Below are 230686 nucleotides of genomic sequence, written 5' to 3' on the forward strand. Positions count from 1 at the left end.
GGACGCCGCCGTCTGCCGGCTGTCCGTCATCGGCATGGGCAAGTGCGGCGGCCACGAGCTGAACTACGTCTCCGACGTCGACGTCGTCTACGTGGCGGAACCGGCCGAGGAGACGGCGGGCCAGGAGGACGCGGAGGGCACCGCCGTACGCGCCGCCACCCGGCTGGCCGCCCGGATGATGCGGATCTGCTCCGACACCACCGCCGAGGGCACGATCTGGCCGGTCGACGCCAATCTGCGGCCCGAGGGCAAGAACGGGCCGCTGGTCCGTACGCTCTCCAGCCACCTCGCCTACTACCGGCGGTGGGCGAAGACCTGGGAGTTCCAGGCGCTGCTCAAGGCCAGGCCGGTCGCCGGGGACGAGGCGCTCGGCGAGGAGTACCTGGCCGCGATCCGCCCGCTGGTCTGGCAGGCCGCCGAGCGCGAGAACTTCGTCACCGACGTGCAGCAGATGCGCCGCCGCGTCGTGGAGAACATCCCCGCCGCCCAGATCGACCGCGAGCTGAAGCTCGGCCCCGGCGGCCTGCGCGACGTCGAATTCGCCGTGCAGCTCCTCCAGCTCGTGCACGGCCGAACCGATCCCTCGCTGCGCAGCGGCACCACGCTGACCGCGCTCGCCGACCTCGCCGCGGGCGGCTACGTCGGCCGCACCGACGCCGCCGCGCTCGACGACGCCTACCGCTTCCTGCGGCTGATGGAACACCGCATCCAGCTCCAGAAGATGCGCCGCACCCACCTCGTCCCCGACGACCAGGCGGGACTGCGCCGCCTCGGCCGCGGCCTGGGCTTCCGCGCCGACCCGGTCGCCGAGCTGAACCGGGAGTGGAAGCGGCACGCCATGGAGGTACGGCGGCTGCACGAGAAGCTGTTCTACCGGCCGCTGCTGGACGCGGTCGCCCAGCTCGGCGGCGAGGAGACCCGGCTCAGCACCGACGCGGCCCGCCAGCGCCTCCAGGCGCTCGGATACGCCGACCCGGCCGCCGCCGTCCGCCACCTGGAGGCGCTGGCCAGCGGCGTCAGCCGCAAGGCCGCCATCCAGCGCACGCTGCTTCCGGTGCTGCTCGGCTGGTTCGCGGACTCCGCCGACCCCGACGCCGGGCTGCTCGGCTTCCGCAAGGTCTCCGACGCGCTCGGCAAGACCCCCTGGTACCTGCGGCTGCTGCGCGACGAGGGCGCGGCGGCGCAGCGGCTGGCCCGCGTCCTCTCCTCCGGGCGGCTCGCCCCCGACCTGCTGATGCGCGCCCCCGAGGCGGTCGCGCTGCTCGGCGCCGCCGACGGTCTCGTGCCGCGCGACCACGCCGCCCTGGAGCAGGAGGTGCTGGCCGCCGTCGGCCGCGCCGACACCCCCGAGCAGGCCATCGCCTCGGTACGGGGAGTACGCCGCCGCGAGCTGTTCCGTACCGCCGCCGCCGACCTCATCGACACCTACGGCGACGACGAGGAGGCCCAGGAGGAGACGCCCGACGAGCCGCCGGACCCCGCCGCGCTGGTCGACCGCGTCGGCACCGCCATCTACGGGCTCACCGCCGCGACGCTCGCGGGCGCGCTGCGCGCCGCCGTCAACCACGTCACCGGCAACGACGCGCACCCGCTGCCCACCCGTTTCGCCGTCATCGGCATGGGCCGCTTCGGCGGCCGGGAGCTGGCCTACGGCTCGGACGCCGACGTGCTCTTCGTCCACGAACCGCTCGACGGCGCCGACGAGGGCGAGGCCACCCGCGCCGCGCTCGCCGTCGCCGACGAGCTGCGCCGCCTGCTCCAGATCCCCACCGCGGACCCGCCGCTGCTGGTCGACGCCGATCTGCGGCCCGAGGGCAAGAGCGGGCCCATGGTCCGCAGCCTCGCGTCGTACGCCGCCTACTACCGGCGCTGGGGGCTGATCTGGGAGAACCAGGCGCTGCTGCGCGCCCTGCCGGTCGCGGGCGACGCGGATCTCGGGGCGCGGTTCACCGCCCTGGTCGACCCGCTGCGGTACCCGGAGAACGGCCTCGAAGAAGAGGCGGTCCGCGAGATACGGCGCCTGAAGGCCCGGATGGAGACCGAGCGGCTGCCGCGCGGCGCCGACCCCACTACGCACGCCAAGCTCGGGCGCGGCGGGCTGTCCGACGTCGAGTGGACGATTCAGCTCGTGCAACTCCAGCACGCGGGGCGGCTGCCCGCCCTGCGCACCACCGGCACCCGCCCGGCCCTCGCCGCCGCCCGCGAGGCCGGGCTCATCGACCCCGAGGACGCCGCAGTCCTCGACGACGCCTGGGTTCTCGCCACCCGCGTCCGCAACGCCGTCATGCTCGTCCGCGGCCGCCCCGGCGACACCTTCCCCAGCGACGGCCGCGAACTCGCCGCCGTCGGCCGCTACCTCGGCTACCCGCCCGGCCACGTCGGCGACATGCTGGAGGACTACCGCCGCCGCACCCGCCGCGCCCGCGCCGTCGTCGAACGCCTCTTCTACGCCTACGAGTAGCCCGCCTCGGACCGCCTCGGGCCGGCTCGGGTCGGGCGGGCTCGGGTCGTGCGTGGGTCGGGGGCCGGGGGCTGCGGGAGAGGGGTTCGAAATCGGTATATTTACGGCGCTTCTGGTACTCCGTATCCGGTGACCTCTCCTGCGCCACAAATATCCGGCAGCATTTCGAACCCCTCTCCCTCCGCCCCCAACCCCCTCCACCCCCGGATGTGGGAGGGGGAGGGGGTGGAACGGCGGGGCGCCCTCACGGTCTTGGACACCCGTCCACCCGCGGACCGTGTGAGGGTGCCACCCTCCCAGCCCCGGGAGGAGGACGCTCGGGGCGCCCTCACGGTCCTTGCCACCCACCCCGGCCACCCCCACCGGCCCGTCGGACGCCGACGTACCCGGAGGGGACGGGCCGGGGTGCCCCCGCAGAAATGCGGTGACAAGAAGGGCACCGGATACGCGGGGCCAGGTAGCCGCATTTCGAGGAGGTACCCCGGACCGGCACCGACCAGGCACAAGCGGCACCCGCAGACGACAAAACACCCGCACGGGTGGGCGGGCGGGCAAGAACACCCCCCCTTAGTCGGAAAGCGTCTCCGCCCACGTACGAGACCAGTGATCCAACGGCGCGATGGCCTCGGCCAGCCCCGCCCCGAGAGGCGTGAGCCCGTAACGCCCCTGATCCCCCTGCGCGAGCAGCCCGGCCGCGGCCAACTCCCGCAACCGCTGATAAAGAACGCTGGGCGACATCGCGTCGCACCGTTCACGCAGGTCACGAGCGCCGACCGGCCCGTCCCGCAGCTCCCAGAGAATGCGCAGCGCCCAGCGCCGCCCCAGCAGATCGAGCGCGGCCATCAGGGGCCGCCCGGTGCGCGAGCCACGGACCTCGCCGCCCGGCCGGGGGCCACCGGTGCCACCCTCCATCCGACCCTCCTTGACGCTTCTGATTCCGAAATCATACGGTGGTGCCAGGCGTTACGGAATGCGAAACGTACACGAGCCGGAGGAGCAGGGATGGGCGAACCGACCGCTTTCTACGAGCCCGACCCGGACGGGTCCTTCGTGGCGACGGACGCCACCCAGGGCCCCTGGTCGCCCGACCTCCAGCACGGCGGCCCGCCCAGCGCGCTGCTGGTCCGCGAGTTCGAGGCCCTGGTCGCGGCGACGGCACGGGACGGCGACTCCGACGGCGACCCCGACATCGACTCCGAGGGCCACCCCGACGGCCACCTCGCGAAAATCGCCATGGACTTCCACGGCCCCGTCCCCGTCGGCCCGGTCCGCGTCCGCGCCTCCGTCCTCAAGCCCGGCAGGCGCGCCCAGCTCCTCGCGGGCGAGCTGAGCGTCGACGGCCGGGTCGTCCTGTCGGCCCGCGCCTGGTGGCGCCGCCGCTCACCCGGTCTCATACCGGACGTCCCCGTCCAGGCCGCGCCGCTGCCGGACCCCGACGACGTCGTCCCGGCCGACCCGCTCCCCGGCCACTTGGACCATGGCTGGATCGCGTCCATGGACTACCGCTACCTCGCCGGATTCGTCACGACGCCGGGACCGGCCACGGTGTGGGTGCGCCCGAAGTTCCCGCTCGTCGCGGGCGAGACGACCTCCGGCACCCAGCGGGCCGTCCTCGTCTCGGACGGCGCCAGCGGCTTCAGCGCCGCGCTGGACTTCCGCACCCACCTGTTCAGCAACCTCGACCTCGTGCTGAGCTTCCTGCGCCCGCCGGTCGGCCCCTGGGTGGCACTGGACGCCGTGTCAGCCCTGGACGGGGCGGGCGGGGGTACGACCAGCACCCGCCTCGCCGACACCGCCGGTTACCACGGCTTCGCGCTCCAGACGCTGTACGTGGCGCCGCATCACGCCGTCTGAGGGTCCGACGCCCGGGCCGACACCGCGTCCACCGGCTGGCGCGGCATCCGGTACAGCCAGCGCCCGTAGACCAGGTACGAGATCCCGTAACCGACCGCCAGGCACACCACACCGCCGACCGCGTCCAGCCAGAAGTGGTTGCCGGTGGAGATGATGACCGTGAGGGTGAACACCGGGTACAGCGCGCCCAGCGCCTTCGCCCAGGTGTGCTTGGCCAGTATCGCGATGGTGATCCCGCACCACAGGGACCAGCCGATGTGCATCGACGGCATGGCCGCGTACTGGTTCGACACATGCGCCAGATTGCCCGAGGACAGCGAGCCCCAGGTGTGGTGCACCTCGACGGTGTCGATGAAGCCGCCGCCCGTCATCAGCCGGGGCGGCGCCAGCGGGTAGAAGTAGAAGCCGACCAGGGCCATGGCGGTGGTCACGAAGAGCACCAGACGGGCCGGGCCGTACCGCCCCGGATGGCGGCGGTAGAGCCACACCAGCACACCGATGGTGATGATGAAGTGCAGCGTGGCGTAGTAGTAGTTCATGATGACGATCAGCCAGGTCGCCGAATTCACGGCGTGGTTGACGGACCGTTCGATCGCCAGACCGAGGTGGTTCTCGAAGGACCACACCGACGCGGCGTGTCGCAGGGCGACGGTCTTCTGCTCCGGAACCGCGTTCCTGATCAGCGAGTACACCCAGTAACTGACGCCGATCAGCAGGATCTCGAACCAGAGCCGGGGTCTGCGGGGTGTGCGGATGCGCCTGATGAGGGTGTGGCGCGGCTCCGTGCGGGCCACGCCGGTCGCTCCATCCGGGGGAGTGGAACCGGTGGAGCGCGGCGAGGCGGTCGTACGGCCGCCCATAGTCTTCGCAGTCGGTTCCCCCATGGGACACCAGTCTGCCAGATTCGCCCCGTATCGCAGGTCAGCCTTCGGTCGGATCCTGCGTGCCGCCCGTCCCCCTTGAGGAGGGTTTCTGTGCGGGCACGGGCGTGTTCCGCGCGGTCGGCGCGGCGGCTGTTGAACCTCGAACGACCAGCTCGGGCAGGAAGACGAATTCGCTGTGCGGCGCCGGTGTGCCGCCGATCTCCTCCAGCAGCGCGTTCACCGCGGCCTGGCTCATCGCCGCGACCGGTTGCCTGATGGTGGTCAGCGGCGGATCGGTGAAGGCGATCAGCGGCGAGTCGTCGTATCCGACCACCGAGACGTCCTCCGGCACCGACAGGCCCTGCTGCCTGGCCGCCCGGATCGCGCCGAGCGCCATCATGTCCGACGCGCAGACGATCGCGGTGCAGCCCGAGGCGATCAGCGCCGTGGCCGCCGCCTGACCGCCCTCCAGCGTGTACAGCGAGTGCTGGACCAGTGTCTGCGCCTCGTCCTCCGCCATGCCCAGCACGTCCGCCATGGACGCCGTGAAGCCCTCGATCTTGCGCTGTACGGGGACGTACCGTTTCTGCCCGACGGCCAGGCCGATCCTGCGGTGGCCGAGCGCCGCGAGATGGGTGACGGCCAGCCGGACCGCGTCCCGGTCGTCCGGCGACACGAACGGCGCGTCGACCTTCTCCGAGAAGCCGTTGATCAGCACGAACGGCACGCCCTGGCCCTGGAGCCTGGCGTAGCGCTCCATGTCGGCGGCCGAGTCGGCGTGCAGACCGGAGACGAAGATGATCCCGGCGACCCCCCGCTCGACCAGCATCTCCACCAGTTCGTCCTCGGTGGACCCGCCGGGCGTCTGGGTGGCCAGCACCGGGGTGTACCCCTGGCGGGTCAGCGCCTGTCCGATGATCTGCGCGAACGCGGGGAAGATCGGATTCAGCAGCTCGGGGGTGATCAGCCCGACCAGTCCGGCGCTGCGCTGGCGCAGCCGGACCGGCCGCTCGTACCCCAGGAGGTCGAGCGCGGCCAGTACGGATTCACGGGTGGCCGTGGAGACACCGGGTTTGCCGTTGAGTACCCGGCTGACCGTCGCTTCACTGACCCCCGCCTGGGCTGCGATGTCAGCGAGCCGCGCGGTCACAGCACCGGATGCTAGGGGACGGAACGCCACCACGTCAGATCGCCCACCAAATTGCCGTGTCTGCGGAGATAGTCAGCTCAATGCTGCCATTCTCCGTGTTCGGGACGCCCGCCGTCGAGCCGCCGCTGACATCGCTGTCACCGCTGACGTTACCGCCGCCGCTGCTGGAGCCGGAGCCGGAGCCGGAGCCGGAGCCAGGGCCCGCGCCCGCGTGCAGGCCGCTGTCGCTGGACAGCAGCATCCGCCCGGGGCCGGGAAGCGTCACCGTCACCGGCTCGCGGGTCAGGTTGACCGCGCAGACGAAGCTCCCGGCGCCGGGCTCGTCCCCGCCGCCCCTGCGGAAGGCCAGTACGCCCTCGGGCGCGTCCAGCCACGTCACCGCGGCGCCCGCGCCCAGCGCCGGGTGCTCCCGGCGCACCGCCAGGGCCGCCCGGTACAGCTCAAGGGTCGACGCCGGGTCGCCCGTCTGCGCCTCGACGCTCAGGCCCGCCCAGCTCTTCGGCTGCGGCAGCCAGCTCGGCCCGCCCGCCGGACCGAAGCCGTACGGCGCCTCGTCGCCCGACCACGGGATCGGCACCCGGCAGCCGTCGCGGAAGCCGTCCTGCCCGGCCGCGCGGAAGAACGACGGGTCCTGCCGTACCTCGTCCGGCAGGTCCGTCACGTCCGGCAGGCCCAGCTCCTCGCCCTGGTAGAGATACGCCGAACCAGGCAGCGCCAGCATCAGCACGACCGCGGCCCGCGCCCTGCGCAGCCCCAACTCCCGGTCGCCCGGCTCACGTTGCTGCGTCCCCAGCTCCGGCGGGTTGCCGAAGCGCGTCGCGTGCCGGGTCACGTCGTGGTTGGACAGCACCCACGTGGCGGGCGCGCCCACCGCGCTCATCGCGGTCAGCGACTTGTCGATGACCTTGCGCAGCTCCGGCGCGTCCCAAGGGGTGCTCAGATACTCGAAGTTGAACGCCTGGTGCAGCTCGTCGGGGCGCAGGTAGAGCGCGGCCCGCTCGATCGTCGGCGTCCACGCCTCGGCGACCGCGATCCGGTCTCCCGCGTACTCGTCCAGGATGCGGCGCCAGCCGCGGTAGATCTCGTGCACACCGTCCTGGTCGAAGTACGGCATCGCCGCCGTGCCCAGCAGCGTGAGCTGCTCCGCGTGCCCGATGTCCGGCAGGCCATCGGCCTTCACCAGGCCGTGCGCGACGTCGATCCGGAAGCCGTCGGTGCCCAGGTCCAGCCAGAAGCGCAGCACGGAGCGGAACTCGTCGTGCACCGCCGGGTGGTTCCAGTTGAAGTCGGGCTGCTCGGGCGCGAACAGGTGCAGGTACCACTCGCCGGGCGTGCCGTCCGGGTTGAGCGTACGGGTCCAGGCCGGGCCGCCGAAGATGGACTCCCAGTCGTTGGGCGGCAGTTCGCCGTCCGCGCCCTTGCCGGGCAGGAAGTGGAAGCGGTCCCGCAGCGGCGAGCCCGGTCCCTCGTGCAGCGCCCGCTTGAACCACTCGTGCTGGTCCGAGCAGTGGTTGGGCACCAGGTCCACGATGACCTTCAGGCCCAGCGCGTGCGCGGCCCTGATCAGGTCGTCGGCGTCGGTGAGGCTGCCGAACATCGGGTCGACGGCCCGGTAGTCGGCCACGTCGTACCCCGCGTCGGCCTGCGGGGAGGCGTAGAACGGCGACAGCCACACCGCGTCCACACCCAGTTCGCGCAGGTACGGCAGCCGGGCGGTGATCCCGGGCAGGTCGCCCATGCCGTCGCCGTTGCCGTCGGCGAAGCTGCGCGGATAGACCTGGTAGATGACCGCGTCGCGCCACCAGTCTCTGCGCTCCGCCCCGGCGTCGCCAGCGGCGTCGGCAGTGGCGGAGCTGGGCGCGTGGGTGAGGTGCTGGCTCATGGCTTCCTTCATTGTTCCGGGCCTTCGGCGGCGGGGGAACGACAACTGGCTTACGTACGTGGTGCGGTGCGGACGGTCGGGCCCTCGCGGGGCCTTCGCGGGCCTCAGCCCTTGGTGCCTCCGGCGGTGAGGCCGGCCACCAGGTGGCGCTGGACGAGCAGGAAGACGATGCCCGCGGGGATCGCGATCACGACCGAGGCGGCGGTCATGCTGCCCCAGTCGGCGCGCTGGTCGGAGGCGAAGGTGCGGATGCCCGCCGCCAGCGTGGAGTGCTTGTTGCTCATGAACTGGCTGGAGTAGGCGACTTCGCCCCACGCGGTGAGGAAGCTGTAGAAGGCGGTGACCGCGAGGCCCGGCCGGGCCAGCGGCACGATCAGCCGCCAGAAGGTGCCGAACGGGGTCAGGCCGTCCACCCGGCCCGCCTCGTCGATGTCGCGCGGGATCGTGTCGAAGTACCCCTTGAGCATCCAGGCGCAGAAGGGCACCGAGATCGTGCAGTAGACCAGCACCAGGCCGAGGTAGGTGTCGATGAGGTCGAGCTGCGCCATCAGGTTGTACAGCGGCACGATCAGCACGGCCACCGGGAACATCTGCGTGATCAGGAAGGTCCACATCAGCGACTTGTGCCCGGGGAACTTCATCCGGGAGATCGCGTATCCGGCGCTGGAGGCGATCAGCACGCCGAGCACCGTGGTGGCCGCGGCCACGATCACCGAGTTGAGGAACCACTTGGGGAAGTTGGTGTGGAAGAGCACGAACCGGTAGTTGCCCAGGCTCAGATGGCGCATGACCTCGCCGGGCTGCTGCCACGAGGTGCTGGGGCCCAGCGAGATGAAGACGATCCACAGCACGGGGAAGACCGCGACGGCGCTCGCCACCAGCAAGGTGGCGTGCAGCGCGAGCGAGGCGCCGCGGCTGCGGGTGCCGCGCGGGCGGTACTTGCGGCGCGCGGCGGACCCGGGGGCCGCGCCGGTACGGGCGGCGGGGGCGGTGGCGGCCGGGCCGCTGTGGGTGGTGGCACTCATGGTGATCCGGCTCCTATGCCTGCTCGGACTTCAACTGGCGGCGGTAGAAGGTGGAGAAGGCCACAAGGATGAGGAGGATGACGATGCCGTAGGCCGCGGCGCCCGAATAGTCGGACACTCCGGTGAACGCCTTCTCGTAGGCGTACGTCACCAGGATGTCGGTGTCCCCTGTGGTGTTGTTGCCGAGCAGCAGGAAGATGATCGGGAACATGTTGAACGTCCACACGGTGCTCAGCAGGATCACCGTGCTGGTGACCGGCCGCAGGCCCGGCAGCGTCACGTTGAGGAACCGCTGCAACGGCGTCGCGCCGTCCATCTCGGCCGCCTCGTACAGCTCGCTGGGTATGGACTGGAGGCCGCCCAGGGTCGCCACCATCATGAACGGCACGCCGCACCAGACGTTGACGATGATGACCGCGATCTTCTGCGCGAAGGGGGTGCCCAGCCAGTCCTGGGCGGGCATTCCCATGTGCGTGATGATGTCGTTGAAGACGCCGTACTGCGAGTTGAACATCAGCCGCCAGGCGAAGACGCCGATGAAGGCGGGGACCGCCCACGGCAGGATCAGCGCGAGCCGGTAGAAGAGGCGGAAGCGCACCGGGCGGTTGAGCAGCATCGCCATGCCGAGGCCGATGGCGTACGTGATCGCGACGCAGGACACGGTCCAGATGACCGTCCACTGGAGCCGCGGGTAGAAGTCGCCGTCCTTGCCGGAGATGATCTGCCAGTAGTTGTGCAGGCCCACGAAGTCGTACGTGGCGCCGATGTGGACCGGGCCGATGTCCTTGGCGACGTTCATCTCGGTCGCGTTGGTGAGCGACAGGTAGATGCCGTACACCAGCGGGTAGAGGACGAGCACGCCGATGACGATGAGCACCGGGGCGACCATCACCCAGGCGTACCAGTACTTGTCCCAGGACCGCCGCAGCGACGTCCTGAGGCCCGGCCGGGGGGCCTTGCCCCGGGCGGGGGTGTCCATGGTGGCGGTGGTCATCGCTCCTCGGCTCTGTCGGGTCTTGTGGCTGTTCAGGAGTGGACCGGACCGGCCGGCCGGGCGCGTGGGCCCCGCCTGTTCAGGTGGCGGGGCCCCGGCCGGCCGGCCCGGAGAAAAGGGGGCTACTGGACGGTGAATCCGGGCAGCAGCTTGCCGAACTCCTTCGCCGCCGTGTCGAGCCCGTCCTTCACGGAGGTCTCACCCTGAAGGATCTTGATGTACTGCTGCTGGAGCGGCGTGAACAGGCTGCCGACCTGGGGCAGCGCCACCCGCGGCCGGGCGGTGTCCATGATCGGCTTGAACCCGGCGATCTGCGGGTTCTTGGTGACCTCGGCGGTGTACGCGGACGTGCGCGTCGGCAGCGTGCCGTTCTTCAGCGCGATCTGCTGCTGGCTGCTGGAGGAGGTCATGAACTGCGTGAACAGGTACGACGCGTCCAGGTTCTTCGAGCCCTGGTAGACCGCCAGGTCGTGACCGCCGGTCGGCGCCAGCGCCTTGCCGGTCGAACCGGCCGGGACCGGCGCGTACCCCAGGTTGCTCTCCTTGCCCTGGAAGGCGCTGCCCGCCAGGTCGTCGCTGACCGACCAGGGGCCCTGGATCAGCATCGCGACCTTGCCGGTCTTGAAGGACGTCTGCATGTTGTCGTACGCGCTCGCGAAGTCGACCTTCAGCGAGGAGGTGTCGTAGACCTCCTTGGCCTTGGTCACCGCCTTGACCGCCTCGGGCGAGTTGATCGTGATTTTCTTGCCCGCCGGGTCCGCCAGGTCGGCGCCCTCGCCGAACAGCAGCGGGAACAGGAAGTACGAGTCCGGGTTCACGTACGTGCCCGCGACCCCCGGCACCTTCTCCTTGATCGTCTTGGAGTCCGCGATCAGCTCGTCCCACGTCTTCGGCGGCGCCGCGATCCCCGCCTTCGCGAAGATGTCCTTGTTGTAGAGCAGCCCCAGCGTGTCCGTCACCGACGGCACCCCGTAGGTCTTCCCGTCGTACTTCGTCGTGTTCAGCGGCCCCGCCAGGAAGTCGTCGGCGTCCGTCAGCGCGGCCGTGCCGTCCAGCGGCGCGATGTAGTGCAGCGACGCGTACTCCGGGATCAGGCCGACGTCCGCCCTGATCACGTCCGGCGCGCCCTTGCCGCTCTGCGCCGCCGCCTTGAACTTCTGCTCCACCGTGGTGAAGTCCACGTTCTGGTAGTTCACCTTGATCTTCGGGTACTTCGCCTCGAAGTCCGCGATCAGCGCCTTGTACGTCGGAGCCTCGTTCTTCGCGTCCGAGGTGTCCCAGTACGTGATCGACCCGGTCACCGCCGCCGGGTCCTTCGCCGCCGACGCCTTGTCATCCTTGCTGTCACTGCTACCGCCACAGGCGGTCACCCCGAGAACGATGGCCGCGGCCATCGCCACGGCGGATATGCCGCGTCGCATACCTGACTCCTTGAAGAGGGAAGTGCCCGTTCGCCCAGATCCGACTGGCTCCACTGCTCGGGCTGGGCAGGAACGTAACAGCGATGCAATCCCTTGCGAAAGTCCTTGCAAGCAACTTTCTGCAAGAACCCTTCCGATGTGACGAACGCGTTACCACCGTGCGACACCCGCTCGGGGAGGCGGAACGCGGTGCGGACCGCGGACGGCCGGGGGGTGCCGGACGGCGGGAAGACCTGTACGGAAGGGGAGTTGAGGAGCGTTACCCGGCGTATCGCATGCTGGAATCCCTTACAAGGTCTTGCTGTAAGCCTCCCCGCGGGGATACGGTCCCGGTCAAGTTCGTTCCGGCGCCGATGCCGGAGCTGCACCGGGTTTTCATGCGCGTGGGGCCCCGGCGCGAGGCTGTCCCCTTTCCGCCGTCAGGCGGAGTAGTCGCAAGGAGAACCGCCCGTGGCCCTGCCGTTCAGGCTGCCCGCGTACCGGTCGCGGACCGGTAGACGTATCAGAAGCACCGCCGTCGCCACGGCGCTCGCCGCGCTCGTGGCGCTGGCCGTACCGGCCGCGTCCGCACACGGCGTGCCCGCCCCGCCGCCACCGCCGTCGGACAAGACGCTCGCCGGGCAGGCCGCGCGGCACGACGCCACGCGGGAGCAGTTCTACTTCGTGATGCCGGACCGCTTCGCCAACGGGGACAAGGCCAACGACAAGGGCGGTCTGACCGGCGGCAGGCTGACCACCGGGTACGACCCCACGGACAAGGGGTTCTACCAGGGCGGTGACCTCAAGGGCCTGACGCAGAAGCTGGATTACATCAAGGGCCTGGGCACCACCGCGATCTGGATGGCCCCGATCTTCAAGAACCGGCCGGTGCAGGGCACGGGCACGGACGCCAGCGCCGGGTACCACGGCTACTGGATCACGGACTTCACCCAGGTGGACCCGCACTTCGGTACCAACGACGACCTGCGCAGGCTGATCACCGCGGCGCACGCCAAGGGCATGAAGATCTTCTTCGACGTGATCACCAACCACACGGCCGACGTCATCGGCAACGCGGAGAACACGTACACCTACCTGTCCAAGGGCGCGTTCCCGTACCTCGCCGCGGACGGCACCCCCTTCGACGACAGCACCTACGCCGACGGCGGGAACGGCGCCGGGAAGGCGACGTTCCCGAAGGTCACGACCGCGTCGTTCCCGCGCACGCCCATCGTGCCCGCGGACCAGAGGAACGCGAAGGTGCCGGCCTGGCTCAACGACCCGACGATGTACCACAACCGCGGCGACTCGACCTTCGCGGGCGAGAGCGCGGACCAGGGCGACTTCAGCGGCCTGGACGACCTGTGGACCGAGCGGCCCGAGGTCGTCAGCGGCATGGAGCGGATCTACGAGAAGTGGGTCAAGGACTTCGCGATCGACGGCTTCCGGATCGACACGGTCAAGAACGTCGACCTGCCGTTCTGGACGCAGTGGGCGACCGCGCTGGACGACTACGCGGCCAGGCACGGCCGGCCGAACTTCTTCATGTTCGGCGAGACGTACTCCGCCGACCCGGCGATCACCTCGCCGTACGTCACGCAAGGCCGCCTCGACGCGACGCTCGACTTCCCCTTCCAGGACGCGGCCCGCGCCTACGCCTCGCAGGGCGCGGCGCCCGCGAAGCTCGCCGGGGTCTACGGCCAGGACTACCGCTACACGACGGACAAGGCCAACGCGTACGAGCAGGTCACCTTCCTCGGCAACCACGACATGGGCCGGATCGGCTCCTTCCTGAAGCAGGACAACCCGGCGGCGGACGACGCCGAGCTGGTGCGACGGGACCGGCTGGCCAATGAGGTGATGTTCCTCGGCCGCGGCAACCCCGTCGTCTACTACGGCGACGAGCAGGGCTTCACGGGCGCGGGCGGCGACAAGGACGCCCGGCAGACGATGTTCGCCTCCCAGGTCGCCGACTACCTCGACGACGACGAGATCGGTACGGCGCGCACGCACGCCGACGACGCGTACGACCCGACGCACCCGCTCTACCGCGCCATCGCCGCGCTGTCGAAGCTCACCAAGGACCACCCGGCGCTGCGCGACGGGGTCCAGACCGAGCGGTACGCGGAGCCCGGCACGGCGGCCGGTGTCTACGCGTACTCCCGCACGGACGCGAAGACGCGTGACGACTACCTGGTGGCGGTCAACAACGCGACGGCCGCGAAGACGGTCACCATCCCGGCTGCGGGCGCGGCGAAGGCCGCGTACCGGGCGCTGTACGGGACGACGGGGACGCTCACCACGGGCGCGGACGGTTCGCTCGAGGTGACGGTGCCCGCGCTGAGTTCGGTGGTCTACCAGGCCGCCAAGGCGCTGCCCGCGCCCACCGCGAAGCCGACGATCACGCTGACCGCACCCGAGGCGGGCGCCACCGGCACCGTCGAGCTGACGGCCGACGTCAGCGGCGGCGGCCTCAACCGGGTCGTCTTCGCCGCCCAGACCGGCAACGCCACGTGGCAGGTGCTCGGTTCTGCCGACCACGCCCCGTACAAGGTGACGCAGACGATCGACCCGAAGACGGCGGCCGGAACGCCCGTACGCTACAAGGCCGTTGTGGTGGACGCCGCCGGACGTACGGCCGCGGCCACCGCCGCGACCAGCACCGGTACGACCCCGGTCACCCCGCCGCCCACCGCGATCAGCCACGACTACGCGGTGGTCCACTACCAGCGGACCGACGGCGACTACGCGGACTGGGGCCTGTACACCTGGGGCGACATCGCCGACGGCGAGGCCACCACGTACCCGGCGGGCCACGCCTTCACCGGCCGTGACGCGTACGGCGCCTTCGCCTATGTGAAGCTCAAGCCCGGCGCGTCCGATGTCGGCTTCATCGTCGTGAACAAGGACGGCGTCAAGGACACCGACGGCGACCGCGCGATCGACCTCACCGCGACCGGCGAGGTGTGGATCAAGCAGGGCAGCCCGGACGTGGCCACGACCGCGCCGGACGGCGCCTACCCGCCGCAGGACACCGGCAAGGCCGTCCTGCACTACCACCGTGCGGACGGCGACTACACCGGCTGGGGCCTGCACGTCTGGACCGGCGCGGCCACCCCCACCGACTGGTCCTCGCCCGTCAGGCCGGCCCGGATCGACTCCTACGGCGCGGTGTACGAGGTCCCGCTCGCCGCGGGCGCCACCTCGCTCAGCTACATCCTGCACAACGGCGACGCGAAGGACCTGCCCAGCGACCAGTCGCTCGACCTGACCGGGACCGGCCACGAGGTGTGGCTGCTCGGCGGCACGGAAAAGTATCTCCTGCCGCAACCCCAGGGATCAGGAGCTGACTTGGACCTCACCAAGTCGCAGGCCCAGTGGATCGACCGTGACACCGTCGCCTGGCAGACCTCCGCCGCGGCGGCGTCCCAGCAGCTCGTCTACGCGCCCGACGGCGGCATCACCGTCAAGGACGGTGCGCTGTCGAGCGAGGGCAAGTGGCTGCGGCTGACGAAGACCGCGACCGGTCTCACCGCCGCCCAGCTCGCCAAGTACCCGCAGCTCAAGGGGTATTCGGCCTTCACGATCGACCCGCGCGACCGGGCCCGCGCCACCGACGCGCTCAGCGGCCAGATCATCGCCACCCAACGCGCCGCCAACGGAGCCCTGTTGGCCGCGACGGGTGTCCAGACCCAGGGCGTGCTCGACGCCGTCTACGGCGCCGCCGCCGCGAAGGACACCCTCGGCCCGGTCTTCACGCACGGCACCCCGCGGCTGTCGCTGTGGGCGCCGACCGCGCACCGGGTGAGCGTGGAGATCGACGGCAGGACCGTACCGATGCGGCGGGACAAGGCCAGCGGCGTCTGGTCGGTGACCGGCAGCCGGTCGTGGACCGGGAAGACGTATCTCTACGACGTCACCGTCTGGGCCCCCAGCGTCCAAAAGCTCGTGGTCAACAAGGTCACCGACCCCTACTCGGTCGCGCTGACCACCGACTCCAAGCGCAGCCTGCTGGTCGACCTGGACGACCCGAAGCTCGCCCCCAAGGGCTGGGAGCGGCAGGCCAAACCGGCCGCGGCGCCGATCGGCCGGGCGCAGATCCAGGAGCTGCACATCCGCGACTTCTCGGTGGCCGACAGCACCGTCCCGGCCGCCGACCGCGGGAAATACGCCGCCTTCACCGACACCTCGTCCGCGGGCATGACCCACCTCAAGGCGCTCGCCGCGGCAGGCGTCAACTACGTCCACCTGCTGCCCGCCTTCGACTTCTCGACGGTGCCCGAACGCGAGCGGGACCAGGCGAAGCCCGCCTGCGACCTGGCCTCGTACGCGCCCGACAGCGAGCGGCAGCAGGCGTGCGTGACCGCGGCGGCGGCGAAGGACGCCTACAACTGGGGTTACGACCCGTACCACTTCACCGTGCCCGAGGGCTCCTACGCCAAGAACCCCGACGGGCCGCAGCGCACCACGGAATTCCGGCAGATGGTGCAGGGCCTCAACAACGCGGGCCTGCGCGTGGTCATGGACGTCGTCTACAACCACACCTCGGCGGCGGGCCAGGCCGACACCTCCGTCCTCGACAAGATCGTGCCCGGCTACTACCAGCGGCTGATGCCGGACGGCTCGGTCGCCACCTCCACCTGCTGCGCCAACACCGCGCCCGAGAACACCATGATGGGCAAGCTCGTCGTGGACTCGATCGTCACGTGGGCCAAGGAGTACAAGGTCGACGGCTTCCGCTTCGACCTGATGGGCCACCACCCCAAGGCGAACATCCTCGCCGTCCGCAAGGCGCTGGACGCGCTGACGCCCGGTCACGACGGCGTGGACGGGAAGAAGATCATCCTCTACGGGGAGGGCTGGAACTTCGGCGAGGTCGCCGACGACGCCCGCTTCGTCCAGGCCACCCAGGCCAACATGGCGGGCACCGGCATCGCGACCTTCTCCGACCGGGCGCGCGACGCCGTACGCGGCGGCAGTCCGTTCGACGAGGACCCCGGCGTGCAGGGCTTCGCCTCCGGCCTCTACACCGACCCCAACTCCTCGGTGAACAACGGCACGCCAGCCGAGCAGAAGGCCCGGCTGCTGCACTACCAGGACCTCATCAAGGTCGGACTCACCGGCAACCTCAAGGAGTTCGGCTTCACCGACTCGGCGGGCAGGCGGGTCACCGGAGCCGAGATCGACTACAACGGCGCACCCGCCGGATACGCCGACGCGCCGGGCGACGCCCTCGCCTATGTCGACGCCCACGACAACGAATCCCTCTACGACGCCCTCGCCTTCAAGCTCCCCGTCGGCACCTCGGCCGCCGACCGCGCCCGTATGCAGGTCGTCGCCGAGGCCACCGCCGCGCTCTCCCAGGGGCCCGCGCTCTACCAGGCGGGCTCGGACCTGCTGCGCTCCAAGTCCCTCGACCGCAACTCCTTCGACTCCGGGGACTGGTTCAACGCGATCCACTGGCAGTGCGCCGACGGCACCGGCTTCGGCCGGGGACTTCCGCCCGCGGCCGACAACCAGGCCAAGTGGCCTTACGCCAAGCCGCTGTTGACGCAGCCCCAGCTCAGCCCCGGCTGCGCGCAGATCACCGCGGCCTCCGCCGCGTACCAGGATCTGCTGCGGATCCGCACCGCCGAGCCCGCCTTCCGGCTCGGCACCGCGGCCCAGGTCCAACAGCAGGTCTCCTTCCCGCTGTCGGGCCCCGACGAGACGCCCGGCGTCATCACCATGAAGGCCGGCGACCTGGTGATCGTCTTCAACGCGACGCCGACGACGCAGAAGCAGCGGGTGGAGGCGGCGCGCGGAACCTCGTACGCCCTGCACCCGGTGCAGGCGGCCGGGACCGACCCGGTCGTCAGGACCTCGACGTACGCGGCGGGGACCGGGACCTTCACCGTGCCGGGGCGGACGGTGGCGGTGTTCAGGACCGGTCGCTGAGGACCGTCGGGCGCCTGTGAGGGGAGCCCGCGATCCGGCCGTTTCCGCACTGAATCGCGGACGGCGGGAACCGCGGGCTCCCCTTGGCGCGTCAAGTTTTACGGCCGGGTCGTACGCCGGAGGGAACCAATGTTGCCCTGGATGCGTCCACGCCCATATGAGCTCCCCGCACATCAGGGTCCGCCCTGCCACGCCCGAAGACCTGAGCGCGATATCGGACATCCACGCCCGCGCCCGCGCCAGCTACTACGCGGGCCACCTCCCGGCCGAGGAGTACAGCGGCCCCGCGGAGCTGGAACGACAGCGCGTGGGGACGGCCAGGGCCATCTCCTCGGACGACCGGACCGTGCTGTGCGCGGTCAGGGACGACCGGGTGGTCGGCTTCGCCGTGCTCGCCGCCCGGCACGACGAGGACACCCTCTTCCACTTCCACATCGACCCCTCCGTCTGGCGCACCGGCACCGGCACCGCCCTGCACCGCGCCTGCGTCGCCGTCTGGCAGGCCGCGGGCCTCACCACCGCCCGCCTGGAGGTCTTCGCCCCCAACGCCCGCGCCCGCGCCTTCTACACCCACCAGGGCTGGCAGGAAGACGGCCGCACTGGCGACCACGTCCGCATGCGCCTCACCGTCCCCACCCCGGCCCCCACCCCCCAACCGGCCCACGAATAGTTCCGGCGGCCCCGGGCGTTACGAGGCGGGGAGTGGGGTCAGGGTGGCGCCGGTGGTGAGGTGGGCGGTGAGGGTGGCGCGAGTGCCGCGGGGGGCGCGGGTGGAGAGGTAGGGGCCGTCGGCGGAGGCGTGGACGCCCGCGGTGGCGGTGATCCGGGTGACGTCGCGGCTGCCCGCGGCGACGAGGTACCAGTGGGAGCGGGGGGACTGCCACATGACGCCCGCCATGACGTGCTGGCCGAAGCGGCTGCACGCGTTGCCGTCGGTCTGCCGGCCGGCGACGGTGCCGGGCGCGGCGGCGGGGGAGGACGGCGGGACGAAGGTCACGGTGGCCTGCCCCGGCCCGCGCCAGGTGTCGGCGCGGGCGCAGGTCCAGGACGCCTCGCCGCCGCCCTCGGGCAGCGGGGTACGGGCGAACTCCCAGTTGTTGACGGCCTTCACGCCCTGCCCGCGCAACTCGCCCAGATAGCAGGCGTTGTGCGCCCAACTGACCAGTGCCTGAGCCCCGGTGGCCTCACGCGGCTGCCGCGCCGGGACACCGCCGCCCGGAGGCGGGGTGTACGTGAGGTGGACCGGCGACAGGTCGCCGAGGTCGGTCAGCAGGAAGGTGTGGCTCTCCACGATCCTCGAGGACGACTTGAGCTGCACCACCGGCCAGGCACTGCCGCACGCACCCGCGGCGGCCCCCGCGCCCGGCATCCGTACCGGATCGGTCACCCCGTCCGCGTCGCGGTGCAGCGGCGCGCCGAGGACGTTGGGCCGCATCAGATCGCGGGTCTGCGCGTCCGCGATCCACGGGGCGGTCAGGAAACGGGTGTTGCCGTCCACCCGGTCGACCACGACGGCCGCCGCCGTCGTCACATCGGCGTCCTGCACCTGCGCGAAGTCCAGCGCGGCGCGCCCCGAACCGCTGCGCGGCTGCGCGTAACGGACGATCCGCAGACCGTCGTAGAAGATCACCACCGCCGCCGCGTCGACATTCCCCGCGAAGAGCAACTGCGGCGGCTGGGCGGGGGCGTTGCGCGGAGTGCCGGGCGTCGAGGAGACGTCCACGTCCGCGCCGGGGCGCGCCCACACCGCGAGCGCCCGGCCGAGCAGCGCCTTGTCGTCGGCCCGGCCGCCGCGCGCGGGCCACGCCGTGAAGTCCATCCGCGCGGTCGACGCCCACAGCGCCGCGTCCGGCCGTACGAGAGCGGCCGGATCGAGCGCGCGGGCCGCGTCCCCCGCACCGGACGCGGGAGAGCCCGGCGCCGCGTACGACGCCGTACCGCCGTCGCCGCCGCTGCCCCACACCGCCCAGCCGGAGACCAGCACGGCGGCCAACGCGACGGCCGCCCCGGTCACCAGCCCCGCGCGCCTGCGCTGCCTGCGCCGCAGCAGGTCGGTCGGCCCCACCTGGAGCGTGCAGGGATCGAACTCACCGGCCGTCAGCAGGTGTTGGCCGCCCTTGACGGCCGCCGCAGCCCGCATCGCGCCGCGCGGATCGGCCGCGCCCGCGGCCCTCAGCACTGCTAGCACCTCGGCGTCGGCCAACTCCTCGACCCCGCGCAGCGCGAACGCCGCCCGTGCCTCGGGCGCCAACTCCGCCAGCGCCCGGTCCAGCGCCAACTCCTCGCTGCCGCCCGCCCGCGGATGCAGCCGCAAGCCGACGACCTGCGGCAGCGCCGTACCACCGGCGGCGGCCGTACGCACACGCTCCCGCCAGCCCCAACGGCCGCCGCCGTGCCGCCCGTAGGCCAGCGCCTCGCGCAACACCTCGTGCCGCAGCAGCGCGTACGCCTCACCGCGCGGCCCGTCCGTCGCACCCGCCGTCCCCGGCGGATACCGCCGGTCGCGCGGCAGCGACCGCTGCACCAGGCGGTGCGCGGTCAGCACTCTGCGATGCGTGCCGAGCGCGGTGGGCAGCGCCAGATACGCCAGCCGTACCAGGCGCGGGTAGTGCTCGACGAGCGCCGCCTCCGCCTCTTCCACAGCGACCGGGCCGGGCTCGTCATCGGCGGAATCGCTTTCTGCTGAGCGCGTGTTCACGCCCCGTCAAACGAGTGGATCATCCGATGGTCACGAGATACCGCTCGCGCGCGGCGGTCCCGACGCGCCGGGGCGCCCGTCACCTGACCGTGACGGGCGCCCTGTACAACGGAGTTGACGCAGGTCAGACCAGTCCGGCCTTCTCCAGCGCCGTACCGCACGTGTCCACCATGAGCCGGGTCACCACGTACGGGTCCATGTTCGCGTTCGGGCGGCGGTCCTCGATGTAGCCCTTCTGGTCCACCTCGACCTGCCACGGGATACGCACCGACGCGCCGCGGTTGGAGACGCCGTAGCTGTACTCGTTCCACGGAGCGGTCTCGTGCGCGCCGGTCAGCCGCGCCTCGACGCCGACGCCGTAGTTCTTGATGTGCTCCAGCGGCTTGTCGTCGCGGCCCAGCGACTCGGCGGCCTCGATGATCGCCTCGTAGCCCTCGCGCATCGCCTTGGTGGAGAAGTTCGTGTGCGCGCCCGCGCCGTTCCAGTCGCCCTTGGCGGGCTTCGGGTCCAGCGTCGCCGAGACGCCGAAGTCCTCCGCCGTGCGGTACAGCAGCCAGCGCGCCACCCACAGGTGGTCGGAGACCTCCAGCGGGCTCAGCGGCCCGACCTGGAACTCCCACTGCCCCGGCATGACCTCGGCGTTGATCCCCGAGATGCCCAGGCCCGCGGCCAGGCAGTTCTCCAGGTGCTTCTCGACCACCGGACGGCCGAAGATCTCGTCCGCGCCGACCCCGCAGTAGTAACCGCCCTGCGGCGCCGGGTACCCGCCCTCGGGGAACCCGAGCGGACGCGAGCCCTGGAAGAACGTGTACTCCTGCTCGATGCCGAACAGCGACTCCTGCGCCGCGAACTTCTCCGCCACCTCGCGCAGCGCGGCCCGCGTGTTGGACTCGTGTGGCGTCCCGTCGATGTTGAAGACCTCGCACATCACCAGGACGTCGTCCCCGCCGCGGATCGGGTCGGGGAACGAGGAGACCGGCTTGAGTACGCGGTCGGACGCGTGGCCCTCCGCCTGGTTGGTGCTGGAACCGTCGAAGCCCCAGATCGGGAGCTCGGCGCCGTCGGCCAGGATGCGCGTCTTGGAACGCAGCTTCGCGGTCGGCAGGGTGCCGTCTATCCAGATGTACTCAGCCTTGTAGGTCACGGGACGCCATCCTTAACGAACAGTCTTCGCGGGTGCTGGCCGAGCTGCGCTGATCGAGCCACCCGCAGCGTCGCAAAATCCCTTTTCCCGACTGTTGCCCCCGTGTTAACCCACTGTGAACGCCCCTACGTGACCAGCGGCAACGCCCCAGGAGCCCCGCCTGTCACCGCTGCGCGGTGGGCTTCGCCGCTGGGGTGCGTTTACACGAGGGGCTGCGCCCCTGCGGCCCCGCTGCGCAGGTGGGGTTCACCGCTGGGGTGTGTTTGTGCGTGGGGCTGAGCCCTTGGGCCACGTTTGCGCGAGGTGGGTTCGCCGGTAGCCATGGAGCCGAAGGGCGCGCCGGTGTTGAAAAGGAGAACGCGCACAGTGACCGAGGAACGAGGGAACGAGCACGATCGACTGTCGACACCGGGTCTAAGCGCCCGGAGGCGGAAGGGCGGCAAAAAAAGGGGATCGGGGTGCGCATAGAAAGGACGGCTCCCCCGCAGGGTGAGATTGCGCGAGGCGGTTCGCACGACGGTGAACTGGTACGAGTCGGCACCCACCACGGTCAACTGACCCCGGGGGGGCAGGCACCCCACGGCGACCTCACGCGAGACGGACCCACCCACGGCGAACACGTGCGTGTGAGCCGTCCTGCGTGAGCCCACCGTGCGGGGAACCGCCTCGCGCATCCTCACCGTGCGTGCGAGCCCTCTTGTGTCAGCTCACCGCGATCCCCTTTTTTTGCCGCCCTCTCGCCTCCGGCGGCTTAGATCCGGTGTCGACGGTCGATCGTGCTCGTTCGCTCGTTCCTCGGTCGCTGTGCGCGTTCTCCCTTTCAACACCGGCGCCGCCTTCGGCTCGCTGGCTACCGGCGAACCCCACCTGCGCAGCGGTACCGGAGGGGCGCAGCCCCCCGCGCAGGGTCACCCGTGCAGCGAACCCCGGCGCGTGGCGGTGACCTGGCGGCGAACCCCACCGCGCAGCGGTACCGGAGGGGCGCAGCCCCCGCGCAGGGGCATCCCAGGAGCCCAGCCCCCTCGCGCAGCCGCACTCAGCGGCGAACCCCACCGCGCAGCGGTGCCGTAAGGGCGAACCCACCTCACGCAAGCGCACCCCAGGAGCCCAGCCCCCCTCGCGCAGCCGCACCCTGGCGGCGGACCCCGCCGGGTAGCCGTGACCGGGCGGGACGCCGGTAGGCTCGGCGTCATGACCATGCGCTTCGGACTTCTCGGCACCGGCCCCTGGGCCCGGCTCGCCCATGGACCCGCTCTCGCCGCCCACCCGGAGGTGGAATTCGTCGGGGTCTGGGGCCGGAGGCCGGAGGCGGCGGCTGAGGTGGCGGCGCAGTTCGGTGCGCGGGCGTACGGGGACGCGGAGGCGCTGATCGCGGATGTGGACGCGGTGGCGGTCGCGCTGCCGCCGCATTTGCAGGCGCCGTTGGCGGTGGCGGCGGCCCGCGCGGGCCGCCACGTGCTGCTGGACAAGCCGGTGGCGACGACCGTGGAGGACGCGAAGGCGGTGGCCGAGGCCGTCACGGCGGCCGGAGTCGGGTCGGTGGTCTTCTTCACCCTGCGCTTCGACCCGGCGACAGCCGGGTGGATCGAGGAGCAGGCGGCGCGCGGCGAGTGGTACACCGGCCGCGCGGACTGGTACAGCGCCGTCTTCACCGGAGACGAGAACCCCTTCGCGGACTCGCCGTGGCGGCGGGAGAAGGGCGGCCTGTGGGACGTCGGCCCGCACGCGCTGTCCGTCCTGCTGCCCGTACTCGGGGACGTCACCGCCGTCACCGCGGCCAACGGCCCCGGCGACACCGTACATTTGACGCTCCGTCACGAATCCGGTGCCTCCAGCACCTCCACCCTCACGCTGACCGCGCCGCCGGCCGCCGCGGGCGTGGTCATCGAACTGCGCGGCGACCAGGGCGTCGTGACCTACCCCGACGGCGTCGCGGGTGAGGCGACGGCTTCCCTGGCCCACGCCATCACCGCGCTCACCTCCGGCACTCCGCACGCCTGCGACGCCCGCTTCGGCCTGCGCGTCACCGAGATCCTGGCGGCGGCGGAGTCGGCCCTGGACAGGTCCTAGGCCAGCGCCGACTCCGCCGCCGGACGGTCACCGCGGCCGGTAGGCGGTGGCCAGGACGGAGACGGTCACGTGACCTGGCAGCGGGCCGCTCCCGGCGTCCGCGCGGCTCACGTGGCGGGCGCTCGGTGACATGCCCACCAGGTCCAGGGCGTCGGACCCGGTGAGCGGGGCGAGGTAGTCGACCCGCTCGGTCCTGGCAGCCATGAAGTGGGGGTCGAGGGCGTGGTGCAGGCGCTGTTCCTTGGCGGGGTCGACGGTGACCATGGCCCGTACGCGGTGCCGCAGTTCGGCCAGGTGGCGGTCGGTCGGACGGACGACGATCAGGCGGCCCGTCGGGCGCAGGACCCGGCGGAATTCGGCCGGGTTGCGGGGCGCGAAGACGTTCAGTACGAGGTCGGCCGCGCGGTCGGCGACCGGGAAGCGGCGGGAGGCGTCCCAGCTCGCCGCGGCGGCTCGTTCGTGGGCGCGGGCGGCCGAGCGCAGGGCGCGTACCGAGGCGTCGAGCCCCAGGCCGCGGGCGTCGGTGAGCCGGGCGAGCACGCCGGCCAGGTAGTAGCCCGTGCCGCAGCCGACGTCCAGGACGGTGCCCGGCCCGGCGTCGGCGGCCAGCCGGGCCACGGCGTGCCGGATGGGGAGGTAGGCGCCGGTGGCCAGGAAGCGGGCGCGGGCCTGTGCCATGGCGGCGTCGTCGGCGCTGACGGCGCGGGTGCCGGTCAGCAGGCCGACGTAGCCGTGGCGGGCGAGGTCGAAGGTGTGGCCCGCGGGGCAGCGCAACGCGCCCCGGTCCGGCCGGAGGGGGCCGCGGCAGATCGGGCAGCGCAGGACATCGAGGATCTGTGCGAGGGCAGGCGGAAGCGGCACGGGCATGGAGAGCACTCCTGGCAACGGTGAAGTGAAGGGACCGCGCCCGCGCGCGCCCGGATTCCCGCTCCGCGGGCGGAACGAGCCAGAAGGCGGCGTTATGGGCACGCCGAGGAGGGCGACGCCGTCCGGCATCGCCCTCGAAGGCTCCCGGTCACGGGAAGCAGTGGTGCGGGGTGCTCATGAATGCCACGCCTTCAGTTTACGAGCAGCGGTGAACCCTCGTGTCCACCGAAGGCGTCAGCGGAGCCGAGAGAATGACGGCCCATTCGCCGGAGTCGGAGTCCGAGCTGGAACCGGAGTCAAGCTTGGCGTTTAACGTCCAGCTTCGAACAGACGAGCCTGACGATCACGCGTCCGCGCGGCCTCGCGTTCACCCCTGCCGTGCGAGAGATGTGTCTCGACAGCGATGTCGGTCCGCTCGGGCATGATCTACTCCGATCGGACTCAGGGGTGGGGTGATGTGACGTGGGCGAGTGGCGAACCGATCCAACGTTCGCGATGTGCCGGGCTTTGACGGGCGGGGCAGACCTGTCCTCGTTCGTGGGCGGGCCGTTCGATGTACGTGCGGTGGTGGCCGCCGTACGGCCCGAGGTCAAGGACGGATTCTTGCTCGACGAAGTCCCCTGGGAGAACTTTCCGCGGGGGGATCACGTCAGGGAGGCCATTCAGCTGCTCCACACCGGCGGCTCGCCCGTTCGCGCCGGAACGGGTGTTGTGAGTGGGATGTGCGCCAACGACATGCGGGCGGCCGCCGTGCTTGCCGTGCCGTTCCTGATCCGGATCGCTGCCGATACCCACCACCCTTGCCGTGCCGACACGCTCGCCGAAGTCTCCTCTCCAGCTCGCGCCCGCTACTTCGGCGTCGCCACCCGCGGCGAGCTGCTGCTCCACCGCGCCGATCCCCAGAACGACCGCCTCTACGACGACTACGGCGTCGAGGTGACCGGCTACCCGGCGGGCTGGTCGGTTGCCGCCGCTCGGGCCGCGATCACCGCCGACGCCACCCTCCTGAAGCCTCTTCTGCACGACCCCGACCCTGCGATCCGGATCCGCGCCGCCTACGCACTGGCCGCCGCCACCGACCTGGATCACGCGGTCCGTGCAGCCTTCCGCGACCGGCTCGACGCCGAGCAGGACCCGATCGTCCACGCCGCCCTGGTCTTCGCCACAGCCGAAGCCACCCGCACCCAACCCCATCCGCCGACCACCGTGTGGATGCGCGAGCGCTGGGGGGACCGAACGCAAGCGTCCGAGGCCCGGCTGGCCGCCGCGATCGGCTGGCTCTGCCTCACCGACGAACCCGCCCCCGACGACCTGCGCTCAGCCGTCGACCAACTCGCCACCAATGAGCGCGCCCGCGCCATGGACGACCTGCCTTGGATGGCTGCCGCCAGCGGATCGAACGAGACGGGACTGCGGCGCTGCGTCCGAGAGATGCTTCACCCCGAACACCCTGATCAGCTGGAGCACGACGACCCATGGGCCCCGCAATCCTGACGCCGGAAGCAGACCCCCGCCTGCGTTGGCTTCGACAGGCGGACCAGATGATCACTCCTCCGGGTGTCTCAGGGGACGGCGATACGGCCTCTACGTGATCCTGAACTCGACCAAGAGGAAGAGGACTTGACGCGAAGGCTGTGCTGGTGGGTGTGGTGCAAGAGGGCGGGCGGTGCGATCAGTTCGCGGAGCTGTCCCGCTTCCGGGGGGGCTTCTACGACTGCCTGACCGGGCGGCGCGACGCGCTGTTCGAGCTCGCCGACGCGGTGCTGTGCACCTACGGGCCGGTGAGGACGCTGGTGGACCTGGCGCTCGCGCCCGAGCACCGGCGCGGACACGGCGCCCTGTACGGCGCGCTGAACCGGGGCTGCCTGGACGTCGGCCGGCTGCGGACCGCGCTGGCCGGCCTGCCGCTGCCGCGCGCCGCCGACGGCCGCCTGGTGCTCGCTGTGGACGTCTCACCGTGGCTGCGGCCGGACGCCGCCACCTGCCCGGACGGTCGTTCTGCCACACCTACGGCCGCGGCGACGCCAAGCACCAGATGATCCCCGGCTGGCCCTACTCGTTCGTCGTCGCGCTGGAGACCGGCCGCACCTCGTGGACGGCCGTCCTGGACGCGGTGCGACTGGAGCCCGGCGCCGATCTGGCCGGGGGCCGCCCGCCCAAGCACGGCGGGGAGTTCGTATTCGGCGACCCCGCCACCTGGGGCGACGAGCAGGCGGTCACCACCACCGAAACCGCCGCTACGGCACCGCCGTCGCCCAGGCGTGGGACCGGCTCCACCCCCGGCTGACCCGCCGCGCGGCCCGGCTGGAGCACGACGGGCCGCTGCCAGTCATCGAGGGCATGGTGATCCGCCTGGCCGTCGAGAAGCTGCCCAGCCGTGGGGTGAACCGGCCAGTCCGGCTGTGGTGGTCGCGCACCGGTGCGAGCCCGGCCGACGTGGACCTCTGCTGGCAGTCGTTCCTACGCAGGTTCGACCTGGAGCACACGTTCCGCCTGCTCAAGCAGACTCTCGGCTGGACCCGGCCCCGCCTCCGCGACTCGACGGCGGCTGATCGTTGGACCTGGCTCGTCGTCGCCGTGCACACCCAGCTCCGCCTCGCCCGACCGCTGGTCGCCGACCTTCGACGGCCCTGGGAGCGGCCGGCGGAACCGAACAAACTCACCCCCGCCCGCGTCCGCCGAGGGTTCAGGAACCTCCACACGAAGGCACCCTCACCAGCGCGTGCACCGAAACCCACCCGCCCCGGCCCGGGCCGGCCGCCCGGGTCGAAGAATCAGCGGCCCGCCACTCGCTACGAGGTGGGAAGAGTCCTGGCCACCGGCGAGGCGTACGCCCGGCCCGCCCATCACAAGAAGGGCACCAAGCCACGACGAACCGCTACAAACGGATAAACGACAAGTTAAGAACCCGAGCTGGAACCGGAGTCAAGAACCCGAGCCCGAACCGGAAACCCACAGTTCGCTGGCGCTGTTGATGATGAACGACCGCACCGGGCACCCCGACGGCCGTGACAACCGCAGTTTCGGGAAGTGCTCGAACAGGACGCTCAACGCGATCTCGCCCTCCAGCCGCGCCAGTCCGGCGCCAATGCAGAAGTGCTGGCCGTTACCGAAGGAGAGCTGGCGGGAATTGGGGCGCGCGACGTCGAAGCTGTCGGCGTCGGGGAACTGCTGGTCGTCACGGCCGGCCGCGGCGTAGGAGGCGAGCATGGCCTCGCCGCGCCGGATCACCACGTCTCCGACCGGGATGTCCTCGAGGGCGTAGCGCAGCGGGAAGTGGCCGACCGGGCAGTCGTAACGCACGACTTCCTCGATGACGGAGCCCCAGGAGACCTCGCCGGACCGGGCCCGTGCCAGTTGTCCCGGGTTGGCGAGCAGCGCCCTGACCGCGTTGGTGATCAGGTTGACGGTGGTCTCGTGGCCGCCCACCAGCACGGTGAGCATGATGACCACGACCTCGTCCTCGCTCAGCCGGTCGCCTTCCTCGCTGGCGGCGATCAGCGCGCTGGTCAGGTCGTCGCCGGGGCTCTCGCGCTTGGCCTGTGCCGCCTCGGCGAGCAGGACCAGGAGCTGGTCCTGGGCCTCCTGCGTCTGGTTGCCCTTGGCCGCGGGGTGGCTGCTGAGCACGGCGTCGGAGAGCGTACGCAGCCGCTCGCCGTCCATCGGCGGCAGGCCCAGCAGTTCGGCGATCACCTTGACCGGCAGCGGGAGCGCGTAATCCTCGCGCAGGTCGAACTCGTCGCCGCGCGCGGCCGCTTCGTCCAACAGGCGGTGCGCCAGCTCCTCGATCCGCTGGCGCAGCGCGGCGGTTCGGCGGGGCGTCATCGCCTGACCCGCGAGCGCGCGCAGCCGCCGGTGCTCGGCGCCGTCCCGCGTGAGTATCCCGGGGAGGCTGACGAAGTTCAGCAGCGGCCAGTCCTCGGGCAGCCGCCCCTCGGTGTTGCGCGGCCACTGCCGCGGGTCCTTCGACACCCGCGGGTCGACCAGCAGTTGCCGCAGCGTCTCGTGGTGCGTGACGGCCCAGGCCGGTACCCCGCCGGGCAGTTCCACCAGCGCCACCGGGCCGAGCGCGCGCAGCTCGACGTTCTCCTCGTGCTGGTTCTGGCCGAAATGATCGAGCAGTAACGGTGTCAGCGTTTCGGAGGTTTTCATGCCCGGCACCATAACAAGCGCGCTCGCCGGGCGAACAGCTGCCCAAAAGGGCTACGACTCCGAACTCGGCCGCCCCGTAAAGGGGTTGAGCGGTGAATGCGCAAACGTCCACCTGCCGATTCCCGCCGGGGAGAATTTCGGACGGGGCTATTCCGAATATGCCCGCCGGAGCCGGCGGCGACGAATTTTTACTCACGGAATACCCGGGCTACCGCGCCAGCCCGTCCCAGCCCCAGTGCGGTACGGGACCGGGGTCGCCGAGATCGGAACTCTCCTGGTGGGAGACCGACATGGCGATCCGCGTGCCCCACTCGATGTACTCGGTGAAGCGCTGCCGCAGCAACGCGTCGGCGGGCAGCTCCTTCACGGCGGTCGCGAGCATCAACTCCACCCAGCGCGCCCGCTGTTCCTCGGTGATCCGCAGGTCCAGGTGCTGGGAGAGCAGGGCCTGGTGGCCGCCGAGGCGGGCGGTGTACTCGGCGGGGCCGCCGAAGACCTCCGTGAGCCAGACGACGACATGGTCGACATGGGCCCGGGTGAAGTGCACGAAGACCGGGGCGAGGAGCGGATCGACGAGGACCTGCTCGTAGAAGCTGTCGATGAGGCGGCGCAGGGCGTCACTGCCGCCGACCGCCTCGTAGAAGGTGCCGGTGCGGTCGACGGGGGAATCCGGAGTGGTCATGGGCGCTCCAGGTCGTGCCGGTGGTCGCGGCCGGGGAAGTCCCGGCCGCCTCATAGCCGCGGCCAGGGGGCAGCCCGGCCGGTGGTCCCGGCCAGGGTCGGCCTGGCCGGTGCTTTGCGGCCAAGGATCACCCGGCGGCCCGGCGGGCACCGGGATTTACGCGGCGGGCGGATCAAATGGACCAGTGGATTCCGGCCACGGGGAAGAAACGGGCGGGCACGTCACTTGTACGCGGCATGAAGGCGATCACTTACACCAGCAACGGCGGCCCCGACGTCCTCACGCTCACCGAGCGCCCGGTCCCGGAGCCGGGACCCGGCGAGGTACGGGTCCGCGTCCACGTCTCCGGCGTCAACCCGACGGACTGGAAGTCGCGGCGCAACACCGCCCCCGCCTCGGCGCAGGTGCCGAACCAGGACGGCTCCGGCGTCATCGACGCGGTCGGCTCCGGCGTCCCCGAGACGCGGATCGGCGAGCGCGTCTGGATCTGGGAGGCCGCGTACGGCCGCGCGGACGGCACCGCGCAGGAGTACGTGGCGCTGCCCGCGGGCCAGGCCGTCGCCCTGCCCGACCACGCGTCCTTCGACCTCGGCGCGAGCCTCGGCATCCCCGCCCTCACCGCGCACCGCGCCCTCACCGTCGCGGACGGCGGCCCCGAGCGCCTCGCCCCCGGCGCCCTCGACGGATGTACGGTCCTGGTCGCGGGCGGCGCGGGCGCCGTCGGCAACGCCGCGATCCAGCTCGCCCGCTGGGCCGGGGCCACCGTCGTCAGCACGGTCAGCGGACCCGCCAAGGGCGACCTCGCGCGGGCCGCGGGAGCCCATCACGTCGTGGACTACCGCGCCCAGGACGCCGCCGCCGAGATCCGCCGGATCGCCCCGGACGGCGTCGACATCGTGGTCGAGGTCGCCCCGGCCGCCAACGCCGCCCTCGACCGGGCCGTCGCCGCCCCCGACGCCGTCATCGCCTTCTACGCCGACGACGACGCCTCGGCCACCGTGCCGGTCCGCCCCTCCATGGCGCTCAACCTCCGCTGGCAGGGCGTCCTGGTCTACACGGTCCCGCCCGCCGCCAAGGCCCACGCCGTCGCGGCGGTCACGGCCGCCGTCGCCGACGACGCCCTCCACGCGGGCCCCGACGCCGGGCTGCCCTTCCACCGCTTCCCGCTCGCCGAGACCGCCCGAGCCCACCAGGCGGTGGAGGACAGCGTCATCGGCAAGGTGCTCATCGACGTGGCCGCGCCCACCGGCTGACGCCTCGTCACACGAGCAGCCCGGTCCAACCGGCCCGGGCCCGCCGTCCGTTGCGCGGGTCCGGGCTCGGGGCCGAAGGACGGTTCCCGCCGACGCCCGTCCCCGTACCGACGCCCGTTCCCGTACCGACGGTCGAACCCGCACCGAGGCCCGTCCCCGTACTGACGCCCAACCCCGTATCCACCCCCGTCCCCGTGCCGACGCCCGTCCCCGTAGCGCCTCGGACCCCGCGCCCTCCCGCCCCCGGCCTTTCGGTGGCCGCCGAAACGTCGCGGGGCGAGGATGGGGACATGGCCACCCGCACCAGGACCCTGGGGGCGCCGAGGACCGGCGACCCCCGTACGCCCGCGCTCGCCGACCCCGCCGTCCCCCGGCTCGCGGCCCTCGCCGCGCTCCTGGCCGACGAGACCAGGGCCGCGGTCTGCCTGGCGCTGCTGGACAAGCGGGCCTGGACCAGCGGGGAGCTGGCCCGGCACTGCGGGGTCGCGCCGTCCACCATGAGCGAGCACCTGACCCGCCTGGTCGACGGCGGGCTGCTGGTCCGCGAACACCAGGGGCGGCACCGTTACGTACGCCTGGCCGGCCCCGAAGCGGCCCGATTCGTCGAGGACATGGCGGAACGGGTGGCTGTCGCCGTACCCCGGACCACCGGCGCCGGGCTGCGGGCGCACAGCGCGGGCCGGGCGATGGCGCGCGGCCGTACGTGCTACGACCACCTCGCCGGCCGGCTGGGCGTGGCCCTCACCGACGCGCTGACCGGCAACGGCCTGCTCCGGCAGGACACCGGCTTCGCCCTCACCGACGACGGCGTGGCCTGGTTCACCGGCCTCGGCGCGGATCTGTCCGGGCCGCCCTCGTCCCGCCGCCCGCTGGCCCGTCCCTGTCTCGACTGGACCGAGCGGCGCCCCCACCTGGGCGGCACCGCGGGCGCCGAACTCTGCCGCCTCGTCCTCACCCGCGCCTGGGCCACCCGTATCGGCACCGGCCGCGCGGTGAAGGTCACGGCGCTCGGCGAGCGCGAACTCCACCGGGTCCTGGGCATCGCGCCGCACGATCTGGCTCCGGCGGAGGCGTAGGACCGCCCGGCGGCGGTGGGCTCAGCAGCCCGCCAGGCGTTCGCGGACGGTGGCCGGGTCAAGGTCCAGGGCGCTGAGCAGCGTCGCGGCGGGGTCGGGGTGCGGGGCGGGCAGGAGCGCGAGCAGCAGATGGCGGGGCTCGATACGGCGTCCGCGCCGCTCGCGCTCGGCCTCGCGCTTGGCGGCGACGACGGTCGCGCGGGCGGCCGAATTGAGGGTGATACGCCGCCGGCCGCGGACCGGCGGCGGGGCGAGGGGGATGTCGAGGTGGATGCCGAGCGAGCCGAGGGCGGCCCGGTCGAGCGCTTCGAGGGCCGCGTGCCCCTCGGCGAGGGTGACGCCGAGGGCGCGGGCGGGCTGGGCGGACTCGTCGCGGAGCAGCGCGAGCAGCAGGTGATCGGTGCCGATCCGGCGGTCGCCGCGCCGGGCGGCCTCCTCGCCCGCCTGCTCCATGACGAGCTTGAACCGGGCGTGAGCGGTGTTCTCCGGCATCGGGGGCCTCACTTTCCGTACTTCGCGTGCACCGACTGACGCGACACCCCGAGGGCGTCGCCGATCTGCTCCCACGACCAGCCCTTCCGGCGGGCCAGCGCCACATGCGCGGCCTCGACCTGTTCGGCGAGCCGGTGCAGCGCGCCGACGGCCCGCAGGCCGACCGCGGGGTCGTCCGAGTTCACGGCCGCGGAGACACTGTTGGTATCCATGGGTGTCAGGCTAGGCTGACGCGCGATGTCGCGTCAATCCAAACTGACAAACCCGTCCGGCCGGATGCGCGAAATGCCAGAATGACCGCATGGCCCCAGCGACGCCCGGCACCTCCACGCCCGTCACGCTCCGCATCGAAGGCACCGGCCTTCCCGGTCGCGCCTGCGCCGCCGCCCCCGGCTTCCCCGGATACACGGACATCCACGTCGCCGTTCAACGGCGCGCGAAACCGGGGGAGTTGCTCGACCCGACCCCCGGCGACGCGGACCGCGCCGTATGGACGCTGGAGTGCGTCGCGCGGACGGTCGCGGACGGCACCGAGCTGACCGGCCCTTACGTGCAGGGCGGGCCGGGCGGGCGCTTCGTCTATCTGTCGTGGGGCGGGGTCGGCGCGGACGGGTCCTTCGCGGTGTTCCGCCGCGCCAAGCTGCTGCTCGAAGCCGTCGAGCCGGACGTGCTCGCCGCCGCCGTACGGTCCGGGCGGCTCACCGGGCGCCTCGGCCTCACCGACCCCGAGGGGCACCCGCTGTGCGCCCGCGTCGTACCGCCGGTCATCGCCTGGTCGGCGGCCTGAGCGCCGGAGTCCCGGGCACCCCTGGGCGGCTTCCTGGCTTCCTACGGGACGGGCCTTCTCCTTACGTCACGGCCTTCGCCGCCGCCTCCGCGACCCGTTCCACCAGCGCGATCCCGTCCTGCTCCGACACATGGCCGCCGGAGAGCACCGCGACCAGCAGCGTATGGCCGTCGTGCTCGACCTTCCCGATGCTGTTGACGTCCCACAGGCCGGTGGCGCTCCGCGGCAGCCAGCCGTTCTTCAGCGCGTAGTCGCCGCCGTCGGAGTCGGCCGCCGACACGCCCCACCGCTGGTCGGCGGTGACCGCGTGCATCAGGTCCGAGATGTAGTCGCGTGAGGCGGCGCTGAGCGGGGAGTCGTCGCCGTCGCCGTAGACCGCGCGCAGCAGGGTGATCTGGTCGGCGGCGGTGGTCTGGGTCAGGCCCCACAATTCGCCGCTGCCGGGGGTGGTGTGGCTCAGGCCGAGCGAGGCGTTGGCGGACGCCAGCCCCGGCCCGCCGCCGATGGCCTCCCACAGCGCGAGCGCCGCGTCGTTGTCGCTCTGCTCGATCATGTCGGTGGCCAAGTCGCGTTGCTCGGAGGTCAGTTGGGTGCCCGCGCGCTGATGCCGGAGCAGCAGCGCCGCCAGGATGTCGACCTTGACGATGCTCGCGGTGTCGTACGCCGTCGTGTCGCCGCTGTCGTACGTGGCGACCGTGCTGCCGCTGTCGTCGCTGTCCCCGCCCAGTTCGGTCACGGCGACCGAGAAGTGCCCGGAGCCGGTGTCGGACAGGGCCTTGATCGCCGCGCGCAGTTCGGCCTGGGTGTCCCGCGCGGGTGTGGCCGTCGTCTTCTGCGGGGGAGCGGCCGAGGGGGAGGGCGGCGTGGTGGTCGGCGGCGTGGTGGTCGAGGGCGTGGTGGTCGAGGGCGCCTGCGCCGGGGTGAAGGGCTTCGCGGTGGTGGGGGCGGGGGAGGGGGACGCCTTGTCCGTCGCGCCGCTGGTCGCCTTTCCGTCCGCCCCGGCCCGCGCGGACGGCGACTGGATGACGGTGGCCAGCGTCAGCACCGCGATCACCGCGAGTGTCGTGGTGGACACCACGAGGGGCCGCCGGGTCCACCAGTGCGCGGCGGCCCCGCTCCCCGTCTCGGTCCCGGCATCGTCCCTGGCTGTGTCCGCGGCCAGGTCTCCGGCCACGTCTCCGGCCCCGCTCCCGGCGTCACCCCCAGCTCCGCCGGACGTCTGTTCGTCATCCATGCGGAGGACCGTATGAATCGTTTCTTGGATTCCGCTGAGATCCCGGTTCCAATCTTGTGAACCTTTGCGCCCATCCCGCGCGGCACCACCGAAAACCACGACAGAACGGTTCTTGCGTCATCTCTGTCAATTATTTCGCCTGCTGCGCGATCTATTGCGCTCACGTAACCCTGTCGTTACGATCCCCCGCACCAGACTTCCGGCCCCTGCCGCAGAGCACTCGCCCGAGCACTCACCCGAGTGCCCGACGGCCGCGCGGGCGGCGGGAGTTGACAGCCGATCGGAGGAGTCCAGATGGGTGTCACACGCCGGGTCTTCCTGCAAGCCGCCATAGCGGCCACTGCGGCAGGAACCCTAGGTGTCGCGGAGACCGCCGCCGCGGGCAGCGCGACAGCGGCCAGCGGGCCGGGAGACGTGGTCGGGAAGGTCACGGTCGGCTATCAGGGCTGGTTCGCCTGCATCGGCGACGGCGCCCCGATCAACGGCTGGTGGCACTGGACGCAGAACTGGGGCCAGACCCCGTCACCGTCCAACACCGGCATCAGTAGCTGGCCGGACATGCGCGAGTACACCCACACCTACCAGACGGGATACGCCGCCCTCGGCAACGGCCAGCCCGCGACGCTCTTCTCGTCCTACGACCAGCAGACCGTCGACACGCACTTCCAGTGGATGCAGCAGTACGGCATCGACACCGCCGCGCTCCAGCGCTTCAACCCCACCGGCGGCGAAGGCCCGACACGCGACGCGATGGCCACCAAGGTGCGCAGCGCCGCCGAGTCGCACAGCCGGAAGTTCTACATCATGTACGACGTCACCGGCTGGACGAACATGCAGTCCGAGATCAAGACGGACTGGACCAACAAGATGAAGGCCCACACGGCCTCCTCGGCGTACGCGACGCAGAACGGCAAGCCGGTCGTCTGCATCTGGGGCTTCGGCTTCAACGACAACAACCACCCGTTCAGCACCGACGCCTGCATCGACGTCATCAACTGGTTCAAGGGACAGGGCTGTTACGTCATCGGCGGGGTGCCGCGCGAGTGGCGCACCGGCGGCGCGGGCACCCGTACCGGCTACTCGGACGTCTACCACGCGTTCAACATGATCTCGCCGTGGATGGTCGGCGCGATCGGCAACGTGGGCGACTCCGACAACGCCTACAACACCTACACCGTCGGCGACGAGGCCGACTGCGCCGCGCACGGCATCGACTACCAGCCGTGCGTTCTGCCCGGTGACGTCTCCGGACGGCAGCGCGCGCACGGCGACTTCATGTGGCGGCAGTTCTACAACGTCTGCCGGGCCGGGGTGCAGGGCATCTACATCTCGATGTTCGACGAGTACAACGAGGGCAACCAGATCGCCAAGACCGCCGAGTCCCAGGCGTGGACGCCCACCAACTCCGGCTTCCTGGCGCTGGACGAGGACGGTACGGCCTGCTCCTCGGACTACTACCTGCGGCTGACCGGCGACGGCGGCAAGATGCTCAAGGGCCAGATCGCCCTCACCGCGGTCCGCCCCACCCAGCCGCTGGTCTCCGGCGGCGGCGACACCGTACCGCCGACCGCGCCCGGCACGCTGCACGTCACCGGGCACACCGACACCACCGCCGCGCTGGCCTGGACCGCCTCGACCGACAACGTCGGCGTCACCGGCTACCGGATCATGCGGGTCACCGGCTCCACCAGCACCCAGGCGGGCAGCGCGGCGGGCAACGCCACGACCGCCACCGTCACCGGGCTCAGCCCGTCCACCGCCTACACCTTCACCGTCCAGGCCCTCGACGCGGCGGGCAACGTGTCCCCCGCGTCCAACCAGGTCAGCGTCACCACCGACGCGACGACCGTGCCGCCGGGCACCAACCTCGCCCTGGGCAAGGCCACTTCGGAGAGCAGCCACACCCAGGTCTACGGCTCGGGCAACGTGGTCGACGGCGACCCCAACTCGTACTGGGAGAGCAACAACAACGCCTTCCCGCAGTGGATCCAGGTCGACCTCGGCCTCACCACCACCGTCAAGCGGCTGGTGCTCAAGCTGCCGCCGCCCACCGCCTGGAGCACCCGCTCCCAGACCATCTCCGTACAGGCCGGCCCCAGCGTCCCGCTGACCACCCAGATCCCCGCGCAGAACTACACGTTCAACCCCGCGTCGGGGAACTCCGTGACGATCAACCTGCCGTCGGCGGTCACCGCGCGCTACGTGCGGCTGAACTTCACCGCCAACACCGGCTGGCCCGCCGGGCAGCTCTCCGAACTGGAGGTCTACAGCGCCTGACCGGAGTGCGACCCGCGCCGTTCGTGATGCCGTCGGCGCGGGTCACGGCGCCTGACGGTCGCACAGCGCGTCGTCGGTGAGCGCCTCCACCGCGCGATTGACCTTGTCCTGGTCGATCAGCGCGGTGGTGGTGGTCACCGACACCGTCACCGCGCGGCGGCCGTCGGCGCTCACGGCGGGCCGGGTGTACACGCCGAAACCGTCGCCCTCGTGCAGGTAGGAGACGCCGCCGCAGCTCAGCGGGACCACCCGCAGCCCGAGCCCGTAACCGCCCTGCCTGCCGGACGGCGGCACCGGCAGATCGTCGTACGGCACCGTCTCGCGCATCTCCCGCCACTGCTCGGCGGGCAGCAACTCGCCGGTCGCGAGCGCCCGGAAGAAGGCGTTGAGGTCGCCCGGCGTGCTCACCACCCCGGAGTCCGCCGTGTGCTGGAAGCTCAGCTCGGTCGCGTCGAGCACCCCGCCGCCGGGAGCGTCCACGGTCACCCGCTCGTGCGGCCCGACCAGGAACGGATTGTCGCCGGGGATGTACGTGTGCCGCAGCCCCAGCTTCGCGATGACGCGGTGCTCGACCAACTCCCGCCAGGTGGCGCCCGATCCGCCCGCCGTCCGCTCCACCCTATCGTTCGCCTCCTCCGCGATCATCGCGGCCAGCAGGTAGTTGGTGTTGGAGTACGCCCACTGCCGGGCCGTACCCGCCGGTCCCGGTGTGAACAGCGGCGGATGGCTCATCGCGAGGGCGACGAGCTGCGGGGCGGGCGTCACGTCGTAGCGGTTCTCGTCGAAGTGGTGGAAGAGCCGGTCCTGGACGGACGGGTCGGCCACGTAGTCGTAGAGCCCGCTGGTCTGCCGCAGCAGGTCCCGCACCGTGATCCGCGAGCCGTCGTTGCCGTGGCCGCGCACCACGCCGGGCAGCCAGTGCTCGACGGTGTCGTCCAGCGACAGCTTGCCCTCGGCGGCCAGTTGGAGCACCACGACCGCCGTGAAGGTCTTGGTGGTGCTCGCCGCGCGGAATTCCGGCTCCCACGGGACGGGTTCCTTGGAGCCGCGTCCCGCCGTGCCGAACCGCGCCCGCAGCGGCCCGTCCGGGGTGTCGACCCGCGCCACGACATTGACCTGGCCGTCCCCCGCGGCCCGCACCGCGGCCAGGTCGCCGCGCAAGTCCCCCTGCCCGTAGTGGTGTCGGCCGCCCGAGCCGTGCGCGGGCACCGCCGCCAGCGCGGACGCGGCCAGTGCCACCGACCACGCCGCCACGATCGTGCGCTTCCCCGACAACGACACCCTCATGACGGCTCCCCGTTGGACGACTCGGGCCCGCCCCGTGCGGACTGCGTCCATCCAACCCGCGCCGCGCACCATGATCGATGGAGCTGTCACCCGAACGCCCGGTGGGGACAACCCCCGGTCCGGGCCGCCGACAGCGGGTCAGCGGCGCGGGCAGATCACCAAGTGGTAGGCGGGCAGGGCGGCGACGGGCCGGTGGCAGTCGAACCGGCCGCGGATCGTGTCCGCCGCCTCGGGCGCGACCTGGCCCAGCGGGAACCAGAAGGTGTCGAGCACGGCGTAGCGCGAGGCGGGGTCGCTCAGGCAGCGCAGATTCTCGCGGTAGCTGACCTGACTGGTGATCGACCGGTCGTAGCGCGTGCGTTGGAGGAAGTCGGGCGTCGGGTAGCGGCAGTGCGTCGGGTTGCCGAGCAGATAGCCGATGTCGCCGAACGCCAGGTACGTGACGGGGGTGTCCGCGCCGATTCGGTGCCGGACGCCGGTCAGCCACCGGGTCAACTCGTGCCGGGTGTCGGCGCGTTCGAGCGAGGTGAAGGTCGAGTGCCGGGTGTCGTACGAGTACGGCGTCGTCGGCCACACCGGGATCGCCAGCGCGAGGAGCAGGGCGAGGGCCGGGACGGAGCGGAGGAGGAGGCCGGGGGAGGGGGCGCGTACCGGCACCTGTCCGCGTACCCGTGCCCGTACGCGTACCCGTGCCCGTGCCGGTACCCGTGCTCGCCCGTGCAGCGAGGCCGTGAGCAGCGTCGCCACGACGACCGCCGAGACCAGCGTGTACGCGGCCGTCTCGTGCGCGTGCCGCCAGTTCCAGGACTGCCCGGCGATCAGGGGGACGGCGACGCCGAGCAGCAGGGCCCCGGCGAGCAGCGGCAGGTCGGGGCGGCGGGCGACGGCGAGACCGCACAGGGCGGCGGCCAGCACCGGGAGCGCGGCCAGGTGGTACTGGAACCACTGCCCCTGCACCACCAGCGCGGCCAGCACGCCCGCGACCCCGGCCGCCGTCAGCAGCGGCCACGCCCAGCGGGCGGCGCGGGACGCGCTGCCGCGCGCGAGCAGCACCACGGCGGCGGGCAGCAGCGCCACCACCGGGTTCATCAGCGCCTCGGTGCCGACCGTGGTGATCAGCGCGTGCACGTCGGCGGAGTGCAGGCCGTTCTGCAAAGGGGTGTTGGGGTTCAGCGCCGACAGTTCGTTGAACCAGCGCCACTCGCGCGGCTGCACGAGGATCGCCAGCGCGAAGCCCGCGGGGGCGGCGACGGCGGCGGCTGCCGTGGTCAGCCAGCCGCGCCTCCGGTCCAGGACGAGGAGCGCGCCCAGCGGCAGCAGCGCCGTGGGCGCGGTCGTGTACTTCACCAGCACCGCGAGCGCGACCAGCACGCCGCCGAGGCCGACGGCCACCCAGGTGCGGCGCGGCGCGAGCGCGGAGGCGAGACCGGCCACCGCGCACAGCACGGCCACCCACTCCGGCTGGAGGAAGTCCCAGGCGGGCGCGAAGAGCAGCGCGAGCCCCAGGGCTCCCGCCACCGCGTTCGCCTCGCGGCGCGGCAGATGGCGGGCGAGGCCCTGGCGCAGCCACCACACGACGGCCGCCGCGACGACGATCACCAGCAGCCGTATCGACGCCTCGCGCACGGCGACCGGCCCGGCGGTGAGGTGGTCGAGCCACGACAGCGGCCAGCGGTACGCGAGCGGCCGGTGCACGAAGGTGCCGGACGCCGGAATCCCGCCGCGCCCGCTCGCCCGCATGCCGCCGAGGACGTACCGCACGTCGTGGTTGAGCCCGCTCCAGCACATGGCGGCGACGGCGGCGAGGCCGAGGAGGGCCGCGGCGAGGCGGACGGGGAGGGGGTAGGGGGTGGTCGTGCGGTCGCGGTCGCGGTCGTGGTCGCCTTCGCGGTCGGCTGCGTCGGGGCCGCGGGGCGTCGGGACCGCTTCCGGGCGGGCGTCCAGGCCCGGCGCCCGGTCGGTTCCGGGGGCCGGCCGCGCGGAGGTCCCGGCGCCGTCGTCGATGTCGGGAACGGAGGTCACGGCCGCTGACACTAGCCGCGCGCCCGGGCGGTACGGCGGGGTTGGCCGCCTCGTACGCCGAATGTTCAACGGAATTTACGCGGGTGTTCGCGGTGGGCGCGTGAGGTGAGCCGTTGGGGCCTGCGGCCGGGCGAGGTGGGCGCGTACGGCCGCCGCTCGTTTGGTCGGTGCCGGTGCCGGTGCCGGTGCTGGTGCCGTCTCCGCTCGTACGGCCCGCGCCCGCGCCGCCCGTGGCCGTAGCGCCGCCCGCGCCCGTACGGCCCCTGTCCGTACGGGCTCACGTCTCACGCGGGCGGGCGCAGCCGTCAGTTCGCGGTGTCCGCCAGCGTCGCCTCGTCGACCAGCCCCATCCTGATCGCCTTGACGACGGCGCTGGTCCGGTTCGTGGCGTCGAGCTTCAGCAGGACGCTGCTCACCAGCCGTTTGGCGCCGTGCTCGGAGATCAACAGGCGCCTGCCGATCTGCTTGTTGCTCAGGCCGCGCACCAGCAGCACCAGCGTCTCGTTCTCACGTGACGTCAGCGCCCCGCGCCGCTTCACCGGGGCCGCTGCCGCCGCCTGTTGGATGAGGCTGCGGCCCAGCTCCACCGGAATCGCCATCTCCCCGGCCGCCAACTGGTCGAGGGCGCGGGCCATTCCGGCCGCCGACAGGTCCTGCCGGATCAGATAACCGTCGGCGGGCAGCCCCGCCAGGTCCCCCGTCTGATGCTGCTCGATCACCAACAGCAGCCGTGGTGACGGGTTCTCGCCCCCGGCGCTCCCGACACCCCCGGCGGCCCCGACCCTTCCGGTCGCCCCGGCGCTCCCGGCTTCCCCGACGACCGTCCACAGCCGCCGGTTGGTCGCGGTCAACACCGCCACATCGGGGGCGTGTTCGCGCACCTTGCCGATGAAGTCGAACTCGTTCGCCGCGAAGTACGTCTCCACACCGGTCGCGAGACCCGACATGATCGCCTGCACCCCGAGGCGCAGGATCTGGTCCTCCATGAACAACACCACGCGGAGCCGCGCGGGAAACGGCATGCGACGCGAATGGTGGAGAATTTCCGAAGTCATAAATCCGCCCGTGTCTCTTCCGAGTAAGAACCACATCGGCGGCCTGCCCCCGAGCGGGCGCCTTTCCACAACGCGACGCCACCCCGATTGGCCGAAAATGGCCAACGAGGGCGACTGCGGGAGCACTTACGGGCCTGAGCGTTCCCCATCGCGTTCGATCACACCTGGTACTCCCCTGGTATCCACCTGGCATGGCAGGAGCCCACGCCCGGTAGCAGGTGATCACATTTTTGCCTCATTACGCTACCAACGGTTAACGTCACCGGTCAACCAACTCGGAACCCCGGCGTCCGCCGAACCGGAGCGGGGCGTACCGCACTTGAGCGGGCGAGACCTCGACGCGGGCCCGTGCGGCGCCAGTTGACCGGCCGCTTGGGCAAGCGCCTGAGCGCCTGTTTGAGCGCCTGCCTGAGCGACTGGTGGAGTGGTCGCGCGAGCTCACGTGTGCGCCTACTTGAGCAGCCGGGACATCCGCCGGTCCGCCAGCGGCTTGCCGCCGGTCTGGCACGTCGGGCAGTACTGCATCGCCGAGTTGCTGAAGGACACCTCGCGGATCGTGTCCCCGCACACCGGACACGGCTCGCCCTTGCGCCCGTGCACCCGCAGCCCGCTCTTCTTCTCCGACTTCAGATCGCGCAGCGGCAGCCCGCGCGACCGCTCGACGGCGTCGGCCAGCGTCGTACCGACCGCGTCGTAGAGCGTGGCCACCTCGTCCTCGGTGAGCGTGGCGGCCAGCTTGTACGGCGACATGCGCGCCGCGTGCAGGATCTCGTCGGAGTACGCGTTCCCGATCCCGGCGATCACGCTCTGGTCGCGCAGCACGCCCTTGATCTGGCTGCGCTTGCCCGCCAGCAGTTCGGTGAAGGCCGCGAGAGTGAAGCCGGCGGCGAAGGGGTCGGGGCCGAGGCGTGCGACGCCCGGAACGTCCAGCGGGTCCCGTACGACGTAGACCGCGAGGCCCTTCTGGGTACCGGCCTCGGTGACGTCGAAGCCGGTTCCCTCGCCGCCAGTCGTTCCGGCCCCGCTTCCGGCGTCGGTTTCGGTGTCGCTTCCGGCCCCGTCCCCGTTTCCCCCTGCCGGGGCGAGCCGTACGCGCAGTGCCAGCGGTCCTTTGCCGGGGCGCGGCGGCGCGTCCGCCATCTTCTCCGTCCACCGCACCCACCCGGCCCGCGCCAAGTGGATCACGAGGTGCAGCTCCCCGGCCGTGAGGTCGAGGAATTTGCCGTGCCGCCCCACGGCGTCGAAGGTCCGCCCCTCCAGCGCTCCGATCGGCGGGTCGTACGTCTTGAGCGCGTGCACGGCGACCGGGTACACCCGCTCGACCGTACGGCCGACCAGCTGCTCGGCCAGGAACCTGCTCAGGGACTCGACCTCCGGCAATTCAGGCATACCCCCAGTCTGCCCTGCCGCCGCCCGACCCGCCCCGGACAGACCGCCGCCCCGGGGCGTACGGCCCCGGGGCGGCGCGGGACAGCCGGGATCAGGCGGGCTGGAGTACGGCGAAGGTCGCGCCCGAGGGGTCGGCGAACCAGGCGATCCGGCCGATGCCCGGCACGTCCACGGTCGGCACCAGCACCGTCCCGCCCGCGCCCTGGACGCGGGTGACGATGTCGTCCGCGTCCGCCACGTCGAAGTACGGCACCCAGCGCGGGCTCACACCCTCCTGCGCGGCCGTGATGCCGCCGAAGGCCGTGTTCCCCTGGTCGCCCTCCGAGGTCGAGACGAACGTGTACGGCGCGTCACCCACCTGCGTGTCCGCCCCCCGCCAGCCGAACAGCCCGCGGTAGAACTCCAGCGCCGCGGCCGGGTCCGCCGTCTGGAGCTCGACCCACCCCAGCGACCCGTACACCGACGTGGTCTCCAGCCCCTTCAGCGCCTTCGGCTGGAAGAGCGCGAATTCCGCCCCGCCCGGATCGGTGACCGCTGCCATCCGCGCCGCGTCCCGCGCGTCGAACGGCTCGGCCCGCACCGCCCCACCGGCCTGCGCGACCGCCTTCGCGGTGGCCTCCACGTCCGGCGTCTCGAAGTACACCGTCCACGCCGGGGTCGCCCCCTCGTCCACCAGCGGCCCCAGCGCCGCCACGATCTTCCCGTCCTTCTGCAAGGTCCCGTAACTCCCGGCGTCAGGCCCCGCCGGGTGGAACGTCCAGTCGAACACCGCCCCGTAGAACCCGGCCGCGGCCACCGTGTCCTTCGCCGCGATGTCGATCCATGTGGCCGATCCGAGAATGGAATCCGTGGTGAGCATGCTGACGTGCCTGCCTTCCGTCATCAGTTCAAACCCATGGGCCAGAAGCCCCACCCCATTGTATACACGGTATACACCCCCTCGCCCGCCTTCCCCCCAACCCCACCCCGCCGCCACGGACCGTGTCCGGCGGCGTGGGGAGCCCCCTACGGAGCGTCTCCCGCGGATCGGAGGCGGCCTTGGTCGGTATCAACCTCGTCGTCGCGGACATGCGAAGGTCATGACGGATGAGCCGGGCACCACCCCCGCCGAGGACAAGACGCTCTACCAGAGGGAGACCCTGGAGGACGAGGTGATGGACGAGGTACTGGCCTCATACAGCGAAGCCGTCGACGAGAAGAAGCCGCCGACGCCCAGCGAAACAGCGGACACGGACGCGGACTGAGCCTTCCGCCGGTCTCGCGGTGGAGATCGGCGGCGCGCTCCTGGCCGCCTCTCCTCGAATCGCGGGCGGGCGATGAGTTCCGGCACGCGGTGAGGTCTTCCTGGGGACGTACGAACTCGGCCGAGCACGACCGGTAGGGAGACCCCAGCGTGAGCGACATCGTGGTGCAGAACATCGTCCGGCCCGACCGCGTGCTGTCAGGCTCCTGGCTGGAGGTGATCGCCTCGAATCTCGACTACCACCGGGCGACCTTCCTGTGGAAGTGCGAGGGCCTCTCGGACGCCCAACTGCGCCAACGCCCCCTGCGATCCTCGGCGTTGACGCTGCTGGGGCTCATGCGCCACCTGCAAGGAGTCGAACGTGCCTGGTTCCAGCGGACCTTGGCCGACACCGCGCCTCGCTTCTTCCCCTACCGGACCTACACCACCCCCGACGGCGACGAGTGGTACGACGAGTCGGACGCCACGTCCGCCGAGGACGTCTACGAGGACTACCTGACGTCGTGCGAGGAGTCGCGGCAGCTCTTCACGAAGGTGACCGCCGACCTCACCCGCATCATGCCGAACCCGGAATTCGGCGCCGCCGACGTGCGCTTCGTCCTCGAGCACGTGATCGAGGAGTACGCCCGCCACCTCGGCCACGCCGATCTCCTCCGCGAGGCCATCGACGGCGCCACCGGCGAATAACCGACGCCCCTCGCACACACCACCATCAGCAGAAGCCACCCGGCCGACCACGGGCAGCGCGGCCCGATGCCCACGCGGGCGTCATCCTCGCAGCCACCTGGCCTTCTCCGGCCTGACGGGAGCTGTCCCGGGGATCGATCCCACCGCCGACGCGAGGGAGCCCCGTCACGCTCCGGGAGGGAGGTGGCGGGGCTCCGGTGCATCTGGTGGGGGTTGCCGCACGGGGCGGCAGCCCGGGCTTAGATGTCGAAGTACAGCTCGAACTCGTGGGGGTGCGGGCGGAGCTGGATCGGGGCGATTTCGGCGGTGCGCTTGTAGTCGATCCAGGTGTCGATCAGGTCGGAGGTGAAGACGCCGCCGGCCTGGAGGTACTCGTTGTCGGCCTCGAGGGCGTCGAGGACGGCGGGGAGGGAGGTGGGGACCTGGGGGACGCCCGCGTGCTCCTCGGGGGCGAGCTCGTAGAGGTCCTTGTCGATCGGCTCGGCGGGCTCGATCTTGTTCTTGACGCCGTCGAGGCCCGCGAGGAGGAGGGCGGAGAAGGCGAGGTACGGGTTCGAGGACGGGTCCGGGGCGCGGAACTCGACGCGCTTGGCCTTCGGGTTGGAACCCGTGATCGGGATGCGCATCGCGGCGGACCGGTTGCGCTGCGAGTAGACCAGGTTGACCGGGGCCTCGAAGCCGGGGACCAGGCGGTGGTACGAGTTCACCGTCGGGTTGGTGAAGGCGAGCAGCGACGGCGCGTGCTTGAGGATGCCGCCGATGTAGTAGCGGGCGATGTCGGACAGGCCCGCGTAACCCTGCTCGTCGTAGAAGAGCGGCGTGCCGCCCTGCCACAGCGACTGGTGGACGTGCATGCCGGAGCCGTTGTCACCGAAGATCGGCTTGGGCATGAAGGTCGCGGTCTTGTTGTTGCGCCACGCGACGTTCTTCACGATGTACTTGAAGAGCATCAGGTCGTCGGCCGCGGCGAGCAGCGTGTTGAACTTGTAGTTGATCTCCGCCTGGCCCGCGGTGCCCACCTCGTGGTGCTGGCGCTCGACCTGGAGGCCGGAGGCCTCCAACTGGAGGGAGATCTCGGCGCGCAGGTCGGCGAAGTGGTCGACCGGCGGGGCCGGGAAGTAGCCGCCCTTGTAACGGACCTTGTAGCCGCGGTTGTCCTCGACCGCACCGGTGTTCCAGGCCGCGGCCTCGGAGTCGATGTGGTAGAAGGACTCGTTCGCCGACGTCTGGAAGCGGACGCTGTCGAAGACGTAGAACTCGGCCTCGGGGCCGAAGTACGCGGTGTCGGCGACGCCGGTGGAGGCGAGGTACGCCTCGGCCTTCTTCGCCACGTTCCGCGGGTCACGGCTGTACGCCTCGCCGGTGATCGGGTCGTGGATGAAGAAGTTGATGTTGAGCGTCTTGTCCCGGCGGAACGGGTCCACGCGGGCCGTCGAGAGGTCGGCGCGCAGCGCCATGTCCGACTCGTGGATGGCCTGGAAGCCGCGGATCGACGAGCCGTCGAAAGCAAGCTCATCGGTCGGGTCGAACGTCGAGACCGGGACCGTGAAGTGCTGCATGACGCCGGGCAGGTCACAGAACCGGACGTCGACGAACTTGACGTCCTCGTCCGTAATGAACCGGTTGACGTCGTCGGCGTTCTGGAACATCCCACTCCTCCTAGGCCCGGCCCCACGGGTCGGGTTGACAACTCGAGGCGCGCCAGTGCGGTGGCGCACACTGCCCCGACCATAGGGATCAGGGATTTCTCCAGCATGACCCATTTGTTTCCGAGGCGTTAACCGCGACGCCGGGGCGGCACCCGGGCAGCGCCGTACGGGTGGGCGTCCGGAAGTCCCCGTCCGCGACCGCGCTGTAGGGCCGCGGACGGCGCCGGGTTACCGTGGTCGGGTGGACAACAGGGATGCAATCGGATCGTGGCTGTCGGGCCCGGGTGCCGCCGCCGAGCAGATGGGCGTGGAGTTCGGCTACCGCGGGCAGCGCCTCGGACTGCCGGAGAACGGGCCGGGTTCCATCGCGCCGGTGGGGCGCCGCGTCGTGGCGCTCTTCATCGACTGGTTCCTCTGCCTGCTGATCGCATACGGCCTGATCGCGCACCGTGACGCCGGCAAGTCCAATACCTGGACACTCGTCGTCTTCGGCGTGGTCAGCGTCGTCCTGCTGCTGACCGTCGGCACCACCTTGGGCAAGCGGCTGATGGGCCTGCGCGTCGTACGCCTCGACGGCGGCCGTCTGGGAGCCGTCGCCGTCGTCATCCGTACGGCGCTGCTGCTGCTCGTCGTCCCCGCCGTCATCTGGGACCGCGACACCCGCGGCCTGCACGACAAGGCCGCCAAGTCCGTACAGGTACGGATCTGACCCAGCCGGGACGCAGAAGAAGGCGCAGAAAAGGGGGTCCGGGGACGCTGTCCCCGGACCCCCTTCGTACAACGACCTCCGAGCCCGACCGCCTAGCGGCCCTTCGGCATCCGCATCCCCTTGGGCATCGGGCCCTTCGGGATCGGCATGTTGCTCATCAGATCCCCGAGCGCCCGCAGCCGGTCGTTCACCTCGGTCGTCTTCGGGCCGGACAGCACGCGCGGCAGCTTCAGCAGCGTGGTGCGCACCTTCTTCAGCGACAGCTCGTCCGGGCCGTTGCCGACGATGAAGTCGTGCACCGGCACGTCGAAGACGACCCGGTTGACCTTCTTCTTCTCGGCGGCCAGCAGGCCCTTCACACGGTTCGGGTTGCCTTCACCGATCAGGACGACACCGGCCTTGCCGACGGCGCGGTGCACCACGTCCTGGCTCTTGTTCATCGCGACGGCCGGGGTGACGGTCCAGCCGCGTCCGACATTCTGCAGAACGGCCGCGGCGGCGCCCGGCTTGCCTTCGAGCTGCCCGAACGCGGCCTTCTCGGCCCGGCGGCCGAAGATGACCGCCATCGCGAGGAAGGCCAGCAGGAAGCCAAGGATGCCTGCGTAGATGGGGTGACCGATCAAGAAGCCGAGGGCGAGGATGACACCGAAGGTGACGATTCCCACAGCCGCAACGACAAGCCCGACCTTGGGGTCGGCCTGCCTGGTCATCTTGTAGGTCTGGACGATCTGCTTCAGTCGTCCAGAATTCTCGGGGTTCTCGGGTGTTTCCTTCCTCGCCATGCCGCTCAGGATACGCGAGGGGGGTGCCCGCTCAGTCGTTGAGGGCGCTTCCCCGTGCGGCGCTCACAAGGGCGTCCATCTCGTGCTGCGCCTCCCGCCGGTCCCGGGCCCTGCGGCGGTCCTCGACGACGGCTGCCCAGGCGTTACGGCGGGCTGTCTGCTGCCCGCCGCGCAGCAGAAAGGACTCCACGGCGCGCAGCGCCACGGCCGGACGGATGTGCACGGACTCGGACGGCATGGCGTCCCCCTCATATGCGGCTGAGAGCTGAGAGCTGGGAGCAGGAAGGTGCGGGGCGGTACGTGATGACGCGCGTGGTGCGGGCAGCGCCGGTGACTCGAAGAGCCCCGTGCGTGACACCAGGGTCGCCACAACGTGTTACCAGTCGGTGACCACTCGGTCAATCTCGCATGAAAGCATCGGTCCGGCAGCACGGCGCCCCGCCAGGTCACTCGCCCGGCGGGGCGTCGTCGGCGGTGAGCGGACTCACACGACGAGGGTCGGAACCGAGGGTCGGAACGGGGCCATGACGGGGGTCACGGCCGGGGTCATACGGAGGGCGCCGCCACCGGGCCCACGGCCAGCCGCTCGCCCTCCCGCAGCCGCTTGTCCACGGCCTGCTGGAAGAGCCGTCCGGCGCGGTACGAGGAACGGACCAGCGGCCCGGACATGACGCCCGCGTAGCCGATCTCCTCGGCCTCCTCCTTCAGCTCCACGAACTCCGCGGGCTTCACCCAGCGCTCCACCGGGTGGTGCCGCACGGACGGCCGCAGGTACTGCGTGATGGTGATCAGCTCGCAGCCCGCGTCGTGCAGGTCCTGGAGCGCCTGGCTGATCTCCTCGCGCTCCTCGCCCATGCCCAGGATCAGGTTGGACTTGGTGACCAGACCGGCCTCGCGGGCGCGGGTGATCACTTCGAGCGAGCGCTCGTAGCGGAAGCCGGGACGGATCCGCTTGAAGATCCGCGGCACCGTCTCGACGTTGTGCGCGAGCACCTCGGGGCGGGAGCCGAAGACCTCGGCGAGCTGCGCGGGCTCGGCGTTGAAGTCGGGGATGAGCAGCTCGACCTTGGTGTGGCCGCCCTCGCGCGCCGCCGTCATGGCGTGGATCTGCCGGACGGTCTCCGCGTACAGCCAGGAGCCGCCGTCCTCCAGGTCGTCGCGGGCGACGCCGGTGATCGTGGCGTAGTTGAGGTCCATCGTGACGACGGACTCGCCGACGCGGCGCGGCTCGTCACGGTCGAGCGCCTGCGGCTTGCCGGTGTCGATCTGGCAGAAGTCGCAGCGCCGCGTGCACTGGTCGCCGCCGATGAGGAAGGTCGCCTCGCGGTCCTCCCAGCATTCGTAGATGTTGGGACAGCCGGCCTCCTGGCACACCGTGTGCAGCCCCTCGCTCTTCACGAGTTTCTGCATCTGGGTGTACTCGGGGCCCATCTTGGCGCGGGTCTTGATCCACTCGGGCTTGCGCTCGATGGGGGTCTGGCTGTTGCGGACCTCCAGGCGCAGCATCTTGCGTCCGTCGGGTGCGACTGCGGACACGACCGGCTCCCTAAAGCTTCGATTCTTCGGCGAACACCAGAGTACGCCCGTGATTCGTACGGCTTGATCCGTGCGGCTTCCTCTGGAAGCAACCAGCCGTGTCGTAGCCGCATTCCCGGCCGGATACCTGCTACCGCCGAGGCCCGGCGGTACGGCCCACCGCCCCGGCTATACGGCCCGCGGCAGCGGCACGACCGCGCCCAGGACGTCCGCCAGGTGCCGTTCCAGTACCGGCAGCACCTCGGTGACGCCGATGTCGCGGCCCAGCTCGTTGGAGAGCGAGGTGACGCCCGCGTCGCGGATGCCGCAGGGCACGATCCGGTCGAACCAGGTGTTGTCGGGGTCGCAGTTCATCGCGAAGCCGTGCATCGTCACGCCCTTGGCGACGCGGATGCCGATCGCGGCGAGCTTGCGGTCCTCGCGGCGCTGTCCGGCGTTGGAGGGCGCGTACTCGGGGCCGTTCAGCCGCGGGTCGAACTCGCTGTCCTCGCCCCCCTTCGACGGGGAGCCCGCTCCCACCCGCGGGTCGAGGTCGAGGGTCAGGCCGTTGACCGCCGGGCGGTCCGCCACCGGGTCACCGAGCACCCACACCCCGCTGCGGCCCTCCACGCGCGTGGTCTCCAGACCGAATTCGGCGCAGGTACGGATCAGCGCCTCTTCCAGACGGCGTACGTGCGCGACCACGTCGACCGGGCGCGGCAGCTTCAGGATCGGGTAGCCGACGAGCTGGCCGGGGCCGTGCCAGGTGATCTTGCCGCCGCGGTCCACGTCGACCACGGGGGTGCCGTCCAGGGGGCGCTCGCTGTCTGTCGTACGGCGTCCCGCCGTGTAGACCGGCGGGTGTTCGAGGAGCAGGCAGGTGTCGGGGATCTCGTCCTCGACGCGTGCGGCGTGCACCCGGCGCTGTTCCTGCCACGCCTCGGTGTACTCGACGGCGTCGGCCCCGAACCCCAGGTGGACGAAGCGCAGCTCGTCCGTCCGCGCGGCGTCCTGCGGAAACCCCATGACCACTCCTCTGCGTGCCCGGCGGTGCTTGTTTCGCGCCTCTGCCACTGTACGGCGGCGGGTCCGTGGGGCCCGAGCGGGGCCGAAGCTTCCCGTCCTGTGGGGGCGGGGCTTGAGAGCGGCGCCATAGCACGGTGCCTCCGACCGACCGGGGCGGTTTACCGACCCTTGAGGGTCCTTATCGCCCATTCGGGCGAATAACGAGGTCTTACGGTGAGCTTCCCGGTACCGACCGTTACATTCACGCCGTTCCGGTTACCTCCCCAGTCCCAGGAAGTGGACCGCACTGCCGATGACGGACCGTTCCACGCAGCGAACCCCGACCCGTCCCAACAGCAGACTCGCCTCGTTGATCGCGGAGGCAGGCTTCTCCAACGCGGGGCTCGCCCGCCGGGTCGACCAGCTCGGCATAGAGCACGGCCTCGACCTGCGGTACGACAAGACCTCGGTGACCCGCTGGCTGCGCGGCCAGCAGCCACGCGGCACCACACCCGCGCTGATCGCCGAGGTATTCACCCAACGGCTCGGCCGCCGGCTCTCCGCCCAGGACCTCGGGCTCGACGCGTGCGCGCCGGTCTACGCGGGCCTCGAATTCGCCGGGTCGCCCGACGAGGCGGTGGACATCGTCAGCGGCCTGTGGCGCAAGGACACCGGCAACCAGACGGAGCTGCGGAAGATCGCCTTCACCGCGGCCGGGCTCGTCGTGCCCAGCCGCGACTGGCTGATCGGCCGCGCCGACGAGAGGGTCGCGCGGGGCGCCGACGCCGCGCCGGTACGGGTGCCCGCGCAGAGCCGCGGCCCCGGCCCCCTGGGGCTCCCGCCGTCCGCCGCGCCCGGACCCGCGCCGGGGCCGGGGCTCGCGGCCAAGGCCGGGCCGCCCCGCGCCAAGGTCGGGGCCGGTGACATCGCCGCCCTGCGCGCCGTCGGCGACCTCTTCCGGGGGCTCGACCACGCGTACGGCGGCGGCCACGCCCGCCAGGCCCTCGTCCGTTACCTGGAGCACGAGGCCGAGCCGATGCTGCGCGGCAGTTACGGCGAGGCACTCGGCCGCCGCCTGTTCTCCTCCGTCGCCGACCTCACCCGGCTCGCCGGATGGACGTCGTACGACATCGGCGCGCACGGGCTCGCGCAGCGCTATTTCGTCCAGGCGCTACGGCTCTCGCAGGCCGCGGGGGACCGGGTCTACGGCGGCTACGTGCTCGTCACCATGAGCCGCCAGGCCGTCTACCTCGGGCACGGCCGCGAGGCCGTCCAGCTCGCCCGGGTCGCCCAGCAGGGCGTCGGCTCCGGCGCGCCCGCCGTCGTCCAGGCCCTGCTGCACAGTGCCGAGGCGCGCGGGCACGGGCTGCTCGGTGAGATCCGCGCGTGTTCCGCGGCGCTCGCGCGGGCCGAACGCTCGCTCGGGGCGGCCCGCTCCGGTGACGAGGTGCCCACCTGGGCGCGCTTCTTCGACGAGGCCCAGCTCGCCGACGAGTTCGGGCACTGCCACCGGGACCTCCAACTGCACCGGGCCGCCGCGCAGCACGCCGAGCGCTCCCTCCAGCTCCGCGCCCCCGCGTACGCCCGCAGCCGGCTCTTCTGCCGCACCGTGCTCGCTTCCGCTCGCCTCGGGCTCGGGGAGGTGGACGTCGCCTGTGCTCTCGGCATCGAGGTCATGCAGCAGGCCACCGAGATGCGGTCGGCTCGCGCCGTCGAGTACGTGCGGGACTTCGGGCGGCGCCTCGAGCCGTATCGCGATGCCGCGGCCGTTCGCGCCTTTCGCGACCGCGCCGTCGCCTTGGGGCTGGTCGCCCCATGACGACCTCCGGTCACGGTCCCTTACCCACCTCCCGCAGGTGGGTCCCCCCCAGGGGCGCGGTCCCCTGACGTTCCCCCCGCCCGCCGGGGCGGTTCGGTGGTGTTCGGTCCACCGGGCGGGTGGGGGCGGGCCGCGCAGTTCCTCGCGCCCCTGGCGGGGCGGGCTGTCTTTCGTCCAGACCGCAGGTCACCACCGGTCCCGGTGGGGTGGTTCGGTGGTTCTTCGGGCCACCAGCCGGTGGTGGGTTGCTCGCGCAGTTCCTCGCGCCCCTGGCGGGGCGACTGTCTTTCGTCGGGGCGGTGAGCCGATCCTTTTAGGGGCGCGGGGAACTGCGCGCTCAGCCACCGACGGTGGCGCGGGCGAAGAATGGGCCCCGGTGGGGCAGGGGCTAGGCGGCCTGGGGGGTGGGGGTGTCGGCGGGGTGGGGGACGGCGTCGCGGAGGATGCTGTGGGCGGCGCGGCGGGCGGAGAGAAGGGCGCCCTGGGGAGTGCTGGTGGTGCGGTGGGCACCGCAGATGTAGAGACCGTCGAGGAGCCGGGCGGGACGCCGCAAATCGTGGGGCGCGGGCATGGCCGGCACGGCCTCGGGATCGTTGTGGACGGCGAGCAGCTCCCACGCGTCGGTGGAGGTCTCGTACAGCTCGGCGAGGTGAGCGCGGACGGTCTTGTCGCCCGCCCCGTCGGGCGGCGGCCCGAGGACGACGGATGTGACGAGGGCGCGCCCGGCCGGCGCCCGGCTCGGGTCGATCTCACTGACCGGGAGAGTGTGCGAGACGGGCCCCATGCGGTCGGCGTCGAGGACGAGCACCGGCTCGCGTACGGGTGGGACGGGCGCCGCGTGGTGCAGCACGGTGACCTCGTGGAAGGACGGCACCCGCAGCCCCGGCAGGAGTTCGGCCGCGGCCCGCGCCCCGGTGGCCACCAGCACGGCCCGGCAGGGCAGTTCGGTGCCGTCCTCGGTCTGCACGCAGTTGACGGCGACCCGCACCGCGCGCGTGCCGAGCCGTACCGCGCCCGGCGGGAGCCCCGCGGCGAGCCGCCGCGGTACGGACGCCGCGCCCGTCGCGGGCAGGCACGTACGGCCGCGGGCGAAGCCGCGCAGCACCAAGTCGGCGCAGCGGCTGGAGGTTTGCAGCTCCGGGTCGCACAACAGGGCGGCCAGCAGCGGCCGTACGAAGCCCTCGACGGTCCGCGGCGCGAAACCGCGTGCGCTCAGCGCCCGCGCGGCGGTCGTCTCGGGGCGGCTGGCGAGCCGTGAGGCGGGCGTCGCGGCAAGGCGGTTGAGGGTGGTGCCGAGCCGGGCCCGGTCCAGCGTGGAGCCGATCGGGGCACGGGCCGAGCCGCGAACGGTACGGGAGCCGCGCGCGTCTCCGACCCGGTAACCGCGCCCGTCGGCTCTGACCAGGGCGCCGGGCGCGAGCGGCGCCAGCGGCAGCCCCCGCAGCCCCGGCGTGCGGCGCAGTTCCGGATAGGACGTGTTGAGCAGGTGAGCGCCGCGGTCGAGCCGGAAGCCGTCCACCACGTCGGTGGCCATGCGGCCGCCGACGTGGTCGGCGGCCTCCAGGACGGTGACCGACAGGCCGCCGCCGATGAGTTGATGCGCGGCGGACAGCCCGGATATGCCTGCGCCGATCACGACGACGTCCACGATTCCCGCGACGTCACGGCGTGCTGGTGAGAGCACTGTGCCCCTCCCCGAGGTCGGGTTCGAATCCCCGCTCACGTCGGCGTCACGCCCGAGGCGTCGCAGAACGCTGGTAAAGGTCATGCCCTCATCAAAGCCATCTGATGCCGGGGCAACCCGCCGATTCCAGCCCTTATCCAGCGCTTTTCGGCACCCCCGGCCGAATGTCTCCGGCCTGGTCACCTCTCCTGCCCGGTCGCCAATCCGGCCGCCGCCCGCGCGACGGCCCGCCGCCCGCGCGACGGCCCGCCGCCCGCGCGACGCCCCGCCGCCCGAGAGCCGCCCCGCCCCGCCGTCGTAGTCGCCGCGGCAGCGGCTATTCGGCGAGAGCCGCCGTCACGGCCTGCGCGAATTCGGGAAAGGCGAAGCGGAAGCCGGAGTCCAAGAGGCGCTTGGGGCGCACGCGTTGGCTGCCGGTGACGTCCTGGGCCAGTTCGCCGAGGACCAGGCGCAGGACGGACTCCGGGACCGCGGCCACGGTGGGGCGGTGCAGGACGCGCCCCATCTCGGCGGTGATCTCACGGTTGGTCAGCGGCTCGGGCGCGGTGAGGTTGACCGGCCCGGACAGATCGGCCGTGTCCAGCGCGTAGCGAATGGCGGCCACCTCGTCGTGCAGGGCGATGAAGCTCCAGAACTGCCGCCCGTCGCCCAGGCGTCCGCCGAGCCCGGCCTTGAACAGCGGGAACAGCCGCGCCCACGCGCCGCCGCCCTTGGCGACGACCAGACCCGTACGGGGGTGGACGGTACGGATGCCGGCCGCGCGGGCGGGATCGGCCGCGGCCTCCCACTCCTGGCACAGCTCGGCCAGGAAGCCGCTGCCCACCGGGCTGTCCTCGTCGACGGCCGTGTCGCCGGTGTCGCCGTAGATGCCGATGGCGCTCGCGCTGACCAGGACCCGAGGCGGGGTGTCGAGCGCGGCGGCGGCCTTGGCGACGGCGCCGGTGCCGAGCACCCGGCTGTCCACCAGCTCCTTCTTGCGGCTGTCGGTCCAGCGGCGGTCGCCGATCCCGGCGCCCGCCAGGTGCACGACGGCCTCGCAGCCCTCGAGACCCGCGGTGTCCACCGAGCCGCGCGCCGGATCCCAGCGCACCTCGGCGGGACCGACGGGCGCGCGCCGCACCAGCCGTACGACGTCGTGGCCGTCCGCGGCGAGCGAGCGGGACAGGGCGGAGCCGATCAGACCGGAGGAACCCGTGACTGCGATACGCATAGTCGCATTGTGCCCGCCGACGGCCCGGGACGTCCGATGCCGGCGCGCGGCGCGCCATGGCACAGTGACCGGCATGACCTCAGCGACCGTCCGGCCCGCGACCCGCGCCGACGACTCCGGCCTCGCGGCGCTCGACGCCCGTACCTGGTCCCCGCTGCACTCCGTACAGCCCGCACCGGCGCCCGGCGCCGCCTTCTACGGCTCGCCCGACGGACACCGGTACGTCCTGGTCGCCGAGGCCGAGGGCCGGCTGGCCGGATATCTCAAGCTGGTCCCGCCGACCGCCCTGGCCTGCAACGCGCATGTGCGGCAGATACAGGGTCTGGCCGTCGACACCTGGGCGCGCGGGCGCGGCATCGCGCGCATGCTCATGGACGCCGCCGTCGCCGAGGCGCGGCGGCAGGGCGCCGTCCGGATCACCCTGCGGGTGCTGGGGCACAACGCCCCGGCCCGGCGGCTCTACGAGTCGGTCGGCTTCGCCGTGGAGGGCGTGCTGCCGGGGGAGTTCCTGCTGGACGCCGCCTACGTGGACGACGTCCTGATGGGCCGGGCGGTCGACCTCACGGCGGTCTGAGCCGACAGAACCGAGCCGACAGTGCCCCGTCGACAGAACCGAGCCGACGGTGCCCCGCCGACAAAGCCGAGCCGAGCGACAGAGCCGCGCCGACAGAACCCGACAGAACCGCGCCGCCAGAACCGGCTCAGCCGAAGCGCGACCACAGCTGCGGATACCGCTCCGCCATCGCCCGCTCGTCGTCCATGTCCAGCGACTCGCCCTCCGGCTGGTCCGGCTGCGCGAGTTCGAGGTCCGGCAGCCGGACCCCGGTGAGCTGCTCGTACGCCTCGTCCGCCGCGTAGCCCAGATCCTCCGCGTCGCCGTCCGTCTCCGGGTCGAACTCGGTGACGAGGAAGGCCAGGTCGTCGGGGGCGGCCAGACCGCCCTCGAAGACATGGCGGCCCTGGCCGATCAGCCAGCAGCGGAAGTAGTCGAAGGACTCGTCGTCCGCGCCGCCCAGCATGATGTCGGCGGCGCCCCACAGATCCCAGCGGAAGGCCCGGACGAACCGGGTCTCGAAGTGCCGGGCGAAGTCCACCACGGAGTCCGGGTCGAGCTGGGCCAGCCGCTCGATCAGCAGGTCGGCATGCTCCTCCGGATCGCCGTCCGCCGCCTCTCGCGTACGGTCGACGATCTCCCAGAACTCCGTCTCGTCCATCACTGGTCCAGCTTCCCGGTTGCCGCGCGCACCCGCACGCGGAGTGCCCCGGATGCGCCCGTGTCGTTACGGACTCCATCCGTGCGGGGTGGGTCGCCCACTGTACGAGGTCCGGGGGGTCAGCGCCGACCGAGGGTGAGCTGGTACTCGACCGTGCGGCGCAGCGGCCGGAAGCCGAGCGCCGTGTTGAGGGCCAGCATGTGGCGGTTGTCGTCGGCGTTGTCCGTCTGCACGGCGGTGAGCTGCGGGAATTCCTCCCGTACCCGGCGCAGCATCTCGGCCTTCACCCACAGCCCGAGGCCGTGGCCGCGGTGCGCGGGGAGGACGGCCGTGTCGTACTGCTGGGCGGTGCCCGCGCCCTCCGCCGGGATCACCAGCTCGGTGTAACCGGCGACGGAGCTGTCGAGCGCGTCCACCGCGGCGACCGTCAGCAGTTGCTCGCCGCGCCGGGCGATCACCTCGGCGGCCTCGCGGACCGCGGCCACGTCCCAGCGCACCTCGCCGAAGTCCATGGCGCCGGTCGGCATGTCGTCCATGGCGCGCCGGGCGTCCGCGAAGCTCTCGGCGAGCGGGTCGGGGACGACCCCGTCCCAGGACGTCAGCCGGTAGCCGGGGTGCGGGACGTCGGGGAGCTTGTGGATACGGTCGGGTACGTCGTCGAGCGCGAGCCGCTGCCAGGTCAGCCGCAGGACCGGATGGAAGTCGCGGGTGGCCAGAAATCCCTCGTGCGGGGTACCAGCCATGACCTCGGTGACCACGCTGCGGCAGCCCGCCTCGGCCGCGGCCTCGGTCACCGTGGACAGCAGCCGCGAGCCGGTGCCCAGCCGCCGGTAGGCGGGGTGGACGGTCATCCTGACCTCGGCGAGGTGGCTGCGCCCCGGTTCGCTGAACAGCCGCAGGGTCGCGGTGGCCACCGGCTCCTCGTTCGCGTTGCGCACCAGCCACAGCAGCAGCCTGCTGCGGTTCCCCGTCGTCGTCAGCTTCGCCTGGAGGGCGGTGGCGGACAGCACGGGCTCACCTGGCCGGTCGTGTGCGAGAGCGGCCGACTGCACCCGGTGCCAGGCGCGGAAATCCTCGGCGGTCGGAGCCGTCAGAGGGCTGGGATTTGGTGGCATCCGAGGGAACGTAGCCGGTAGCTGTATGCGCCCGCAATCTCTTTCCGGCCAGGACGGGAGCGGGCGCTAGCCGATTCACGCACCTCTCGCGTTCCACCGGGCCGCACCCGTACCGCCGCACATCCCGTACGGTACGGGCCGCGCGCGGTTTCGCGGGCTCTGCGGAGGGTCGCCGCGGCCGGTGGCACGGGGTGACTCGCGGGTGGCCGGAAACGTCTGCTGAAACCTATGAATATTCTCTGAGGCGGATACGGCCGCGCGGGGTGCGAAGGTCCGCGCGCGGCCGTACCAGGGCTGGTCGGGGCGCGGACGGGACGCGTACCGCGCCCGTCCGCCATCGGCCTTACAGGCCATACCGCTCGGCGGCCTCCTTGACCGTCTCGGGCTTGATGTCGCCGCGCCGGGCGAGCGCGGCGAGCGACGCGACCACCAGCGACCGCGGGTCCACCCCGAAGTGGCGGCGGGCCGCGTCGCGGGTGTCGGACAGGCCGAAGCCGTCGGTGCCCACCGACGTCCAGTCCTGCTCCACCCACTGCGCGATCTGGTCGGGCACCGCCCGCATCCAGTCGCTGACCGCGACCACGGGACCCGGCGCGCCTTCCAGCGCCCGCGTCACGTACGGCACCCGCTCCTCGCCGCGCAGCCGGGCCGCGTCGCACTCCAGCGCCTCGCGCCGCAGCTCGGTCCAGGACGGCGCGGACCACACGTCGGCGGCCACACCCCACTCCTGCGCCAGCATCCGCTGCGCGTCCAGCGCCCAGTGGATCGCGGTGCCGGACGCCAGCAGTTGCAGCCTGGCCGCGTCCGCCGCCGGGTCCTGCGCCTGCTGGAAGCGGTAGAGGCCCTTGAGGATGCCGTCCTCGACGCCCTCGGGCATCGCGGGCTGCACCTTCGGCTCGTTGTAGACCGTCAGGTAGTAGAAGACGTCCTCGGCGTCCGGCCCGTACATCCGCCGCAGACCCTCGCGGACGATCACCGCGACCTCGTACGCGAACGCCGGGTCGTACGAGAGCGCCGCCGGGTTGGTGGAGGCGATCAAGTGCGAGTGGCCGTCGGCGTGTTGCAGGCCCTCGCCGGTCATCGTGGTCTTGCCCGCGGTGGCGCCGATGACGAAGCCGCGGCCGAGCTGGTCGGCCAGCGCCCAGAACTGGTCGGCGGTCCGCTGCCAGCCGAACATCGAGTAGAAGATGTAGAACGGGATCATCGGCTCGCCGTGCGTCGCGTACGCGGTCGCGGCGGCCGTGAAGTCGGCGAGCGAACCGGCCTCGGTGATCCCCTCGTTGAGGATCTGACCGTCCTTCGCCTCCTTGTAGTACAGGAGTTGGTCGCGGTCGACCGGGTCGTACGTCTGCCCCTTCGGCGAGTACAGACCCGCGGAGGGGAACAGCGACTCCATGCCGAAGGTGCGGGCCTCGTCGGGGACGATCGGCACCCAGCGGCGGCCGGTCTCCTTCTCCCGCATCAGGTCCTTGACCAGCCGCACGAACGCCATCGTGGTGGCGATCTCCTGCGTGCCCGAACCCTTCTCCAGCGCCTTGTACGCCTTGTCCGGCGGCAGCGGCAGCGGTTTGGCGACCACCTTGCGGGCCGGGGCGAGACCCCCGAGCGCCGCCCGCCGCTCGCGCAGGTACCGCACCTCGGGCGAGTTCTCCCCGGGGTGCCAGTACGGGACCACGTCCGCGTCCAGCGCGCTGTCCGGGATCGGCAGCTCCAACAGGTCGCGCATCGTACGGAACTGAGCGCCCGTCAGCTTCTTCATCTGGTGGTTGGCGTTGCGCGACTCGAAGCCCGCGCCCAGCGTCCAGCCCTTGACGGTCTGCGCCAGGATCACCGTCGGCGCGCCCTTGTGCTCGACGGCCGCACGGTAGGCCGCGTAGACCTTGCGCGGCTCGTGCCCCGCGCGCGAGCTCTGGAACAGCTCCGTCAGCTTGGCGTCGGTCAGCCGGGCGCCGATGGTGCGCAGCGAGGGGTCCGCGCCGAAGAAGTGCTCGCGCAGATAGGCCGCGTCGCGCGTGGCGTACGTCTGGAACTGCGCGTCCGGGACCTCGCGCAGCCGCTTGAGCAGCGCGCCGTCCACGTCCTGGGCGAGCACGTCGTCCCAGGCCGCGCCCCACAGCGACTTGACCACGTTCCAGCCCGCCGCGCGGAACTGGGACTCCAGCTCCTGCACGATCTTGAAGTTGGGGCGGACCGGGCCGTCGAGCCGCTGGAGATTGCAGTTGATGACGAAGGTGAGGTTATCCAGGCCCTCGCGGCCGGCCAGCGCCAGGGCGGCGGTCGACTCGGGCTCGTCCATCTCGCCGTCACCGAGGAACGCCCACACGTGGGAGTCCGAGGTGTCCTTGATGCCGCGGTGCTCCAGATAGCGGTTGAACCGCGCCTGGTAGATCGCCGACAGCGGGCCGAGGCCCATCGAGACGGTGGGGAACTCCCACAGCCAGGGCAGCCGCCGCGGGTGCGGGTACGAGGGCAGGCCGTCGCCGTTCGCCTCCTGGCGGAAGCGGTCGAGCTGGCCCTCGGTCAGCCGCCCGTCGAGGAACGCGCGGGCGTAGATGCCGGGGGAGGCGTGGCCCTGGAGGTAGAGCTGGTCCCCGCTGCCCGCGCCCTCCTTGCCCCTGAAGAAGTGCTGGAAGCCGGTCTCGTAGAGCCAGGCCGCCGAGGCGAAGGTCGCGATGTGGCCGCCGAGGCCCAGGCGGCTGCCGCGGGTGACCATGGCCGCCGCGTTCCACCGGTTCCACGCGGTGATCCGCGCCTCCAGTGCCTCGTCGCCCGGGTAGGCGGGCTCGGCGGAGGTCGGGATCGTGTTGATGTACTCGGTTTCGAGCAGCGACGGAAGCCCGACGCCCGCCCCGGCGCTTTCCAGGGTGCGACGCATCAGATACGCGGCCCGGTGCGGACCGGCCGCCTTGGCGACCGCCTCCAGCGACGCGAGCCACTCCGAGGTCTCTTCCGGGTCGCGGTCCGGGATCTGGTCGAGCTGGCCCCGCGGGGGGCGTACGTCGTCGGGCATGGGTGCCGCCTTCGAACGGAGGTTGGGGGTGGGGAATGCGCTTGTCGGCACGACAGGGCTGTTCCCCACCGACGACGATACGCCGACGATCGATGATCGATCAATGGCTTCCGGGCCAGTAATTCCAAGACGGCACGGGGTGCCAGACCTTAAGGCACGGGGTGCCTCGGCCTTGTGGCCTTGCATGTCACGGAAACCGCCGGCCGCCGGGGCCGCGGGGGATGTCGTCAGACCTGGGGAGCGCAGCTCAGGACGTGGGACTTGATGAGACCGCAGATGTCCGGGTCGCGGCGTACGAAGGCGTCGACTATGTCCTGGTGCTCGGCCGCGTACGGGCGGGGCTCCGGGCTCAGCCAGCGGATGGACAGCGTCGTCCAGACCTCGATGCCCAGCGACTCCCAGGCGTGCAGCAGCACCGCGTTGTCGGCCGCGCGCACCAGCTCGTGGTGGAAGGCGACGGTGTGCCTGACCTGGGCCTCGCTGTCCAGAGCGGCGTCGGCGTCGCGCAGGGCGGCCACCTCGCGTTCGAGGGCGGCGGGGTCGGCGGCGAGCCGGGCCGCGGCCAGTTCCGCGGCGACCTGTTCGAGCCCGGCGCGCACCGGATAGCTCTCCTTGAGGTCGGCGGCGGTCAGGCTCCGTACGCGTACGCCCTTGTTGGGCGCGGACTCGATCAGCCGCAGCGTCTCCAGCTCCCGCAGCGCCTCCCGCACCGGCGTCTGGCTGACCTGGAGCTCCACCGCGATCCGGCGCTCCACGATCCGCTCGCCCGGCTTCCAGCGCCCGCTCACGATGCCTTCGAGGATGTGCTCCCGGATCTGCTCACGCAGGCTGTGGACGACCAGGTGCTGGACGACGGCAGGGGCCATGGGGCGCTCCTTCACGGTTTGCGTGACATAGACGATACGACCAGGAAGCGGCGCTGCCTCCCCGCAGGCAGCTGCGGGGCCCGCCGGGACGCGAAGGAGCCCCCGTCCCGGAAGAGGGACGGGGGCTCCGTCATACACGCCGTACAGGCCCGTGTGCGGCCTTACAGGCCCAGCTCGACCTCGAACTCGCCCGCTTCGAGGATCTCCTTGACCGCCGTCAGGTAACGGGCGGCGTCCGCGCCGTCCACCAGCCGGTGGTCGTAGGAGAGCGCCAGGTACGTCATGTCCCGGACGCCGATGACCGTGCCGTCGGGGGTTTCGACGACCACCGGGCGCTTGACGGTCGCGCCGACACCGAGGATGGCGGCCTGGTTCGGCGGCACGATGACCGTGTCGAACAGCGCGCCGCGCGAACCGGTGTTGCTGATCGTGAAGGTCGCGCCCGCCAGGTCGTCCGGGGTGATCTTGCTGGCCCGCACGTTGCCCGCGAGCTCCGCGGTCTTCTTGGCGATACCGGCGATGTTGAGGTCGCCCGCACCCTTGATGACCGGGGTCATCAGACCGCGCTCGGAGTCCACCGCGATCCCGATGTTCTCGGAGTCGAAGTAGGTGATCGTGCCCTCGTCCTCGTTGATCCGGGCGTTGATGACCGGGTGGGCCTTCAGCGCCTGGGCCGCCGCCTTGACGAAGAACGGCATCGGGGACAGCTTCACGCCCTCACGGGCCGCGAAGGCGTCCTTCGCCGCGTTGCGCAGCCGCATCACGCGGGTCAGGTCCACCTCGACGACGCTGGTGAGCTGCGCCTGCGAGTGCAGGGCCTTCATCATGTTGTCGCCGATGACCTTGCGCATCCGGGTCATCTTGACCGTCTGGCCGCGCAGCGGCGACACCGCGGGCGCCGCCTTCTGGGCCGCGGCGGGCGCCGGCTTCGACGCGGCGGCCTTGGCGGCCTCCGCGGCGGAGATGACGTCCTGCTTGCGGATGCGGCCGCCGACGCCGGTGCCGCGCACCGAGCCGAGGTCCACGCCGCTCTCCGAGGCGAGCTTGCGGACCAGCGGGGTGACGTAGGCGCCGTCGTCACCGCTGGTGGCGACGGGAGCCGGGGCGGCCGGGGCCACCGGAGCGGGCGCCGGAGCCGGAGCGGCGGGCGCGGGTGCGGCGGGCGCGGGAGCCGGTGCGGCGGCGACAGGCGCGGGGGCCGGTGCCGGAGCGGCCGGAGCGGCCGGTGCGGGAGCCGGGGCGGCGGGGGCGGGAGCCGCAGGGGCCGGAGCCGGAGTCGGGGCGGGTGCCTCGGCGGGAGCCGGGGCCGCGGGCGCGGGCGCCGCGGCCGGGGCGGCACCAGCGGCGCCGACCACGGCCAGCTTCGCGCCGACCTCCGCGGTCTCGTCCTCCTGGACCAGGATCTCCAGCAGGGTGCCCGCCACCGGCGACGGGATCTCGGTGTCGACCTTGTCGGTCGAGACCTCCAGCAGCGGTTCGTCGGCCTCGACGCTCTCGCCGACGGCCTTCAGCCAACGGGTCACGGTGCCCTCGGTGACGGACTCACCGAGCGCGGGCAGGACGACGTCGGTGCCGCTCGCGCCGCCGCCACCGCTGGCCGCCTCGGCGGTCGGGGCGGGCGCGGGCGCCGCCTGCTCGGTGGACGGAGCCGCCTGAGCGGGCTCGGGAGCCGCGGGTGCCTGGGCGGGCTCGGGAGCCGCGGGTGCCTGGGCGGGCTCGGGCTCGGCCGCCGCAGCCGGGGCAGCCGCGGGCGCGCCGCCGCCGCCGCTGCCGTCGTCGATGACGGCCAGCTCGGCGCCGACCTCGACCGTCTCGTCCTCAGCGACCTTGATGGACGCGAGCACGCCGGACGCGGGGGAGGGGATCTCGGTGTCGACCTTGTCGGTCGAGACCTCGAGCAGCGGCTCGTCGGCCTCGACGCGCTCGCCCTCGGCCTTCAGCCAGCGGGTGACAGTGCCCTCGGTCACGCTCTCGCCGAGCGCCGGCAGGGTTACGGAAACCGCCATGGTTGCGGTTACTCCTAACGATCTGTGCGGATGGGGTGGCGTGGAGGAGGGTCAGTCGTGCGAGTGCAGCGGCTTGCCCGCGAGGGCCAGGTGGGCCTCGCCGAGCGCCTCGCTCTGGGTCGGGTGCGCGTGGATGAGCTGCGCGACCTCGGCGGGCAGCGCCTCCCAGTTGTAGATGAGCTGGGCCTCGCCCACCTGCTCACCCATCCGGTCACCGACCATGTGGACGCCGACGACGGCGCCGTCGCGCACCTGGACGAGCTTGACCTCGCCGGACGTCTTGAGGATCTTGCTCTTGCCGTTGCCCGCCAGGTTGTACTTCAGCGTGACGACCTTGTCCGCGCCGTACAGCTCCTTGGCCTTCGCCTCGGTGATGCCGACGGAGGCGACCTCCGGGTGGCAGTACGTGACGCGCGGGACACCGTCGTAGTCGATCGGCACGGTCTTGAGACCGGCCAGCCGCTCCGCCACGAGGATGCCCTCGGCGAAGCCGACGTGCGCGAGCTGGAGCGTCGGGACCAGGTCGCCGACGGCCGAGATCGTCGGCACGTTGGTGCGCATGTACTCGTCGACCAGGACATAGCCGCGGTCCATCGCGACGCCCTGCTCCTCGTACCCCAGGCCCTGCGAGACCGGTCCGCGGCCGATGGCGACCAGCAGCACCTCGGCCTCGAAGGTCTTGCCGTCCGCCAGGGTGACCTTCACACCGCTGTCGGTGTACTCGGCGCTCTGGAAGAAGGTGCCCAGGTTGAACTTGATGCCGCGCTTGCGGAAGGCGCGCTCCAGCAGCTTGGAGCTGTTCTCCTCCTCGACCGGCACCAGGTGCGGCAGGCCCTCGACGATGGTCACGTCGGTGCCGAAGGACTTCCACGCCGAGGCGAACTCGACGCCGATCACGCCGCCGCCCAGGATGATCGCCGACTGCGGCACCCGGTCCAGGACCAGCGCGTGGTCGGAGGAGATGATCCGGTCGCCGTCGATGGTCAGGCCCGGCAGCGACTTCGGTACGGAACCGGTCGCGAGCAGGACGTGCCGGCCCTGGATCCGCTGGCCGTTCACATCGACCGAGGTGGGGGAGGACAGCTTCCCCTCGCCCTCGATGTACGTCACCTTGCGCGAGGCCACCAGGCCCTGGAGGCCCTTGTACAGGCCCGCGATCACGTCGTCCTTGTACTTGTGGACGGCCGCGATGTCGATGCCCTCGAAGGTGGCCTTCACGCCGAACTGCTCGCTCTCGCGAGCCTGGTCCGCGATCTCACCGGCGTGCAGCAGCGCCTTGGTGGGAATGCAGCCGTTGTGCAGACAGGTGCCCCCGAGCTTGTTCTTCTCGATCAGGGCGACGTCCAGTCCCAGTTGCGCGGCACGCAGCGCGGCTGCGTAGCCGCCACTGCCGCCGCCGAGGATCACTAGGTCGAAAACAGTGCTGGCGTCGTTCGCCACGTCACGTCCTCCATGCATGGGTTCGCCGGAGCCGGTCCACCATGACCGGGCGGCGGCTTTGGTTCGGCCGCTTTGTCTAAAAGGGGGCCCTGTCGTGCCGAACCACATCTTCGCACTTGTTCGCGGCGGACGGGTCATCGGCCTGTGGGGTGAGACCCGTCGAATACGGCCCCGGACGCGCCGTCCGGGGCCGTAAGTGACCTATCTCACCTGTTCGGAGCAGGGTGCGGCGCGGCGGTCAGAGGAGATCGCCGTCCGCGGCCTGGTGGGCCAGGCTGAGCAGGGTGCGGACCGCGGTGCCGGTGCCGCCCTTGGGGGTGTAGCCGAAGGGCGCGCCCTCGTGGAAGGCGGGGCCCGCGATGTCGAGGTGGGCCCAGGTGATGCCCTCGCCGACGAACTCCTTCAGGAACAGCCCCGCGATCAGGCCGCCGCCCGGCCGCACACCCATGTTGGCGATGTCGGCGGTGGGGGAGTCGAAGGTCTTGCGCAGCTCCTTGGGGAGCGGCATCGGCCAGGAGTCCTCGCCCGCGGCCAGCGCCGCGGTGTGGATCCGGGTACGGAAGCCGTCGTCGTTCGACATGATGCCGAACCGGCCCTCGCCCAGCGCCAGCACCATCGCGCCGGTCAGGGTCGCCACGTCGACGATCGCGTCCGGGGCCTCCTCGGAGGCGCGGGCCAGCGCGTCGGCCAGCACCAGACGGCCCTCGGCGTCGGTGTTCAGCACCTCCACCGTCGTGCCGCTGTACATCTTCAGCACGTCGCCGGGGCGCGTGGCGCCGCCGCCCGGCATGTTCTCGGCCAGCGCGAGCCAGCCGGTCACATTGACCTCGAGGCCGAGCTTCGCGGTCGCCACGACCGCGGCGAACACCGCGGCGGCGCCGCTCATGTCGCACTTCATCGTCTCGTTGTGCCCCGGCGGCTTCAGCGAGATGCCGCCCGAGTCGTACGTGATGCCCTTGCCGACGAAGGCGAGGGTACGGGTCGCCTTGGCGTGGGTGTACGCCACCCGGACCAGCCGCGGCGGCGTCGCCGAGCCCTGGCCGACGCCGAGGATGCCGCCGTAGCCGCCCTTGGCCAGCGCCTTCTCGTCCAGCACCTCGACCTTGAGGCCGTGCTCCTTGCCCGCCGCCTGTACGGCGGCGGCGAACGCCTTCGGGTTCAGGTCGTTGGGCGGGGTGTTGATCAGGTCGCGCGCCCGGTTCACCTCGGCGCCCACCGCGACGGCGCGGGCCGCCGCGGCCTTGTGCGCCTTGTCGCGCGGCTTGGCACCGGTCACGGCGACCTCGCCGAGCGTGCCCTTGCCGTTCTCGGCCTGGTACGTGGTGAACGCGTACGCGCCCAGCAGCGCGCCGGTGGCGACCGCTTCCAGGTCCGCCGGGTCGGCGGCGGGCAGCGCGAACGCCGCCTTCTTCGCGCCGCCGAGCGCGCGGGCGGCGACGCCCGCGGCCCTGCGCAGCGCCTCGGCGTCGAAGCCGGTGCCGTCCTCGGGGGTGTCGCCGAGGCCGACCGCGACCACCACCGCGGACTTCAGGCCCGCGGGTGCCGGGAGCTTGGTCACCTCGCCGTCCGCACCCGAGGCGCCCAGCGTCTCCAGTACGGCGGCCAGCTTTCCGTCGAACGCCTTGTCCACCGCCTCCGCCCCCGGTGCGACCTTGGGGCCCTTGGCCCCTTTGGTCACGCCCACGACGACGGCGTCCGCACGCAACGCTGCGGCGGAGGAGGTACTGAGTGTCAGAGCAGTCACGGTGGAGGGGGTCCTATTCGGTCGAGGTCCTGTGCTGCGGCCGGTTGGTTGGCCCGGCCCGGCCCCGGGCATCGTATTCCGCCACATCAGCGGGGCGGCACGCGCCCGTTGCCCAATCCCCGACCCTACGCCTGCGGCGCGCTCCCCCACCCACCCCTCTCCCGCCACTCCTCCCCGCCCCCCACCTGCCGCCGCGTGCGCGCGCTCACCCACGACGCTTCGGCAGGTCATGACCCGCCCCGGGGGGGCAGTTCGGTTGTTGCCGGGCCACCGGCTAGTGGGGGCGGGCCGCGCAGTTCCTCGCGCCCCTTCGGGGCAACCGTCTCTCGTCCGGGCGGTGAGCCGGTCTTTTCAGGGGCGCGGGGAACTGCGCCACCAGCCACGACGCTGCCGCAGGTCACCACCCGCCCCTGGCGGGCAGTTCGGTGGTGTCCGGGCGATCGGCCGGTGGGGGTTGCTCGCGCAGTTCCTCGCGCCCCTGGTGGGGCGCAGTGTCTTTTGTCCGGGTGGCGGGCCGGTTTTTTCAGGGGCGCGGGGAACGCTCCCGCACGTCACCACGCGGCCCGGAGGGGTCAGCGGAGGGCCAGGAGAAGGAGGGAGGTGGTGGTGGCGGTTTCGCAGAGGGCGCCGAAAACGTCGCCGGTGGTGCCGCCGAGGCGGCGGACGGCGTGGCGGAGGAGGAGTTCGGCGCAGAGGAGGGCGAGGGCGGCGGAGAGGCCGGCGCGGAGGGGGGTGAGGCCGCCGAAGGGGAGGCCGGCGGCGCAGGCGAGGGCGCAGCAGAGGAGGCCGGACGACCAGGCCCCCCGCAGGGACACGGCGGAGGCGACGGCGGCGCCGAGGCCGCCGGGCCGGGCGGCGCGTACACCCGTACGGCAGGCGAGCGTCATGGCGGCGCGGCCGAGGACGGCGGACAGCACGGCGGCGGTGCAGCCGTAACGCCAGCCGTGCGCGTAGCAGGAGGCGAGGGCGGCGGTCTGGGCGAGCAGGACCAGCACGAGGGTGAGGACGCCGAAGGGCCCGATGTCGGACTGCTTCATGACGCGCAGCGCCCCCTCGGCGGGCAGCCCGCTGCCGAGACCGTCGGCGGTGTCGGCGAGCCCGTCCAGGTGCAGGCCGCGAGTGGCGACGGCGGGCACGGCGACCGCCCCGACGGCGGCGAGCAGCGGGCTCGCGCCGAGTGCGGTCAGGACGCCGCCGCCGAGCGCGGCGGCGAGACCGACGACGGCGCCGACCAGCGGCGCGGCCAGCATCCCGCCGCGTGCCGCCGCCCGGTCCCAGCGCGTCACCGTCACCGGCAGCACGCTGAGCGTGCCGAAGGCGAAGCGCAGGGCGTCGCCGACGGTGGCCCTGCCGCCGGGCTCGGGCAAGCGCTCGGGCTCGGGCAGGGGCTCGGGCAAGGGCCCGGACACGGGTTCGGGTTCGGGTTCGGTCACCGCGTGAGGCTATCGCGCCAGGTCAGCGTGGCCGCGGGCTCAGCGCACCAGGTCGGCGTGGTCGTCGCCGCCGTCCCCCGAGGGGCCATCCCCGGAGGAATCGGTACGGCGCCGCCGCCGCGCCCACCAGGTCTCGACGGCGAAGAGCAGCAGGACGGCGATGATCGCGGTCAGGTGCTCGTAACCGGCGAGATTGGCGAGGGCGAGCACCTCGATGACCATGGACATGGCCACGGCCGCCGCCGTCCACCAGGCGTGGTACCGGCAGGCGACGTACACCCCGAGCGCGACGACCGCGGCGGAGGGCCCGGTGTCGCGGCCGATGAGTTCGACGACGGGCAGCCCGAGGAAGCCGTCGGGGCCGACCCAGTACGAGTAGCGGGCGAAGGTCGTGCCGGCCAGCGTCGTGTACAGCGCGATGGCCAGCGTCCGGCGCGCGCCCAGCGTCGTCTCGGCGATCCCGAAGACCACCACGACCTGGATGACAAGACCCCAGATCGGCAGCGTCGGATCGGGGATGAACAGCGACAGGGGCGTGCGCAGCAGCGCCTTCCACCACGGCAGGGTGCAGTAGATGCCGCCGAGCCGGTCCACCCAGTCGCTCGGCCCCTGCGCGTGCTGGACGAGCTGGAGGCAGAGGATGCCCACGCAGGACCACAGCGTCAGCGGAATCGCCCGCAGCCCGCGCGCCCAGAGCCGGTCGCGTACGTCGTACGCCATCTGCCCCCACTCGGCGCGCGCGAACTCCCGCACCTTGTCGGACGCGCTCACCGCGCCTCCGCGGGGCCGGGCCCCCCGGCGGCCCGCGCGGGGCCCCTCACTTGGCGGTGAACCGTTCTCTGCGGCGCAGCGGCGACGGCATTCTGGGCGCTTCGAGGAAACCCTCGGCGCGGGCGCCCGCGATACCGATCCGGGGCAGTTCGCTGGACTTGCCGAAGAGCAGATAGCGGGGCTCCCAGATCGGGCGGAATTTGGCGTTCGCCCGGTACAACGACTCGATCTGCCACCAGCGCGAGAAGAACGTCAGCAGCGACCGCCACACCCGCAGGACGGGCCCCGCGCCGAGCCGTGAGCCGCGCTCGAAGACCGACCGGAACATCGCGAAGTTCAGCGAGATCTGCTCCACGCCGACCTCGTCCGCCCGCTGGACGAGTTCGATCACCATGTACTCGATCAGCCCGTTGTCCGCGCCCCGGTCACGCCGCATCAGGTCAAGCGACAGCCCGCGCGGACCCCACGGCACCAGGCTCAGCAGCGCCCGGGGCACGCCGTCACCGTCGTGGCACTCGACCATCACGCACTGCCCGTCGCCCGCGTCGCCCAGCCGCCCCAGCGCCATCGAGAAGCCGCGCTCGGTGCCGCCGTCCCGCCACCGGTCGGCCCGCTCCAGCAGCGCCGCCATCTCCGCGGCCGGGATGTCGGCGTGCCTGCGGATGCGTACGGTGCAGCCGGAGCGCGCGACCCGGTTGTACGCCTGCCGGACCGTCCGCATCGCGCGGCCCTCAAGGGTGAACTCGGCGGTGTCCACGATGGCTTCGTCGCCCAGCTCCAGCGCGTCCAGGCCGTGCCGGGCGTAGACCGTACCGGCCTCCTCGCTCGCGCCCATCACGGCGGGCACCCACGCGTGCCCCGCCGCCTCCGCCAGCCACGCCTCGATGGCGCCGGGCCATGCCTCGGGGTCGCCGATCGGGTCGCCGGACGCCAGCGAGACACCGCCCACCACCCGGTAGGCGATGGCCGACTTGCCGCTGGGCGACCAGATGACGCTCTTGTCGCGGCGCAGCGCGAAGTAGCCGAGCGAGTCGCGGTCGCCGTGCCGGTCGAGCAGGCCGCGCAGCCGCTCCTCGTCCGCCGGGCACAGCAGCGCCCGGCCGCGCGGCGAGCGGAAGGCGACGAAGAGCACGAGCAGGAAGAGCAGTGCGCTCATGGCGTTGATGACGACGTCCACCCAGCCGGGCGTGGAGATGGTCAGCGAGCCGCTGTCGTCCGGCACCAGGGACACCAGCCGCAGGACCGCGTAGCCGAGGCAGTCGCCGAAGCCCGCGCCCTGGTCGTCGTTGGTGACCGTGACCAGCGCGGTGCCGAGCAGCGCGGCCAGCGGCAGACCGGCGGCGGCCACCAGGGCCGCGTCCCGCGGGTTGGCGGGGTCGCCCTTCGCCCGGAACTCGCCGCGGCCGACGAGCAGCGCCGCCAGGAAGGCGGCGGTGAGCGCCAGCGAGATCCAGTTCTGCGCGTGCCGGTGGATGTCGGGCCACACCATGCTGACCGACAGCGCGGCCAGGAACAGCCCGCACAGCACGAGGTTGAGGATCCACGCGGCGCGCTTGCGGCGGCGCATGGTGACGGCCAGGAAGAGGGCGAAGGCGCCGGAGGTGAAGCCCGCGCTCAGCAGGTACGGGGTGAAGTAGTCCTCGACGTTGTGGCGGCGGATGTCCTGGCCGAAGGAGACCCAGACGGCGCCGAGGAGATTCACGCACGCGACGGTGCGCAGGTAGCGGACGGCGAAGGTGGCCGCGCGTCCAGAACACGCGTGAGGGCGCGGCTGTGTGCTGGTGGTGCTGCCCGTTCCCATAGGAGGGGATTTTATGACGTAATGCCCGATTTGGGGCCGCGCCGGGCCGCTCGCACCTCGGCGGGGACGGTTCCGCCGAGGGGCTTTTCGGTTACGAGGCGGGGTCGGCTTCCGGCTGCGGCGCTGGCTCCGTCTCGGCCTTTGCCTGCGGTTCTGCCTCTTCGGGGTCCTTGGCTTCCTCGGTGTCCTCGGTGTCCTCGGTGTCCTCGGTGTCCTCGGTGTCCTCGGCGTCCTTCTCCGGCTCCGAGTCCGGCTTCTCCGCCGGGTACGGGAGTTCGGCCGACAGCGCCGCCGCGGCCTGGAGGAGGGGGAGGGCCAGCAGGGAGCCGGCCGCGCCGCCGATGTGCACGCCCTGGTCGAGCAGCGGTTCGAGGGAGATCCGGTCCAGCGCCTTCGCCTGGCCCGGCTCGCCGCTGGCGTGACCCGCCAGCCACCAGTCCGGCGCCCGGAAGGCGATCCGCTGGGCGACCAGCGCGCACGCGGCGCTGACGACTCCGTCGAGGACCACCGGGAGCTTGCGGACCGCCGCTTGGAGCAGGAAGCCGGTCATCGCGGCGAAGTCGGCGCCGCCGACCGCGGCCAGCAGCGCGAGCTGGTCGCCGAGGACCGGGCGGGCCCGGCGCAGCGCGTCACGGATCGCGGCGCACTTGCGCATCCACGCGAGGTCGTCGATGCCGGAGCCGCGGCCGGTGACGACGGAGGCGTCCGTGCCGCACAGCGCCGCGATCAGTACGGCGGCGGGCGTCGTGCCGCCGACGCTCAGGTCGCCGAGGAGTACGAGGTCCGTGCCGGAGTCCGCCTGCTCGTCCGCGACGGTCATGCCGACCCGGAACGCCTGCTCGGCCTCTTCCCGCGTCAGCGCGTCCTCGATGTCGATCCGGCCGGAGCCGCGGCGCACGCGGTGCGCCGTCACGTAGTCCGGCAGCTCGGACGGGTCGCAGTCCAGCGCCATGTCGATGACATCGACGTGCGCGCCGTACTGGCGCGCCAGCACGCTGGCCGGTGCGGTGCCGTCCAGCACCGCCTTCACCAACTCGGTGGCCGTACCGGCCTTCCGCGCCGACACCTCCAGCGAGGCCACGCCGTGGTCGGCCGCGAAGATCAGCGCACGCGGCGCCGCGATCGGCCCGGTCGGCACCTCGCCGCGCACCGCCGCCAGCCAGTCCGCCAGCTCGGCCGGTTTCCCCAGCCCTCCCGCCGGACGCACCAGCTTCTGCCAGCGCTCCTGCGAGTCGCGTCGAACCCCAGCGTCGGGCCGCTCCACGAGGGAGCCGAAGTCGTCCAAGTCGATGCCGCTCACCCGTGGAACCCTACCGGTCGCCTCGCCGGCGTGGCCTCACGGGTTCACCGCGCCGCTAGAAGGTCGGTTCGCCGTCCGCGCGAAGGACGGCCCGCCCCGTCAGGGGCGCGGGGAACTGCGCGGGCGGCACCCACCGGCCCGGTGGTCGGGATACATCCGAACTGCCCCGCCGGGGCCGGTGGTGACGTGCGGGAGCGTGGTGGCTGGTGGCGCAGTTCCCCGCGCCCCTAAAGACACGTGGCTGGCGCCCGGACAAGAGACGGTGCGCCCCGTGGGGGGCGCGGGGAACTGCGCGGGCGACCCACCACCGGCCGGTGGTCCGGCGACAGCCGAAATGCCCCGATGGGGCGGGTGGTGACGTGCGGGAGCGTTCCCCGCGCCGCTAGAAGGTCGGTTCGCCGTCCGGGCGAAGGGGTCAGCGGAGGGGGAGGGGGAGGCCGGATACGAGGAGGAGGACGGATTCGGATTCGGCGGCGACGGCGGCGTTGAGACGGCCGAGCTCGTCGCGGAAGAGGCGGCCGGAGGGGTGGGAGGGGACGACGCCGGAGCCGACTTCGTTGGAGACGGCGACGACGGTGCGCGGGGTGCGGCGAAAGGCGGCGACGAGCTCGGCGGTACGGCCGCGGACCTCGTCGAGGGAAGCCCCCGGCGCCCAGGCGTCGGCCTTGTCGAGGACGGACGTGAGCCAGAGGCCGAGGCAGTCGATGAGCAGGGGCGGGCCGGGGGCGGTCAGCAGGGGGACGAGGTCGCAGGTCTCCTCGGTGCGCCACGAGGCGGGCCGGCGCTCGCGGTGGGCGGCCACCCGGCGGGCCCACTCGTCGTCGCCGTCGCGAGACCCCCCGGTGGCGACGTAGAGGACCCCGGGGAAACCGGCCAGCCGCCGCTCGGCCTCGGCGGACTTGCCCGAGCGGGCCCCGCCCAGCACGAGGGTCCGGCGCGGGATGTCCGGCACCTCCTGGTAGTCCCCGACGGTCAGCGTCGTACCGTCGGGGACCGCGCGGGCCCCGAGGGCCGCCAGCCGTCGGCCCAGCTCCGGCCGCGGCGGCGCCCCGTGGTCGAGGTGGACGGCGACCACGTCGGTGGTCGGCCCGACGGCGCCCGCGGCGCGCAGCCGGGCGAGGGCGTCCGGCCGTCCGACGGCGTCGAGCAGGACGAGGTCGTACGGCACCTGCCCGTCCGGCGTCCCGGCGGGCGCGCCGCCCGGCGGGAGGTAGAGCACGCGCAGCCCGTCGGGGGACTCGATGGCGTACCCGGTGCCGGGCGCGTCCATGGCGACGGCCTGCACATGGTGCCCGGTGATCAGCGCGAGCCGCTGCCCGTCGGGGACGCGGGTCGGGGCGGGCAGCCCTGGCGGGATCTCCACGGCCGGACCGTCGTGCGGGTGCGAGAGCAGCACCAGGCGCAGCCCGCCGAGCGTGTGCCCGGCCCGCGCCGCGGCCAGCGCCACCCCGGGCGTCAGGTCGAGCAGCACCACACCGTCCACCAGAACGGCGGTCGCGCCGCGCGCGCCCGCGCCGACGGCGAGCGCGCACGCCGCGCAGGGGCAGTCGGGCAGCGGCAGCCCCTCGGGGCCGCCGGTGCCGAGCAGAGTCAGTTCCACGGGACGATCGTCTCGCGTCCTGCCGCGCCGGGCGCGCGGGGTCCGCCATGCGGAGACTCCCGATACGGCGAGGACTCCCGATACGCTGCGGTGCAGGCGGCACGCGCCCGGTGATCCCCGCAGCTGGCGGCGGCGGGAACGGGAGTGCGGGCGGCACGGTGGACCGACGGGACCGAGGAGAGACACACATGGCGTGGACGTGGCGGTTCGAGAAGGCCGACGGCACCGAGGTGCAGCCCGTGGTGCAGCCCGAGGAGTTCACCACACAGGGCGACGCGGAGTCCTGGGTGGGCGAGGTCTGGAAGGAACTGCTGGAAGGCGGCACCGACCAGGTCCACCTCTTCGACGGCGACACCAAGATCTACGGCCCGATGAGCCTGCACGGCGACGAGGACTGACCTCGGGGCCTGTCCGGAACGACGGCGGTGCCGCACCCGCGCACGGGGTGCGGCACCGCCGTCGTCATGCCGTACCGCGCTCACAGCGAGCCCAGCGTGACCTCCACGGTCTTCGCCGTCCCGTCCTGCTCGTAGCCGACCCGCACCTTGTCGCCCGGCTTGTACGAGGCCAGCGCCTCGGTCAGCGTCTGCGCCGTGGTGATCGGCGTCGAGCCCAGTTTGGTGATCACGTCGCCCGTTGTGAGCCCGGCCTTCTCGGCGGCGCCCCCTTTGGTCACCGAGACGATCGCGGCGCCCGCGGGCTGGAGCCCGTTGTCCACGACGCCGCGCACGGTGATGCCGAGCGCCGCCCGGCCGGAGTCCACGACCTTGCCGTCCTTGATGATCTGGCCGGCGATCCGGGTGACCGTCGAGGACGGGATCGCGAAGCCGATGCCGGGCGCCGAGCCGCTGCCGAGCTGCGGGTCGGTCGCGGCCAGCGTGGGGATGCCGATGACCTGGTTGGCGAGGTTCACCAGCGCGCCGCCGCTGTTGCCCGGATTGATGGACGCCGAGGTCTGCACCATGTCGGGGATGGTCGCGCCGGTCCCGCCGCCCGTGGCGCCCTCGCTGACGGTGCGGCCGGTCGCCGACACGATGCCCTCGGTGACGCTGCTCGACAGCCCCAGCGGATTGCCCATCGCCAGCACGATCTGGCCGACCGCCACCTTCGAGGAGTCCGCGAAGCTCGCCGGGTGCAGACCGCTCGGCGGCGACGACAGCCTGATCACGGCCAGGTCCTCGGCCGGGTAGGTCGCCACCAGGGTCGCGGCCAGCGCCTTGCCGCCGGTGGCCAGATTGACCTGGAAGCTCTTCGCGGTGCCGACCACATGGGCGTTCGTGACGATGTCGCCCTTGTCGTCGTAGACGACCCCGGAGCCGAGGTCGGAGTTCGTCGTGATCTGCACGACCGACGGCAGCACGTTCTTCACGGTGTTCTCGTACGAGGTCTGGAGGTCGTTGCTCCCCGACGAGGACGTGTCGGCCGCGGGCGCCACCGTGGCGGGGGCCGACCTCGCCGCCGAGCCGGAGTCGGAGCTGCAACCGGAGGCCAACATCGCCGTCGCGCAGACGGCGGCGCCGGGCAGCAGGAACCGGGTGCGGTGCCAAGGGGTAAGCGATCCACTCATGCCTGAATTGTCGCGTTTGCGGCTGCCCCTGACCCGGCCCGCACGGCCAAACGGGTCTCGCCCCCGCCGGGACACCGCCCTCCGCCCGGGCCTCCCCGCGCGACCTCACTCGGGCCTCCCCGCGGCCAGAACGCGGATCTCCGTACGGGCCTCCACGCGGCCTTCACGCGGACCTCCGTACGGACAACCTTCACGCAGGCGCGGTCAGCAGCGCACGCCGCACAGGTGCAGCAGCGCGGCCACCGCGCGGTACGGATCGGTCCGCCCGGCGGCCTCCTCCGCGTCGAGCAGCTGGGCCAGCTCGTGCGGGTCCTGCGGAGGGCGCGCGCCGTCCGGCGCGGTGTCGGTGAAGACCCGCACCCCGTACCACTCCTGGAGGGGCACACCGATCCCGGCGAGCGTCGCCGTGAGGCGTTCGCGCCGGTCGGCGCGGGTGGTCAGGCCGAGCCGGTTGGTGTAGCCGGTGGCGCCGACCGCGCCCAGGGCGCCCGACCAGTCGCCGAGCAGCCCCGGCCGCATGGCCAGCGCGTCGCCGTTCCGCACGAGCAGCGAGAGCAGCCCGCCGGGGGCCAGCACCCTGGCGAGCGCGGCGAGCAGCGGCTCGGGGTCGGGCACGTACATGAGTACGCCGTGGCAGAGCACGACGTCGAAGCAGGCGGGCCCGAAGTGGCGGCCGGTCTGGCGGCCGTCGCCGCGCAGCAGCGCCATCCGGTCGCGTACGTCCTGCGGCTCGGCGGCGACCGCGGCCCGCAGGGCGGTGAGCATCGCCGGGTCGGACTCCAGACCGGTCACGATGTGGCCCGCGCGGGCCAGCCGCAGCGCCTGGGTGCCCTGGCCGGGGCCGATGTCCAGCACGCGCAGCGACCGCTGGTGCCGGGCGTGCGCGCCGCCGCTGGGCGGGAAGTGCGCGGTGAGGCGCTCGTCGAGCTGGCGCGAGACCAGCTCCTGCCTGACGGTGTTGCGCAGGCCGTCGAGCCCGGCCAGCCAGTTGCCCGCGCCGCCGGAGAAGCCGCCCGCGCCGGGCGGCTCCGCGGCGGGAACCGGGGGCGGGACGGGCACACCGGCGGCCGGAGTCCCGAAGCCGTACGCGCCGCCCGGATACCCCGACCCGTACGGCGTCACCGCGCCGAAGGACCCGGCGGACGGGTCGTCCCCGCCCGGAGCGGGCGGACCGAAACCGGCGGCGTCGGCCGCCCTCGCGTCGTTCAGGATCCGCCGCCGTTCAGAGCTGGTCGCCGCGCTGCACCTGCGGCTTGGGCAGCCGCAGACGGCGCATCTGGAGCGTGCGCATCAGCCCGTAGGCGACGGCGCCCTTGTGGCTCTTGTCGGGGAGCCGCTTGCGCAGCTGCTGGCGCAGCCGGAACGCGGTGACGAACGAGTCGACCACGATCGCCACGATCACGACCAGCCACAGCAGCAGCGACAGGCTCTGGAGGGAGCCGATGATGCTCATCACGAGGATCAGGACCGCGACCGGCAGGAAGAACTCGGCCACCCGGAACCGCGAGTCGACGTAGTCGCGGGTGAACTTGCGCACCGGCCCCTTGTCCCTGACCGGCAGATACCGCTCGTCGCCACCGGCCAGCGCCTGGCGCTGCTTGGCCATCTCGGTGCGGCGGGCGTCGCGGGCCTGCCGCGTGGCCGCCTTGCGGTCGGTCGGCGCGGTGACGGCCTTGCGGCGCTGGCTCTGGGCCTCACTGCGCTTCGGAGTGGGGCGACCCTTGGGAGCCTGCGGGTCACGTACCTGGTCTTCGATCACCGCGGTGGTCGAGACCTGCTCATCTTCGGAACGACGTCGGAACACACCTCCAGGTTACGTGGTTCCCGGGCCCGGCCCCAGCCCCTCACCTACTCCTTGGGCCTGAGGTCACCGAACCGTGATCGTCCCTACGGATGACCGCATCCGCACCCGAACAGTGCGGTAATGGAACCAGGGCCCGTAGGCTGGGGTCTGTAGAGGTGCTGAGGCATGCTGGAGCAGTTGCCGGAGAAGGGGGCGCGCGAGGCCCATGAGCGGTGTCATGAAGCGGATGGGACTGATTTTCCGCGCGAAGGCCAACAAGGCCCTGGACAGGGCCGAGGACCCGCGCGAGACGCTCGACTACTCGTACCAGAAGCAGCTCGAACTGCTGCAGAAGGTACGGCGGGGCGTGGCGGACGTCGCCACCTCCCGTAAGCGGCTCGAATTGCAGCTCACGGAGTTGCAGAAGAAGTCGTCGACCTACGAGGACCAGGGGCGCAAGGCGCTGGCGCTGGGCCGTGAGGACCTGGCCCGCGAGGCGCTGTCGCGCCGGGCCGCCCTCCAGCAGCAGGTCGCCGACCTGGAGACGCAGCACACCACGCTCCAGGGCGAGGAGGAGAAGCTCACGCTCGCCTCCCAGCGGCTCCAGGCCAAGGTGGACGCCTTCCGCACGAAGAAGGAGACCATCAAGGCCACGTACACCGCGGCCCAGGCGCAGACCCAGATCGGCGAGGCGTTCTCCGGCATCTCCGAGGAGATGGGCGACGTCGGCATGGCGATCCAGCGTGCCGAGGACAAGACCGAGCAGCTCAGGGCCCGCGCGGGCGCTCTCGACGAGCTGCTGGCCTCGGGCGCGCTCGACGACCCGAGCGGTCTGGCCAAGGACGACATCCAGTCCGAGCTCGACCGTCTCTCCGGCGGCAGCGACGTCGAGCTGGAGCTCCAGCGGATGAAGGCCGAGCTGGCCGGGGGCAGCGCGCCGCAGGCGATCGAGGGCGGGCAGGGCGGTCAGGCCGCCAAGCCCGAGCCGCAGGACACCCCGCGGTTCGACAAGCAGTAGGTCTCACCGGCAGGAGGTCATGACCGGCGGTAGGTCGTGACCAGCGGTGGATGTGGACTGCGGTGGACGTGGACAGGGACGCGCGCCGCAGGGGTACGCAGGACAGGCAGGCTCGGCCGCCGGGCGGCACGTCAGCAGGGTTACGGAGGAGGCCGTCATGATCGTACGGATCATGGGGGAGGGCCAGGTCGGGCTCGACGAGAGCCATCTCGGCGAGCTGAACAAGCTGGACGACGAGCTGCTCGCCGAGGTCAGGAACGGGGACGAGGAGGGCTTCCGGCGCACGCTGGGCGCCCTGCTCGACGCGGTCCGCCGCTTCGGGGAGCCGGTGCCCGACGACTCCCTGGAGCCGTCGACACTGATCCTGCCGTCGCCGGACGCGAGCCTCGAAGAGGTCCGTGAACTGCTCAACGACGACGGACTGATCCCGGGCTGAGGGCGGGGCACCGGGCGGGTACGGGGCGCGCCGGGCTTCCCGTACCGTTGCCTACCGTGCAGTATCCGCTTCCGCCGAGGAATCCTCTCGTGGGCCCCAGCCGCTGGCTGCGGGCGCATCAGGGGACGGCTGACGCGGGTCTCGCCGCCCTCGTCTTCGCGGTGATCCTGGCCGGCACGGTGGCCGGGATCCAGACGTACCGGCTCGGCCTGGTCGACACCGCGCTCGCGGCGCTGGCCTGCGGGTCGCTCGTCCTGCGCCGCCGCGTCCCGTGGGCGGTGCTGGTCTTCACCTGTGTGCTCTCCGCGGTCTTCATCGCGCTGCGCCCGGTGGACGGCCGGATCCCGGTGATCTTCGCGGTGGCCCTCGCCCTGTGCACCGTCGCCGCCCGCACCGACCGGCACACCACCTGGGTGACCGGCCTGCTGGTCAGCGTCGGACTGACCGCGCTGGCCATGTCCTGCGGTCCGGGGCCCTGGTACGGGCAGTCCAACTTCGGCGTCTTCGCCTGGACGGGCATGGCCGCGGCGGCCGGTGACGCGGCCCGCAGCCGCCGCGCGTACGTCGCCGCCGTCGAGGAACGGGCGCTGCGCGCGGAGCGCAGCCGCGAGGAGGAGGCCAGACGGCGGGTGGCGGAGGAACGGATGCGGATCGCCCGCGAGCTGCACGACGTGGTCGCCCACCACATCGCCCTGGTCAATGTGCAGGCCGGGGTCGCCGCGCACGTCATGGACAGCAGGCCCGACCAGGCCAAACAGGCCCTCGCGCACGTCCGCGAGGCGAGCCGGTCCGCCCTGCACGAACTGCGCGCCACCGTCGGCCTGTTGCGCCAGTCGGGAGAGCCCGAGGCGCCGATGGAACCGGCGCCGGGCCTCGCCGTCCTCGATCAGCTCCTCGACGGCTTCCTGCGCGCCGGGCTGCGTGTCACCGTCGAATGCGCGGTCGACGGCCACGAGGTGCGCGAGGACGCGCGTGCGGGGCCGGGGGAGCGGGGCGGGGGCGCGGCGGACGACCCGGCCGTGCCGCCGCTGCCCGCCAGCGTCGACCTCACCGCGTACCGCGTGATCCAGGAGTCCCTCACGAACGTGCAGAAGCACGCGGGCCCCGGCGCGGGCGCCGTCGTCCGCATCCGCCGTGAGCCGGGCGTGCTCGAAGTCGTGGTGGACGACGACGGCGCGCCCGGCGAGGCCGCCTCGCTGCTGCCGTCCGGCGCGCTGCCGGGGCCCCGGCGCGGCAGCGGTGCAGGCGGTACGGGTGGCGCGGGCGGCGCGGGCGGTACGGGGGACGGCGGCCCGCCGTGTCCCGCCGATCCGCGCGACGGCGCCCCCGGCGGCCACGGCCTGCTCGGCATGCACGAACGGGCCAGCGCGCTCGGCGGCATGTGCCGCACCGGCGCCCGCCCCGGCGGCGGCTTCCGCGTCTGGGTCCGGCTCCCGCTCTCCACGCCCCCGCACCCGGCCGCCGCCCCGGCCGTCCCGCCGCGCGCCCAGGGGAGCGCCGGATGATCGGCACCGGCCGCCTCGCCGACGAGCGCGCGCGGGGACCGCTGCGCGTCGTTCTCGCCGACGACCAGGCCCTGCTGCGCGGCGCGCTGCGCGTCCTGGTGGAGTCCGAGCCCGACATGGAGGTGGTCGGGGAGGCCACCGACGGCGCGGAGGCGGTCGCACTGGCCAGGACCGCAAGCCCCGACGTGGTGCTGATGGACATCCGGATGCCCCGTACCGACGGCCTCGCCGCCACCCGCGAGATCACCGCCGACCCGGAGCTGACCGGGGTCGCGGTGCTGGTGCTGACCACCTTCGAGGCCGACGAGTACGTGGTGCAGGCGATCCTCGCGGGGGCCGCGGGCTTCCTCGGCAAGGGCGCGGAGCCCGAGGAACTGCTCGGCGGCATCAGGACGGTGGCGGCGGGCGACGCGCTGCTGTCGCCGTCCGCGACCAAGAGCCTGATCGCGCGTTTCGTGTCGCAGCAGATCGACGCCGGGGTCCGTACGGTCGCCGGTCTCGACGCGCTGACCGTCCGGGAGCGGGAGGTGCTGATCGAGGTGGCGGGCGGGCTGTCCAACGCGGCCATCGCGGCGCGCCTCGGCGTCAGCCCGCTCACCGTCAAGACCCACATCAACCACACCATGGCCAAGCTCGCCGCCCGCGACCGCGCCCAACTGGTCGTCGCCGCCTACGAGTCGGGCCTGGTCCGCCCCCACCCCCGCTGACCGCGCCCCCCCTGCCGGGCCCGTCGTCCGCCCCGCCACCGCCCGCCCCGCCACCGCCCGCCCGCAGCGGAGCCGCCTCGTCAGACTCCTCAGAGGAAGGTCTCCGAGGGGATGTACGGCATCGGCGGGCGCATGCCGCGCAGGCAGACGAATCCGGCGTTGGCGATCTCCAGGCCGGCGGCGATCCCGACGTCCAGGGCCCAGTCCTGCTCGGCGGTCAGCCGGTCGACGCGGGCGGTCTCGCCCTCGGGGACGCTCAGCAGCGCGGCGGTCAGGAGGCGGGAGGCAAGACGCCGCGAGGTGGCGGCGATCAGTTCGACGCTGCCGCCGCGCAGATAGCAGTAGCCGCTGCCCGCGAGGTCGTCGACCACGAACAGCCGGTGGTGGCGCAGCAGTTCCTCGTGGTCGGCGCCGTGCGCGCCGCCCCGGGTCCTGCGGTCGAGGGAGTCCAGCAGGTCGCGGTGGCGGGCGGTGCCCTCGTGCACCGCGCCGTCCGGCGGCTTGAGACCGGCCGCGTCCACCGGGCCCGTGAGCCGCATCGCGGGGTGCAGCGTGAAGCCGGCCCTGCGGTACGTACGGGCCGCCACCGGGTGCCGCGAGCCGCAGATGATGCCGCGCAGGCACGCCCTGCCGTGCACCAACGCCCGCGCGAGCAGCGCCTTTCCGACGCCCTTGCCCTGCGCGCCGGGCACCACGGCCAGCAGCGACAGGCCCCAGGTGCCCTCGCGCCGGGTGGACAGCGCGACCCCGACCGGGCCCGCCGTCCCGTCCTCGATCAGCCAGCAGCCGCCGGGGTCGCTGCGCGCCAGGTGCCGGGTGGTGCTGTGCTGTCTGGCGATCTCCGCGGCCGGTAACGGCCCTTGCGGCGCCTCGCCCTTCAGCACGTGCGAGGCGCCGAAGGCGGCGGACGAGATCACCCGCACGACTTCGGCGTCCTCCTCGTCGTCACGTACCGGTCGAAGGATCACGCGTCCATCATCGCGCCGCGCGTTACGGCAGGGCCAGCATCTGCTCCAGTGCCAGCTTCGCGAAGTGCTCGGTCTCCGCGTCGACCTGGATGCGGTTGACGAGCTTGCCGTCGGCCAGCGACTCCAGCGTCCACACCAGGTGCGGCAGGTCGATCCGGTTCATCGTCGAGCAGAAGCAGACGGTCTTGTCGAGGAAGACGATCTGCTTGTCGGGATGGGAGTTGGCGAGCCTGCGCACCAGGTTCAGCTCGGTGCCCAGCGCCCACGCGGAACCGGCGGGCGCCTCGTCCAGCATCGTGATGATGTGCTCGGTCGAGCCGACGTAGTCCGCCGCCGCGACCACCTCGTGCTTGCACTCGGGGTGCACCAGGACGTTGACGCCGGGTATCCGGGCGCGGACGTCCTCGACCGACTCCAGCGAGAAGCGGCCGTGCACCGAGCAGTGGCCGCGCCACAGGATCATCTTGGCCGCGCGGAGCTGCTCGACGGTCAGACCGCCGTTCGGCTTGTGCGGGTTGTAGACGACGCAGTCGTCCAGCGAGAAGCCCATGTCGCGTACGGCGGTGTTGCGGCCGAGGTGCTGGTCGGGGAGGAAGAGCACCTTCTCGCCCCGCGAGAAGGCCCACTCCAGCGCGCGCCGGGCGTTGGACGAGGTGCAGATGGTGCCGCCGTGGCGGCCGGTGAAGGACTTGATGTCGGCGGAGGAGTTCATGTACGACACCGGCACGGTGACGTCGGCGACGCCCGCCTCGGCGAGCACGTCCCAGCACTCCGCGACCTGCTCGGCGCTGGCCATGTCGGCCATCGAGCAGCCCGCGGCGAGGTCGGGCAGGATGACCTGCTGCCGCTCCGAGGTGAGGATGTCGGCCGACTCGGCCATGAAGTGCACACCGCAGAAGACGATGTACTCGGCCTCCGGCCTGGCGGCGGCGTCCCGCGCGAGCTTGAAGGAGTCGCCGGTGACGTCCGCGAACTCGATCACCTCGTCGCGCTGGTAGTGGTGGCCGAGGATGAAGACCTTGTCGCCGAGGCGGGCCTTGGCGGCGCGGGCGCGCTCCACCAGGTCCGGGTCGGACGGTGCGGGCAGGTCCCCGGGGCACTCGACTCCGCGCTCGCTGCGGGGGTCGGACTCCCGGCCGAGCAGGAGGAGTGCGAGAGGCGTGGGCTGTACGTCCAGCGGTTGCGTCGTGGTCACGGGCCCGTAGCCCTTTCTTTGCAGCGCAGACCTTTTCGTCTACTTGACGTTATCTATGATAGCCCGTTCGTGTCAGATTGACGATGCCGGTTTCGTCAATGTGACGCATTCGCTCTCACCGCTCCCCGCGCCCTCCCTCGCCGCCGCCGCGGTGTGCGAGCATGGAGGGGAATAAGTCGTAGCGGACCTCGACACGCACGGAATGAATCCGCGCGGTTGCCGGTTAGCAGTCGGTAGCCAGCAGTCCGTACAACCCGGGAGAGAAGCACATGACGGTTCAGGACGAGACCACCACGACGGACGGCATCCTCCTGTCCGACGCTGCCGCCATCAAGGTGAAGACCCTGCTGGAGCAGGAGGGCCGTGAGGACCTCGCTCTGCGCGTCGCCGTCCAGCCCGGTGGCTGCTCGGGACTGCGCTACCAGCTCTTCTTCGACGAGCGCTCGCTCGACGGCGACGTGGTCAAGGACTTCGGTGGCGTCAAGGTCGTCACCGACCGGATGAGCGCCCCGTACCTGGGCGGCGCCTCGATCGACTTCGTCGACACCATCGAGAAGCAGGGCTTCACGATCGACAACCCGAACGCCACCGGCTCCTGCGCCTGCGGCGACTCGTTCAGCTAACCGGTCCGCGGCCGGGCCCACGCCCGGCCGCACCGGAGCACGAAGGCGGCGGCACCCCCGCGAGGGGGTGCCGCCGCCTTCACGCGTGCCCGGCGTACGCGGTGCGCTCAGCGCGCCTTCAGCGGGTGCCCGCTGGAGGTGTCCACGACCGTACGGCCGCCGAGCGGCTTGTCCAGCCTCACCTTCTCGGTGAACTCCTTGGCGAGCGTGACGCACGTGCCGCCCTTGTCGGCCGCGGTCACCGTCACCCGCACCTCGTCCGCCGACTCCGCGGCCTTCGCGCTGTACGTGCTGCACACCCCGCCGTAGAAGGTCAGCGACAGCGTGGCGCCGTCCGCGTGGTACGTGCTCAGACCGACCGTGTGGTGCCGCTGGGCGGGCCCGCTCGGCTGCTCCGGCACGCCGGAGGGCGGCACGGCGGTACCGGGCGCGTCACGCTGGATGTACGCCGGGTCCACCGCGGGCTGCGCCTCCACGCTCGACCGGCTCACACCGGGCTGCGCGACGTCGAAGAGCCAGGACGGCACCAGCACCTGAGCGCCGGACACGTAGTCCAGCGACAGGCCGAACTCGGCGCCGCGCACGTCCATCGGATGGCCGTTGCCCGGCACGCACGGCAGCGTGTGGGGGAGCGTCCTGTCCTCGCCGGGCGTGGTCGGCAGGGCGCTCGGCTTCGGCGCGGGCGCCGACTTCGCCGGACAGGCGGCGATCCCGTGATCGGGGTGCATCACCTGCCCGTTGAGGTCCTTCAGCGCCTGCGCGGCGCTCACCACCGGATAGCTGTCGCCCTTGTCGAGCGCCGAGAGGCGGCCGTGCGCCAGCGTGATCAGCCCGTCGGAGCCGACGTCGAGGCCGGTGCTCCAGTTGTGCGTCGGCAGGCCGTCCACGACCGGGTCGGCCGTCACCGCGCGGAGCGCGCCCGCCGTCTCGTGCGCGTCGACCGTGGCGCCCGACAGGCCGAGACCGGCCAGTACGGGCGCGGCCACCGCCTTCGCGCGCTGCTCGGACACCGGCGGCTCGGGTGTCGGCGCCTGCGTCGAGACCGTACCGCTCGCGGGGGCGGAGGACACCGGTCCGTTCGTGCCGGGGCTGCCGGCGTTGCTCGAACCGCTGGAGCCGGTGCCGGTGCCGGTGTCCGTCCCCGGGCCGCTCTTCTCCGGGCCGCCGGGGTTCACCGGCCGCGGGGGATAGGCAGGTTCCGCCGGGTTGACGGTGGTCGCGCCGTACCGGCTGTACGACCAGGTGCCCGGCGCGGCCTTGGTGACCAGCAGCGTCGGCCCCGCGCCGTCGCCCGGCCCCACCCGCCACGAGTCGCCCTGCGCGGTGGCCGGGCCGCTCATCCCGAGCAGCTTCGCCAGCCGTTCCGCGTCGGCCGCGACGACCGGACCCTCCCCGCGGTAGACCGCGGCGGAGTCGGGGCCCTTGGGCAGCGAGCCGGTCAGCGTGTACGTGCCGCCGCTCGCCGGACCGCTGCTCGTCCCGTTGTCCGCGCCGCCGCCGTCCGCGCTGCCCGAGCCTTCGCCGGGGGCGTCGTTCAGCCGCAGCGGGGCCGGCCCGGCCTTCGGGTGACCGCCCTCGTTCGCGGTCGCCGCCCAGTACGCCCCGCCGCCACCGGCCAGCAGGACGGCGGCGGCCACCGCCGCCACCAACAGCCGTGGCCGGGGCGCGGACCGCTCGGGGCGGGGCTCTTCCGTCGTCGGGTCCGCGTTGTCGTCGTCGCGTTCGGTGCTCACCGCGTGCTCCTTCGGCTCCGTACGTCAGATGCGGATCTGACGCGGCGGGCCGGATTCCGGTTCCGCCGGGCCCGTTGAGCCGTCCGGGGGAACGGCGACGCGGGCCCCGCCGAAGGGGCCGTTCGTGATACGCCGGACAGGCCCTAGTCGCCGAACTCGGCCATACCGCGCACCACGTGCGCGGAGGCGGGCGGGACGACGATGCCGTGCAGGCTGGCGGGGGCGACCACGGCCTGGGCCTTGGCGGCCGGGGTGTGCCAGTGCGCGGCCATCCGGCGGCAGTCGCCGAGCAACTGGTCGAGCGACTCGGGCTCGGCGAGCGGGAACGACGCGGACACCGGAGGCGTGGCCGAAAGGGCGGAAGCGGAGGACGGCACGGGTGCGGCGGGGGTAGACCTCATACCTCGACCCTAGGCACGGGCGGACCATCGAGAAAGCCCTACTATCGGGTAGTTTCGCCGTGTCCGACTGCTACGCCGCACCCGGTAGCGTGGGACGCCTGCTCTTCTCGTCGATCCCCCGCAGGAGCCTGCCGCCGTGCGTATCGCCGTAACCGGATCCATCGCCACTGATCATCTGATGACCTTCCCCGGCCGTTTCGCCGATCAGCTCGTCGCCGACCAGCTCCACACGGTCTCGCTGTCCTTCCTCGTGGACGGTCTCGACGTGCGGCGCGGCGGGGTCGCCGCCAACATCTGCTTCGGCATGGGCCAGCTCGGCACCTCGCCGATCCTGGTCGGCGCGGCGGGCAACGACTTCGCCGAGTACCGCGCCTGGCTCCAGCGGCACGGCGTGGACACCTCGTCCGTACGGATCTCCGAGGTGCTGCACACCGCCCGCTTCATCTGCACCACCGACGCCGACCACAACCAGATCGGCTCCTTCTACACCGGCGCCATGAGCGAGGCCCGGCTGATCGAGCTCCAGGCCGTCGCCGACCGCGTCGGCGGCCTCGACCTGGTCTCGATCGGCGCCGACGACCCCGAGGCGATGATCCGGCACACCGAGGAGTGCAGGACCCGCGGCATCCCCTTCGCCGCCGACTTCTCCCAGCAGATCGCGCGGATGGACGGCGACGACATCCGCGTCCTGCTCGAAGGCGCCGCGTACCTCTTCAGCAACGAGTACGAGAAGGGCCTCATCGAGGCCAAGACCGGCTGGAGCGACGAGGAGATCCTGGACCGGGTCGGCACCCGCGTCACCACCCTCGGCTCCCACGGCGTCCGGATCGACCGCAAGGGCGAGGAGCCCGTCCAGGTCGGCTGCGCCGAGGAGCAGACCAAGGCCGACCCCACCGGAGTCGGCGACGGCTTCCGGGCCGGCTTCCTGTCCGGGCTCGCCTGGGGCGTCAGCCTCGAACGCGCCGCGCAGGTCGGCTGCATGCTGGCGACCCTCGTCATCGAGACCGTCGGCACCCAGGAGTACGAGCTGCGCCGCGGCCACTTCATGCAGCGCTTCAGCAAGGCGTACGGCGACACCGCCGCCGAAGAGGTCCGCACGCACCTCGGCGCGCGCTGAACGCTCCCGGATGAGCGCCCGTCAGGCCCTGCGCCGCACCGTGTACGCGGTGCCGCGCTCCGCCGGGCGCTCCCCCAGATAGTCGTGGGCCCGCATCTCGCACCACGCGGGGATGTCGAGCCGGGCGGCCTCGTCGTCGGACAGCACGGTGACGAGGCCGCCGACCGGCACGTCGTCGATGACCCGCGCGAGGTCGATGACCGGGATCGGGCAGAGCTTGCCGAGCGAGTCCACGACCAGAGCGGACTCCCGCGGCTCCCGCCCGCCCTGTCGGCCGGGCCCGGCCGACGCGGCCGACGGAGCGCCCAGCGCCGAGCGGACCTCGGCCACGACCCCCGGCAGCACCGCGAGGAAGCGCTCGACGTCCTCCGCGGCGGTCCCCGGCGGCAGCGACACCCGTACGTTCCCCTCGGACAGCACACCCATCGCCTTGAGCACATGGCTGGGCGTCAACGTGCTCGACGTGCACGACGATCCGGACGACACCGAGAAACCGGCCCGGTCGAGACCGGTCAACAGCGCCTCGCCGTCGACGTACAGGCAGGAGAAGGTGACCAGGTGCGGCAGCCGCAGCGTGCCGTGGCCGACCACCTCCACGTCCGGCACGACCCGCGGCACGCGCGACCTGATCAGGTCCACCAACGCCGTCAGCCGGACGGCCTCCCGGGCCGCCTCCTCGCGCACCGCCCGCAGCGACGCGGCGGCGGCGACGATCGCGGGCAGGTTCTCGAAGCCGGGCGCGCGCCCCGACTCCCGTTCGTCCGCGGGCCCCTGAGGCGCGAAGCGGGTGCCCTTGCGGACCACGAGCAGCCCGACCCCGGACGGCCCGCCCCACTTGTGCGCGCTCGCCGTCAGCAGCGACCACTCGCCCTCGACCCGCCCCCAGCCCAGCGACTGCGCCGCGTCCACCAGCAGCGGCACCCCGGCCGCCCGGCACAGCGCCGCCGCCTCCGCGACCGGCTGCACCGTACCGACCTCGTGGTTGGCGGACTGGAGGCAGGCCAGCGCGGTGTCCGCGCGCAGCGCCGCCGCGAAGTCCGCGGCGGCCACCCGCCCCGACCGGTCGACGCCCACCGTCACCCGTTCGTACGCCTCCGCCGCGTGCAGCACCGACGAGTGCTCGACGGCCGAGACCACCACCTGACGGCCCGTCCGACGGCGGCCCGCCATGGCGCCGGACACACCCGTGTGCACCGCGCGTGTCCCCGAAGGAGTGAAGACCAGTTCGTCGGGGCGGCAGCCGACCGCGTCCGCCGCGGCCTCGCGGGCCGCGTCGAGCAGCAGCCGCGCCCGGCGCCCCTCGCGGTACAGCCGCGCGGGGTCGGCCCACCCCTCGTCGAGGGCGGCGAGCAGCGCCTGCCGGGCGACAGGGTGCAGCGGAGCGGCCGAAGCCATATCGAAATAGGACACCTCAGCACGCTACAACCCGCCCGCGCCGACCGGCCGGGCGCACTGTCAGAAGGCCCCCGGAGTGCGGGATTCCATCCCTTCGGGGTGTGCCCCGGCGCGTTGTACCCCCTCCCCGCGTGACCTCAAATAGCGTCCAGTAGGGTTTGGTCCGCATAAACATCCACACCTAATTGCCCGTGCACGGACCGACCGACCAGCAGGCGGCCGGGCACCCGGACGCTCGGGCGAGACTCTCGGGAAGGCGCTACGTGAGTCCCAACGGCTCCGACCTCCCCCACGGCCAGAACGGCGTGGGAGGTACCCCCTCGTCGCGGCGCCCGGTGCGGCGATGGCTGCCGCGGGCGCTGGCCGCGGGCCTGGTCCTTGCGACCGCCACTGGTTGCTCGTACAAGGACTATCCCCGCCTCGGCATGCCCAGTCCTGCCACGGAACAGGCACCCCGGATCCTCGCGCTCTGGCAGGGCTCCTGGGCCGCCGCGCTGGTGACCGGCTGCCTTGTCTGGGGCCTGATCCTGTGGAGCGTGATCTTCCACCGGCGCAGCCGGACCAAGGTCGAGGTCCCCGCGCAGACGCGCTACAACATGCCCCTTGAGGCCCTGTACACGATCGTCCCGATCATCGTCATCGCGGTGCTGTTCTACTTCACCGCCCGTGACGAGTCGAAGATCCTGGACACCTCCAAGAAGCCGCAGCACGTGATCAACGTGGTCGGCTTCCAATGGAGCTGGGGCTTCAACTACGTCGAGGACGTGGACGGCAACCCGGCGACCCCCACGGGCGTGCCGAAGGAACTGTCCGAGATCCCCGCGAACAAGCTGCTGCTGCCCCCCGGCGCCGAGGGCGTCTACGACGTGGGCACGCCGGCCAGCAGGAACCCGGACACCGGCAACCCCGGTCCGACGCTCTGGCTCCCCAAGGGAGAGAGCGTGCGGTTCGTCCTCACCTCGCGTGATGTCATCCACTCCTTCTGGATCGTTCCGTTCCTGATGAAGATGGACGTCATCCCCGGCCACACCAACGTCTTCGAGGTGACTCCGAGCAAGGAGGGCACCTTCCTTGGCAAGTGCGCCGAGCTTTGCGGTGTGGACCACTCCCGGATGCTCTTCAACGTGAAGGTCGTTTCGCCCGAGGAGTACAAGCAGCACCTCAAGGACCTGGCGGCGAAGGGCCAGACCGGGTACATCCCGGCGGGCATCGCCACCACGGGCAACGCGAAGAACTCGGAGCCCAAGACCACATGAGCATTCTGAACGAACCGCAGGGCGCCGCCGCGGCGGACGACTCCTACGCGGACGAGATCCCGGCACGCCGGCGCAAGCCCGGCTCGGTCATCGTCACGTGGATGAGCACCACGGACCACAAGACGATCGGCTCGATGTACCTCATCACGTCGTTCGCCTTCTTCCTCATCGGCGGCGTGCTCGCGCTGCTGATGCGCGCGGAGCTGGCCCGGCCGGGCAACCAGTACCTGTCGAACGAGCAGTTCAACCAGGCGTTCACGATGCACGGCACCGTGATGCTGCTGATGTTCGCGACCCCGCTCTTCGCGGGCTTCGCGAACTGGATCATGCCGCTGCAGATCGGCGCCCCCGACGTCGCGTTCCCGCGGCTGAACATGTTCGCCTACTGGCTCTACCTGTTCGGCTCGCTCATCGCGGTCGGCGGCTTCGTGACCCCGCAGGGCGCGGCCGACTTCGGCTGGTTCGCGTACTCGCCGCTGTCGGACGCGGTCCGCTCGCCGGGCATCGGCGCCGACATGTGGATCATGGGCCTGGCCCTGTCCGGCTTCGGCACCATCCTCGGCGCGGTCAACTTCATCACCACGATCATCTGCATGCGCGCACCCGGTATGACGATGTTCCGCATGCCGATCTTCTGCTGGAACGTGCTGCTGACCGGTGTCCTCGTCCTGCTGGCCTTCCCGGTGCTCGCCGCCGCGCTGCTCGCCCTGGAGGCCGACCGGAAATTCGGGGCGCATGTGTTCGACGCCGCCAACGGCGGCGCGTTGCTCTGGCAACACCTCTTCTGGTTCTTCGGCCATCCAGAGGTGTACATCATCGCGTTGCCCTTCTTCGGCATCATCTCCGAGGTCATCCCGGTCTTCAGCCGCAAGCCGATGTTCGGCTACATCGGCCTGGTGGCCGCGACGATCTCCATCGCCGGTCTGTCCGTGACCGTGTGGGCGCACCACATGTACGTCACCGGCGGGGTGTTGCTGCCGTTCTTCTCGTTCATGACCTTCCTGATCGCGGTGCCGACCGGTGTGAAGTTCTTCAACTGGATCGGCACGATGTGGAAGGGGTCACTGAGTTTCGAGACCCCGATGCTGTGGTCCATCGGCTTCCTGATCACCTTCGCCTTCGGTGGTCTGACCGGTGTCATCCTGGCGGCGCCGCCGCTGGACTTCCACGTCTCGGACTCGTACTTCGTGGTCGCGCACTTCCACTACGTGGTGTTCGGCACCGTCGTGTTCGCGATGTTCGCGGGCTTCCACTTCTGGTGGCCCAAGATGACCGGCAAGATGCTGGACGAGCGGCTCGGCAAGATCACCTTCTGGACGCTCTTCTTCGGCTTCCACGGCACCTTCCTCGTCCAGCACTGGCTGGGCGCCGAGGGCATGCCGCGCCGGTACGCGGACTACCTGGCGGCGGACGGGTTCACCACGCTGAACACCATCTCCACCATCAGCTCGTTCCTGCTCGGTCTGTCGATACTGCCGTTCCTCTACAACGTGTGGAAGACCGCCAAGTACGGCAAGAAGGTCGAAGTCGACGACCCGTGGGGCTACGGCCGTTCGCTGGAGTGGGCCACCTCGTGCCCGCCGCCGCGGCACAACTTCACCACGCTGCCGCGCATCCGCTCCGAATCCCCGGCGTTCGACCTGCACCACCCGGAGATCTCGGCGATCGACTCGCTCGTCAACCGGGGTCCCGACCAGGCGCTCTCGGGCGTCAGTGGCGACCTGCACCACGACCGTAAGGAGTCCGGTCAGTGAGGGTCCAAGGCAAGATGTTCCTCGGCCTGGCCGTCTTCATCCTGGCCTCGGCCATCGTGTACGGCCTGTGGTCCAAGGAGCCCGCGGGCACCACGGCGCTCTTCCTCGCCTTCGCGCTGAGCACGATGATCGGCTTCTACCTCGCGTTCACCGCGCGCAGGGCCGACACCGGCGCGCAGGACCGGGAGGACGCGGAGGTCGCGGACGACGCCGGCGAGCTGGGCTTCTTCAGCCCGCACAGTTGGCAGCCGCTCGCGCTGGCCACCGGCGGCGCGCTGGCGTTCATGGGCATCATCTTCGGCTGGTGGCTGCTGTTCGTCTCGCTGCCGGTGATCCTGATCGGCGTGTACGGCTGGGTGTTCGAGTACTACCGCGGTGAGAACCGCACCCAGTAGCCGGGCAGGGCGGTGACGCGGCCCCCACGGGACCCGCGTCACCCGGGGAACAGAAGTACGGGCGGGCCCGGACACCGACTCAGGTGTCCGGGCCCGCCCGTTCGCGCGTCCGACCTCTTTTGCACGTATCCACCGAGCGAAATCACCCGGTTGTTCCTAACTTGAGTGCATGAGCCACAATTCTCTACGCCGTAACGCGCTGCGCTGCTCCCTGCTGGTGGCGCCCCTCGCGGTGGGGCTCACCGCTTGTGGCGGCGGCGGCAATCCGCTCGCCGCCACGCCGCACGACGCCGCCGCCAAGGTCGCGTTCGGCTCCGCGGCCGGAGGCAAGGCCGACCCGTCCAAACCACTCCAGGTGACCATCAAGAAGGACGGGAGCCGGATAACCGACGTGACCGCTACGGACGCCGCAGGGCGCTACGTACGCGGCGAACTCGGCTCCGACGGCCTGAGCTGGCACTCCACCGGCGCGCTGGCCGCAGGCGCGCACTACACGGTCCGGGTGAGCACCGAGGACTCCGACGGCCGCCCCGGCCGTAAGACGCTCGGTTTCGACACCACGCCCGCGGACGCGGGACTGCACGTCGCCTTCGGCCCCGACGCGGGTACGTACGGCGTCGGACAGCCGATCACCGCCGAGCTGAGCGTCCCGGTCAAGGACCCGGCGGCCCGCGCCGCCGTCGAGGGCAACCTCAAGGTCAGCTCGACCCCCCAGGCCGCCCCCGGCTCCTGGTACTGGGTCGACGACCGCACCCTGCACTACCGGCCCAGCACGTACTGGCCCGCGGACGCCACGATCGACGTGACCAGCACCCTGAACGGCGTACGCGTCCAGGACGGGCTCTACGGCGGCACCGACAAGTCCCTGGAGCTGCACACCGGCGACCGGGTCGAGGCGCTCACCGACGCGGGCACCCACCAGATGACCTTCAAGCGGAACGGGAAGGTGGTCCGTACGCTCCCCGTCACCACCGGCAAGCCCGGCTTCTCCACCCGCAACGGCGTCAAGGTGGTGCTCGGCAAGGAGCAGTTCGTCCGGATGCAGAGCGAGAGCATCGGCATCGCCGCGGGCAGCTCCGACTCCTACGACCTGCCGGTCTACTGGGCCACCCGGGTGACATGGAGCGGTGAATACGTGCACGCCGCGCCGTGGTCCGAGGGCTCGCAGGGGTACGCCAACGTCAGCCACGGCTGCACCGGCATGAGCATGGACAACGCCCACTGGTTCTTCGACAACGTGCGGCAGGGCGACATCGTCGAGGTCACCCACAGCCTCGGCGACACGATGACGCCGTTCGACAACGGCTTCGGCGACTGGAATCTGAGCTGGGCGCAGTGGAAGAAGGGCAGTGCCCTCGGCGCCGCGGGTCAGTCCGCGGCGACGCAGAACACCGCCACCACCGCCACCGTCTCCAACCCGGCCCGGCTGCGCCCCCAGGCGCTCTGACCGGCCGCCGCGGCGCTCAGTGCGCCGTCGTCGCCACGGCCGTGGTCCTCGGCGCCAGCCTGGCCCGCAGCAGCCCCGCCAGGGACTCGCTGAGGGCGACCGGGTCGACGGGGTGGGCGACCGCCGCGTCGGCCCGGCTCCAGGTCGCCAGCCAGGCGTCCTGGGGACGGCCGATCAGCACCAGCACCGGCGGGCAGCGGAAGATCTCGTCCTTCGCCTGACGGCACACCCCCATGCCGCCGGCGGGGGAGGTCTCACCGTCGAAGACGCAGACGTCGATGCCGCCGCGCTCCAACTCGGTGAGAACCGCGGGCATCGTCGCGCACTCCACGTACTCCACCGGCGGCAGGTCGGCGGCGGGCCTGCGGCCGACGGCGAGCCGGACCTGCTCCCGGGTGTTCGCGTCGTCGCTGTAGACCAGCACCGTGGCGGTCGCCTGCATCGTGGTTCCTCCTCGTGAAGGCGTTCTCAAGTGCGTCGGATGCTACTCCCGCCAGCGCCTTCGCGAGGAGGGTTCGTAGCCCGCGAAGATCGGCGGCCCGGTCGTCCGACGCACCGTCATCCCTCCTTCGGGGGACGGCGCCGCTAGGCCACGCGGGTCTCCTGCGGGCCTTGACACACCGAATGGCACCCCCCGGAGTCAGCGCCAGATAAGCGACCGACATAATGTCGGACGTGGCGACAGCAACAGCAGTAGATACCGGGCACGCGCACCCGTCGGTCAACCGGCCGAACCTCACCAGCGTCGGAACCATCATCTGGCTGAGTTCCGAGCTGATGTTCTTCGCGGCCCTCTTCGCGATGTACTTCACCCTTCGGTCGGTCACGGGTGCCGACTTCTGGAAGGAACACGCCCATGCGTTGAACGTCCCGTTCTCGGCGACGAACACGACGATCCTGGTGCTCTCCTCCTTCACCTGCCAGATGGGCGTCTTCGCCGCTGAGCGCGGCGACGTGAAGAAGCTCCGCTCCTGGTTCATCGTGACCTTCATCATGGGTGCGATCTTCATCGGCGGGCAGATCTTCGAGTACACCGAACTGGTCAAGAAGGACGGCATCTCGCTCAGCTCGGACCCCTACGGCTCGGTGTTCTACCTGACGACCGGGTTCCACGGGTTGCACGTGACGGGCGGACTGATCGCGTTCCTGCTGGTACTCGGGCGGACGTACGCGGCCAAGCGGTTCACCCACCAGCAGGCCACCGCAGCCATCGTCGTGTCCTACTACTGGCACTTCGTCGATGTCGTGTGGATCGGCCTCTTCGCCACGATCTACCTGATCAAGTAGCCGGTCGCACACCGCACACACATTCCAGAAGCATCGACGCAAGAGATCCTGACACCGGGGTAATCCGTGAAAAAGCTCTCCGCACGACGGCGCCACCCGCTGGCGGCGCTTGTCGTCCTACTCTTCGCGCTCGCGGTCACCGGGGGGCTGTACGCCGCGCTCGCGCCGGCGCCGAAGGCGCAGGCCGACGACGCGGCCCAGTCCCTCGCGATCACTGAGGGCAAGAAGCTGTACTCCGTCGGCTGCGCAAGCTGCCACGGCACTTCGGGCCAGGGCAGCTCCGACGGACCGAGCCTGGTCGGCGTCGGCTCCGCCGCCGTCGACTTCCAGGTCGGCACCGGCCGGATGCCCGCGCAGCAGCCCGGCGCGCAGATCCCGAAGAAGAAGGTCATCTACGACCAGGCCGAGATCGACCAGCTCGCCGCGTACATCGCGTCCCTCGGCCCCGGCCCCGCCGTGCCGAGCAAGGACCAGTACAACCCCGCGGGCGCGGACGCCGGCAAGGGCGGGGAGCTGTTCCGCACCAACTGCGCCCAGTGCCACAACTTCGTCGGCAAGGGCGGTGCGCTGACCAACGGCAAGTACGCGCCGACGATCCAGGGCGCCTCGCCCAAGCACATCTACGAGGCCATGCTGACGGGTCCGCAGAGCATGCCGTCCTTCCCGGACAGCACGATGCCGCAGGACACGAAGGCGGACATCATCGCGTACCTCCACGAGGTCAACAGCAGCGAGACGAAGAACCCCGGCGGTCTCTCGCTGGGCAGCATCGGTCCGGTGTCCGAGGGTCTGGTCGCCTGGGTCTTCGGCCTCGGCTTCCTGCTCGTCTGCACCACCTGGATCGCCGCCCGGACGACCAAGGCCAAGAAGTCATGAGCGAGACTGGATCTCACAAAGACGTGTCAGAGAACCTGCCAAGTGAGCACGGCGCTCACGGGAGCGAACCAGCGGTCCCCGACGACCCGTTCGCCAACCCCGGCCATCCCCCCCACGAGTACCGCCGTCAGGACATCGACGAGCGGGCCGAGAAGCACTCCGAGCGGGTCGTGGCGGGGCTGTTCGGCCTGTCGATGCTCGGCACCGTCGCGTTCATCGCCTGCTTCGTGATCTTCCCGGTCGACAAGATCGTCTTCATCTTCCCGTTCGGCAACGTGAGCGCGCTGAACTTCTCGCTCGGCCTCACGCTCGCCGTGGCGCTGCTGGGCATCGGCGCGGGCGCGGTCCACTGGGCCCGCACCCTGATGTCCGACGAGGAGTTCGCCGACGAACGCCACGCGGCGGGCGCGGACGAGGAACTGCGCGAGAACATCGAGCAGCAGTGGGCGCAGGGCGCCCGCGAGAGCGGGTTCGGACGGCGCAAGCTGATCCGCAACACGATGTTCGGCGCCCTGACCCTGGTCCCGCTGGCCGGTGTCGTGATCCTGCGCGACCTCGGCCCGCTGCCGGAGGACAAGCTCCGGCACACCCTGTGGGCCAAGGGCAAGGTGCTGATCAACCAGAACACGAACAAGCCGCTGCGCCCCGAGGACATCGTGGTGGGCTCGCTCACCTTCGCGATGCCCGAGGGTCTGGAGGAGTCCCAGGAGGACTTCCAGGAGCAGATCGCCAAGGCGGCTCTGATGATCGTCCGGATCAAGCCGGACGACATCAAGGACAAGCGCGAGCGTGACTGGGCCCACGAGGGAATCGTGGCCTACTCCAAGATCTGCACACACGTGGGCTGCCCGATCAGCCTCTACGAGCAGCAGACGCACCACGTGCTCTGCCCGTGCCACCAGTCGACGTTCGACCTGTCGGACGGCGCGCGGGTGATCTTCGGCCCGGCGGGGCACCGGCTGCCGCAGCTTCGGATCAGCGTCAATGGTGAGGGCAATCTCGTCGCTCTCGGCGACTTCGATGAGCCCGTCGGTCCGGCATTCTGGGAGCGCGGATGAGTACTACGACGGAAAGCTCGACCCGTCGGGGCAAAAAGCCGGTCGGCCAGCGGGCCGCCGAGTGGACTGACCCCCGGCTCGGTATCTACAAGTTGGCCAAGGCCAACATGCGGAAGATCTTCCCGGACCACTGGTCCTTCATGCTGGGCGAGATCTGCCTCTACAGCTTCGTCATCCTCATCCTCACGGGTGTGTATCTGACGCTGTTCTTCCACCCCAGCATGAACGAGGTCGTCTACCACGGCCCGTACGCGCCGCTCCAGGGCGTGCGGATGTCCGAGGCGTACGCCTCCACCCTGCACATCAGCTTCGAGGTGCGCGGCGGTCTGCTGATCCGGCAGATCCACCACTGGGCCGCGCTGATCTTCATCGCGGCGATGATCGTGCACATGATGCGCGTGTTCTTCACCGGCGGTTTCCGCAAGCCGCGTGAGATCAACTGGCTGTTCGGCTGGACGCTGCTGTTCCTCGGCATGTTCACCGGCTTCACCGGTTACTCGCTCCCGGACGACCTGCTGTCCGGCACCGGCATCCGGTTCGCCGACGGCGCGGTGCTCGCCACCCCGGTGGTCGGCTCGTACCTGTCGTTCTTCCTGTTCGGCGGGGAGTTCCCCGGCCACGACATCGTCAGCCGGTTCTACTCGATCCACATCCTGCTGCTGCCGGGTCTGATGGCCGGTCTGCTGACCGCCCACCTGATCCTGGTCTTCTACCACAAGCACACGCAGTTCCCGGGTGCGGGCAAGACCGAGAAGAACGTCGTCGGCATGCCGCTGCTGCCGATCTACACCGCGAAGGCGGGCGGCTTCTTCTTCCTGGTCTTCGGCGTGATCTCGGCCATCGCCGCGACCGTGTCGATCAACCCGATCTGGTCGATGGGACCGTACCGGCCGGACCAAGTGTCCACCGGCGCCCAGCCGGACTGGTACATGGGCTTCTCCGAGGGCCTGATCCGCGTGATGCCCGGCTGGGAGATCAACGCCTGGGGACACACACTCGTCCTGGGCGTGTTCATCCCGCTGATGGTCTTCCCGGTGGTGCTGGCGGCCATCGCCGTCTACCCGTTCATCGAGGCGTGGGTCACCGGGGACAAGCGCGAACACCACCTGCTGGACCGGCCGCGCAACCGCCCGGTGCGCACCGGCTTCGGTGTGGCCTGGCTGACCGAGTACTTCGTGCTGCTGATCGGTGGCGGCAACGACCTGTGGGCCACGCACTTCCACCTGTCGATCAACTGGATCACCTGGTTCGTCCGCGTCGGCTTCTTCGTCGCGCCGGTCCTGGCCTTCATCATCACCAAGCGGATCTGCCTGGGTCTCCAGCGCCGTGACCGCGACAAGGTGCTGCACGGTCGCGAGACCGGCATCATCAAGCGGCTGCCGCACGGTGAGTACATCGAGGTGCACGAGCCGATCTCGCAGGAGCAGCGGCACATCCTCACCGCGCACGTCCAGCCGGAGCCGATCGACGCGGGCCCCGAGGTGGACGAGAACGGCGTGGAGCGCAAGCTCAACCCGATCGAGAAGGCGCGGGCCAAGCTCTCCCGCGGCTTCTACGGCGAGCACAGCCAGATTCCGAAGCCCACGGCCGAGGAGTACGAGGAGATCACCAGCGGACACGGCCACCACTGAGCCGCCGCCGCTGAGCTGAGCCACCCACGGGCCGGGCCCGGGAATCCCCCTCAGGGGAGTCCCGGGCCCGGCCCTTCGGCGTCCGCCGTCCGTAGTGCGGGCAGGGAGCCGTCGGGCCCCGCGGCGCGGATAGGCTGAGCGCGCAGTTCCCCATCCCACCACCAGGAGCGTGGACCATGAGCGTTGTGACCCCGGCAGGCGGCGAGAGTCCGGCGACGCGGTCCTGGCCGGACGTGCTGACCACGCTGCTGGCAGGGCGGAATCTGGGTGGGGACGACACCGCGTGGGCGATGGACGCGATCATGCGCGGCGAGGCGAGCGACGTGCAGATCGCCGGATTCGTCGTCGCGCTGCGGGCGAAGGGGGAGACCGTCGAAGAGGTCTCCGGCATGGTGCGGTCGATGTACGCGCACGCGAACACCATCGAGGTGCCCGGCGCGACCGTGGACATCGTCGGCACCGGCGGCGACCGGGCGAAGACCGTCAACATCTCCACCATGTCGGCGATCGTGGTCGCGGGCACCGGGGCGAAGGTCGTCAAGCACGGCAACCGCGCCGCGTCCTCGGCCAGCGGCGCCTCCGACGTCCTGGGAGAGCTCGGCGTCAATCTGCAACTGACGCCGCAGCGGGTCGTGGAGGTCGCGGAGGAGGCGGGCATCACCTTCTGCTTCGCGATCAAATTCCACCCCGCGCTGCGCCACGCGGGCACCGCCCGGAGCCAGTTGGGGGTGGCGACCGTCTTCAACTTCCTCGGCCCGCTGACCAATCCGGCCCGGGTGCGGGCGCAGGCCACCGGGGTCGCGGACCCGCGGATGGCGCCGATCATGGCCGGGGTGCTGGCCGAACGCGGCTCGTCCGCACTGGTGTTCCGCGGTGACGACGGCCTGGACGAGCTGACCACCACCGCCACCTCCCAGGTGTGGGTGGTGCGCGACGGCAAGGTGGAGCAGACCGCCTTCGACCCGCGGGACGTCGGCCTGCCCCTGGTGCCCGTGGAGGCGCTGCGCGGCGCCGACGCGGCCCACAACGCGGACGTCGCCCGGCGGCTGCTCGCGGGCGAGACCGGGCCCGTACGGGACGCCGTGCTGCTCAACTCGGCGGCGGCGCTGGTGGCCCTGCGGCCCGGCAGCGGGCCGTTGGAGGAGCAGATCGCGGCCGGTCTGGTGACGGCGGCCGAGTCGATCGACTCGGGCGCGGCGGCGGCGACGCTGGAGCGGTGGGCGGCGGCGAGCAACGCGTAATCGCCACTGTGGCGGAATTCGGATAGGTCCCCCGGGGACCGAGCACACGACGCTGTCCAATTTCTGGACGGCGTCTTGTGCGTTCGGCGCCTTGTGGCAGAATGCTGTCCAGGTCACGAGTGACAGCGTCAAGGCCCCGGCTCGCTGTCCGGCAACCCTCCGTCCGAGGCGGGGTGCCCCGGGTGATGACCAGGCCGTGAGCAGCGAGGCTCATGGCAAGCCGGACTTGGGGAGTTCTTTCATGAGCAAGCGAATGCGATAGGGCCTGTCGGCCCGGTTCCGCCGTTCCGCCTTTCGTTCGACGTTTCCATCCCGCGCTTCTGTACCGCGAGCCATTCCTTTTCGGCTTCAGATGTGCGGTGATTTCGCCTGCCGTAATCCGGGAGATCGCCATGACTGTGTCCATCGCTGCCACCGACCGTGAGATTTGTACCCCGCTGCCCGTTCTGGGCCGGGACGTCCTCGTGCCGCTCGTGACGGGCGGCGAAGTGACGTACGCCGCGCTCGACTACGCCGCCAGCGCCCCCGCGCTCCAGCGGGTGTGGGACGACGTGGCCGCCTACGCCCCCTACTACGGCAGCGTGCACCGCGGCGCCGGCTACCTCTCGCAGCTCTCCACCGACCTGTTCGAGCAGAGCCGGGTCACGGTCGCGGAATTCCTCGGCTGTCGGGCCGAGGACCAGGTGATCTTCACCCGTTCGACGACCGACTCGCTCAATCTGCTCGCCGCCGTCATCCCGGCGGGCACCCACGTCTTCGTCTTCGAGACCGAGCACCACGCCTCGCTGCTGCCGTGGCAGACGCGGGACGACGCGCGGGTCACCGTCCTGGGCGCGCCGCGTACGCCCGAGCAGGCCGTCGCCGCGCTCGACGTGGCCCTGCACGGCGCCCCCAAGGGGCCCAAGCTGGTCTGCGTCACCGGCGCCTCCAACGTCACCGGTGAGCTGTGGCCGGTACGGGAGCTGGCCGCCGCCGCGCACCGGCACGGCGCCCGTATCGTCCTGGACGCCGCCCAACTGGCCCCGCACCACCCGGTGGACATCGCCGCGCTCGACGTCGACTGGGTCGCCTTCTCCGGCCACAAGCTGTACGCGCCCTTCGGCTCCGGTGTCCTCGCGGGCCGCGCCGACTGGCTGCGCGAGGCCGAGCCGTACCTCGCGGGCGGCGGCGCCAGCCGCAAGGTCGCGCGGCGCGCGGACGGCGGAGTCGACGTCGAGTGGCACACCACCGCGGCGCGGCACGAGGCCGGGTCGCCGAACGTCATCGGCGTCTACGCCATCGCCGCGGCCTGCAAGGCGCTGACCGAGGCCGGGTTCGACCAACTCGTCACCCGTGAGCAGCGGTTGCTCGCCCGGCTGCGGGAAGGGCTCGCCTCCGTGCCCGAGGTGCGGGTGCTCTCCCTGTTCGGCGAGGACGCGCCCCGGGTCGGCGTGCTCTCCTTCGTCGTCCAGGGCTGGAACAGCTCGCACTTCGCCGCCGCGCTCTCCGCCGAGTACGGGATCGGTGTCCGCGACGGTCTCTTCTGCGCCCACCCGCTGGTGCGTACACTCCTCGGCGCCGAGGGCGACGACCCGGGCGAGTGCGGCGCTCCCGAGGCCGCGCCCGGCGAGCGCGTCCTCAACGCCATCCGCGTGAGCTTCGGCGCGGGCACCCCCGAGGAGCACATCGACCGCTTCGTCCACGCCGTCCGCACCCTCGTGCGCGACGGCGCCCAGTGGAACTACCGCACGGAGGACGGCCGCTGCGTGCCCGACCGCGGCTAGCGCCTCTCCGGCCGAACACGAACGGCACCCTCGGTGCGGGACTCGATGGCCTTCAGGACGGCGATCATGTCCGCGGCCGGGTCGGTGGCGGCGGTCTCGGTGAACAGGGCGAGGCAGGTGTCGAGCAGGGGAGTGGCGGTGGCGGAGGCGCGGGCGGCCTCCGCGATGAGGCGGTTGTTCATGAGGACGTCGGCGGCGGCGGCCTGGACGGTGAAGTCGCGGGCGAGCAGCTTGGGGGACTTCATACGGGAGACGCCGCTGGCCATCGGTCCCGCGTCGAGCACGGCGAGGAACTGACGGGCGTCGACGCCGTGCCGCTCGGCGAAGTGGAACGCCTCGGTGAGCCCGGTGACCACGGTGATCAGGAAGAGGTTGACCGACAGCTTCATGAGCAGGGCGCCGGGCACCGGCCCGCAGACGAAGGTCTCGTGGCACATGGGCGCCAGCAGCGGCCGTACCGCTGAGACGACGGCGTCCTCGCCCGCGAGCATCGCCACCAGGCGGCCCGCCTCGGCCGGGGCGCGGGAGCCGGAGACCGGGGCCTCGACGTAGTGGCCGCCCGCCGCGCGGACCTCGGCTTCGAGGCCGAGCGAGTACTCGGGCGAGGTCGTGCCCATGTGCACGAGGGTGTGCCCCGCGACGTTCGCCGCGAAGGCGGGGGTGCCGCGGCCGAGGCAGGAGTCGATGGCGGCGCCGTCGGCGAGCATCACGAAGACGGTCCCGGCGCGGCGGAAGAGGTCGGCGGGGCTGTCGGCGGTTTCGGCGCCCGCCGCCCGCAGGGCCTCGGCGGCGGGCGCGCTCCGGTTCCACACCACCAGCGGGGTCCCGGCGCGGAGGAGATTGAGCGCCATGGGCCGGCCCATGACCCCGAGCCCCAGGAAACCGATGTCCACGACGCACCGCCGCCTCTCTTGCCGTTTATGACAGCCGTCATAATACTGGTCGTTATGACAGTGGTCATAGAGGGTGCGGAGCGGCGGACGGCCGCTCCCGCCGACGGGATCGACCTGCTCAGGCCCGCCGACGCGGACGCGGTGGCCGCCCTCTTCGCGGCCTGCTCCCCGGAGACGGTCCGGCTGCGCTTCCTCGGCGGCGCGCGCGAATTCCCCCGCGCCCACCTGGACCGTCTGCTGGCAGGACCGCCCGCGGCGCACGACGCCGTGGTCGCGTACCGCGGCGGCCGGGACCGCCTGGTGGGAATCGCGGGCTTCGCGGCGGACGACACCGCCGGGCCGGGAACCGGCGGCGAGCTGGGCGTGCTGGTGGTGGACGCCTGGCAGCGCCGGGGTGTCGGCACCGCCATGGTCGGCCTGCTGCTCGCCCGCGCGCGGGCCAGGGGTGTCGAGCACGTGACGGTGAACGTCCCGCACGGCAGGCGGGGCCTGCTCGCCGCGCTCGGCCGCCGCCTGGAACCGGTCCGCGCGTCGTACACCCCGGACGGTCTGACCGCCGTCTATAAGGTGGCCCGGACGACCCGGGCGGCAGGGGTCGGAACGCAGTAGCTCCGTGGAGGTGTCGACGATGGCCGGGTCAGAACGCGGACCGCGCGAGCGGATGGTCTTCAGCGCGGCCCAGCTCATCCGGCGCGAGGGCGTCGGCGCGACCGGCATGCGCGAGGTCGCCGCCCACGCGGGCGCCCCGCGCGGCTCGCTCCAGCACTACTTCCCCGACGGCAAGGAACAGCTCGTCAACGAGGCGGTCGTCTGGGCGGGGAACTACGCCGCCAAGCGCGTCGCCCGCTTCCTGGCCGCGCTGCCCGAGCCGACCCCCGGCGGGCTGTTCGCCGCGATGGTCGGCCAGTGGACGGACGAGTACGCGGCCGACGGCTTCGACGCCGGATGCCCGGTCGCCGCCGCCTCGGTGGACTGCGCGCGGACCACCGAGTCCACCCGGAAGGCGACCGCCGCCGCCTTCGCTGCCTGGACCGCGCCGGTGGCCGCGGCGCTGACCGGCATGGGCGTTCCCGAGGACCGGTCCGTACCGCTGGCGACCCTCATGATCAGCACCCTGGAGGGCGCGATCCTGATCGCCAGGGCGGAGCGCGACGTCCGCGCCCTCACCACCGCCGCACGGGAGTTGGGCCCGCTGCTGGACGCGGCCCGCGCGTGACCGCGTACCGGGAGCACAGGACGAATCCGTAGGACGAACCCGTAGGCGGAATCCGTAGAGGGAATCAGCCTCAGGCGTCAAGGCCGATCGCGAACGCGGCCTCCAGGTCGTGCTGCGAGTACGTACGGAAGGCGACATGGGTGTCGGTGGCCTCGACGCCGGGGATCTTGGAGATCCGGCCCGGAATGATGTCGGCCAGGTCGTCGTGGCGGGCGACGCGGACCAGCGCGACGAGGTCGTATGTGCCGGTCACGGAGTAGACCTCGCTGACGTTGTCCAGCGCGGCGATGGCCTCGGCGATCTCCGGAATCCGGTCGACGGAAGTCTTGATGAGCACGATCGCGGTGATCACGGCTGGATGTCTCCTTGGGTCGACCCGACTACGACGCTCAGCTTACGACGCGGCCGGTAGCACACCCAGGCGCACAGGAACCCGAAGGCGAAGCCGACGACATGGGCGAGATACGCCACTCCCGGACCGTTGTTGCCGGTCTGGGCGGCGAGCCACTGGAGGACGAACCAGAAGCCGAGCACCATCCACGCGGGGAAGCGCAGCGGGATGAAGAAGAGGAAGGGGAACAGGCTCGTCACCCGGGCCTTGGGATACAGATAGAGATACGCGCCCAGCGCCCCGGAGATCGCCCCGGACGCGCCGACCAGGCTCTGCGTCGACTCGGGGTTGGCGAGCGCGAAGCCGTACGTCGCCAGATAGCCCGCGACCAGGTAGAAGAGCGCGAAGCGCACCCGGCCCATCCGGTTCTCGACGTTGTCGCCGAAGACGTAGAGGAAGAGCATGTTGCCGATCAGGTGCAGCCAGCTCCCGTGCAGGAACATCGCCGTGAGCACCGACAGCAGCGGCGACTTCGCGTACGCGTGCGGGGCCGCGCAGCCCGCGGGCAGGTCGAGCCGGTCCATCGGGAGCCGGCCGTGGAACAGCTCGCTGGGGATGACACCCCAGTGCGCGAAGTAGACGGCCTGCGCGCACTGGAGCTTGTCGCCCGTGCCGTAGGAGGGGTTGAAGCCGGACAGCGGTCCGAGGAGGAAGACCACGGTGCACAGGGCGATCAGCGCATACGTCACGACCGGCGTGCGGCGGACCGGGTTCTTGTCGTACACCGGGATGACCATGGACCGATGATGACGCAGCGGTCGTAACGGACATAGGCCGCCTCGCCGCAGCGCGTCGCGGGTCGGAGGCCGTAAGGTGACCCCGACGTACGCCCGTCAGCACTGATACGCCCGACCGAGGAAGAGGTGCAGGACCGATGCCGGTGCCCATGCCCACCGCCACCACCCGGTGGCGCTGCACGCAGTGCGGCAATCTGACCCGGTTCGACGTGACCCGCTCCACGCGGGTCGTGGAGTACGTCCATCTCGACCTCGGCGGCGAGCCGCGGATCGAGGAGACCGACGTGCTGACCGAGACGGTCGAGTCCGTGCGGTGCCGCTGGTGCAACGCCGCGGACCAGATCGAGCTGGTCGACCGGCCGGGCGCGGCCGTGGCCGCGGGAACGTCCGAGGGAACGGCCGGGGAAACGGACTCCGGCGCGGACGCGGAGACCGGTTCGGCGCGGGACTGAGCCTCCTTACGGGGACAATGGATGCAAGAGGCGGCGGCCGGAGGGATCGAAGGGGGCCGGGGAGGCGCCGTGTAACCGGACGGGAGTGACTGGTGGACGGTATCGGCGGCTTTCCGCGGGCCGAGGCGAGGGGGTCCGAGACGGATGCCGCCGACGGGCCGGGCGCCGACGCGTCCGGCGCCGCGGCGCAGGACCCCGACACACCGCGGGCCGACGACGAACCGGGCGCCGAAGCACCGCCCGGCCGTGACGGCGGCGGCACTCCCGACGGCTCTACCGGCAGCGTCTCCGGCAGCGCTCCCGATGGCAACGCTGCCCCCGGCGCCGACGCTCCCGGTGACCCCGCCGACCCCGGTGTCACTGCCGATGACGACGCCGCTCATGACGACGCCGCTCATGAACCCGCGCTCGACCGGCCGCTGCCCGAAGGCGTACGCCACCGCGTCGTCGCCATCGCCGCCGACGCCTTCGGCGGGTTCACCTTCGCCGAACTGCCGGTCTCGCTGCGGCCGTACGCCCGTTTCACCCCGTCCAGACGTGTGAAATACGCGGCTACCGCGTTGGCCACCGCGCTGGAGGGCGACCCGGCCTTCCGGCACAAGGTCGCGGGCAAACTGCGCGAGGCGCAGCCGGAGCTGACCGGGGCGCTGGACGCCGGCACCCCGCCGCCCGCCGCGGACCCGCTCGACGTGGCCGCCGCGGCCTATCTGCTGCGCCCCGCGGGCTGGGCCAAGCTTGTCACCACCGCGGGCGAGGAGGCCCAACGGGCGCACGCCGAGCGGGCCGACGAGGAGACGCTGCGCGAACTGGCCAAGCTCCGCGAGGAGGTCCAGGGCCTGCACACGCAGCTGCGCTCGGACGCCGTACGGGCCCGCGCCGAACTGGACGCCGTCCGCAAGGAGGGCGACTCGGTGCACCGCAAGCTGCGCAGCGCCCTCAGCGACGTCAAGCGGGCCGAGGCCGCCCAGCGCAAGATCCAGGCGGAACTGGACGAGGCGCGGGCCGCCGCCGCCCAGGACAAGGCCGCCGCGGAGAGCGAGGCACGGCGGCTGCGCACCCGGCTCGCCGAGGCCGAGGCGGCGGTCGAGTCGGGCCGCCGCGCCGCCCGTGAGGGCCGCAGCATCGAGGACGTACGGCTGCGCCTGCTGCTGGACACCGTCCTCGACGCGGCCTCGGGGCTCCGCCGTGAACTGGCGCTGCCGCCGCGCGACACCCTGGGCGTACGCCCCGCCGACACGGTGGACGCGGTCGCGCCCGGGGCCTTCAGCCCGCGCGACATCGCCACCCGCGCGCTGTCCGAGACCGACCCGGCGCTGCTCGACCAGTTGCTCGCGCTGCCGCAGGCGCACCTCGTCGTCGACGGCTACAACGTCACCAAGACCGGCTATCCGTCGATGCCGTTGGAGAAACAGCGGCTGCGGCTGCTCGGCGGGCTCGCGGCGCTGGCCGCGCAGAGCGGCGCCGAGGTCACCTGTGTCTTCGACGGCGCCGACCTGGACATGCCGGTGCTGCTGGCGCCGCCGCGCGGGGTGCGGGTGCTGTTCAGCAAGGCCGGTGAGACCGCTGACGAGTTGATCCGGCGGCTGGTGCGGGCGGAACCGCCCGGCCGGCAGATCGTGGTGGTCTCCGCGGACCGCGAAGTCGCCGACGGCGTGGCCAAGGCGGGCGCCCGCCCGGTCGCCTCCGTCCTGCTGCTGAAACGTCTCGCACGCGTCTGAACCGCGCCTGCCGCCCGCGCCGCCCGCGCCTCCGGCCCCCCGGCTCCCGGTCGCCGCACCGCCGCACCGCCGCAGCACCGAACCACCGAACCACCGAACCACCGAACAGATCACTATTCGTTCGAGTATTCGGTTCGCGAACGCGCCATCGTCGACGGAGCGTTGATCCACCCTCACTGCGCGTACGAAGGTCGTAAAGAATGTGCGAACCGGTCGAGATTTTGCCAACAAGGATTTGAACCGATCACAGATAGGTCACTAAGGTCGGGCGTCGAACCTCCGCGCAGTCGATCATCCAATCCGGATGGCGCGCCGGGGGCCGCCCGCCAGTCAACCGGTAGGCGGCTGAAGGAAGAAGGAGCTCGCCTTCGTGGCGTCCCACCGTCGTCCCAAGCCGGCAAGCCGCACGCGCGTGACCGTGCTGACCGCCACCGCCGCAGCCGCGGTGGCCCTCACCTCCCAGGCGGCCCAGGCCGCCCCCGCCAAGCCGACCGTCAAGGACGCCAAGGCGAAGGTGGACGCGCTGTACGAGCAGGCTGAGCAGGCCTCAGAGAAGTACGACGGGGCCAACGAGAAGCTGCACACCCTCCAGAAGGAGGCGGGCACTCTCCAGGACCAGGTGGCCAGGCAGCAGCAGCACCTGAACCAGCTCAGGGACGGCCTCGGCGCCATCGCCGCCTCCCAGTACCGCAGCGGTGGCATCGACCCGTCGCTCCAGCTCTTCCTGTCGTCCAACCCGGACAACTACCTGGACCAGGCGACCACGCTCAACCAGCTCACGTCGATCCAGACCGACTCGCTGCACCAACTCCAGGACGCCAAGCGGACCCTGGACCAGCAGCGCGCCGAGGCGACCGCCAAGCTGACCGAGCTCCAGACCACCCGCACCGAGCTGGCCAAGCGCAAGGCCGAGGCGAAGGACAAGCTGGCCCAGGCCCAGCAGATCCTCAACTCGCTGACGGCCGCGCAGCGCGCGTCCATCGCCGCCGCCGACGCCCGCGCCAACCGCTCCACCACCCGCGTGGACCTCGGCGACGCGAAGCCCGCCTCGCAGCGCGCCGCCGCCGCCTTCTCCGCCGCGCAGTCCAGGGTCGGCCTGCCGTACGTGTACGGCGCCTCGGGCCCCAGCTCCTTCGACTGCTCCGGCCTCACCTCGTGGGCGTACCACCAGGCCGGCGTGACGATACCGCGCACCTCGCAGGCCCAGGCGAACGCCGGAACCCGGATCTACTCCACCTCCCAGCTCGCCGTCGGCGACCTCGTCATCTTCTACGGCGACTACCACCACGTCGGCCTCTACGCGGGCAACGGCATGGTGCTGCACGCGCCGAAGCCGGGCGCCTCGGTGCGCTACGAGTCGATCGGCAACATGCCGTTCCAGTTCGGCGTCCGCATCTGACGCCTTCCGGCGTCGTTCCTCACCGATTTCACGGGTCCGCGGGAGTCTCCCGCGGACCCCGGTGCGTTCATACGGCGTTCGGACTCCTACGGCGTTCGGGTGATGAACAAGTGCCCGGTGCCGCCCGGTGCGGGTGCGTGACCTGGGCGGGAGGCGCGGCGCGGCGATGCGGGGGCCGCGCCTTCTTTGAACTCTCCGCGTCGCGCTGACTACTGTCAGCTCCCGTGGCTTCCCATCGACGCTCCCCACAGCCGGGCTTCGCCGCCCGCACCACCCGGGTCACCGTGCTGTCCGCGGCCGCCGCGGCCACCGCGGCGCTGTCCGGCGGTGCGGCGCAGGTCGCCTCGGCCGATCCCGGCGGGGGCGCACCCGACACGGCGTCCCGGCTCGACCGGCTCTACCAGCAGGCCGAGCAGGCCACCGAGAAGTACAACGCGGCGCAGGAGCACGCCAAGCGGCTCCGCGCCGACCTGACCACCCTCCAGGACCGGGCCGCCGAGGGGCAGCAGCGGGTCAACGACATGCGGCAGGAGTTGGGTTCGCTCGCCTCCGAGCAGTACCGCAGCGGCGGCATCGACCCCTCGCTCGCCCTGATGATGTCCTCGGACCCCGACCAGTACCTGGACCGGGCCACCACCTTGGACCGGCTCAGCGCCCAGCAGGCCGGGCGGTTGCGCCAACTCCAGGAGGCCGAGCGGCTGTTGCTCCAGCAGCGCTCCCAGGCGGCGGGCAAGCTCGCCGAACTGGACAAGGCCGGGGCGGTGCTCCAGGACCGCAAGCGGTCGGTGCAGCGGGCGCTCGCCGAGGCCCAGCGGCTGCTCAACGCGATGCCCGCCGCCCAGCGCGCCGGATACCGGCCCGGTATGGACGCCGGGCGCGCCTCCCGCGACCGTACGACCGCCGACCTGCCGACCATCCCGAATCTGCCCGCCGCCTCGGGGCGCGGCGCGATGGCCGTGGCCGCCGCCCGCCAGATGGTCGGCGCCCCTTACGTCTGGGGCGCCACCGGGCCCAACTCCTTCGACTGCTCGGGCCTGATGCAGTACTCGTACGCACGGGCCGGGGTCGCGCTGCCGCGCACCTCGCAGGAGCAGATGAACGCCGGGCAGCGGGTGCCGCTGGACCAGGCGCGGCCCGGCGATCTGGTGATCTACCGCGGCGACGCCAGCCATGTCGGGATGTACGTCGGCGGCGGCCAGGTCATCCACGCCCCCTACCCCGGTGCCAGGGTCCGCTACGACCCGGTCGGCATGATGCCGATCACGGCCGTGACCCGGCCGTAAGGGCGCGGCGCCCCGGCCGTGGGGGGCGTCCTCGGGGCCGTACGATCGGGCCCATGGCCGTGGCGCCCCTCCGACGTACGCCGACCGCTTCCCGTGTCCGGGCGGCGGCGCTCGGCCTGTCCCTGGCGCTGCTGGCGGCGCTCGTCGCCGGGTGCGGCGGGACCGCCTCGGGCGGGCGGCCCACGGCGGACGCCACCGACGCCGGGATCCGGCAGGCGCTCGACCGGCGGGCCTCCGCGGTGCTGCACCACGACCGGGCGGCCTTCCTCGCCGGGATCGACCCGCGGGCGACGCGCTTCCTCGACCGGCAGAAGGCGATGTTCACCGACATCGCGGACGTGCCGCTGGCCGACTGGTCCTACCGGCTGGTGCGGACCGGCGCGTTCGGCCTGCCGCCGGCCGCCGACGGCACGGTACGGGCCGCGGCCGAGGTCCAACTGCGGTACCGGCTCAGCGGATTCGACGCGGCGCCGGTCGCCGCGACCGACTACCTGACGCTGTCCCGGCGGGGCGGGAGCTGGTACGTGGCCGGGGACGACGACGGCGCCGCGTCCGGGCACCGCGGCGCCGTACAGCTGTGGGACCAGGGCCGGGTGACGGTGGTGCGGGGCACGGACAGCCTGGTGCTCGGGCTCGGCGACGCCGCCGGGCTGCGCGGCTACGCCGAGGACGTGGACCGGGCGGTGCCGGAGGTCCGGCGGACCTGGGGCGGCGCCGGGCGGTCGGGCAAGGTGGTGGTCGAGGTGCCGCGCACGCTGGACCAGATGGCCGCGCTGGCCGCCGCGGACCCGGCCGATTACCGCAACATCGCCGCCGTCACCACGGGGGAGGGCGGCGGCAGCGCGCGGGTCGGCTCCGACCGGGTGATCATCAACCCCGAGGCGTTCAGCGGGCTCTCCGCCTTCGGCCGGCAGACCGTGCTCACCCACGAGACCACGCATGTCGCCACCCGCGCGTGGACCACCGCCCGCACCCCGCTGTGGCTCTCCGAGGGCGCCGCCGACTGGACCGCCTACCGTACGGCGGGCCGTACCGCCCGCGAGCTCGCCCCGGAACTGGCCGCCGCCGTCGCCGCGGGCCGCGTCCCCGCCGCGCTGCCCGCCGACGCCGACTTCCACTCCGCCGACGCCGACACCCTCTCCCGCGCCTACGAGGGCGGTTGGCTCGCCTGCCGCCTGATCGCCGACCAGTGGTCCCCGGACGCGCTCGTCGCCTTCTACCGCGCCGTCGCCTCCGGCGGCACCGTCGACTCCCACCTGCGCACCACTCTCGGCACCACCCTCCCCGCCTTCACCGCCCGCTGGCGCGCCTACCTCCACCAGGAGCTGCCATGACCCGTGACCCCGCCGCGGAACCCCCGGCCCACCGGCCCCCGCCTCCGTCGAACGCCGCCCCAGGACGCCCCCCGCACACCTCGCCGCCGCCAGCAGGATCTTCGCCCTCGGCGGATGCCGGGTCTTCGGCCGCGGGGGTGGGGGACTTCAGTGCGGAGGAGGTCGGGCGGGCGCGGGCTTTGCGGCGGGGGGTGTGGCCGGTCGCGCTCGGCGGGCGGGTGGCAGCGCTGGGGCTGATGCTGGGGCTGGGGCTGACGGCCGGGGGAGCGGGGCTGGTCGCGGCGTTCGGCGGCGGGACGTGGGGCGGCCGGGTGGCGGGCGCGGCGGTGTCGCTGGTGCTCCTGCCCGAGGTGCTGGGGCTGCCCTTCGCGGCGCGCGGGCGCGTGGTCCGCCGCCGGTTCGGCCTGGTGACGCAGGGCTGGGGCGGGTGGTGGGCGGACGTGCTGCGCGGCCTGCTGATCTCGCTGCCGCTGACCTTCGGCGCGCTCTTCGCCGTCTACGCCCTCGCCGGGGCGACCGGCCACTGGTGGGCGTGGGCCGCGCTCGGCGCCGCCGCGCTGACCGTCCTGATGTCCTGGGCGGCGCCCATGATCTTCGAGCCGCTGTTCAACCGCTTCACGCCGATGGAGCCGGGCCCCCTCAGGGACGCCCTGCTGGCGCTCGCCGCCCGCGACGGCGTCACCGTCGAGGATGTGCTGGTCGCCGACGCCTCGCGCCGTACGACCGCGCTCAACGCGTACGTGTCCGGCTTCGGCCGCACCCGCCGCATCGTCGTCTACGACACCCTGCTGACCACGGCGCAGCCGCGCGAGGTGGAGCTGGTGGTCGCCCATGAACTCGGCCACGTCGTGCACCGGGACGTGCCGCGCGGCACCGCGCTCGGCGCGCTGGGCGCGGCCGTCGGCGTGTGCGTCCTGGCCGCCGTGGTGACCTGGCGGCCCCTGCTCGACCTCGCGGGCGCCGACGACTTCGCGGACCCGCGTTCCGCCTGGCTGCTGGCGGCCGTCGCCACTGTCGGCGGCGCCGTCGCCGGGCCGCTGGGCTGCGCGGTGAGCCGCGGGGTCGAGCGGCGCGCCGACCGGCACGCCCTCGAACTGACCGCGGACCCGGCCGAGTTCATCGCGATGCAGCGCCGCCTGACGGTCGCGAACATCGGCGACCCCGACCCGCCGCGCGCCCTGCACCTGATGTTCGGCACCCACCCCACCCCCGCCGAACGCATTGCCGCCGCCCGCGCCTGGCGCCCGGCCGCCCCGCAGGACACGTTCTAGCCCTTGTCGTGCACCCCGACCCGCTCGGCTCGGGTGAGCACCGCGGCCGGGGCGTCGGCGGGCTCCCCCTCGACCGCGCCGCGCGCCGCGCGGCGCGGCACGGTGGCCGCCCACAGCCGACGGCAGGCGCTCAGCGACGCCAGGACGAGCAGGCCGTTACGGGTGACGATCAGCGCCACGCCCAGCTTGTCGCTGTGGGCGATGTCCTCGAAGAAGATCGGGAACTCCAGCGTGGTGAAGAGCGTCGCGCCCAGCATCAGCGCGACCGGCCGCCGTACCACCGACTCCCGCAGCGTCATGCAGACCGCGCCGATGCCGACCAGCCACACCATGTACTGCGGGCTGATCACCCGGCTGGTGGTGGTGAAGACCAGCACCGCGGTGAAGGCCGCGTCGAAGGGCGTGGCGACCGAGTACGAGCGGGCCCGTACCCGCCACAGCAGCAGCCAGGCGAAGGCCAGCAGGGACAGCGCCATCGCCGCGGTGCTCACCAGGTGCACATGCGGGCCGATGAACTCGACCGACCCGTAGTGCATCCGCGCGGTGCCGTGCCAGCCGAAGTGCCGGGCGATGTGGAAGACGGTGGCCCCCAGCGACTCGACCTCGGTGCCGCGGTCGCGCTGGAAGGTGAGGAAGGACAGCGAGCCCGGCATGGCCAGGTGGAAGGCGAGCGCGATCACCGCCATCGTCACCGCCGCCGAGATCCACGACCGCCGGGTGGTACGGCCGCGGGGCGTCCCGATGAGCAGCAGCAGCGGCCACACCTTGAGCATGGCGCCCACCCCGGCCAGCACCCCGCCCGCCTTCGGGCGGCGCGGCAGCAGGAGCAGCCCCGCCACGGCGACGGCGGTGACCATCACGTCGTAGCGGGCGTAGATGATCGGGCCGAGCAGCGCGCCGCCGCCGACCCAGACCCACACCCCGGCCATCCGGCCGCCGCGCCTGACCCGCGAGTCGCGCAGCAGCACCGCCAGGATCACCGCGTCCGCGAGGAAGGCCAGCCAGAAGAAGGCGGCGGTGTAGCTGAGGAAGGGCAGCAGGCCGGGTGCGAGGATCACCAGCGCGGCCCCCGGCGGGTACTGCCAGGTCACGTCGTGCAGCGGGAAGCTGCCCGTGCTCAGCACCCCGTACCAGCGGTGGTAGACGGACGAGACATCGTGGGCGATGTACTGGCCGGGAAAGTGGACGACCTCGAACACGAACAACAAGAACGCGGCTCGGGTGACGACCCAGGTGAGCACGGCCCAGCCCCGACCGCTGATATGTGTGTTTGTCACGATACGCATCATGCGGTGAGCGGCGGCCCGGTCGCGGGACGGACGCGGCCGGTGGCGGCCAGCCGGGTGAACACCGCGTGAGCGGGTACTGTCGGCGGCGATGGACAAGACCCTGATCGTGACCAACGACTTCCCGCCCCGGCCCGGCGGCATCCAGTCCTTCGTGCACAGCATGGCGCTGCGGATGGACCCGGGACAGGTCGTCGTCTACACCTCCACCTGGAAGGACGGCGCCGAGGTCGCCCGCTTCGACGCGGAGCAGCCCTTCCCCGTGGTCCGCGACCGCACCTCGATGCTGCTGCCCACCCGCAGGGTCACCCGGCGCGCCGCCGACCTGCTGCGGGAACACGGCTGCTCCTCCGTCTGGTTCGGCGCCGCCGCCCCGCTCGGCCTGATGGCGCCCGCGCTGCGCAAGGCCGGGGCGCGGCGGCTGGTCGGCACCACGCACGGGCACGAGGCGGGCTGGGCGCAGCTCCCCGCCAGCCGCTCGCTGCTGCGCCGGATCGGCGAGGGCACCGACACCCTCACCTACCTCGGCGAGTACACCCGCTCCCGGATCGCCGCCGCGCTGACCCCGGCCGCCGCCGCCCGGATGGTCCAACTGCCGCCGGGTGTCGACGAGAAGACCTTCCACCCCGGCTCGGGCGGCGCGGTGGTACGGGCCAGGCTCGGCCTCGCCGACCGCCCGGTGGTGGTGTGCGTGTCGCGGCTGGTGCCGCGCAAGGGCCAGGACACGCTGATCCAGGCCATGCCCCGGATTCTGCACGAGGTGCCGGACACCGCGCTGCTGATCGTCGGCGGCGGACCGTACCGGGGGGACCTGGAGAAGCTGGCGGAGCGGACCGGCGTCGGCCACGCGGTGCGCTTCACCGGGCCCGTGCCGTGGGAGGAGCTGCCCGCCCACTACGGCGCCGGTGACGTCTTCGCGATGCCGTGCAGGACCCGGCGCGGCGGCCTGGACGTCGAAGGGCTCGGCATCGTCTACCTGGAGGCGTCCGCGACGGGGCTGCCGGTGATCGCGGGCGACTCCGGCGGCGCGCCCGACGCGGTCCTGGACGGCGAGACCGGCTGGGTGGTCGCGGGCGGCTCGCCCGCGCAGTGCGCCGACCGCGTCCTGACCCTGCTGCGCGACCCCGAACTGCGCGCCCGGATGGGCGAGCGCGGCCGTCGCTGGGTCGAGGACGCCTGGCGCTGGGACCTGCTGGCGCAGCGGCTCACGTCCCTGCTGTAACCCGATGGGCGCGGTCACGGCCGCCGTCCCGGCGCCGTCGTCGTACGAGAACCGGCCGCCGTAAAAGACCATGCGTCATGGGCATGGAGGGTTCACGCGGACCCGCCCATCATGCGCGCATGACATCAGACCTGACGCGCCGTCACTTTCTGGGACTCGGCGCCCTCCAGACCGCAGCAGCACTCGGCCTCACCCGTATCGCGCTCTCCGCGACCCCCGCGTCCGCCGCGCAGGCGGAGCCCGCCGCCACCACCTTCAGCCCCGCGATCGTGATCGGCTCCGGCTACGGCGGCGCCGTCGCCGCCCTCCGGCTCGGCCAGCGCGGTGTCACCACCACCGTCCTGGAGATGGGACGGCTGTGGGACACCCCCGCCGCCGACGGCAAGATCTTCTGCAACACCAGCTCGCCCGACCAGCGGTCGATGTGGTTCCGCAGCCGCACCGAGGCGCCGCTGGCGACCTTCCTCTGGCTCGACCTCGTCAACAAGGACATCACCCCCTACCCCGGCGTCCTGGACCGTGTGCACTACGGCGACATGTCCGTCTACGTCGGCCGCGGCGTCGGCGGCGGCTCCCTGGTCAACGGCGGCATGGCCGTCACCCCGTCGCGCGCGTACTTCGAGGAAGTCCTCCCGCAGGTCGACTCCACCGCGATGTACTCCACGTACTTCCCGCGCGCCACCACCATGCTCGGCGTCAACACCGTCGACCCCGCCTGGTTCGAGTCCACCGAGTGGTACCAGTTCGCCCGCGTCTCCCGCGACCAGGCCCACAGCGCCGGCCTCAACACCACCTTCGTGCCGAACGTGTACGACTTCTCGTACATGAAGGCCGAGGCCGCGGGCACCGCCACCAAGTCCGCGCTGGACCAGGAGGTCATCTACGGCAACAACCACGGCAAGCGCAGCGTCGACAAGACCTATCTGGCCTCGGCGCTCGGCACCGGGCACGTCACCATAGAGACCCTCAGCCGGGTCAGAGCCGTGAGAAGAGCGGCCGACGGCACGTACGTGCTCACCGTCGACCGGATCGACCTGACCGGCGCGGTCGTGGAGACCCGCGAGGTCGGCTGTCGCTACCTCTTCCTCGCCGCGGGCAGCCTCGGCTCCACCGAGATCCTGGTCAGGGCCCGCGAGACCGGCACCCTCCCGCGGCTCAACGCGAGCGTGGGCACCGCCTGGGGCGGCAACGGCAACATCATGCTCGCCCGCGCCAACTACCTGTGGAATCCCACCGGGGCGCACCAGTCCACCATCCCCGTCATGGGCATCGACGACTGGTCCAACGCGAGCAATCCGGTCTTCGCCGAGATCGCCCCGCTCCCGATCGGCTTCGAGACCTGGATCAGCCTCTACCTGGCCATCACCAAGAACCCCGAACGCGGCACCTTCTCCTACGACGCCGCCACCGACTCCGCCCGGCTGAACTGGACGCTCGCCCAGAACCAGCCCTCGGTCAAGGCCGCCAAGACCCTCTTCGACCGGATCAACCGCAAGCAGGGCACGATCTACCGCTACGACCTCTTCGGCGGCAACAAAGCCTTCGCCGACGACTTCTGCTACCACCCGCTGGGCGGCCTGCCGCTCGGCCGCGCCACCGACGCGTACGGCCGTGTCAGCGGCTACGACCACCTCTACGTCACCGACAGCTCCCTGATCCCCGGCTCCATCGGCGTCAACCCGTTCGTGACGATCACCGCGCTCGCGGAGCGGCTCATGGACAGCGCCCTCGCCGAAATCAGCCCGTCCGGCGTTTGAGGACAGAACCTCAGCGCTGGTAAAGGGCCTCGATCTCCGCCGCGAAGTCCGTCAGGACGACATTCCGCTTCAGCTTCAGCGACGGCGTGACGTGGCCGGACTCCTCCGTGAACTGGGTCGGCAGAATACGGAACTTCCGCACCGACTCGGCCTTGGAGACGGCCGCGTTGCCCTCGTCCACCGCGCGCTGCACGGCCGCCAGCAGCTCCGGGTCGGCCGCCAGCTCGGCGACGCCCGCGCCCGCCTTGCCGTGCTGCTCGGCCCAGTGCGGCAGGAACTCCTCGTCCAGGGTGATCAGCGCCGCCACGAAGGGGCGCCCGTCACCGACCACCATGCACTCGGCGACCAGCGCGTCCGCCCTGATCCGGTCCTCGATCACCGCGGGCGCGACGTTCTTGCCGCCCGCCGTCACGATGATCTCCTTCTTCCGGCCGGTGATCGACAGATAGCCGTCCTCGTCGAGCGAGCCCAGGTCACCGGTGTGGAACCAGCCGTCGGAGACCGCCTCCGCGGTCGCCGCCTCGTTGTTCCAGTACCCGGTGAACAGGTGCTCGCCGTGCAGCAGCACCTCGCCGTCGTCCGCGATCCGCACGGTCGACCCCGGCAGCGGCTGGCCGACCGAACCGATCTTCGTACGGTCCCAGGGGTTGAAGGCCGTGGCCGCGCAGGACTCGGTGAGGCCGTAGCCCTCCAGCACCGTGAAGCCGATACCGCGGTAGAAGTGGCCGAGGCGCTCGCCCAGCGGCGCGCCGCCGGAGATCGCGTGGGTGGCCCGGCCGCCGAGGACCGCGCGGAGCTTGGCGTACACGAGCCGGTCGAAGACCTTGTGCGTGAACCGCAGCTTCAGCGACGGGCCCGCCGTGGTGTCCAGCGCCCGGCTGTACTCGATCGCGGTGGCCGCCGCGCGGTCGAAGATCTTGCCCTTGCCGCCCGCCTCCGCCGTGGCCCGCGCGGTGTTGTAGACCTTCTCGAAGACCCGCGGCACCCCCAGGACCATCGTCGGCCGGAACGAGCCGAGGTCGTCGGTGAGGTTCTTGACGTCCGGCACATGGCCGAGCCTGATCGGCGCCATCACGGCCGCGACCTCGACCAGCCGCCCGAAGACGTGGGCCAGCGGCAGGAAGAGCAGCACCGAGGAGTCCCCGGTACGGAACAGCGGGCTCAGCCGCTCCACCACGTTGCCGCACTCCGCGAAGAAGCTGCGGTGGCTCAGCACACAGCCCTTGGGGCGGCCCGTGGTGCCCGAGGTGTAGACGACGGTCGCGGGGGAGTCGGCGCCCGCGCTCGCGCTGCGCTCGTCCACCACCGCGTCGGAGATGTCGGTACCCGCCGCGTTCAGCGCGTCCACCGCGCCGGTGTCGATCCGCCACAGGTGCTTGAGCCGCGGCAGCCGCTCCCGTACGGACTCCACCGCGCTCTCGTGCGGCTCGGACTCCACGACCGCCGCGACCGCGCCCGAGTCGCTGAGGATCCACTCGATCTGGGACGCCGACGACGTCTCGTAGACCGGCACGGTGACCGCGCCCGCGCTCCAGATCGCGAAGTCCAGCAGCGTCCACTCGTACCGCGTCCTGGACATCACGGCCACCCGGTCGCCCGGCTGCACGCCCGAGGCGATCAGACCCTTGGCCGCGGCGCGCACCTCGGCGAGGAAACCCGTCGCGCTGACGTCCTGCCACCGGCCCGCGGAGTCCTTGCGGGCGACGACGGCGGTGTCCGGATGCTGAGCGGCGTTGCGGCGGATCAGATCCGTCAGATTGGCGTCCGCGGGGACCTCGTACAGGGCCGGAAGACTGAACTCACGCAAGGCGGCTGCTCCTCATCGGTGCCACGGCGCACCCGGAGGGAAGATGTGGACGGCGTGGACGTTACCCATCGGTAAAGCTCTGGCGATAGGGGGGCCGTACAGATGTTCTCAGCGTCACACACACATCACACGCGCTTCACACACCGGGGCGGAGCGGCTGGGTTCCTGCCCGGAAGAGTAGTCCAGCGCCCGGCCGGGCCGCCGCTGACCCGCTAGGGTCTGTCCGGCTATAAAGTGTCCGCATGCGGGTCCATGTGGTGAGTGACGTCCATGGCGCTGCCGAGGCCCTGAGCCGGGCCGGGGACGGCGCGGACGCGCTGGTCTGCCTGGGCGACCTGGTCCTCTTCCTCGACTACGCCGACCACTCCCGCGGCATCTTCCCCGACCTCTTCGGCGTCGCCAACGCCGACCGGATGGTCGAGCTGCGCACCGCCCGCCGCTTCGACGAGGCCAGGGTCCTGGACCAGGAGCTGTGGGCCGGGACCGACCGGCGCACCGCCATCGAGTCCGCGGTACGCAAGCAGTACGCGGAGCTGTTCGCCGCCTTCCCCGCCCCGACGTACGCCACCTACGGCAACGTCGACATCCCGGCCCTCTGGCCGGAGTACGCGGGCCCCGGCACCACCGTCCTGGACGGCGCGACCGCCGAGATCGGCGGCCGGGTCTTCGGCTTCGTCGGCGGCGGCCTGCGCACCCCGATGCGCACCCCGTACGAAATCTCCGAGGAGGAGTACGCGGCCAAGGTCGCCGCCCTCGGCCCGGTCGACGTGCTCTGCTCCCACATCCCGCCCGCGATCCCGGAACTCTGCTACGACACCGCCGCCCGGCGCTTCGAGCGCGGCAGCCAGGCGCTGCTGGAGGCGATCCACACCGTCCGGCCCAAATTCGCGCTCTTCGGCCACGTCCACCAGCCGCTGGTGCCGCGCACCCGGATCGGCCGCACCGAATGCGTCAACGTCGGGCATTTCAACCACACCCGCCGGCCGTGGGTCCTGGAGTGGTGACCCGGCCGCCGGACGCGACCGGCGGCGCCCGCAGCGGTGACGGCCGCCCCACCTGCACGCGGTAGCCTTCAGCAGCAATGGCATGCGATGTCCCGGAGGGGCTACGGCGATGGCGGAACACACGAAGTCGAGCATCACGATCGAGGCGGCTCCGGCCGCCGTCATGGGCGTCATCGCCGACTTCGGCCGCTACCCGGAGTGGACGGGAGAGGTCAAGGAGGCGGAAGTCCTCGCCACCGACGCCGAAGGCCGCGCCGAGCAGGTCCGGCTGGTGCTCGACGCCGGGGCGATCAAGGACGACCACACCCTGGCGTACACCTGGATCAGCGCCACCGAGGTGCGCTGGTCGCTGGTCAAGTCCCAGATGCTGCGCACCCTCGACGGCTCCTACGCCCTCGCGCCGCGCGACGGCGGCACGCGCACCGAGGTGACGTACCAGCTCACCGTGGACGTCAAGATCCCCATGCTCGGCATGATCAAGCGCAAGGCGGAGAAGGTCATCATCGACCGGGCGCTCGCGGGCCTGAAGAAGCGCGTCGAGTCCGGGAGCGGCGAGGGCGGGGACGCGGCCGGCGTGCCGGACTCCGCCGACGCCGCGGCCGACTCCGCCGCCAAGCCCGACGCCCCGGCCTGACCCGGTGACCCGCGCCCCGCGACCGCCCCGCACCCTGCTCGTCACCGGCCACGGAGGCGCGGGCCGCACCACGGTCGCGGCGGCGACCGCCGTGGCCGCCGCCCGCGACGGCGTCCGTACGGTGCTGCTCACCGGCGACCGCGCCGACGTGGCCGCCCTGCTGCCGCTGTCCGCCGCGCCCGAGGCCGCCGGACCGCTGTCCGGATCACCCGCGCTCGGCCGCCCCAGCGCGGTGGACGGCGTGCCGGAACTGCGGGTCGCGGCCGTCGACACCGCCGCCTCCTACCGGGCCGCCACCCTCGACCTCCAGCAGCGGATCGGCACCCTGCTCGACATGCTCGGCGCGGCCCCCCTCGACCCCGAGGAGCTGACCGAGGTCCCCGGCGCCGACGCGCTCGCCCTGCTGCGGGCGCTGCGCGACGTGCACACCGTCGGCCACGACGACCGGCCGCCGTGGGACCTGGTCGTCGTCGACCTGCCGCCCGTGCGCGACGCCGTCGCGCTGCTCGCCCTGCCGGAACAACTGCGGCGCTACCTGCGGCGGTTGCTGCCCGCCGACCGGCAGGCGGCCCGCGCCCTGCGCCCGGTGCTCGCCCAGCTCGCCGGGGTCCCGATGCCCGCCGAGTGGGCGTACGAGGCCGCCGCCCGCGCCGACCGCGAGCTGTCCGCCGTGCAGTCGGTGATCGAGGACACCGGGACGACCGTGGCGGTCGTCGTGGAGCCGGGACCGCACGCCGAGCGCGTGCTGCGCGACGCCCGTACCGGACTCGCCCTGTTCGGCCACCGCCTCGAAGCCGTGGTCGCCAACCGGCTGCTGCCCGCCGACTCCGCCGACCCCTTCCTCGCCGGGCTCGGCGCCCGCCAGCAGGACCGGCTCAAGGCGATGGCCGAGACCTGCGCGGCCGACGCGGTGGCGCTGCGCGAACTGCCGCACCTGGGCGCGGAACCGCGAGGACCCGCGGAACTGGCGGCGCTGGCCGTCGACACCTTCGAGCACCGCTCTCCGCAAGCCGGTGTCTCGGGTTCGCGGGCCGCGGACCCCTGGACCGTCGACGACCGCCTCGCGGCCGAGGGCCACGTCGTGTGGTCGCTGCCGCTGCCCGGCGCGAGCCGCGAAGGGCTCGACCTGGTCCGCCGCGGCGACGAACTCGTCCTGGACGCGGGCGGCTTCCGGCGGATCGTGCCGCTGCCGTCCGCCCTGCGCCGCTGTACGGTCTCCGGCGCCGCGCTGCGGGACGGCGTGCTGCGCGTACGGTTCACGCCCGACCCGGCGCTCTGGCCGAACTGAGCGGGCGCCCCCGGCCCTCCCCGGGCTCCCCGGCGCCGGCTGCCCGTTCCCGGCTGCCTGCCGCCGGTACCCGCTGTCCCGTCGGCCGGTCGGGTACCGTCGAGGGAGCCGACGCAACCAGCCCGGAGCGCCCCTTTTGGAGCCGATCATGAGCGAATCCACGGAACGTCCCGACGCCGACGCCTGGGCGAAGGCCAGCGCCGAGGACATCGCGGCCGAGCACGCCAGACGGCGCGAGCAGGCGGGGCAGGGAGTCGGCAGCGCGGGCGAGGAGCTGCGCCGCCTCGCGGAGGCGTTCGGCGAGGCCGTCACGGACAAACTGGGGGCGCTGCGGAACCCCGCGGTACAGATGGCCGCCCAGGGCGTCATGTCCCAGGTGCGTTCAGTTGTCGAACCCATCAAGGACCGTAATCCGGATGTGTTCGACCATCTGACGGCCGCGGGAGCCGAACTGCTCGCCGCATACCGCTCTGCGGTGGCCCAACACGAGACGCGGTGGACGGGCGAGGACCGCGCTCCGAGTTCACCGACTGAACACATCGACCTCGACTGACCTCCCCTCCGGTACGGTTCTCCTAAGCGGGGATCGACCGAAAACTGAGGGACACATGGGACTCACCATCGGCGTCGACATCGGCGGCACCAAAATCGCGGCCGGCGTGGTCGACGAGGAAGGCTCGATTCTCGAGACCGTCAAGGTGCCGACGCCGCCGACTCCCGAGGGCGTCATCGACGCGATCGTGGAGGCGGTACGCCAGGTCAGCACCGGTCACCAGATCGAAGCCGTCGGCATCGGCGCCGCCGGCTATGTCGACGACAAGCGCGCCACCGTCCTCTTCGCCCCCAATATCAACTGGCGGCACGAGGCACTGAAGGACAAGGTCGAGCAGCGTGTCGGGCTCCCCGTGGTCGTGGAGAACGACGCCAACGCGGCGGCCTGGGGCGAGTACCGGTTCGGTGCCGGGCAGGGACATTCCGATGTGATCTGCATCACGCTCGGAACGGGTCTCGGCGGCGGCATCATCATCGGCAACAAGCTGCGGCGCGGCCGGTTCGGCGTCGCGGCCGAGTTCGGTCACATCCGGGTCGTGCCCGACGGGCTGCTGTGCGGTTGCGGCAGTCAGGGCTGCTGGGAGCAGTACGCGTCCGGGCGCGCGCTGGTCAGGTACGCGAAGCAGCGGGCCAACGCCACCCCGGAGAACGCGGAAGTGCTGCTCGCCCTCGGCGACGGCACGGTCGACGGCATCGAGGGCAGGCACATCAGTGCCGCCGCCCGCCAGGGCGACCCGGTCGCCGTCGACTCCTTCCGCGAGCTGGCCCGTTGGGCGGGCGCGGGGCTGGCCGACCTGGCCTCGCTCTTCGACCCGTCGGCGTTCATCGTCGGAGGCGGTGTGTCGGACGAGGGCGAACTGGTCCTCGATCCGATCCGCAAGTCCTTCCGGCGCTGGCTGATCGGCGGGGAGTGGCGTCCGCACGCGCAGGTGCTGGCCGCCCAACTCGGCGGCAAGGCGGGGCTGGTGGGCGCGGCCGACCTGGCACGACAGGGCTGACACGTGACAGTGGAGGATCTGCCGAGTTCCGCCACCGAGCCGGGGGGCTCGGCGGTCGTCCGCGTGCTCAGCTACAACATCCGTTCCATGCGGGACGACACGGCGGCGCTGGCCCGGGTGATCCGAGCCTGCGCCCCCGATCTCGTCCTCGTCCAAGAGGCTCCGCGGTTCTTCCGATGGCGTAAGGCCGCGGCCCGCCTCGCCCGTGCGTCCGGCCTGGTGTACGTGACCGGCGGGGCGACCGCCGCGGGCCCGATGATCCTTTCCTCGCTCCGCGCGCATGTGGAGCGGGTGGAGGATCCGCTCATGCCGCACCGGCCCCCGCTGCACCAGCGGGGGTTCGCGACCGCCGTGCTCAGGATCGGCGGCGCGCGGCTGGCCGCCGTCTCCACCCACCTGAGCCTGTCGCCCGCCGAGCGGTACGAGCAGGCCGGATACGTACTGGACCGGGTGGCCGCGATGGGCGAGCCGTATGTGGTGCTGGGCGGCGACTTCAACGAGCCGCCGGACCGCCCCGGCTTCTCCCGGATCGCCGACGTCCTCCAGGACGGCTACGCCACCGCGCCGTGGGGCGCCGAGATCACCAACCACCGGGCGCCGTTCCAGCGGATCGACGCCGTCTTCAGCACACCGGGCATCGAGGTGCTGGGCTGCGGGGTCCCGTTGGGCCTGCCCGGAGTCAACGAGGCCGATCTGTACGCGGCCACCGACCACATGCCGGTGCTCGCCGCGCTCCGCGTACCCGCCACCGCGATGGAGGCGGAAGCGGAGGGCCACGCGGAAGCGGAGGCCGGGGCGGACGCGCGGGCCGGTGCCGAGGCCGAAGCCGAGGTGGAAGCGGCGGGATAGCCCCGCCGCCGCTCCTCGTCAGGGACGCGGGGCCTCAGACGACGGCCCCGCCGCCCGGCAGGTCGTCGTCGTCCTCTCCCGTGCGCATCCGCGCGACCAGCGTCGTGAAGCCGCCGAGGAAGCCGCCGACGCCCAAGAGGATGGCCCACCAGGTGAGTTCGACCTGGAAGAGGACGAAGCCCAGCATGAGCAGCGGTCCGCCCAGGACCGCGATCCAGGCGAATTTCGTGGTGACGTCCGCGTCGGGCAGCGGCGGCGGCTCGGGCGGCACGTAATGCGCGTCCTCGTCGTCGTCGGCCAGTTCGTAGTCGCGCGGACCCTGGATGACCGGGTGCACGACGATGCTGCGGCTGGAGCCGGGCAGCGCGGGACGTCCGGCGTCCGCCTTCGTGCCGGTCCCGGCCTCGCCCTCGTCGTCCTTCTCGCCGTCCTTCTCCGCGTCCGCCGAGCCGTCCCCCGGGCTGTTCCCCGAGGCGCGCCCGGAGCCGGCCCCCGAGCCGTCCGCCGACCGGTCGCCCGGCCGCTGACCCGTGCCCGACGTGGTGGGTCCCGAGGCCGTCTCCGTGACGTTCTCCGAGTCCGGCCACGCCACCGACCCCGGCTCGGGCTCGTCGTCGTAGCCGGCGATCAGCGCGGCCCACGCCGCGTCCTCGTCGAGCGGCGGACGGGCCGGCTCCTCCTGCGGTGCGGTGCCCTCGTCCTCGCGGTCAGCCACCGGCCGTACCCCCCTTTACCGCTTCGTCGGCCGCGCCGCCCTCGGCGAGGTCCCCTGCGGGCTCCCCACCCGGCCGGGACAGCCGCTGGATGAAGTCGTACGACTCCGTGAAGATCTGCTCGGCGTCGTGGTCGAGCGTGGCGACGTGGAAGCTGCGCTCGAGCACCCGCTCGGTGACATCGGTCGAGGAGACCTTGCTGAGCACCACCGCCGAATTCGACGGGTGCACCACATGGTCGACCCTGCTGTGCAGGAGCAGCAGCGGCTGGGTGACCTGCGGCAGCCCGGCGTGCACGACGGGCCAGAACTTGCTGAGCGAGTGCACGGCGTGCAGCGGCGTCCGGTCGTAGCCGAGCTCGGCGCCGCCCTCACGCGCGATGTCGCTGGCGATACCGGGCACGGACGGCACCAGGTGCCGCAGCACGGGCACCGCCTTGAGCTGGAGGCTGTCGGCCTTCACCGACGGGTTCACCAGCACGAGCCCGCTGATCGCGGCGCCGTGCCGCTCGGCCAGCCGCAGCGCCAGTGTGCCGCCCATCGACAGACCGCAGACGAAGACCTGCGAGCAGCGGTCGGACAGCGACCGCAGCTCGCGGTCGACCTCGGCGTACCAGTCCTGCCAGCCGGTGACCTGCATGTCCTGCCAGCGGGTGCCGTGGCCGGGCAGCAGGGGAACGGAGACGGTCAGCCCGCGGGCGGCCAGATATTCGCCCCAGGGACGCATGGACTGCGGTGTACCGGTGAATCCGTGACAGATCAGGACGCCGATCTCGCCGCCGTCATGGCGGTACGGCTCGGCTCCGGGCATGAGCGGCACCGTGGGTCTCCTGTTCGAGGGCGCGATCGCGGGTACACGAAGGTGAGAGGTTCAGCGTACGCGGACCGGATACCAAGCGGTAAGCCCCGTCGGTGGCCGCGGCGAGCGTGGCCCGGGCGGCCGTGGCGTGACCATGGCACCTTCATGGCGGCGGCACGACGGTGCCGTGATGTCGTCACGGCGTGGCCGCGGTGCCGGGGTGCGTGGGGAGAGACCGGGCCCGACTGGCGTTAAGGTCTTCCCGTCGGCTACAGGAGGTCCTCGGTTGTTCTACGGTGCGATGAAGATCGCCATCGGCTCGCCGCTCAAGGCTGCCTTCCGCCCCTGGGTGGAGGGCCTGGAGAACATCCCCAGGGAAGGGCCGGCGATCCTGGCGAGCAACCACCTGTCCTTCTCGGACTCCTTCTTCCTGCCCGCGATGCTGGACCGCAAGGTCACCTTCATCGCGAAGGCCGAATACTTCACCTCCCCCGGGGTCAAGGGGAAGCTGACGGCCGCCTTCTTCAAGGGCGTCGGACAGCTCCCGGTGGACCGCTCGGGCGCGCGCGGCGCGGGCGAGGCCGCGGTCAAGAGCGGCATCGCGGTGCTGGAGCGCGGTGAGCTGTTCGGCATCTACCCCGAGGGCACCCGCTCGCCCGACGGCCGCCTCTACCGCGGCAAGCCCGGCGGGCTCGCCCGTGTCGCGCTGGCCAGCGGCGCCCCGGTGATCCCGGTCGCGATGATCGACACCGAGAAGGTGCAGCCGGTCGGCCAGGTGATGCCCAAACTCTCCATCCGCCCCGGCATCCGGATCGGCAAGCCGCTGGACTTCAGCCGCTACCACGGCATGGAGGGCGACCGCTTCATCCTGCGCTCGGTCACCGACGAGGTGATGTACGAGATCATGAAGCTGTCCGGCCAGGAGTACGTGGACATCTACGCCACCGCCGCCAAGCGCCAGATCGCCGAGGCCGCCAAGCGCGCCGCCGAACTGGAGAAGGCCGGGGGCCGCGACTCCGGTACGGGCGGGGAATCCGGTACGGACGGGGACTCCGGCTCCGGGGACTCCGGCTCCGGGGGAACCGGCGAGGGCGGCCCCGGCGACATAAAGCAGGAGCAACCCGCAGGCCAGTGACCGGCCGCGGGGGAGGGGACCCGGCATGAGGATGTCCGTCGAACAGCCGCTGTGGCGCGCGCTGGTCGCCTACCGTGTCCTGACCCTCGGCTACGCGCTGTCGCTGTACGTCTACGCGTACCACGACCTGCTGCACCCGCTCGGCGCCGGCGCGTACATGCTGGTGCTCGCGGTGTGGACGCTGTCCACGCTCGGCCGCGTGATGTCGGCCGAGCGCTGCACCAAGCGCTTCCTGACCATCGACCTCACGGTCGCGATCACCGGCATCCTGCTCACCGCCGTGGTCGACACCCAGGCCAGGATCGACTCGGGCTCCTTCACGCTGCCGTCGATATGGACCGCGGGCTCGGTGCTGGCCTTCGCCGTCAAGGGCGGCTGGCGGTGGGCCGCGGTCGCCTCCACGCTGGTCGCCGCCGCTGACCTGATCGAGCGCGGCACCCCCAGCCGCGACACCCTGCACAATGTCGTACTGATCTGGGTGGCGAGCATCGCCATCGGCTATGTGGTCGAGGTCGCGCGGGCCAGTGAGCGCACCCTGGCCCGCGCCCTCCAGATCGAGGCCGCCACCCGGGAGCGCGAGCGGCTGGCCCGCGACATCCACGACGGCGTCCTCCAGGTGCTCGCCATGGTGCAGCGGCGCGGCAACCAGGCCGGGGGAGAGGCCGCGGAGCTGGGCCGGATGGCGGGCGAGCAGGAAGCCGCGCTGCGCACCCTGATCACCGGCGGCCCGCTGCCCGAGGCGCGCGGCGCCGGTGACGCCCTGACGTCAGGCCCGCACGACCTCACCACGCTCCTCACGCCGTACGCCTCGGCGAGCGTCACGCTGTCCGCGCCCGGCACGCCCGTCCTGCTCGCACCGGACGCGGCGGCCGAACTGACCGCCGCCGTGGGCGCGGCGCTGGACAATGTGCGCAAGCACGCGGGTGACGGCGCGCACGCCTGGATTCTGGTCGAGGACGAGCCGGACGCGGTGCTGGTCAGCGTGCGGGACGACGGCCCGGGCATTTCCGAGGGGCGGCTGGCCGCGGCGGAGGACGAGGGGCGGCTCGGTGTCGCCCAGTCGATCCGCGGCCGGCTGCGGGACCTCGGCGGCACCGCCGTGGTGGAGTCGGTGCCGGGCCAGGGCACGGAGGTCGAACTGCGGCTGCCCAGGGGGCCGTCGAAGAACACCGGCCCCGCGCCCGCGTTCGAGCCCGCTGCCGACCCCGACCGCGCGCCCGTGCCCGAGCCCGGACCCCCGCCCGTGTCCGAGCCGGAGGACACCGACCCCGCACCCGTATCCGACCCCGCGCCCGTATCCGGCCCTGACCCCGTGTCCCGGCCCGTGCCCGTACTCAGCGAGACAGAGGGAAGCAGGACCGCATGACCGATCAGTCCGTGACGGTGATGGTCGTCGACGACCACCCCATGTGGCGCGACGCCGTGGCCCGCGATCTGTCCGACTCCGGCTTCACGGTGGTGGCCACCGCGGGCGACGGCCCCGAGGCGATCAGGCGGGCGCGCGCCGCCCGCCCGCAGGTGATCGTCCTCGACCTCAACCTGCCCGGCGCCTCCGGCGTGCAGGTGTGCAAGCAGGTCATGTCGGACGACCCCGCCGTCCGCGTCCTGGTGCTGTCCGCCAGCGGCGAGCACGAGGACGTCCTGGAGGCGGTGAAGTCCGGTGCCACCGGCTATCTGCTGAAGTCCGCGGGCCGCGACGAACTGGTCGACGCGGTGCGCAGGACCGCCGTCGGCGACCCGGTGTTCACGCCGGGCCTGGCCGGACTCGTGCTCGGCGAGTACCGCAGGCTCGCGACCGTGCCGCCGCCCGCCACGACCGGCGAACCCGCCGCGCCCCGGCTCACCGAACGCGAGACCGAGGTGCTGCGGCTGGTCGCCAAGGGCCTGAGCTACAAGCAGATCGCGCAGCGCCTGGTCATCTCCCACCGGACCGTGCAGAACCACGTGCAGAACACCCTCGGCAAACTCCAGCTCCACAATCGCGTCGAGCTTGTCCGATACGCGATCGAGGCCGGTCTTGACGGCGACCTGGACGGCGACATGTGACCCAAGTCACGCTAGCTTGGCCGGTGTTTGTCACATCCGGCACAGCTGGCTTGCGACGAAGGGAAGAGTCCATGCGGGTCGGAGTTCTGACCGGCGGCGGTGACTGCCCAGGTCTCAACGCGGTCATTCGCGGCATCGTCCGTAAAGGCGTCCAGGAGTACGGGTACGAATTCACCGGCTACCGGGACGGTTGGCGCGGTCCCCTCGAAGGGGACATCGTGCCGCTCGACATCCCGGCCGTGCGCGGCATCCTGCCGCGCGGCGGCACCATACTCGGGTCCTCCCGCACCAACCCGCTCAAGGTCGAGGGCGGCGTGGAGCGCGTCCAGCGCAATCTCGTCGAACAGGGCGTGGACGCGCTCATCGTGATCGGCGGCGAGGACACCCTCGGCGTGGCAGCCACCCTCCACGACGAACACGGCGTCAAGGTCGTCGGCGTCCCCAAGACCATCGACAACGACCTCGACGCCACCGACTACACCTTCGGCTTCGACACCGCGGTCAACATCGCCACCGAGGCCATCGACCGGCTGCACACCACCGCCGAGTCCCACATGCGCGTCCTGGTCGTCGAGGTCATGGGACGGCACGCGGGCTGGATAGCCCTGCACTCCGGCCTCGCGGGCGGGGCCAACGTCATCCTCATCCCGGAACAGCGCTTCGATCTCGACCAGGTCTGCGCGTGGGTCGAGAGCCGCTTCAAGATCCGCTACGCGCCGATCGTGGTCGTCGCCGAGGGCGCCATGCCCAAGGACGGCGACATGGTCCTCAAGGACGGCACCCTGGACTCCTTCGGCCACGTCCGGCTCTCCGGGATCGGCGAATGGCTGGCCAAACAGATCGAGAAGCGCACCGGCAAGGAGGCCAGGACCACCGTCCTCGGCCACGTCCAGCGCGGCGGCACCCCCAGCGCCTTCGACCGCTGGCTCGCCACCCGCTTCGGCCTGCACGCCATCGAGGCGGTCCGCGACGGGGACTTCGGCACGATGGTCGCGCTGCGCGCCACCGACATCGTCCGGGTGCCGATCGCGGACGCCACCGCCCGTATCAAGACCGTCGATCCGCTGCTCTACGAGGAGGTCGGCGTCTTCTTCGGCTAGGGCTGCTCCCCGCCGGAAATTCTTTTGCCCGTCGCTTGCCCGACACCGCTTGTCACCAGCGATCTCCTCGCCCTATTCTCCCTCCACCCGGCATCGGACCTGTCCAGTCCCGCCGCTTCGTTTCCCCCCATTGAGCACATGAGGAGCGCCCGGTATGACGGGTGTGGCGAGTGGGCAGCACGTGCCCCTACTGGCGGTCGCAGGCGGCACCGCATCCGGCAAGTCCACGCTTGCCGAGGCGTTGGCGCGGCATGACCCGGAGACCGTCGGTCTCATCCATCTCGACGACTTCTACGTCCCCGCGCACGATCCTGTGCGCGGGGTACGTACGCGGAGCGCCTCGGGCGCCGACACGCTGGACTGGAACCATCCGGGTTCCATCGACGAGGGGGCCGTCACGGCGGCCGTCGACGCCGCGACCTCCGGCGGGCGGTACCGGCTGGTCGTCGTCGAGGGCCTGTTCGCCCTCACCCTCCCCGCCGTCGTCACCCGCGCCACCTGGCGCGTCTACGTCGACACGCCGGACGACATCCGGCTGGCCCGGAAGATCCTCCGCAAGATCGACGTCCTCGGCCAGGACCCGCGGCTCTCCCTCCTCAACTACCTCCAGAGCGGACGCGAACGCCACGCGGCCTACGTCGCCCCGTCCCGGGCCCGTGCCGATCTCGTGCTCGACGGCACGGCGGACGGCGCGTCGATGCTGCGTGCGGTGACCGCGCTCATGACGCTGCCCCCGAGGAGCGCGGGGAGCTGCGCGATCAGCCACAGCGTGGCGGCGCTCGCCCCGCAGGCCGAGCCGCTCGCGGTCTGATCCCTCCCACCGGCCGGTGGGACGTGGCCGCGCGGTTCCTCGCGCCCCTGAGGAACGAGGAACCGCCGCTCGCTGGGCGGACCTTCAGGCGACCGTCACCGACGTCAGCAGCTCGGCCACCACGGCGGGGCCGTTCAGGGTCAGGACGGACTCGGGGTGGAACTGGACGCCGGCGAAGCCGGGGCCGCGCAGGGCGTGGACGTCGCCGGTGGCGGGGTCCAGGCTCAACTCGACCTGGTGCATGGCCAGTTCCTCCGCGACGGCGGAACCGGGGGCGCAGCGGGCGGTGAAGGTGTTGTAGAAGCCGACGGTCTCGGGGCGCCCGAAGAAGTCGATCCGCTCCTGGGCACCCTGCGCGGGACGCGCCTTGCGGACGATGTCGAGGCCGAGTTCGGCGGCGAGCAGTTCGTGGCCGAGGCAGACCCCGAGGATGCCGTGCCGGTGCCGGGCGACGAGATCGGCCGCCAGGCCGCGCAGCAGCCGCATCTTGGGGTCGGCGGTGTCCGACGGGTCGCCGGGCCCGGGGCCGAGGACGACCGGCCCCGGGTGGCCCAGGGCGGCCTCCCGCAGACCGGGCTCGTCGAAGCGCCGTACCGTCACGGCCAGCCCCGAGGAGCGCAGGACGTGCGCGAGCATCGCGGTGAAGGTGTCCTCGCCGTCCACCACCAGCGCGTGCCCGGCCGGCGGCGCCTCGTCCGTACGCGCGGTCCGCATCCGCAGCCAGAACGGGGCGAGGTGCGCCCGCCGGGCGTCCAGCGCCGCCCGTACCCGGATGTCGTCGGCCAGCCTCGGCCGTACCCCGCTCGCCGGGGCCGCGGGGGCCGGGCGGACCCCGAGGGCGGTCAGCACCCCGGCGACCTTGGCGTGGGTCTCGGCGACCTCGCCGTACGGATCGGAGTGCCGGACGAGGGTCGCGCCGACCGGCACCTTCAGCTCCCCGGCCGGGGAGATGTCGGCGGTGCGGATGAGGATCGGCGAGTCCAGGGTCTGCGCGCCGCCCGCGTCGCGGCCGAGCAGGGCGAGCGCGCCCGCGTAGTAGCCGCGCCCCGCGCCGTCGGGCCCGACCGGCTCGTAGCGCTCGATGACCCGGCACGCGTTCTGCACCGGTGAGCCGGTCACGGTCGCGGCGAACAGCGTCTCGCGCAGCACGTCCCGCACGTCCATGGTGGAGCGCCCGCGCAACTCGTACTCGGTGTGCGCGAGATGGGCCATCTCCTTCAGCCGCGGGCCGACGACGACCCCGCCGAGGTCGCCGACGGTGCACATCATCTTCAGCTCCTCGTCCACGACCATCGTCAGCTCCTCCACCTCCTTCGGGTCGTGCAGGAACGCCAGCAGCCCCTCGGCCGACGGCCCTTCTGCCGGGTAGCGGTAGGTGCCGCTGATCGGGTTCATCACCACCGCGCTGCCCGACATCCGTACGTGCACCTCGGGGCTCGCCCCGACCAGGGTGCGCTCGGGCGTGTGCACCACATACGTCCAGTACGCGCCGCGCTCGCCGCGCAGCAGCCGGGCGAAGAGCGCGAGTGCCGCGTCCGGGCCGTGGTCGGCGACCGTGCCCCGGAAGGTGCGGCGGATCACGAAGTTGGCGCCCTCGCCGCGCCCGATCTCGTCCTCGATGACCCGCTCGACGATGCCCGCGTACGTGTCGTCGTCCACGTCGAAGTCGCCGCCCTCGACGCGTACCTCGCGGTCGGGCAGCGCGGCCAGCAGGTCGGCGAGCGCGAACGCGTACGACTCGTCGGGCCGCAGGACGGTCAGCGGGGTGCCGTCGTCGTGGACGTCGAAGCCGCGCTCGCGGATCTGCCGGAACGGGACGAGGGCGAGCGCGTCGGTGGCCGGGGAGCCGTCGGCGGGCGCACCCGTCGGCAGAGGGATGTCGGCCAGCCGCTCGACGGACCCGACCGGGCCGAGCAGCACCTCCACCACGGCGTCCGGGCGGCCGGGCGTACGGCGGTGCAGCAGCGCGAACGGCGGGCAGCCGGGGGCGGTCAGGCGCTCGACGAGGGCGTGCGGGGTGGGCTGGGTGACGTGCACGGCGGTTCCTTCCAAGGGAGTTCGGAAGGGGCGGCCGGCCCGGCGGGGAAACGCCGAAGGCCGCCCCTGGGGGCGGCCTTCGCGAAGTGTCGTGCGCGCGATCAGTGGGCCGCCGGAGGAGCGGTCCACCACCAGTTCTGGTTCAGCGACTGAATCGTCGTTGTCGGCGCGTTCATACCCCCGACCTTAGCGCACGGCCCGCGGGTGGGACAGCCGGTTCCACCCGCGGGCCGGGCCCGTGGTCACGCGCGGCGGCGGTGGGTCAGAACAGCAGGTTGTACGCGTTCCAGCCGCCGCCGATCTGGGACTTGGCAGCGAAGGGTCCGCCCGTCGCCGTCCCGGTGCCCTTGTAGAACCACAAGGTGCCCGAGGCGTCCCGCGCCACGGCGTCCGGCTTCCCGTCGCCGTTGAGGTCGCTGACCCCGACGATGGTGTTGTACGCGTTCCAGCCGCCGCCGACCTTCACCCGCGCCGCGTACGGGGCGGTGGGGCTGCCGGTGCCCTTGTACAGCCACAGCACACCGGCGGTGTCGCGGGCCAGCAGGTCCGCCTTGCCGTCGCCGGTGATGTCACCCGTGCTGATCAGCATATTGAAGATGTTCCAGCCGGGGCCGATCTTCACCTTGGCCGCGAACGGCGCCGCCGGGTTGCCCGTGCCCTTGTACAGCCACAGGTTGCCCGAGGAGTCGCGCGCGATCAGGTCCGGCTTGCCGTCCCCGGTGATGTCCCGGGCTCCGATGATCATGTTGTAGACGCCCCAGCCCGCGCCGGTCTTCAGCCGCGCCTTGAACGGCCCGGACGGCTTGCCGCTGCCCTGGTAGTACCAGAGCACGCCCGAGGTGTCGCGGGCCACCAGGTCACCGGTGCCGTCCGCGCGCAGCGCGGTCATCGCGGTGACCGTGTTGAAGATCTGCCAGCCGGGACCGACCTTGAACTTCGTGTAGAAGGGCGTGGTCGCGCTGCCCGTGCCCTGGTACTGGTACAGGCCGCCGGAGGCGTCGCGGGCCAGCAGGTTGTAGCGCGTGGTGCCGGAGTCCGCCGCCGTGCTGGTCTTGAGCTGGACGTCGCTGGCCTTCACCCAGGCGATCCGGTGGTTGTACCGGATCGGGTAGAAGAGGTTCGTCTTGCCCTGCACCAGCGTGCGGTCACCGGCCGCGGTGCCCGCGAAGGTCCCCGCGAACCAGTAGTCGCCCGCCTTCTGCACACCCGCCGTCGGGTACGCCTGCCCGGACAGCACGCTGTACTTCGTCAGCGACGCGTTGTTCTGCGACTGCACCGGCACGTTGGTGCCGGTGTACGCCGCGTCCTCCGGGTACGCCCGGCCGTAGACCGGGATCGAGGTCGCGCCGGTCTTCGGGGTGATCACGCTGGTCGGCGCGACGACCGAGGTGTACTGGCCGCCGGGGTTGCGGAACCACAGTTTCTTGCCGCCGTACCAGATGGCCGTCCAGTCGTTCTGCGCCTCGGCGACGACGTAGGCGCCGCCCGCGAGGACCTTGTTCGACCAGTTGGAGCCCTCGGTCGGCAGCGGGCCCGTACCGACGTACGGGTCGGTCGGCTGCGCGGCCGTGGTGGACGGCGAGGTGTACAGGTACAGGAAGTTCGCGGGCTGCGCGGCCACCGCGGTGCCGCCGTTGGTCAGCTTCGGCTGGTTCGCCGTGCTGTACGGCGGGACGACCCGCACGAGCTGGCCGGCCTTGACCGGACCGCCCGCGCCGCCGGCGCCGTCGGGCGCGCCGAGCAGCGACATGTAGTGGTTCCAGTCGAAGAACGGTCCCGGGTCCCAGTGCTGCGTGCTGACGTTGGTGTCGAGCACGCCCGGCACCTCGTCGTGGCCGATGATGTGCTCACGGTCCAGCGGGATGTTGAACTTCGCGGCCAGGTACTTCACCAGCGTCGCCGAGGACTGGTACTCCTGCTCGGAGACCCACTGGCCGTTCTTGATCGCGTAGCCCTCGTGCTCGATGCCGACCGAGTGCATGTTCACGGTCTTGTTGGCAGCGTGCCACGCCTCGTTCTTGGTCTCCACGGCCTGGGCGACCTGGCCCTGGCCGCCGACCACGTAGTGGGCGCTGGCGTACCGGGACACGTCCTTGAACGTCGCCAGGGTGCCCGCGAAGGTGCCCTCGGCGTCGTGGATGACGATGTAGCGGATGTCCTCGCCGTTGGCGGGCCGGTTCGACTCGTTGTAGTTGCCGAAGTCGTCCGCCGCGGAACCGGCCTTGGCGTAGGCGGCCGGGTCGAAGGTGCAGTGCAGCTCGGCCGGGCACTCCGGAGTCGGGACGGCCGCCGTGCTCGCGAACGTCGCCGTCACCGGGACCTTGGCGGGCTTGACCACCCGCACCGTCGGGTCCGCGGGCAGCGTCAGCGACTGGCCGTCGGTGGTGACCCGGCTGACGCCGGTCTTCACCGAGCCCAGCACGCGCTCCGCGAAGAGCTGCGCGCCCTGCGGGTCGGTCGACTGGCTGTAGCGCGCGATGCCCGCGTACCACTGGCCGGGGTCGGCTGGCAGCGAGCCGGTGGCCTCCTTCTGGTACCGCGCGAGCAGCGCGGCGCCCGCGCGGACGCTCTGCCGCTCGTCGGTGCGTACGTCCTCTTGCGAGGTACGGGTCAGCTTGGCCGCCGCGTCCAGCGTGTGCAGCCGCGGGTCGTCGGTGTTCACCTTCGCCGGGTCGGACCTGAGCGCCCGCGCGGCGTTGAAGTGCTTGGTGACCACCGGGTCGCCGCTGAGGTTCACCTCCGCCAGCTTGTCGGCGGTGCTCGACTCCTCCAGGTCCTCGGGCTCGACCTGGGTCAGCCCCATGACGTTGTACGCGCCCGTGGTGCTCGGCTGTCCGTTGTGCGCTTCCCACAGCGTCTGCTGGTACGAAACGGCCATCAGCACGCTCTGCGGGACCTTGAACTCCTTCGCCGCGGACGCGAAGGCGTCCTGCAACGAGGTGGTGGAGCCATCCGCCTTCGCGTCCGTCCCGCCCCCGGATGACGGTGTCGCGATGGCGATGGTGCCGTAGGTGGCGACGGAGGCCAGCACGACGGCGGCGGCTCCGTAAGCGATCAGTGATTTCTTCCGGCGGTGTCTACGTGTCAACGCGCAGCCCTCGGCTATTCCGGCACGCGAGTCGCGCGCCCTCCCCTTGATGACCGCGGGGTTTGGCGGTCACCGGCCCTGGGGCCGGTCCGGCGGATCGCGAACGGCCCCTTCGGCTGCTGGACCGCTCGTGCAATCAGCCCGACGGGCCTAGGCGGCCAGACATTAGCAGTCACGGAAGGGGCAGGAGTGGACCGGGTCCGTGTCGCCCGCCGGACCTTTCGCCTCCGTTTTCGACCGATGGTGGCCACCGGGTCCGTCTCACTTCCTGAGCGGGGCCATAAGCACGTGACACGACCCCGTAATGTTGGGCCCGTGACCGTGAACGCAGATATCCACGCCGGTGACAACACCTGGCATTCTCTTCCCGCGGCGCAGCAGCCTGAGTGGCCCGACTCCGAGGCTCTGCGCGATGTGATCGCCGACCTCGCCTCGTATCCGCCGCTCGTCTTCGCGGGGGAGTGCGACCAGTTGCGCAGTCGCCTGGCGGCTGTGGCCAAGGGCGAGGCGTTCCTGCTCCAGGGCGGTGACTGCGCGGAGGCGTTCGACGCCGTCGGCGCGGACCAGATCCGCAACAAGCTCAAGACGCTGCTCCAGATGGGAGCGGTGCTCACCTACGCGGCGTCCGTGCCGGTGGTCAAGGTCGGCAGGATCGCCGGGCAGTACAGCAAGCCGCGCTCCAAGCCGACCGAGACCCGCGACGGCGTGACCCTGCCGACCTACCGCGGCGACTCGGTCAACGGCTTCGACTTCACCCCCGAGGCCCGCATCCCGGACCCCGAGCGGCTCAAGCGGATGTACCACGCGTCCGCGTCCACGCTGAACCTGGTGCGCGCCTTCACCACCGGCGGTTACGCCGACCTGCGCCAGGTGCACGCGTGGAACCAGGACTTCGTCAAGTCCTCGCCGTCCGGGCAGCGTTACGAGGCGCTGGCCCGCGAGATCGACAACGCGCTGAATTTCATGGCCGCCTGCGGCACCGACCCGGCCGAGTTCCGCACGGTCGAGTTCTACGCCTCCCACGAGGCGCTGCTACTCGACTACGAGACCGCGCTGACCCGTACCGACTCGCGGACCGGCCGGCTGTACGACGTGTCGGGCCACATGGTGTGGATCGGCGAGCGGACCCGGCAGCTCGACGGGGCGCACATCGAGTTCGCGTCCCGGATCAGCAACCCGATCGGCATCAAGCTCGGTCCCGGCACCAGCCCGGAGGAGGCGCTCTCCTACATCGAGCGCCTCGACCCGGAGCGCGAGCCGGGGCGGCTGACCTTCATCGTGCGGATGGGCGCCGACAAGGTGCGCGACAAGCTGCCGACGCTGGTGGAGAAGGTCACCGCGTCCGGCGCGCAGGTCGCCTGGGTCTCCGACCCGATGCACGGCAACACCTTCGAGGCGGCCTCCGGCCACAAGACCCGGCGCTTCGACGACGTGCTCGACGAGGTCAAGGGCTTCTTCGAGGTGCACCACGCCCTCGGTACGCACCCGGGCGGCATCCACGTCGAGCTGACCGGTGACGACGTCACCGAGTGCGTCGGCGGCGGCGACGAGATCTTCGTCGACGACCTGCACCAGCGGTACGAGACGGCCTGCGACCCGCGGCTCAACCGCAGCCAGTCGTTGGACCTGGCCTTCCTCGTGGCCGAGATGTACCGCGGGCAGTAGCGCGCGGCGGCCCCACCGGCCGTTTCGTCCAGAGGGGCGCGGATCACACCGATCCGCGCCCCTCGGCGCTTTTCCTGACCAGGGGCGCCGGGTAAGGTAAGGGTAACCTCAGCTCCTGAGGCACTCCTGGGCCCTGATCGGCGGTGACCGCGTGTACGTCTGCTCCTGCTTCGGCATCACCGAGCAGCAGGTCAAGCAGCACGCCGACGACGGCCGCTGCACCCCGCGCCAGATCGCTTCCGCCTGCAAGGCGGGCACCGACTGCGGCTCCTGCGTCAAGCGCATCCAGGGCCTCCTCGGCCGCGGCGCCGCCCCGGCCACCACCCGCACCCAGCGCCTCGCGGCGATGCTCGCGGACGCCCGCGGCGCGGAGCAGCCGGTCGCGGCACGGGTCGAGCCGGACGTCCCGGCGGCGGCCCGCGCCGAGCGGATCGCCGTGCCCGGCGCCAACGAGCCTCCCGCCGCCGCGCAGGCGGCCTGACCGGGGCCGCGAAGCGCGGCTACGGGACCGCGGCGCGCCGGCCGGCGGGACCGTCCGTCAGGATTCCGGCTGCTCGATGAGCTGCGCGATGTACAGCGGCTCGCCCAGCTTCTCGACCAGTTCGAGCTGGGTGTCGAGGTAGTCGATGTGGTGCTCCTCGTCCTCCAGGATCGACTCGAAGATGTTCGCCGAGGTGATGTCGCCCTTGGCGCGCATGACCTCGATGCCGCGCCGCAGGCGGTCGATCGCCTCGACCTCGACCTGGCGGTCGGCCTGGAACATCTCGGTGACCGTCTGGCCCACCCGGACATGGAAGAGCCGCTGGTAGTTCGGCAGCCCGTCGAGGAAGAGAATCCTGTCGGTCAGGATCTCCGCGTGCTTCATCTCGTCGAACGACTCCGACCGGGTGTACTTCGCGAGCTTCGTCCAGCCGAAGTTCTCCTGCATCTTCGCGTGCAGGAAGTACTGGTTGATCGCGGTCAGCTCAGCGGTCAACTGTTCGTTGAGGAACTCGATGACCTCGGGGTCGCCCTGCATGGCAACGCCGTCCTTCCGATCGGGCTGTCAGGTTCCGCGCATCTTCGCACTGCTCAGGCATCTGATCCAGTAAGTGCAGGCTTACGTTCCGGGGCCCGGCTTGCCCGGAAAGACCCCGCCCGGTCGGAAGCATCACGCCCCGTCTGTCACCATGGAGACATGGGTCAGTCCGAACGCCAGACGGGGGAGCTTCCTCCGGGGCAGCGGATCCAGCGGGGCTGGCCGGTCACGCACTACGGCCCCGTACCCCGTTTCACGGCGGACCGCTGGGAGTTCCGGGTCTTCGGCGCGACCGCCGACAACGACAAGACCTGCTGGAACCACGAGGAGTTCTCCGCGCTGCCGTATGCCACGGTCGTCGCCGACTTCCACTGCGTCACGAAGTTCTCGATGCTCGGCATCGAATGGGGCGGGGTTTCCACCGATACCGTGCTGAAACTGGCGCCGCCCGCCGACGACGTCACGCATGTGATGGTGTGGGCCGAATACGGATTCAGCTCGAATCTGCGGATCGAGGACTTCATCGACGACAAGTCGATATTCGCGACCCATAAGGGCGGCGAACCCCTCACCGCGGAACACGGATTTCCGGTCCGCCTCGTCGTCCCCGGCCTCTACGCCTGGAAGGGCCCCAAATGGGTCCGCGGGGTGGAGTACATGACGGCGGACCGCCGCGGCTTCTGGGAGGAGCGCGGCTATCACAACCTCGGTGACCCCTGGAACGAGCAGCGGTACTCGTACCAGGAGGAGCCGGGCGACGGGCCCGAGCTGTAGCGGCTCAGTGGTGGTACTGGTGCACCACCGCGTGGCCCTTGCCCCGCCCGATCAGCCACTTGTTGACCGGGGTCGTGACGGCGAAGGCCACCACGAAGGAGAGCGCCAGGCTCACCCAGAACAGGGCGTCGGCCAAGGTCGCGTCCATGGCGCCGGGGAAGACCAGGATCGTGCCGTTGTCGGCCAGCTCCATGAAGATGATCGACACGGTGTCGGCGGCGAGCGCCACCCGCAGCGCCGAGCGCGGGTCCAGGCCCGCGCGCAGCACGCCGCGCATGGTGAGCGAGTAGCCGAAGACGAAGGCGAGCACGATCGCCAGCAGCATCGTCCGCACGTTGTCCCAGCCGAGCGCCGTGCCGATCAGCATGCCGAGGACCTCGCCGATGGCGCAGCCGGTGAGGCAGTGCAGGGTCGCCTGGGCGGCCGTCCGCCAGCCCGCCCCGCCGCCGCTGCCGCCGTGGTGCGCGTGCGCCGCGTGGTCGTGGGCCGCGGGGTCGTGAGCTGCCTGGCCATGAGCTGCCTGATCGTGCGCCGCGTGGTCGTGGGCCGCGTGGTCGTGCGCCGCGTGGTCGTGGGCCGTGTGCTCGTACGCCATGGGATGTCCCCGTCCTCAGGAAGTGCGTGCGGTGCCTTGCGGTCAGCACAACCACATACCCCCTGGGGGTATTCCTGAGGGCCGGGAGCAACCTCTATCCGCGCAGCTCCTTCAGCAGCTTCACGTCCGACGCGTGCCCCTCGGGCCCGCCCGGCGTCTCGATGACCAGCGGCACGCCCTCCGTCGCCGGGTGCCGCAGCAGCTCACGGAACGGCTCCGCGCCCAGATGGCCCGCGTCGATGTTCGCGTGCCGGTCCTTGCGCGCCCCGCACACGTCCTTGCTGCCGTTGGCGTGCACCAGCCGCAGCCGCCCCTCGCCCGCCGTCGCCGCCAGTTCGTCCAGCATCGCCGTCATCCCGCCGGGCGCCGCCATGTCGTGCCCCGCCGCGAAGGCGTGACAGGTGTCCAGGCACACCCCGAGCCGGGGATGCCGGTCGAGCGCCGCCATGTACGGGCCCAGGTCCGCGACCAGCGAGCACAGCGAAGAGCCCTGCCCCGCCGTCGGTTCCAGCAGCAGCCACGGGTCGTCGTCGTGCGTCAGCTCGTCCAGCAGCGGCCGTACCCGCTCGCGCACCTGCGCCAGTGCCACCTCGCGGGTCCTGCCGCCGGTCGCCGAGCCGGTGTGCACCACCACGCCCAGCGCGCCGATCGCCCGCGCCCGGCGCAGCGAGTGCCGCAGCGACTCCACCGAGCGGTCCACCGTCGCCTCGGTGTGCGAGCCGAAGTTGATCAGATACGGCGCGTGCACGTACGCGGGAAGGTCCAGCTCCGCGCAGCGCGTCCGGAACTCCTCGTCCTGGGCAGGGCTGCCGGGCGGAGTCGCCCAGCCGCGCGGATTGGCCGCGAAGACCTGGACGGTCTCCGCGCCGATCCGCTCCGCGTACCCCAGCCCCACGGTGGCCAGCCCGCCGGCCACCGGCACATGGCTGCCCACCGGATTGCGCGACCGCATCAGCCCGCCGCACCCGTCGGCGCGTCCGTCACCACGCGCATCAGCGCACCCAGATGGTGATCGTCGCGCCCTTGGGCGCCTGCCCGCCGCCGTCGGGGGACTGGCTGAAGACGGTGTCGCCGAAGAACACGGTGATCACCCGGACGTCGAAGCCCGCGTCCTGGAGGATCTGCTTGGCCTCGTCCTTCTTCTTGCCCGTCACGCCCGGCACGTCGAACTGCTGCTGGCCCTTGGACACGGTGATCGTCACCGTGTCGCCGGTGCCGACCTGCGTCCCCACCTCCGGGGACGCCAGCGCGACCTGGTCCTTGTCCGCGACGTCGGAGAACACCTTGTCCGGCGCCAGGACGACCTTCAGACCCGCGTCCTCGAGCTGCTGCTGCGCGTCGGTGACCGAGTCGCCGATCACGTCCGGCACGTCGACCGGAGCCCCGCGCGACACCTTGATCGCCACCGGGGTGTCGGGCGCCCGGCGGATGCCGCCGGCGGGGTCGGTGGAGACGACCTGACTGCGGGGCACGTCCTCGCTGAACTCCTGGGCCACCGTGCCGGGCGTCAGACCCGCGTCCTTCAGCTCCTTGCGCGCGGTCTCCAGCGGCTTGCCCCGGACGTCGGGCACCTGGACCTGCTGCGGGCCCTTGGAGACCTTCAGCGTCACCGTGCCGTTGTCCCGGACGCGCTTGCCGGGGCCCGGATCCGTCGAGATCACCTTGCCGCGCGGCACCGTGATCGAGAAGTCCCGTGTCACCTTCGCGCGCAGCCCCGCCGCGTCCAGCTTCTTCTCCGCGTCGGCCTGCGACAGCGCCAGCACCGCGGGCACCTTCGTGAACTGCCCGTCGCTGATGTACCAGACGCCCGCGCCGACCCCGAGCAGCACCAGCAGCGCCAGCACCACCGCCAGCGGCCCGCGCCGCCGCGGCGCACCGTCCCCGCGGCCCCGCCGCCGCGGCTGCCGCGGACCCGCGGGCGGCTCCTCGGGCGGCGGGGGCGGCAGCAGCAGCCTGCTCGTACGGTTCAGCTCGCCGCTGTCGGCCGCCGCCGGTACGGGCGGCGCGGACGCGGGCATCGGCTCCGACGCGAAGGCCGCCGACGGATAGCGGTGGACGACGCTGGTCGGGTCCTCGGACCCGGCGCCGCTCATCTCGCCGATGGTGTCCGCGGGCTCGCGGTCCAGCTGCGCCGGGGTCAGCGCCGCCCGCACGTCGCGCACCTCGGCCAGCAGGTCCACGGCGTCCGCGGGCCTGCCCCGCGGGTCACGGCAGGCGGCCCGCGCCACCAGGGCGTCCAGCGCGGGTGCCAGACCGGCGACGACCGAGGACGGGGCGGGCACGTCCTCGTTGAGGTGCTGGAACATCACCTGCGCGGGCGTCGTCCCGTCGTACGGCTTGCGGCCGGTCAGCGTCTCGTACAGCACGACCCCGCACGCGTACACATCCGTGCGCTGGTCGACCACGCCGTGCCCGATCTGCTCGGGGGCGAGGTACGAGACGGTGCCCAGCAGCGAGCCGGTCGACGCGCTGGTCTGAGTGTCCACCGCCCTGACCAGGCCGAAGTCGGCGACCTTCACGCGGCCGTCGTCCCCGATCAGCACATTCTCCGGCTTCATGTCGCGGTGGACCAGGCCCGCGCGGTGCGCGGCGCCGAGCGCCGCCAGCACCGGCTCCATGATGTCCAGCGCCGCCCGCGGCTGGAGCGCCCCGCGCTCGCGCACCACGTCGCGCAGCGTGCAGCCGGCCACGTACTCCATGGCCAGATACACGTAGGTGCCGTCGGCGCCCTGGTCGAACATCCCGACGACATTCGGGTGCGCCAGCTTCGCCACGGCTTTGGCCTCGCGGATGAAGCGCTCGACGAAGCCGGTGTCGGTCGCCAGGGCCGGGTGCATCACCTTGAGCGCGAGCACCCGGTCGAGGCGGGTGTCCACGGCCCTGTACACCGTGGCCATCCCCCCGACAGCGATGCGCGCCTCGACCCGGTAACGGCGGTCGAGCGTCTGCCCGACGAGCGGGTCCTGCACGGTCGTGTCCACGATCGCCGATTCTACGAGGCCGGAATGCCCCGAACGGCGCTGCGCGCCCGGTCTGTACCCCACCTGTTGCGTGCCGCAACGCTTCCGTGACCTCCCGTCCCCCTGCCCGGGGCGGCGCCCTTCCCCGGGGCTCCGCCCCTGTACGCCCCTTCACGGAGGGCGGCGGGCCGATCCTTCAAGGGCGGCGGAGGGCACGTCCTGTGCGCGGTGGACGCGGGGCCCTGGACCTAGAAGGCGGGGCGTTCCGGGTCGAGGGAGGGGAGACCTTCGGGCGGGGAGGAGGGGAGGGCGAAGTGGCGGCGGGGGATACGCCCGGCACGAAAGGCCAGGCGCCCGGCCGAAACGGCGTGACGCATGCCCTCGGCCATGAGAACCGGCTGCCGCGCCCGCGTGACGGCCGAGGCCAGCATGACGGCGGCGCACCCGAGTTCCATGGCGAGCGCGGCGTCGGACGCCGTCCCCGCCCCGGCGTCGAGGACGACGGGAACACCGGCCCGCTCGGTGATGAGTTGAAAATTGTGCGGGTTGCGGATTCCGAGCCCCGACCCGATCGGCGACCCGAGCGGCATGATCGCCGCGCACCCCACGTCCTCCAGCTTCCGCGCCAGCACCGGATCGTCGCTGGTGTACGGCAGCACCGTGAAGCCGTCGTCCACCAACGTCTCGGCGGCGTCGAGGAGTTCGACCGGATCGGGCAGCAACGTCCGCTCGTCCGCGATGACTTCCAGCTTCACCCAGTCGGTGCCGAGGGCCTCACGCGCCAGCCGCGCGGTCAGCACGGCCTCACCGGCCGTGAAGCACCCGGCGGTGTTGGGCAGCACACGGATGCCGTGCCGCCGCAGCACCGACAGCACCGACCCCTTCGTCGTGGGGTCGAGCCGCCGCATGGCGACGGTGGTCAGCTCCGTACCGGACGCGAGCAGCGCCTGCTCCAGCACCTCCAGGCTCGGCGCCCCGCCGGTCCCCATGATCAGCCGCGAGGAGAAGACGGCGTCCCCGATCCGCAGCGGGTCGCTGATGTCGACAGCGGAAGTCGTCATCCCTCAGCCCCCCTGCACGGCGGTGAGGATTTCCACGCGGTCACCGTCGGACAGCGGCGTCGCCGCCCACCGGGCGCGCGGGACGACCGTCTCGTTGAGGGCGGCGGCCACGCCGGAGGCGGCCGGGGTGAGGTCGGCCACCAGGGCGTCGAGGGCGAGGGGCGCGGGCAGGGAGCGGCGCTCGCCGTTCACCAGGACCGTGATCGTCATACGGTCTGCTCCTCACGCGCGGCGGCGGCCGGGGGACCGGATACCGGGAAGACGGGCACCGGGACGGCCGCGAACCGGGAGGCGGCGAACGGCCGCGCGTACGCGGGCAGTTCGTCCGTGACCAGCGCCTCCGCCATGATGTCGCCGGTGATCGGGGTGAGCAGCACGCCGTTGCGGTGGTGGCCGGTGGCCAGCAGCAGGCCGTCCAGCGCGCCGCGGCCGAGGAGCGGGGCGTTGTCCGGGGACCCCGGCCGCAGACCCGCCAGGGTCTCGGTGAGAGGCAGTTCGGTGATGCCGGGCACCAACTCGTGGGCGTCCCGCAGGAGTTCGTAGACCCCGCCCGCGGTCACCGTGGTGTCCCAGCCCAACTCCTCGCTGGTCGCGCCGAGTACCAGCTCCCCGTTCTCACGCGGCACCAGGTACACATGGCTGCCGCGCACCACCGCCCGGACCGTACGGGACAGGAACGGCGCGTGGCCCGGCGGGATGCGCAGCCGCAGGATCTGCCCCTTCACCGGCCGTACCGGCGGCAGCGCGGCCTCGGGCACGCCCGCGATCCGGCCGCTGTCGCTGCCCGCGGCCAGCACCGTACGACCGGCCGTGACCGCCGTACCGTCGTCGAGCAGCGCGCCGACGGCCCGGCCGCCCGAGATCTCGACACGGGCCACTGCCGAGCGGTGCAGGACCACACCGGCCAGCTCCGCGGCCCGCAGCAGCGCCGTGGCGAGACGGCGCGGGTCGACCTGGTGGTCGCCGTCCACCCGCAGTCCGCCGCGGACACCGGGGGCGAGCAGCGGTTCGAGGCGGCGGCAGTCCCGGCCGCTCAGCCACTCCGAGGGCAGGCCCAGCGAGGTCTGGAAGGCGTGCAGATCGCGCAGGTGCGCGCGGTCGTCGGCGTCCAGCGCGACTGTCAGGGTGCCGCAGGCGCGGAAGCCGACGTCGAGGCCGGTCGCCTCGGTCAACTCGGCCACGAAATCCGGGTATCGGCGCGCCGACGCCAGATTGAGGTCGAGCAGCGTCTGCTCGCCGTACTGCGATTCGGTGACCGCGGCCAGCATGCCCGCCGCCACCCGCGCCGCGCCGCCGCCGGGGTCCGGGTCGGCCACGGCGGTCCGCAGGCCGCGCTGCGCCGCCCGCCAGGCGGTGACCAGGCCGATGATGCCGCCGCCCACCACCAGGACGTCGTACGACGCCGCCGCGCGGGAACTCCGCGGCGCGGCCGTCGGAGCCGCCGGTCCGCTCGGCGCCGCCGGTTCAGGTGTACCCATCGAATACCGCCCTCCCTTCGCCGGAATGACCCGGATCAGGTTCGTACGGTCGGCGGCCGTCCAGCCGCCCTCTCAGCCCGGTGCGTCCGGGCTCCCGCGTGTTCTCTGGCCCCGACACCATATCCCCGCCCGCCGCCCGGGGGTGGCCCGGCGTCGTCGGCGGCCCGTACCGACTACCGTGAATCATGTGAACGACGTCGTGATTGTCGGGGCCGGGATGGCCGGGGTGCAGACGGCGGTCTGCCTGCGCGAGCAGGGCTGGCGGGACGGCATCGTGCTGGTCGGCGACGAGCCGCACCCTCCGTACGACCGCCCGCCGCTGTCGAAGGCGGTCCTGCTCGGCACGGCGGGCGAGGACACCGACGTCCGCTTCGACGTCGACTTCGACGCCCTGGACGTGGATCTGCGCCTGGGCGTACGGGCGCAGGGGCTGCGGCCAGGCGACCACGAGGTCGTCACCGACAAGGGCGGCCTGCGCTACGGCCGTCTCGTCGTCGCGACCGGCGCCTACCCCGTGGCGCTGCCCGGCACGGCGGGCCTGCCCGGCGTCCACCTGCTGCGCACCCTGGACGACGCGGCGGCGCTGCGCCCGGTGCTGGACGCCCACAAGGATGTCGTGGTGGTCGGCGCGGGCTGGATCGGCGCGGAATTCGCCACCGCGGCGCGGCAGGCGGGCTGCGAGGTGACCGTCGTGGAGGCCGCGGACCGGCCGCTGTCCGGCGCGCTGCCCGCCACCATCACCGGCCACATGCGGGCCTGGTACGCCGACGCCGGGGTACGGCTGCTCACCGGCACGCCCGTCGCCGAGGTCGAACCCGGCGCCGTGGTGCTCGCCGACGGCACCCGGCTGCCCGCCGCGGCCGTCGTGGTCGGCATCGGCGCCAGGCCCGCCACCGGCTGGCTGGCCGGTTCCGGCGTCGGCCTCGGCCCCGACGGCGCCGTACTCGCCGACGACCGGCTGCGCACCACCGCGTCCGACGTGTACGCCGTCGGCGACTGCGCGTCGTTCCCGTCCGCGCGCTACGGCGAGCGGCTGCTCATCCACCACTGGGACAACGCCGTGCAGGGCCCGCGGACCGCCGCCGCCAACGTCCTCGGCGGCGACGAGGCGTACGACCCGGTGCCGTACTTCTGGTCCGAGCAGTTCGGCCGCTTCGTGCAGTACGCAGGGCACCACACGGGCGCCGACACGGTGCTGCTGCGCGGCGACCCGGCGAGCCCGTCCTGGTCGGTGTGCTGGCTGCGCGGCGGCGCCCTGGCCGCGCTGCTGGCCGTGGACCGGCCGCGGGACCTGGCACAGGCCCGCAAGCTGGTCGCCCGCGCGGCGGTGCTGGACCCGGCGCTCGCCGCCGACCCGGCGGTGCAGCTCAAGTCGGCGGCCCTGCGCTGAGCGGGGCGTCCCGCTAACGGCGCAGTGCCGCAGCGGTTGTCGGCGGCGGGTGGCACCCTTGTCCTGTGACTGTTTTCTCGTCGGTTGACGCACACATTGACGCTCTCGTCCCCTCGTGGCTCACGCTGCCCGAGGTCGCGGAGCGGCTCGGACTCGACATCACCCGGATTCGCCCCCTCATCAAGGAGGGCCAGCTCATCGCGGTCCGCCGCGGTGAGAACAAGGTGCTCATGGTGCCCGCGGACTTCGTCGGCGAAGGCGCCATCACCAAGGGCCTGTCCGGCACGCTCACCGTGCTCAAGGACGACGGGTTCTCGGACGATGAGGCGCTGGAATGGCTCTTCACGCCCGACCCGAGCCTCCCCGGCACCCCCGCCCAGGCACTGCGCGAGAATCGCGGGACCGAGGTGAAGCGCCGAGCGCAGGCGCTCGCCGTGTAACCCGTACGCCTCAGGGGGAACCGCCCGCATGACGACCACCGCCGCCGCCACCGCCGTGGGCACCGCCCGTGACCGGCTCGCCGCCGCCCGGCTCTATCTGTGCACCGACGCCAGGACCGAGCGCGGCGACCTCGCCGAGTTCGCGGACGCGGCACTGAGCGGCGGGGTGGACGTCATCCAGCTCCGGCACAAGGGCATCGAGGCGGGGGCCGAACTGGCGGCCCTCGCCGTCCTCGCCGAGGTCTGCCGCAGGCACGGCAAGCTCCTCGCGGTCAACGACCGCGCCGACGTGGCGCACGCGGCCCGGGCCGACGTCCTGCACCTCGGCCAGGGTGACCTGCCGGTCCCGGCCGCGCGCGCCATCCTCGGCGACGAGGTGCTGATCGGGCGCTCCTGCCATGCCCCTTCCGAGGTGGACGCCGCCGCCGTGGAGCCCGGCGCCGACTACTTCTGCACCGGGCCCGTTTGGCCCACGCCCACCAAGCCGGGGCGTCCGGCCCCGGGGCTCGACCTGGTCCGGCACGCCGCCGGGCTCACGACCGACCGGCCCTGGTTCGCCATCGGCGGCATCTCCCTCGACAACATCGCCCAGGTCCGCGCCGCCGGTGCGCGCCGTGTCGTCGTCGTCCGCGCCCTCACCGAGGCCGCCGATCCCGCCGGTGCGGCCTCCGCCCTCCGCGCCGCCCTCGCCTGACACCTAGGCGGTGAGCATTCCCGGGGCCCGGCCCCTGGACGGTCCTCTCCCGCAGGCGGCAAGCCGGTCTTTCCGGGGCGCGGCCCCGAGGCGGTCTTTCTGCCAGGGCGGCTGGTCGATCTTTTCAGGGGCGCGGGGAACTGCGCGGCCCGCCCGCCCCCACCGGGCTGTCAGCCCGGAAACAACAGCGTCTGCCCCGCTGGGGCCGGTTCTCAAAGGCCCGCCACCGCCGTGGCCGAGCGCGCAGTTCCCCGCGCCCCTAAAAACCCGGCGTACCGCCCCCGGCAGAGGGACCGCCCATCCCGGGAAAGCGGGGACCCGCGGGAGGGGAAGGTGGCTTCGGCGGGGCCTGACGGGGGGCGAGCCCCGGGGAAGGCGCGGGCATGGGCGCCAAGCCCACCCGGTGTCCAATCCGTGGACCGCCGGTGGCCAGGAAACGGACGTACGAGGTCATATCGCCCCGTCCGGTTACGGACGGTGGCCAGCCGGGGCTAGCCTTCAAGGCATGGCTTTGGGGACACCTTCCACGCGAACAGACCGGGCGATCACGATCCGTGAGCTCCTGGCGCGGGGCGAGCGCTCGTACTCGTTCGAATTCGCCGCGCCGAGGACGGAGAAGGGCGAGCGGACGCTGTGGAACGCGATCCGCAGGATCGAGGCGGTCGGCCCCACGTTCGTGTCGGTGACCTACGGCGCGGGCGGCTCCTCGCGGGAGGGCACGGTGCGGGCCACGGACCGGATCGTGTCGGACACCACGCTGACCCCGTGCGCGCACCTCACGGCCGTGAACCACTCGGTGGCCGAGCTGCGCAACATCATCGGGCAGTACGCGGACGCCGGAATCCGCAACATCCTGGCTGTGCGCGGGGACCCGCCGGGCGACCCGCTCGCGGAGTGGGTGCCGCACCCGGAGGGCCTGACGTACGCGGCGGAACTGGTCCGGCTGATCAAGGAATCCGGCGACTTCTGCGTCGGCGTGGCCGCGTTCACCGAGATGCACCCGCGCTCCACCGACCCGGCCGAGGACACCCGGCACTTCCTGGACAAGTGCCGCGCGGGCGCCGACTTCGCCATCACGCAGATGTTCTTCGACGCGGAGGACTACCTGCGGCTGCGCGACCGGGTCGACGCGGCGGGGTGCAGCACCCCGATCATTCCCGAGGTCATGCCGGTCACCAACGTCCGGCAGATCGAGCGTTTCGCCCAGCTCGGCAACGCCCCCTTCCCCTCCGACCTGGCCGAACGCATCCTCGCGGTGCAGGACGACCCGGTCGCGGTCCGGGCGATCGGCATCGAGTTCACCACCGAGATGTGCCGCCGTCTGATGGCGGAGGACATTCCGGGGCTGCACTTCATTACTCTTAACCACTCGACAGCGTCGCTGGAGATCTACGAGAACCTCGGTCTGCACCAGCGGACGTGACCGGCTCGGTACAGTCGGCTCGGTCCAGTTAAGGAAGTGGGCGCATGGGCTACTCGGTGCTGTACGTCGCCTTCGGAATCGTCGCGCTGTGGCTGCTCGGTGAGGTACTGCTCCAGTACAAGGCGCGGCTGCGCTATCGCGTACTGGCCTTCGCCGGGTTCCTGGGCGTGGTCGTCGGCGTGTCCCAGCGCAATGTGATCATCATCGTGCTCGGCGCGCTCGCCTTCGGCGCGGGCCAGTCCTTCGTGACGCTCTCCTACAAGCGCGGCTTCTCCACCGGCTGGGCGCTCGGCGGGCGTCCCGGCTCCAGCCGCCGCCGCAGGAAGGGCGGGGTGACCGAGCCGGTGCTGGAGGTCAGCCCGGTCGAGGAGGAATACCCGGAGGAATTCGCCGCCGCCCGGCAGCTGGGTCCGCGCGACGAACTCGACGCGGACGAGCCCGATCTGTTCGGCGGCGGGCGGCCGTTGGACTCCGGCCAGATCTACCAGCCGGTCCCGATGCACGAGGACAGCGGCGAATACCCGGTCTACGACGGCCAGTCGACGTACACCCCCGACCCGTACACCAGCGGCGGCTACGAGGGGTACGGCGCGCAGGGCTATGCGGGCTGGGGCGGCGAACCCCAGCCCGCGGCGGCCTCCTACGCCGGTGACGGCTCCGACCAGTCCGGCTGGGGCGGCCACGAGTACGGCTACGACCCGGGCGCCTACCAGGAGCCCGCCCCCGCCCCCTACGGCTACGACACCCCGGCCGGCGGCGGCGAGCCCTACCCGTACCCGTATCCGCAGCCCCAGCCGCGGTACGAGACCTACGGCGGTCAGCAGGAGCAGGAGCAACAGCCGCTGGGCAGCGACCCGTACGGCTACCCGTACCAGCAGCAGCCCGACCCGCAGGCGCAGCCGTACATCCCCCAGCAGCAGTACCAGTCGCCGTACGAACAGCAGCAACCGCCCCAGCAGGAGCAGCAGCCGCAGTACGCCGACCCGTACGACCCCTACCGCTACTGAGAGTTCGCCCCGCCGACCGCCCCGCTACCCGGCCTGGGCGCGGGCCGCGTGCAGCAGTGACGGCAGCCGGGCCGCCGCCGTGCCCAGGCCGTTGGGCGCGGCCCAGGTCTGGGCGGGCAGCACGGCGGCCACGTGCGGGAAGTCCCGCCGCAGCGTCTCCTCCTCGTACCGGTGGCAGCCCTCGTGCCAGGTGAGGATGCCCGCCAGCCAGTCGCGCAGCTCCTGCGCGTAGCCGAGCAGCACCTCGCGCGCCGCGTCGTCGAGTGCGAACTCCTCGAAGAGCGTGGGCAGTTGGTTCTCGGTGATGTGCTGGAACTCCTGCATCCGCGCGGCCATCAGATCCCCGACCACGTCCATTGCCTCCTGCGGCGAGCAGTCCAGGAAATTCTGCACGACGAGCACCGCGTTGTGGATCTCCCCCTCGAACTCGATCTCCTTGCGGTACGAGAACACGTCGTTGAGCAGGCAGGCGAAGTCGGCGGCGGCCACCTCCATGGACTGCACGGGCCGCGAGCGGTAGACGGCGTCCGGCAGGGCGTCACCGTGGCCGATCCGCGACAGGCTCATCGTCAGGTCGGAGCCGAAGGTCTTGCGCCGCATCTCGATGTAGTCGACCGGGTCCGGCACCCGGTTCTGCTTCTGGTTGGCCAGCTCCCACAGCCAGCTCTCGCACATGTCCTCGACGGCGAAGCGGAATTTGCCCCGCGCGTCGGGGGACATCGGGCCCGCGGTGCGCCGCCACAGATCCGCCAGACCCCGCTCCAGCGCGCTCACCGGCGTGGGCGCGGGCTCGTCGCCCAGCGGCATGAACAGCTTGAACCGCTCGGTGGCCAGCCGGGCCGCTCCGGTGTCGGGGGACCGGCCGAAGACCAGCGGGTAGTAGTCGTCGCCGTAGGTGCCCCAGGTCAGCCAGTCCGTGGTGAGGTTCAGCTCCTCCGGCGAGGCCGCCGGGTGGATGCCCGCCGCGCACAGCGCGAAGTCGTAGTCGGCGAGCTTGCGTTCGTTCCACAGCCCGCCGGGGACGGGGAAGCCGGGCTCCGCGCCGAGGATGCCCATCGCCCGGCCCCACTCCACGTTGTGCCGCCGGGCGGTGTCCAAGTGCGGGCTGAGCGTGGTCTCGAACGGCATGTGGATCTCGGCGCGCCGGACCGTGTCGGTGCGCTGGTGCGGGGCGTGCGAGAAGGACCGGGCGCGCTGCGGCAAGGTCGCGGCCAGCGAGTGCAGGATCTGCGCGGCCGAGGTGCCCAGGCCCGTCGGCCCGCCGATCGCGCCGCCGCCGATACCGGCGCCCGCGCCCACCGCGCGGGAACTGCCGTCCGCGCCGTTCATGTACCGGCTGGAGCGCATGTGCCACTCGTGGCCGCCCGACTGCCAGTCCTGGAGTCCCTTGACGTACGCGAAGACGCCGAGACGTTCCTGCGGGGTCAGGCCGAACTGCCCGAACAGCGGCTCCACTTCGGTGAGAGCGGTGTGCTCGAACTGGTGCAGCCGCGAGGTCAGCAGGTCGTTCACCCGGTCCGCTGCCTGCTGGGCGGTCAGATCGAGGAACCGCTCAAGGACCAGGACGGCGTTGGAGAGTTCGCCCTCTTCCTCGATCTCGCGCTGGTACGAGAACAGGTCGTTGCGCAGGTGCACGCTGTCCGCGAAGCAGTCGCGCAGCACCCGCATCGCACGGCTCCCGGCGATCCGCGCCGGTACCTCGGCGCCCGCCGCGTGCTCGATCAGATTCGCCGACCAGGGCGCGCCGCCCACCTTGCGGCGCATCTCGATGTACTCGATCGGATTCGAGACGCGGCCCGCGTTGATGTTGGACAGCTCCCAGAGCGACTCCTCCAACAGGTAGTACGTGCTCTCGTGGAACCGCTCTCTGAAGTCCTGCGACATCGTCGGCACCGTGCGCGCCCACAGGTCCGCGAGCCCCGCCTCGACCTGGTTGGTCGGCTCCGGCACGGGCTGTCCGGGATCCACCGGCATGAAGGCGGGCAGCCGGTCCAGGTACGCCTTCGCGCCCTGCATGTCCTGGCTGCGCTTGAAGATGTCCAGGAAGTGGTCGTCGAAGAAGAACACCCACACGTACCAGTCGGTGACCAGGTCCAGTTCGGGACCCGACGCGTCGGGATGGGTGTACGCGCACAGCAGCGCGTAGTCGTGGGCGTCGTAGTCCGCCTCGTCCCAGATCCCTGAGCCCTCGATCATGTCCATCTCGCGGGCCCACGCCTTGGAGTGCTCCCTGGCCCGTTCCAGGTGGGGGTTGAGCCGCGCCGGATACGGCACGTAGAACTGCGGGAGTTCGAAGGGCTGCGGCATGCTTCGTACGGCCTTCCGCTCGGTGATCACGGGCCACCGTTCACGCTAGGCGGCCACCGCGCGCCCCCGGAGCGCCCACCGGGCTTTTCCGTCCGATCGGTTGAATCCGGGCGGTGGCCCGCTTAAGGATCTTCGCGGCGGTAACGGGGGCGGCAAGAGGCGGACAGCGGACGGGAATCCGTCGAGTGAGCCGTCAACGAGCGCGCGGCGCACGCCCGTTCACCGGCTGCCGCCGGGCCCGCCCATGATCAGGTCGGCCACGATCGCGCCCGACATGCCCGCGTGCGGCAGTCCGCCGCCGGGGTGGGCCCAGCCGCCGACCCGGTAGAGACCGGGCAGCGCGTCGGCGTTGGGGGAGCGCAGCAGTGAGCCGTGCGCGCCCGCGAGCGCCGGGGCGGGCACCGAGCCGCCCGGTGCGCCGGTCTCGCGTTCCGTGTCCGCCGGTGTCCGCACGATCCGCCACAACTCCCGCTCCCGCAGGCCGGGTACGGCCGCCTCCGCGGCGGCCACCGCCCGCTCGGCGGCGGCGTCGGCGGCGGCGGGAGCCGTCCAGTCCAGGCCGGCCCGGCCGTGCGGCGGCACGGTCACCCTCACGGTGACCGCCTCGTGCCCGTCGTCCGGGCGCAGCGCGGGGTCGTCGGGCCGCAGCACCGTCACCGTGGGGACGGCGTCCGTGGTGCCGGGGGAGTCGAATGCCCAGGTCAGCGCGCGCTCGCGGTCCGGGGCGTGCACGACCGTACGGTGCACGGCGTCGGCCGGGCGCGCGCCGCGCAGCGCCAGGTGGACGGTGAGGACACCCCGCGGGTGCCGCGGGCCCCAGTCGGGCAACTCGTCCTCGGACTCCCAGGGCAGCACGTGGTCCCGGTAGAGCGCGGGCAGCGGCGCGCCCGCCACCACGAAGTCGGCCTCCGCCGTACCGCCGTCGGCCAGTTCCACCCCGGCGGCCCGGCCGTCCTTCTCCAGCACCCCGGTGACCTCGGCGCCGAACCGGAACTCCACCTTCCGCGCCAGACAGCGCGCGTACACCGCGTCGGCCAGCGCCCGCAGCCCGCCGGGCACGTACCAGACCCCGAAGGTCTGCTCCACGTACGCCAGTACGGTCGCCGAGGCGGGAGCGGTGCGCGGGTCGAGGCCGTAGTCGAGCGGATAGCTCTCCAGCAGCGCGGCCAGCCGGGGGTCGCGCAACTCGCCGTCCGCGACGGCGGACAGGGTCCGCGCCCGCGCCGGGCGGCGCAGCAGACCGCGCTTCCCGGCCGCCGGATACGGATCCTCGCGCAGCGCGGCGGTCGCCCCGGACACCGCGTCCTCCAACAAGGGCCTGCGAGTGGCCTCCCAGGCTTCCCGGGCGCGCAGCATGACCTCGCTCCACCGCTCGCCGCTTCCGGCGCCCAGAGCGCCGTCCAGCGCCTCCATGACCCCGGAGCGCGACGCGTTGGGCAGCGTCAGATCCGTACCGTCGGCGAAGACGTGGCGGGCGGCCGGATCGGCCTGCGCCAGACCGACGGACTGTTCGAGCGACTCCCGGCCGGTCTTGACGAACAGATCGCGCTGCACGGCGGGCAGCAGCAGGAGACCGGGGCCGGTGTCGAAGGCGAAACCGTCCCTCTCGACCCGGCCCACACCGCCGCCGTACGTCGCCGACCGCTCGTGCACCACCACCCGGTGGCCGCCGATGGCGAGCCTGGCCGCCGCCGCCAGCGAGCCCATACCCGCGCCGATCACCGCAATCCGTGCCATGGCAGGGACTGTATCGAAGGCCGCCCGACAGGCTCTCAGGTGGGCGCCGGGGTGCCGTTCCGGTTCTTGCGCTCCCTGCGCTCCCTGCGGCGGCGCAGCGCGCGCCGGATCCGGGACAGCAGCAGGAGCACGACGGTCATGCCGAGCACCAGCAGCACCGCCGCGATGATCGCGGCGGGCAGCGGATGGAAGAGCGCGAAGGTGACGATGCTCGCGACGCCCAGGTCCTCGGCGAGGCTGACCACGATATTGCTCGCGGGCTCGGGCGAGGTGTTCACCGCCAGCCTCGTGCCCGCCTTCACCAGATGGCTGGCCAGCGCCGTGGACCCGCCGACCGCGCCCGCCGCCAGCTCCGACAGCGAACCCGACTGCCCGGCCAGCAGCGCCGCCACCACCGCGCCCGCGACCGGCCTGATCACCGTGTGCACGGCGTCCCACGCCGAGTCCACGTAAGGGATCTTGTCGGCCACCGCCTCGCAGAGGAACAGGGCGGCCGCGATCAGCAGCACATCGGTGCGCTGGAGCGAGAGCGGCACCTCGTCGGTGATACCCGCCCTGCCCATCACACCGAGCAGCAGCACGACGGCGTAGGCGTTGATCCCGCTCGCCCAGCCGCTGGTGAAGACCAGCGGAAGTACGGACATGCGCGGGACTCTAGCGAACCGCGCCCACTGTCACCGAGTGAAATCGCGCGGTCATGAGTATCCGTACCTAGACGCGCGGTTGAGTACGTTCGCGGATGGGGCGTCGGCCGGGAAACCGGAAGAGTGGGGACCGCGGACGGGCTTCGGTGCCAGAACCGCCGACACGGGGCGGCGGAAGTACACCGGTCCGTACGTGAACGGGGGGCGCACGGGGGAGGCGCTGTTCTGGCACGGACCTGCGGGGGACCGGACCCTGCCAGAACAGCGCACCCGCGGACCGCTCACTGGCGCGCCGAACGCCCGCCGACCCTGCCCTGGAGCAGCCGGGACAGCGCCGCGTGCACCTCGTCGATACCGCGCTCCGGCTGGAACGCCTGCCAGTCCAGCGCGGCGACCAGCACCATCCCGAACAGCGCGGACGCCGTCAGCGGTACGTCGATCTCGTCGTTCAGCTCACCCGCCGCCACGGCCTCGCCCAGCACCTTCTCGACCACCGCCACCGCCTCCTGACGCAGGATCATCAGCGTGTCCTGCCAGGCGCGGTTGGTGCGCCACAGCTCGGCCACGTAGAGCTGCGTGAAGGACGGGTAGCGCACGATGAAGTCGAGCCCCGCGTGGATCATCGCGTCCAGCGCGTCGACCTTGCCGCCGCCCTTGGCCTCCGCGTCCTGCGCGGCCTCGCGCAGCGAGACGGTCAGCAGACCCACGCCGTGCCGCAGCAACTCCTCGAACAGGTCGTTCTTGCTGGCGAAGTTGTAGTAGACGGTGCCCTTGGCGACCCCGGCCCGTTCGGCGATCTCGTCGACCGTGGTGGCGGAGAAGCCCTGTTCGGCGATGAGGGTGACGGCGGCCTCGTACAGCTTCTGACGAGTGGCCTGGCGTCGTGCGGTGGTCATGGTGCCGATTCTGCCTGTCCGGCGTCCGGCATGTTCACCGGGCACGTTCACCCGGCGGATTCCGGCCACCGCGCGAATGTCCCGTTTTCGGGCGTTACCCCAGGTCAGGACCGATTGTCAGTGGTAGCCCCCACTATGGGTGGCACGGAGAAAGGAGGCTCGCCATGGCAGCTCCCGTAAGCGACATCCATCCTGTGCTGCGCCGCGCCACCGCGTCACCCGCCGCCCTTGACCTGCTCACCCAGGCACACCTCGGCCTCGAAGAGGCCGCCGTCCTGGAGACTCCGAACGAGCGCTACGCCACCGCCCACCTCGCCGCCCTGCGCACCGCCGCCGCGGTGCTCGCGGTACGCGGCCGACCCGAGCCCGCCCCGCGCCGCCGCCAGCGGATACGCACCGCCTGGGAGGTGCTGCCCGAGGTCGCGCCCGAACTGGCGGAGTGGAGCGCCCTGTTCGAGGCGGGCGCGGCCCGCAGGGCCCGCGCCGAGGCCGGCATTGCCGGAGCCGCGGGCCCCCGCGACGCCGACGACCTGCTGCGCGCCGCGACCATGTTCCTGCGCCTGGTGGAGCGCATGCTGCTCCTCCAGCCCGCGCTCGCGGGCAAGCCGCCCCTGATCCCGGCCCCCGCGGCCGCGGAGCCACCCCGCAGACGCGCCAACTGACACCCGGCCGCGCGCGGCGGCCCCGTCGTCCTGGTCGCGCACGAGCACCTGGACCACGACGCCCGGCCGCGCGCGCGGCGGCCCCACCTCGGCCGGGGGCTCTAGAGTGGAGCCGCCCGATGTGACCAGCCCCTGCGAGGAGCCGCGCGCCATGTCCCGTCAAGGAGGGGTGGACCCGATGCGCCCCCGTGCCAGTCTGCGTACCGCCGTGGTGTGGGAGGTCCTCAAGGACGCTCTCGAACGGCGGGCCAAGACCGCGGACACGGCGGCACTCGACGTCCTGGACACCGGCGGCGGCACCGGCAACTTCGCGGTGCCCGTCGCCCGGCTCGGCCACCGCGTCACCGTCGTCGACCCCAGCCCCGACGCGCTCTTCGCACTGGAGCGGCGAGCCGCCGAGGCCGGGGTCACCGACCGGGTCAGCGCCGTCCAGGGCGACACCCACGGGCTGCCCGACATCGTGCCCCGCGCGAGCTGGGACATGGTGCTGTGCCACGGCGTCCTGGAGTACGTGGACGACCCGGCGGAGGCCGTGCGCAACGTGGTCGGAGCCCTCCGGCCCTCCGGCGCCCTCAGCCTGCTCGCGGCGGGCCGCGGCGGCGCCGTACTGGCCCGCGCCCTCGCCGGGCACTTCGCGGAGGCCCAGCACGCCCTCGGTGACCCGGACGGCCGATGGGGCGACGGCGATTCGCTGCCCCGCCGCTACACCGCGGACCAGCTCACCCGGCTGGTCACCGACGCGGGCCTGCGGGCCGCCGCCGTGCACGGCATCAGGGTCTTCGCCGACCTCGTCCCCGGCGTCCTGGTCGACACCGAGCCGGGCGCCCTGGAGGCGCTGCTGCGGCTGGAGCTGGCAGCGGCGGAGGAGCCCGGATTCCACTCGGTGGCCACCCAGCTCCACGTCCTCGGCGAGCGCGGCTGACGGACCCCGCGCGACCCCCGGAAGGACCTCTTCCGCTTCACCCGCCCCCGCCACCGGCCGGAGTAGTCGGTCACAGGCCCCCCGTACCGCCATTGCTGACCGTATGCTGGCATGACGTAACGGCGGACGGGGAATGAAGCCCCCGTCGGATTGGCGTAGTGGGGCGGGTTTCATGGGGGCGAATCCCTGCCTATCCTGAAAGGGTCGGACCGGTCGCCCCCCTGCGACCGACGAGTAGGAGGACTCCGTGCCGCTCTCGGAGCACGAGCAGCGCATGCTCGAGCAGATGGAGCGAGCGCTGTACGCCGAAGATCCCAAGTTCGCGTCGGCGCTTGAGGGAAGTGGGCTGCGCACGTACACCAGGCGGCGTGTCTACCAGTCGGTGGCGGGCTTCCTGGTCGGTATCGCGCTGCTCATGGGCGGCATGATCGCCAAGCAGCCCTGGATCAGTGTGGTGGGCTTCCTGGTCATGCTGGCCTGTGCGGTGCTGGCCGTCACCGGCTGGCGCAAGGCGGGCAAGCCGGGCGAGGCGGCGCCCGCCGCCGGGGTTCCCGGTGCCCCCGGCGCACCCGGTCGGCGGCTCAGTCGCCGCAACCAGGCCAAGCGGGGCAAGGTCATGGACCGGATCGAGGAGCGGTGGCAGCGCCGCCGCGACGAGCAGCAGGGTGGCCGCTAGAGGGTCACTTCCGCCAGCACGGCGCACCGTCCGAGGGTCCCGCACCCTCCCGACGGTGCGCCGATCTTTTTGCCCCCCGTGCTGGGGGAGGAACCGCGCGGTCCGCCGCCGGCCGCGCTGAGGAACCGCGCGGTCCGCCGCCGGCCGCGCTCCCGCAGGTCACCACCCGCCCCGGCGGGGCAGTCCGGTCGTTCCCGGACCACCGGCCCCTGGGGGCGGGCGCGCAGTTCCTCCCGCCCCTGACGGGGCACGCCCCGCGCGGACAGCGCAGCCCCCTGAGGGGCGCCCCACCCGCGCGGTGGGGACTCACGCCTGGCGGGCCAGGCGCCTCCTCAGCGGAGCGACAAGGCGATGCCCGGCCTCGGACAGACGGAGAGTGACCGCGGACCACCGGTCAGAAAGGTGCCAGATCACCCGGGCGGAGGAACGCGGCAGAAGCACCGCCCGAAGGCGACCGCGGCGCCCGGCCGCCGCGTGCAGGCCCTCGCGGACGTGCCGGACATCGGCCGGCAACCCGGTGACCGGCTGGGGCCTGGGCGAGTAGAGCACCTGCTCCACCGCCGTGGCCAGGGCGCCCGCGGAGACCGCGGCCTGGCCGGTCAGACCGCCGTCCTGGACCAGCCGGGCCATCGCCCGCCGCGGGGTCTCGGAGTCGTCCGGTGGGACGCCGTAGTCCCAGCCGGTGTCGACCACCTCGCGCCAGGCGGACAGGGCGAGCCCTTCGGCCCTGTCCCGTCCGCCGCCGAGCCGTCTGGACCGCTGTCGGCGCCGCCAGAGCATGGGCAGCAGCGGGACGGCCAGCACCAGCAGCGCGAGCAGCGTGAGCACGGCGATCCTGCCGCCGCCGAACCCGCCGCCGCCGGAACCGCCGGAAGCGGCCACCGCCGTGTTGTCGCAGGAGCTCTGCGCCCGGTTGTCGCTGCCGCAGCTCGCGCTCGCCGAGGGCGTCGGGGTCGGCGTCGTCGCCGTGCCGTGCTGCCCCTGGTCGGCGGGCTCGTTGGTGCCCGAGGGCGTCGTGGTCTGGGTGTACGAGGGGGCCGTGCCCCGGTACGGGGTCGGCTCGAAACGGGTCCAGCCGATGCCCTCGAAGTACAGCTCGGGCCAGGCGTGCGCGTCCTTGAGGCCCACCGACATCGTGCCGTCCGAACCCTGCTGCGAGCCGGGGGTGAAGCCGACCGCCACCCGCGCCGGGATGTGCAGCGTGCGGGCCATCGCCGCCATGGTGAAGGCGAAGTGGATGCAGAAGCCTTCCTTGGTGCGCAGGAACCGCGCTATGGCGTCCACGCCGGTGCCCGACTGCGCCTTGGTGTTGTAGACGAACGCGCCCGAGGTGAAGTACCGCTGGAGCGCCAGCGCCTTCTCGTAGTCGTTGTTCGCCGACTCCGTCACCTGCTGCGCGGTCTGCGCGACCACCTTCGGCAGCGAGCCGGGCACCTTGGTGTACTCCTCGGCGACCCGTCCGGTGGCCGGGGGCGCGGCGGCGAGCTGCGCGGCCGTCGGCTGCACCTGCATGCTCGTGACCGAGTACGTCAGACCCGAGGTGTTCTGCCCGCGGTCGCCGATGATCGTCCGGCCCTCGGGCTCGAACCGCCAGTGCCCCGACACGTCGACGCCCAGCGCCGGGAAGGGCATCGGCAGCCAGCCCTGCGCGTAGCCGTCGTCGACCTTCACCGTCGTCTGGACCTTGGAGTACTTCACGTCGGAGGCCATGCCCGCGGGCTGCGGCAGCACCGACGGGATGTCCTCGATCTTCCGCTTCGACGGCTGCCACTGCGTGCCGTCGAACTGGTCGAGCGCCACGATCCGCAAGTACATGCTGGACAGATCGGTGGAGTTGGTCCTGTACGAGAGGACTTCGCGGTTGTCCTGCTGGTTGAGGTTGTCCTGGAGGGCCACCACCGGGTTGACCGCGGAGATCGTGCCGCCGCGCCCCGGTCCCGTACCGGTGCCCGAGGTGTCCAGCAGGCCGCTGCCCAGCGACGGCAGCACGGCGGGCGCGACCAGGGCCAGGCCCAGCGCCATCACGCCGATCCTGCGGCCGGTGCGCACCGGGGCCAGCGCCCGGCTGCCGGAGGCCGGGTTGGCGGAGCCGCCCCAGCCGTTGGCCGGCGGACCGCCGCCGAAGACCCGGCCCCAGCGCGAGAGCCGGTCCCGGCCCTCGGCCAGGAGCAGCAGCAGGTAACCGGCGGCGGCGACCACGAAGTACAGCCACTGCGCACCGCCGTTGGACAGCCCCGCGGCCACCGAGTACAGCGCCAGCAGCGGAAGTCCCGCGGGGGCCGCGCTGTTGTACGTGACGGCCAGCGCGTCCACCGCGAGCGCGACCACCAGCACACCGCCGACCAGCAGCATCCTGATGCCGGGGGTGACCGGCGCCGGGATGGCGAACTGGCTGACGTCGGTCAGCCCGTCGCGTACCAGGTCGCTGAGGTGGACGAAGGCGTTGGGACCGGGGATGACACCGCCCAGCGCCTGGTGCGGCGCGAACATCACGGTCAGCACGAGCAGTGAGACCACCGCCTGCGCGAGGACGGTCAACGGCCGGGCCAGCGGCACCCGTCGGGCCAGCGCGCCGACCCCGGACTGGAGTGCCACGAAGAGCACGGCCTGGAACATCCAGCCCGCGGGGGTGGCCAGCGGCAGCAGCGAGCAGGCGGCCATCACGGAGGCGGCCGCCGCACACACCGTCAGCCGGGCACGTCCGCTCATGTTGTGGCCCCTGCCTCTTGCTGTTCCTCGCGTGAGCGGTAACGGTCGGCCCGCTGCCACAGTTCCGGCAGCGAGTCCCCGGCGCGTACCGACAGCACCGTCCAGCCCGCCTCGCGGAGCATCCGCAGCGGTGTCGGGGTGTCGTCGTCGGCGGCGCCGGTCTCCCGCGCGCCGTGCTCGGCCGGGGGCTCCGACCTGGCGCCCGGCTCGCGGGCCGTCCAGTCGTCGCTGTCCAGGACGAACGCGACGGCGCCGCCCGCCCGTTGCCGCATCCGGCCGACGTTGGCCGCCTGCTCCTCGTCCAGGTCGCCGAGGAAGGCCACCAGCAGACCCTCGTGGCTGGACCGCAGCACCTCGTAGGCGCGGGACAGGCCGTCGCTGTGCGCGGCGTCGGGGCCGGAGCCGGAGCCGGGCGACTGCGCCAGGTCGTCGGAGTGGTCGACCACGGCGAGGGTGTCCAGCAGGACGCCCGCCATGTCCGAGGAGTCGCCGACGTATCCGCCGGTGCCCTCGGGGCCGGGGACGCTGCTGCCGGTGTCGGTCAGCAGCCGTACCGCGAAGCCGCGTTCCAGCATGTGGGTGGAGACCGAGGCGGCGGCCGAGACCGCCCACTCGAACGCCGAGTCGGGGCCCGCGCCGTAGTAGGCGGAGCGCCGGGTGTCCAGCAGGACGGTGCAGCGCGCGCGGTGCGGCTGCTCCTCGCGGCGCACCATCAGCTCGCCGTACTTGGCGGTGGAGCGCCAGTGCACCCGGCGCAGGTCGTCGCCGTGCCGGTAGCCGCGCGGGATGACGTCGTCCTCGCCGGCGAAGGCCAGCGCGCGGGTGCGGCTCTCGCCGTAGCCGTTGGCCTCACCGGCCAGGCGTACCGGCGGCAGCGCCTCGACGCGCGGCACCACGGTGAGGGTGTCGAACGCGCTGAAGGAGCGGGTCAGTTCGCACATGCCGAAGGGGTCGGTCAGCCGCAGTTGCAGCGGGCCGAGCGGGTAGCGGCCCCGCAGGTCGGAGCGGACCCGGTAGGACACCTCGCGGTGGCCGCCGGGCTCCACCCGGTCCAGCACGAAGCGCGGGCGCGGGCCGAGCACGTACGGCACCCGGTCCTGGAGCATCAGCAGTCCGGTGGGGATGCGCGAGACGTTGTCGACCCGCAGGTGCACGCGGGACTCCGACATGGCGGGCACCCGCGACGGGGCGAGCCGCCTGCTGCCCGCGACCCGGTAACGGGTGCGGTACAGGACGGCGACGCAGACCAGCGGCAGGATCGCCAGCAGCAGTCCGACCCGCAGCAGGTCGGGCTGGCCGAGCACGTAGGCGCATATCCCGGCGGCGACCCCGGCCGCGACGAAGGACCGGCCCCGGGTGGTGAGTCCGCCGAGCGCGGTACGGAATCCGCCGCTCGCCTGCTGCGGCCCCGCGGCGCCCGGCGGGCCGCCCTGGCGGCCCTGCGCCGGACCGCGCTGCGGCTGCGGCGCGGATTGTGGCGGTCGGGTCGGCGGCGGGGTCCCGGCGCCGGGCGTCGCCATCACAGGCCCCGCAGGCCCTGCGGGCGGGCGGACGGCTTCTGCGGCCAGCCGCCGGCCGCCGGGTCGGGCACCGGGACGCGCTGCACGATCTCGGCGACCACCTGTTCGGGGGTGCGCCGGTTCAACTGCGCCTGCGCGGTGGGCAGCAGGCGGTGCGCCAGTACGGAGGAGGCCAGGCCCTGCACGTCGTCGGGCAGCACGTAGTCCCGGCCGTCCAGCGCGGCGGAGGCCCTGGCGGCCCGCACCAGGTGCAAGGTGGCGCGCGGCGAGGCGCCGAGCCGCAGATCGGGGTGGTTGCGGGTGGCGCCGACCAGCGTCACCGCGTACCGCCGTACCGGCTCCGAGACATGCACCATCCGTACGGCCTCGACGAGCTTGACGATCTCGTGGGCGTGCGCGACGGGCTGGAGGTCGTCGAGCGGCGAGACACCGCCGTGCACGTCGAGCATCTTCAACTCGGCGTCCGGGCTGGGGTAGCCGATCGAGACCCGGGCGGTGAACCGGTCCCGCTGCGCCTCGGGCAGCGGATAGGTGCCCTCCATCTCCACCGGGTTCTGGGTGGCGATCACCATGAAGGGGCTCGGCAGTTCGTACGTGGTGCCGTCCACGGTGACCTGCCGCTCCTCCATCGACTCCAGCAGCGCCGACTGGGTCTTGGGCGAGGCGCGGTTGATCTCGTCGCCGACCACGATCTGCGCGAAGATGGCGCCCGGCTTGAACTCGAAGTCCCGCCGCTGCTGGTCGAAGACGCTCACACCGGTGATGTCGGACGGCAGCAGGTCGGGTGTGAACTGGATGCGCCGTACCGAACAGTCGATCGACCGTGCCAGGGCCTTGGACAGCATCGTCTTACCGACACCCGGCACGTCCTCGATCAGCAGATGTCCCTCGGCGAGCAGCACCGTCAGTGCGATGCGGACGACTTCGGGCTTGCCCTCGATCACGTTCTCCACACTGCGGCGCACCCGGTCAGCGGTCGTCGTCAGATCGCTCAGGCTTGCTCGTGCGTCAAAGGTCGTCACCCGGTACTCCTCGGCCATGTTCCTCGGGACACGGTCATCCCTGGACCGGCCCACCCCACTTGCGTGCCGCTCGTGCTCGCGCCGGGCGAGGCAGTGCGGTGCCGCACGATGCATTCTTCCCTTACGCGGCACCCCACGTCACTCGCCTGCCGTTACTTGTTCGTGATTTCCCGGAGTAGACCAGTGTGCACGTCGAAGACGAACCCGCGCACGTCGTCGGTGTGCGCGAGGAAGGGCGAGGTGCGCACCCGGTTCATCGACTGCCGGACATCCTGGTCGATATCGGTGAACGCCTCCACCGACCAGGTCGGCCGCTGGCCGACCTCCCGTTCCAGTTCGGTACGGAAGTCCTCGGTGATGCTCTGCAGGCCGCAGTTGGTGTGGTGGATCAGCACGACGGAGCGGGTGCCCAGCGCGCGCTGGCTGATGGTGAGGGAGCGGATGGTGTCGTCGGTGACCACGCCGCCCGCGTTGCGGATGGTGTGGCAGTCGCCCAGCTCCAGGCCGAGCGCCCGGTGCAGGTCGATGCGGGCGTCCATGCAGGCCACGACGGCGACCTTCAGAACGGGCCTGGCATCCATGCCGGGGTCTTGGAACGCGTCGGCGTAGCGCTGGTTGGCTGCGACGAGCCGGTCGGTAACGGACGCGGTGGCGGTGTCTCCGGAGCGGCCGCTGACGTCGGTCGGCGCTGGGGAACCACTGGCAGATATCGACATGTCTCTGACGGTACGGCTCCGGGTGCCGTTCCACCTGCTGTGAGTTCCCACGAAATTTCGGCTCAAAAAGGATAAGCATCGGCAATTCCACGATGTGTGAGGTAGCCCACACACCCTCCGGGGCTCACCGGAAAGGGGTGACGCGAGGGGACGTGAGGGGTGACGCGAGAGGACGCGAGGGGTGACGCGGAGGCCGCGCGGGACGTGACGCGCCCGGCTCCGCTCTGCGTTGACCGTGGGGGTCGGTGGAGTAAAGTGGCGCGAAGTGGTGCCGTCTGCTGGAGGTGTGCATGTTCCTCGGGACGTACACCCCGCGGCTCGACGACAAGAACCGGCTGGTGCTGCCCGCCAGGTTCCGCGAGCAGTTCGCCGACGGACTGGTGATCACCAAGGGGCAGGAACGCTGCTTGTGCGTGTGGTCGGTCGACGGCTTCAAGGCCGCCACCAGAAGCCTGTCCGACGCCCCGCTGACCTCGAAGGGCGCGCGGGACTACCTGCGCGTGCTGTTCGCCGGGGCGCATGACGAGGTCCCCGACAAGCAGGGCCGGGTCACGGTGCCGCAGCCGCTGCGCGCCTACGCCGGGCTGGTCAGGGACTGCGCGGTGATCGGCGCGGGCAGCCGGGTGGAGATCTGGTCCGCGACCGCCTGGGAGGGCTATCTCGCGGCCCAGGAAGACACCTTTTCGGCCCTGTCCGAGGAGGTTCCGCCCGGATTACTGTGAGCGCGGCCCGACCGGTCCGCGCCCCGGCGCACCTGCGCGCACCCCACGCTTGACTCCGTACCACCGCGCGGACGTACGGCCCGGCCTCCTCCCGCTCTGCCGCTCCGCTGGCACCACTTCCCCGGTGCCAGGGGAACGTTTCCTTTCGAGCGGGCGGGGACCCGGTTCTACGTCCCTCGTACCGCCGAGAAGGGCCCCATGAGCGACACCACCCCCGCGCAGCCCGAGCCGCGCCATGTGCCGGTCATGCTCCGGCGCTGCCTGGACCTGCTGGCCCCCGCGCTCGCCGAGCCGGGCGCGGTCGTCGTGGACGCCACCCTCGGCCTCGGCGGCCACAGCGAGGCGCTGCTCAGCACGTTCCCCGCCGCCCGGCTGGTCGCGCTCGACCGCGACACCGAGGCGCTGAAGCTCTCCGCCGAGCGACTCGCGCCCTTCGGCGACCGCGCCACCCTCGTGCACGCGGTCTACGACGAGCTGCCCGACGTCCTGGACCGGCTCGGCATCGTCCGCGTCCAGGGCGTCCTGTTCGACCTCGGCGTCTCCTCCATGCAGCTCGACGAGGCCGGCCGCGGCTTCGCCTACGCCCAGGACGCGCCGCTGGACATGCGGATGGACCAGACCACCGGGATCAGCGCCGCCGAGGTGCTCAACACGTATCCGCCGGGCGACCTGGTGCGCATCCTGCGCGCCTACGGCGAGGAGAAATTCGCCCGCAAGATCGTGGACGCGGTGGTGCGCGAGCGGGAACGGGAGCCGTTCAGCAACAGCGCGCGCCTGGTGGAGCTGATCCGTACGGCGCTGCCGCAGGCCGCGATGCGCACCGGCGGCAACCCGGCCAAGCGGACCTTCCAGGCCCTGCGGATCGAGGTCAACGGCGAGCTGTCGGTGCTGGAGCGCGCGGTCCCGGCGGCCGTCGGGGCGCTCGCGGTCGGCGGCCGGATCGCCGTGCTGTCGTACCAGTCGCTGGAGGACCGGCTGGTCAAGCAGGTCCTCGCGGCCGGGGCCGCCACGACCGCGCCGCCCGGCCTGCCGGTGGTGCCCGAGCAGTACCAGCCCCGCCTGAAGCTGCTCACCCGCGGCGCGGAACTGCCCACCGAGGACGAGATCGCCGAGAACCGGCGGGCCGCGCCCGCCCGGCTGCGCGGCGCCGAGCGGATCCGCGAGGACGCGCGGTGAGCCAGGACCGGCCGGGGGACCGGCGACGGCCCCCCGGCGACGACCGGGCACGCCGGGACCGGTCACCTGAGGGCCGGCCGGGCGACGGCCGGGCACGCGAGGAACCGGCGCGCGGACGCACCCCGCGCGAGGACCCCGCCCGTGGCCGCGCCCCGCGCCAGGAACCGCCCCGTAAGCGGGCCGCCGGTCAGGAACCGTCCCGCGAGCGGGCCGCCCGCCAGGACCGGCCGCCGCGCCAGGACCGCGGGGAGCCGCGCCGCGGGACCGCGAGGGTGCCCAGGCCGCCGCGCGCGCCCGGCCTGTCCGTACGGCCCTCCGCGGGCCGCGGGTCCGCCCGGTCCGCAACCGCCGCCCGTATGCCGTTCGTCCTTCTTGTCGTGACCCTCCTCGCGGGCGGCCTGCTCTCCCTGCTGCTGCTCAACGGAGCGGTCAACCAGGACTCCTTCGAGCTGAACAAGCTTCAAAAGGAGACCAACGGTTACACGGACGAGCAGCAGCAGCTCCAGCAGGAGGTCGATCAGTACGCGGCCCCCGGCGGCCTGGAACAGCGCGCCCGGCAGCTCGGCATGGTGCCGGGCGGCAACCCGGCCTTCCTCAACCCGGACGGCAGCGTCCGGGGCACCCCCGAGGAGGCCACGGCGCCGCCCGCGCCGCCGCCGACCAGCAAGGCGCCGTCGGCCCCGACCGGCACGCCCACCGCGACCCCGCCGAGCGGCACCCCGACCGGCGCGGCCGACGCCGCCGCGACCGGGTCGCCGACCGGCGCGCCCGGCACCACTCCTTCGGCACCCACGACCCCCGGCGGCGCGCACGCCGCAGCCACGACCACTCCCACTCCTCCCGGCAGGTGACTTCGTGAAGCCTCAGCCACCCTCCCCGACCGCCCGTTCCCCGCGCCCCGCGCGGAGGGCCGGCCGGTGAGCGAGCCGAGACGACCGCAGCCGGGCCGCGCCCCGCGCCCCGGCGCGCCCCGCCCCCGCGCGTCCGGAGCGGGCAACGCGGGCGGCGCGGCGGCCGGAGCCGCAGGAACCCCCGCGGGCCGGATTCGCCGCCCCCGCCCCGAAGGCGCCGCGCCCCGGCCCGCCCAGCGCGCGGGCCAGCGGCTCGGCCAGCGCCCCGCCGCCCCCCGCCCGCGCCGCACCGCCCCGCCGCCGCGGGCCCCCCGCGGCCCCCGGCTGGTCAAGCTCGGCAGGCCCAAGCCCCGGCTGCGGCTGGTCGGCGTCGCCCTCACCCTGGTGATGGCCGCCTTCGTGATCCGGCTGCTCCAGGTCCAGGCCGTGGACGCCTCCACCTACGCGGCCAAGGCCGCGGTGAACCGCTGGGTGACCCACGACGTCACCGCCGACCGCGGCACCATCACCGACCGCTCCGGCGTCGACCTGGCCACGACCGTGGACGCGTACGACATCACCGCCGACCCGTATCTGTTCACCCCGGAACAGACCAAGACCAAGGACGCGCCGCTCCAGGCCGCCGAACTGCTCGCGCCGATCGTCGGCGGCGACCCGACGGCCATCGCCAAGGCGCTGGCCACCCCCAAGTCCCGCTACCAGGTGATCGCCCGCCAGCAGTCCCCGCAGGTCTGGAACCAGATCAAGGACCTGAAGAAGGCGTTCGCCGCCACGTACGCCAGGGGACAGGGCGCCAACGTGCTGGCCGGGGTCTTCAGCGAGACCCACACCAAACGCGTCTACCCCGGCGGTGACCTGGCCGCGGGCGTCCTCGGCTTCGTCAACAGCCAGGGCGTGGGCGGCGGCGGCCTCGAATCCATGCTCAACAAGGAACTCGCGGGCAAGAACGGCAAGATCCGCTACGCCCAGTCCGACGGCCGCCAGGTGCCCACCGCGGGCGTCCAGGAACACCCCGCCGTGCCCGGCTCCGACGTCGAGCTGACCCTGGACCGGGACATCCAGTGGGCCGCCCAGAGCGCGATCACCGCCCAGGTGCAGAAGTCCAAGGCCGACCGCGGCTATGTGATCGTCCAGGACTCCAGGACCGGCGAGGTGCTGGCCATGGCCGACGCCCCCGGCTTCGACCCCGGCGACCTCGCCCACGCCGACCCGCGCGCGCTCGGCAACGCGGCGATGCAGGACGCGTACGAGCCCGGCAGCGTCAGCAAGCTGATGTCGATGGCCGCGATCCTCGACACCGGCACCGCCACCCCCGACACCCGGGTCACCGTCCCCGGCACCCTGCCGCGCGCCGACCGGGTCTTCCACGACGACGTCGACCACGGCACCTGGTACCTGACGCTCAACGGCGTCCTGGCCAAGTCCAGCAACATCGGCACCATCCTGGCCAGCCAGCAGCTCGGCACGACCCAGCCGCAGGCCAACCGGGTGCTCTACTCGTACCTGAAGAAATTCGGCATCGGCGACCCCACCGGCATCGGCTTCCCCGGCGAGACACCCGGCATCCTGGCCAAGCCGCAGGACTGGAACGCCTCCCAGCAGTTCACCATCCCGTTCGGCCAGGGCCTGTCGGTCAACGCGCTCCAGGCCACCTCGGTCTACTCGACGATCGCCAACGGGGGCGTACGCGTCCAGCCCACGCTGATCCGCGGCACCACGGGACCCGACGGCCGCTACGTCCCCGCGGACCCGGCCAAGAAGACCCGGGTGGTCAGCGCGCAGACCGCCAAGACGCTCTCCACCATGCTCGAATCGGTCGTCGGCGACGAACAGGGCACCGGACTCCACGCGCGGATCGCCGGATACCGCGTCGCGGGCAAGACCGGTACGGCCAACCGGGTGGACCCGGAGACCGGCAAGTACAAGGGCTACACCTCGTCGTTCCTGGGGTTCGCACCCGCCGACGACCCGCGCGTCACGGTCTCCTGCGTGATCCAGAACCCGACCAGGGGCAGCTACTTCGGCGGCTCCATCTGCGGCCCGGTCTTCAAGCAGGTCATGGAATTCGCGCTCAAGACGCTGAAGGTCCCGCCGTCCGGCACCAAGGCTCCCCATCTGCCGGTCGACTTCGACCCGGCCCAGCCCGCGACGCCGCCCGGCACCGCGAAGCCCGGCACGGACAAGGCGCGGTGATCATGAATTTTGGCTCGCACCCCGGCCAGCCCGGTAACCTCACCGCCGTGCCCAAAGCTGATCAGCCCACCCTCACCCAGCCGGGCGCGCCGCGCCCGACGCGTATCCGCCCCAAAACCCTGCACGAACTCGCGGAACTCACCGGACCTCTCGGTACGCGGGTGCCGGACGGCCCCACCGCGCAGGTCACCGGCATCACGCACGACTCGCGCGCGGTTCGCCCCGGTGACCTGTACGCGGCGCTGCCCGGCGCGCGCTTCCACGGCGCGGACTTCGCCGCGCAGGCCGCCGCCGCCGGAGCCGTCGCCGTACTGACCGACCCGGCGGGCACCGAGCGCGCCGCCGCCACCGGACTGCCCGTCCTGACCGTGGACGACCCGCGGGCCCGGATGGGCGAGCTGGCCGCCGCCGTCTACGACCAGCCGGGCGACGGCCTGCTGCGGGTCGGGATCACCGGCACGTCGGGCAAGACCACCACCGCCTACCTCGTCGAGGGCGGCCTGCGCGCCGCGCGAGACGGCGGCACCGGCCTCATCGGCACCGTCGAGACCCGGATCGGCGACGACCGGATCAAGAGCGAGCGCACCACACCGGAGGCCACCGACCTCCAGGCGCTCTTCGCCGTGATGCGCGAACGCGGTGTCGAGTCGGTGGTCATGGAGGTCTCCAGCCACGCCCTGGTGCTCGGCCGGGTCGACGGGGCGGTGTTCGACGTGGCCGTCTTCAACAACCTCAGCCCCGAGCACATGGAGTTCCACGCGGGCATGGAGGACTACTTCCAGGCCAAGGCGCAGCTCTTCACCCCGCGCCGCAGCCGGCTCGGCGTGGTCAACCTGGACGACGCGTACGGCCGCAGGCTGGTCGGCGAGGCCACCGTGCCGCTGGTCACCTTCTCCGCCGAAGGGCGGCTGGACGCGGACTGGCGGGCCGAGGACGTCGAGGCGGGGCTGCACGGCAGCACCTTCACCGTGCTCGGGCCCAAGGGCGAGCGGGTGGACGCCACCGCGCCGCTGCCCGGCCCCTTCAACGTCGCCAACACCCTGGCCGCGATCACCGCGCTGGCCGCCGCGGGCCTCGACCCGCAGACCGCCGCCGACGGCATCGCCGCCGTCCCCGGCGTCCCCGGCCGCCTGGAGCGGGTCGACGCGGGACAGCCGTATCTGGCGGTCGTGGACTACGCGCACAAGACCGACGCCGTGGAGCTGATGCTGCGCGCGCTGCGCAAGACCACCCGCGGCCGGATCCACGCCGTGCTCGGCTGCGGCGGCGACCGCGACACCACCAAGCGCGGGCCGATGGGCGCGGCGGTCGCCCGGCTCGCCGACACCGCCGTACTGACCTCCGACAACCCGCGGTCGGAGGACCCGCTGGCCATCCTCGCCGCGATGCTGAACGGCGCGTGCGAGGTCCCCGCGCAGCAGCGCGGACACGTCATCGTCGAACCCGACAGAGCCGCCGCCGTCGCCGCCGCCGTCGCACGGGCCGAGCCCGGCGACATCGTGGTGGTGGCGGGCAAGGGCCATGAACAGGGCCAGGACATCGCCGGAGAGGTACGCCCCTTCGACGACCGAGAGGTGCTGCGCGCCGCGATCGAGAAGGACCGACAAGCACTGTGATCCCCCTCACCCTCGCCGAGGTCGCACGCGCGGTCGGCGGGAGCACGCACGACATACCGGACACGGAAGTACGTGTCACCGGCCCGGTGGTCAGGGACTCCCGCGAGGTGGTGCCCGGCGCGCTCTTCGTGGCGTTCGCCGGAGCCAAGGCCGACGGCCACGACTTCGCCGCCGACGTGGTCGCGGCGGGCGCCGTGGCGGTGCTCGCCACCCGGCCGGTCGGCGTACCCGCGATCGTCGTGGACGACGTACAGACCGCGCTCGGCGCCCTCGCCAAGCACGTCATCGAGCGGCTGGGCGCCACCGTGGTGGCGCTGACCGGCTCCGCGGGCAAGACCAGCACCAAGGACCTCATCGCGCAGCTCCTGGAGCGGCACGCGCCCACCGTGTGGACACCGGGCTCGCTGAACAACGAGATCGGGCTGCCGCTGACCGCGCTGAGCGCCGACGAGCACACCCGGCACCTGGTGCTGGAGATGGGCGCCCGCGGTATCGGCCACATCAGCTACCTGACCGGACTGACCCCGCCGCGGATCGGCCTGGTGCTCAACGTCGGCAGCGCGCACATCGGCGAGTTCGGCGGCCGGGAGCAGATCGCCCAGGCCAAGGGCGAGCTGGTCGAGGCGCTGCCCGCGGCGGCCGAGGGCGGCATCGCCGTACTCAACGCCGACGACCCGCTGGTCCGCGCCATGGCCTCCCGTACCAAGGCGCGCGTCGTGTACTTCGGCGAGTCGGCCAGGTCGGTCGACGGCGTGGACGTCGAGGTGACCGCCGAGAATGTCCGGCTCAACGACCGGGGTCAGGCCGTCTTCACGCTGCGAACACCCACCGGGTGCGCCGAGGTGACCTTGCGCCTGTACGGTGAGCACCACGTGTCGAACGCGCTCGCCGCGACCGCCGTAGCCCGTGAACTGGGCATGCCCGTCGACGAGATCGCCACCGCGCTCTCCGAGGCCGGCACGCTCTCGCACTGGCGCATGGAGGTCACCGAGCGGCCCGACGGCGTGACGGTCGTCAACGACGCCTACAACGCGAACCCCGAATCCATGAGGGCTGCCCTGCGCACACTCGCAGCGATGGGCAGATCCACACAGGCGCGCGGGGGGCGCACGTGGGCGGTGCTCGGAAAGATGGCCGAACTCGGCGGGGAAGCACTCGTCGAGCACGACGCGGTGGGGCGGCTGGCCGTCCGGCTCAACGTCAGCAAGCTCGTGGCCGTGGGCGGTACCGAAGCCGCCTGGCTGCAAATGGGCGCCTATAACGAGGGTTCGTGGGGTGAGGAGTCGGTGCACGTGTCCGACGCGGAGGCGGCGATCGACCTGTTGCGCAGCGAAGTGCGCCCGGGGGACGTCGTACTGGTGAAGGCATCGAGGTCGGTCGGCCTGGAGTCCGTCGCCCTGGCGCTGCTCGAAGCCGACGGCTTCGACGGCTCGGCCCGTGAGGGTGCCGCCCTGTGAAGCAGATTCTCGTCTCCGGCGTCCTGGGGCTCTTCCTGTCGCTGGTCGGCACACCGCTGTTGATCCGCCTGCTGGCCCGCAAGGGCTACGGACAGATGATCCGGGACGACGGTCCGAAGGCGCACCACAGCAAGCGCGGCACGCCCACCATGGGCGGTATCGCGTTCATCCTGGCCACGCTGATCGCCTACGCGGCGACCAAGCTGATCACCGGTGACAAGCCGACCATGTCCGGCGTGCTGGTGCTCTTCCTCTTCGCCGGTATGGGCCTGGTCGGCTTCCTCGACGACTACATCAAGATCGTCAAGCAGCGCAGCCTCGGCCTGCGCGCCAAGGCGAAGATGTCGGGCCAGCTCATCGTCGGCATCGCCTTCGCGGCGCTCGCGCTGAACTTCAAGGACTCCCGCGGCCAGACCCCGGCCTCCACCAAGCTGTCGTTCACCACCGACTTCGGCTGGTCCATCGGCCCGGTGATCTTCGTGGTCTGGGCGCTGTTCATGATCCTGGCGATGTCCAACGGCGTGAACCTCACCGACGGCCTCGACGGCCTGGCCACCGGCGCCTCCACCATGGTCTTCGCCGCCTACACCGTCATCGGCGTGTGGCAGTACGGCCAGTGGTGCGGGGCCCCGGTCAGCGCCAACGGCGCGTGTTACGAGGTCCGCGACCCACTCGATCTCGCGGTGGTCGCGGCGGCCCTGATGGGAGCCTGCTTCGGCTTCCTGTGGTGGAACACCTCACCGGCCAAGATCTTCATGGGCGACACCGGCTCCCTGGCCCTGGGCGGCGCGCTCGCGGGCCTGGCGATCTGCTCCCGCACCGAGATGCTGCTCGCCATCCTCGGCGGCCTCTTCGTCCTGATCACGATGTCCGTGATCATCCAGGTCGGCTCCTTCCGGCTCACCGGCAAGCGGGTCTTCCGGATGGCGCCACTCCAGCACCACTTCGAACTCAAGGGGTGGAGCGAAGTCCTGGTCGTGGTCAGATTCTGGATCATCCAGGGCATGTGCATGGCCGTCGGACTCGGCATCTTCTACGCGGGCTGGGTGGCCGCGTCGTGACGACCGACTCCCCGGCGTCCCCGGAGTCTCCGGCCTCCCCGTCCGCCGCCGGGCAGGGCTTCGTGAACCCCGACTTCACGGACCTGCGCGTCACCGTCGCCGGGCTCGGCGTCTCCGGCGTGCCCGCCGCGAAGGCGCTGCACGCCCTCGGCGCCCGCGTCACCGTCGTCAACGGCGTCGCGGGCGAGCGGCAGCGGGCCGAGGCGGCCGAACTGGAGGCGCTCGGCATCACCGTGCGCCTCGGTGACGGCGCGACCCTGCCCGAGGGCACCGAACTCGTGGTCACCGCCCCCGGCTGGAAGCCGAGCAGCCCGCTGTTCACGGCCGCCGCCAAGGCGGGCGTGGAGATCTGGGGCGACGTCGAACTGGCCTGGCGGCTCAGGAAGCCCGGCGCGGCCCCCTGGCTCGCGGTCACCGGCACCAACGGCAAGACCACCACCACCCGCATGCTCGCCGCGATCCTCACCGCGGCGGGCCTGCGCACCGCGGCCGTCGGCAACATCGGCGTCTCCCTGCTGGACGCGGTCCTCGGCGACGAGCCGTACGACGTCCTCGCCGTCGAGCTGTCCAGCTACCAGCTCCACTGGGCGCCCAGCATCCGCCCGCACTCCGCCGCCGTGCTCAACCTGGCGCCCGACCACCTCGACTGGCACGGCTCGATGGCGGCGTACACCGCCGACAAGGGCCGGATCTACCAGGGCAACCAGGTCGCCTGCGTCTACAACCGCGCCGACCCGGAGACCGAGCGGCTGGTCCGCGAGGCCGACGTCGAAGAGGGCTGCCGGGCGATCGGCTTCACCCTCGACGCGCCCCGGCCCTCCGACTTCGGTCTGGTCGACGGCATCCTGGTCGACCGCGCCTTCGTGGACGACCGGGTCAACAGCGCGCAGGAGCTGGCCGAGACCGCCGACGTCAACCCGCCGGCCCCGCACAACATCGCCAACGCGCTGGCCGCCGCCGCCCTCGCCCGCGCCTACGGCGTCGAACCGGCCGCCGTACGCGAGGGCCTGCGGGCCTTCCGTCCGGACGCGCACCGCATCGCCGAGGTCGCCACCCGCGACGGCATCACCTGGGTCGACGACTCCAAGGCCACCAACACCCACGCGGCCGAGGCGTCGCTGGCCGCGTACCCGTCGATCGTCTGGCTCGCCGGCGGCCTCGCCAAGGGCGCGGTCTTCGACGACCTGGTCATCAAGTCCGCCGACCGGCTGCGGGCCGCCGTCCTGATCGGCGCCGACCGCGCCCTGATCCGTGAAGCGCTCGCGCGACACGCCCCCCAGGTCCCGGTGGTCGAGCTGGGCCGGACCGACACTGGGGCGATGGCCGCCGCCGTCGCCGTGGCGCGCGACCGGGCCCAGCCCGGCGACACCGTTCTGCTGGCACCGGCCTGTGCGTCGATGGACATGTTCGCCAATTACAACGAGCGCGGCGATATGTTCGCGGAAGCCGTCCGGCGCCTGGGCGCCGCCGACAGCGACAGCGACGAGCCCTAGCCGCAGGTGTCGTGCGGCGCCCTCGCTCCGATGGAGGTCCCATGACGGCCACTGCGTCCCCCCGCCGCCCCGCGCACCGCCCCCGCGGGGGGCGGGTATGAGCACGTACCCGGCCCGGCAGCGCGGCAGCGCGCTCCGGGGCGCCGCCCGGCTCCCCGAGCGGGTACGCGCCGCCTGGGACCGCCCGCTGACGGCGTACTACGTCATCCTCGGCGCGGCCCTGCTGATCACCGTGCTCGGCCTGGTGATGGTGTACTCCGCCTCGATGATCCAGGCGCTGCGCTACGGCCTGCCGTCCACGTACTACTTCCGCAAGCAGCTCCTCGCGGTCGCCCTCGGCTCCGTGCTGCTCTACGCCGCCGCCCGGATGCCGGTCAGACTGCACCGCGCGCTCGCGTACCCGCTGCTGCTCGGCGCCGTCTTCCTGATGTGCCTGGTCCAGGTCCCCGGAATAGGGCAGACGGTCAACGGCAACACCAACTGGATCTCCATCGGCGGCCCGTTCCAGATCCAGCCCAGCGAATTCGGCAAGCTGGCCCTGGTGATGTGGGGCGCCGACCTGCTCGCCCGCAAGGGCGACCGGAATCTGCTGATCCAGTGGAAGCACCTGCTGGTGCCGCTCGTGCCCGTGACGTTCCTGCTGCTCGGACTGATCATGCTCGGCGGCGACATGGGCACCACGATGATCCTCACCGCGATCCTCTTCGGCATGCTCTGGCTCGCGGGCGCCCCCACCAGGCTCTTCGCGGGCGTGCTGTCCGGCGCGGCGGCGCTGGCGGCCCTGGCCATCATCACCAGCCCCAACCGGATGGGCCGGCTGCACTGCATCGCCGCCACCGACCCCGGCACCAACGACCAGTGCTGGCAGGCCGTGCACGGGATCTACGCCCTCGCCTCCGGTGGCTGGTTCGGGTCGGGACTCGGGGCGAGTGTGGAAAAATGGGGTGAACTCCCGGAGCCGCACACCGACTTCATCTTCGCCGTAACCGGGGAGGAATTGGGTCTGGCGGGGACGCTGTCGGTACTCGCCCTCTTCGCGGCACTAGGCTACGCGGGTATCCGCGTGGCCGGTCGTACGGAGGACCCCTTCGTCAGGTTCGCAGCGGGTGGCGTGACCACCTGGATCACGGCCCAGGCCGTGATCAACATCGGTGCGGTGCTCGGCCTGCTGCCGATCGCCGGAGTCCCGCTCCCGCTGTTCTCCTACGGAGGTTCAGCCATCCTGCCGACCATGTTCGCGATCGGGCTGCTCATCTCCTTCGCGAGAAACGAGCCCGGAGCGCGAGCGGCCCTGGCCATGCGGGGGCGTAGTGCTTTCAGCGGGGCAATGACACGGACGATGCGGCGGTACGTCACCAGGCGGCCGTCCGGAGAGCGGTGAATTTCGGTGCATGTCGTACTCGCCGGCGGGGGGACCGCCGGCCACATCGAGCCTGCGCTCGCGCTCGCCGATGCCCTGCGCAGGCAGGACCCGACCGTGGGCATCACGGCCCTCGGCACCGAGAAGGGCCTGGAGACCAGGCTGGTGCCGGAACGCGGTTATGAACTGGCGCTCATCCCGGCCGTCCCGCTGCCGCGCCGCCCCACCCCGGAACTGATCACCGTCCCCGGACGGCTGCGCGGCACCATCAAGGCCGCCGAGCAGATCCTGGAACGCACCAAGGCGGACTGCGTGGTCGGCTTCGGCGGCTACGTGGCGCTGCCCGGCTACCTGGCCGCCAAGCGGCTCGGCGTGCCGATCGTCGTGCACGAGGCCAACGCGCGGCCGGGCCTGGCCAACAAGATCGGGTCGCGGTACGCGCACGCGGTCGCGGTCTCCACCCCCGACAGCAAGCTGCGCGACGCCCGCTACATCGGCATCCCGCTGCGCCGCACCATCGCCACCCTCGACCGGGCCGCCGCCCGCCCCGAGGCCCGGCACGCGTTCGGCCTCGACCAGAACCTGCCCACCCTGCTGGTCTCCGGCGGCTCCCAGGGCGCCCGGCGGCTCAACGAGGTGATCGCCACCGTCGCGCCGCGGCTCCAGCAGTCCGGCGTGCAGATCCTGCACGCGGTCGGCCCCAAGAACGAACTCCCGCGGTCCGACAACATGCCCGGCATGCCGCCGTACCGCCCGGTGCCCTACGTCGACCGGATGGATCTCGCCTACGCCGCCGCCGACATGATGCTCTGCCGGGCCGGTGCCATGACCGTCGCCGAACTGTCCGCGGTCGGACTGCCCGCCGCCTACGTGCCGCTGCCCATCGGCAACGGCGAACAGCGGCTCAACGCCCAGCCGCTGGTGAAGGCCGGCGGCGGCCTGCTGGTCGACGACGCCGAACTCACCCCCGACTGGGTGCTGGGACACGTGCTGCCCGTCCTGACGGACCCGCACCGCCTGTACGACATGTCGCGCGCGGCAGCCGAGTTCGGCCGCCGCGACGCGGACGACCTGCTGGTCGCCATGGTGTACGAGGCGGTGGCCGCGGGCCGCCGCTGACGGTGGCCGCCGCGCCGAGGGCGTGTCCCGCGGCGCGGCGGACCGGGCCTGGCACGATAGGGCCCGCGGGGCGCGGACGCGCTCCGCATCCGTCGACGCGGGGAGGCCGGGTGACCGGGGTGACCGGGACGCAAGCGAAGCCGGTCGGCGCCGACCGGGACGGGGCGGTACCCGGCGCCGGACGGCGCCCGCGCCCCCGGCCGACCCTCCCCAGCCGCCGGACGGCGATCATCACACTGGCCGTCCTCACCGTCCTCGTCGCGGGCGGCACCTGGGCCGTCTACGGCTCCTCCTGGTTCCGCGCCACGCGCGTGACCGTCACGGGCAACGACGTGCTGACGCCGCAGCAGATCGAGCGCGCCGCGGGCGTACCGCTGGGCGGCGCGCTGGCCTCCGTGGACACCGGCGCGGTCCGCAGGCGGCTGCTCACCGCGCTGCCGCGGATCGACCATGTGGACGTGGAACGGTCGTGGCCGCACACGGTCCGGGTGAAAGTGACCGAACGAACGGCCTCCGCCGTACTGAAAAGCGGCGACAAGTTCACCGAAGTGGACCCGGGCGGTGTGCGATTCGCGACGGTCGACACCGCGCCGCGCGGCGTACCGCTCGTGCAATTGACGCCGGATCAGTCGCCGAGCCTTCGGCATTTCGGAACAAAGAGCCTGCTGCGGGCCGCCATTGCGGTCGCCGCCGATCTTCCGGAATCGCTGCACGGCCAGGCGACCGCGATCCGGGTCCGTTCCTACGACAACATCACCGTCGAACTCTCGCGCGGACGCAGCGTGATGTGGGGGAGCGCGGAACAGGGCGCGCGGAAGGCCGCGGTGCTCAATGCGCTCCTGAAGGTCCAGCCACACGCCTCCCACTACGACGTGAGTGCCCCCAGCGCCCCTGCGGCGTCAGGGAGTTGACGCCCCTTATGGCATTATTCGACCCCTGGCCCACCAGCCGGTGACGTGATCACATAGGGTCAAAAGAAAAACGGTAGGTTCGGCGTGTTCGTTGAACCACTACCGCTTGTCGACTTAGTGTCTCGTCCCAAGGAACACATGGGACATGCATACTGGTAACCCTAAACCTCACGGTTAGGGTTCGGAACGGCATCGGCGAGCGTACCGACCGTCCCACAAGATACGTAACTCGAGGCGAGAGGCCTTCGACGTGGCAGCACCGCAGAACTACCTCGCAGTCATCAAGGTCGTCGGCATCGGCGGCGGTGGCGTCAACGCCATCAACCGGATGATCGAGGTCGGTCTCAAGGGCGTCGAGTTCATCGCGATCAACACCGATGCGCAGGCCCTCCTGATGAGCGACGCCGACGTCAAGCTCGACGTCGGCCGTGAACTGACCCGGGGCCTCGGCGCCGGGGCCAACCCCGACGTGGGCCGCAAGGCCGCCGAGGACCACCGCGAGGAGATCGAAGAGGTGCTCAAGGGCGCCGACATGGTCTTCGTCACCGCGGGTGAGGGCGGCGGCACCGGCACCGGCGGCGCACCCGTCGTCGCCAACATCGCCCGCTCGCTCGGCGCCCTGACCATCGGGGTCGTCACCCGCCCCTTCACCTTCGAGGGCCGCCGCCGCGCCAACCAGGCGGAGGACGGCATCGCGGGGCTGCGGGAGAACGTCGACACCCTGATCGTCATCCCCAACGACCGTCTGCTGTCCATCTCGGACCGCCAGGTCAGCGTGCTCGACGCCTTCCGCTCGGCCGACCAGGTCCTGCTCTCCGGCGTGCAGGGCATCACCGACCTGATCACCACCCCCGGCCTGATCAACCTCGACTTCGCCGACGTGAAGTCCGTGATGTCCGAGGCGGGTTCGGCCCTCATGGGCATCGGCTCCGCACGCGGTGACGACCGTGCGGTCGCCGCCGCCGAGATGGCGATCTCCTCGCCGCTGCTCGAAGCCTCCATCGACGGCGCCCGCGGGGTGCTGCTCTCCATCTCCGGCGGCTCCGACCTCGGCCTGTTCGAGATCAACGAGGCGGCCCAACTCGTCAGCGAGGCGGCCCACCCCGAGGCCAACATCATCTTCGGCGCGGTCATCGACGACGCGCTCGGCGACGAGGTGCGGGTCACCGTGATCGCCGCCGGGTTCGACGGCGGCCAGCCGCCCACCAAGAGCAGCGCCAAGGCGCTCGACGGATACCGCGACACGACCCCCGCCTCCGGCGCCCGGATCGCCAGCCAGCCCGAACCCGCCCGCCCGGCGACCTCGTACACCGGCCTCGGCAGTGTCCCGGTCGCCTCGTCGGACCGCGACAGCGACAACGAGCCCGTCGCGGAGGCGCCGACCCCGGTCCCGCCCCCGCACGTGCCGCCGGCCCGTCCCTACCAGGACACCGCGGCCGAAGAGCTCGACGTACCCGACTTCTTGAAGTGATAGGGCACCGCCAGACAGCGAGCGGCGCGCACTTCGCCTTCACCGACCGGTGGGGCGGGGTGAGCGCCGTTCCGCACGACAGCCTCAACCTCGGCGGCGCGGTGGGGGACGACCCCGCCGCCGTACGCGCCAACCGCGAGCGCGCCGCGGCCGATCTCGGCCGCGACCCCGACCGGGTGGTGTGGATGAACCAGGTGCACGGCCGCGAGGTCGCCGTCGTGGACGCCCCGTGGGGCGACCGGCCGGTCCCGGCCGTCGACGCGCTCGTCACCACCCGCGCCGACCTCACGCTCGCCGTACTCACCGCCGACTGCGTGCCCGTACTGCTCGCCGACCCGGTGGCCGGTGTCGTGGCCGCCGCGCACGCGGGACGGCCGGGACTGGTCGCGGGTGTGGTGCCCGCCGCCGTCGAGGCGATGACGGTGCGGGGGGCCGACCCCGCGCGGATCACCGCGCTGCTCGGCCCCGCCGTGTGCGGAAAGTGCTATGAAGTGCCCGCCGCGATGCGGGACGAGGTCGCCCGGGCGGTGCCGGAGGCGTACGCCGAGACGAGCTGGGGCACTCCGGCGGTCGACGTGGCTTCGGGGGTGCGCGCCCAACTCGCGCGCGCCGGAGTGAACCTCGGGCCGAGCGCCGGATCATCCGACGGGCCGGGCGCGGGTGTGTGCACCCTGGAGTCCGCCGATCACTTCTCCTACCGCCGCGACGGTGTCACCGGTCGCCTGGCGGGCTATGTCTGGCTGGACGGCGCCGCGTGACCGAGCATCAGACCGACCCCGGGGCCGAGGACGCCGCCAGGCGCGCGGAACTCGCCGCGAATCTGGACCGTGTCGAGAAGCGGATCACCGCCGCCTGCGAGGCGGCCGGGCGGGACCGCGCGGACGTGACCCTGATCGTGGTCACCAAGACCTACCCGGCGAGCGACGTCCGGCTGCTGGCCGGCCTCGGCGTCCGGCATGTGGCGGAGAACCGCGACCAGGACGCCGCGCCCAAGGCGGCGGCGTGCGCCGATCTTCCGCTTACTTGGCATTTTGTGGGGCAGTTGCAGACCAACAAGGCTCGTTCAGTGGTCCGTTACTCTGATCATGTGCACTCGGTCGACCGGCTCCGGCTGGCCGGCGCGCTGTCGACCGCGGCGACCGCCGCGGAAAAGCGGCTCGGGTGCCTCGTTCAGGTCGCCCTGGACGCGGAGTCGGGCGCTCAGGGAGAGCGCGGCGGGGTGGCACCCGACGCGGTCGCCGCGCTCGCCGACGCGATCGCGGCGGCACCGGGGCTGCGTCTCGACGGCCTGATGACCGTCGCGCCGCTGGCCGGGGCGTACGCGGGCCAACCCCGCGCCGCCTTCGATCGGTTGATGGAAATCTCATCCGGCCTGCGCGAGACCCATCCGGCTGCGACCATGGTCTCGGCAGGGATGAGCCAGGACCTCGACGAAGCCGTTGCGGCCGGAGCGACACATGTACGCGTCGGTACGGCGGTACTCGGAGTCCGTCCCGGGCTCGGGTAACGTCACCAACAAGTCGGACCACAGCATAAATATGGTGTGGCGGCCGTCCGAGCGGCGGCCGAGGACCGCAACCCCGCTGAGAGGACGCAGAGCATGGCCGGCGCGATGCGCAAGATGGCGGTCTACCTCGGCCTCGTGGAGGACGACGGATACGACGGGCCGGGATTTGACCCCGACGACGAGTTCGAGCCCGAGATGGCCGCTCCGCCCGCAGCACGGGCCAGCGCCGACCCCGAGCGTGCCCCTCGCCGTCAGCAGCAGGTCAGCCAGCACGTACCGCAGCACGTACCACAGAGCCAGCACCAGTCGTCGCAGGACGAACCGGCGCGTCTCGTACACGCCCCGGCGCCCCGTGAACCGCGGATCGCCCCCGTGGCGTCCATCACACCCGAACGTCACAGCCTGGAGAAGAACGCACCGGTGATCATGCCCAAGGTCGTGTCAGAGCGAGAGCCGTACCGGATCACGACACTGCACCCCCGGACCTACAACGAAGCCCGTACCATCGGGGAACACTTCCGCGAGGGAACGCCGGTGATCATGAATCTGACGGAGATGGACGACACGGACGCGAAGCGTCTTGTCGACTTCGCCGCCGGCCTGGTCTTCGGTCTTCACGGAAGCATCGAGCGGGTGACGCAGAAGGTGTTCCTCCTGTCGCCTGCTAACGTCGATGTCACGGCGGAGGACAAAGCCCGGATCGCCGAGGGCGGGTTCTTCAACCAGAGCTGAACGAGACGCAACCGCAGGGACCCGGCCACCGGGCCGAAGACGAGCAGGGGAGAGGGAAGCGCGATGAGTGTCGCACTCCAGGTGCTGTACATCGCGCTGTACTGCTTCCTGTTTGTGCTGATCTTCCGATTGGTGATGGATTACGTCTTCCAGTTCGCCCGTTCATGGCACCCTGGGAAGGCGATGGTGGTGGTCCTGGAGGGCACCTACACTGTCACCGATCCGCCACTCAAGCTCTTGCGGCGGTTCATCCCGCCGCTACGTCTCGGGGGCGTGGCGCTCGACCTGTCCTTCTTCGTATTGATGATCATCGTGTACATCCTGATCTCCGTCGTGGGGAACTTGATGTGAACGGTGCGGGCTCCCGATATGTCGACGATCACGTTGAGGTGAAGAGATGCCGCTGACCCCCGAGGACGTTCGGAACAAGCAGTTCACGACCGTCCGCCTCCGAGAGGGCTATGACGAGGATGAGGTCGACGCCTTCCTCGACGAGGTGGAGGCGGAGCTGACTCGATTGCTCCGCGAAAACGAGGACTTGCGCGCCAAACTGGCCGCGGCCACCCGTGCCGCCGCCCAGAACCAGCAACAGGGCATGCGCAAGCCCGAACAGCAGGACCGGCCGGTGCCCGCTGCCATATCCGGTCCGCAGCCGGTGCCGCAGCAGCAGATGGGTCCGCCGCAGCAGCAGGGCGGTATGCCGCAGTTGCCGCCCGGCCCCAGCGCCCAGCAGCAGCACGGGCCCGGCCCGATGCAGCAGCAGATGGGGCACCCCATGCAGCAGCAGGGGCCTGGTCCGATGGGCCAGCACCCGATGCAGCAGCAGGGACCCGGCCCCATGGGCCAGCACCCGATGCAGCAGCAACAGCAGCAGCACCACCCGATGCAGCAGCAGGGACCCGGTGGCGACAGCGCCGCCCGTGTGCTCTCGCTCGCGCAGCAGACGGCGGACCAGGCCATCGCGGAAGCGCGTTCCGAGGCCAACAAGATCGTCGGCGAGGCCCGCAGCCGCGCCGAGGGCCTGGAGCGGGACGCCCGCGCCAAGGCGGACGCTCTTGAGCGGGACGCCCAGGAGAAGCACCGCGTCGCGATGGGCTCCCTGGAGTCCGCCCGCGCCACGTTGGAGCGCAAGGTCGAGGACCTGCGCGGCTTCGAGCGCGAGTACCGCACGCGTCTGAAGTCCTACCTGGAGTCCCAGCTCCGTCAGCTCGAGAACCAGGCCGACGACTCGCTGGCTCCGCCGCGTACCACCCCCGCGGCTCCCTCCCTCCCGGCCGCGTCCACCATGGGCGGCTCGATGGGCGGATCCATGGGCAACGGCGGTATGGGCAACGGCATGGCACCGGCAGGCGCGGGCGCCGGTATGGGACACGCGGGCTCCGCGCCGTCCTACGGCGGTCAGGGCATGGGCGGCGGTCACACCCCCGGCCCGACGTACGGCGGCCAGCAGCAGATGTCTCCTGCCATGACCCAGCCGATGGCACCGGTACGGCCGCAGGCGCCGCAGCCGATGCAGCAGGCACCGACGCCGATGCGCGGTTTCCTGATCGACGAGGACGACAACTGACCTAGCGGTCGGCTGGACCCGCACCACACAGGGCCGGGCCCCCGGGGAATCCTTTTTCCCCGCGGGGCCCGGCCCTGTTCTGTGCGACGACCACCGTGCGAAGGGGACTTCGCCCCTACGCGGCTCAGCTCTTGCGCAGGTGGAAGGTCAGGGCCAGGGACTCGTCCGTGAACGCCGGGCCGAAGGAGGCATCGGCCGACGCGTCGGTGAAGCTGTCCGCCAGGACCTCCTCGGAGATGAGCGAGGCGTGGGCGGACAGGGCCGTCGAGACGTCGGGCTCGGCCGTGGCCCAGCGGACGTGAATCCGGTCGGCCACGTCGAAGCCGGAGGTCTTGCGGGCCTCCTGGATCAGCCGGATGGCGTCGCGGGCGAGCCCGGCCAGGCGGAGTTCGGGAGTGATCTCCAGGTCGAGCGCGACCGTGCCGCCGGAGTCGGAGGCGACCGACCACCCTTCGCGCGGGGTCTCGGTGATGATGACCTCTTCAGGAGCGAGCGCGACCTCCTCGCCGTCCACGACCACCGAGGCCGTACCGCCGTCGCGCAGCGCCGCCGACAGGGCCGCCGCGTCGGCGGCGGCGACCGCGGCCGCCACGGCCTGGACGCCCTTGCCGAAACGCTTGCCCAGCGCGCGGAAGTTGGCCTTGGCCGTGGTGTCGACCAGCGACCCGCCGACCTCGGACAGCGACGCCAGGGAGCTGACGTTCAACTCCTCGGTGATCTGCGCCCGCAGCTCGGCCGAGAGCCCCTCGAAGCCCGCGGCGGCGACCAGCGCGCGCGACAGCGGCTGACGCGTCTTGACACCGGACTCCGCGCGCGTGGCACGGCCCAGCTCGACCAGCCGCCGTACGAGCAGCATCCGCTCCGACAGGGCCGGGTCGACGTGCCGCTCGTCCACGACGGGCCAGGACGAGAGGTGGACGGAGTCGGGGGCACCGGGGACCACCGGCACCACCAGGTCCTGCCAGACCCGCTCGGTGATGAACGGCACCAGCGGGGCCATCAGCCGCGTCACGGTCTCCACCACGTCGTGCAGGGTGCGCAGCGCGGCCGGGTCGCCCTGCCAGAAGCGGCGCCGCGAACGGCGCACGTACCAGTTCGACAGGTCGTCCACGAAGGCCGACAGCAGCTTGCCCGCGCGCTGGGTGTCGTACGACTCCAGCGCGTCGGTCACCTCGCGCACCAGCACGTTCCGCTCGCCGACCAGCCAGCGGTCGAGCAGCGGGCGGTCCTCGACGGCCGGGTCGGCCGCCGAGGGGGCCCAGCCGGACGTACGGGCGTACAGCGCCTGGAAGGCGACCGTGTTCCAGTACGTGAGCAGCGTCTTACGGACGACCTCCTGGATCGTGCCGTGGCCGACCCGGCGGGCCGCCCACGGGGAGCCGCCGGCCGCCATGAACCAGCGCACCGCGTCCGCGCCGTGCTGGTCCATGAGCGGGATCGGCTGGAGGATGTTGCCCAGGTGCTTGGACATCTTGCGGCCGTCCTCGGCGAGGATGTGGCCGAGGCAGACCACGTTCTCGTAACTCGACCTGTCGAAGACGAGCGTGCCGATGGCCATCAGCGTGTAGAACCAGCCGCGGGTCTGGTCGATCGCCTCCGCGATGAACTGCGCCGGGTACGTGCGCTCGAAGACCTCCTTGTTGTGGAACGGGTAGCCCCACTGCGCGAACGGCATCGAACCCGAGTCGTACCAGGCGTCGATCACCTCGGGGACGCGGGTCGCGGTGCCGCCGCAGGACGGGCAGCCGAAGGTGACGGCGTCGATGTACGGGCGGTGCGGGTCGAGCCCGGACTGGTCGGTGCCGGTCAGTTCGCCGAGTTCGGCCAGCGAGCCGACACAGGTCAGATGGCCGTCCTCGCAGCGCCAGATCGGCAGCGGCGTACCCCAGTAGCGGTTGCGCGACAACGCCCAGTCGACGTTGTTCTTCAGCCAGTCGCCGAAGCGGCCGTGCTTGACCGAGTCCGGGTGCCAGTTGGTCTTCTCGTTCTCCCGCAGCAGGGCGTCCTTGACCGCGGTGGTCCTGATGTACCAGGACGGCTGCGCGTAGTAGAGCAGCGCGGTGTGGCAGCGCCAGCAGTGCGGGTAGCTGTGCTCGTACGGCAGGTGCCGGAACAGCCGTCCCGAAGCGTGGAGTTCGGCGACCAGCGCCTCATCGGCCTTCTTGAAGAAGACCCCGCCGACCAGGGGCACGTCCGGCTCGAAGGTGCCGTCGCGGCGCACCGGGTTGACCACCGGAAGGCCGTACGCGCGGCAGGCCTTGAGGTCGTCCTCACCGAAGGCGGGGGACTGGTGGACCAGGCCCGTGCCGTCCTCGGTGGTGACGTACTCGGCGTTCACCACATAGTGCGCGTCCGGGATCTCGACGAGGTCGAACGGCCGCTGATACGTCCAGCGTTCCATCTCGCGGCCGGTGAAGGACTGCCCGGTCGCCGTCCAGCCCTCGCCCAGCGCCTTGCCGAGCAGCGGCTCGGCGACGACCAGCTTCTCGGTGCCGTCGGTGGCGACGACGTACGTCACGTCGGGGTGCGCGGCGACGGCGGTGTTGGAGACCAGCGTCCAGGGCGTGGTCGTCCACACCAGCAGCGCGGCCTCGCCCGCCAGCGGGCCGCCGGTCAGCGGGAAGCGGACGAAGACCGACGGGTCGACGACCGTCTCGTAGCCCTGGGCCAGTTCGTGGTCGGACAGGCCGGTCTGGTCCTTGGGGCACCAGGGCGCCACCCGGTAGTCCTGGACCAGCAGGCCCTTGTCGAAGATCTGCTTGAGCGACCACCACACGGACTGGACGTACTCCGGGTCCATCGTCCGGTAGGCGTTGTCGAGGTCGACCCAGTAGCCCATGCGCGTGGTCAGGTCGGTGAAGGCGTCGGTGTACCGGGTCACCGACTCGCGGCACTTCGCGTTGAACTCCGCGACGCCGTAGTCCTCGATGTCCTGCTTGGTGGTGAAGCCCAGTTCCTTCTCCACCGCCAGCTCGACCGGCAGCCCGTGGCAGTCCCAGCCGGCCTTGCGGGTCACGTGGTGGCCCTGCATGGTCTTGAAGCGCGGGAAGACGTCCTTGAAGACGCGGGCCTCGATGTGGTGGGCGCCGGGCATGCCGTTGGCGGTCGGCGGGCCCTCGTAGAAGACCCAGTCGGGCAGTCCGCGGCTCTGCTCGACGGAACGGGCGAAGGTCTTCCGCTCGCTCCAGAGGTCGAGCACCTCGTGTTCGAGGGCGGGCAGGTCGACCTGGGCGGGCACCGGCCGGTACTGCGGCGGCTGCGGCTGTCCCTGCGCGGTCTGGTGGTCGCTCATCGGTGGTTTCCTCCGGCGGACACTGGTGCGTACTCCGTCGAAGGGACGAGAGCGAGCGCTCCCGCGGTACCACCCTCCTTGGCGGTGGAGGCGCCCCGCACACGGGGAACCCACCGCCCCCTCATTGGGGCAGCGACGCCGGTTCTACTCGCCCGGGGGCCTTGAGGGGCCTCCCGCGGGCTTTCTTCCGGCGGCTCCGGGGTGATCTTCGCACCGCGCACACCCCCGGGCTTCCACCGTCCCCGGGTCGCTCATGGCTGCGTGCGGCGCTACTCGTCCCATCCACGCCTTTCGCTGCGCTCAGTGTACGGCGCTGGGAGCGGCCCGGCCGAACGGTTTACCGGGGCCGCCCACTGACCCGAATGGCCTGCTCCGCGCGCCCCGACGGCGACTGTCACGGATCGTTACCGCCAGGTACCGGAATACCTGGCGGTGAGCTGGGCACAACGGATGCAGACCTGCCCGCCCTCCGGGGCGGACCGGTCGGCCAGGCAGCGCGCCCCGTTGCCGCGGGTCCGGAGCCGATTTACCGTTTCCGGCACGATTCGCGAACAAGATCACGGATGTGAAGGGGTCGCGGCCATGGTCGTGAAGAAAAGGGGACGGCCTGCGGCCGGCTCCGACCATCCCGGTGTGACCGGGGCGTCCGTGGCGCCTGCCCGCGGGCCCGCGGCGGCGAGGAAGTCCGTGCGTACGGTCACGGTCGCCATCGATGCGGAGGAGGGCGACGCGGCCGAGGAGGCACCGCGGAAGAAGGCGGCTGCCAAGAAGGCCTCGGCCAAGAAGGCAGCCAAGAAGACGGCGGCGAAGAAGGCAGCGGCGAAGAAGACGGCAGCCAGGGAAACGGCTCCGGCAGGGAAGGCCGCCGCCGCGAAGGCGCCGGCGAAGAAGACGGCCGCGAAGAAGGCGGCGGCCGAAAAGGCGGCGACGGGCCGTACGGCGAAGAAGACGGGAGCCGGCAAGGTGGCAGCGAAGAAGACCGCGGCGGGTACGGCCGCGACCACGGGGGCCGCGTCCGCGGTGCCCGCCGCCCGCACCGCGGGCCCCGGCGGCCTGGCCGTCCTCCCCGGTGAGGACCCGTGGACGCCGGAAGAGGTCGAGGAGGCCCGCGCCGAGCTGCTGGGCGAGGTCCAGCGGCTCACGGAGGGCATCAGCTCCTCGGAGGCGGCCGTGGCGGGCCTGCTGCGCGACTCGGGCGACGGCGCGGGTGACGACGAGGCCGACACCGGCACCAAGAACATCACCCGCGAGTACGAGATGGCGCTGGCCGCCAACACCCGCGAGATGCTGGCGCAGACCAGGCACGCCCTGGAACGGCTGGACGAGGGCACGTACGGCCTCTGCGAGTCCTGCGGCAATCCGATCGGCAAGGCCCGCATGCAGGCGTTCCCGCGGGCCACGCTGTGCCTGGACTGCAAGCAGAAGCAGGAGCGGCGCTGAGGGCTCCGCCCGCGGACGGCCCCGGTCGTACGGGTGTGCCGTACCCTCGTCATCAGTCAGGATTCGGCCTGGCGGGCACGGAGCACAAAGGCTGAGGGACTCACGTGACGGAAGCGGAGCGCACCATCACCACGCCGGAGGAGACGCCGGACGCGACGCCTGACGGCGGGACGGGCGTCGAGGAGCCGGGCGTCGCCGAGCCGTCGGAGCAGGCCGCTCCGGCGGCGGACGGGACGGAAGGCGCGGCGCGGGGCGACGAGCCCGCCGGGCCGCAGGCCGTCTCGCGGCGGCGCCGCCGGATCGTCACCCTGATCGGGGTGGCGGCGCTGGCGTACCTCCTCGACCTGCTCTCCAAGATCTGGGTGGTCACCAGCCTGGAGAACCACGAGCCGGTCAACGTCTTCGGCCACTACCTGCGGCTGGACGCGATCCGGAACGCCGGGGCGGCCTTCGGCATGGGGCAGGGCATGACGATCGTCTTCACGATGATCGCGGCCGGTGTCATCGTGGTGATCGCCCGGCTCTCCCGCCGTCTGCACAGCCTGCCGTGGGCCGTCGCGCTCGGCCTGCTCCTCGGCGGCGCCTTCGGCAACCTCACCGACCGCGTCTTCCGCGCTCCCGGCGGCTTCCAGGGCCGGGTGGTGGACTTCATCGCGCCCGAGCACTTCGCCGTCTTCAACCTCGCCGACTCCGCCATCTGCTGCGGCGGCGCCCTGATCGTCCTGCTCTCCTTCCGCGGCGTCGACCCGGACGGCACCGTCCACCGCGAGGACTGACTCCCGCAGGAGGCGCCCGGTCCCGCGCTGGTACGGCCGGGGGCGGCGGGTCCGGCATACTCGTGTGGTGAGTACCGTTCCGGAAATCCGTTCCCTGCCCGTGCCCGACGGCCTCGAGGGCGAGCGTGTCGACGCCGCCATCGCCCGGATGTTCGGCTTCTCGCGGACGAAGGCCGCGGAGCTGGCGGCGGCGGGCAAGGTGTCGATCGACGGGTCGGCCGCGGGGAAGTCCGAGCGGGTGCACGGCGGGGCGTGGCTGGAGGTCGAGATGCCCGAGGCCGCCGCCCCGGTGCGGATCGTCGCGGAGCCGGTCGAGGGCATGGAGATCGTCCACGACGACGAGGACATCGTCGTCGTCCTCAAGCCGGTCGGCGTCGCCGCCCACCCGAGCCCCGGCTGGACCGGCACCACCGTGATCGGCGGCCTCGCCGCCGCCGGATACCGGATCTCCACCTCGGGGGCCGCCGAGCGCCAGGGCATCGTGCACCGGCTCGACGTGGGCACCTCCGGCCTGATGGTGGTCGCCAAGTCCGAGCGGGCGTACACCCTGCTCAAGGCGCAGTTCAGGGACCGCGTCGTGGACAAGCGCTACCACGCTCTGGTGCAGGGCCACCCGGACCCGATGAGCGGCACGATCGACGCGCCGATCGGCCGTCACCCCCACCACGACTACAAGTGGGCGGTCGTCGCCGACGGCAAGGCGTCCGTGACGCACTACGACCTCATCGAGGCGTTCCGCTCCGCCAGCCTGCTGGACATCAAGCTGGAGACCGGCCGCACCCACCAGATCCGGGTGCACATGTCCGCGCACCGCCACCCCTGCGTCGGCGACATCACCTACGGCGCCGACCCGACGCTCGCCAAGCGCCTGGGCCTGACCCGGCAGTGGCTGCACGCCAAGCAGTTGGGCTTCGAACACCCCTCGGACGGGCGCTGGGTGGAGTTCAGCAGCGAGTACCCGGACGACCTCCGGCACGCGCTCGACGTGATCCGCGCCGACAGCGAGTAGCCGTATCGGGGCCGGTGAAAGGCACGGCGGGGCGGCCGCGGGTCCGGCGGCGCGGAGCCGGTGTGGCATCGTGACGCCGTGGATCAGCTCGCTCTCTTCTTCTTCCTCATGCTCGCGGCCATCGTCATGGTGCCGCTCAGCGACCGGATCGGGCTGCCCTCGCCGGTCCTGATGACGCTGCTCGGCGGGGTCCTCGCGCTGCTCCCGCAGGTGCCCAACGTCCAGATCGACCCCGATCTGATCCTGCCGCTGGTGCTGCCCCCGCTGCTCTACGCGTCCGTACAGCGCACCTCCTGGCGGCAGTTCGCCGCGAACCGGCGGGCGATCTTCCTGCTCGCGGTCGCGCTGGTCTTCGTCACCACGGCCGCGGTGGCGGCGGTCGCCGACGCGGTCGTGCCGGAGATCACGCTGGCCGGGGCCTTCGCGCTCGGCGCGCTCGTGGCGCCGCCCGACCCGGTGGCCGCCACGGCCGTCGCGGGCAGCCTCGGACTGCCCCGCCGCATGATCTCCATCCTGGAGGGCGAGGGGCTGTTCAACGACGTCACCGCGATCGTGCTGTACCACGTGGCCGTCGCGGCGGCGCTGTCCGGCAACTTCTCCGCGCCCCACGCGGCCCTGGAACTCGTGCTGTCCGCCGTGGTCGCGATCGCGGTCGGCCTGGCCCTCGGCTGGGGCGCCAACAAGCTGATGGGCGTCGTCGGCGACCCCACCTTGCAGATCGGCCTGTCACTGCTGGTGCCCTTCGCCTCCTACGCGCTGGCCGAGGAGTTCGGCGGCTCCGGGGTCCTGGCCGTGCTCACCACCGCGCTGTTCCTGGCCGAATACGCCTTCGAGGCCGACGACGTGACGGCCCGTCTAGCGGGCAACACCTTCTGGGAGATCGTCGACACCCTCGTCACCGGCATCGCCTTCGGCCTGATCGGCCTCGAACTGCACAATGTGTTCCGGGTCGGCGCGGGCGACTGGGGCCCGATGGTGCGGCACGCCGCCATAGTGGTCGCAGTGGTCATCGGCGTGCGGCTGCTGTATCTGCTGCCCGCGACCTGGGCGGCGCGCAAGATGCACAAGCTGCGCGACCTGGACGAGGACATCCCGATGAGCTGGCGCGAGAGCGTCATCATGTGGTGGTCCGGGATGCGCGGGGTGGCGTCCGTCGCGCTGGCCCTGGCCATCCCGCTGACCACCGACAGCGGCGACGGCTTCCCGGCCCGCACGGAGATCTTGTTCATCGCCTTCGCGGTGGTGCTCAGCACCCTGGTGCTCCAGGGGCTGACGCTGCCGTGGCTGGTGAAACGGCTCGGGGTGCGCAGCGACATCGACGCCGAGCACGACCTGGAGAAGATGCTGGCGCTGCGGGCCATGACGGCCGCCAAGGCGCGGCTGCGCGACATCGAGTCCGTCGAGCCGCTGAGCGACGACCTGTCGGAGCTGCTGCACCGCCGCGCCTTCGACCTCGGCGCGCGGATCTGCCCGGACATCGTGGACGACGAGCGGCGCGAGAGCCACGCCAAGCGCGTCAAGCGGCTCAAGTCGGTGCGCCGCATCCAGGACGAGATGATGTCCGCCGCCCGGCACGAGGTGCTGTCGGCGCGCAGCGAGGCGGGGTACGACCCGGAGGTCGTCGACCGGGTGCTGCGCCAGCTCGACCTGCGCTCGATGCGCGGCTGACAGGTGAGAGCCTCTCACTGCCGTAACGCCCCGCAGCGCGAGGGCCCCGTGGGGGCGTAAGAGCCTCTTACCTGGTGCCCGGTCCCGGGCCCAGGTCGCCCGATTCCGGCGCCGGGGCCGCCTCCCGGCCCGGGTCCTGCTCCTGGCCGGGCGCGGGCGCGGTGCTGAGCCGGGGCAGCGCGTACGGGTGCTCGCAGCGCAGCCAGTCGATCAGCTGCTCGCGGACGATGCAGCGCAGGTTGAAGATGTCGTCCGAGTCCTTCGCGGTGGCCAGCGCCCTGACCTGGATCGTGGTCGGGGTGGAGTCGATCACGACGAGCCCCCATGCCCTGCGGTCCCACTCCGCGCAGCTCTCCAGGATCTCCAGCAGCCGCTTGCGCATCAGCGCCACCGGCGCCGAGTGGTCCAGGTGCAGAAGGACGGTGCCGGTCATCCGCGGGTCGCCGCGCGACCAGTTCTCGAACGGATTGCTGGTGAAGTACGACACCGGCATCGTGATCCGCCGCTCGTCCCAGGTGCGCACGCTCAGGAAGGTGAGGGTGATCTCCTCGACCACACCCCACTGGCCCTCCACGACCACGGTGTCGCCGATCCGCACCATGTCGCCGAAGGCGATCTGGAGACCGGCGAAGAGATTCGCGAGCGTGGACTGGGCGGCCACACCGGCGACGATGCCGATGATGCCCGCGGAGGCCAGCACCGACGCCCCGACCGTCCGCATCGCGGGGAAGGTGAAGAGCATCGACGCGACGACGATGACCGTCACGATCGCGGTGAACACCCGCTGGATCAGCGTGAGCTGGGTGCGCAGGCGGCGGATCTTGGGCACGTCGTGGCTGACCGCGACATAGCGCGCGTACGAGGAGTCGATGACCGCGGCGGCGACCCGTACCACCAGCCAGCCCGACGCGGCGATCAGCACCAGCACGAGGAACTGGCCGACGGCCTCCGCGTGGTCCTTCGACAGATGGGCGGACCGGTAGCCGCCGCGCAGTATGGCGGTGCAGATCACCACCTGGAGGGGTATGCCGCAGCGGCGCAGCAGATGCCACAGCGGGGTCTCCGGGTGCCGGCCGTCCACCTTGCGCAGGGAGCGGTCGACGGTCCACCCCACGACCAGCGAGACCCCGACCGCCACACAGACGACGAGAACCGGGCGCAGCGCGCTGTCCATCACCATCCCGCGTCCACCTCGGCTTTCTTGTAGGAAACCCGGATCATCGGGTCTTCGTATCGCGGCGCTCCGCCCAAGGAGGGTAGCTGGCACCATGGTCGCGTACCGAACCCGAACAAAGGCAGCACTGTGACGATCGTCCTGTTCCACTCCGTCTACGGACCGCGTCCCGCCGTGCACGCCGCCGCCGACCGGCTGCGGGCGGCCGGGCACGAGGTCGTCGTTCCCGATCTGTACGACGGCCGGGTCGTGGACACCGTCGAGGCGGGACGGGCGATCCGCGAGGAGATCGGCAACGAGGAGCTGCTGCGCCGGGCGGTCCTCGCGGCGGCGCCGTACTCCGAGCGGGAGCTGGTCTACGCGGGCTTCTCGCTCGGCGGGGCCCTCGCGCAGACCGTGGCGCTCGGCGACGAGAAGGCGCGCGGGCTGCTGCTCCTGCACGGCACCTCGGACATCGCCGACGACGCGGCCACCGACATCCCCGTACAGCTCCATGTCGCCGACCCCGACCCCTTCGAGCCGGAGGACTGGCTGAACTCCTGGTACCTGGGGATGCGCAAGGCCGGCGCCGACGTCGAGGTGCACCGCTACCGGGGCGCCGGCCACCTCTACACCGACCCCGACCTGCCGGACCACGACGCCGAGGCCGCCGAGAAGACCTGGGCGGTCGCGCTGGACTTCCTGGCCGGGCTGTAGGACCGCGGGGCCGCAGGAGACCGGGCCGCGCGAAACGGCGGGAGCCGGTCCCGTACGCGTACGGGACCGGCTCCCGCCGTTCGGAGCGGTGTGCCGCTACTTCAGGGCCGCCGTGATCTGGTCCATCACGCCGTCGGCGGTCAGCGCCTTGCCGTTGAGCCTGATGGTCGGCGTGGACTTGATGCCCGCCGCGTTGAACGCGTCGGAGGAGTCCAGCGCCCACTTGTCGTAGGTGCCCTCCTTGACCGCGGTCTGGAACGCGGCGTTGTCCTTGAGCGCCGGGACCAACTGCGCCAGCTTGATCATGTTGGCGTCGTCCGCGAACAGGTCGGGGCCGGACTCCTCCGGGTGGTGGTCCTTGGAGTAGAGCAGCGTGTGGTACGCCTCGAAGGCGTCCAGGCTCACGTTGGCCGCCGCGCCGACCGCGCTCAGCGCGTTCTTGGAGCCGGTGCCGCCGAGGTTGCCGTCCAGGAACGTGCCGAAGTGGTACGTGATCTTGTACTTGCCGTCCTTGGCGCCCTTGAGGACGTCCGCGCCCGAGGTCTGCTCGAACTGCGCGCACGCCGGGCAGCGCAGGTCCTCGAACAGGTCGAGGTTGTTCTTGTTCTTCGGGTCGCCGACCACGATGGTCGAGCCGTTGGTGCCCGAGGTGTTCGCGGGCTTGACCAGCTTGTCCTTCTTGGCCGACTCCCAGTAGCTGGGCTTGTTCGCCGCGTTGACCGCGACGGCGACACCGCCCGCGATGGCCAGCACCGCGACGACGCCGACGCCGACGAATATCTGGCGGCGGACCTTCGCCCGCTTCGCCTCGCGCTCGCGCTCCGCGCGCAGCCGCTCGCGGGCGGCCTGCTTGCTGGCCTTGCTGTTCCTGCTGCTCATGGGGGATCTCCGTGATGACGCGTGGTGGTATGAGAGGAAAGTGCCGGTACGACGGTCAGACTGCGACCGCGACGGGCGGACCACGGCGTACGACGGAGTGCAGCAGCGGGCGCGCGGCGAGCGGGCCCGCCGAGGCGCGGGCGGCCGGGCGGAACCGGCGCGGCGGCACCGCGAGCCCGGTGCGGGCGGCCACGGCCAGCAGCAGCGGCCGGAAGGCGGCGGCGGCCATCACGCGCAGCACCCGGTGCAGCGCGGCCTCACCGCGCCGCAGCCACCAGGACGCGACCAGGCCGACGGTCACATGGACGGCCAGCAGCAGCCACGGCAGCGCGGTGGACGGCATCTGCGCCGCGGCGGCGCCGCCCGGCACCGCGGACAGCCCCTGGCCGCCGACCTGGCCGCCGTTGCACAGGAACGTCTCGTGGAACGACCACCACGAACCGGTCACCGGGCCGCCCGCGGGCCCGTAACAGGCCTGCTGGCCCGCGGTGAAGACGGTGTCGACGGCCAGTTCCAGCGGGACCATCAGGCCCGCGATCGGCCAGAAGCCGCGCTCGTGCCGGCCGCCGAGCAGATACGCCAGCGCGAAGACACCGCCGAACGCGCCGCCGACCACGGTCAGCGGCAGCGGGGTGTGCGACATCAGCACATGGGAGGTGGAGGAGAGGGTGACGCACAGCGCGGCGAAAAGGGCAGCGCGCAGCGCCCTCAGCCTCGGCCGTATGTCCTCCATGGCGACAGAGTGTGCCATGCGCGAGCGTATGTGTGACCTAAAGGCGGGTAACGGATGGGACTACAGAGGGCGGCCGGCACGCGGCGGACTCCTCCGGCGGACCGGCGCGGGTGGCGGTACGGGTGGCGGTACGGGGAGCCGCGCCGCGTTGTCGGACCCGAGTCGTAGACTCGCAGCGCCGCCAGAATCAGCCAGCGACGCACCAGCAGTCCGCCCCCTCTCGCCGGAGGTATCGCCGCCCGTGACCGACCAGCCCTTCACCCATCTCCATGTCCACACCCAGTACTCGCTGCTGGACGGAGCGGCGAGATTGAAGGACATGTTCAAGGCGTGCAACGAGATGGGGATGAGCCATGTGGCCATCACCGACCACGGCAATCTGCACGGGGCGTACGACTTCTTCCACCAGGCCAAGGACGCCGGTGTCACGCCGGTGATGGGCATCGAGGCGTATCTGGCGCCCGAGTCGCGGCGGTACAACAAGCCCGTCAAGTGGGGCGCGCCGCACCAGAAGCGGGACGACATCTCGGGTGCGGGCGCGTACACCCACATGACCATCTGGGCGCGCAACGCCGTCGGGCTGCACAATCTCTTCCGCGCCCAGTCGCGGGCGGCCTTCGAGGGCTACTTCCGCAAGCCCCGGATGGACCGCGAACTGCTCAGCGAGTACGCCGAGGGCCTGATGGGCACCACGGGCTGCCCCTCCGGCGAGATCTCCACCCGCATCCGGCTCGGGCAGATGGACGAGGCGATCAAGGCCGCCGGCGAGTACCAGGACATCTTCGGCAAAGAGAACTTCTTCGTCGAGATCATGGACCACGACATCGACATCGACCGCCGGGCCCGCGCGGGCCTGGAGGAGATCGCCAAGAAGATCGACGCGCCCTTCGTCGTCACCAACGACTCGCACTACACGTACGCCAACGAGTCCTCGGCGCACGACACCCTGCTGTGCATCCAGACCGGCTCGAACATGTCGGACCCCGACCGGTTCAAGTTCGACGGCAGCGGTTACTACCTGAAGTCCGCCGCCGAGATGTACGCGATCGACTCCTCGGACGCGTGGCAGGAGGGCTGCCGCAACAGCCAGCTCCTGATCGCGAACCGGATCGAGACCGAGGGCATGTTCGAGACGAAGAACCTGATGCCCAGGTTCGACGTCCCCGAGGGCTACACCGAAGTGACCTGGTTCCGCGAGGAAGTGGCCCGCGGCATGGCCCGGCGCTTCCCCGCCGGCATCCCCGAGGACCGGCAGAAGCTCGCCGACTACGAGATGGACACCATCGTCCAGATGGGGTTCCCCGGCTACTTCCTCGTCGTCGCCGACTTCATCATGTGGGCGAAGAACAACGGCATCGCGGTCGGCCCCGGGCGTGGTTCCGCGGCCGGTTCGATCGTCGCCTACGCCATGGGCATCACCGACCTCGACCCGGTCCCGCACGGCCTGATCTTCGAGCGCTTCCTCAACCCCGAGCGCGTGTCCATGCCCGATGTCGACATCGACTTCGACGAGCGTCGGCGCGGCGAGGTCATCCGCTACGTGACCGAGAAGTACGGCTCCGACAAGGTCGCGCAGATCGCCACCTACGGCACCATCAAGGCCAAGGCCGCGATCAAGGACTCGGCCCGCGTGCTCGGTTACCCCTTCTCCATGGGCGACCGGATCACCAAGGCCATGCCCGCCGACGTCCTCGGCAAGGGCATCCCGCTCTCCGGCATCACCGACAAGGACCACCCGCGCTACAGCGAGGCGGGCGAGGTCCGGGCGATGTACGAGAACGAGCCGGACGTCACCAAGGTGATCAACTCGGCCAAGGGCATCGAGGGCCTGGTCCGGCAGATGGGCGTGCACGCGGCGGGCGTGATCATGTCCGCCGAGCCGCTGATCGACCACGTGCCGATCTTCTCGCCGAAGAACGACGGCGCGGTCGTCACGCAGTGGGACTACCCGAGCTGTGAGTCGCTCGGCCTGCTGAAGATGGACTTCCTCGGCCTGCGCAACCTGACGATCATGGATGACGCGGTCAAGTCGATCAAGGCCAACAAGGGCATCGACATCGACCTGCTGTCCCTGCCGCTGGACGACCCCAACACGTACGCGCTGCTCGGGCGCGGCGACACCCTGGGCGTCTTCCAGTTCGACGGCGGCCCCATGCGCGCCCTGCTGCGCATGATGAAGCCCGACAACTTCGAGGACATCTCCGCCGTCTCGGCCCTGTACCGGCCGGGCCCGATGGGCATGAATTCGCACATCAACTACGCGCTGCGCAAGAACAAGCAGCAGGAGATCACCCCGATCCACAAGGAGCTGGAAGAGCCGCTCCGCGAAGTCCTCGACATCACCTACGGCCTGATCGTCTATCAGGAGCAGGTGCAGAAGGCCGCCCAGGTGCTGGCCGGTTACTCGCTCGGCCAGGCCGACCTGCTGCGCCGCGCGATGGGCAAGAAGAAGAAGGAAGTCCTCGACAAGGAGTTCATCCCCTTCCAGGCGGGCATGCGCGAGCGCGGCTACTCCGACCAGGCCATCCAGGCGGTCTGGGACGTGCTGGTGCCGTTCGCCGGATACGCCTTCAACAAGGCGCACTCCGCCGCGTACGGCCTCGTCTCCTACTGGACCGCGTATCTCAAGGCCAACTACCCGGCCGAGTACATGGCGGGCCTGCTGACCTCGGTCAAGGACGACAAGGACAAGATGGCGCTCTATCTCAACGAGTGCCGCCGGATGGGCATCAAGGTGCTGCCGCCGGACGTCAACGAGTCCAACGCCAACTTCACACCGCGCGGTGACGACACGATCGTCTTCGGCCTCACCGCCGTGCGCAACGTCGGGACGAACGTGGTGGAGTCGGTGGTCCGCAGCCGCAAGGCCAAGGGGCGGTACGCGACCTTCCCGGACTTCCTCGACAAGGTCGAGGTGGTGGCGTGCAACAAGCGGACCGTCGAATCGCTGATCAAGGCCGGCGCGTTCGACACGATGAAGCACACCAGGCGCGGTCTGACCGAGCACTTCGAGACGATGATCGACAACGTGGTGCAGGTCAAACGCAAGGAGGCCGAGGGCCAGTTCGACCTGTTCGGCGGCGCGGGGGAGGAGGGCGACGACACCCCGGCCTTCGGGATGGACGTGGTCTTCTCCGACATCGAGTGGGACAAGACGTATCTGCTCGCGCAGGAACGGGAGATGCTCGGCCTCTACGTCTCCGACCATCCGCTCTTCGGCATCGAGCACATCCTCAACGACAAGACGGACGCCGCGATCGCCGCGCTGGCCGGTGACTACTCCGACGGCGCGATCGTCACCATCGGCGGCATCATCTCCGGGCTCCAGCGGAAGATGACCAAGCAGGGCAACGCGTGGGCGATCGCCACCGTCGAGGACCTGGCGGGCTCGGTCGACTGCATGTTCTTCCCCGCCACCTACCAACTGGTCTCGACCCAACTCGTCGAGGACGCCGTGGTCTTCGTCAAGGGGCGGCTCGACAAGCGGGAGGACATCCCGCGGCTGGTGGCGATGGAGCTGATGGTCCCCGACCTGTCGGACGTGGGCACCAACGCGCCGGTGATGATCTCCATCCCGACGGTCAAGGTGACCCCGCCGCTGGTGGCCAGGCTCGGCGAAGTGCTCTCCAGCCACAAGGGCAACACCGAGGTACGGGTGAAGCTCCAGGGCGCGCGCACGACCACGGTGCTGCGGCTCGACCGGCACCGGGTGACTGCGGACCCCTCGCTCTTCGGCGACCTCAAGGCCCTGTTGGGCCCCGCGTGCCTGGGCGCCGCGCAGCAGCAGGCGGGCTGACCGCCGGGGCGCGGGCCGTACGAGCCCGGCGCGCGTGATGTGAGTGCGGGGGCACCCCTGGTGGAGGGTGCCCCCGCGACCACGCGGTGGGACTAGTTGTGGCCGAACTTCTGCTTGTTCTGCTTGTGCGAGAAGTCCTGCGCGGGCGCCATCTCCGGCTGGTTCTCGTCCATCGGGCGCTGCGTGCGCTCCCGCTCCTCGGTGGCGGCGGCGCCGCGCTGCTGGTTCTGGTTCTCGCGCTGACGGTTCTGGTTCTTGTTCTTAGCCACGATCGTCTCTCCTAGTGGGGGATGTCGGCCGTTGGCCTGGTGGCCCATCGGCCGCCATCAGATTTGCATGGGAGTACGAAGCGCGCATTTCGGGCAGTTGACGGAGTGGGGCGGCCGGAAAAGTGACCACCGCCACGCCGATGATCGGGTTCGAGGTCATAACCCCCGAGCATTCGGGCAGACTCGGGGGAAATCCGTGCCGGGGGGCGACCGGAAGAGGTGCAACATGGACCGCTGCGTCGTCCTGGTGGACGCAGGCTACCTACTGGGTGCTGCGGCGAGTCTGTTGGCGGGTGAACCCTCCCGGTCCCGGATCACCGTTGATCATGCCGCCGTCGTCGCTGGCCTGCGCGAACGTGCCGAGTTGGAGACCGGTCAGCCACTGCTGCGGATCTACTGGTTCGACGGCGCACCCGACCGGGTTCCGCAACCGGAACACCGTCGGCTGCGGGTGATGCCCCGAGTGACCGTACGACTGGGCGCACTCACCCGGACGGACGGCCGGTGGGCGCAGAAGGGCGTGGACGCCGCCATGCACGCCGAGCTGTCGGAGCTGGCCCGCAACCGCGCGTGCTCCGACGTCGTCCTGGTGACCGGTGACGGCGATCTGCTGCCCGGCATGATGTCCGCCAAGGAGCACGGGGTCGCCGTGCACCTGTGGGCCGTCCAGGCCGCCGACGGGGACTACAACCAGTCGGAAGACCTGGTCGCGGAGGCCGACGAGCGGCGTGTGCTGGACCGCCAGTGGATCACCGCGGCGATCAGGGCCCGCGAGATCCCCGGCGTCTGTCCGCCGCCCGGCCCGCGCCCGGAGATCGCCGCGATCCTCTCCGCGCCGCTGCCCGAGTCGGCCTCGGGCGGCGAGCGGCTGGCGCCCCCGGAGGAGCGGCCGGGCAAGAACGGCACCGCGCCGGAACCGGCGGCGGCCGAGAGCACACCGCCGGGCAAGGTTGCCCCGCCGGAACCCGCCGGTCCCACCGTGCCCACCCCGAAGGATCTCGCCGATCTGGGCCGCAGCCACGCCGCCCCCGCGCCGCCGCCGGCCCAGCCGGCCCCCAGCGCCACCCTGCGCTGGTCGTCGGACAAGGGCTGGACCGACCGCGGCGCGGGCGCCGACCTGCCCGACACCAGCGGCCTGCCCACCCTCGCCCAGCTCACCTCCGCCGAGCAGCGCTGGGCGGACCGCGAGGCCGACATCACGGCGGTCAGCGGCGACCCTTTCGAGGTCGGCCAGGTCTTCGCCCGCCGCTGGATCGCCCGCCTCACCGACACCTCCCAGCTCCAGCAGCTCTCCACCCACTACCCCCGCGTCCCGCACCGCATAGACGGTGAGCTGCTGCGATACGCCGCCCGCTTCGGCCTGCTCGCCCACAAGGACGACCAGATCGACGAGCACGACCGGTACGCGATCAGGGCCGGATTCTGGCGGGAGGTCGACGCCCACGCGGTCGCCGAGCACGCACCCGCGGGGGAGTGAGCGGCCGGGCCCGCGCCCTCCCGCGCCTCGGGCGGGTCCGAGGGAAAAGCGGGTGAACCGGGCCCCCCTTGCGCCGGATGCCGCGTGCGGCGCGTACTCTCGATCCTCGTGAGTACGGGCACGGAGGAGACGGCGCCCCCAGCGGTCGCCACAGCCCGCGACACGGTGTGCACCGTGCGCGGTCTGGTCAGAACGTACCCGGCCGGTTCCGCGGCCAGGGGCCGAGGGCTGCGCCGCCGCCGTACCGCCGCCGACCAGGCACCCGAGACCGCCGCCGCGCCCAGGCCCGGTGTCGTACGCGCCAACGACGGCATCGACCTCGACGTCGGCCGCGGCGAACTCTTCGGCATCCTCGGCCCCAACGGCGCGGGCAAGACCACCCTGGTCCGCCAGCTCACCGGCCTGCTGCGGCCCGACGCCGGATCGATCGACCTGCTCGGCCACGACCTCGTACGCCACCCGGACCGGGCCTCCCGGCTGGTCGGCTACCTCGGCCAGGAGTCGTCCGCGCTGGACGAGCTGACCGTCGCGCTCGCCGCCGAGACCACCGGACGGCTGCGCGGCCTGGACGCGCGCGCCGCCCGTGCCGAACGCGACGCCGTCCTGGACGAACTCGAACTCGGCCCGATCGCGGGACGCCCCATCAAGCGCCTCTCCGGCGGCCAGCGGCGGCTGGCCTGCTTCGCGGCCGTCCTGGTCGGCCAGCGGCCCGTCCTGGTCCTCGACGAGCCCACCACCGGCATGGACCCGGTCGCCCGGCGCGCGGTGTGGGCCGCGGTCGGCCGCCGCAGGACCGAGCACGGCGCGACGGTGCTGCTGGTCACCCACAACGTCATCGAGGCGGAGAACGTCCTGGACCGGGTCGCCGTGCTCGACCACGGCAAGGTCATCGCCTGCGACACCCCCACGGGCCTGCGGTCGCTGGTCGCCGACGAGGTCAGGCTCGACCTCGTGTGGCGCGACGAGCCGCCGATGTCGCTGCCCGCCATCGCCGCCCTGCACCCGCTCGCCGACATCTCGGGCCGCCGCTGGACGCTGCGGCTGCCCCAGGAGCGGGCCCGCGCCGCCGTCGCCGAGGTCACCGGGGGACCGGCCTTCGCCGCCCTGGACGACTTCACCCTGGCGATGCCCAGCCTGGAGGACGTCTACCTCGCGCTCGGCGGCAGGGGAGAGGGCCTGGTGAAGTCATGAGACGGGTCCCCCCGCGGTCCGCGCCGCCCCGGCCGGCGGTCGCGCCGTACGCACCCGCCCTCCGGCCGTACGACCCCGCCCTCCGGCCGTACGCACCCGCCCCCAGGCGGTGCGACCCCGTGCTTTCGCCGTACGACACGGCCCCGCCGTGTTCCGCACCGACGCGTGGAGCCTGCGTATGAGCGTGCTCACCCAAACCGTTCCCGCGCCCCGGGGCGTCGCCGCGCAGCAGTCCGGCGCCGCGCCGCTCGCGCCGCGGGCCCGGCTGTGGCCCGCCTTCGGCGCGGTCTACCGCGCGCAGCTCTCGCGGGCCCGGGTGGCCCGGATACCGCTGCTGTTCGTTGCCACCTTCCAGTCCGTCGGGATCATGGTGATGATGCGCGGAGTGGTCGACGGCGGGGACGGGGAGGCGGCGCGCTCGGTCGTCGCGGGCTCCAGCGTCCTGGTGGTCGCCTTCGTCGCGCTCAATCTGCTCGCGCAGTACTTCGGACAGCTCAGGGCGTCCGGCGGACTCGACCACTACGCCACGCTGCCGGTGCCGCCGGCCGCCGTCGTCCTCGGCGCGGCGGGCGCGTACGCGTCCTTCACCGTGCCCGGCACCCTCGTGACCGCCGTGACCGGCTGCGTCCTGTTCCATCTGCCGCTGGCCAATCTGTGGATTCTCGCCGTCGTGATCCCGCTGGCCGGGGCCGCGCTCTCCGGCCTCGGCGCGGCCCTCGGGCTGCTCGCGCCGCGGCAGGAGATCGCCACGCTCTTCGGCCAGTTGGGCATGTCGGCGGCGCTGCTGCTCGGCGTGCTGCCCGCCTCGCACATGCCCGCGCCGATCTCCTGGGCGCGCGATCTGCTGCCCTCCACGTACGGCGTCGAGGCGTTCGCCCGCACCTTCGGCGGGCATCCGCACTGGGCCGCGGTCGTCGGCGACCTGTCCGTGTGCGCGGCCGTCGGCGTCGGCTCGCTGGCCGTCGCCACCTGGGCCTACCGCAGGGCGGCCTGCCGATGAAGCGACGGACAGGCAGACCTGGCACGATGGGCGGGTGACCGCACCCCTGACGCCGCATGACCAGCCGCCGCCGTTCCCGCCGTACCCGGGCGCAGGCCCCGGTGGAGGCGACGGCAAGGGGGACCGGCCCTCACCGGTCGCCGAGTTGGGCCGCGCCGCGCTCGTCGCGGTCGCCGTCACGGTGTGCGGGGTGTTCCTCGGGCTGCTGTGGGCGTGGCTGTCACCGCGCGTCCCGCTGATCTCGGACGGCAAGTACATCTACCTCAAGGACACCGAGGGCGAAGAGGCGATCGGCGGCGACGGCACCTTCGTGCTGATCGCGCTGTGCCTGGGCGCGCTGACCGCCCTCGGCGTCTTCCTCTGGTACCGCCGCGGCGGCGTCGCCGTGGTCCTCGGCCTCGCGGTCGGCGGCGTCCTCGCCTCCATCGTCGGCTGGCGGCTGGGCATCGCCCTCGGACCGACCGTCCACATCAAGGCACACGCCAAGGAGGTCGGCCCGAACGTCGTCTTCGACGGGCCGCTGAAGCTGCGCGCCAAGAGCGCGCTGGTCGCCTGGTCGGCGGCGGCGATGCTGGTGCACCTGGGCCTGACCTCGCTCTTCGGGCCGCGCGACCCGCAGCCGGTGTACGTGGCGCCGCAGCCGTGGGGCGCGCCGCCTCCGCCGCCGCCCCCGGCGCAGTGACGCTCTCCCGCTCAAGCCGAGGTCGAGACGTCCCGGTCAGATACGGGAGATCCGCGCCGTCACCGCTGAGGTGAGCGTCACCAGGTCGGCGGGGGACAGCTCCAGCTCCAGGCCGCGCTTGCCCGCGGAGACGAAGACCGTGGGGAAGCCGAGCGCCGAGGCGTCCAGGGCCGTGGGCAGGCGCTTGCGCTGGCCCAGCGGGGAGATCCCGCCGAGCACGTAACCGGTGCTGCGCTCGGCGTCGGCCGGCGCCGCCATCGTGGCGCGCTTGCCGCCGACCGCCGCGGCCAGCGCCTTGAGGTCGAGCGAGCCCGCGACCGGGACGACCGCCACGGTCAAAGCGCCGTCCACCTCCGTGACCAGCGTCTTGAAGACCCGGCCCCGGACCTCGTCGGGGGGCACCCCGAGCGCCGCGCCCAGCGCCGCCGCGGCCTCGGCGCCGTAGGAGAGTTCGGAGGCCGGGTCGTGCGCGTAGGCGTGCACGGTGAACGGCAGGCCCGCCTTCTCCAGGGCGACCGTGGCCGGGGTGCCTCCGGCCGTACGCGCCTTCTTCGCCATCGCCGACCCCCTGATGCGCGCTAGTTGGCGCTGATCGCCTGGTGGGTGAGTTCCACCGCGGGCAGTGACGGCAGCTTGTCGATCACCGCGCTCTCGCGGCGCAGCAGCCGCAGTTCGGCCGTCAGCCGGGCGGCGGTGTCCGCCGCCTCCAGCAGCTCCTGCTTCACCGAGGTCTCCACGACCACCGCCGCCGCGACGAGATACGACAGCACCGTGGCGTCGTCGGGGAACTCCTGCCCCGGCGCGAGCGTGCGCTCCCGCGCCCCGGCCAGCCGCTTCTGATACGTGCCGAACACCCGTGAGACCTCGGAGGCCAGCGCTCCCGCGCCCGCGCCGGGCTCGTCCGGCAGCTCCTCGTACTCGGCCGTCAGATAGGGCCCGCTCGCGTCCACCGACAGCAGCTTGAACCGGATCAGACCCGTGGCCACCAGTTCGTACCCGCCGTCGTCGCGCTCCGCGATGCCCGCCGCGTCCGCGATGCACCCGTAGCCGTACAGCGCCGCCTCCGGGTCCTCGCCGAGACCGGCGGCCGGACCTGTGTCCCCGCCGTCCTGGCCCGTCGGAGCGACCTCCTGGCCGTTCTTGATCGCCACCACGCCGAAACGCCGCGGCGCGTTCTCGGGCAGCGCCAGCAGATCACCCACGAGCGCGCGGTACCGCTCCTCGAAGACGTTCAGCGGCAGCACCAGGCCGGGAAAGAGCGCCGTACTGAGCGGGAAGAGCGGAAGACGATCGGTCACAGTGAGCAAGGGTACGGGCAGTACGCCCGCCTTAGGCATCCGCTGCGCCCCTCGGGGCCGCGGCGGGCCCCGAAACGCCGCCGATCGGTTGAGCGGGGGTGACGCACCTCATGGCTGCCGCCCGGCTCTCCCGCACACGGCGCCCGCCCGGCCCTGACGGCTGTCGTCCGGCCCGCCCGCCCCTGACTGCTGTCGTCCGGCCGTCCGGCCCGCCCGGCTCTGACGGCTGTCGTCCGGCTCGACCGCGGCTGAGGGCGGCCGCCCGTGCTCAACCGCGGCTGAGCATGCGGGAGGCGCCCGCGGCGACCGTGGTGGCGAGGGTCCAGCCGAGCAGGGTGAGCAGGGAGGCCACCCACTGGCTGACGCCGACCTCCCGCCACGCGTTGTCCTGGCCGAGGTCGATCACCGGCAGGAGCAGGTCAAGGGCGTAGAGCGCGGGGCTCCAATGCGGCCGGTAGTCGTTCCCCGCCGGGGGCGGCGTCCTGTGGAGGGCGAAGTACAGCGCGCCCAGCGCCCACAGCACCGCCATCCACACCGCGGCCCGGCCGGGCCGGTAGCCGTATCCGACCGTCACGTCCTGGAGCCACCCCCACGCCCGCCCGGCCGGCGGCAGCGACTCGCGGCGGCGGCGCTGCTTGGCCAGCAGCACCTCGCGGGCGTGCGCGTCCTCGCCGCCCGCCCGCAGCGCGGCGGCCAGCCGCTCGTACGGGCCGGGACTGTATTCCGGCGTCGCCGCGTTCAGCCACGCGACGCGCTCGCGCAGCGGGAAGGCGGTGCGCGGGGTCAGCGCCTCGTACGAGAAGTCCGTCAGATCGACCTGCCCCGGCCCCGGCCAGCTCTGCGGCGCGTCGGTCAGCCGCCCCACCCGCGCGCCCGCCAACGACACCGTCCCGCTGGGCGGCGTCCCCAAGGTGATCCGCAACTCGGGCGTCTGCAAGCGCCGTAGCGAGAGCTGCTGCCCTTCCCCCAGCCGGAACCGCGCCCGGTCGATCACCACGGCGTTGCCCACCCGGGCGTCGTCCAGCCGCACCCCGCCCTCCGCGCTGAACTCCCTGCGGGCCGTGCCGGACGGCTCGCCGCCGCCCGCGGGGTCCGTCCCGCCGGGAGCCGCGGTCGTGTCGGGCGAGCGGTTCGCGGGCCAACTGGTGGTGAGGTAGACGGTGTGCTCGACCGTCGTGCGGGCGGCGTTGAGCGCGTCGCGGCCGTACGGATTGCGCAGGGTGGCCCCGCGCAGGTTGAGACGGCCGCCGACGCGGGCGCTGCGGAGGCTGAACTCGCCGCGCAGGTCGAGGAGTTCGGCGTCCAGGTCCTGGCCGACGGTGAGACCGTCGGCGGCGATGGCGCGGCCGTGGCGGTCGCGGCGGACGGTGAGCTGGTTGAGCAGGAGGTCGGTGCCGATCTGGGCGTCGGTCAGGCGGATGCCGCCGGTCACGACGCACTGCGGCAGATGCAGGTCACCGGTGATCTGGAGCCGGGCGGCCTCCAGCCGCGGGAGGTGGCAGCGCACCAGCCGGACACTGCCCGCCCGGCACTCCGGCAGCAGCACCTGGTCCTCGAAGCGGCAGTCGTCGAACTGCACGTAGGGGGCGACGGTGCCGCCCGCCAGCGACAGACGGCCGGTGATCCGCAGGCCCGCCAGTTTGAGCGCCGCCACCCGCCCCGGCTCCGGCGGCGGCCCGTCCAGCAGCAGCTGCGCGACGGCGTCGGCCCGTACCGCGGGCGTCCCCCCGGCCCCCGCCCCGAAGGCCGCACCGAGCCGGAAGGCCCGCCACATCCCCTGCTCCACAGCCGTCCAGTCGCCCGGCGGCCCCTCACCACGACGCTCGCTCACCCTTCCCCCTCCCACGACCCGCCGCCACGCTAGGGCGTGTCCGTAAAGTCTCGTCTGGCCGGCGGCGCCTGGCACGCACGCTCGCTGCGTTGTCGGGCTCATCCGAATAGGCCCACTATGAGGACGGCCCTACGCCTTGCGATCGCACGCACCAGACACCGCCAGCCCCGCCCTCCGGGCGGACGACGCGACTTTACGGACACGCCCTAGGCCATGCCCGCGACAGCGGCGGGCCCGTCCCGGGCGGCGTATCACGGAGTGGAACCGCGGAACGTCCCCCATGCCCGGGTCTCTACACTTGGCAGGGTGATCTCCCGAATCGATCTGCGCGGTGCCGCCTTCCCCGAGGGCGGGATCGACCGCGACCTGCTGCCCCGAGCCGAGTTCGACGTGGAGGCGGCGCTGAACACCGTGCGGCCGATCTGCGAGGACGTGCGCCATCGCGGCACGGCGGCGGTCATCGAGTACGGAGAGCGGTTCGACGGCGTCAGGGTCGACCGGCTGCGGGTGCCCGAGCGGGCGCTGAGCGACGCGCTGGCCGCGCTCGACCCGGCCGTGCGCGCCGCGCTGGAGGAGTCGATCCGCCGCGCCCGCCTGGTCCACCGCGAACAGCGCCGCCAGGACGTCACCACACGGGTCGTGCCCGGCGGGACCGTCACCGAGAAGTGGCTGCCCGTCCAGCGCGTGGGCCTCTACGTGCCCGGCGGCCTCGCCGTCTACCCGTCGTCCGTCGTGATGAACGTCGTGCCCGCGCAGGAGGCCGGGGTCGAGGGCATCGCGGTGGCCTCCCCGCCGCAGAAGGACTTCGGCGGCTCCCCGCACCCCACCATCCTCGCCGCCTGCGCCCTGCTCGGCGTGACCGAGGTGTACGCCACCGGCGGCGCGCAGGCCGTCGCGATGTTCGCGTACGGCACCGACGAGTGCCGCCCGGTCAACCTCGTCACCGGCCCCGGCAACATCTACGTGGCCGCCGCCAAGCGCCTGCTCAAGGGCCGGATCGGCATCGACGCCGAGGCCGGGCCCACCGAGATCGCGATCCTCGCCGACGCCGCCGCCGACCCCGGCTACGTCGCCGCCGACCTGATCAGCCAGGCCGAGCACGACCCGCTCGCCGCCGCCGTCCTGGTCACCACCTCGCCCGAGCTGGCCGACGCGGTCGACAAGGAGCTGGAGGCCCAGGTCGAGGCCACCCGGCACACCCAGCGGATCACCGCCTCGCTCACCGGCCGCCAGTCGGCGACCGTGCTGGTCGACACCCTCGACCAGGGCCTGGAGGTGGTGGACGCCTACGCCGCCGAGCACCTGGAGATCCAGACCGAGGACGCCGCCGCCGTCGCGGCCCGCGTGCGCAACGCGGGCGCGATCTTCGTCGGCCCGCACGCCCCCGTCTCGCTCGGCGACTACTGCGCGGGCTCCAACCACGTCCTGCCCACCGGCGGCTGCGCCTGCCACTCCTCGGGCCTGTCCGTGCAGTCCTTCCTGCGCGGCATCCACGTCGTGGACTACACGCGCGACGCGCTCGCCGAGGTCGCCCACCACGTGGTGACGCTCGCCGAGGCCGAGGACCTGCCCGCGCACGGCGCCGCGGTCAAGGCCCGCTTCGGATGGGACCTCCCGTGACCGGCATCGACGACCTGCCCATCCGCGACGAACTGCGCGGCCAGTCCCCGTACGGCGCGCCCCAGCTCGACGTGCCGGTGCGGCTGAACACCAACGAGAACCCGTATCCGCTGCCCGACGCGCTGGTCGCCCGGATCGCCGAGCGCGTCACCGAGGCCGCCCGGCAGCTCAACCGCTACCCGGACCGGGACGCCGTCGAGCTGCGCACCGAGCTGGCCGCGTATCTGTCCAGGACCGCGGGCCACCGCGTGGGCAGCGACCAGGTGTGGGCGGCCAACGGCTCCAACGAGGTCATCCAGCAGCTCCTCCAGACCTTCGGCGGCCCCGGCAGGACCGCGATCGGCTTCGAGCCGTCGTACTCGATGCACGCGCTGATCTCGCGCGGCACCGGCACCGGCTGGATCTCCGGGCCGCGCGACGAGGAGTTCCGGATCGACGTGGACGCGGCGGTCCGCGAGATCCACCGCCGCCGCCCCGACGTGGTGTTCGTCTGCTCGCCCAACAATCCGACCGGTACGGCCGTGGACGCCGCGACCGTACTGGCGCTCTACGAGGCCGCGCAGGCCGCCAAGCCGTCGATGGTGGTGGTGGACGAGGCGTACGGCGAGTTCTCGCACCGCCCGTCGCTGCTGCCGCTGATCGAGGGCCGCCCGCACCTGGTGCTGACCCGCACCATGTCCAAGGCGTTCGGCGCCGCCGGGCTGCGGCTCGGCTATCTGGCGGCCGACCCCGCCGTGGTGGACGCGGTACAGCTCGTCCGGCTGCCGTACCACCTGTCCTCGGTCACCCAGGCGACCGCGCTGGCCGCCCTGGAGCACACCGACACACTGCTCGGCTACGTCCAGCAGCTCAAGGACGAACGGGACCGGCTCGTCGCCGAGTTGACGGCGATCGGCTGCGCGGTCACCGAGTCCGACGCCAACTTCGTGCAGTTCGGCCGCTTCGCCGACAGTCACGCCGCCTGGCAGGCGATCCTCGACCACGGCGTCCTCGTCCGGGACAACGGCGTCCCCGGCTGGCTGCGGGTCTCCGCGGGCACCCCGGCGGAGAACGACGCGTTCCTCGACGCCGTCAGGACCGTGGTCAAGGAACACAGCGACCAGCAGCACATCAGGCACCACCGTACGGAGGAGTCCGCATGACCCGCGTGGGCCGCGTGGAGCGCAGCACCAAGGAGACGTCCGTCGTCGTCGAGATCGACCTGGACGGTACGGGACAGGTGGCCGTCTCCACCGGTGTGGGCTTCTACGACCACATGCTCGACCAGCTCGGCAGGCACGGCCTGTTCGACCTGTCGGTGAAGACCGAGGGCGACCTGCACATCGACACGCACCACACGATCGAGGACACCGCGCTCGCGCTCGGTGCCGCGTTCAAGCAGGCGCTCGGCGACAAGGTCGGCATCTACCGCTTCGGCAACTGCACGGTCCCGCTGGACGAATCCCTCGCCCAGGTGACCGTCGACCTGTCGGGCCGCCCCTACCTGGTGCACACCGAGCCGGAGAACATGGCGCCGATGATCGGCTCCTACGACACCACGATGACCCGGCACATCCTGGAGTCCTTCGTCGCCCAGGCGCAGATCGCGCTGCACGTCCACGTGCCGTACGGGCGCAACGCGCACCACATCGTGGAGTGCCAGTTCAAGGCGCTCGCCCGGGCGCTGCGCTACGCCAGCGAGCGCGACCCGCGCGCCGCCGGAATCCTGCCGTCGACCAAGGGCGCGCTATGAACACGTACTCGACCCTCTTCATCCTGCTCGGGCTCTTCCTCGCCGGAGGCGTCTACTCCTTCTGGCAGCAGAAGCAGTCCAAGAGCATGATCGCGGTCCTGGCCATCGGCTCCGTGATGGCGCTGGCGGCCGGGCTGCTCCAGCTCTAGCGGGAGGAGCCGACATGACTGGACTGAGGCACAAGAGCGTGGTCGTCCTCGACTACGGCTTCGGCAACGTCCGTTCGGCCGAGCGGGCGCTCGCGCGCGCCGGGGCCGAGGTGGAGATCACCGCCGACTTCGACCGGGCGATGAACGCCGACGGGCTGCTGGTGCCCGGCGTCGGCGCCTTCGCCGCCTGCATGGCGGGCCTGAAGGGCGTACGCGGCGACTGGATCGTCGGCCGCAGGCTGGCCGGCGGACGGCCGGTCATGGGCATCTGCGTCGGCATGCAGATCCTCTTCGCCCGCGGCATCGAGCACGGCGTGGAGACCGAAGGGCTCGACGAGTGGCCCGGCACGGTCGAGCCGCTGAAGGCGCCCGTCGTCCCGCACATGGGCTGGAACACCGTACGGCCGCCCGCCGACTCACGGCAGTTCGCGGGCCTGGACACCGACGCCCGCTTCTACTTCGTGCACTCCTACGCGGTGCGCGAGTGGGAATTCGACACGCACAACGCGGCGATCCGCGCGCCGAAGGTCACCTGGGCCACGCACGGCGAGCCGTTCGTGGCCGCGGTGGAGAACGGCGCGCTGTGGGCCACCCAATTCCACCCGGAGAAATCCGGCGACGCGGGCGCCCAGTTGCTCACCAACTGGCTGGACACCCTCTAACGCGGTCTCACGCGTCAACCGCTCGACCCGTTAGTCCCTCTCACTCGCCGCCCGGCCCCCTTCTACCGTCCGCTTTCACCTCCTCCCTTCTACGACGTAGGACGCACCCGATGAACAGGCTCGAACTCCTCCCCGCCGTCGACGTCCGGGACGGCCAGGCCGTACGCCTCGTGCACGGCGAGTCCGGATCCGAGACGTCCTACGGCGACCCGCACGCCGCCGCGCTGGCCTGGCAGGCGGCGGGCGCGGAGTGGCTGCACCTGGTGGACCTCGACGCGGCCTTCGGCACCGGCGACAACCGGGCGCAGATCGCCGAGGTGGCCCGTTCGATGGACATCAAGGTCGAGCTGTCCGGCGGCATCCGCGACGACGACACGCTCGCCGCCGCGCTGGCCACCGGCTGCACCCGCGTCAACCTCGGCACGGCCGCGCTGGAGACCCCGGAGTGGGTCGCCAAGGTCATCGCCGAGCACGGCGACCGGATCGCGGTCGGCCTCGACGTGCGCGGCACCACGCTGCGCGGCCGGGGCTGGACCCGCGACGGCGGCGACCTCTACGAGACGCTGGCCCGGCTGGACTCCGAGGGCTGCGCGCGGTACGTCGTCACCGACATCGCCAAGGACGGTACGCTCCAGGGCCCCAACCTGGAACTGCTCGCCGGGGTCTGCGCCGCCACCGACCGGCCGGTCGTCGCGTCCGGCGGCGTCTCGTCCCTCGACGACCTGCGCGCCATCGCGACTCTCGTGCCGCGGGGTGTCGAAGGCGCGATTGTCGGAAAGGCGCTCTACGCCAAGGCGTTCACCTTGGAAGAAGCCCTGGAGGCGGTATCACGATGACGGAGACCCCCGCAGTACGGCGCGACCAGTCCGAAAGCCCGCTGGAGGAGACCATCGGTTTCGCCCGCGCCGTCGCGGCGGGGGACCTGGTCCTGGTGTCCGGCACGATGCCCCTCGTCGACGGCGAGGTGCGCGGCGAGGGCAGCCCGTACGAACAGGCCCTGCTCGCCTTCGGGAACGCGCTGGCGGCGATCGAGCCCTTCGGCCTCGGGCCCGACAGCGTGATCCGCACCCGTATGTACATGAGCCACGCCAGGGACGCCGACGACGTCGGGCGCGCCCACCGGGAGCTGTTCGGGGCCGTGCGGCCCGCCGCCACCATGGTCGTGGTGGCCGGTTTCATGGACTCCCGCGTCCTGGTCGAGGTGGAGATCGAAGCCTACCGAGGAGCCGGCAGATGACCCTCGCGGTCCGTGTCATCCCCTGCCTCGACGTGGACAACGGCCGCGTCGTGAAGGGCGTCAACTTCCGGAATCTGCGGGACGCGGGCGACCCGGTGGAGATGGCCAAGCTCTACGACGCCGAGGGCGCCGACGAGTTGACCTTCCTGGACATCACCGCGTCCTCCGGCGACCGGGAGACCACGTACGACGTCGTCCGCCGTACGGCCGAGCAGGTCTTCATCCCGCTCACCGTGGGCGGCGGTGTGCGGACGGTCACGGACGTGGACCTGCTGCTGCGCGCGGGCGCCGACAAGGTGGGCGTCAACACGGCGGCCATCGCCAGGCCCGAGCTGATCCGGGAGATCGCCGAGCGGTTCGGCCGGCAGGTGCTGGTGCTGTCGGTGGACGCGCGGCGCACCCCCTCGGGTTCCTTCGAGGTCACCACGCACGGCGGGCGGCGCGGCACCGGCATCGACGCGGTGGAGTGGGCGCAGCGCGCGGCCGAGCTGGGCGCGGGCGAGATCCTGCTCAACTCGATGGACGCGGACGGCACCAAGGACGGCTACGACACGGAGATGATCGCGGCCGTCCGCAAGCTGGTGACGGTCCCGGTGATCGCCTCCGGCGGCGCGGGCCGCCTCGCCGACTTCGCGCCCGCGGTGGCGGCGGGCGCCGACGCCGTACTGGCCGCGTCCGTCTTCCACTTCGGCGACCTGCGGATCGGCGAGGTCAAGACGGCGCTGCGGGAGGCCGGGCACCCGGTGCGCTGAGCACGGGGTTTCCGTCGGCCGCCGCTCTCCATGTGCGGCGGCTCCGCTTTTCGGCGGCTCAGTCCTGGCGGCGGGTGCAGACCAGCGCCGCGAGGTCCGGCGCGAGCGGTATCTCCACCGAGCGCAGCGCCGGGTGCTCCAGCCAGTGCAGCCTGGCCGGATCGGGGCTGCCCTCGTGCAGCGGCGGCCACCGGTCGGCGGGCGTGAAGTCGTCCACGACGAGGACGCCGCCGGGCCGCAGCAGCTCCACGGGATCGGCCGCCTCGTCCCCCTTCCCCTGGCCGCCGCCGTCCAGGACCAGCAGGTCGAAGGGGCCGTGCGCGGCGATGTCCTTCCAGTCGCCGCATTCGACGGTGACCTGCGGCGCGAGGTCCGAGAACAGCCAGGCGGCCGTTTCCGCGCGCCCCGGATCGCGCTCGACGCTCACCGCGGTGGCGTCGTCCCGCATGCCCGTGACCAGCCAGCCGAGCCCCACTCCGAGTCCGGTACCGGTCTCGCCGATACGGGTGGCGCCCGCGGCGAGCGCGCGCAGCAGGCGGCCCTGCTCGGGGCGGCAGGAGTAGGGGAAGCCGAGCTGCTGTGCGGTGCGGGCGGCGCGTTCGACCAGCGGGGGCAGGTCGCCGGGGCCGCGGAGGTGCGCGCGGGTGCCGTCGAGTGACATGCCCGACATCCTGCCGGGGGCGCCCGGTCCACGGCCGGTGAACAGATGAGAAAGAGAAGTTGCGCAAATTAGATTGCGCAACTTTTCTTTCCTATCTAGGCTGGTGGTCGTGCCAGAAAAAGACGACGCCCCCCGGCCCCAGGCTCAGCGCATCACCGACCTCGACGCGCTGAAGGTCTTCACCCACCCGCTGCGCATCCAGCTCTACCGCCACCTGGTCACCTCGGGTGCCGCCACCGCCTCCCACCTGGCCGACCAGGTCGACGAGGCGGTGTCCCTGGTCAGCTACCACCTGCGCAAGCTCGCCGCCCACGGCTTCATCGTCGAGGCCCCCGAGAAGAGCACCGACGGCCGCGAGCGCTGGTGGAAGGTCTCCGCCGAGCGCGGCTTCTCCTTCCGCAGCGGGGACTTCACGGACCGGCCCGAGGGCGCAGCCGTCGTCAACGAGGTCACCAGGCAGCTCCTGGCCAGCCGCTACGAGCGGTACGAGCGCTACCTGGCCCAGCAGGCCGCCTGGGCGGGGGAGTGGACCGACGCCTCCTTCAGCTCCGAGTACATGCCGCGGCTCAGCGCCGCCGAACTCCACGAAATGGACGAGGAGATCACCGCGCTCATGCGCCGCTGGATCGACCGCGGCAAGGCGGCGGTCGAGGCGGGCGACACCGAGGGGCGGGAGCTGGTGGCCGTGCAGATGTACGGATTCCCGTTCCGGGAGTGACCGCGGAAGGCCCCTGAGACCGCGCCCGACCCGACGTCGAGACCAGAGGAGGGCCGCCACCATGACGGCGACCGCGATATCCGCAACACCGCACGGCAGGCCCGCGCACAAGGACGGGAACGTGCTGCGCTGGCTGATCGCGTACACCGCGTCCATGCTCGGCGACTGCGTCTACTTCCTCGCCCTCGGCTTCGCCGCCGCCAAGGTGGCGCCGCCGACGCAGGTGGGCCTGGTGATGGCGGTCGGCGCGGTGCCGCGCGCGGTGCTGATGCTCGGCGGGGGAGTGATCGCCGACCGGTTCGGGCCGCGCAAGGTGGTGATCGGGAGCGACGCGGTGCGCTGCGCGCTGATCCTCGGCGCCGCGGCGACGCTGGCGCTCTCCTCGCCCGGGCTGTGGCTGCTGGTCGTCGTCTCGCTGCTCTTCGGCGTCGTGGACGCGCTGTTCATGCCGGCCGTCGGCGCGCTGCCGCCGCGGATCGTCGCCGCCGACCAGCTCACCCGCTTGCAGGGCATGCGGTCCCTCACCATCCGCTTCGGCACCATCGTCGGACCGCCGGTCGGCGGCCTCGCGATGGGGCTCGGCGGCGCCACGGCCGCCTTCGCCCTGGCGGGCGCGCTCTTCGCGGTCTCCGTACCGCTGCTGATCGCCACCCGCATGAGCCCGCTGCCCGAGGCGCCCGCCGGGAGCGACGGGCCCGAGGAGGGCGCGAGCGCCTGGCGGGATCTGCTCGACGGACTGCGGTACGTCCGCCGCCACCGGCTCGTCGGCCCGCTGGTCCTGTCCGCCGCCATCTGCGAACTGGGCCTGGTCGGCCCGTTGAACGTCGGCATGATCCTGCTCGCCCAGCACCGCGGCTGGGGCTCGTCCGGCTACGGCTGGATCATCGCGGGCTTCGGCGCGGGCGCCGGGTGCGGCGCGCTGCTGCTGACCTTACGGGGCCGTCTGCCGCGGGCCGGGGCCGTCCAGATCGGCGCCCTGTTCGCGGGCGCCGCGGGCGTCGGCCTGATCGGCGTGGCGCCGTCGCCGGCCCTCGCGGTCGCCGTCGCCGCGCTGAGCGGCCTGTTCTGCGGCATCTGCGGCAGCCTCGCGTACGCCCTCATCCAGTCGGCGGCCGACCCCGGCTACCTCGGCCGCGTCACCTCGGTGATGAGCCTCAGCAGCTTCGGCCTCGCCCCTTTGGCCTACCCCCTCTTCGGCGCCGCCGTCGCCGCCTGGGGCCCGGCCCCCGTCTTCCTCACCAGCGCCGTCCTCACCATGACCGGAGGCGTCGTCGGCCTCGCCACCCCCGCGATCCGCACCGCGGAACTTCCCCGCGGGAAGCGGTCGCCGCGCCCGGCGGCGGACGTGACGGCTCCCGCCGAGCCGGTGGCCGCGGGCCGGGACTGACGCCGAGAAAATGCTGTGACGTGCGCGGGGGCCTCCTGTTAGCTTCGCGCTCATGGACCCGCTCGGTGATGCAGAGATTCGCGGCTCGTTCGTCAATTGCTCCAAGGGGGAGGCGAAGCGGATCAGCCTGCCCAGGGATCTGGGCGACCTGCCGTGGAGCGACCTGGACTTCCTCGGCTGGCGCGACCCCGGCGCCCGCGACCGCGCCTATCTGGTGCGGCCCGGCGACGAGCCCGTGGGCATCGTCCTGCGGATCGCCCCCGGCGCCCGGCGCAATCTGATGCGCAGCAGCCTCTGCTCCCTCTGCCTCACCGGCCACTCCGGCGGCGGCGTCGACCTCCTGGCGGCCCCGCTCGCGGGCGCCGCCGGCCGCCAGGGCAACACCGTCGCCCTCTACATGTGCGCCGACCTCGCCTGTCCCCTCTACGTCCGCGGCAAGAAGAGCTCCGTCCTGGTCAAGCGGCTCGAGGAGACCCTCACCCTCGACGAACAGATCGCCCGCACCCTCCGCAACCTCGACGGCTTCCTCGCCAAGGTCGTCGCCTAGCCGGACGAACGGCGGTGCGCCGGAGAAGCGGGGTCACGCGGTCGGCGTGAGGACGAGCCGGCGGCCCGGCTCGACGGGAGCCGTCCAGGCGCGCTCGACCTCGCAGAGGGATACGGCGTCGGCCGCGACGGAGAAGACCCCGGCCGTGAGCCGAGCGACCAGCGAAGGAAGTTCGGCGACGATGCCCGCGGCGGTGACGGAGCCCTGGCCACTGCCCATGACGCGGAGGTTGGCGGCGCGCAGGACGAAGGACGGCAGGGTGATGTCGGGTCCGGCCGTGGAGCCGATCTGGATCCAGTCGAGGACGGCGGCACGGTCGGTGCGGCGGGTGAGCAGCGCGGGGAGGGCCCGCTCGGTCGGCGCGCCCCAGGTGTAGTGGATGACCGACAGGCCCAGCTCGGCCGCGACCTTCCCCAGCGAGTTCTGCGCTCGCGGCCGGCCTCGCCGACGAGCAGCGCGCCGCCCTGTCCGTGCTGGCGAGCGCTGTGGTGTCCGGCAACAGCGCGCTGTGAGAAGCCCGGGGCCGACGGGGCCGAGGGGCTGTCGCCCGCCGGGGCGGCGGACGCGCTGCCGCCTACCGCGTCACAGTCCGAGCTTCGCCGCGTACAGCCGTGCCACCGCGTCCTTGTCGCCGTCCACCTCGACCTCGGCGGCGTCCTGGCGGCCGAAGACGAAGATCGTCAGCTCGGACGGCTCACCGGTCACGGTCACCACGGGAGAGCCCTTGCGGGCGACGGCGGTCTGGCCGTTCGGACGGCGCAGCACCAGGCCGACCGGGGAGCGGCGGCCCGCGAGCCGGGCGGCACGCTCCAGCCGGGCCCACAGCGTGTCGGCGAAGACGGGGTCGATGGCACGCGGCGTCCAGTCGGGCGTGGCACGCCGGACGTCCTCGGCGTGGACGTAGAACTCGACGGTGTTGGAAGCCTCGTCCACCTGCTTGATGGTGAAGGGCGACATCCGCGGCGGCCCGGTCCTGATGAGCTGGATCAGCTCTTCGTACGGCTTTCGCGCGTACTCCTTGCGGACCCGTTCCGCACGGTCCTTGAGCTGCGGGATGACAAGCCCCGCCGCCGCGTCACCGCGCCGTTCGCGTACCACGACGTGCGCGGCCAGGTCGCGGGTGGACCAGCCCTCGCACAGCGTCGGGCCGTCGGGTCCTGACTGCTCCAGCAGATCGGCGAGGAGCAGACGTTCGCGCTGGGCATGTGTCGACATGACCCCAGATTAACGGCCCCTTGGCCGATACGTCCGCTCCCCGCCCCTGCCGCCCCCGTGAGGCGTCAGCCCAGCGGAGCGTAGAGCTTCTTGCTGTTGGTGCCGTTGTTGAGCGTGAGCGAGCAGGTCACCGTCTTGCGGCCCTGGAGCTCGTAGGTGGTCAGCTTCGGGAAGAGCGCGTACGGGTAGTACAGCCGCCCGTCCGCGGGAAGGTGCTTCTTGGCGTCGGCCGTGCACAGCTCCAGCGCCTTCGACTGGATCTCCGAGTCGGTGCTGAAGGTGCCGGACAGCGTCTCGTTGGCGACGACCTGGCCGTCGTGCGCGGAGCTGCACGACTTGGTGGTCACCGTGTCGACGGTCGGCGTGAGGGTCGGCGCGTCGAAGCACTTGCCCGGCGAGAGCACCACGTACGGCACGACCTTCTCGGTCGGGGTGATGCTCGGGAAGTCGGTGAACGGGTCGTCGGTCGGGGTGTCGAACGTCGGGGTGTCCGACGGCAGCGTGAAGCTGGGCGTCGGCTCCGTGAAGGACGGCATGGACGGCAGTCCTGACGGCAGACCGCTGATCGACGGCGTCGGCTTCGCGTCGTTCTTGCTGTCGCTGCCGCCGGAGACGGCGACCGCGGTGCCGATACCGCCGATCACCACGACCGCGGCTATCGCGATCAGCACATTGCGCTTGGTGTTGTTCGGCGGCGGCGGGGGCGGCGGGTAGCCGCCGGGGCCCTGCGGGTAGCCGTAGCCACCGGGCGGGGCGGGCGGTCCTGGCGGGCCCGGCTGGCCGTAGCCGCCCTGCTGACCGTAGCCCTGCTGGCCGTAAGGACCCGGCGCGGCCTGCGTCGGCTCCTGCGGATAACCGTAGTTCTGACCGCCGCCTTGTTGCGGATAGCCATAGCCGCCGTCAGCGGGCGGCGGGGGAGGAGGGGGGCCGAAGCCCTGCGGTGGCCCGAAACCGCCTCCTTGATCCGGAGGCGGCGGCGGTCCTTCTTGCGGCGGTGGTGGAAAACCCATGCAGGCAGGATGCCCCATACGGGTGACATGAGCGAGCGACAACCGGATGGTGGTCAACTCACTTGCCCTCTTTGCCGGTTATTGACCCTTTTCGAGTTCTTGATATTCGGCGGCAGAATGGTCACCATGCCCGCCACCGCACTCGACCCAGCAGTCGCCGCCCGCCTCAAGCGCACGGCCGACGGACTCGTACCCGCCATCGCCCAGCAATACGACACCGGTGAAGTGCTGATGCTGGGGTGGATGGACGACGAGGCCCTGCACCGCACCCTCACCACCGGCCGCTGCACCTACTGGAGCCGCAGCCGCCAGGAGTACTGGGTCAAGGGCGACACCTCGGGCCACGTCCAGCACGTCAAGTCCGTCGCGCTGGACTGCGACGGGGACACCCTGCTGGTGAAGGTCGACCAGGTCGGCGCCGCCTGCCACACCGGCGACCGCACGTGCTTCGACGCCGACGTGCTGCCGCTCGGCCAGCCGGTCCGCCCTTCGCCGTACCGGCCGCTCCCGGCGCCCGGCCGTGACCACTAATCTCGGCTCATGGACCTTGAGACCTTCCGCAAGCTGGCGGTCGACCGCCGGGTGATTCCCGTGACGCGCAGGCTGCTCGCCGACGGCGACACTCCGGTCGGGCTGTACCGCAAGCTCGCGGGGGAGCGGACGGGAACGTTCCTGCTGGAGTCGGCGGACGGAGGCACCTCCCAGGCCGAAGGCTCCGGGGGAGACCGTACGTGGTCGCGCTACTCCTTCGTCGGCGTCCGGTCGGCCGCCACGCTCACCGCGCGCGACGGCCAGGCGCACTGGCTCGGCACGCCGCCGGTCGGCGTCCCGGTCGACGGCGACCCGCTGGAGGCGCTGCGCGTCACCGTCGACGCCCTGCACACCCCGCGCGACCTGGCGGCGGGGATGCCGCCCTTCACCGGCGGCATGGTCGGCTACCTCGGCTACGACATCGTGCGCCGCCTGGAGCGGATCGGCGAGCGGACCCGCGACGACCTGCGGTTGCCGGAACTGACCATGCTGCTCACCTCCGACCTCGCCGTCCTCGACCACTGGGACGGCACGGTCCTGCTGATCGCCAACGCGATCAACCACAACGACCGCGACACCGGGGTGGACGAGGCCCACGCGGACGCCGTCGCCCGCCTCGACGCCATGCAGGCCGACCTGGCCAAGCCGGTCGAATACGTCCCCGTCGAGCTGCCGCCGTCGGAACTGCCCGAATACACCGCCCTGTGGGGCGGCGCCGCCTATCAGCGCGCGGTCGACGACATCAAGGAACGTATCCGCGCGGGTGAGGCCTTCCAGGTCGTCCCCTCGCAGCGCTTCGAGACCCCGTGCACGGCCAGCGCGCTCGACGTCTACCGGGTCCTGCGGGCCACCAACCCCAGCCCGTACATGTACCTCTTCCGCTTCCCCGGCGGCGAGGGCGGCGACTTCGACGTCGTCGGCTCCAGCCCCGAGGCACTGGTCAAGGTCGAGGACGGCCGCGCCATGGTCCACCCGATCGCGGGCACCCGCCCGCGCGGCGCCACCCCGCGACAGGACACCGCGCTCGCCGAGGAACTGCTGGCCGACCCCAAGGAACGCGCCGAGCACCTGATGCTGGTCGACCTCGGCCGCAACGACCTGGGCCGCGTCTGCGAACCCGGCAGCGTCGAGGTCGTCGACTTCATGTCCGTCGAGCGCTACTCCCACGTCATGCACATCGTCTCGACCGTCACCGGCCAGGTCGCCGAGGGCCGTACCGCCTTCGACGTGCTCACCGCCTGCTTCCCCGCGGGCACCCTCTCCGGCGCCCCCAAGCCGCGCGCCATGCAGATCATCGAGGAGCTGGAGCCGTCCCGGCGCGGTCTGTACGGCGGCTGCGTCGGCTACCTCGACTTCGCCGGTGACTCCGACACCGCCATCGCCATCCGTACGGCGCTGCTCCGCGACGGCACCGCCTACGTCCAGGCCGGGGCCGGTGTCGTCGCCGACAGCGATCCGGTGGCCGAGGACACCGAGTGCCGCAACAAGGCCGCCGCCGTCCTGCGCGCGGTGGCCACGGCCAACCGCCTGTGACGGTCGCCTTCCGGAGGCGGTCAGCCGGTCTTCGACAGACGTGAGCGACGAGCCACGACGTGCGTGCGCGTCGTGGCTCGTCGCGCGGTTCCTCGCGCCCTTGTGGGTGCCGTCAGCCCGCGAAGGCCGCCGTGCCGTTCGGCGTGCCGAGGCCCGTCGGGCCGTCGAAGCCGCTCACGCCGGTGCACAGGTACGAGCCGCCGCACGAGCCGTTCGAGCCGCCGGCCACGTCGTTGAGCGCGTCGGCGTGCGCGTAGGGGAACGAGGCGGGGTAGGACCCGGCCGAGGGCGCCCCGGCGAGGGCGTAGACGGCCGCGATCAGCGGTGACGAGGCGCTGGTGCCGCCGAAGACCTCCCAGCCGGTGTCCGAGCCGTACGTGTCGTGGACGGCGACGCCCGTCGCGGGGTCGGCGACCGCCGAGACGTCGGCGATGGTGCGCTTGCCGCAGTCGGCGTCCGTCTGCCAGGACGGCTTGGCGTCGTAGGAGGAGCAGCCGGAGCCGGTGCCCGTCCAGACGGACTCGGTCCAGCCGCGGCTGGAGGAGTCGCTGGTGAGCGAGGTGCCGCCGACCGCGGTGACGTATTGGGAGGCGGCCGGGTACTCGGCGCCGTAGCCGCTGTCACCGGCGCTGACGGTGATGGCGACACCGGGGTGGTCGAAGTACGAGCTGTCGTACGACGGGTCCGAGGAGGACTCGCCGCCGCCGTAGCTGTTGGAGACGTACTTCGCGCCCAGCGACACCGCGGTGTTGACGGACTCGCCCAGGTTGGTCATCGAGGAGTCGTCGGCCTCGACCAGGAGGATGTGGCAGTCGGGGCAGGCGGCGCTGACCATGTCGAGGTCGAGCGATATCTCCTCGGCCCAGCCCGCGTCGGCGCTCGGCAGCGAGGAGGCGCTGCCGGACTGGCCGACCTTCGAGAAGCAGCCGTTGTCGGCGGTGCAGGCGGGCAGGCCGTACGTGGAGCGGTAAGTGGCCAGATCCGCTTCGGCGTTGGGGTCGTCGTACGCGTCGACGATCGCCACGGTCGCGCCGGACCCGCCGGAAGAGGGCAGGGCGTACGCGCTCTGGAGATCGGCCGGGCCGAGGCCGGAGGGGGCCGCGGCCGGGTCCACCGAACCGGTGGACTTCTTGAGGGTGTTGACGCCCTGGGTGACCTTGAGCGCCTTGCACGCCATCACGTCCGGATGGGTGCTGACGGCGCAGGAGCGCGCGGTGCTGACGCCGTGCGCGGCGGGGGAGGCACCGGCGTACGGCGCCAGGGCCAGCCCTGACAGGGCCAGTCCGGCGGCGGCGGTGACCGCGAGCGCGGTGCGGCGGGCGGTGGGTGTGAGGGTGATCGAACGCAACTATTGCCTCCTGTGGGGGGTGAACCGGGGGCTTGTGGGATGCGTGACAGGTGGTGCCATTGGTGCGAGTTGACATCAGTGGGACGGCCGAGAACGTATGGTGACGAGCGCACGCCAACAAGGAGGGGGCTGGAAGCTATACCTCCGCTTTACTTGTGGCATAAGGGAGTTGGGCAAGGCATTGCCTGGTGCTGACCTCCCGGCAGGTGTGAAATCGAGTCGTCCCGGTGTGGTGTGCGACGGCTGTTCCGTACCGCTTCGTGACCATTCGGGACCGATCGCCACGGCGTGTTTTCAGCCGCGCGCCGCGACCCCCGGTCCGGCCGCCCGGTGCCCCCGCCGGACGGGCCGCCGCGCCGACAGGCGATAGTGGTGGGGTGAGTGCCGTCCCTCAGCCCCGCGCTGACCAAGCCGTCGAGACCGAAGCCGCGACCGACCGCGAGACCGGGGTCGAACCCGGCCGGGCGACCGAAGCCGGGCCCGAACGCGGGACCGGCCCCGGTGCCGCGCCCTCGGCCGCGCGGCGCACCGCCATGCGCGTCCTCGCCGTCGCGCTCGCGTGCGGCGTGATCGGCGCCAGCGTCGTGCTGCTCGCGGCGGGCAAGACCTGGGCGCGCGGCACCGTCGCCTTCGGCCAGGGCACCCTCCCGGTGCACGCCACCGGCAGCCAGGCCACCGCGCTGCCCGGCGCGCTGGCCCTGGTCGGCCTGGCCGCGCTCGTCGCCGTCTTCGCCGTGCGCCGGATCGGCCGGTACGTCGTCTCCGGGCTGCTCGCGCTCTCCGGCCTCGGCGTGGTCGTCGTCGTGCTCGCCCGCCGCGCGGCCACCGGCGCCCTCAACGAACGGGCCGCCGCCGCGTCCGGCCTCACCCGCGCCACCGCGGGCCACACGAGCACCACCGGCTGGCCGCTGGTCGCCGTCGCCGGCGGCGTCCTGCTGCTCCTCGCGGGCCTGCTCGCACTGCGCTACGGCCACGCCTGGCCCGCGATGTCCAGCCGCTACGACCGGCCGGGCAGCCGCCCCTCGCTGCGCGGCCGTGCCGCCGCCGCGCCCGCGCCGATCGACCCCGACCGGGCCGAGGACCTGTGGAAGGCGCTGGACCGGGGCGAGGACCCCACCCAGGCCCCCGGCTGACCGGTCCCGCGCGTGCCGCGACCGCCCGTTCCACCCCCGTGCACGGCAACCCCGGAACACGCGCAACAATGGAAGACGAAGTCGGCGGCGAAAGGACGCCGCCGACCGAGAGGATTCAGGGAGCACTCATGGCGGTCCATCACGACCACGGCCACACCCCCGCCGCGTGGACCGGGTCGATCATCTCGTTCATCGGCTTCTGTGCCGGAGGCGTGTTCATGGTCGCCGCCCAGCCGGTCCCCTTCTGGGCGAGCATGGGCGTCATACTGCTCGGCCCCGTCGTCGGCGGTGCGATGAAGCTCATGGGCCTGGGCAGCAAGGAGTCACCCGAGGTACGGGTCGCCCGCGCCCACGCCGCGCAGGAGGTCCGCACCCCGGAGGGGACGACGCACACGGAGTCGCCCGCTGAGGCGCCCGCCAGCGCCTGACCCCACCGGTCCCGCCCGCCGGGCGCAGCCGCCGACCTCCGGGTCCGCGCGCTGCGCCTTCGTGCGTCCGGGGGCAGAATCGGCGATGTGATTCACGACACAGCAGGTCGGGCCGCAGGCCGCGCCCCCGCGGTGGCGCGCGGGACGGCTCCCGGAGCGGCCCTCGGCGCCCTCGCGCGCGCCGCCGTACCGCTCGCCCTCCTCGGCGCGGTGGCGGGCGCCTTCGCGTACGTCGGCGCCGTCGACCCCAACACGCCCGGCCACTACCCGGCCTGCCCGCTGCTGCACTACACCGGGATCTACTGCCCCGGCTGCGGCGGCCTGCGCAGCGCCCACGCCGTCGCCCACGGCCACCTCGGCACGGCGCTGGGCTGCAACGCGCTCGCGGTGGCCGGATACGTCATCTTCGCCGTCGTGTGGGCCGTCTGGTTCACCCGCAGGCTGCGCGGCAGACCGTTCGAACCCGTGCTGCGCCCGGTGTACGGGAAGGCGCTCCTCGCCCTGGCGCTGGTCTTCACCGTTGTCCGGAACCTGCCGTTCGGCGCGGCGCTGATCCCGTGACCCGCCCGCCTTCCGGGGCATGCTTGTCCAGGTGGTGGGACCGCGAATCCCCGGATGCGGGCGCTGCGCCCGGCGCCCGATACCATCGGAGTGTCGGTGGTTCCCACCATTGGCTTGATCATTTCGCTGTACGAACCCGGTCCGGAAGGGGAGCTCTCGCGTGAGTGTGCTCGACGAGATCATCGACGGAGTCCGCGCTGACCTCGCCGAGCGGCAGGCCCGCGTCACCCTCGACGAACTCAAGGAGCGGGCCACCAAGGCGCGCGACGCCAAGGACGGGGTGGCCGCCCTGCGCGGCGACAGTGTCAAGGTGATCTGCGAGGTCAAGCGGTCCAGCCCCTCCAAGGGCGCGCTGGCCGCCATCGCCGACCCCGCGGGGCTCGCCGCCGACTACGAGGCGGGCGGCGCCGCCGTCATCAGCGTCCTCACCGAGGAGCGGAAGTTCGGCGGCTCCCTCGCCGACCTCGAAGCGGTCCGCGCCAAGGTCGACATCCCGGTCCTGCGCAAGGACTTCATCGTCACCGCGTACCAGCTCTGGGAGGCCCGCGCCTACGGTGCCGACCTCGCCCTGCTGATCGTCTCCGCGCTCGACCAGGACGCCCTCGTCTCGCTCGTCGAGCGCGCCCAGTCGATCGGCCTCACCCCGATCGTCGAGGTGCACGACGAGGAGGAGGTCGAGCGGGCGGTGGACGCCGGGGCGAAGATCATCGGGGTCAACGCGCGTAATCTCAAGACCCTTGAGGTCGACCGCGGGAACTTCGCCCGCGTCGCGCCCGAGATTCCCGACCACATCGTGAAGATCGCCGAGTCCGGGGTGCGTGGTCCCCACGACCTGATCGCCTACGCCAATGACGGCGCCGACGCCGTGCTTGTCGGCGAGTCGCTCGTCACCGGCAAGGATCCGCGTGCCGCGGTCGCCGATCTCGTGGCTGCCGGCGCCCACCCCGCCCTCCGCTTCGGCCGCTAACCCCCCTCCGGGGGAGGGCCCCACACCCATTACGGTGCCCCGTCAGGGGCGCGGGGAACTGCGCGGCCCGCCGCGATGCTCCCGCAGGTCACCGCCCGCCCCGGCGGGGCAGTTCGGTGGTGTCCGGACCACCGGCCGGTGGGGGTTGCTCGGGCAGTTCCTCGCGCCCCTGACGGGGCGACCGTCTTTCGTCCGGGCGGTGGGCCGGTCTTTTGAGGGGTGCGGGGAACTGCGCGGCCAGCCGCGACGCTCTCGCAGGTCACCGCCCGCCCCGGTGGGGCAGTTCGGTGGTGTCCGGATCACCGGCCGGTGGTGGGTTGCTCGCGCGGTTCCTCGCGCCCCTGATGGGGCGGGCCGTCTTTCGTTCGGGCGGTGAGCCGGTCTTTTGAGGGGCGCGGGGAACTGCGCGGCCAGCCGCGACGCTCCCGCTGGTCACCGCCCGCCCCGGTGGGGCAGTTCGGTGGTGTCCGGTCCACCGGCCGGTGGTGGGTTGCTCGCGCAGTTCCCCGCGCCCCTGATGGGGCGGGCCGTCTTTCGTCCGGGCGGTGAGCCGGTCTTTTGAGGGGCGCGGGGAACTGCGCGGCCCGCCACGATGCTCCCGCAGGTCACCACCCGCCCCGGTGGGGCAGTTCGGTGGTGTCCGGACCACCGGCCGGTGGTGGGTTGCTCGCGCAGTTCCCCGCGCCCCTCAAAGCGAGGCCCTGCGCGGTACCGGGGTCCTCAAGGCGAGGCGCTGCGTTGGCTGAACGCGCGCGGGGGCCGGGCATGGAGTGGGGGGACCTGCCCGGAGGGCTAGACTCGGGCGCATGTCCCTCGCCGCGCGTCTCGCCCCCGGTTGCCGCCCCCGCGGCTGCCGCGCGCCGGCGCGCAAGGTGCTGGGGCGCCGGGTGCGGTATGTGATCGGGTGCGAGCCCGGCCAGGTGAACGGCAGGCGATGGCGCCGCGGCTGAGCCGCGAGCACAGCCGCGTACGCACGACACGGACACGCGTACGCGTCCCCCCTTTCACCCGCGCCTGACGGCGCACAGCCAGGGATACCCCATGTCAGAAACGCACGACTTCTTCCATCCGGATCCGGACGGATCCGTCCCCACCCCCGCGGGCTACTTCGGCGCGTTCGGCGGCAAGTTCATCCCGGAGGCGCTGGTCGCCGCCGTGGACGAGGTGGCCGTCGAGTACGAGAAGGCGAAGACCGACCCCGCCTTCGCGGCCGAGCTGAACGACCTGATGGCCAACTACGCGGGCCGTCCGAGCGCCCTCACGGAGGTCCCCCGGTTCGCCGAGCAGGCGGGCGGGGCACGGGTCTTCCTCAAGCGGGAGGACCTGAACCACACCGGCTCGCACAAGATCAACAACGTGCTGGGCCAGACGCTGCTGACCAAGCGGATGGGCAAGACCCGCGTGATCGCGGAGACCGGCGCGGGCCAGCACGGCGTCGCCACCGCGACCGCCTGCGCGCTGTTCGGCCTCGACTGCACGATCTACATGGGCGAGATCGACACCCAGCGCCAGGCGCTCAACGTCGCGCGGATGCGGATGCTCGGCGCCGAGGTGGTCTCGGTGACCTCCGGCAGCCGGACGCTGAAGGACGCCATCAACGAGGCGTTCCGCGACTGGGTCGCCAACGTGGACCGCACGCACTACCTGTTCGGCACGGTCGCGGGACCGCACCCCTTCCCCGCGCTGGTCCGCGACTTCCACCGGGTGATCGGCGTCGAGGCGCGCCGCCAGCTCCTGGAGCGCACCGGCCGGCTGCCCGACGCCGCCGTCGCCTGCGTCGGCGGCGGCTCCAACGCCATGGGCCTCTTCCACGCCTTCCTGCCCGACACCGGGGTCCGGCTGGTCGGCTGCGAGCCCGCGGGCCACGGCGTGGCCACCGGGGAGCACGCGGCCACCCTCACCGAGGGCGAGCCGGGCATCCTGCACGGCTCGCGCTCCTACGTCCTCCAGGACGACGAGGGCCAGATCACCGAGCCGTACTCGATCTCGGCGGGTCTGGACTACCCCGGCGTCGGCCCCGAGCACTCGTACCTCAAGGACATCGGCCGCGCCGAATACCGCGCGGTCACCGACGACGAGGCGATGCAGGCCCTGCGGCTGCTGTCCCGTACCGAGGGCATCATCCCCGCCATCGAGAGCGCGCACGCCCTGGCCGGGGCCCTGGAGATCGGCCGCGAGCTGGGCCCCGAGGGCCTGGTGCTGGTGAACCTCTCCGGCCGCGGCGACAAGGACATGGACACGGCGGCCCGCTACTTCGGGCTGTACGACGCGACCGCCGAGGTCGACGAGGACAACGAGGTGGCGGTCAAGTGAGCGGGAACGTAGAGCTGTTGGACCGGGCGCTGGCCGACGCCAAGGCCGAGGGGCGGGCCGCGCTCGTGGCGTATCTGCCCGCCGGTTTCCCGACCGTGGACGGCGGGATCGAGGCCGTGAAGGCCGCCTTCGAAGGCGGCGCGGACATCGTCGAGGTCGGGCTGCCGCACAGCGACCCGGTGCTGGACGGGCCGGTCATCCAGACCGCCGACGACATCGCGCTCAACAAGAACCACGTGCGGATCGCCGACGTGCTGCGCACCGTACGCGAGGCGCACCAGGCCACCGGCAAGCCGGTGCTGGTCATGACGTACTGGAACCCGGTGGACCGCTACGGCGCCGAGCGGTTCGCGACCGAGCTGGCCGAGGCGGGCGGCGCGGGCTGCATCCTGCCCGACCTGCCGGTCGAGGAGTCCGAGGGATGGCGGAAGGCGGCCGAGCAGCAGGGCCTGGCCACCGTCTTCGTCGTCGCCCCTTCCAGCCGTGACGAGCGGCTGGCGAAGATCACCGCGGCGGGCAGCGGCTTCGTCTACGCGGCCTCCCTGATGGGTGTCACCGGCACGCGGGAGAGCGTCGGCGAGCAGGCGTCCGACCTCGTGCGCCGCACCCGCGCTACCACGGACCTGCCGGTCTGCGTGGGCCTGGGCGTGTCGAACGCGGTGCAGGCCGCCGAGGTCGCGGCCTTCGCCGACGGTGTGATCGTCGGTTCGGCCTTCGTCAAGCGCATCCTCGACGCGGACGGCGACCTGCCCGCGGCCCTCACGGCCGTACGGGAACTGGCGGCGGAACTGGCCGCGGGCGTCCGCAAGCGCGGCTGACGGCACCGGCCGCGACCGTACGAAAGAAACCGGCCGCGCCCCGTACGACCGGCCCCGGCGTAACACGATGGGGCGAATCGCGGTGCGGGAAGGCGCTGAAGTGCCCTCCCGCACCGTTGGTCAGGGATGTGAGCCAGAAGAACCGAGACGGAAAGCGCAGCGCCCGCGAGGCCCTGTACGAACAGCGTGAAAAAGAGAAGGCCAGCGCCCGACGCAGGCGCACCATGGTGGTCGCGGGCGCGGTGGTCGCCGTGCTGGCCATCGCCGCCGTGATCGGGGTGGTGGTCGCCGACCACAAGGACAGCGGCGGCGGCTCCACCCCGGCCGCCGCGCCCAAGGGCGCCATCGGCAAGGACAATCTCGTCATCCCCGTCGGCGCCGCCGACGCGCCCTCGGTGCTGACGATCTACGAGGACTTCCGCTGCCCGGCGTGCGACGCCTTCGAGAAGGCGTTCACCCCGACCATCCACAGCCTTGAGGACAGCGGGCAGATCCGCACCGAATACCACCTGGTGACGCTCATCGACGGCAATCTCGGCGGCTCCGGCTCGCTGAACGCCGCCAATGCCGCCGCCTGCGCCCAGGACGCGGGCAAATTCCGCGCCTACCACGATGTGCTGTACGACAATCAGCCGGAGGAGCAGAGCGACACCTTCTCCGACAAGAACCACCTGCTCGACCTGGCGGGCAAGGTCAGCGGTCTGAAGACGCCGATCTTCACCGCGTGCGTCAACGGCGGCACCCACAACAGCTGGGTGAAGGCGTCCAACAGCGCCTTCGGGAAGTCCGGCTTCAACTCGACGCCGACGATCCTGCTCAACGGCAAGAGCGTCTACGGGAGCGGCAGCAGTCTCACGCCCGACTCGCTGAAGCAGATGGTCACCGACGCGAACAAGGGCAAAAAGGCGGGTGCGGTGACCACCGCTCCGGCCTCCTGACAGGCCCGCTGAGGGGCCTGCCGAGGCTTGATTCCGGGCCTTTCGGCGTCCGCGGGGATTCCCCCGGAGGGGCCGGAGGAGTCCCGGCCGTTATCCATACGTAGCCGGGCGGGTTGCCGCACTTCCCGCCCGGCAAGGTAGCGTCGGTCATTGCCATGGAACTCGCATTCATTCCCAGCCCGTCGCACGGAGTCGTCCACCTCGGACCCATTCCGCTGCGCGGCTACGCGTTCTGCATCATCATCGGTGTCTTCGTAGCCGTATGGCTCGGCGGCAAGCGCTGGATCGCCCGCGGCGGCCGGGCGGGCACGGTCGCGGACATCGCCGTGTGGGCGGTGCCCTTCGGTCTGGTCGGCGGTCGGCTGTACCACGTGATCACCGATTACGAGCTGTACTTCACCAGTGGCAAGGACTGGGTCGACGCCTTCAAGATCTGGCAGGGCGGCCTGGGGATCTGGGGCGCCATCGCCTTCGGCGCGCTCGGCGCCTGGATCGCCTGCCGCCGCCGGGGGATCGCGCTGCCGGTCTACGCCGACGCCATCGCGCCGGGCATCGCCTTCGCCCAGGCGATCGGCCGCTGGGGTAACTGGTTCAACCAGGAGCTGTACGGCGGCCCGACCACGCTGCCCTGGGGCCTGAAGATCGACCCCGCGCACCGGCCGGAGAGCACGCCGGACATCGCCACGTACCACCCGACGTTCCTGTACGAGTCCCTGTGGTGCGTCGGCGTCGCCCTGCTGGTCATCTGGGCCGACCGCCGCTTCAAGCTCGGCCACGGGCGGGCCTTCGCCCTCTACGTCGCCGCGTACACGGTGGGCCGCGCCTGGATCGAGCACATGCGCGTGGACTACGCCCACCAGATCCTCGGCATGCGGCTCAACGACTGGACCGCGATCGTCGTCTTCATCGGCGCCGTCGTGTACCTCGTCGTCGTCGGCCGCAAGCGGCCCGGCCGCGAGGAGAACATCGAGCCTCTCGCCTCCGGCGACGGCCCCGACGACGCCTCGCCGCCGTCGTCCGACCCGGAAGCGGAAGCGGACGCGGACGACGCGGTCGACTCCTCCTCCGTCGAGGACGAGGCTTCCGTCGGTTCCGTCGACCCGAAGCGAGCCTCCGAGGCGCTCTGATCTCGCGCCCCTGAGAAGCCCGTCACGCGCAGTGGCGGCGCACCTTCTCCAGGAGGAGAAAGGGCAGGTCAGGGCAGGCTTTCCTTGCTGGCGGCGCATCGCATTCGAGCGTACGGTCGAATGGATTCGTGGTCGTGCGGCCTCGCGGGAGGCTGCCTGGGAAGGGGTGGGGACGGATGTCAACGGCTGTCGAGGAGACGACGGCGGCGCCGTATCACGTACCGCACCACTCGCACCGTGACGTGAGCGGCGGCTGGCTGCGCCCGGCGGTGTTCGGGGCGATGGACGGCCTGGTGTCGAATCTGGCGCTGATGACGGGAGTGGCGGGCGGCGACGTCTCGTCGCGCACCATCGTGGTGACCGGGCTCGCGGGCCTGGCGGCGGGCGCCTTCTCGATGGCGGCGGGGGAGTACACGTCGGTGGCCTCCCAGCGGGAGCTGGTCGAGGCCGAGCTGGAGATCGAGCGGATCGAGCTGCGCCGCCACCCGGAGGCGGAGCTGCGGGAGCTGGCCGAGCTGTACGTCTCGCGCGGTGTGGAGCCGAAGCTCGCCCGCGAGGTGGCCAGGCAGCTCTCCGTCGACCCGGAGCGGGCGCTGGAGATACACGCCCGTGAGGAACTGGGCGTGGACCCGACCGACCTGCCGTCGCCGCTGGTCGCGGCGGCCTCCTCCTTCGTCGCCTTCGCGCTGGGCGCCCTGCTGCCCGTACTGCCGTATCTGCTCGGCGGCGACTCGCTGTGGCCCGCGGCCGTCCTCGCGCTGGCCGGACTGTTCGGCTGTGGTGCGGCCGTGGCCCGGGTGACCGCGCGTTCCTGGTGGTACAGCGGGGTTCGGCAGCTGCTGTTGGGCGCGGCGGCCGGCGGGGTTACCTTCGTATTGGGCGCTCTTATCGGCACAGCGGTCGGCTGACCACTCCGAACGGTCTGAACGGCCGACCGGTGCGGTCGGCCCACTGGTCCGATCGGGTGATCGGCGATGTGCCGTGCGCCCGCTCCACCGGACTCGGGAAACCCACAGGAAACCAGCGGCCACAAGCCTCATGTTTCCCCGTCGTTTCAGTAGCCGTCGCACGGGGCATTACCCGGTGGCGCACCGGCAGAAAGCGGCCCGGTAGCGCGCTGGACCCGGCCGGAAAACCTCCGACACGGCGCTGGCCTGATCTGTTCGCTCCACCCCTCATCATGTCCACATGCTGGAACTGAGTATCCGCTTCTCGAACACTCGTCCATCATGTAACCTGCACGAAATCGCAGAGGGCCAACGTCGTCCCTGTTGCGCATGCCTGGGAACAGGCAATGCATACAAGCCAAAGACGACGACGGGAGAGCCATGCGTTCGCGTTCCGCGTTCATGGACGGGCGCCCCGCCCCGCAGGGGATGTACGACCCCCGCAACGAGCACGACGCCTGTGGCGTCGGTTTCGTGGCCACCCTCACCGGCGAGGCGAGCCATGGGCTCGTGGAGCAGGCGCTGACCGTTCTGCGCAATCTGGAGCATCGTGGTGCCACCGGCGCCGAGCCCGACTCGGGTGACGGCGCGGGCATCCTCCTCCAGATCCCGGACGCCTTCCTGCGCGAGGCCGCCGGCTTCGCGCTGCCCGACCAGGGCCACTACGCGGTCGGCCTCGCCTTCCTCCCGGTCGAGACCGAGGACCGCGCCAAGGCCGTCGACGCCATCGAGCGGATCGCCGCGGAAGAGGGCCTGACCGTACTCGGCTGGCGCGAGGTCCCGGTCGCCCCCGAACTGCTGGGCACCACCTCCCGCTCGACGATGCCGTACTTCTCGCAGCTCTTCGTCGCCGACAGCGCCGGCGCCGCCTCCGGCATCGACCTCGACCGGCCCGCCTTCGTCCTGCGCAAGCGCGCCGAGCGCGAGGCCGACGTGTACTTCCCGTCGCTGTCCGCACGCACGATCGTGTACAAGGGCATGCTGACCACGGGGCAGCTCGAACCGTTCTTCCCCGACCTGTCCGACCCGCGGTTCGCCACCGCCATCGCGCTGGTCCACTCGCGCTTCTCCACCAACACCTTCCCGAGCTGGCCGCTCGCCCACCCGTACCGCTTCGTCGCGCACAACGGTGAGATCAACACCGTCAAGGGCAACAGGAACTGGATGCGGGCCCGCGAGTCGCAGCTCGCCAGCGACCTCTTCGGCCCGGCGGGCGGCGGCCAGGGCGGCGACCTGGAGCGGATCTTCCCGATCTGTACGCCCGGCGCCTCCGACACCGCGTCCTTCGACGAGGTGCTGGAACTGCTGCACCTCGGCGGCCGGTCGCTGCCGCACAGCGTGCTGATGATGATCCCCGAGGCGTGGGAGAACCACGAGTCGATGGACCCGGCGCGGCACGCCTTCTACCAGTACCACTCCACGCTGATGGAGCCCTGGGACGGCCCGGCCTGCGTCACCTTCACCGACGGCTCCGTCGTCGGCGCGGTCCTGGACCGCAACGGCCTGCGCCCCGGCCGCTACTGGGTCACCGACGACGGCCTGGTCGTGCTCGCCTCCGAGTCCGGCGTCCTGGACATCGCCCCGGAGAAGGTGACCCGCAAGGGCCGCCTCCAGCCCGGCCGGATGTTCCTGGTCGACACCGTCCAGCACCGGATCGTCGAGGACGACGAGATCAAGGCGGGCATCGCCGCGGAGAACCCGTACGCCGACTGGCTGGAAGCCGGGCTGATCAACCTCTCCGACCTGCCCGAGCGCGAGCACATCGTGCACACCCACGCCTCGGTCACCCGCCGCCAGCAGACCTTCGGCTACACCGAGGAAGAGCTGCGGATCATCCTCGCGCCGATGGCCAGGACCGGCGGCGAACCGCTCGGCTCGATGGGCACCGACTCGCCGATCGCGGCGCTCTCCGAGCGCCCCCGGCTGCTCTTCGACTACTTCACCCAGCTCTTCGCGCAGG

General features: G+C 72.1%; 200 protein-coding genes, 1 pseudogene and 2 riboswitches (2 of these 203 only partly in view). Of the genes and pseudogenes, 116 read left to right on the plus strand and 85 right to left on the minus strand.

What is annotated here, in order from left to right; translation table 11 throughout:
• Window positions 1-2461, plus strand: the 3' portion of a protein-coding gene (locus tag ACFZAM_RS07565) for a bifunctional [glutamine synthetase] adenylyltransferase/[glutamine synthetase]-adenylyl-L-tyrosine phosphorylase (protein WP_391043770.1). It extends 566 nt beyond the left edge of the window; the window shows 2461 of its 3027 coding nt (coding positions 567-3027); the start codon falls outside the window, past its left edge; it ends in the stop codon at window positions 2459-2461.
• Between the two features lie 567 nt (window positions 2462-3028).
• Here the strand turns inward: ACFZAM_RS07565 and ACFZAM_RS07570 are convergent.
• Window positions 3029-3304 carry a winged helix-turn-helix transcriptional regulator gene (locus ACFZAM_RS07570; RefSeq protein ID WP_391044258.1) on the minus strand — a complete coding sequence of 92 codons (276 nt, stop codon included), beginning with the start codon at window positions 3302-3304 and terminating at the stop codon, window positions 3029-3031.
• A gap of 159 nt (window positions 3305-3463) precedes the next feature.
• Between ACFZAM_RS07570 and ACFZAM_RS07575 the strand changes: the two genes are divergently transcribed.
• Window positions 3464-4315, plus strand: coding sequence for an acyl-CoA thioesterase domain-containing protein (locus ACFZAM_RS07575; RefSeq protein WP_391043774.1), 852 nt, complete (start codon window positions 3464-3466; stop codon window positions 4313-4315).
• Here the strand turns inward: ACFZAM_RS07575 and ACFZAM_RS07580 are convergent.
• From ACFZAM_RS07580 to ACFZAM_RS07605, 6 genes are all read right to left on the minus strand, one after another.
• On the minus strand, window positions 4303-5199 hold the full coding sequence (locus ACFZAM_RS07580; protein WP_391043776.1) for a phosphatase PAP2 family protein: 897 nt from the start codon (window positions 5197-5199) through the stop codon (window positions 4303-4305). The two genes, ACFZAM_RS07575 and ACFZAM_RS07580, sit on opposite strands and share 13 nt — an antisense overlap.
• 37 nt (window positions 5200-5236) lie before the next feature.
• Window positions 5237-6328, minus strand: coding sequence for a substrate-binding domain-containing protein (locus ACFZAM_RS07585; protein ID WP_391043780.1), 1092 nt, complete (start codon window positions 6326-6328; stop codon window positions 5237-5239).
• 34 nt (window positions 6329-6362) lie between these two features.
• Window positions 6363-8210 carry an alpha-amylase family glycosyl hydrolase gene (locus ACFZAM_RS07590; RefSeq protein WP_391043781.1) on the minus strand — a complete coding sequence of 616 codons (1848 nt, stop codon included), beginning with the start codon at window positions 8208-8210 and terminating at the stop codon, window positions 6363-6365.
• 104 nt (window positions 8211-8314) lie between these two features.
• Window positions 8315-9235: a carbohydrate ABC transporter permease gene (locus ACFZAM_RS07595; RefSeq protein WP_355334406.1), complete on the minus strand. Its 921-nt coding sequence runs from the start codon at window positions 9233-9235 to the stop codon at window positions 8315-8317.
• 13 nt (window positions 9236-9248) lie between these two features.
• Complete coding sequence (locus ACFZAM_RS07600; RefSeq protein ID WP_188283291.1) at window positions 9249-10229, minus strand: carbohydrate ABC transporter permease; 981 nt, start codon at window positions 10227-10229, stop codon at window positions 9249-9251.
• A gap of 122 nt (window positions 10230-10351) precedes the next feature.
• Window positions 10352-11650 carry an extracellular solute-binding protein gene (locus ACFZAM_RS07605; protein ID WP_355334402.1) on the minus strand — a complete coding sequence of 433 codons (1299 nt, stop codon included), beginning with the start codon at window positions 11648-11650 and terminating at the stop codon, window positions 10352-10354.
• 450 nt (window positions 11651-12100) lie between these two features.
• Here ACFZAM_RS07605 and pulA point away from each other — a divergent pair, with 450 nt between their 5' ends.
• Window positions 12101-17566 carry a pullulanase-type alpha-1,6-glucosidase gene (pulA, locus tag ACFZAM_RS07610; RefSeq protein ID WP_391043786.1) on the plus strand — a complete coding sequence of 1822 codons (5466 nt, stop codon included), beginning with the start codon at window positions 12101-12103 and terminating at the stop codon, window positions 17564-17566.
• A gap of 157 nt (window positions 17567-17723) precedes the next feature.
• On the plus strand, window positions 17724-18236 hold the full coding sequence (locus ACFZAM_RS07615) for a GNAT family N-acetyltransferase (RefSeq protein ID WP_391043789.1): 513 nt from the start codon (window positions 17724-17726) through the stop codon (window positions 18234-18236).
• Between the two features lie 18 nt (window positions 18237-18254).
• Here ACFZAM_RS07615 and ACFZAM_RS07620 read toward each other — a convergent pair whose 3' ends face one another.
• Together ACFZAM_RS07620 and glnII are read right to left on the minus strand one after the other, a co-directional pair.
• Window positions 18255-20264 carry a hypothetical protein gene (locus ACFZAM_RS07620; protein WP_391043792.1) on the minus strand — a complete coding sequence of 670 codons (2010 nt, stop codon included), beginning with the start codon at window positions 20262-20264 and terminating at the stop codon, window positions 18255-18257.
• Window positions 20265-20388: 124 nt separating this feature from the next.
• Window positions 20389-21408, minus strand: a complete 1020-nt coding sequence (gene glnII, locus ACFZAM_RS07625; RefSeq protein ID WP_355334395.1) for a glutamine synthetase — start codon at window positions 21406-21408, stop codon at window positions 20389-20391.
• Window positions 21409-22605: 1197 nt separating this feature from the next.
• On the opposite strand from glnII, the gene ACFZAM_RS07630 reads away from it, so the two are divergent.
• Complete coding sequence (locus ACFZAM_RS07630) at window positions 22606-23478, plus strand: Gfo/Idh/MocA family oxidoreductase (RefSeq protein WP_391044260.1); 873 nt, start codon at window positions 22606-22608, stop codon at window positions 23476-23478.
• A 27-nt stretch (window positions 23479-23505) separates the two neighbouring features.
• On the opposite strand, the gene ACFZAM_RS07635 is transcribed toward ACFZAM_RS07630, so the two are convergent.
• The gene (locus tag ACFZAM_RS07635) at window positions 23506-24345 is read right to left on the minus strand and encodes a putative RNA methyltransferase (RefSeq protein ID WP_391043794.1); all 840 of its coding nucleotides are present in this window, start codon (window positions 24343-24345) and stop codon (window positions 23506-23508) included.
• Window positions 24346-24807: 462 nt separating this feature from the next.
• On the opposite strand from ACFZAM_RS07635, the gene ACFZAM_RS07640 reads away from it, so the two are divergent.
• Both ACFZAM_RS07640 and ACFZAM_RS07645 read left to right on the plus strand, forming a co-directional pair.
• Window positions 24808-25839 (plus strand): hypothetical protein, encoded by a 1032-nt coding sequence (locus ACFZAM_RS07640; protein WP_391043797.1) that lies wholly within the window; start codon window positions 24808-24810, stop codon window positions 25837-25839.
• Window positions 25840-25991: 152 nt separating this feature from the next.
• A pseudogene (locus tag ACFZAM_RS07645) lies at window positions 25992-27237 on the plus strand (transposase).
• A gap of 33 nt (window positions 27238-27270) precedes the next feature.
• Here the strand turns inward: ACFZAM_RS07645 and ACFZAM_RS07650 are convergent.
• Both ACFZAM_RS07650 and ACFZAM_RS07655 read right to left on the minus strand, forming a co-directional pair.
• The gene (locus ACFZAM_RS07650) at window positions 27271-28497 is read right to left on the minus strand and encodes a cytochrome P450 (RefSeq protein WP_391043798.1); all 1227 of its coding nucleotides are present in this window, start codon (window positions 28495-28497) and stop codon (window positions 27271-27273) included.
• Between the two features lie 208 nt (window positions 28498-28705).
• Window positions 28706-29179: a group II truncated hemoglobin gene (locus tag ACFZAM_RS07655; protein ID WP_391043801.1), complete on the minus strand. Its 474-nt coding sequence runs from the start codon at window positions 29177-29179 to the stop codon at window positions 28706-28708.
• A 236-nt stretch (window positions 29180-29415) separates the two neighbouring features.
• Between ACFZAM_RS07655 and ACFZAM_RS07660 the strand changes: the two genes are divergently transcribed.
• Together ACFZAM_RS07660 and ACFZAM_RS07665 are read left to right on the plus strand one after the other, a co-directional pair.
• On the plus strand, window positions 29416-30432 hold the full coding sequence (locus ACFZAM_RS07660) for a zinc-binding dehydrogenase (RefSeq protein ID WP_391043803.1): 1017 nt from the start codon (window positions 29416-29418) through the stop codon (window positions 30430-30432).
• A gap of 290 nt (window positions 30433-30722) precedes the next feature.
• Complete coding sequence (locus ACFZAM_RS07665) at window positions 30723-31508, plus strand: helix-turn-helix domain-containing protein (RefSeq protein WP_391043805.1); 786 nt, start codon at window positions 30723-30725, stop codon at window positions 31506-31508.
• Between the two features lie 21 nt (window positions 31509-31529).
• On the opposite strand, the gene ACFZAM_RS07670 is transcribed toward ACFZAM_RS07665, so the two are convergent.
• A complete protein-coding gene (locus ACFZAM_RS07670) occupies window positions 31530-32000 on the minus strand; it encodes a Clp protease N-terminal domain-containing protein (protein WP_355334382.1) in 471 nt (156 codons plus the stop codon).
• An 8-nt stretch (window positions 32001-32008) separates the two neighbouring features.
• Window positions 32009-32212 carry a helix-turn-helix domain-containing protein gene (locus ACFZAM_RS07675; protein WP_355334380.1) on the minus strand — a complete coding sequence of 68 codons (204 nt, stop codon included), beginning with the start codon at window positions 32210-32212 and terminating at the stop codon, window positions 32009-32011.
• An 89-nt stretch (window positions 32213-32301) separates the two neighbouring features.
• Between ACFZAM_RS07675 and ACFZAM_RS07680 the strand changes: the two genes are divergently transcribed.
• Window positions 32302-32787 (plus strand): DUF5990 family protein, encoded by a 486-nt coding sequence (locus ACFZAM_RS07680; RefSeq protein WP_391043810.1) that lies wholly within the window; start codon window positions 32302-32304, stop codon window positions 32785-32787.
• A gap of 61 nt (window positions 32788-32848) precedes the next feature.
• Here the strand turns inward: ACFZAM_RS07680 and ACFZAM_RS07685 are convergent, their stop codons facing one another.
• Entirely contained in the window at window positions 32849-34021 is a 1173-nt protein-coding gene (locus tag ACFZAM_RS07685) for a serine hydrolase (RefSeq protein WP_391043813.1), read from the minus strand.
• Between the two features lie 294 nt (window positions 34022-34315).
• Between ACFZAM_RS07685 and ACFZAM_RS07690 the strand changes: the two genes are divergently transcribed.
• Window positions 34316-36298, plus strand: coding sequence for a discoidin domain-containing protein (locus tag ACFZAM_RS07690; protein WP_391043815.1), 1983 nt, complete (start codon window positions 34316-34318; stop codon window positions 36296-36298).
• A gap of 42 nt (window positions 36299-36340) precedes the next feature.
• Here the strand turns inward: ACFZAM_RS07690 and ACFZAM_RS07695 are convergent, their stop codons facing one another.
• The 5 genes from ACFZAM_RS07695 to ACFZAM_RS07715 form a co-directional block, all read right to left on the minus strand.
• Window positions 36341-37585, minus strand: coding sequence for a serine hydrolase (locus tag ACFZAM_RS07695; RefSeq protein WP_391043817.1), 1245 nt, complete (start codon window positions 37583-37585; stop codon window positions 36341-36343).
• A 138-nt stretch (window positions 37586-37723) separates the two neighbouring features.
• On the minus strand, window positions 37724-39607 hold the full coding sequence (locus ACFZAM_RS07700; RefSeq protein WP_391043819.1) for a hypothetical protein: 1884 nt from the start codon (window positions 39605-39607) through the stop codon (window positions 37724-37726).
• A gap of 305 nt (window positions 39608-39912) precedes the next feature.
• A complete protein-coding gene (locus ACFZAM_RS07705) occupies window positions 39913-40593 on the minus strand; it encodes a LuxR C-terminal-related transcriptional regulator (protein WP_391043821.1) in 681 nt (226 codons plus the stop codon).
• A gap of 519 nt (window positions 40594-41112) precedes the next feature.
• Window positions 41113-42051 (minus strand): DNA-formamidopyrimidine glycosylase family protein, encoded by a 939-nt coding sequence (locus ACFZAM_RS07710; RefSeq protein WP_391043822.1) that lies wholly within the window; start codon window positions 42049-42051, stop codon window positions 41113-41115.
• A 91-nt stretch (window positions 42052-42142) separates the two neighbouring features.
• Complete coding sequence (locus ACFZAM_RS07715; RefSeq protein WP_355334365.1) at window positions 42143-42934, minus strand: VOC family protein; 792 nt, start codon at window positions 42932-42934, stop codon at window positions 42143-42145.
• Between the two features lie 196 nt (window positions 42935-43130).
• Between ACFZAM_RS07715 and ACFZAM_RS07720 the strand changes: the two genes are divergently transcribed.
• Both ACFZAM_RS07720 and ACFZAM_RS07725 read left to right on the plus strand, forming a co-directional pair.
• Complete coding sequence (locus ACFZAM_RS07720; RefSeq protein ID WP_391043825.1) at window positions 43131-43295, plus strand: hypothetical protein; 165 nt, start codon at window positions 43131-43133, stop codon at window positions 43293-43295.
• A gap of 149 nt (window positions 43296-43444) precedes the next feature.
• Window positions 43445-43981: a DUF664 domain-containing protein gene (locus ACFZAM_RS07725; RefSeq protein ID WP_391043827.1), complete on the plus strand. Its 537-nt coding sequence runs from the start codon at window positions 43445-43447 to the stop codon at window positions 43979-43981.
• Between the two features lie 239 nt (window positions 43982-44220).
• Here the strand turns inward: ACFZAM_RS07725 and glnA are convergent, their stop codons facing one another.
• Window positions 44221-45630 carry a type I glutamate--ammonia ligase gene (gene glnA, locus ACFZAM_RS07730; protein ID WP_188283233.1) on the minus strand — a complete coding sequence of 470 codons (1410 nt, stop codon included), beginning with the start codon at window positions 45628-45630 and terminating at the stop codon, window positions 44221-44223.
• Between the two features lie 241 nt (window positions 45631-45871).
• On the opposite strand from glnA, the gene ACFZAM_RS07735 reads away from it, so the two are divergent.
• Window positions 45872-46339: an RDD family protein gene (locus ACFZAM_RS07735; RefSeq protein ID WP_188283232.1), complete on the plus strand. Its 468-nt coding sequence runs from the start codon at window positions 45872-45874 to the stop codon at window positions 46337-46339.
• A 92-nt stretch (window positions 46340-46431) separates the two neighbouring features.
• Here the strand turns inward: ACFZAM_RS07735 and ACFZAM_RS07740 are convergent, their stop codons facing one another.
• The 4 genes from ACFZAM_RS07740 to lipB form a co-directional block, all read right to left on the minus strand.
• Window positions 46432-47121, minus strand: a complete 690-nt coding sequence (locus tag ACFZAM_RS07740; RefSeq protein WP_355334356.1) for a DUF4191 domain-containing protein — start codon at window positions 47119-47121, stop codon at window positions 46432-46434.
• 31 nt (window positions 47122-47152) lie between these two features.
• Complete coding sequence (locus ACFZAM_RS07745; protein WP_355334353.1) at window positions 47153-47359, minus strand: hypothetical protein; 207 nt, start codon at window positions 47357-47359, stop codon at window positions 47153-47155.
• Window positions 47360-47667: 308 nt separating this feature from the next.
• Complete coding sequence (lipA, locus tag ACFZAM_RS07750) at window positions 47668-48657, minus strand: lipoyl synthase (protein WP_355334351.1); 990 nt, start codon at window positions 48655-48657, stop codon at window positions 47668-47670.
• A 168-nt stretch (window positions 48658-48825) separates the two neighbouring features.
• Window positions 48826-49662 (minus strand): lipoyl(octanoyl) transferase LipB, encoded by an 837-nt coding sequence (gene lipB / locus ACFZAM_RS07755; protein WP_391043833.1) that lies wholly within the window; start codon window positions 49660-49662, stop codon window positions 48826-48828.
• A gap of 292 nt (window positions 49663-49954) precedes the next feature.
• On the opposite strand from lipB, the gene ACFZAM_RS07760 reads away from it, so the two are divergent.
• A complete protein-coding gene (locus ACFZAM_RS07760) occupies window positions 49955-51460 on the plus strand; it encodes a regulator (RefSeq protein ID WP_391043835.1) in 1506 nt (501 codons plus the stop codon).
• Window positions 51461-51848: 388 nt separating this feature from the next.
• On the opposite strand, the gene ACFZAM_RS07765 is transcribed toward ACFZAM_RS07760, so the two are convergent.
• Entirely contained in the window at window positions 51849-53144 is a 1296-nt protein-coding gene (locus tag ACFZAM_RS07765) for an NAD(P)/FAD-dependent oxidoreductase (protein ID WP_355334343.1), read from the minus strand.
• A 316-nt stretch (window positions 53145-53460) separates the two neighbouring features.
• The gene (locus ACFZAM_RS07770; protein WP_391043836.1) at window positions 53461-54354 is read right to left on the minus strand and encodes a TIGR01777 family oxidoreductase; all 894 of its coding nucleotides are present in this window, start codon (window positions 54352-54354) and stop codon (window positions 53461-53463) included.
• Window positions 54355-54427: 73 nt separating this feature from the next.
• On the opposite strand from ACFZAM_RS07770, the gene ACFZAM_RS07775 reads away from it, so the two are divergent.
• Window positions 54428-54928, plus strand: a complete 501-nt coding sequence (locus ACFZAM_RS07775; protein ID WP_391043838.1) for a GNAT family N-acetyltransferase — start codon at window positions 54428-54430, stop codon at window positions 54926-54928.
• Window positions 54929-55055: 127 nt separating this feature from the next.
• On the opposite strand, the gene ACFZAM_RS07780 is transcribed toward ACFZAM_RS07775, so the two are convergent.
• From ACFZAM_RS07780 to ACFZAM_RS07835, 12 genes are all read right to left on the minus strand, one after another.
• The gene (locus tag ACFZAM_RS07780; protein ID WP_391043840.1) at window positions 55056-55568 is read right to left on the minus strand and encodes a DUF4240 domain-containing protein; all 513 of its coding nucleotides are present in this window, start codon (window positions 55566-55568) and stop codon (window positions 55056-55058) included.
• A 119-nt stretch (window positions 55569-55687) separates the two neighbouring features.
• Window positions 55688-56578, minus strand: a complete 891-nt coding sequence (locus ACFZAM_RS07785; protein ID WP_391043841.1) for a GNAT family N-acetyltransferase — start codon at window positions 56576-56578, stop codon at window positions 55688-55690.
• A 448-nt stretch (window positions 56579-57026) separates the two neighbouring features.
• On the minus strand, window positions 57027-59693 hold the full coding sequence (gene aceE / locus ACFZAM_RS07790) for a pyruvate dehydrogenase (acetyl-transferring), homodimeric type (RefSeq protein WP_391043845.1): 2667 nt from the start codon (window positions 59691-59693) through the stop codon (window positions 57027-57029).
• Between the two features lie 227 nt (window positions 59694-59920).
• A complete protein-coding gene (locus ACFZAM_RS07795; protein ID WP_355334328.1) occupies window positions 59921-60559 on the minus strand; it encodes a GntR family transcriptional regulator in 639 nt (212 codons plus the stop codon).
• A gap of 161 nt (window positions 60560-60720) precedes the next feature.
• Window positions 60721-62565, minus strand: a complete 1845-nt coding sequence (gene sucB / locus ACFZAM_RS07800) for a 2-oxoglutarate dehydrogenase, E2 component, dihydrolipoamide succinyltransferase (RefSeq protein WP_391043849.1) — start codon at window positions 62563-62565, stop codon at window positions 60721-60723.
• Between the two features lie 51 nt (window positions 62566-62616).
• The gene (gene lpdA, locus ACFZAM_RS07805) at window positions 62617-64005 is read right to left on the minus strand and encodes a dihydrolipoyl dehydrogenase (RefSeq protein ID WP_355334324.1); all 1389 of its coding nucleotides are present in this window, start codon (window positions 64003-64005) and stop codon (window positions 62617-62619) included.
• Window positions 64006-64243: 238 nt separating this feature from the next.
• A complete protein-coding gene (locus ACFZAM_RS07810; protein ID WP_355334322.1) occupies window positions 64244-65749 on the minus strand; it encodes a leucyl aminopeptidase in 1506 nt (501 codons plus the stop codon).
• A 572-nt stretch (window positions 65750-66321) separates the two neighbouring features.
• Entirely contained in the window at window positions 66322-67116 is a 795-nt protein-coding gene (locus tag ACFZAM_RS07815) for an adenosylcobinamide-GDP ribazoletransferase (protein WP_391044262.1), read from the minus strand.
• 105 nt (window positions 67117-67221) lie between these two features.
• Window positions 67222-67953, minus strand: coding sequence for a hypothetical protein (locus tag ACFZAM_RS07820; protein WP_391043852.1), 732 nt, complete (start codon window positions 67951-67953; stop codon window positions 67222-67224).
• Between the two features lie 46 nt (window positions 67954-67999).
• The gene (locus ACFZAM_RS07825; RefSeq protein ID WP_391043854.1) at window positions 68000-69754 is read right to left on the minus strand and encodes a phosphatidylglycerol lysyltransferase domain-containing protein; all 1755 of its coding nucleotides are present in this window, start codon (window positions 69752-69754) and stop codon (window positions 68000-68002) included.
• A gap of 91 nt (window positions 69755-69845) precedes the next feature.
• The gene (gene cobT / locus ACFZAM_RS07830) at window positions 69846-71054 is read right to left on the minus strand and encodes a nicotinate-nucleotide--dimethylbenzimidazole phosphoribosyltransferase (protein ID WP_391043857.1); all 1209 of its coding nucleotides are present in this window, start codon (window positions 71052-71054) and stop codon (window positions 69846-69848) included.
• Window positions 71055-71469: 415 nt separating this feature from the next.
• Window positions 71470-72654, minus strand: coding sequence for a bifunctional adenosylcobinamide kinase/adenosylcobinamide-phosphate guanylyltransferase (locus ACFZAM_RS07835; protein WP_391043859.1), 1185 nt, complete (start codon window positions 72652-72654; stop codon window positions 71470-71472).
• A gap of 188 nt (window positions 72655-72842) precedes the next feature.
• On the opposite strand from ACFZAM_RS07835, the gene ACFZAM_RS07840 reads away from it, so the two are divergent.
• A complete protein-coding gene (locus tag ACFZAM_RS07840) occupies window positions 72843-73052 on the plus strand; it encodes a hypothetical protein (protein ID WP_391043861.1) in 210 nt (69 codons plus the stop codon).
• 80 nt (window positions 73053-73132) lie between these two features.
• Here the strand turns inward: ACFZAM_RS07840 and ACFZAM_RS07845 are convergent, their stop codons facing one another.
• The 3 genes from ACFZAM_RS07845 to ACFZAM_RS07855 all read right to left on the minus strand — a co-directional run bounded on the left by ACFZAM_RS07845 (window position 73133) and on the right by ACFZAM_RS07855 (window position 76025).
• Window positions 73133-74221, minus strand: a complete 1089-nt coding sequence (locus tag ACFZAM_RS07845) for a trypsin-like peptidase domain-containing protein (RefSeq protein ID WP_391043863.1) — start codon at window positions 74219-74221, stop codon at window positions 73133-73135.
• Window positions 74222-74425: 204 nt separating this feature from the next.
• On the minus strand, window positions 74426-75205 hold the full coding sequence (locus ACFZAM_RS07850; RefSeq protein WP_391044264.1) for a methyltransferase domain-containing protein: 780 nt from the start codon (window positions 75203-75205) through the stop codon (window positions 74426-74428).
• A gap of 238 nt (window positions 75206-75443) precedes the next feature.
• Window positions 75444-76025, minus strand: a complete 582-nt coding sequence (locus ACFZAM_RS07855) for a DUF3043 domain-containing protein (protein WP_355334304.1) — start codon at window positions 76023-76025, stop codon at window positions 75444-75446.
• Between the two features lie 205 nt (window positions 76026-76230).
• On the opposite strand from ACFZAM_RS07855, the gene ACFZAM_RS07860 reads away from it, so the two are divergent.
• From ACFZAM_RS07860 to ACFZAM_RS07875, 4 genes are all read left to right on the plus strand, one after another.
• Complete coding sequence (locus ACFZAM_RS07860; RefSeq protein WP_355334301.1) at window positions 76231-77022, plus strand: PspA/IM30 family protein; 792 nt, start codon at window positions 76231-76233, stop codon at window positions 77020-77022.
• Window positions 77023-77179: 157 nt separating this feature from the next.
• Entirely contained in the window at window positions 77180-77458 is a 279-nt protein-coding gene (locus ACFZAM_RS07865) for a hypothetical protein (RefSeq protein WP_188282672.1), read from the plus strand.
• 89 nt (window positions 77459-77547) lie between these two features.
• Complete coding sequence (locus ACFZAM_RS07870) at window positions 77548-78963, plus strand: histidine kinase (protein WP_391043867.1); 1416 nt, start codon at window positions 77548-77550, stop codon at window positions 78961-78963.
• Window positions 78960-79670, plus strand: a complete 711-nt coding sequence (locus ACFZAM_RS07875) for a response regulator (RefSeq protein ID WP_391043869.1) — start codon at window positions 78960-78962, stop codon at window positions 79668-79670. Before ACFZAM_RS07870 ends, ACFZAM_RS07875 begins: the two co-directional genes overlap by 4 nt.
• Before the next feature lie 89 nt (window positions 79671-79759).
• Here ACFZAM_RS07875 and ACFZAM_RS07880 read toward each other — a convergent pair whose 3' ends face one another.
• Window positions 79760-80638, minus strand: coding sequence for a GNAT family N-acetyltransferase (locus ACFZAM_RS07880; RefSeq protein ID WP_355334294.1), 879 nt, complete (start codon window positions 80636-80638; stop codon window positions 79760-79762).
• A gap of 22 nt (window positions 80639-80660) precedes the next feature.
• Window positions 80661-81833, minus strand: coding sequence for a quinolinate synthase NadA (nadA, locus tag ACFZAM_RS07885; RefSeq protein ID WP_355334291.1), 1173 nt, complete (start codon window positions 81831-81833; stop codon window positions 80661-80663).
• 269 nt (window positions 81834-82102) lie between these two features.
• On the opposite strand from nadA, the gene ACFZAM_RS07890 reads away from it, so the two are divergent.
• Window positions 82103-82456, plus strand: a complete 354-nt coding sequence (locus ACFZAM_RS07890; protein ID WP_188281477.1) for an iron-sulfur cluster assembly accessory protein — start codon at window positions 82103-82105, stop codon at window positions 82454-82456.
• Window positions 82457-82563: 107 nt separating this feature from the next.
• Here ACFZAM_RS07890 and ACFZAM_RS07895 read toward each other — a convergent pair whose 3' ends face one another.
• Both ACFZAM_RS07895 and ACFZAM_RS07900 read right to left on the minus strand, forming a co-directional pair.
• A complete protein-coding gene (locus ACFZAM_RS07895; protein ID WP_391043873.1) occupies window positions 82564-84189 on the minus strand; it encodes a hypothetical protein in 1626 nt (541 codons plus the stop codon).
• Between the two features lie 143 nt (window positions 84190-84332).
• Window positions 84333-84590, minus strand: coding sequence for a hypothetical protein (locus ACFZAM_RS07900; RefSeq protein ID WP_355334286.1), 258 nt, complete (start codon window positions 84588-84590; stop codon window positions 84333-84335).
• Between the two features lie 136 nt (window positions 84591-84726).
• Between ACFZAM_RS07900 and ACFZAM_RS07905 the strand changes: the two genes are divergently transcribed.
• The gene (locus ACFZAM_RS07905; protein WP_355334284.1) at window positions 84727-85707 is read left to right on the plus strand and encodes a carbohydrate kinase family protein; all 981 of its coding nucleotides are present in this window, start codon (window positions 84727-84729) and stop codon (window positions 85705-85707) included.
• A 21-nt stretch (window positions 85708-85728) separates the two neighbouring features.
• On the opposite strand, the gene ACFZAM_RS07910 is transcribed toward ACFZAM_RS07905, so the two are convergent.
• Window positions 85729-87117, minus strand: coding sequence for an aminotransferase class V-fold PLP-dependent enzyme (locus tag ACFZAM_RS07910; RefSeq protein WP_355334282.1), 1389 nt, complete (start codon window positions 87115-87117; stop codon window positions 85729-85731).
• Window positions 87118-87365: 248 nt separating this feature from the next.
• Between ACFZAM_RS07910 and coxB the strand changes: the two genes are divergently transcribed.
• From coxB to ACFZAM_RS07930, 4 genes are all read left to right on the plus strand, one after another.
• Window positions 87366-88358 (plus strand): cytochrome c oxidase subunit II, encoded by a 993-nt coding sequence (coxB, locus tag ACFZAM_RS07915; RefSeq protein ID WP_188281474.1) that lies wholly within the window; start codon window positions 87366-87368, stop codon window positions 88356-88358.
• A complete protein-coding gene (ctaD, locus tag ACFZAM_RS07920) occupies window positions 88355-90112 on the plus strand; it encodes a cytochrome c oxidase subunit I (protein ID WP_355334278.1) in 1758 nt (585 codons plus the stop codon). The genes coxB and ctaD overlap by 4 nt, the downstream gene beginning before the upstream one ends.
• Window positions 90109-90507, plus strand: a complete 399-nt coding sequence (locus tag ACFZAM_RS07925) for a cytochrome c oxidase subunit 4 (RefSeq protein WP_188281472.1) — start codon at window positions 90109-90111, stop codon at window positions 90505-90507. The genes ctaD and ACFZAM_RS07925 overlap by 4 nt, the downstream gene beginning before the upstream one ends.
• 169 nt (window positions 90508-90676) lie before the next feature.
• A complete protein-coding gene (locus ACFZAM_RS07930) occupies window positions 90677-91954 on the plus strand; it encodes an Ig-like domain-containing protein (RefSeq protein WP_355334275.1) in 1278 nt (425 codons plus the stop codon).
• Window positions 91955-91970: 16 nt separating this feature from the next.
• Here the strand turns inward: ACFZAM_RS07930 and ACFZAM_RS07935 are convergent, their stop codons facing one another.
• On the minus strand, window positions 91971-92396 hold the full coding sequence (locus tag ACFZAM_RS07935; RefSeq protein WP_355334273.1) for a hypothetical protein: 426 nt from the start codon (window positions 92394-92396) through the stop codon (window positions 91971-91973).
• 224 nt (window positions 92397-92620) lie between these two features.
• On the opposite strand from ACFZAM_RS07935, the gene ACFZAM_RS07940 reads away from it, so the two are divergent.
• From ACFZAM_RS07940 to ACFZAM_RS07965, 6 genes are all read left to right on the plus strand, one after another.
• Complete coding sequence (locus tag ACFZAM_RS07940; protein WP_355334271.1) at window positions 92621-93241, plus strand: heme-copper oxidase subunit III; 621 nt, start codon at window positions 92621-92623, stop codon at window positions 93239-93241.
• Window positions 93242-93307: 66 nt separating this feature from the next.
• A complete protein-coding gene (locus ACFZAM_RS07945; RefSeq protein WP_355334269.1) occupies window positions 93308-94117 on the plus strand; it encodes a c-type cytochrome in 810 nt (269 codons plus the stop codon).
• Complete coding sequence (locus ACFZAM_RS07950) at window positions 94114-95175, plus strand: Rieske 2Fe-2S domain-containing protein (protein ID WP_355334266.1); 1062 nt, start codon at window positions 94114-94116, stop codon at window positions 95173-95175. The genes ACFZAM_RS07945 and ACFZAM_RS07950 overlap by 4 nt, the downstream gene beginning before the upstream one ends.
• Window positions 95172-96806, plus strand: coding sequence for a cytochrome bc complex cytochrome b subunit (locus ACFZAM_RS07955; RefSeq protein ID WP_355334263.1), 1635 nt, complete (start codon window positions 95172-95174; stop codon window positions 96804-96806). The genes ACFZAM_RS07950 and ACFZAM_RS07955 overlap by 4 nt, the downstream gene beginning before the upstream one ends.
• A 176-nt stretch (window positions 96807-96982) precedes the next feature.
• On the plus strand, window positions 96983-98047 hold the full coding sequence (trpD, locus tag ACFZAM_RS07960) for an anthranilate phosphoribosyltransferase (RefSeq protein ID WP_355334260.1): 1065 nt from the start codon (window positions 96983-96985) through the stop codon (window positions 98045-98047).
• A gap of 111 nt (window positions 98048-98158) precedes the next feature.
• Window positions 98159-98275: riboswitch (SAM riboswitch) on the plus strand.
• Between the two features lie 164 nt (window positions 98276-98439).
• A complete protein-coding gene (locus ACFZAM_RS07965; RefSeq protein ID WP_391043883.1) occupies window positions 98440-99810 on the plus strand; it encodes an aminotransferase class V-fold PLP-dependent enzyme in 1371 nt (456 codons plus the stop codon).
• Here ACFZAM_RS07965 and ACFZAM_RS07970 read toward each other — a convergent pair.
• Complete coding sequence (locus tag ACFZAM_RS07970) at window positions 99807-100703, minus strand: NAD(P)-binding domain-containing protein (protein ID WP_391043885.1); 897 nt, start codon at window positions 100701-100703, stop codon at window positions 99807-99809. The two genes, ACFZAM_RS07965 and ACFZAM_RS07970, sit on opposite strands and share 4 nt — an antisense overlap.
• 54 nt (window positions 100704-100757) lie before the next feature.
• Between ACFZAM_RS07970 and ACFZAM_RS07975 the strand changes: the two genes are divergently transcribed.
• Together ACFZAM_RS07975 and ACFZAM_RS07980 are read left to right on the plus strand one after the other, a co-directional pair.
• Entirely contained in the window at window positions 100758-101312 is a 555-nt protein-coding gene (locus tag ACFZAM_RS07975; RefSeq protein ID WP_355334254.1) for a GNAT family N-acetyltransferase, read from the plus strand.
• A gap of 19 nt (window positions 101313-101331) precedes the next feature.
• Window positions 101332-101919, plus strand: coding sequence for a helix-turn-helix domain-containing protein (locus ACFZAM_RS07980; RefSeq protein WP_355334252.1), 588 nt, complete (start codon window positions 101332-101334; stop codon window positions 101917-101919).
• Between the two features lie 70 nt (window positions 101920-101989).
• On the opposite strand, the gene ACFZAM_RS07985 is transcribed toward ACFZAM_RS07980, so the two are convergent.
• Both ACFZAM_RS07985 and ACFZAM_RS07990 read right to left on the minus strand, forming a co-directional pair.
• Entirely contained in the window at window positions 101990-102271 is a 282-nt protein-coding gene (locus tag ACFZAM_RS07985) for an Lrp/AsnC ligand binding domain-containing protein (RefSeq protein WP_188281460.1), read from the minus strand.
• Window positions 102268-103047 carry a rhomboid family intramembrane serine protease gene (locus tag ACFZAM_RS07990; RefSeq protein WP_355334249.1) on the minus strand — a complete coding sequence of 260 codons (780 nt, stop codon included), beginning with the start codon at window positions 103045-103047 and terminating at the stop codon, window positions 102268-102270. The genes ACFZAM_RS07985 and ACFZAM_RS07990 overlap by 4 nt, the downstream gene beginning before the upstream one ends.
• Before the next feature lie 137 nt (window positions 103048-103184).
• Here ACFZAM_RS07990 and ACFZAM_RS07995 point away from each other — a divergent pair, with 137 nt between their 5' ends.
• The 6 genes from ACFZAM_RS07995 (at window position 103185) to ACFZAM_RS08020 (ending at window position 110504) form a co-directional block, all read left to right on the plus strand.
• The gene (locus ACFZAM_RS07995; RefSeq protein ID WP_391043890.1) at window positions 103185-103499 is read left to right on the plus strand and encodes a hypothetical protein; all 315 of its coding nucleotides are present in this window, start codon (window positions 103185-103187) and stop codon (window positions 103497-103499) included.
• Between the two features lie 419 nt (window positions 103500-103918).
• Window positions 103919-105217 carry an NYN domain-containing protein gene (locus ACFZAM_RS08000; protein WP_391044265.1) on the plus strand — a complete coding sequence of 433 codons (1299 nt, stop codon included), beginning with the start codon at window positions 103919-103921 and terminating at the stop codon, window positions 105215-105217.
• 370 nt (window positions 105218-105587) lie between these two features.
• Window positions 105588-106616 carry an NlpC/P60 family protein gene (locus ACFZAM_RS08005; protein ID WP_391043892.1) on the plus strand — a complete coding sequence of 343 codons (1029 nt, stop codon included), beginning with the start codon at window positions 105588-105590 and terminating at the stop codon, window positions 106614-106616.
• Window positions 106617-106840: 224 nt separating this feature from the next.
• Window positions 106841-107899: an NlpC/P60 family protein gene (locus ACFZAM_RS08010; RefSeq protein WP_391043894.1), complete on the plus strand. Its 1059-nt coding sequence runs from the start codon at window positions 106841-106843 to the stop codon at window positions 107897-107899.
• A gap of 53 nt (window positions 107900-107952) precedes the next feature.
• The gene (locus ACFZAM_RS08015; RefSeq protein WP_391043897.1) at window positions 107953-109233 is read left to right on the plus strand and encodes a hypothetical protein; all 1281 of its coding nucleotides are present in this window, start codon (window positions 107953-107955) and stop codon (window positions 109231-109233) included.
• Window positions 109234-109370: 137 nt separating this feature from the next.
• Window positions 109371-110504: a M48 family metalloprotease gene (locus tag ACFZAM_RS08020; RefSeq protein ID WP_391043899.1), complete on the plus strand. Its 1134-nt coding sequence runs from the start codon at window positions 109371-109373 to the stop codon at window positions 110502-110504.
• On the opposite strand, the gene ACFZAM_RS08025 is transcribed toward ACFZAM_RS08020, so the two are convergent.
• Complete coding sequence (locus tag ACFZAM_RS08025; protein ID WP_391043902.1) at window positions 110501-111790, minus strand: glycosyltransferase 87 family protein; 1290 nt, start codon at window positions 111788-111790, stop codon at window positions 110501-110503. The genes ACFZAM_RS08020 and ACFZAM_RS08025 overlap by 4 nt on opposite strands.
• A gap of 91 nt (window positions 111791-111881) precedes the next feature.
• Here ACFZAM_RS08025 and ACFZAM_RS08030 point away from each other — a divergent pair, with 91 nt between their 5' ends.
• Both ACFZAM_RS08030 and ACFZAM_RS08035 read left to right on the plus strand, forming a co-directional pair.
• Entirely contained in the window at window positions 111882-113012 is a 1131-nt protein-coding gene (locus ACFZAM_RS08030; RefSeq protein ID WP_355334230.1) for a glycosyltransferase family 4 protein, read from the plus strand.
• Between the two features lie 119 nt (window positions 113013-113131).
• Window positions 113132-114769, plus strand: a complete 1638-nt coding sequence (locus tag ACFZAM_RS08035) for a GMC oxidoreductase (RefSeq protein ID WP_391043904.1) — start codon at window positions 113132-113134, stop codon at window positions 114767-114769.
• A 10-nt stretch (window positions 114770-114779) separates the two neighbouring features.
• Here ACFZAM_RS08035 and ACFZAM_RS08040 read toward each other — a convergent pair whose 3' ends face one another.
• Window positions 114780-116576, minus strand: a complete 1797-nt coding sequence (locus ACFZAM_RS08040) for an AMP-dependent synthetase/ligase (protein ID WP_355334225.1) — start codon at window positions 116574-116576, stop codon at window positions 114780-114782.
• Window positions 116577-116818: 242 nt separating this feature from the next.
• Between ACFZAM_RS08040 and ACFZAM_RS08045 the strand changes: the two genes are divergently transcribed.
• From ACFZAM_RS08045 to ACFZAM_RS08070, 6 genes are all read left to right on the plus strand, one after another.
• Window positions 116819-117580, plus strand: coding sequence for a metallophosphoesterase (locus ACFZAM_RS08045; protein ID WP_355334223.1), 762 nt, complete (start codon window positions 116819-116821; stop codon window positions 117578-117580).
• A 109-nt stretch (window positions 117581-117689) separates the two neighbouring features.
• Window positions 117690-118214 carry an SRPBCC family protein gene (locus tag ACFZAM_RS08050; protein ID WP_391043907.1) on the plus strand — a complete coding sequence of 175 codons (525 nt, stop codon included), beginning with the start codon at window positions 117690-117692 and terminating at the stop codon, window positions 118212-118214.
• 4 nt (window positions 118215-118218) lie between these two features.
• Window positions 118219-119502 (plus strand): ArsA-related P-loop ATPase, encoded by a 1284-nt coding sequence (locus ACFZAM_RS08055; protein WP_391043909.1) that lies wholly within the window; start codon window positions 118219-118221, stop codon window positions 119500-119502.
• A gap of 148 nt (window positions 119503-119650) precedes the next feature.
• Entirely contained in the window at window positions 119651-120055 is a 405-nt protein-coding gene (locus ACFZAM_RS08060; protein ID WP_355334216.1) for a DUF5304 family protein, read from the plus strand.
• 55 nt (window positions 120056-120110) lie between these two features.
• The gene (locus ACFZAM_RS08065) at window positions 120111-121052 is read left to right on the plus strand and encodes an ROK family glucokinase (protein ID WP_355334214.1); all 942 of its coding nucleotides are present in this window, start codon (window positions 120111-120113) and stop codon (window positions 121050-121052) included.
• 3 nt (window positions 121053-121055) lie between these two features.
• Window positions 121056-121901, plus strand: coding sequence for an endonuclease/exonuclease/phosphatase family protein (locus ACFZAM_RS08070; RefSeq protein WP_391043911.1), 846 nt, complete (start codon window positions 121056-121058; stop codon window positions 121899-121901).
• A 34-nt stretch (window positions 121902-121935) separates the two neighbouring features.
• On the opposite strand, the gene ACFZAM_RS08075 is transcribed toward ACFZAM_RS08070, so the two are convergent.
• Together ACFZAM_RS08075 and ACFZAM_RS08080 are read right to left on the minus strand one after the other, a co-directional pair.
• The gene (locus tag ACFZAM_RS08075; protein ID WP_391043914.1) at window positions 121936-122616 is read right to left on the minus strand and encodes a hypothetical protein; all 681 of its coding nucleotides are present in this window, start codon (window positions 122614-122616) and stop codon (window positions 121936-121938) included.
• On the minus strand, window positions 122609-123433 hold the full coding sequence (locus ACFZAM_RS08080; RefSeq protein ID WP_355334207.1) for an alpha/beta fold hydrolase: 825 nt from the start codon (window positions 123431-123433) through the stop codon (window positions 122609-122611). Before ACFZAM_RS08080 ends, ACFZAM_RS08075 begins: the two co-directional genes overlap by 8 nt.
• Before the next feature lie 265 nt (window positions 123434-123698).
• Between ACFZAM_RS08080 and ACFZAM_RS08085 the strand changes: the two genes are divergently transcribed.
• The 5 genes from ACFZAM_RS08085 to ACFZAM_RS08105 all read left to right on the plus strand — a co-directional run bounded on the left by ACFZAM_RS08085 (window position 123699) and on the right by ACFZAM_RS08105 (window position 128504).
• A complete protein-coding gene (locus ACFZAM_RS08085) occupies window positions 123699-124547 on the plus strand; it encodes a 1-acyl-sn-glycerol-3-phosphate acyltransferase (protein WP_391043916.1) in 849 nt (282 codons plus the stop codon).
• A 25-nt stretch (window positions 124548-124572) separates the two neighbouring features.
• Window positions 124573-125913: a MacS family sensor histidine kinase gene (gene macS, locus ACFZAM_RS08090; RefSeq protein ID WP_391043918.1), complete on the plus strand. Its 1341-nt coding sequence runs from the start codon at window positions 124573-124575 to the stop codon at window positions 125911-125913.
• Window positions 125910-126593 carry a response regulator transcription factor gene (locus tag ACFZAM_RS08095; RefSeq protein ID WP_188285457.1) on the plus strand — a complete coding sequence of 228 codons (684 nt, stop codon included), beginning with the start codon at window positions 125910-125912 and terminating at the stop codon, window positions 126591-126593. Before macS ends, ACFZAM_RS08095 begins: the two co-directional genes overlap by 4 nt.
• Before the next feature lie 71 nt (window positions 126594-126664).
• Window positions 126665-127693 carry a 6-phosphofructokinase gene (locus ACFZAM_RS08100; RefSeq protein WP_355334200.1) on the plus strand — a complete coding sequence of 343 codons (1029 nt, stop codon included), beginning with the start codon at window positions 126665-126667 and terminating at the stop codon, window positions 127691-127693.
• Between the two features lie 154 nt (window positions 127694-127847).
• A complete protein-coding gene (locus ACFZAM_RS08105; protein ID WP_391043922.1) occupies window positions 127848-128504 on the plus strand; it encodes a uridine kinase in 657 nt (218 codons plus the stop codon).
• Between the two features lie 84 nt (window positions 128505-128588).
• On the opposite strand, the gene ACFZAM_RS08110 is transcribed toward ACFZAM_RS08105, so the two are convergent.
• A complete protein-coding gene (locus ACFZAM_RS08110; RefSeq protein ID WP_391043925.1) occupies window positions 128589-130541 on the minus strand; it encodes a chorismate-binding protein in 1953 nt (650 codons plus the stop codon).
• A 262-nt stretch (window positions 130542-130803) separates the two neighbouring features.
• A complete protein-coding gene (locus tag ACFZAM_RS08115; protein ID WP_391044266.1) occupies window positions 130804-133569 on the minus strand; it encodes an N-acetylmuramoyl-L-alanine amidase in 2766 nt (921 codons plus the stop codon).
• 375 nt (window positions 133570-133944) lie between these two features.
• Here ACFZAM_RS08115 and ACFZAM_RS08120 point away from each other — a divergent pair, with 375 nt between their 5' ends.
• Together ACFZAM_RS08120 and ACFZAM_RS08125 are read left to right on the plus strand one after the other, a co-directional pair.
• Window positions 133945-135294 (plus strand): class II 3-deoxy-7-phosphoheptulonate synthase, encoded by a 1350-nt coding sequence (locus tag ACFZAM_RS08120; RefSeq protein WP_355334194.1) that lies wholly within the window; start codon window positions 133945-133947, stop codon window positions 135292-135294.
• 151 nt (window positions 135295-135445) lie between these two features.
• The gene (locus ACFZAM_RS08125) at window positions 135446-135775 is read left to right on the plus strand and encodes a (2Fe-2S)-binding protein (protein WP_355334191.1); all 330 of its coding nucleotides are present in this window, start codon (window positions 135446-135448) and stop codon (window positions 135773-135775) included.
• A 57-nt stretch (window positions 135776-135832) separates the two neighbouring features.
• On the opposite strand, the gene bfr is transcribed toward ACFZAM_RS08125, so the two are convergent.
• Complete coding sequence (bfr, locus tag ACFZAM_RS08130; protein WP_188284346.1) at window positions 135833-136312, minus strand: bacterioferritin; 480 nt, start codon at window positions 136310-136312, stop codon at window positions 135833-135835.
• 159 nt (window positions 136313-136471) lie between these two features.
• Here bfr and ACFZAM_RS08135 point away from each other — a divergent pair, with 159 nt between their 5' ends.
• Window positions 136472-137086: a sulfite oxidase-like oxidoreductase gene (locus tag ACFZAM_RS08135; protein WP_355334188.1), complete on the plus strand. Its 615-nt coding sequence runs from the start codon at window positions 136472-136474 to the stop codon at window positions 137084-137086.
• Between the two features lie 4 nt (window positions 137087-137090).
• On the opposite strand, the gene ACFZAM_RS08140 is transcribed toward ACFZAM_RS08135, so the two are convergent.
• The 6 genes from ACFZAM_RS08140 to thiO form a co-directional block, all read right to left on the minus strand.
• Window positions 137091-137681 carry a DUF4396 domain-containing protein gene (locus ACFZAM_RS08140; RefSeq protein ID WP_391043928.1) on the minus strand — a complete coding sequence of 197 codons (591 nt, stop codon included), beginning with the start codon at window positions 137679-137681 and terminating at the stop codon, window positions 137091-137093.
• A gap of 94 nt (window positions 137682-137775) precedes the next feature.
• Window positions 137776-138633 carry a deoxyribonuclease IV gene (locus tag ACFZAM_RS08145; RefSeq protein ID WP_355334183.1) on the minus strand — a complete coding sequence of 286 codons (858 nt, stop codon included), beginning with the start codon at window positions 138631-138633 and terminating at the stop codon, window positions 137776-137778.
• A gap of 40 nt (window positions 138634-138673) precedes the next feature.
• Complete coding sequence (pknB, locus tag ACFZAM_RS08150) at window positions 138674-140662, minus strand: Stk1 family PASTA domain-containing Ser/Thr kinase (protein WP_391043931.1); 1989 nt, start codon at window positions 140660-140662, stop codon at window positions 138674-138676.
• A gap of 227 nt (window positions 140663-140889) precedes the next feature.
• Window positions 140890-141702 (minus strand): thiazole synthase, encoded by an 813-nt coding sequence (locus tag ACFZAM_RS08155; RefSeq protein WP_391043934.1) that lies wholly within the window; start codon window positions 141700-141702, stop codon window positions 140890-140892.
• 3 nt (window positions 141703-141705) lie between these two features.
• On the minus strand, window positions 141706-141912 hold the full coding sequence (gene thiS / locus ACFZAM_RS08160; RefSeq protein WP_355334176.1) for a sulfur carrier protein ThiS: 207 nt from the start codon (window positions 141910-141912) through the stop codon (window positions 141706-141708).
• A complete protein-coding gene (thiO, locus tag ACFZAM_RS08165) occupies window positions 141909-143180 on the minus strand; it encodes a glycine oxidase ThiO (RefSeq protein ID WP_391043936.1) in 1272 nt (423 codons plus the stop codon). The genes thiS and thiO overlap by 4 nt, the downstream gene beginning before the upstream one ends.
• Window positions 143176-143288: riboswitch (TPP riboswitch) on the minus strand. (Overlaps the previous gene by 5 nt.)
• 109 nt (window positions 143289-143397) lie before the next feature.
• On the opposite strand from thiO, the gene ACFZAM_RS08170 reads away from it, so the two are divergent.
• The 5 genes from ACFZAM_RS08170 to ACFZAM_RS08190 all read left to right on the plus strand — a co-directional run bounded on the left by ACFZAM_RS08170 (window position 143398) and on the right by ACFZAM_RS08190 (window position 148134).
• Entirely contained in the window at window positions 143398-144570 is a 1173-nt protein-coding gene (locus ACFZAM_RS08170) for an FAD-dependent oxidoreductase (RefSeq protein WP_391044269.1), read from the plus strand.
• Window positions 144571-144635: 65 nt separating this feature from the next.
• Window positions 144636-145010, plus strand: a complete 375-nt coding sequence (locus tag ACFZAM_RS08175; protein WP_355334168.1) for an Rv2175c family DNA-binding protein — start codon at window positions 144636-144638, stop codon at window positions 145008-145010.
• 28 nt (window positions 145011-145038) lie between these two features.
• A complete protein-coding gene (gene thiE, locus ACFZAM_RS08180; protein ID WP_391043939.1) occupies window positions 145039-145704 on the plus strand; it encodes a thiamine phosphate synthase in 666 nt (221 codons plus the stop codon).
• A gap of 505 nt (window positions 145705-146209) precedes the next feature.
• A complete protein-coding gene (metF, locus tag ACFZAM_RS08185) occupies window positions 146210-147127 on the plus strand; it encodes a methylenetetrahydrofolate reductase [NAD(P)H] (protein WP_355334163.1) in 918 nt (305 codons plus the stop codon).
• Between the two features lie 44 nt (window positions 147128-147171).
• Window positions 147172-148134, plus strand: coding sequence for a hypothetical protein (locus ACFZAM_RS08190; protein ID WP_391043942.1), 963 nt, complete (start codon window positions 147172-147174; stop codon window positions 148132-148134).
• 24 nt (window positions 148135-148158) lie between these two features.
• Here ACFZAM_RS08190 and ACFZAM_RS08195 read toward each other — a convergent pair whose 3' ends face one another.
• The 4 genes from ACFZAM_RS08195 to ACFZAM_RS08210 all read right to left on the minus strand — a co-directional run bounded on the left by ACFZAM_RS08195 (window position 148159) and on the right by ACFZAM_RS08210 (window position 153718).
• The gene (locus tag ACFZAM_RS08195; RefSeq protein ID WP_391043945.1) at window positions 148159-150441 is read right to left on the minus strand and encodes a germacradienol/geosmin synthase; all 2283 of its coding nucleotides are present in this window, start codon (window positions 150439-150441) and stop codon (window positions 148159-148161) included.
• 219 nt (window positions 150442-150660) lie between these two features.
• On the minus strand, window positions 150661-152178 hold the full coding sequence (locus tag ACFZAM_RS08200; RefSeq protein WP_391043948.1) for an FAD-dependent oxidoreductase: 1518 nt from the start codon (window positions 152176-152178) through the stop codon (window positions 150661-150663).
• Between the two features lie 35 nt (window positions 152179-152213).
• The gene (locus ACFZAM_RS08205; RefSeq protein ID WP_355334153.1) at window positions 152214-152822 is read right to left on the minus strand and encodes a DUF4126 domain-containing protein; all 609 of its coding nucleotides are present in this window, start codon (window positions 152820-152822) and stop codon (window positions 152214-152216) included.
• Window positions 152823-153103: 281 nt separating this feature from the next.
• Window positions 153104-153718 carry a TetR/AcrR family transcriptional regulator gene (locus ACFZAM_RS08210; RefSeq protein ID WP_355334150.1) on the minus strand — a complete coding sequence of 205 codons (615 nt, stop codon included), beginning with the start codon at window positions 153716-153718 and terminating at the stop codon, window positions 153104-153106.
• A gap of 164 nt (window positions 153719-153882) precedes the next feature.
• On the opposite strand from ACFZAM_RS08210, the gene ACFZAM_RS08215 reads away from it, so the two are divergent.
• From ACFZAM_RS08215 to ACFZAM_RS08225, 3 genes are all read left to right on the plus strand, one after another.
• Window positions 153883-154380: an SAV_6107 family HEPN domain-containing protein gene (locus ACFZAM_RS08215; RefSeq protein WP_355334148.1), complete on the plus strand. Its 498-nt coding sequence runs from the start codon at window positions 153883-153885 to the stop codon at window positions 154378-154380.
• A gap of 151 nt (window positions 154381-154531) precedes the next feature.
• Complete coding sequence (locus ACFZAM_RS08220) at window positions 154532-155302, plus strand: methyltransferase domain-containing protein (RefSeq protein WP_391043951.1); 771 nt, start codon at window positions 154532-154534, stop codon at window positions 155300-155302.
• Window positions 155303-155549: 247 nt separating this feature from the next.
• Window positions 155550-155978: a DUF3040 domain-containing protein gene (locus ACFZAM_RS08225; RefSeq protein ID WP_355334142.1), complete on the plus strand. Its 429-nt coding sequence runs from the start codon at window positions 155550-155552 to the stop codon at window positions 155976-155978.
• A gap of 306 nt (window positions 155979-156284) precedes the next feature.
• Here the strand turns inward: ACFZAM_RS08225 and ACFZAM_RS08230 are convergent, their stop codons facing one another.
• From ACFZAM_RS08230 to ACFZAM_RS08245, 4 genes are all read right to left on the minus strand, one after another.
• Complete coding sequence (locus ACFZAM_RS08230) at window positions 156285-158687, minus strand: transglutaminaseTgpA domain-containing protein (protein ID WP_391043952.1); 2403 nt, start codon at window positions 158685-158687, stop codon at window positions 156285-156287.
• Window positions 158684-160207, minus strand: coding sequence for a DUF58 domain-containing protein (locus tag ACFZAM_RS08235; RefSeq protein WP_391043955.1), 1524 nt, complete (start codon window positions 160205-160207; stop codon window positions 158684-158686). Before ACFZAM_RS08235 ends, ACFZAM_RS08230 begins: the two co-directional genes overlap by 4 nt.
• Entirely contained in the window at window positions 160207-161229 is a 1023-nt protein-coding gene (locus ACFZAM_RS08240) for a MoxR family ATPase (protein WP_188283215.1), read from the minus strand. The genes ACFZAM_RS08235 and ACFZAM_RS08240 overlap by 1 nt, the downstream gene beginning before the upstream one ends.
• Window positions 161230-161381: 152 nt before the next feature.
• The gene (locus tag ACFZAM_RS08245; RefSeq protein WP_355334136.1) at window positions 161382-161945 is read right to left on the minus strand and encodes a carbonic anhydrase; all 564 of its coding nucleotides are present in this window, start codon (window positions 161943-161945) and stop codon (window positions 161382-161384) included.
• Window positions 161946-162235: 290 nt separating this feature from the next.
• On the opposite strand from ACFZAM_RS08245, the gene mraZ reads away from it, so the two are divergent.
• The 17 genes from mraZ (at window position 162236) to ACFZAM_RS08330 (ending at window position 181181) form a co-directional block, all read left to right on the plus strand.
• Window positions 162236-162667 (plus strand): division/cell wall cluster transcriptional repressor MraZ, encoded by a 432-nt coding sequence (gene mraZ / locus ACFZAM_RS08250; protein ID WP_355334133.1) that lies wholly within the window; start codon window positions 162236-162238, stop codon window positions 162665-162667.
• 198 nt (window positions 162668-162865) lie between these two features.
• Entirely contained in the window at window positions 162866-163843 is a 978-nt protein-coding gene (gene rsmH / locus ACFZAM_RS08255) for a 16S rRNA (cytosine(1402)-N(4))-methyltransferase RsmH (protein WP_355334131.1), read from the plus strand.
• Between the two features lie 356 nt (window positions 163844-164199).
• On the plus strand, window positions 164200-164694 hold the full coding sequence (locus ACFZAM_RS08260; protein WP_391043959.1) for a cell division protein FtsL: 495 nt from the start codon (window positions 164200-164202) through the stop codon (window positions 164692-164694).
• A 66-nt stretch (window positions 164695-164760) separates the two neighbouring features.
• The gene (locus tag ACFZAM_RS08265) at window positions 164761-166887 is read left to right on the plus strand and encodes a penicillin-binding transpeptidase domain-containing protein (RefSeq protein ID WP_391043961.1); all 2127 of its coding nucleotides are present in this window, start codon (window positions 164761-164763) and stop codon (window positions 166885-166887) included.
• Window positions 166888-166889: 2 nt separating this feature from the next.
• Window positions 166890-168503 (plus strand): UDP-N-acetylmuramoyl-L-alanyl-D-glutamate--2,6-diaminopimelate ligase, encoded by a 1614-nt coding sequence (locus ACFZAM_RS08270; RefSeq protein WP_355334124.1) that lies wholly within the window; start codon window positions 166890-166892, stop codon window positions 168501-168503.
• Window positions 168500-169960 (plus strand): UDP-N-acetylmuramoyl-tripeptide--D-alanyl-D-alanine ligase, encoded by a 1461-nt coding sequence (gene murF, locus ACFZAM_RS08275; RefSeq protein WP_355334122.1) that lies wholly within the window; start codon window positions 168500-168502, stop codon window positions 169958-169960. The genes ACFZAM_RS08270 and murF overlap by 4 nt, the downstream gene beginning before the upstream one ends.
• Window positions 169957-171021, plus strand: a complete 1065-nt coding sequence (mraY, locus tag ACFZAM_RS08280) for a phospho-N-acetylmuramoyl-pentapeptide-transferase (protein WP_188282125.1) — start codon at window positions 169957-169959, stop codon at window positions 171019-171021. Before murF ends, mraY begins: the two co-directional genes overlap by 4 nt.
• Window positions 171022-171083: 62 nt before the next feature.
• Window positions 171084-172514, plus strand: a complete 1431-nt coding sequence (murD, locus tag ACFZAM_RS08285; protein WP_355334707.1) for a UDP-N-acetylmuramoyl-L-alanine--D-glutamate ligase — start codon at window positions 171084-171086, stop codon at window positions 172512-172514.
• Window positions 172515-172611: 97 nt separating this feature from the next.
• On the plus strand, window positions 172612-173895 hold the full coding sequence (gene ftsW, locus ACFZAM_RS08290; protein WP_355334118.1) for a putative lipid II flippase FtsW: 1284 nt from the start codon (window positions 172612-172614) through the stop codon (window positions 173893-173895).
• A 6-nt stretch (window positions 173896-173901) separates the two neighbouring features.
• Window positions 173902-174993 (plus strand): undecaprenyldiphospho-muramoylpentapeptide beta-N-acetylglucosaminyltransferase, encoded by a 1092-nt coding sequence (gene murG, locus ACFZAM_RS08295; protein WP_355334117.1) that lies wholly within the window; start codon window positions 173902-173904, stop codon window positions 174991-174993.
• Window positions 174994-175112: 119 nt separating this feature from the next.
• A complete protein-coding gene (locus tag ACFZAM_RS08300) occupies window positions 175113-175904 on the plus strand; it encodes an FtsQ-type POTRA domain-containing protein (protein WP_391043965.1) in 792 nt (263 codons plus the stop codon).
• A gap of 250 nt (window positions 175905-176154) precedes the next feature.
• Window positions 176155-177375: a cell division protein FtsZ gene (ftsZ, locus tag ACFZAM_RS08305; protein WP_355334113.1), complete on the plus strand. Its 1221-nt coding sequence runs from the start codon at window positions 176155-176157 to the stop codon at window positions 177373-177375.
• The gene (gene pgeF / locus ACFZAM_RS08310) at window positions 177372-178133 is read left to right on the plus strand and encodes a peptidoglycan editing factor PgeF (RefSeq protein WP_391043968.1); all 762 of its coding nucleotides are present in this window, start codon (window positions 177372-177374) and stop codon (window positions 178131-178133) included. The genes ftsZ and pgeF overlap by 4 nt, the downstream gene beginning before the upstream one ends.
• The gene (locus tag ACFZAM_RS08315; protein WP_391043971.1) at window positions 178130-178882 is read left to right on the plus strand and encodes a YggS family pyridoxal phosphate-dependent enzyme; all 753 of its coding nucleotides are present in this window, start codon (window positions 178130-178132) and stop codon (window positions 178880-178882) included. The genes pgeF and ACFZAM_RS08315 overlap by 4 nt, the downstream gene beginning before the upstream one ends.
• A gap of 93 nt (window positions 178883-178975) precedes the next feature.
• On the plus strand, window positions 178976-179614 hold the full coding sequence (locus ACFZAM_RS08320; protein WP_188282131.1) for a cell division protein SepF: 639 nt from the start codon (window positions 178976-178978) through the stop codon (window positions 179612-179614).
• A 63-nt stretch (window positions 179615-179677) separates the two neighbouring features.
• Window positions 179678-179965: a YggT family protein gene (locus ACFZAM_RS08325; RefSeq protein ID WP_355334104.1), complete on the plus strand. Its 288-nt coding sequence runs from the start codon at window positions 179678-179680 to the stop codon at window positions 179963-179965.
• 46 nt (window positions 179966-180011) lie between these two features.
• Window positions 180012-181181 carry a DivIVA domain-containing protein gene (locus tag ACFZAM_RS08330; protein WP_391043975.1) on the plus strand — a complete coding sequence of 390 codons (1170 nt, stop codon included), beginning with the start codon at window positions 180012-180014 and terminating at the stop codon, window positions 181179-181181.
• Window positions 181182-181305: 124 nt separating this feature from the next.
• On the opposite strand, the gene ileS is transcribed toward ACFZAM_RS08330, so the two are convergent.
• A complete protein-coding gene (gene ileS / locus ACFZAM_RS08335) occupies window positions 181306-184473 on the minus strand; it encodes an isoleucine--tRNA ligase (RefSeq protein WP_391043978.1) in 3168 nt (1055 codons plus the stop codon).
• Window positions 184474-185055: 582 nt separating this feature from the next.
• Here ileS and ACFZAM_RS08340 point away from each other — a divergent pair.
• The 4 genes from ACFZAM_RS08340 (at window position 185056) to ACFZAM_RS08355 (ending at window position 189366) form a co-directional block, all read left to right on the plus strand.
• Window positions 185056-185913 (plus strand): TraR/DksA C4-type zinc finger protein, encoded by an 858-nt coding sequence (locus ACFZAM_RS08340; RefSeq protein ID WP_391043980.1) that lies wholly within the window; start codon window positions 185056-185058, stop codon window positions 185911-185913.
• Window positions 185914-186017: 104 nt separating this feature from the next.
• Window positions 186018-186689, plus strand: a complete 672-nt coding sequence (lspA, locus tag ACFZAM_RS08345) for a signal peptidase II (protein WP_391043983.1) — start codon at window positions 186018-186020, stop codon at window positions 186687-186689.
• A 67-nt stretch (window positions 186690-186756) separates the two neighbouring features.
• Window positions 186757-187698 (plus strand): RluA family pseudouridine synthase, encoded by a 942-nt coding sequence (locus tag ACFZAM_RS08350; RefSeq protein ID WP_355334093.1) that lies wholly within the window; start codon window positions 186757-186759, stop codon window positions 187696-187698.
• Window positions 187699-187776: 78 nt separating this feature from the next.
• Window positions 187777-189366, plus strand: coding sequence for a Na+/H+ antiporter (locus ACFZAM_RS08355; RefSeq protein WP_355334089.1), 1590 nt, complete (start codon window positions 187777-187779; stop codon window positions 189364-189366).
• A 67-nt stretch (window positions 189367-189433) separates the two neighbouring features.
• Here ACFZAM_RS08355 and ACFZAM_RS08360 read toward each other — a convergent pair whose 3' ends face one another.
• Entirely contained in the window at window positions 189434-190540 is a 1107-nt protein-coding gene (locus ACFZAM_RS08360; protein WP_391044271.1) for a mechanosensitive ion channel domain-containing protein, read from the minus strand.
• 42 nt (window positions 190541-190582) lie between these two features.
• On the opposite strand from ACFZAM_RS08360, the gene ACFZAM_RS08365 reads away from it, so the two are divergent.
• Window positions 190583-191236: a dienelactone hydrolase family protein gene (locus ACFZAM_RS08365; RefSeq protein ID WP_355334701.1), complete on the plus strand. Its 654-nt coding sequence runs from the start codon at window positions 190583-190585 to the stop codon at window positions 191234-191236.
• 96 nt (window positions 191237-191332) lie between these two features.
• Here the strand turns inward: ACFZAM_RS08365 and ACFZAM_RS08370 are convergent, their stop codons facing one another.
• Both ACFZAM_RS08370 and ACFZAM_RS08375 read right to left on the minus strand, forming a co-directional pair.
• On the minus strand, window positions 191333-192115 hold the full coding sequence (locus tag ACFZAM_RS08370; RefSeq protein ID WP_355334086.1) for a thioredoxin domain-containing protein: 783 nt from the start codon (window positions 192113-192115) through the stop codon (window positions 191333-191335).
• A 55-nt stretch (window positions 192116-192170) separates the two neighbouring features.
• The gene (locus ACFZAM_RS08375) at window positions 192171-192866 is read right to left on the minus strand and encodes a hypothetical protein (protein ID WP_355334084.1); all 696 of its coding nucleotides are present in this window, start codon (window positions 192864-192866) and stop codon (window positions 192171-192173) included.
• A gap of 223 nt (window positions 192867-193089) precedes the next feature.
• On the opposite strand from ACFZAM_RS08375, the gene dnaE reads away from it, so the two are divergent.
• Window positions 193090-196644, plus strand: a complete 3555-nt coding sequence (dnaE, locus tag ACFZAM_RS08380; protein WP_355334082.1) for a DNA polymerase III subunit alpha — start codon at window positions 193090-193092, stop codon at window positions 196642-196644.
• A 92-nt stretch (window positions 196645-196736) separates the two neighbouring features.
• Here dnaE and ACFZAM_RS08385 read toward each other — a convergent pair whose 3' ends face one another.
• A complete protein-coding gene (locus ACFZAM_RS08385; protein ID WP_355334079.1) occupies window positions 196737-196913 on the minus strand; it encodes a hypothetical protein in 177 nt (58 codons plus the stop codon).
• 226 nt (window positions 196914-197139) lie between these two features.
• Between ACFZAM_RS08385 and ACFZAM_RS08390 the strand changes: the two genes are divergently transcribed.
• From ACFZAM_RS08390 to ACFZAM_RS08405, 4 genes are all read left to right on the plus strand, one after another.
• Window positions 197140-198390 (plus strand): NYN domain-containing protein, encoded by a 1251-nt coding sequence (locus ACFZAM_RS08390; RefSeq protein WP_391043988.1) that lies wholly within the window; start codon window positions 197140-197142, stop codon window positions 198388-198390.
• 108 nt (window positions 198391-198498) lie between these two features.
• Window positions 198499-199581 (plus strand): ABC transporter ATP-binding protein, encoded by a 1083-nt coding sequence (locus ACFZAM_RS08395; RefSeq protein WP_355334073.1) that lies wholly within the window; start codon window positions 198499-198501, stop codon window positions 199579-199581.
• Window positions 199582-199759: 178 nt separating this feature from the next.
• A complete protein-coding gene (locus ACFZAM_RS08400; RefSeq protein ID WP_391043990.1) occupies window positions 199760-200581 on the plus strand; it encodes an ABC transporter permease in 822 nt (273 codons plus the stop codon).
• Between the two features lie 34 nt (window positions 200582-200615).
• Window positions 200616-201263 carry a hypothetical protein gene (locus tag ACFZAM_RS08405; RefSeq protein WP_391043992.1) on the plus strand — a complete coding sequence of 216 codons (648 nt, stop codon included), beginning with the start codon at window positions 200616-200618 and terminating at the stop codon, window positions 201261-201263.
• Window positions 201264-201299: 36 nt separating this feature from the next.
• Here the strand turns inward: ACFZAM_RS08405 and ybaK are convergent, their stop codons facing one another.
• The 3 genes from ybaK to ACFZAM_RS08420 form a co-directional block, all read right to left on the minus strand.
• Entirely contained in the window at window positions 201300-201821 is a 522-nt protein-coding gene (gene ybaK, locus ACFZAM_RS08410; protein ID WP_391043993.1) for a Cys-tRNA(Pro) deacylase, read from the minus strand.
• Between the two features lie 20 nt (window positions 201822-201841).
• Window positions 201842-202600, minus strand: coding sequence for an LON peptidase substrate-binding domain-containing protein (locus ACFZAM_RS08415; RefSeq protein ID WP_355334061.1), 759 nt, complete (start codon window positions 202598-202600; stop codon window positions 201842-201844).
• A gap of 229 nt (window positions 202601-202829) precedes the next feature.
• On the minus strand, window positions 202830-204335 hold the full coding sequence (locus ACFZAM_RS08420; protein ID WP_391044274.1) for an oxidoreductase: 1506 nt from the start codon (window positions 204333-204335) through the stop codon (window positions 202830-202832).
• A gap of 363 nt (window positions 204336-204698) precedes the next feature.
• Here ACFZAM_RS08420 and hisD point away from each other — a divergent pair, with 363 nt between their 5' ends.
• From hisD to hisF, 8 genes are all read left to right on the plus strand, one after another.
• Window positions 204699-206012 carry a histidinol dehydrogenase gene (hisD, locus tag ACFZAM_RS08425; protein ID WP_391043996.1) on the plus strand — a complete coding sequence of 438 codons (1314 nt, stop codon included), beginning with the start codon at window positions 204699-204701 and terminating at the stop codon, window positions 206010-206012.
• Window positions 205997-207154 (plus strand): histidinol-phosphate transaminase, encoded by a 1158-nt coding sequence (locus ACFZAM_RS08430; protein ID WP_391043999.1) that lies wholly within the window; start codon window positions 205997-205999, stop codon window positions 207152-207154. Before hisD ends, ACFZAM_RS08430 begins: the two co-directional genes overlap by 16 nt.
• Complete coding sequence (gene hisB / locus ACFZAM_RS08435; protein WP_355334053.1) at window positions 207151-207744, plus strand: imidazoleglycerol-phosphate dehydratase HisB; 594 nt, start codon at window positions 207151-207153, stop codon at window positions 207742-207744. Before ACFZAM_RS08430 ends, hisB begins: the two co-directional genes overlap by 4 nt.
• Window positions 207741-207893, plus strand: a complete 153-nt coding sequence (locus tag ACFZAM_RS08440) for a hypothetical protein (protein ID WP_188280531.1) — start codon at window positions 207741-207743, stop codon at window positions 207891-207893. Before hisB ends, ACFZAM_RS08440 begins: the two co-directional genes overlap by 4 nt.
• A gap of 14 nt (window positions 207894-207907) precedes the next feature.
• The gene (gene hisH, locus ACFZAM_RS08445) at window positions 207908-208555 is read left to right on the plus strand and encodes an imidazole glycerol phosphate synthase subunit HisH (RefSeq protein ID WP_391044002.1); all 648 of its coding nucleotides are present in this window, start codon (window positions 207908-207910) and stop codon (window positions 208553-208555) included.
• Between the two features lie 110 nt (window positions 208556-208665).
• Complete coding sequence (priA, locus tag ACFZAM_RS08450) at window positions 208666-209391, plus strand: bifunctional 1-(5-phosphoribosyl)-5-((5-phosphoribosylamino)methylideneamino)imidazole-4-carboxamide isomerase/phosphoribosylanthranilate isomerase PriA (protein ID WP_391044004.1); 726 nt, start codon at window positions 208666-208668, stop codon at window positions 209389-209391.
• Complete coding sequence (locus ACFZAM_RS08455; protein WP_355334043.1) at window positions 209388-209792, plus strand: Rid family hydrolase; 405 nt, start codon at window positions 209388-209390, stop codon at window positions 209790-209792. The genes priA and ACFZAM_RS08455 overlap by 4 nt, the downstream gene beginning before the upstream one ends.
• Complete coding sequence (gene hisF / locus ACFZAM_RS08460; protein WP_355334040.1) at window positions 209789-210544, plus strand: imidazole glycerol phosphate synthase subunit HisF; 756 nt, start codon at window positions 209789-209791, stop codon at window positions 210542-210544. Before ACFZAM_RS08455 ends, hisF begins: the two co-directional genes overlap by 4 nt.
• Before the next feature lie 58 nt (window positions 210545-210602).
• Here hisF and ACFZAM_RS08465 read toward each other — a convergent pair whose 3' ends face one another.
• Window positions 210603-211205, minus strand: a complete 603-nt coding sequence (locus ACFZAM_RS08465) for a class I SAM-dependent methyltransferase (RefSeq protein ID WP_391044007.1) — start codon at window positions 211203-211205, stop codon at window positions 210603-210605.
• Between the two features lie 109 nt (window positions 211206-211314).
• Between ACFZAM_RS08465 and ACFZAM_RS08470 the strand changes: the two genes are divergently transcribed.
• From ACFZAM_RS08470 to ACFZAM_RS08480, 3 genes are all read left to right on the plus strand, one after another.
• Complete coding sequence (locus ACFZAM_RS08470; protein ID WP_391044010.1) at window positions 211315-211923, plus strand: helix-turn-helix domain-containing protein; 609 nt, start codon at window positions 211315-211317, stop codon at window positions 211921-211923.
• A gap of 61 nt (window positions 211924-211984) precedes the next feature.
• On the plus strand, window positions 211985-213310 hold the full coding sequence (locus ACFZAM_RS08475) for an MFS transporter (protein WP_391044012.1): 1326 nt from the start codon (window positions 211985-211987) through the stop codon (window positions 213308-213310).
• 52 nt (window positions 213311-213362) lie between these two features.
• Window positions 213363-213857, plus strand: a complete 495-nt coding sequence (locus tag ACFZAM_RS08480; RefSeq protein ID WP_391044014.1) for an FBP domain-containing protein — start codon at window positions 213363-213365, stop codon at window positions 213855-213857.
• Between the two features lie 33 nt (window positions 213858-213890).
• On the opposite strand, the gene ACFZAM_RS08485 is transcribed toward ACFZAM_RS08480, so the two are convergent.
• The 3 genes from ACFZAM_RS08485 to ACFZAM_RS08495 all read right to left on the minus strand — a co-directional run bounded on the left by ACFZAM_RS08485 (window position 213891) and on the right by ACFZAM_RS08495 (window position 216082).
• Window positions 213891-214076: a hypothetical protein gene (locus ACFZAM_RS08485; RefSeq protein WP_391044016.1), complete on the minus strand. Its 186-nt coding sequence runs from the start codon at window positions 214074-214076 to the stop codon at window positions 213891-213893.
• Window positions 214077-214439: 363 nt separating this feature from the next.
• Window positions 214440-215072 (minus strand): TIGR03085 family metal-binding protein, encoded by a 633-nt coding sequence (locus tag ACFZAM_RS08490; RefSeq protein WP_355334023.1) that lies wholly within the window; start codon window positions 215070-215072, stop codon window positions 214440-214442.
• A 65-nt stretch (window positions 215073-215137) separates the two neighbouring features.
• The gene (locus ACFZAM_RS08495; protein ID WP_355334020.1) at window positions 215138-216082 is read right to left on the minus strand and encodes a hypothetical protein; all 945 of its coding nucleotides are present in this window, start codon (window positions 216080-216082) and stop codon (window positions 215138-215140) included.
• 117 nt (window positions 216083-216199) lie between these two features.
• Between ACFZAM_RS08495 and hisI the strand changes: the two genes are divergently transcribed.
• Together hisI and ACFZAM_RS08505 are read left to right on the plus strand one after the other, a co-directional pair.
• Complete coding sequence (gene hisI, locus ACFZAM_RS08500) at window positions 216200-216613, plus strand: phosphoribosyl-AMP cyclohydrolase (RefSeq protein WP_391044019.1); 414 nt, start codon at window positions 216200-216202, stop codon at window positions 216611-216613.
• A gap of 9 nt (window positions 216614-216622) precedes the next feature.
• The gene (locus ACFZAM_RS08505; RefSeq protein ID WP_355334017.1) at window positions 216623-218146 is read left to right on the plus strand and encodes an anthranilate synthase component I; all 1524 of its coding nucleotides are present in this window, start codon (window positions 216623-216625) and stop codon (window positions 218144-218146) included.
• A 112-nt stretch (window positions 218147-218258) separates the two neighbouring features.
• Here the strand turns inward: ACFZAM_RS08505 and ACFZAM_RS08510 are convergent, their stop codons facing one another.
• Complete coding sequence (locus ACFZAM_RS08510) at window positions 218259-219485, minus strand: peptidase S8 (RefSeq protein WP_391044277.1); 1227 nt, start codon at window positions 219483-219485, stop codon at window positions 218259-218261.
• A 386-nt stretch (window positions 219486-219871) separates the two neighbouring features.
• Here ACFZAM_RS08510 and ACFZAM_RS08515 point away from each other — a divergent pair, with 386 nt between their 5' ends.
• The 11 genes from ACFZAM_RS08515 to gltB all read left to right on the plus strand — a co-directional run.
• The gene (locus ACFZAM_RS08515) at window positions 219872-220627 is read left to right on the plus strand and encodes a TIGR02234 family membrane protein (protein WP_391044022.1); all 756 of its coding nucleotides are present in this window, start codon (window positions 219872-219874) and stop codon (window positions 220625-220627) included.
• Window positions 220628-220755: 128 nt separating this feature from the next.
• Entirely contained in the window at window positions 220756-221055 is a 300-nt protein-coding gene (locus ACFZAM_RS08520; RefSeq protein WP_355334011.1) for an HGxxPAAW family protein, read from the plus strand.
• A 90-nt stretch (window positions 221056-221145) separates the two neighbouring features.
• On the plus strand, window positions 221146-221616 hold the full coding sequence (locus tag ACFZAM_RS08525; RefSeq protein ID WP_391044279.1) for a DUF2752 domain-containing protein: 471 nt from the start codon (window positions 221146-221148) through the stop codon (window positions 221614-221616).
• Between the two features lie 160 nt (window positions 221617-221776).
• Window positions 221777-222583, plus strand: coding sequence for an indole-3-glycerol phosphate synthase TrpC (gene trpC / locus ACFZAM_RS08530; protein WP_355334006.1), 807 nt, complete (start codon window positions 221777-221779; stop codon window positions 222581-222583).
• An 806-nt stretch (window positions 222584-223389) separates the two neighbouring features.
• Window positions 223390-223533: a tryptophan biosynthesis modulator TrpM gene (trpM, locus tag ACFZAM_RS08535; protein ID WP_391044025.1), complete on the plus strand. Its 144-nt coding sequence runs from the start codon at window positions 223390-223392 to the stop codon at window positions 223531-223533.
• 91 nt (window positions 223534-223624) lie between these two features.
• The gene (trpB, locus tag ACFZAM_RS08540; protein ID WP_355334003.1) at window positions 223625-224896 is read left to right on the plus strand and encodes a tryptophan synthase subunit beta; all 1272 of its coding nucleotides are present in this window, start codon (window positions 223625-223627) and stop codon (window positions 224894-224896) included.
• Complete coding sequence (gene trpA / locus ACFZAM_RS08545) at window positions 224893-225714, plus strand: tryptophan synthase subunit alpha (protein ID WP_355334000.1); 822 nt, start codon at window positions 224893-224895, stop codon at window positions 225712-225714. The genes trpB and trpA overlap by 4 nt, the downstream gene beginning before the upstream one ends.
• A gap of 128 nt (window positions 225715-225842) precedes the next feature.
• On the plus strand, window positions 225843-226652 hold the full coding sequence (locus ACFZAM_RS08550; RefSeq protein ID WP_391044029.1) for a thioredoxin domain-containing protein: 810 nt from the start codon (window positions 225843-225845) through the stop codon (window positions 226650-226652).
• 155 nt (window positions 226653-226807) lie between these two features.
• Complete coding sequence (gene lgt, locus ACFZAM_RS08555; protein WP_391044031.1) at window positions 226808-227779, plus strand: prolipoprotein diacylglyceryl transferase; 972 nt, start codon at window positions 226808-226810, stop codon at window positions 227777-227779.
• A 176-nt stretch (window positions 227780-227955) separates the two neighbouring features.
• Complete coding sequence (locus ACFZAM_RS08560; RefSeq protein ID WP_355333991.1) at window positions 227956-228687, plus strand: VIT1/CCC1 transporter family protein; 732 nt, start codon at window positions 227956-227958, stop codon at window positions 228685-228687.
• A gap of 420 nt (window positions 228688-229107) precedes the next feature.
• Window positions 229108-230686 carry the start of a glutamate synthase large subunit gene (gltB, locus tag ACFZAM_RS08565; protein WP_355333988.1) on the plus strand. It continues 2987 nt past the right edge of the window, so the window shows 1579 of its 4566 coding nt (coding positions 1-1579); it begins with the start codon at window positions 229108-229110; the stop codon falls past the right edge of the window.

The sequence above is a fragment of the Streptomyces sp. NPDC008079 genome (assembly GCF_042957385.1).
Lineage (GTDB): Bacteria > Actinomycetota > Actinomycetes > Streptomycetales > Streptomycetaceae > Actinacidiphila.

Excerpts from the sequence above, each read along its gene's own strand:
- trpD (WP_355334260.1), top strand. The coding sequence starts at position 96,983 with ATGAGCGTTGTGACCCCGGCAGGCGGCGAGAGTCCGGCGACGCGGTCC.
- hisB (WP_355334053.1), top strand. The coding sequence starts at position 207,151 with ATGACCCGCGTGGGCCGCGTGGAGCGCAGCACCAAGGAGACGTCCGTC.
- ACFZAM_RS08060 (WP_355334216.1), top strand. The coding sequence starts at position 119,651 with ATGAGCGAATCCACGGAACGTCCCGACGCCGACGCCTGGGCGAAGGCC.
- ACFZAM_RS07590 (WP_391043781.1), bottom strand. The coding sequence starts at position 8,210 with ATGAGCCAGCACCTCACCCACGCGCCCAGCTCCGCCACTGCCGACGCC.
- ACFZAM_RS08430 (WP_391043999.1), top strand. The coding sequence starts at position 205,997 with ATGGGACCTCCCGTGACCGGCATCGACGACCTGCCCATCCGCGACGAA.
- ACFZAM_RS08465 (WP_391044007.1), bottom strand. The coding sequence starts at position 211,205 with ATGTCACTCGACGGCACCCGCGCGCACCTCCGCGGCCCCGGCGACCTG.
- glnA (WP_188283233.1), bottom strand. The coding sequence starts at position 45,630 with ATGTTCCAGAACGCCGACGACGTCAACCGGTTCATTACGGACGAGGAC.
- aceE (WP_391043845.1), bottom strand. The coding sequence starts at position 59,693 with ATGCCCGACGACGTACGCCCCCCGCGGGGCCAGCTCGACCAGATCCCG.
- ileS (WP_391043978.1), bottom strand. The coding sequence starts at position 184,473 with ATGAGCGACCACCAGACCGCGCAGGGACAGCCGCAGCCGCCGCAGTAC.
- ACFZAM_RS08035 (WP_391043904.1), top strand. The coding sequence starts at position 113,132 with ATGACATCAGACCTGACGCGCCGTCACTTTCTGGGACTCGGCGCCCTC.
- priA (WP_391044004.1), top strand. The coding sequence starts at position 208,666 with ATGAACAGGCTCGAACTCCTCCCCGCCGTCGACGTCCGGGACGGCCAG.
- ACFZAM_RS07670 (WP_355334382.1), bottom strand. The coding sequence starts at position 32,000 with ATGCCGGAGAACACCGCTCACGCCCGGTTCAAGCTCGTCATGGAGCAG.
- ACFZAM_RS07955 (WP_355334263.1), top strand. The coding sequence starts at position 95,172 with ATGAGTACTACGACGGAAAGCTCGACCCGTCGGGGCAAAAAGCCGGTC.
- ACFZAM_RS07795 (WP_355334328.1), bottom strand. The coding sequence starts at position 60,559 with ATGGCCCCTGCCGTCGTCCAGCACCTGGTCGTCCACAGCCTGCGTGAG.
- ACFZAM_RS07575 (WP_391043774.1), top strand. The coding sequence starts at position 3,464 with ATGGGCGAACCGACCGCTTTCTACGAGCCCGACCCGGACGGGTCCTTC.
- ACFZAM_RS07710 (WP_391043822.1), bottom strand. The coding sequence starts at position 42,051 with ATGCCTGAATTGCCGGAGGTCGAGTCCCTGAGCAGGTTCCTGGCCGAG.
- hisI (WP_391044019.1), top strand. The coding sequence starts at position 216,200 with ATGGTCACCATGCCCGCCACCGCACTCGACCCAGCAGTCGCCGCCCGC.
- ACFZAM_RS08505 (WP_355334017.1), top strand. The coding sequence starts at position 216,623 with ATGGACCTTGAGACCTTCCGCAAGCTGGCGGTCGACCGCCGGGTGATT.
- ACFZAM_RS08025 (WP_391043902.1), bottom strand. The coding sequence starts at position 111,790 with ATGCGTATCGTGACAAACACACATATCAGCGGTCGGGGCTGGGCCGTG.
- ACFZAM_RS08375 (WP_355334084.1), bottom strand. The coding sequence starts at position 192,866 with ATGGCACACTCTGTCGCCATGGAGGACATACGGCCGAGGCTGAGGGCG.
- ACFZAM_RS08235 (WP_391043955.1), bottom strand. The coding sequence starts at position 160,207 with ATGGCGACGCCCGGCGCCGGGACCCCGCCGCCGACCCGACCGCCACAA.
- ACFZAM_RS08400 (WP_391043990.1), top strand. The coding sequence starts at position 199,760 with ATGAGCGTGCTCACCCAAACCGTTCCCGCGCCCCGGGGCGTCGCCGCG.
- ACFZAM_RS08325 (WP_355334104.1), top strand. The coding sequence starts at position 179,678 with ATGAGTGTCGCACTCCAGGTGCTGTACATCGCGCTGTACTGCTTCCTG.
- ACFZAM_RS07995 (WP_391043890.1), top strand. The coding sequence starts at position 103,185 with ATGCCGGTGCCCATGCCCACCGCCACCACCCGGTGGCGCTGCACGCAG.
- ACFZAM_RS07675 (WP_355334380.1), bottom strand. The coding sequence starts at position 32,212 with ATGGATACCAACAGTGTCTCCGCGGCCGTGAACTCGGACGACCCCGCG.
- ACFZAM_RS08330 (WP_391043975.1), top strand. The coding sequence starts at position 180,012 with ATGCCGCTGACCCCCGAGGACGTTCGGAACAAGCAGTTCACGACCGTC.
- ACFZAM_RS07695 (WP_391043817.1), bottom strand. The coding sequence starts at position 37,585 with ATGAGGGTGTCGTTGTCGGGGAAGCGCACGATCGTGGCGGCGTGGTCG.
- ACFZAM_RS07875 (WP_391043869.1), top strand. The coding sequence starts at position 78,960 with ATGATCGGCACCGGCCGCCTCGCCGACGAGCGCGCGCGGGGACCGCTG.
- ACFZAM_RS08210 (WP_355334150.1), bottom strand. The coding sequence starts at position 153,718 with ATGACCACCGCACGACGCCAGGCCACTCGTCAGAAGCTGTACGAGGCC.
- ACFZAM_RS08100 (WP_355334200.1), top strand. The coding sequence starts at position 126,665 with ATGCGGGTCGGAGTTCTGACCGGCGGCGGTGACTGCCCAGGTCTCAAC.
- ACFZAM_RS07965 (WP_391043883.1), top strand. The coding sequence starts at position 98,440 with ATGACTGTGTCCATCGCTGCCACCGACCGTGAGATTTGTACCCCGCTG.
- sucB (WP_391043849.1), bottom strand. The coding sequence starts at position 62,565 with ATGGCGGTTTCCGTAACCCTGCCGGCGCTCGGCGAGAGCGTGACCGAG.
- trpB (WP_355334003.1), top strand. The coding sequence starts at position 223,625 with ATGTCAGAAACGCACGACTTCTTCCATCCGGATCCGGACGGATCCGTC.
- ACFZAM_RS08015 (WP_391043897.1), top strand. The coding sequence starts at position 107,953 with ATGGCCGTGGCGCCCCTCCGACGTACGCCGACCGCTTCCCGTGTCCGG.
- ACFZAM_RS08320 (WP_188282131.1), top strand. The coding sequence starts at position 178,976 with ATGGCCGGCGCGATGCGCAAGATGGCGGTCTACCTCGGCCTCGTGGAG.
- ACFZAM_RS08155 (WP_391043934.1), bottom strand. The coding sequence starts at position 141,702 with ATGACGACTTCCGCTGTCGACATCAGCGACCCGCTGCGGATCGGGGAC.
- ACFZAM_RS08190 (WP_391043942.1), top strand. The coding sequence starts at position 147,172 with ATGGGCTACTCGGTGCTGTACGTCGCCTTCGGAATCGTCGCGCTGTGG.
- ACFZAM_RS08485 (WP_391044016.1), bottom strand. The coding sequence starts at position 214,076 with ATGGGCAGTGGCCAGGGCTCCGTCACCGCCGCGGGCATCGTCGCCGAA.
- ACFZAM_RS08245 (WP_355334136.1), bottom strand. The coding sequence starts at position 161,945 with ATGTCGATATCTGCCAGTGGTTCCCCAGCGCCGACCGACGTCAGCGGC.
- ACFZAM_RS08495 (WP_355334020.1), bottom strand. The coding sequence starts at position 216,082 with ATGGGTTTTCCACCACCGCCGCAAGAAGGACCGCCGCCGCCTCCGGAT.
- thiE (WP_391043939.1), top strand. The coding sequence starts at position 145,039 with ATGACGACCACCGCCGCCGCCACCGCCGTGGGCACCGCCCGTGACCGG.
- macS (WP_391043918.1), top strand. The coding sequence starts at position 124,573 with ATGAGGATGTCCGTCGAACAGCCGCTGTGGCGCGCGCTGGTCGCCTAC.
- bfr (WP_188284346.1), bottom strand. The coding sequence starts at position 136,312 with ATGCAGGGCGACCCCGAGGTCATCGAGTTCCTCAACGAACAGTTGACC.
- hisF (WP_355334040.1), top strand. The coding sequence starts at position 209,789 with ATGACCCTCGCGGTCCGTGTCATCCCCTGCCTCGACGTGGACAACGGC.
- ACFZAM_RS07745 (WP_355334353.1), bottom strand. The coding sequence starts at position 47,359 with ATGCCGTCCGAGTCCGTGCACATCCGTCCGGCCGTGGCGCTGCGCGCC.
- thiO (WP_391043936.1), bottom strand. The coding sequence starts at position 143,180 with ATGGGTACACCTGAACCGGCGGCGCCGAGCGGACCGGCGGCTCCGACG.
- ACFZAM_RS07655 (WP_391043801.1), bottom strand. The coding sequence starts at position 29,179 with ATGACCACTCCGGATTCCCCCGTCGACCGCACCGGCACCTTCTACGAG.
- ACFZAM_RS07990 (WP_355334249.1), bottom strand. The coding sequence starts at position 103,047 with ATGGTCATCCCGGTGTACGACAAGAACCCGGTCCGCCGCACGCCGGTC.
- lgt (WP_391044031.1), top strand. The coding sequence starts at position 226,808 with ATGGAACTCGCATTCATTCCCAGCCCGTCGCACGGAGTCGTCCACCTC.
- ACFZAM_RS07775 (WP_391043838.1), top strand. The coding sequence starts at position 54,428 with ATGACCTCAGCGACCGTCCGGCCCGCGACCCGCGCCGACGACTCCGGC.
- ACFZAM_RS07605 (WP_355334402.1), bottom strand. The coding sequence starts at position 11,650 with ATGCGACGCGGCATATCCGCCGTGGCGATGGCCGCGGCCATCGTTCTC.
- ACFZAM_RS07780 (WP_391043840.1), bottom strand. The coding sequence starts at position 55,568 with ATGGACGAGACGGAGTTCTGGGAGATCGTCGACCGTACGCGAGAGGCG.
- thiS (WP_355334176.1), bottom strand. The coding sequence starts at position 141,912 with ATGACGATCACGGTCCTGGTGAACGGCGAGCGCCGCTCCCTGCCCGCG.
- ACFZAM_RS08390 (WP_391043988.1), top strand. The coding sequence starts at position 197,140 with ATGGACCGCTGCGTCGTCCTGGTGGACGCAGGCTACCTACTGGGTGCT.
- ACFZAM_RS07940 (WP_355334271.1), top strand. The coding sequence starts at position 92,621 with ATGTCGGACGTGGCGACAGCAACAGCAGTAGATACCGGGCACGCGCAC.
- ACFZAM_RS08370 (WP_355334086.1), bottom strand. The coding sequence starts at position 192,115 with ATGAGCAGCAGGAACAGCAAGGCCAGCAAGCAGGCCGCCCGCGAGCGG.
- ACFZAM_RS07570 (WP_391044258.1), bottom strand. The coding sequence starts at position 3,304 with ATGGCCGCGCTCGATCTGCTGGGGCGGCGCTGGGCGCTGCGCATTCTC.
- ACFZAM_RS08420 (WP_391044274.1), bottom strand. The coding sequence starts at position 204,335 with ATGTGGCGGGCCTTCCGGCTCGGTGCGGCCTTCGGGGCGGGGGCCGGG.
- ACFZAM_RS07650 (WP_391043798.1), bottom strand. The coding sequence starts at position 28,497 with ATGAAAACCTCCGAAACGCTGACACCGTTACTGCTCGATCATTTCGGC.
- ACFZAM_RS08170 (WP_391044269.1), top strand. The coding sequence starts at position 143,398 with ATGGCCGGGGTGCAGACGGCGGTCTGCCTGCGCGAGCAGGGCTGGCGG.
- ACFZAM_RS07930 (WP_355334275.1), top strand. The coding sequence starts at position 90,677 with ATGAGCCACAATTCTCTACGCCGTAACGCGCTGCGCTGCTCCCTGCTG.
- ftsW (WP_355334118.1), top strand. The coding sequence starts at position 172,612 with ATGAGCACGTACCCGGCCCGGCAGCGCGGCAGCGCGCTCCGGGGCGCC.
- ACFZAM_RS07860 (WP_355334301.1), top strand. The coding sequence starts at position 76,231 with ATGAGCGGTGTCATGAAGCGGATGGGACTGATTTTCCGCGCGAAGGCC.
- ACFZAM_RS08475 (WP_391044012.1), top strand. The coding sequence starts at position 211,985 with ATGACGGCGACCGCGATATCCGCAACACCGCACGGCAGGCCCGCGCAC.
- ACFZAM_RS08050 (WP_391043907.1), top strand. The coding sequence starts at position 117,690 with ATGGCGGAACACACGAAGTCGAGCATCACGATCGAGGCGGCTCCGGCC.
- ACFZAM_RS07715 (WP_355334365.1), bottom strand. The coding sequence starts at position 42,934 with ATGACGGAAGGCAGGCACGTCAGCATGCTCACCACGGATTCCATTCTC.
- ACFZAM_RS07630 (WP_391044260.1), top strand. The coding sequence starts at position 22,606 with ATGCGCTTCGGACTTCTCGGCACCGGCCCCTGGGCCCGGCTCGCCCAT.
- ACFZAM_RS07825 (WP_391043854.1), bottom strand. The coding sequence starts at position 69,754 with ATGGGAACGGGCAGCACCACCAGCACACAGCCGCGCCCTCACGCGTGT.
- ACFZAM_RS08215 (WP_355334148.1), top strand. The coding sequence starts at position 153,883 with ATGGCAGCTCCCGTAAGCGACATCCATCCTGTGCTGCGCCGCGCCACC.
- ACFZAM_RS07770 (WP_391043836.1), bottom strand. The coding sequence starts at position 54,354 with ATGCGTATCGCAGTCACGGGTTCCTCCGGTCTGATCGGCTCCGCCCTG.
- ACFZAM_RS07935 (WP_355334273.1), bottom strand. The coding sequence starts at position 92,396 with ATGCAGGCGACCGCCACGGTGCTGGTCTACAGCGACGACGCGAACACC.
- ACFZAM_RS07705 (WP_391043821.1), bottom strand. The coding sequence starts at position 40,593 with ATGGAGGACCAGATCCTGCGCCTCGGGGTGCAGGCGATCATGTCGGGT.
- ACFZAM_RS07740 (WP_355334356.1), bottom strand. The coding sequence starts at position 47,121 with ATGGCGAGGAAGGAAACACCCGAGAACCCCGAGAATTCTGGACGACTG.
- ACFZAM_RS07580 (WP_391043776.1), bottom strand. The coding sequence starts at position 5,199 with ATGGGGGAACCGACTGCGAAGACTATGGGCGGCCGTACGACCGCCTCG.
- ACFZAM_RS07890 (WP_188281477.1), top strand. The coding sequence starts at position 82,103 with ATGACGGTTCAGGACGAGACCACCACGACGGACGGCATCCTCCTGTCC.
- ACFZAM_RS07845 (WP_391043863.1), bottom strand. The coding sequence starts at position 74,221 with ATGAGTGGATCGCTTACCCCTTGGCACCGCACCCGGTTCCTGCTGCCC.
- ACFZAM_RS07665 (WP_391043805.1), top strand. The coding sequence starts at position 30,723 with ATGGCCACCCGCACCAGGACCCTGGGGGCGCCGAGGACCGGCGACCCC.
- hisH (WP_391044002.1), top strand. The coding sequence starts at position 207,908 with ATGACTGGACTGAGGCACAAGAGCGTGGTCGTCCTCGACTACGGCTTC.
- ACFZAM_RS07900 (WP_355334286.1), bottom strand. The coding sequence starts at position 84,590 with ATGAGGTCTACCCCCGCCGCACCCGTGCCGTCCTCCGCTTCCGCCCTT.
- ACFZAM_RS08030 (WP_355334230.1), top strand. The coding sequence starts at position 111,882 with ATGGACAAGACCCTGATCGTGACCAACGACTTCCCGCCCCGGCCCGGC.
- ACFZAM_RS08195 (WP_391043945.1), bottom strand. The coding sequence starts at position 150,441 with ATGCCGCAGCCCTTCGAACTCCCGCAGTTCTACGTGCCGTATCCGGCG.
- ACFZAM_RS07840 (WP_391043861.1), top strand. The coding sequence starts at position 72,843 with ATGGCGTGGACGTGGCGGTTCGAGAAGGCCGACGGCACCGAGGTGCAG.
- ACFZAM_RS08095 (WP_188285457.1), top strand. The coding sequence starts at position 125,910 with ATGACCGATCAGTCCGTGACGGTGATGGTCGTCGACGACCACCCCATG.
- ACFZAM_RS08360 (WP_391044271.1), bottom strand. The coding sequence starts at position 190,540 with ATGGACAGCGCGCTGCGCCCGGTTCTCGTCGTCTGTGTGGCGGTCGGG.
- ctaD (WP_355334278.1), top strand. The coding sequence starts at position 88,355 with ATGAGCATTCTGAACGAACCGCAGGGCGCCGCCGCGGCGGACGACTCC.
- rsmH (WP_355334131.1), top strand. The coding sequence starts at position 162,866 with ATGAGCGACACCACCCCCGCGCAGCCCGAGCCGCGCCATGTGCCGGTC.
- ACFZAM_RS08140 (WP_391043928.1), bottom strand. The coding sequence starts at position 137,681 with ATGGCGTACGAGCACACGGCCCACGACCACGCGGCGCACGACCACGCG.
- ACFZAM_RS08270 (WP_355334124.1), top strand. The coding sequence starts at position 166,890 with ATGAATTTTGGCTCGCACCCCGGCCAGCCCGGTAACCTCACCGCCGTG.
- ACFZAM_RS07690 (WP_391043815.1), top strand. The coding sequence starts at position 34,316 with ATGGGTGTCACACGCCGGGTCTTCCTGCAAGCCGCCATAGCGGCCACT.
- ACFZAM_RS08560 (WP_355333991.1), top strand. The coding sequence starts at position 227,956 with ATGTCAACGGCTGTCGAGGAGACGACGGCGGCGCCGTATCACGTACCG.
- ACFZAM_RS07865 (WP_188282672.1), top strand. The coding sequence starts at position 77,180 with ATGATCGTACGGATCATGGGGGAGGGCCAGGTCGGGCTCGACGAGAGC.
- ACFZAM_RS07980 (WP_355334252.1), top strand. The coding sequence starts at position 101,332 with ATGGCCGGGTCAGAACGCGGACCGCGCGAGCGGATGGTCTTCAGCGCG.
- ACFZAM_RS08260 (WP_391043959.1), top strand. The coding sequence starts at position 164,200 with ATGCCGTTCGTCCTTCTTGTCGTGACCCTCCTCGCGGGCGGCCTGCTC.
- mraZ (WP_355334133.1), top strand. The coding sequence starts at position 162,236 with ATGTTCCTCGGGACGTACACCCCGCGGCTCGACGACAAGAACCGGCTG.
- ACFZAM_RS08065 (WP_355334214.1), top strand. The coding sequence starts at position 120,111 with ATGGGACTCACCATCGGCGTCGACATCGGCGGCACCAAAATCGCGGCC.
- ACFZAM_RS08145 (WP_355334183.1), bottom strand. The coding sequence starts at position 138,633 with ATGCGGTCGCGCAATCCGGTGGGCAGCCATGTGCCGGTGGCCGGCGGG.
- ACFZAM_RS08455 (WP_355334043.1), top strand. The coding sequence starts at position 209,388 with ATGACGGAGACCCCCGCAGTACGGCGCGACCAGTCCGAAAGCCCGCTG.
- ACFZAM_RS08230 (WP_391043952.1), bottom strand. The coding sequence starts at position 158,687 with ATGAGCGGACGTGCCCGGCTGACGGTGTGTGCGGCGGCCGCCTCCGTG.
- ACFZAM_RS07950 (WP_355334266.1), top strand. The coding sequence starts at position 94,114 with ATGAGCGAGACTGGATCTCACAAAGACGTGTCAGAGAACCTGCCAAGT.
- ACFZAM_RS08135 (WP_355334188.1), top strand. The coding sequence starts at position 136,472 with ATGGGTCAGTCCGAACGCCAGACGGGGGAGCTTCCTCCGGGGCAGCGG.
- ACFZAM_RS07680 (WP_391043810.1), top strand. The coding sequence starts at position 32,302 with ATGGCCCCAGCGACGCCCGGCACCTCCACGCCCGTCACGCTCCGCATC.
- ACFZAM_RS07660 (WP_391043803.1), top strand. The coding sequence starts at position 29,416 with ATGAAGGCGATCACTTACACCAGCAACGGCGGCCCCGACGTCCTCACG.
- lipB (WP_391043833.1), bottom strand. The coding sequence starts at position 49,662 with ATGGGGTTTCCGCAGGACGCCGCGCGGACGGACGAGCTGCGCTTCGTC.
- ACFZAM_RS08045 (WP_355334223.1), top strand. The coding sequence starts at position 116,819 with ATGCGGGTCCATGTGGTGAGTGACGTCCATGGCGCTGCCGAGGCCCTG.
- metF (WP_355334163.1), top strand. The coding sequence starts at position 146,210 with ATGGCTTTGGGGACACCTTCCACGCGAACAGACCGGGCGATCACGATC.
- ACFZAM_RS07615 (WP_391043789.1), top strand. The coding sequence starts at position 17,724 with ATGAGCTCCCCGCACATCAGGGTCCGCCCTGCCACGCCCGAAGACCTG.
- ACFZAM_RS08220 (WP_391043951.1), top strand. The coding sequence starts at position 154,532 with ATGTCCCGTCAAGGAGGGGTGGACCCGATGCGCCCCCGTGCCAGTCTG.
- ACFZAM_RS07635 (WP_391043794.1), bottom strand. The coding sequence starts at position 24,345 with ATGCCCGTGCCGCTTCCGCCTGCCCTCGCACAGATCCTCGATGTCCTG.
- ACFZAM_RS08490 (WP_355334023.1), bottom strand. The coding sequence starts at position 215,072 with ATGTCGACACATGCCCAGCGCGAACGTCTGCTCCTCGCCGATCTGCTG.
- ACFZAM_RS08480 (WP_391044014.1), top strand. The coding sequence starts at position 213,363 with ATGGACCCGCTCGGTGATGCAGAGATTCGCGGCTCGTTCGTCAATTGC.
- ACFZAM_RS07600 (WP_188283291.1), bottom strand. The coding sequence starts at position 10,229 with ATGACCACCGCCACCATGGACACCCCCGCCCGGGGCAAGGCCCCCCGG.
- trpM (WP_391044025.1), top strand. The coding sequence starts at position 223,390 with ATGTCCCTCGCCGCGCGTCTCGCCCCCGGTTGCCGCCCCCGCGGCTGC.
- ACFZAM_RS07720 (WP_391043825.1), top strand. The coding sequence starts at position 43,131 with ATGACGGATGAGCCGGGCACCACCCCCGCCGAGGACAAGACGCTCTAC.
- ybaK (WP_391043993.1), bottom strand. The coding sequence starts at position 201,821 with ATGGCGAAGAAGGCGCGTACGGCCGGAGGCACCCCGGCCACGGTCGCC.
- ACFZAM_RS08415 (WP_355334061.1), bottom strand. The coding sequence starts at position 202,600 with ATGCCTAAGGCGGGCGTACTGCCCGTACCCTTGCTCACTGTGACCGAT.
- ACFZAM_RS08205 (WP_355334153.1), bottom strand. The coding sequence starts at position 152,822 with ATGTCCGTACTTCCGCTGGTCTTCACCAGCGGCTGGGCGAGCGGGATC.
- ACFZAM_RS08520 (WP_355334011.1), top strand. The coding sequence starts at position 220,756 with ATGGCGGTCCATCACGACCACGGCCACACCCCCGCCGCGTGGACCGGG.
- ACFZAM_RS07760 (WP_391043835.1), top strand. The coding sequence starts at position 49,955 with ATGACGGACCGTTCCACGCAGCGAACCCCGACCCGTCCCAACAGCAGA.
- ACFZAM_RS07595 (WP_355334406.1), bottom strand. The coding sequence starts at position 9,235 with ATGAGTGCCACCACCCACAGCGGCCCGGCCGCCACCGCCCCCGCCGCC.
- ACFZAM_RS07975 (WP_355334254.1), top strand. The coding sequence starts at position 100,758 with ATGACAGTGGTCATAGAGGGTGCGGAGCGGCGGACGGCCGCTCCCGCC.
- ACFZAM_RS08440 (WP_188280531.1), top strand. The coding sequence starts at position 207,741 with ATGAACACGTACTCGACCCTCTTCATCCTGCTCGGGCTCTTCCTCGCC.
- ACFZAM_RS07685 (WP_391043813.1), bottom strand. The coding sequence starts at position 34,021 with ATGGATGACGAACAGACGTCCGGCGGAGCTGGGGGTGACGCCGGGAGC.
- ACFZAM_RS08105 (WP_391043922.1), top strand. The coding sequence starts at position 127,848 with ATGACGGGTGTGGCGAGTGGGCAGCACGTGCCCCTACTGGCGGTCGCA.
- ACFZAM_RS08200 (WP_391043948.1), bottom strand. The coding sequence starts at position 152,178 with ATGGCACGGATTGCGGTGATCGGCGCGGGTATGGGCTCGCTGGCGGCG.
- ACFZAM_RS08340 (WP_391043980.1), top strand. The coding sequence starts at position 185,056 with ATGGTCGTGAAGAAAAGGGGACGGCCTGCGGCCGGCTCCGACCATCCC.